Origin of the sequence: Streptomyces cinereoruber, from assembly GCF_009299385.1 — a bacterium.
Taxonomy (GTDB): domain Bacteria; phylum Actinomycetota; class Actinomycetes; order Streptomycetales; family Streptomycetaceae; genus Streptomyces; species Streptomyces bikiniensis.
On record NZ_CP023693.1, the window covers coordinates 170,424 to 401,109 of the forward strand.

Sequence of the window (230,686 nt, forward strand, 5' to 3'; positions counted from 1 at the left end):
GGGTCTCAGCCAGGGTCCAGGCGCTGTGGGGGTGGGCGAGCCCGTGCTGGAGAGCCTGGGTGATCGGGGTGAAGGTGTGTCCGGGGTGGGCCGTGAGTGAGTGCGCGGTGGCTGTGGCCAGGATGCCTAGGAGGGGCCCGCTGGCCAGGTGGGCGGCTTCGGCGGCGACGGCCGCCGGGCCGCCGAGGTCGTCCAGACTGGGTCCGTTTTCCAGTTGGATGTCGGTGGCTGTGCGGCTCCATGCGGCAAGTGTGTGTTCTACGGCCGACACGGTTTCTGCCTTCGGAAGGGTGGCATGGGGCTGACGGGGTGGGCGGGCTAAGGGCTGTCCCGTAACTCAAGGTGAAGGCCAGCGCGTCACCACAGGCAGATCCGTTTGTCCGGCTGCGCCCCGACTCGCGGCCTCATCTGGAACCGGGCCATGCAGGTCGAACCGGACACTGGCAGGCGGTAGCTGGAGTTACGGGACAGCCTTTAGGTCGTCTGTTCCGGCTCTTGCCGGGCTCGCGGCGTCCGGCTGTTCCGAAAGAAGCGACCTAGAAGAGGTGGGAGTGGGGGGAGGTGATGATCCTTTCTGTGGGAAGGATGCCGTCGACCATGGCGGGCTGGGCGGTAGTGAGGACGATCTGCAGTCGGGTCATCTCCTGGGCAACTGCGTGGAGTTCACTCACCAGTCGGCGCCCGTCGTCGATGGTGGTCTCCGCGGTTCCGATGGCGTCCACGAGTAGCAGTCCGGGATGACCGATGGTGCCGCGCCGGCTGCCGACGCGTAGGAGCGCGATGACGGTGGCGAGTCGCATGCGCAGCCGGTCACCTGGGGGAAGCCTGCTGAAGGACATTCTCACCCCCGCTTTGACGGCGGTGATGCGTCCGGTCCGGTGTAGTTGGACGGAGTTCAGGTTCGCTACGCCGAAGCGTGCGGCGAGGTCTCGGATCTCTTGATCGAGCTCGGCAAACAGGGCGCTGCCGGAGCGTTCGACGCATTGGAGTAGTTGCTTGTGGACGGACTGCAGGATGGCGGCGTCGGGGTTGTGATGGCCGCTGGTGGAGGGTTGAGGGCCTGTTGCTTCGAGCTTGCCTTCCAGCGTTGCGATCGTTTTTTCTGTCTGGCTCAGTTGAGTGTGGAGCTGGGATGCGCTGGCGGTCTGCTGTACGAGCTGGGTGGCTTTGAGGTGGGCTTGGCGGGTGCGGAATTCCTTGCGCCGGGCCTGGGTGAGGGCATTGCTGACTTGCTTCTCGTCCTCTTCAGCGCGGGCGAGCTGTCGGGCGAGGTCAGCCAGTTCGGCTTCTACCGCGCGGGGATCGGCGTTGTCTGCTTCGGGTAGGGGTCGGGTGCAGGAGCGGCAGATGCCGTCGGTCAGCTCGTTCTTTTTGCGTTCGGGCCCCAGATCGCGCTGACAGCGGCCGCAGCAGTTGATCTCCGCCAAGCCCATGATCTGTTGGGCTCGGTGCGTCTCCAGTGCGTCCAGGTGACGCGCCTTGGCGTGGAGCCGTGTTTCCTTGGCCAGGTCTGCGGCCTCGGTGGCGCGCTCGACCTGCCGGATGGCGGCCTTCCATGCCTGGGTGGCTTCTTGCTGCTTGTCCCGTCGGGAGGCGAGCTGGATGAGGGGATCCTGGCGGCGCAGTTCGGCGGCGGCTCGCCGCTGTGTGCGCAGTTCCCGCTCCCACTGTGCGCGCTCATTACTGCGTGTCCGGGCGGTTTCTTCAGCCCGGCGCCGCGCTAGGCGGTCCTGCTTCTCCCGTTGCCGGATGGCCACCTCCACACGGGAGAGGGTGGCGGTGTAGGGGACGTCGATGAACAGCTCTAGCAGTTGTCCGGGGAGGCCTGCCGTGGTGACGTCACCGAAGAGCAGGTTGGCTCCGCCCAGGTTGAGATAGAGGGCGCCGAAGTAGGATGCCCAGCCGTGTGTATGGGCTGCGCCCTCGCCGTCGTCGCCGGCGGTTTCACCCCACACCATGGTGGGTTCCAGTCCCAGGTCGCCGCGCATCACCGCGTCGATGAGTGCGGTGATCTCAGCCTGGCCGGTCGCGGTGCCAAGCAGTTGCTGGGTGTTGTCGGGCAGGTCGTCGAGTTCTTCTGGGGTGGCGCAGGCCCGGATGGTGCAGCGGGGCCTGCGTGGGTCGGCGGTGTCCAGCACGATCCGCAGTGCTCGGTGTCCGGTACTGACGTCTGCTTCGATGCGGTGGACCCAGGTGCGTACGTCTTCGGGTAGCTGGCGCGGGGCGCCGCGTAGCGGCCAGACCGCGAACTCCAGGCAGCTGGTTTTTCCGACGTTGTTGGCCGGGTGGGTGATCGCCCATACTCCGATGGTGAACTCCTGGTGCCAGGTGAGGATTTCACCGCCTGGTTTGATGCCGTCGACGCTTACCCGCCCCAGGTGCAGGTGCCTGCTTGCGGCCAGCGGGCTGGACAGCTGCACTCCTGTCTGCCGCAGGACAGCCTCTACCTCTTCGTTGCTGTGTCCGGTGCATTCGGCTGCTGCGGTGATGATTTCGCTGGGGGCTGGCACCCCTGCGGCCAGCGCTGCTGCCCACTGTTGTTGACGAGGCGTGGGCACATGGGCGGTCATGCCCGCAGGCTGGTCCGTGCAGAAGAGCTGTTGCTGCTGCATCACCGGCTCCTTACCGCGCCGGGTGGGCGCAACTGTTCCAGGCGCTCGCGTGCCTGGTCGGCGATGGATGCGATGTAGGAGCCGATGGGGGTGTCGGCATAGTCGCGCTGAAGGTACTGGCGAGACTTGACGGCGCTGGGCCCCAGTCCTTTGACGAGGCCTACCACTGTTCTGGTGCGGTCGACGTACCAGTGCAGATGGGGTTCCTCGCGCACGATGGTGTCGGCTACCTCCCGGCCTCGTTCGCGCAGGTAATAGTCGTGCTGGCCTACCTGATCACCTCGCGGAGTGTGCCGTTTGGCCACCATGCTCCTTTCGATCAGCATGCCCAGTGCCTCGTCCATCTGCTCGAAAGCGCCGAAGCGGTGGCGCAGCATCGGGTAGCGGCGCACATCAGGCTCGTCCGAGGACAGGATGTCCTGGGCCAGCCGCCAGAGGGCCGGGTCGTCGGGGTAGGCCTCGAACTCGGTCAGCAGCTCCCAGGCCAGGAAGTCGGGGCAGCGCACCCAGAAGTCGAGCTTTTGCAGGAGCACCTGGGTCCGAACCCATCCGACGGCGTCTGCGGGCGCGCGGGCATCCATGGGGACGGGTTCGGCTGCGGTCGCGATCAGCAGGAGCAGCCGTACAGCGTTTTGCCAGCGGCTGGCTCGCCGTGGTCCGGCTGTTTCCATGGCTGGTTAGCCAATCGTGTCGTTTTGCGCAGTGTCCAACTGTCGTCACACGCCAGGGTGAGATTCCGCCTGCCGCTCCCCCGCAGGTGTGCATCACTGACGTGAGGCTTACTGTCTCCTGCGGCAGGCCTCCTGATGGGGCTGGGTCGGTTCGGAGCCTTCGGCCGGGATCCTAGGATTGAGTTCGGGGTTTGGGGAGGCGGAGGTAGCGAGTGACGCAGGTCCTTGTTGTCGGTGTGGGTGACTTCAAGGGGGATGACGAGGATGATGACGCAGATCCTCTGGCTCCTTCGAACACGTTGGAGGGGCTTCCTTCTGTGGCGCCGGCCGTTGCCGGCTTGACCGTTCAGCTTGCCAAGACACCCGGGCTGAACGTGCTGGGCGGTCAGGCCTCGCTTGATCCCGACTCCGACACGCTCACGTGTCTGTGGAGAGGGGCTCTTCGGCAGGCCCAGGCGAGTGCGGGCGCCGAGGCCCTCATCGTGCACTTCGCGGGGCACGGGGTGGCCGGACCGGGCGGTCAGACGTTGTTCCTGGCATCGCGGGAGACGACGCGGAGGGATCTGCCATGGACGGCTGCGCAAGTCGGAACGTGGCTGGCTGAGGCCGAAGCGGTGGAGGATGGACCGCCGGTATTGCTCTTGTTGGATGTGTGCGGGGCGGGCAGGGCCGTGGTGCAGCAGCTCCTGGACGGAATCAGGGCCGAGGACCGGCGTGCTTGGGTGATCGCGGCGTGCGCCCCTGACGAGAAGACGTATCAGGCACGGTTCACGGTGGCAGCCGGCATGGTTTTGGAGCGGTTGCGTGAGGGGCGGCTGGACATCTCTCCCGCTGTCGAGCATGTACCGGTGGAGACGCTGGCGCGTGAGATCGACCGTGAGCTCGCCCGGTCGGCGGTTGTTGAGGGCCTGCCGTCGCAGAGTGTGCTGCGGACGGCCCATCCGGAGGCCCGTGCGCCGGTGCCGCCCTTCCTTCTCAACCCTTCCTACCGGGCCACGGCCGGCGGTCAGTTCCGCCAGACTGTCGACCTGGGGCTGTGGCAGTTTGCGACCGCGGTGGACCCCGCGCTCGACCCGCTGCATTTCATCTCACGTGCGTCGGGAACCCCGCAGCAGCAGGACATCGCGCAGGGCTGCTTCTTCACCGGGCGCGACGAACAACTGGGGGCCATCAAGCGGTGGCTGGAAGGGCCCAGCGAGCAAACCCTGATGATCGTCACCGGCAGCCCCGGCTCGGGAAAGTCCGCGCTGCTCGGTGTGGTGGCCTGTCTGGCCCACGCTCAGCTGCGTGAGGTGTCCCGGCAGGTTGCCGGCGCGGTAGGGCGGGATGTCAGGCCTGAGCTGGATCCCGATCTGGTGGCGGTTCACGCCCGGCAGCGGGGGCCCTCCGAGGTTCTGGCATCGATTGCCGCCCAGCTTGGGCTGGCGACAGACCCCGGGCGGGGCTGGAGCGCTACGGCTCTGCTGAACCGAATCACTGACCATTGCCGCCGCCCTGTGACCATCGTGGTGGACGCCCTGGACGAAGCGTCCTTGGACACGGCACTGGTAGAGGTACTGAGAGAGCTGTCGCGCGGACGCCGGCGGTTTGACAAGGAGGATCCCCACAGGGACCTGGTGCTGTGCCGGGTGTTGGTGGGAACGCGGCCGTGGTGGGACAGGTATGCGGAACTGCTCGAGGACCTGGCCGACAACGAACAGCTCGCCCGTCTGGACAACAGCCTGCCATGGGGGAAAAAGTACGTCTCCCTGATCAAGGAGCTGTCAGCCAGTGGGCTGCTGGTTGATCTGGACAGCATCTCGGCCGAGCAGCGGACGGCAGAGCTGACCGGCTACGTCTGCGACGTGCTGGAGACGTCTCGGACCTACAGTGGGCCTGGCACTGCCGAGGTCCGCAAGGCCACTGCCCGTGCGGTCGCACAGCAGCTGGGGTTGCGCCACAGGTCCGGAGCGTTCCTGCTCGCCTCGCTGTTCGCGCACTACCTCGTCCATCAGGAAACAGCCCCGAGTGTTGAGGAAGTGGTCAAGAAGGTTCCGGCAAGTCTGCCGGCGATGCTGGATCTGCACCTGGACGTCCTGCAGCAGGAGCATCCCGCCATGTCCGCCGTGCTTGCGGCCGTGGCCCACGGATACGGGCAGGGCATGCCGCTCGAAGTGGTACACAGCGTTGTGCGGGCATTCGTGGCACCGGACTGCAAGGCGCCGGACCTGGACGATGTACGCAAAGCGCTGTCCGCAGCATCGTTCTACCTGCGGTTCAGTACCGATACCGACGGCCAGCGGTTGTACCGCTTCTACCACCAGAGCCTTGTAGACCATCTGCGCACCGCTCACGAGCGAGTGAAGCGTAGGGACATCTTCACGCGTGTTCTCGACACGGTTCCCGGCCCTGCCGAGGTGACCGCCCGCAGGTTCGGGCTGGCCCTCCCCTACGTGCTGCGGCATGCCGCTCAGCACGCCGTGGATGCCCGAGCCCTCGATGAACTGCTGCTGTCCGCCTCTTACCTCGTGTTCTGCGACCCGCTGTTGCTCCAGGAGCACACACAAGGCCGCACGGTGCGCGGGCGGATCGCAACCCTGATGAGCCGTGCTGCGCTGTCGGCCGTACACGAACCGTGGCAGCGGCGCGAGTGGCTCAGGAACACGGCGACGGTATGGGGTGAGAGGTGGCTCGTCGAGGCGCTCGACGCGCTGGAGGAGCCCACAGCACAGCGTCCGCGGGCAGCAATGCTGGAGTTCGTTTGGGGCACGGCCGAGGCACCACCCGACAACACCGAGCTCGCCCATGTGGGAAATGTCGACCCGGTCCTCGTGCGGTGCTCGCAGCGATGGCTGGCTGCCGGCGAGACCTACGCTGGGCAACTGGCGGTGTGGGACGTCCGTATGGGTGCTTTCCTCTTCTTTCTCCATATGCCGAACGACGCCCTGCCGGACATGCTGTGCGGCGCATACGGGGTCTTCGGCGCGCTCGTAGCGGAGGGGACGCCTGACGGCCATGTCAGGGTGTGGGACGTCAACACCGGGCAGGTGGAGATCACCATAGAGACAGACGTGGCTCCCCTCTCTGCGCTCGGCATTGTCGTGCAGCACGGCAGGGCGCTCGTCGTAGTCTGCGGTGGCGGCGAGGTCACCGCATACGACATGGAGGGCTCCAGGGTTGCTTCCCTGGACGTGATCGCCGACTGGCTGTCTGGGCTGGAGGCCGACGGGGACGTGGAAGACCTGTTCGAGCCCGACATGGACATCGAGGGCTACGACTGCACCGCAGTCGGCGCCACCGTACTGGATGGGGCTGAAGTCTATGTGGCCGGTGCTGTCGACGGCACCGTCCACATCTGGGACGCAGAGGGCAAGAAGCACGTCGTATGGGCAGGAGGACAAAAGCCCATCACCAGCCTGCAGATCCTCACCGGTGACGGCGGGCCGTTCGTCGTCACGGGCGCCGAGGACGGCAACCGGGTGTGGGATCTGCGAACCGGGGACTCACGGTTGCTGGAGGGCGTCGAGACGGTCGCCTCCGGAGCGGTGACGCTTCACGACGGCATTCCGTCCTTCGCGTATTTCAAGCAGGGCACCGAGCTCCTTGTGCAGCCGCTCGACAGTGGTCCGGTGAGGCCTGATGGTGTGTGCCGACTGCCGCGAGGGCTTGATCGAGTCGATGCCCTGGCCACGGACGGCACACGCTGGGCAGCGGTGGGGCTGATGACCAGCAGGTCGTCCTCAAGGGTGAGGACCGTCCTGCTCTCCCAGCATGTCCACGGCGGCAAGACATCACTGCTGCCGACCACCAGGCATGACTTCCTCGTGGAGTGCGTCGCCGTAGCCAGGGCGGTCAGCCACGGGTGGCTTCCCGCTGTCAGCGTGGACGAAGGGGGCACTCTCATCGTCTGGGATGCGCTGACGGGCAGAAGGGTCTGGGTGCGGCAAGGCGTGAGCGTCAGCGCCCTCGAGGTGGGGCGCCTGGGCAAGAGGAATGTCATCTTCCTGAGTCGGGGCCGTGGCAGCAAGAGCAGGATCGAGTTTCTGGATGCTGCCAGCGGGAGGCCGGTCCGCAAATCGTTTTCACCACGTGACACGGTTCAGCAGCTGTTCGTCGATGATACGAGCAAGGTCACCAGAGTCGTCGTACACACCTTTGCTGAGATCTACACGATCGGTTTGAAGGAAGACGAGCCGGAACGGACGCTGTACAAAGAAAAGGACCTCAGGGTGGGCATGGCAGATTGCTCTGCCTGGAGGCGGGACGGCAACAACGACGTCGTGGCCGTCGCTGTTACGAAGTCTCGGAGCGTCGGCTCGGATTGGGAATTTGACAGGATCCTGTCCGTGTACTCCACAACCGGCGTCAGGCGTGTCCTGGCCCAGGACACGCAAGAGCTGGCCGCCCTGGAGATCGGCCGGTGGGGCGACCAGGATGCCGTCGTCTGCGGTGACGAGGCCGGTTTCATCGGGGTGCTGTGCCTGGAAACCGGGCGGGAGCTGGCGCACTTCCAAGCCCATAAGGAAGGCGTGTGGTCCGTGGCGTTCGTCAGGAGGGGCGAAGTACCTCTCCTGGTTTCCTCGGGTGAGGACCATCGTGTCCGCGTCTGGGATCCTCGGGATCCTGGCGTAGTACAGGAAGAGATTGTCTTCCCTGACAGCCTTGGGATCATCGCCGTCAGCGAGGCGGGCGTCTTCGCCGGGTTCGGCACTCGGGTGGCGTTCTTCACCTGGTCGGAGCTGGCCGACCAGACAGACTGAGCAGGAGAACGGGAAGCTGATGGGTCGCATTGTGGTCGTCCATGGGGTGCGCAACTACAAGAAGGGGCTGACGCCGGAACAAGCGGCGGCCAAGCTCGCCGGCCGCTGGCAGGATTACCTGGCGGCCGGATACAAGGACGCCGGCCTGGACCACCTGAAGGTTCCTGCGATCACGGCCGCTTACTACGCCCATACCCTGCGCGCAGCCGAGGGGCAGGGATCCGTCGACGGGCTCGACCAGCTCTCCCCGGCCCAGCAGCAGGCGACCGTGGAATGGCTGCGTGTGGTGGGCATGCCGACCGATCCGGCGGAAGGCCAGTCGTGGGGCGGTATGCCGGTGCGTCAGGCAATCGACCTCGTCGCACGCAGGCGGGGTATCACCGCCCAGTTCCTGGGCCGGATCGCGGTGGCGCTCATGCCTGAGGTCTACAGCTACCTCGCCTCCCCCGACCGCCGGCGCCGGGCCCGGGAAGAAGTCGCCCGGACGATCGAGCAGAGCGGCGCGAAGGTCGTCGTGGCCCACTCTCTCGGGTCGGTCGTCACCTACGAAGCCCTGCACGCCCATCCCGGTCTCGGAGTCGAGGTCCTGGTCACGGTCGGCTCTCCGCTCGGAGTACCCGGGGCCGTTTTCGACATGCTGGATCCGGCGCCCGACACGTCCGGCAACGGAACACGCCCCCCGGGCATTCGGCACTGGGCCAACATCGCCGAGGCCGGTGACCTGGTAGCGCTCCCCCGCCGCCTGGGCGACCGCTTCCCCGTCGACTCACACCATGAAGCCCACATGTCGACCGTTGACTTCCACACCCTCGACACCTACCTCGCCAGCGGTCTCACCGCGTCCGCGCTCGCCCCCCACTGCGACACGCTGTAGTCCGACCGGCTCACGATGCCCGTCGTCTACCAGGCCGGACGGCCCGGTGCAGGCGAGGTCAAGGACGTTCCGCTGAGAAGGTAACGCGTGGGGCGAGGGTGCTCCGGCTGCTGGTGGGACGGTGCGCAGCTGGTCGGGCGTGATCGCGGCACAAGGGCGGTGCAACGTTTGGGACGTTCTGAGTGCCGGTGACCGAGCTGTCGCTCCTGGTTCTGCGTGTGAAGCTGTGCGCGATGGTTCACGGATGGGCTGGGATAGTTGCGGATGCCCTCATGCCTCACTTGCCCCGGATCCGTGCTGCGTTCCTCGCGCTTGGTTCCGTGCCGTGCCACCCGGGGCAGACAGGAGCACAGCTTCCAACAGACTTGGAAGCGCAGGCAGGACTTCGTCGTAAAGGGTCTCCTGCTCGCAGCCTTCACCTCCAGCACGGGCGATCTCTCCGGCCAGGTCTCGCAGAGCCGGCACGGCTTCTTGGGCGAGCTGGCTTGCCAGCTCGCGGTTCCCGGCGAGCTTCTCCGGGGGCTGGATGTATTTGACGCCGGCCTGGTAGAGGTCGACGGTCATGGCGACAGGGGTGACCGGCCTTCCGACGCGGTCGGCAAGGTTGCTGATGATGCGGATGCCGTGGGCGTCGAGGTCGCCCCATGCCACGAGAGGGAGCCAGTCGAGGGTGCGCAGGAGTTCGATGAGGCCGTTAGTCGCGTAGCCCTTGCCCCAGACGCACAGCCAGGTGTCGGTGATCTCGGGGATCTTGCAGATCTGTTCGAAGGTGTCCTCGTTCTCGACGATGAAGACGCCTCGGGCGTTGCAGGAGATCATGCCGAGGGCCTGGACGCCGCGGGCGGGGAGCGCGAGCCAGGGGTCGCAGGCTGCTGTGTCGGCGATGACGGTGCCGACGCGCCACTGGAGAGGGCCACGGATGCGCAGGTCGGTGTCGGCTTTGTCGACGGCCTGGTCAAAGGGGACGCCGATGAGGTTGGAGAAGGCCTGCTGCCGTGCGGGGGTCCATGTGCTCTTGGTGTCGCGGAGGCTGCGGCCGGCAAGTTCCTTTGCGGTGATCCTGCGGGGTTGGCTCTGGGCTGGCCACCAGGTGCTGGCGGCCCGGACAGCGAGTTCGTAGACGCGCCAGTCCTCGGCTCGGGTGGCCGTCTCCGCGGGGACCTTCAGGACGCGGCCGGGTGGCGTGTTGGCCAGCAGGGTGTGTTCGTTGGCGAGTTGTGGGATGCCTGACATCAGCTGGAGCAGGTCGCGATGGAGGTCTTCTGGGCGGGACCGGCCTTTGAGTTCGGCGAGTTTGTCCTCGGCGAGCTCGGCCCATGAGTGGGTCAGGGTCCAGGAGCGGGGGCTGTAGCCGGTGACGTTGACGACGTCGCAGCGCAGGATGACGGCGCCGCAGCGGATGAGATCGACGGTGGTTTGCCAGGCGTTGTCTCCGAGGTCGGCCTCGATGGTGGACCAGCGCTTGGTGCTTCTCGTCTCCAGGACTTTGGCCAGCTGCCGGGGTGTCAGGGCGGGGGGCGGGTCGTACGGGCTGACCGGGTGGTCGGCGACGAGGTCGACCTGGCGGGGCTTGACGCGTTGCTTGCGGTCCTTGGGGACGCGTACCTGGATGGTGTCGTCGCCGTCCTTGACGACGCGGGGCAGGGTGACCGCGGTGATACCTGCGGGCAGATCTCGCAGCGGTACGGTTTCACGGCCGTGTGCTTCGCCGATGAGGAGTGCAGGGCGGGGGGCGGGGTCAGGCATGGGCGCGTCCTGCGGTAATCCAGTCTTCGGTGAGTTGGGTGCGTTCGCCGTTGCTGTCGAAGGCCCAGACGCTGGTGGGCTGGTTCGTGATGTCGGTGGCTGATGCGTGGGTAAACCAGAGCAGCTCGCCGCAGACGTCTGCGGCGTCGGCCAGGACGCTGTCCTGGCAGGTGCCGAGGATGGTCAGGTGCTGGTCTCGGGCGACGTCGCGCAGGGCTGCAAGCACGTCTTTCCGGTTGGTCTCGCCGAGGCTGTTGCCGAGTTCGTCGAGGATCAGCACGCGTCCACGGCTCTGGTTGTCGGCGAGGAGGGCTGCGAGGACGAGCTGGATGGCGTGCACCTTGACCTGGGCGCTGTTGGCGTTCTCCCGGTAGGAGACGTATCCGCCGTTGCGGGAGCGCTTCCAGCGTGGGGTGACTTGCCAGTGCCAGTCGCTGGCTCCTTGTGGGCGGACGCTGTGGTGTTCGAGCTTGGCTCCGTAGCCTTCGCTGCTCAGGTCGAGGTCGTTGAAGGCTGCGCCGATCTGGGTGAGGAGGCTCTCGAGGTGGTTCTCGATCATGTCCTGGAGGGTCTCCAGTGTGTTGTTGCGCGTGGCGGCGCCTTCGGTGAGTTCGTCGATCGCCTGTCCACGGGTCTGACGGTCGCGGGTGATGCGTGCCGCAGCCACCTCGTCCTGATCTCGATGGCCCGCCAGGCGGTTCTCCAGCGGGAAGGCCGCGTCGGCGAAGGAGCGCACCGGCAGTTCCCCGGGATCGGCCTCGGCCAGAGACCGTGTGGTCCTCTCGCCTTCGCGCAGGTCTTCGCCCACGTCCGCGCCGGGGGCGCCGTCTACACCGTAATGCTCGTACGCGCGGCGCAGCGCGTACTCTGCCTGCCGGCGCAGTGCGGCGGGCCGAGCGGCTTGGGCCTGGTCGGGAATGTCGGCGAGTTGGCGGATCGCCGCATCGAGTGTTGCGCCCCACAGGTTCTGCCATTGCGGTGCGGCTGCCTTGGTGCGCTGGCGTTCAAGGGCGGTGAGTGTGCTGCGGCGGTCTCTGAGTTCCTTTTTGGCGACGTCCAGTTCGAGCTTGGCGGTGGCGAGGCCCTGCTCGTGGCCATGCTGTTCGCCCCAGGCGTGCTCCCAGACTTCCTGGAGTTGTTCCTCGGTTCGCTTGGCTTTGACGAGTCGGGCGTCGACCTTGTCGACGTCTGTCTGGAGTCGGTTTTCCTCTGCCTTCAGTTGGGCGAGCTTCTCGGCGGCTTGGGCAGCTGTGTGCTGCGTTTGGGCCAGGGTGACACCAGCAGAGGTGGCCATAAGTGCGTTGGCGGCCTCTGTCGCTCGCGTCTTGGCTTCGGCGAGTTGTCTGCGTGCCTGCTGCAGCCGGGTTTCGCGTCCGGCCAGCGGGGCGGTGAAGCCGCCTGTGACGGTCAGGGCCAGTGCCCGGTCGTGGACGTCGGCACCGTCGGCGGTGGGGGCGAAGCGCTCCTGAAGAACCGTCAGGAAACGCGTCAGGTTCAGGCTGCTGCGGATTCCCTCGGGCAGCGGTCCCCGCTGGGGGTCGCAGATGACGATCTGGGTTCCGGGCAGGATGGTGTGCAGGAGTGCTCGAGCCCGGTCCTCGTGGTGGGGCTGGATCACGACGGCATCGTTCCAGGGGGCGAGGCGTGGTTCCCAGAAAGGCCGGGCGGTCTCATCCAGGTCGAGCTGGTCGAGCAGACCGTGGGCGGGGATGCCGTGCTCGCTCAGCAGGTCGATGGCGCGGCCGGCCGTCCCGCAGCGGCCTTGCTCGACGTCGTGCAGGTACTCCTCAGCGCGGGTGACGGCGGCCTCGGCAGCCTCATATGCCTGTTCCGTCTTGACGTGCTTGCGCTGGCTCAGTTGTAGGCGGTCGGCGGTGGTGGTCGTGTCGCTTCCGTCCCAGTCGTGGATCTGGGGCAGCAGGGTGGAACGCTCTTCGAGCAGAACTGCGCATCGGGTCTTGAACTCGGTCAGCTTCTGTGTGAGTTCGCGGCTGATCTGCTGAGCGTCCGACCAGTTCTGTTTGGCCTGGCGTTCCTTATCGGCGAGGTCGGTCGCGGATCTGAGCGTGCTGACGCGGTCGGCGGCTTTCCGTTCGGCGGCCTCGGCGGCCTCGGCAGCTTCCTGTGCTGCTCGAATGTCCGCGGCAATGCTCTCGTCGAGGGCGTAGGCCTCACGGTAGGACGCTGCGAGGTAGCGCTGCCATGCCGTACGGCCGTCTTCAAGGCTGTCACGGGAGGCTTGACGGGCGCGTACTGCTCCCATCACCTGCTCTTCGACGAGCAGCTGTTTGTCGTGTTCCCCTTGGGCTTTGTCAAGGTTGATCTGGTCTTCCAGTGCCTGGCCGCGCAATCTGTATTCCTCGTCCAGCAGATGGCTCATGCCTGACAGGGCGATCAGGGACCGGCCGATGGCGTGGGGTTCCATCTCTGTCAGCTGCTGGCTGAGCAGCGAGGGTGCTGGCGGGCGCAGTGCGGTGTCGAGGTAGGTGAGGCAGCGGGGGGCGGTGCCGTAGAGCGTGTCGGACATGGCGCGGGCGGAGAGCAGTCGGCGTGTGCCCAGGGCACGCCACAGGTCGTCGGCCTGCATGCTTCGTTCGTGGTCGGTGGTGGCATCGGCGAGGTGCATGCCTTCGGTCCAGTTGGCCTGCAGGTAGGGCGCGGTGGTGGCGATGCGGATCCAGACGGTCAAGGGGTCGGTGCTGGGGTGGGCGGGGTGGGCGAAAACGCCGACGATGTACCCGTGGTCGACCGGGGATGCCCGGTGGGTCTGGTCGACTCCAGCGGCGTCGGGATGGAACAGGATGCCGCTGGCGGGTCGCCCGCCGTTGGTGTCCAGGCGCCATTGCGGGTCGGCCAGCAGCAGGGAGACGGCGATGAGGAAGCTGGTCTTCCCTGAGCCGTTGGAGTCCTCCTTGGGTCCGAGGCCGGAGACCGCGATGAACGTCTCGGGGACGATCGGGACGGCATGCGAGGTGAGCCTGGCAATGTCGAAGGTCTGTACGGCGACGAGCTGGCGGTCACCGACGATGCCCCGTGGCAGGTCGGAGGCAGGCGGGGCGGTCATGGCGTGTCCTGTGTCTCACGGTCGGTGACGGTGGCTGGCGGTGCCGGGCGGAAGGCACGGCGGCGTCGGATCGATTCGGCGAGGGGGCCGGTGGGGTCGGCCAGCAGGATGAGTTCCTCGAACAGCTGGCTGCCCGCGGGCTTCGTCAGACGCAGGAACTGGTGGCCCAGGACGTAGCCGGTCTTCGTGGGGCGGACCAGGTCGGCGTCGACCAGGCGCTGCAGAGCGCTGGTGATGACTCCGTCGGGCACCTGGCAGCCTTTGAGTTCGTGCACAGGAACAGGGGTGCCGCGGGTCCAGGGCTGGTCGGGCACCGTGGTGCCCGATGCCTGGGGAATGGCGACGCTGTGCAGCAGGACCAGGGTGAGGACCGCGCGGTCGTCGCGCGGCAGGATGCCGATGCCTTCGTGTACCAGGCGTTGCCTGATGTCGTCGTCGTAGCCGGAGAGATAGCCGCCGGCGACGGCGAGCAGGGTACGTCCGGATGCGGCCAGAACCTGTTCCACGACAACCCTCAGCGGAGTTTCCGCGAGCGCGCGGTAGTGGGCGGGGCGGACCGGCAGCATGGCGGTCTCTACAGCGCAGACCGCAGCGCGTACGTCCGCCCGCCGATTGTGGGGCAGTGCGTCCAGTGCCGGTATGTCCACCGTGTCACTCCTTTCCCGGGCCGGGCAGGACGTCGTAGCCGCTGCGGAGTTCGGCAACGTCACGCTCGGACCACAGCGCGGCCATGGGGCCGAGGCGGATCGTGCCGTCGCCCTTGTCCGGGGCAAGGTAGCCGCAGGCCCGCAGGAAACGCACGGCGATGAAGAAATGCGACGTGCGGCCCAGTGCGGCGATTCCCTCCCGGGGAGCGAGAGTGTCGTTGAACGGGACCAGGGTGGCGATGATGTCGTCCTGTCTGGCGGTATGCCCCGGATACAAGGGCTGACTGGGGTCGGGCCAGCAATGGCGGATACAGGCAGCGAGGGTGACCAGACGGAAAGCCGTCGCAGGACGGCGCACATCGCTGTCGTCCAGGCAGCCGTTGGCCGGTTCGACGTCGGAAGCGAAGGCAAGCATCAGTTCACGGGCTTCGCCGGCGGTGACGACGTCGGCCAGGCGGCGTTCCACATCGTCGACGGCGCCGCGCAGTTGGGCGAGTTCTGCGCAGTCGGTGGGGACCGGGAAAGTACGCAGGGCCCGGGCACGTGCCAACAGGTAGGGGTGGTCATTCATGAGGGATCTGCCGGTGTGCTCTCACTGTCGTCATCGTGGTCGTGCATGTCTTGGGGGCCGTCGGGGAGCCGGTAAACGGCCATGGGTGAGGCGTAGGTGACAGGGCCGGAGGGATCCACCATGACCTGGCGGGAGATGTGAAGCATGAACGGCAGGTCCGGGTCGGCCGCGACGCGCAGCAGGTCGACAACGTGTCGAACCGCTGTCCGCCAGGGCAGGGCGCGCAGTTCCTCGGTGAGGTCGGCTTCGGCCCGGCCTCCCATGAGCAGGGTCACTGCGGCTTCGCGTCGCTCCCGTGCGCGGGCGGCCCTGGCCCGCGCGGTCTCGACCGGGTCCGGACCCGGCGGCCTGGCGGGAGGCCGTGGCAGTCGCTGCCGCGGTGGCGGGGGCTGGTGGTCGGCGGCGGCGGTGAGGACTTGGCCGACGGTGATGTCCACACGAGGCGGGTCGAAGACGGTCGCGGCGAACACGCTTGCCAGCGCGTCGACAGGAGCCCGCCGGGCAGCGGTCAGATACTGCTCGGGCAGCAGCATGCTGAAGTCACGACGGGTGGTGGCCTGACGCATGAGGCGGTCATGGAACTCCTGAACGGCCGCCGTATAGCGCAGTGCCTCCTGGATCAGGCGAGTGTCGGCCGGACGCAGAGCGGGGTAGCGCTCGGCGATGGCGCGGACGACGTGCTTCGCCTCTTGGATCGAGGCGGCATGGGCGTGATGGTGACGTTGGCCGAATAGTTCCTCGATGGGCCTGGTCCGTACGAGCCTCAGCAGGTGGTTGGTGTAGTTGGCCAGGCTGCGCCGGACTTTGGCGATCTTCGCGGCGAGGTCCGCCTCGGTCAGGGAACCGTTCAGGATGCCTTCACGAGTCCGGTCCAGAAGCATCGTGATCTCGTGGACCCCACCGGCCTCCCCCAGCCGCTCGTAGACCAAGAGCGCCGCGCCGCTGGTCGGGTTGAAGACGTACCGCTGGTCATGAGCCTTCTGGCGTAGCGGCTCCAGCAACTGGAGCTTGGTGAAGACGTGGAAGCGTGCATCGAACTCTTCGACGGAGGCCACCGACACGCAGGCCTGGGCGATCTCCGCGCGGCTGAGACCGTTCTCGGAGCCGGAGTCACCGAACACGTCACGGATCGCCTCGGCAATGCGCAGCGCCACCGGGTCGTTGGTCACCGCGCCGGCCGTGGCAGCCACCGGCGCGATGAACGGCGATATGTGCTGCAGACCATCGGCGCTGTCCTCCTGCTGCACAGAGAACAGATCAGGTTGATCCCGCAAGCGCCCCCCACTCCCCTGCCCCGTACGGATCGAACAAGCATGACTGCCGATGGCGTCAACGCGCCTGAAAACGAGCCAACCTGTACTTGATCATTGAAAAGCGGCATACCCAGCCCGAGGTCACACGCTCGTCGCAGCCGACAACACCCGCCGAACAAGCAGCAGGCCGTCATCGGCCCCCGCCTCGTCACGGCATCGGGCAGCCTGATTCAGGGCGGCCCGGAACGACTGCAAGACACCAGCGAGTCCATTGCGAAAGCCACCCTCGGGTGAACGGTCACCGTCGCCGACAGCGGTGGCCAGGCACTGGTTTCGCTCCATTGGCCTCGCGGCGGCATACCCCCTCGAACAGCGTCTAGGGGCGGGCCGAGCCGCTAGAGAACCACCGGTACGGCTTCGTCAGGATCGTTAGGGGCCGCGACTCTCCACTGCTCGCCGTTGATCTCGGCGACCGGGGCTTCGGCCTCGTCGGGACGCCGGCGGGTGACCCTGACGCTTATCCATTGTCCCGGCCCCGGCTGAGGAAGCCCCAGCGCTGCCGCGACCCGTCGCTGGTTGTCGTACGGCCCGAGGAGGAGAATCCCTTCGGCCAGCAGGTCCCTTCTGGCCTGGCGTACTCGTTTCGCGGAGTCCTGGGTCATCGCCACGGCGCTGACAGCGCCACGGTCGATCAGCCGGCCCTGCACAACCCGGAAGAGGTTGTTGATGCGGCGCTGGGGATGCCTCGCGGACGCATCGTCTGCAGGGGCCAGGACCTGGGACAAGGTTTCCGGGTCGAGGTGGAGGAGGGTGTTCTCCGGCAGGGCGGCGTCCTTCACGAGCCATTGGATCGCGGCTTTGCCCGCGGCCGACAAGGCCGCTTTCCCGTCTCGGTTGGATGTGCGGTTGTTGAGGTGCTCGGGTGCGACGTCCAGGACGCCCAGGCTCCAGCGGGACTCGTTCTCGTCGACGCGCATGAAAAGGCATACACGCCCCACCTTCTCCGGTCCCAGCACCCAGGTGGGGGTCCAGGTGAAACACAGCGGCACCTGACGCATGCCACGGTCCGCACCGTGCCCGGTCAGCCCCCATCCTCCCCACAGATGGTGCGCCACCCTGTCGCCCAGGTAGGCCTTCTCGGTCCTTCCCAGCGAGGCAATGTCGTAGCGGCCGGTCCGCTCGCCGTCCAGCACGCTGTCAAAGGCCGCTCTCACCGAGGAGGCGGTGCGTTGCTGGAAGTCGGGTAGCCGGCTGAGGAAGGCGGTGACCTTTTCCAGGTCCGGGCTGTCGTTGTGCTGTGGCAAGCCGGCGGTGGTGGGCGTCGTTGCTGCAGCCGGGACGGTGGGTGTGGCCACAGGAATCTGATGTGCAGGGCGAGAGGGACGGGAGTCCAGCTTCCCGTTGGTGCGGGATGACGAAGAGGCATGCGGGGGCGGAGGTGCCGGGCGAGCCTGCGCGGCAAGCAGCTCATGGGCTGCGGCAAGTTTCTTCTCGGCTCGCTCGGCTCTGTTCCGCAGCCGTTCCACCTTCTTGCGCAGTATGTTGAGCTCGGCCAGGGCCTCCAGAAGCTGCCGGTCTACTATCACCGGCTGCTTGGCGGGGGCGGAGGCGCTGATCGCGGCGGCGCCACGGGCACCTGCCAGGAGCTCGGTGACCAGTGCCGTCATCTGTGCTCGACGGCCTTCTTCCACGCAGATGTCGATGACAGCGTGAATCAGGTGGGGCTCGTTTTGCAGCCCTACGCCTCGCAGGCGCTTCGACAGCGTCTGATGGCCGTAGGACAGCGGACCGTCGGGGTACTCGGCCCGAATCTTCCGCGACAGTCCGCGCAGTCCGATGCCGCTCGCGTCGATCTCCTCGCGCAGGAGAACGACGATGCTGCGCATTTGAGGGCTCAGATCTTCGATCGGTGCCCACGGGCGCCCCCGCCTGCCTTCGCTTCCCACTCACTCCCCCACTTTGTTCTCCTCAGTATGGCATTTGATTCGCGTGATCAAAGGATCAAGGCTCCAGTTCGCCCGCCTCACCCGGCACGCTGCGTATGTCACCTAAACACCAGTACAGCCAAGGAAACTGATGCGTCATACCTACGTGAACCTCTGCGCCCTCGGCCTCATCGTCGGAGCGGCAGTGGCTTTGATCGCCCTGGGCCTTCCCTCCGAGCAGATCATCGCCGTCAGCACGGCCGCGGGAGTCCTCTACACCGCCTGGCACCAGGCGAACAACCGAACGTCTCCGCGTGAGCAAGACGTCCCCCGCGCGAACGACGGACAGCAGGATCCTTCCTGAGACGGGGCGGAGCCACCGCTTCCGCCGTCGTCCATGCTGTTCTGCGGCGCGAGTCGCCCTGGGCACCCACTTCGTCCAATGAGCGGTTCGGGGAGGCGTGGACGACGGCTTGGAAGTCCTGGCCGGGCGCTGGTCTGGTTATGGGGATGCTGCCGAGCCGTGGCCGAGAAGCGCGCCGCTGCCGCTTCGGCTGTTCGCCAACGTGCAGCTACGCACAAGCGAGACCAGCGCCTTGATGGACGCGGCCCACGAGATCACGAAGCGCTTGCGCACTACGCAGCACGAGCAGCACCGCGACGGCAACGGGCTCATCGTGCTCCCCATACGGATCGACCCGTCGCAACAAGCGCCCGAGCAGAAGCCGAGCACCTACGGGTTGCCCTCGGCACGCTCTGCACCCACCGGCGGGGCGATCAGGGTGCGAGCAGCGTCACACCGGCGCCGAGCTCCTCGGCCAACCACCGTGGCGCTGCGCCAGCTCGCGCAACGACCGTCCTGTGTTCGGCCAGGCCCCGGACGGCAACACCTGCCAGGATCTGGCGAGGGCACGCACTGAGGCATGCGCCTCCGGGGGGTGTCTGGGAAGTCAGATGCCACGTGGCTGCCATGGGGCGGCTGCGATCACTTCAGTGATCTCGGGTGTGCCTCGGCCATGAAGCGTCCCGTCGGGGTCAGCCTGTCTTGCTGGCACGCCATTCGAGGGCTTGAGGGGTCTCGGTGAACTCCACCAGGTGCTCGCCCGCGAAGCGTTCCAGAGCGGTGCGTACCTCGGTGGGGGTGACGTAGAAGAATTCCTTCCTGTTGTTGACGCGGTTGACGCGGCGGTCGGCGAACTCCTGGTGAAGGCGGGTTTCGAGTCCGACGGCGTCCTTGCTGAAGATGAGTGCGTGGACGTCGAAACGGAAGGGGACCGCGGCGCCGCTGAGCTCGTAGACGCGGTCGAGAGGTTCGAGGCGTCGGGTCATGCCGATCTTGACGATGCTGTCGCCGAAGGCCCCGATGTTGGAGACGACGTAGACGTAGCCGGTGCGGACGTTCGCCGCGCGTGCGTCGACGTCCTGGAGCGCCTGCTGGATCTCGGCGAGTTTGGCTTCCATGTCGCGCAAGGCTTCGTGGTCGCCCTGGGCTCGCAGGCGCTCGAGGGCGACTTCGTAGTGGTTGAGTTCCTTCTTCAGCTTCTCCCGTTCGCGGTCGAGCTCACGCTGGGCGGCCGCCTCCTCGCGCTCACGGGCTCTCGCCTCGCGCTGAGCTTCCTTCTCCTCGTCCTTCTTCTGCAGGAAGTCGGCGGTCAGCTGCAGTTCGCGTACCCGGGCGTCGTGATAGGCGTCGGAGATGCGGATGTGCATGGTGGCGCCGAGTCGGGCGATGGTCTCCCGGCTCTTGTAGAGGCGGTCGACGAGTGAGGTGAGGCGGTGGGGACGCATGGTGCGGACGGCGTAGTCGGCTTCGGCGTTGTAGGCGCGGAGCATCAGTTTGGAGAAGTCTCGGATCATCTTGCGGCCCTCGCGTGCGGAGCCGTTGACGGTCCAGTCCGTGGCGGCGAGAACCGCCTGGTTGTTGTGGGCGAGGTTCTTGATCTCGGCCTTGAGGGAGTCCAGGCGGCTGCGGTAGGCGACGGCGTCGTGGAGCTGGTGGTGGTAGGCGTAGATGCCGGCCTGCTGCAGCAGGACGGTCTCGTCGGTGGTGACGATCTGCGCGCGCAGCTCGGTCAGACGGCTCTCAGCCTGGTAGATCTCTCCGCGGTATTGCTCGGCCTCCTTGCGGATCCGCTCGGTTTCCTTCGCAGCCTGCTTGGCGTCGGCCTTGATGTCCTTGGCAGTCTGGCGAGCCTGTGCCACGACGGATTCGGCCTCGGCCTGTGCCTGCGCATGTAGCGCGGCTGCCTCCTGGCGTGTCCGCTGCATGAGGCCGGCGACCTGGGCAGCGTCGGCGCCTTGGGTATGCGCGATCCACTGCCTGAGTTCCTCCAGCTCGCTCGCCTCGTCACGCCGCCAACGGCCGAACAAGCCTTTCTTGCGCCCGGCGGGAACGCCGGGCGCCGGCGTGTACTGCTGAGGCACAGCGGCCGCCGGCTGCGCGTCTTGGGGTGGGTCGGGCAGCCACAGCTGCCAGCCGGGAGGGGGCGGCGGCCAGGACGGGTCGGGTTGCCAGCCCGCCGGAGGGACCCAGCCCTGGACCAGGGGCCAGTTCGGCGGCGGATTGAATCGGAACCTGTCCACACTCACCCGTCCACTCCCCTCCCCCGGCACCGCCCGGTGCCCCGCCCTCGATTTCCCGCGCGATCATGCCGTGCAGGCTGCCGGGAGGAAGGCCGATCACGAGGATCGGCGCAAAAGGCACCCTGGCTGCCACCGAAGGCCGCGGGAGGGGCGTCGTCGCGCTCCGGCTTCGAAAGAGCCATACTCGGCGCGTGTTGCCGCCGGTTTGGGCGACGTTTGTCAGGCTCCCGCGGACGGGATGGCGTGACGCTGCCGCACTGAGCAGCCGTTCTGCGCGGCCCTGTGTCCCGGGTGGGACCGTGCCTGCCGAGAGGGCCGGCATTCCGCCCAGGGCCAGTCAGTGTGTCTCGGCCACGCGGGGGGATATCGCACATACCACTCGTGTGTGCCCAAGTCACCTTACCTTGCACATCAGATGGCCGGTTTCTATGCCTCCGGTCCCCCACTTCCGAGGAGTTGTTCGTGTCTGCTTCCCTTACGCCCGTCCAAAGCATCGACGCCACGACCGCGGCACTCCAGGAAGAGCTTCCTCGCCTGGAGCAGCTTCAGCAGGAACTCGAGAAGGAGCTGGCCGCGGTCTCGGAGCGCATCCTGTCGGTCCGTAAGGCACTGACGGCCTTGCTGGCCCTGGCCGAGACCCCTGCCCCTCGGGCGGTGCAGGCCGCGCCTGAACCGGCTGTGGCAAAGGACGAGACGGCGGTCGAGGCGGCGCCTATACAGGAAGCGGGTCCGGTTCCCGCGCCCCGCAAGGCCGCCACCACACGCGCGGCCGGCGAGCGTAAGACGACGCCGGCCAAGGCCAACGGGCGGAAGGAACGGTTCCCCTGCGAAGAAGCCTCGCGTCGCGACCGCGTCGCGGAACGCCGCTCCTGCCGCGAAGGACCCTGCCGGCTTCACCGAGCAGGTGATCGGCATTCTCGCCCGTTCACCGGAGACTGCGATGCGCGCGCGGGACGTCGCCCAGGCACTCGGCCATGATTCCTCGACGGGCGCCGTGAACTCCGTCCGCAGCACGCTCAACCGCCTCGTGGCCACCTCGCGGGCCGCCCGCGCCGGCCGGGGTCTCTACCAGGCCGCTGCCGCCAGCTGATCCAGTCGCAGGTCATCGCCATCCGGCACCTCCTCGCCGGGGCCTCGCTGACGGAGTCTGGCACCTTGTGATCTCTGTCCGCACATCGACCCGGCGAGGCTCCGCTGCCCTTCGTTGCGGGCCAGTCCGACGAGGGCTACGGCGTCGTGGTCGAGTTCGCCGGCTGTTCAGAGCCGCACCCCGCCCAGGCCGCCGCAGCATCTCGATCACCACCCGTTCCAACAGCCGACACCGCGCCTGACCACGCTTCCCCAACTGGTTGCACAGGGGGCGTGAACTACCGCAACTGAAACCACCAGATGCCCCCAGTCACCGCGGCGCTGCCGGCTGCGTACGCAGCGCCTCGAATCATGGCGAACCCTGCGGCCCGAAGCAGGCGTCGGGGTCCTTTGCGAAAACGTCTCGTCATTTCGTCTCTCCTCTGAGCTGGCTGCCGTGCGCACGATGCGCGACAGGCGTATGGCTCAGTAGGCCAACCCGTCCCAGAGTGAGGCCCTGTGTGAATCGCGGGGTTCTAACTAGACTCGCCTCGTGGTGTGGAAAGAGCCCAGCGAAGCCGAGCAGCGATTGTGTGAGCAGCTTGCGGCGCACGGGCTGTCAGTGAGCTGGGCGAAGATTCGTCGATGGCGCGAGTTCGGTGCGCTGCCCTGGAAGAAGCGGGAAGGCCTGGGGCGTGGGGCTGGGTCGAGCTCGGGGCTCCTACCGGAGACTTTCGCTGTTGCTCAAGCCCTGGCGCTGGCCACCGCGAAGAAACGGCCCCTGGAGCAGGCCGTACTCGAGGTGTTCACCACGGGCGCTCGGCTCGATCAAGTCCTCGCGGCCGCGACGGTACCGCTACCCGAACGTGCGGTTCGACGCGCTCTGGCCTGGTACATGGCGCGGGATCGCTCCCATCCCTTTGCCGCCATCGAGATGGCCGCCAGATCCGCAGGCGGCTGCCCCGACAAGGCCATGGATGCCGCTCTGGAGGCGGCTCACCGGTACTTCCCCAAGCTGTACCGCCAGGCGAAACAAAAGGGGCGACCGCCGGGTATGACGGTGCCCGACAGCCTCGCCGACGCCGATGGCCTCGCGACCATCGCCGTGGCAACGGTGCTCGGCTTCGAGGTCTTCGGCGCCGACGCCGTTGTGGAGGCAGTGAACCAGTCGCTGCCCGAGCTAACTGACGAGTACGGGGACCAGGTCTTCGCCCAACTGAGCAGCTCTCTGCGAGGGGCTGAAGGTCACGGCGCGAACCCGTGGTCCCGCCGTGCTCGCTGGCCCTCGCTTCAGGACCGGATCCAAAGGGTGGAAGAGGTCGAGTACGCGCAGCTCTGCGGGATCCGCGATGCGCTGGCCCTACTCGTGGAAGCCTCCCCCGCGCTGGCGCTGGCGCGAAGAGCAGGGGTCGAAGATCCGGCTGTACGGCACGTTGAGGCAGTTCGGGCGGCGAACCGGCGCACAGATGAGTACCTGCGACGGGCCGAGGACATCAGCCGCTGCCCCACGGAACGGGCCTGGAAGGACTTCACCGGCCTTCTCCTGAACGTCTGCATTTCGCCACGGCGCCTCAGTACTTTCCAGGACGATGTCACGGCTCTGGATCCTGCCTTGAACGACATTCCAGGCCTTGGCCGTCGGGTGCTCGCGAGCTGTATCGCCGCCTCGGCCGGCGAAGCATAGGGGCCTCGCTCACTGCAAGAACACCAAGCGCCGGATGCCAAGCCGAAGCGAAGCCGTTGCGGCTGAGTCTTCAACGGGGTGCAGGAGGTACCGTTCCCTGGCACGCAGCGGGACAGGTCGGCATCAACCCTCTACAGCCTCACAGGCCCAGGTGTGCCATCGTTCCAATGTGAGTTCTGAAGACATAGCCGCCTACGCGTCACTTATGGCAGGCATCGCTGCCCTGGTCATGGTCGCTTTCGGACTGCGCCAGTTGCGCTTGCTACGGGAGCAGAACCGGAGCAGTCAAAGGGCGAGTGCCGCTGCTGTGGAAGCTGCGGATGCTGCTCGGGCTGCCGTCACTGAAACGGCTCGGACACGTGCTGACACGTTCGCGCCAAGGATCACGGTGCTGTCCGAGGAGCCCCAGTGGCCTCCGCTCATCAGCCGGCACGCGTCCCGTGGAGATCGTCTGTTTTCCTCGGGCGTCGTGCATGGTGCCGAGCAGCTGGGCCGGGAAGAGCTGATCTTCCCCGAGAGTGCGGAACACCTAATGTGGTTCGTCGTCCGTAGTGTTCTCACGAACGAGGGTGCCTCGACAGCTCGTGTCCGGATCATGGGAGACGGCGAGTTCATCGAAGGTGATTCTCACCTGCTGCCCGGTGAGCGGCTGTCTGTCCCTCCGCGAAGTGCTGCAGGCTCCGGCTTCGGAGAGGACTATTTGCACCGGATGCACATCCTGCGTCCCGGACAGTCAGCTCTCGTTCAGTGGGCCGCTCCGATGAAAGTTGCCGAGTGGACCGTCAACCATGATCTGGGAGCTCCACCGGAGGCGAGCGTGACGATCGAGGCCTTCGACCACGCTGCCCATGGTGTCATCGACCGCACCAGGGTGAGCGTCACCGCTCGGGTGCTTCGTCCGGTCCGCGGGCGTGAGGCGCACTGGGCTCTGACCACCGCCGAACCCCGGGACGTTCACGTCGTGGTCTGGGATACCGAGCGCGAGTACCGCAGCGAGCAGCGCGACTGACATGCGACCGTAGAGGCAGCACGGTGCCTGAGCCGATGCAGGATCTGTCACCCGGTCGGGAGCACTGTACGTCGGCGGCCAGGGGGAGCTCGAGATCGCCTGCCTGGCCCCTACCTCGCGCCTGCGCCTGCGTGAGGCTGACAGCTCTCGGAAGTGCGGGTGCCCGGTGGCAGACTCTGGCCGCGCTGGCCGGGAGGGTGCCACTGACTGACTCGTTCAGCTGGCGTACAGGTTGAGCAGGTGTTTGCCCGGTCGGGGCTCGAGGTTGCGGTAACTGAATCGCAGCAGGGTACGGCCAGCGGCGCTGTGGTCTTGGCTGAGACTGATGGGCTTCAGAGGGTGGGCTGCGTGAGAAGCGTCAATCGATTAGCGGACCTGGCATCGCGGACGTAGATCGCCCCCTGCCCGGGGCGTCCATAGTTTGCTGCCCGGCCTGGCGTTGCAGGGCTAGGATCCGCCCGCAGCGTTCGCGGCGGTCTTTCGTACTCGGGGACGGTGAGTGAGGCATAGAGTGTGGCGAGGGTCGAGCGGTGCGGGTGGTGGCCCTTGGGGCGGGAGCGTGATCGGCGGGTGGACGAGGCGGGGTTTCGCCGAGCGGGTATCCCCGCGAGCGCGCACAAGGAACGCGCGAGCTATCACGTCCTGGGGCTTGTGGCCAACAGTGCAGGCTGTCAGCTGCAGGATCCGCAGCTCGACTACGACTGTCTCGACACGACAGTGCTGGGTTCGGGTCCACACTCTCGGCGCGGCCCCCGGTTCGATGTCCAGCTGAAGTGCACAAGCAGCGTCCATACGGCAAGGCCGCTCGCCAATGGCGACTACTCGATGAACCTGCCGGCCGACCAGTACCTGAAGCTACGAGCCCCGGGCTATGTCCCGGTGCGGCTGGTAGCGATGATCCTCCCAGAAGGAGTAGAGGTTCCGCAGGTCAGGAACGACGGGACCTTCTGGGCCCTGGATGGTTTCATGCTGTGGTCCGACCCGGAGGACTGGCCTGCGCTTGAGCCTGGGAGGAAGTTCGGCAGAGTGATTCTCCCGCGGGAGAACGAGTTCACTCCGGAGTACGTCAGAGACCTGATCAAGCGCCTGGGCAACGGAGGTGGGCGGTGAAACTGGAAAAGCTGGACTCTGGGGCCTTCCGGCCCCTGGTTCCGTCTGTCTCCGTCGCGATGCTCTCGGACTTCCTTCATGAGGCTGGCTGGGTGCTGGCCGACGAACGTGAGGGACTAGCGGAGTACTGGCTTTCCCCCCAGGCGGGAGCCGGTGAATCGGAGGATGGGGCCTACCTGCTGCCGCTGAACGAAGGGATGCGTGACTACGACCGTAGGCTGGCCGAGCTGCTCGCGGGACTGGCCGACTACTTCGGTGATGACGCATCACAGCTTCTGCAGCGAATCAGTTCCGTGGACTGGGACACTCTGTTGTTCCGCATAAATCCTGCCGGGCCTGGTGAGTCCGTGCCGCTTGCCGAGGCTGCGAGCGTCCTCGCTGTGGGCTCGGAAATGCTGAGGCTGGCGGCTCTCTACACGGACAATCCCGAAAGGACCGGATGGGGCAGCCGCCGTAGTGCCGGCGTGGCGGCCTATCTGCGCGACGGGGTGCGGCTCGGCCACACCCGGCAGGGCAGCTTCGTCTTCCCGGTGATGTCTCGTACCGGGCCATGGCAGGGAACCCGGCCGCCATTCGGACGGCAGGTCATGATGAACCTCGCCGCCGCGCTCGACCGTGTCCATCGCTGGGTCCGTACCGGCGCCGATGAACGTGAGGGCATGCCTCCGTTCGAGACCGCCGTTGCAAAGTCCCTGCGTCCGCTTGCCCGAGCCGGAGACCTGTCGCTTGAACTGTCGTTCCAGTGGGCTGCGAATCCTCCCACCATGGAGAACATGCGAAACAGTCCCCTATCCTTCGACGCCTCCGCCGTACGTACGTTGCACAGACGTACCCAGCAGCCGACCATGCCGCACGGCATCGAGGATGATCTGCCGGAGCCGGAGAGGGCTGCTCTGCGGTCTCCCTCCGCCATCACCCGCCAGCCGCAGGAACAAGAACTCACCGGCGAGATCGTCGCCATCGGTGTAGATGACCGCAATGCAGCTCGAGGGCAGAACCCCTGCTTCATCGTGCTCCGTGTCGGGGAGAACGACTACACCATGGCGGTCAACCATGACGAGCATGACTACGCGCTCCGCGCGCGTCGAGACGGACGGAGGGTCACCGCCAGAGGGGAAGTCGCCATGCGTGGGAACGGGAGAACGATCCAGGGCTCTCTGGTCCGGGACCAGACTCCCTCGCTCCCCCGTCGACCTTAAGGCGTATAGGCACGTCCAAGGGACTACCGCCGCCATTGCAGGAGGCAGCTGGTAGGCACCCGAGAACGCAAGGCAGCCTCGCTGGTCTCAATACTCGCAACCGTCTTGTACGAGGGGCGCTCCCCAGGTCAAGTTGGCGTCCCGCTCGACGGCTGCGAGCAGACGCTTCATGGGGTGCGGCCGACGTACACCAGTAGCGGCTTCACCCTCTGGATCGCCCTTCGGCGGTACCTCTACGACGCCCCGGGTGATGTCCGAGGCTGGACCTATGCTGATCACGTCTTGACCCGATGAGGCTTCGTCCCGGTCGCTGGGCATGGAGATGGAAGCGGAAACAGAGGTCCCGTGGCGAAGTCGTCTCTCGGCCCGCAGAAACGCTCCTCAACAACGGCTGCCGGTGAAAGGTCCGTCGCGGCCGCCGGCAGTATCGCGACAGCCGTGACCGGCGACGGGAACGTCGTCATAGCTGGCGATGTGAATGTCATCAACTGCTACATGATCTTCAGCAACACCAAGGACTCGGTACCTAGGGTGGGCGAGGTGGCAGTGGTGGATCAACCTTCGGTAGCGAACAGGGAGAAGGTATTCGTTCCCGTACTTGCGGGCATCGTGAACTGGGTGGGCCAGGGCATCTCATTGCATCCCGGCCCACGCCTGGTGCGCGCTTATGTCGAACACGCCCTGCGCCAGGTAGGTGCCGAGGGGGTGGCCGCCTACGGCCAGGAGCTCGACAACGGCGACACTCTGCTGTTGTTCACGGGCGCCGAGGATGTACGCGTGCTCGGCGCGCTCCTGCTGCGCGAGCTGGATCAGCTGATGGCGACAGACTGGCAGCGAGCCTCACGCAAGGAGGGCTACCTGCTGCCGCAGGTACGGCTGATGCTGCATGCCGGGTTCGGGGAGTTCGATGGCTCCGGCATCTGCAGTCCGTCACTTGTCGATGCCCTGCAGTCGCACTCCAGGACCACGGCGATGAACGACGCAGGTGCCGGGGACGCGGTCGGTGTGGTGGCGTTGGTCGCGCGTGACGCCTTTGATGCCGAGGTTTATGGCTTGCACTGCGGCGGGGCCCAGCTGTGGCTTTCGTTCACGCACACGGTGCCTGGTGCTGCCAGTCTGGACTTCTGGTTCCGTGGCGCGCTGGGCGTGGAACGTCGTGAGCCTCCTGCCGACACATGATGCGGACGAATCCAGGATTCGCAACTAGGTTGTCTGGAAGTAGAGATGAGCAGGAGTGGTGATGCTGACGGGTTGGCGCAGGGGTGTGTTGTGGACGGTGGCGACGACTGCTGGTCTGATCGTTGTGGGCTTGACGCTGCTGCTGTGGCTGAATGATCTCGGGACGGCAGGGACGGTGGCGGGCTTCGTCGCTGATACCGCCGCGATCATCATGGTCGTCCTGACCGTGCGGGCGCTCTTGCTTCAGTCCGGTCAGCAGCAGAATCACACTACGGCGTCGGGCCCGGGGGCGGTTGCGGCCGGTCGTAGCATCGGCAGGGCCGTAACGGGCGATGGTAATCAGGTATCGGGGCCGGCCCCGGCCGTCGCGCCGGGTGGTTCAGCGCTGGGTGGTTCAGCGCTGGGTGGAGCGGTGGAGGCGTCAGGATCGAAGTCGGTCGCGGCGGGTGATTCGATCGGTGAGGCTGTGACAGGCGACAACAACACGTGAGAGACAGCCGGAGCTCGATCGGTGGGGTGAGCATGGGGGACGGGATCAGCACGTGAAGTCCTGGCGGAGCTGTTTCGGCATCGGGCGGGAGAACAGGTGGTCCCGTGGCTCCCAGGAAGGTTCAGCTGAATCACGTGGGGTGTCGGCGTCGGGGGACGGGGCCGTCGCGGTGGGCGGGGATGCCGGCTTCATCCTGAATGGGCACTACAACACGGTGCTCATGGTTCCGGGATACGGGGGGCCGAGAACGCTGGATGACCTGGCTGCCGCGGGCCGGGCCCGCATGGTGCAGCGCTGGCATGCGGTCGGTGTTCCGCTCGATGTGGCGTGTACGTTCGCCGATACTGCGCATCTGGGATCCCTTCCCTCTGCGATGGTCACCTCGCCCGAAGGCCGTGTAGTGGTCCTGGAGGGTAGCTTTGGGGCGGGTAAGTCGCTGGCAGCGGAGCGGAAGCACCAGCAGGACATCACCGCAGCCCGCACAGATGCGCGGGCCCCCATTCCTGTTCACCTCCACGCTAAGCACATTCAGGGTGGTGTGGTCGACGCAGCCATCCGGGCAGCACGTCCCTTCGGTGATCCTGCAGCACGTGGGATTGCTCTAGTGGTGGACGGACTGGATGAGCCCGGCCCGATCCGCGGCAAGGAACTGTTGGATCAGGGTCTCAGCTGGACCGCTTCGACGGCCGGGCAGCGTTGGCACATCCTGTTCACGGTCCGCCCTGGCCTGGAGCTGAACGACTCTGTTCGCCGGATCATGCCGGATTTGGGTGAGGATGAGACGGCCCTGCTGATCGACCGGCTCGGCGGGAACGGATCTGCCGTGGGCAGTCAGCCGAGCATGGTGCGCCATGTGCTGCGCCGTCCGTTGTTCGCCATCATTGCAGCCGGGCTGCAGCGCGATCGGAGTCCTCTGCCACACAGCCCGATGGCCTTCCTGCAGGCGCTGGTGACCCGGGCCGTGCGCGATGCGGAGGAGGCCAAGGAGGAACGCGCCGAACGGTTGCTTCAGAAGCTGGCCACGGAGTGTGCAAGCACTGGTGGTCTGGCAGCAGCCGCTGATGTGGGCAGTCCTGGCGACGTGCACGCGCTGCTGGGTACCCGGCTAGTGGTACGTGTCGGCGAGCGACACCTGGCGTTCGCTCTGCCCGTGCTCGAGCAGTACTTCACTGGTCAGGCTCTGCTGGCCGGCGGAGTACCGGCCGACGTGACGCAGAACGTGGAACTGCTGGACCGCTGGCGCTACGGGTTGGCCATGGCAGTCGCCTCGGCAGGCTGGGAGGCGGCACGAACGGTGATCGAACCTCTGCTGCGCGCCCAGCCGGGCATCGCGGCATGGGTCGTCCACGAGGCCGTCCCCCGCGCTGTACCTGAGAGCGAAGGTCCGTGGCCGGATATGGCTACCAGCCTGGTCAGCCAGCGCCTGCAGGCGACCCTTGAGGCCTGGCAGCAAGGGCTCGGCCCGGCAGGCGACCTGATCTTCTTCTACACAAGATGGTCTGGCCCCGTCACGGTCGATGCCCGGCTGAAGGGCAACAAACTGGGACTGCACATCCTGCGGAGACACGCCGACCACACTCCGGAACTCGCTATCCCCGTCTCCCATCGCCGGGCGGAGCCGCATGGAATGCGCCCCCTGGCAGCGTCGGCCCGGCCAGTTGCGGCAGATTACGCCGCCTGGCCCTGGCAGGAAACCCTGGGCACAGTTGCCTCGCGCCTGCACATGCTGTGTGAGCGCAGAGATTTTGACCTGGCCGACTGCGACGCCTACACGAAAGAGCGGTTGTGGCTGGCAAGCACAGGCCTGCTGAGACGTGCAAGCCGGCGCTATGCACCATTGCAGGCAGACGAAGCACATCAGGCCTTGCGTCAAAGTCTCTACTCCGCGGGAAGGCTGCCTGTCCGGTCAAGCTACGGTCACCAATTCAGCGGACGGCAGGTGGAGTTGCTTCGGATTGACGAGCAACTCGGCGGTGGTCGATGGGCTGACGACAGCGGCATGCTTCACTACCCCTACGCTGCGCCCGACCAGGAAGACGGTCCCCACGTGCACTGGGTCTGGGACACATACAGTCCCTCACAGCTCAGGCTGCGTACCGAGCAGGTCCTCTCCGCCGCCATGGAGATCTACACCGCGCTCGTCGACACCTGGTTCCCCCACCTCAAGCAGGTTCTCGGCCTGGCCAGCGCCTGCCCCGCCACATTGGTCGCCGACCTGTACGTAGCCCCGCCCCAGGACAGTGACTCCTATGAACCGCCCCTCATGCGACTTTCCCTCCGCCCCTCGACGGGCAGCTCGGTCAGCGTCCACCTCGTGCCGTCAGAGGATGACCTCTACGCTCCAGCCCCGCCTCTCTCACCCGGAAACGAGCCGGCAAGGTCCCCATGGGCGCGCCCGAGTACACCGGTCATCAGCGAACCCGAAATCTTCGACGACGCTCCCGCGATCGGCTATGCCTACGCCTGGCTTCACGAAGACCTGCACCGCCTACACCTCACCTCACACGGACCAGGAAGAACAAACTCTGGCCTGCCATAGCGCTCTTACACGCGGCATACGGCAGAGCTGCCTGCTACGGCACGCGGCGCTCGGGTAGCAGGCCCAGTTCACGTGCAGTGGCCAGGTCCTCGTACGCCGTGGTCCGGCCGACATGCATGCCGGGGCAGACGAGGGTCTCGATTACCTGGCGTGTGGAGAGATCGGCTGGTGCATCCCAGATGATCTGCGCGGTCTTCTCGATGCGCGGCAGGTAGGTACTCCACCATCGTGGTCCCGTACGGCGCCGGAGTTCCTTCACGAGAACGATCTGCGGATCGGGCATGACATCGCCAAGTCGCCTGATACGTGGTGGCCCCCATCCATCAACGATCCACTCCCAGCCCTCTTCGGTGGCTTGGAAGGGACCGTAGGGAATCATGGACAGGGCCAGCGGCAGAGCGAGCCTCCGGGCGGCAGCGCGAATCCGGTCCTTCTCCTGGTCCGAAGACACGCCACCAACCGTGGTGGCGTTCTCTTGCTCGACGAACCCTCCGCGGTCGACCTCGAGCGCGACGCACATGTCCACGCCGGTAGCGTTGCAGCTCAGCCAGATGCGGAAGCGGGGCGGGAAGAGGTGGCCGGCCACCTGGACCGGACGGTCCTTGAACCAGGACTCGTCTCCGTCGTGAAGACTGGAGGGCTCGACGATCAGACCCTCCGCCCAGTATCGGTTCACTCAGCTCCCTCGCCATGGGAGCTGCGGAGCGCACCGATCAGCAACAGGCCGAGAGTTGTCGTCCCGCCGAACGCCACGGCGGCATCCCGTACTGCCTTCGTGACCGGCTCGGAGTCAGCCTGGGCAAGGATCACGGCTGCGGCAGCCGCGAGCAGCCCCACCAAGACAGCCACCAGTACGCGGTAGTGAGTAGGTTGCACGGCTCCACTCTCGTGGCACTGCGCCGGGCAATCCAGGGTTCTTCGGTCCGCAGAATGCGAGACGAAGAAGCGGACAGCCTCTGACCTGCATAAACTCCACAGGGGCCGTTGGAGTCGGCATGGAAATGACACGGCCTTTCGTCACTAGCGTCAGCGCCAGTGCGTCACGGCCTGTCAATGACAACTAGCAGGTCACCAGGCCTACGCCGCTGACATCGAGGTGACGACTCACTACTGACACTTCCCTGCAGACCATCACTGGCGCCAACAGCCACGACTCCCCGCCCCTGGCCCCAACTCTCGACCTGCTGGACGGGCTTGAACCGCTGCCGGACGGCATCACCGTGCACCTCGATGCCGGTTACGACTCTGCCGGCACCCGCACGGAACTGGACCGGCGAGGACTGCACGGACGGATCGCCCACAAGGACGAGAAGGCAACGATCCAGGCAAGCCGACGCTGGCACGTCAAGCGCACCCATGCCTGGCGGAACGCCTTCCACCGCCTGGCCCGCTGCTACGAACGCCGCACCCTGGTGATCAACGCCTCCTTCGACCTCGCCGACACCGTCATCACCGTCATCACCGTCCGCAGCCTGATCCAACGAGCCTGGACCACTCACCGCTGGGACCGCCGTCCACGGCTCCGCCAACGACTCAGCTCTTCTCCTGCGGCTCCTCATCCGTCTGCTGCACGCCGTCCAGATCGTCGGCGTAGTACTCAATCGCCCGCCGGTAGCCCTGCACCCGACGGTCGCCGCTGGTGGCGGCCAGCGTCCTCAGCAGAAGCCGCACCGCTTCCCGGCTTTCACCCTGGTTGTACAGCGCCATGCCCAGGAAGGCCTGCAGTGCCGGGTCGTCGGGGAACTCATCAAGCCCACGCCGCAGCGTCTGTGAGGCCACCCCGTAGGAGCCCAGGACCCGGTGAGTGCTCCCCAGCCCGAGGAAGGCCCCGTGTCGATCTTCGGGAGACAGGCCCGCACCGGCCAGGGCCCGCTCATAGAACGGGACGGCTTCACGCTCCAGACCGAGAACATCGTGCGCCCAGGCCGTCTGGTAGGCGATCTCGGCATCCTGCGGATACCGCTCGGCCAGCTCCACCAGCTGTTCCCGGGCCTGCCCGGCCTGGTCCTGCTCCCGCAGCTGTACCGCTCGCGTTAGCGCCGCATCCCTTTCGCGATCATCACTCATGCCACCCACGGTGTCACACCAAAATCAGCCGCACCTCACCAGCTCGGCCATTCCACGCGAGCTCTAAGCGTCCCGGACGCGCTCCAGGTGTGCGTCCCGTTGTTGGGCGGCGGTCGATGTGCTGTCTCCCGTCCCGCAACTGGCGAGGCAGACAGCAGCCAGCAGGACACCGCACGCGGTGACAGACCAGTTCCCCCGAGGTCTCATGATTGCGAGGCCACCTAGGTCCTTGCCCGAAGGACGGACCGTTTCCTCTCGGGGCCATATTGGCGTGTTCGGGGGCCTGGGCTCAGCCCCGGCTAGGGGTGTCCCCGCAGTCGGCGGTCCCGGCGCCGGCCGGGAGCTGGATGGCGTACACGTCGCCGGGCCGCAGTTCCGGCGGGGTGCTGTGCTCGCCGTACGTGGCGATGACCGTGACCGTCGCCCGGGAGAGGGGGTGCTCGTACGTGCGGAAGTACGGCGCGTTCGACGCGGCCTCGGCGACGGGCACGAGGGTGGCGCCGCGGCGCTCCAGCAGGCGGTGCAGCTTGTCGAAGCGGAGCCGGGGCGCGAACCGGCCGTACCGCGCGCGCAGTGCGCCGCCGACGAGGGTGCGGTCCCGACGAGCGAGGCGGTGCACCTGGAGACTGACGTGGTGGCCCGCCCACGGGTCGTCGGGCCCGGCCCGGTGCCAGTGGAACTCGATCAGGCCGTAGTCGCGCCACAGGGTGCCACGGCCGCCGTTCTCCCCGTATTCCGTCCCCAGCACCTCCGCCACCCGGTCGGGGCAGTCGTCAGGGCGCAGGCCGAGGACCGTACCGGTCGTGACGGCGTCCAGGTAGAAGGCCAGGGAGTACGGGGTCATGAGGGGATCCTAAGGGCTGTCCCGTAACTCAAGGCGAAGGCCAGCGCGTCACCACAGGAAGATCCGTCTGTCCGGTTGCGCCCCGACTCGCGGCCTCATCTGAAGCCGGGCCATGCAGGTTGAACCGGACACTGGCAGGCGGTATCTGGAGTTACGGGACAGCCTTTACTGATCGTTTCAGAATGAGGTTCGGAGGCATCGCAAGCACGTCGCGGCGGCCGGGGCGGCAGCAGTGGAGCGACGCGTTCCCACAGATCATCAGGCACAAGATCACCCGAAACCCGCACCACTCTGCCGCCACCCAACCCGACTACCAAGCCCCTACACCGAACTCATTCTGAAACGATCAGTTAGTCCGCGGTGGGGAAGAGGAATTCCTGGGTGGTCTGGTAGCGGTAGGAATCGGTGCCAGTCTGGATCAGCGTGCAACGGAAGGTGATCCGGTCGGCGATGGCTGCGCAGAGGCGGGCGTCGCCGAAGGTCTTGTCCCACTCGGTGAAGGGTGAGTTCGTGGCGACCGCGGTGGCCTTGCGCTCCTCGCGCTCGGTGAAGATCTGGAACAGCAACTTGGCGCCCTTGCGGCCCAAATTGAGGTAGCCGAACTCGTCCAGACAGAGAAGATCGATCTTGCTGTAGCGGGCGATGACCGAGGACAGGCGGCGGTTCGCGTCGGCCTCGGCGAGCTCGTTCACCAGCGCCGAGGTGGTGGTGTAGCGGACCGACAGGCCGGTCTCGGCGATCGCGGTGCCGATGCCGATCAGCAGGTGGGACTTGCCGGTGCCGGAGTCGCCGATCAGCACCAGCGGCCGGCCCTCACGGACCCAGGTCGGGGACTTCAGGTCGGCGACGACCTCGGGGGTGACGTTCGGGTTCTTCGCGAAGTCGAAGTCCTCCAGCCGCTTGGGCCTGGGGAAACGGGCCAGCCGCAGCAGCCGCTGCTGACGGCGAAGGTCCCGGCCGAACTGCTCGGCCTGGAGCATGTCCAGCAGGAACTGCTTGTAGGTGGCCTGCTCGCGCCGGGCGGTGGCGGCCAGGTCGATGAACCGCTCGCGAAACGCCGGCAGCCGCAGCTCGCGGCATGCCTCATCAATAAGCATGTCCTCCGGGTCGCCGGGCAGCGACATCCTGCGGGCGGGGACCTTGCCTGCGTCCTGCTCGTCGTCCTGGTCGGTGACGGTGATGGTCGGGTTCACGCGCCGTGGCCTTTCTGGGTCTGGCTGTCGCGGCCGGCGACCGGGCTCAGCAGCCGGTCGTACTTGCTCATGTCGGGCAGCGCCTGGCGCGGGTCGGGCGGCAGGCGACGAGCGTGCAGAGAGATCACCTACGCCCCGCGCTCCGGGGGCGCGGAGCCGCCAGGCTCCTCGTCGGTGTCGGCGGCGGTCAGCCCGTGATCTGCGAACTCGTCGCGCAGTAACACCCCAGCGCCAACACGCTTCGGCCCCCACCCTGACCGCCAGGGTGGGGGCCGAAGCCGTTGTGCAGGCGCGTGCGGCTCAAGGAGTGAGGAGGTGGACGGCGGGGAGATTCCCGGCCTGTGCGGCATCCTGGTCGATGCTCAGCCCCGTATACGCGCCCAGCGCGGTGAACACCAGGGCGGGCAGGCGCGCGCCGTGCTGTTCGTAGTAGGCGGTCACCTCGTCAGCGGTGGCGTCGGGGATGGAGGGGAAGACGGCACCGGCGGCGGTGAGCGCCGCGTCCAACGCCGAGTTGTGGCCGGTGGTGGTGCCGAACTCTGCGCGCCGTATCACCTCGTCGCCTTCGACGTGCAGGATCGCGGCGGGCGGGCTGTACAGGTTCCGGCTGGCGCACAGGATCTCTTCACCCGGGCCGGGCCTCATCGAAGGGACACGGCGGAAGCCGGTTGCCCAGGTCGCGGCATGACCGTCCTCCAGCACGTACGTCCACTCACCCTCGCTGCCGTACATCGCGTAGGCGTAACGGGTGGGATCATGGCCGGGTGGGGTGGGCTGGCTACGCAGTTCGGCCAGCGGGGTGCGGGCGGCAAGCTGATCGAGGTCGGCCCCGAGGTTGATGAGGAACTCGTCAGCATCGATACCTCGGGCGAGAGTGAGGGAAATACCGCCGCACATTCCGGGGACGGACGTGGCGGTGTAGGCGTGGGCACCTATCCAGGTGAGGCCATTGACCATGGAGGGAGGTCCGTTCGCTGGCGGGGCGGGGTGAGGTGGGGTCGAGCTTAGCCTCGCGCTTTCACGAAGCAGGCTTTCCGACGGGCATCACGTCCGAGGTCACTACCGCAAGGACAACTCCTACGTCCGGCCCCATACGCGACGGCCCCGTCCAGCGTCGGGCCATATCCTCCGAAGCTGCTATATCAAGTCAAGCTGCTTGAGGAAGATCGTCAGCGGGGATTTACTGTGTGGGCTGGTCGCCTCGTTCGAGGAGCTTGAAGAGCTGACGGCAGATTGCGCGCTTGAGGCAGCGTTGGGCATCCCTCGCAGTTTTCCCCTCGCTGATTCGGCGGGCAACGTAGGCACGGGTGCTCGGATCGAGGCGGATGCGGATCAGGGTGATCGTATGGAGGGCCCGGTTGAGCTGCCGGTCTCCGCTGCGGTTGATCCTGTGCCGGTTGGTCAGCCCTGACGAGGCGGGGATCGGAGCGACTCCGGCGAAGGCCGCGAACGCTGCCTCGGACCGGAAGCGCCCAGGGTGCGACCAGCTGATCAGGATCTGAGCAGCGCTGATGGGCCCAATGTCCTGCAGTGCGAGCAGTTCGGGGGCGACGGTGCGAACAATCGCGAGGAGCTCCAGCTCGAGTTCCTTCGCTTCGGGTCTGTCAATCGAACGGTGTAACAAGGGTGGTTGGGGTTACTGACGGGCTGCGGAGAGCCGGCCGTCGAAGGTGATGTCGAAGGCGTTCAGTGCCGTCTTCCAGCGCATGGTCCAGCGGGCCTGTCCCTTGCCGGTGGGGTCCAGCGACATGATCGCCATGTAGACGCACTTCAAGGCTGCGGTCTCGTTAGGGAAGTGCCCGCGGGCCTTGGCCGCCCGTCGGATCCTGGCGTTCACGGACTCGATCGCGTTGGTGGTGCAGACGATGCGGCGGATCTCGGTGTCGAAGCGGAGGAACGGGGTGAACTCCTCCCACGCGTTCTCCCACAGCCGGACGATCGCCGGATACTTCTTCCCCCAGGCGTCGGCGAACTCGGCGAACCGCTCCAGTGCCGCTTCTTCGGTCGCGGCGGTGTAGACGGGCCTGAGGACCTTCGCGATCTTGTCCCAGTCCTGGCGGGCGGCATAGCGGAAGGAGTTTCGCAGCAGGTGGACCACACAGGTCTGGACGGTGGTGCAGGGCCAGACGGTCTCGACCGCCTCGGGCAGACCCTTCAGTCCGTCGCAGACCAGCATCAGCACGTCATTCACGCCGCGGTTCTTGATCTCGGTGAGGATGTGCATCCAGTGCTTGGCACCCTCACCGCCGTCGCCGGCCCATAGCCCGAGAATGTCGCGGCGGCCCTCGACGGTGACGGCCAGAGCCACGTAGATCGGCCGGTTCGCCACCGCACCGTCGCGGATCTTCACGTGGATCGCGTCAATGAAGACCACCGGACAGACCGGGTCGAGAGGCCGGTTCTGCCACTCGGCCATGCCATCGAGGACCTTGTCCGTGATCGTGGAGATCGTCTGGCGGGAGACCTCGGCACCATAGACCTCGGCCAGGTGGGCCTGGACCTCACCGGTCGTCAGGCCCTTCGCGGACAGCGAGATGACCATCTCGTCCACGCCGGACAGACGCCTCTGCCGCTTGCGGACGATCTTCGGATCGAACGAGCCGTCACGGTCACGGGGCACGGATATCTCCACCGGCCCGACGTCCGTCAGGACGGTCTTGGCCCGGGAGCCGTTGCGGCTGTTGCCACCGTTCTTCCCGGCCGGATCGTGCTTGTCATAGCCGAGGTGGTCGGTGATCTCACCCTCGAGGGCGGACTCCAGCAGCCGCTTCGTCAGCTGCTGCAACAGCCCGCCCTCACCCGTCAGCTGCAGGCCCTCGGCCTGAGCCCGGGACACCAGCTCATCGATCAGCCGGTCGTCCGCTGCCCTCGCCGGCTACGGCCCAGTCTCGACGGACTCCGCCTCGGTCGCGTTCTCACTCGTCATCGGTGCATCCTCCTTGATCGGGAGTTACACCGAACGATTTACAGTCCCGCCCCTCGCCACCAGCGACATCGAACTCAACCGTGTCGAAGGCGTACACGGCCCAAGACAACTCAATGTCGTGATCGTCACCCACTGAAGGCGAAACAGTCTGCCGCACACTCCGGACCTACCTCGGTCGGCCACCCGGACCGGTTGTAGCAGAGCGGTGCCATACCGGTCTCGTCCTTGCGGGTGAACCCGTGCACACCGAGACGGAGCGTTTCTCCAGCGCACCCCGGCGCCTCGCGCGGTCGATGAGCGCCCCGGCCCCGGTGTGTCCGTGGGTCTGGGTCCGCTATGCCTACGGGCGTGATCACCAACCTGCTGCGCAGTACTGCCGGGTTCTGCCTCGCCCCGACTCCGCTCGCCCTCCCCTCCCCCACTGTCATGGCCACGACCGCAGCAGTGGTGTCGATTCCAGAAGTACTGCCGCTGGAGGACGCCGTCGGCAAGCTCCCCGTCGCCGAGGAGGACCGCACCGGCTGCACGCGCGACTCCTTCAAGCACTGGAACACCGGCCTGGACCCTGCCGACGGGTGCAACACCCGCAACGAAGTCCTCCTCGCCGAAGCCGTCCAAGAGCCAGCCGTGGCGGCCGGCTGCAAGCTGACCGGCGGAAAATGGCTCTCCTACTACGGTGCGGCCTGAAGTCGCTCCCCATCAGCGGGCGACCCTAGAGGACTGGGTCGTCTCCGGCCAGGACGGTGTCTCACGTGGCGATTTCGCACGATGCGGGGCCACAGGTACCGAGGGCGGGGACAGCCGTCGTGGACGGCCAGTTGAGCCGGCCGTCCACGACGGCCGGGAGAGATGTGGGCATCTCGTCGGTGACCCAGGCGAACTCCAGGGCAGCGAGCGTGGCTCCGCGGTCCGTCCAGACGAGGATCTCGCCGGTGACCCAGGCGAACTCCAGGGCAGCGAGCGTGGCTCCGCGGTCCGTCCAGACGAGGATCTCGCCGACGTAGGCGCCGGACGGGTTATGGACGTGCGCATCGACGGGTACGAGTTCTGTCGGCAGTGCCGCATGTTCGCAAGGTTCCCGGACCTGCAGGTCAACGCTCACAGAATCGGGCCCCCAGACGGCGGTCACCTCGGTGCGGTCCAGTTGACTCCGCAGTTGTGTGGCGCCGACGAACTCCGCCGACAGGATGTGTTCGAGTACTGCGCGTTCGTCGGCGTTCAGCGGGCGCGGGTCGATGGAAAGAGGAGCCATGCCCCCATTCTGAGGTGGCGGGGCAACCAGTCGAATGCCTCCACCGGCCATCGCCGGGGTGGCCGGCAGCGGCATCATGATCATTCATGAGCGGGGATCTGTCGCAGTGGCTCGTGCCGGATGATCTGTGGGCCATGGTCGAGCCGGTACCGCCGCCTTTCCGCTCGCGCCCGCAGGGCGGTGGCACCGCGCCGATCGACCAACGTGCCGTGTTCACGGCCGTCGTGTACGTGCTGACCAGCGGGTGCGCATGGCGGTATCTGCCACCATCATTCGGAGTGTCACCGGCGACGGCTCACCGGAGGTTCTCCGTCTGGACCGCCTCCGGAGTACGGCGTCGGCTGCACCGCGTGGTCCTGGACGAGACCGGAGCCCGCGGCGGACTCGACTGGAGTTCCGTGATCGCCGGTGCCGCCTCGGCGCGCGCGAAAAAGGAGAGCCGCTGACAGGGCCGAATCCGGTCGACCGAGTCAAAGCGGGCAGCAAACTGCACGTTCTGACCGACGCGCAGGGACTGCCTGTGGTCGTCGGAGTGTCTGCCGCGAACGTCAACGATGTCCAAGCGCTTCGCCCGCTCGTCCTCGGGATCCCGGCCGTCCGCTCGCGCCGCGGCCCTCATCGGCAACGTCCCGACAAGGTTCGTGCCGATAAGGCGTACCACTCGGCCGGCAACATGGTGTGGCTGCGTGAACGCCACATCACTCCACGGATCGCCGGCCGGGCAACGAAAAGGCAGCCACTTCCTGGCCTTCCCCGGGCTCGCCGCAGTCATGACCTGCTACAAGAGGCTCGCCAAGATCGCCACGTGAGACACCGTCTTAGACGAGCCGACCGACTTCTTCGACAACTGCTGCGCTGCTGTGCCTGCCTTCCCGGCACGCCACCCGGCCGCGCTCACCAGCCGCCTGACCTGCCGTGATAGGTGCTGTGGTGAGCGGGTCGGCCCGCTCGCCGAGACGCGGTCGAGCCAGAGGGGGGTCAGGCGGTACCAATGGCGGCCAGAGCGCTCTGAAGCCGGCGAACCACATCTTCGGCTTCGGTGTACTGCGCGGGGGTGGGTGCGACGGCGCCGAAGGTGGGGCCGTCCTCGTCCGGCAGGGCGCGCCAGTGCAGGACGGGGGTGAGGGTGGTGGCGGCGGCTCCGAGGAACCAGGCCAGGCGTCCGTGGACGTGGGCAAGGGCGATGGCCACGACCGCGAGTGCTTCGCGCAGGTGTGCCAGCCGGTCGACCTCGGGCAGAGCCTGCTGGGCCTGCGAAGTGCGGACGGCGGCGTCCAAGTCGGCGGCGGCCTTCGCCGCAACGGCACGGTCGCCGGGCGTCAGGACCCACACACGATCGCGGATCAGCCGCTCAGCTTCCCCCACCAGCTCATCGACGACCGTCCACATGTCCACACCCGGCACCCTATGCCCGCCCTCAGGCTGGCCTGAAGGCGAGGTCCTCGTGAGAGGGAACGACCTCACCGGTCATGCTCCGGCAGGCAAAGGGAGCACATGTGGCCGTGACTCAGGGCCGCCCACATGACCTGCGCACGCACCTCGTCGTTCGACCGGCGTGGCCACCCTTCGCACCCCGGCTGCGACGGCCGCACTCGCCACCCTCACGCTCGGCAACAGCCTCACGGCCGCAGCACCCGCAGCCGCGGGCGGCATCAGCGACTTCCTCTCACCCGAGCGATTGAGCAGCTCTCCAAGATGCGGCGAGCAGGCTCGGGCCGATGTGCTCCACCTGGCCCAGCCGGCCGGGCGCGGTTCAAGGTGTCGTGCGGTGATGGCGGAGCGGCATCTTGTCGCGCTGTCTCACGATGCTTCGAGGAAGGAACCGGGCATGTTCACGGAGAACCAGTTCTTCGCCGCCGCCAAGGTGGCGGCGCAGACTTATAAAACCGCTGGGCTCGGCCGTACCTGCCAGGGCGAGGACGCCTTCTCCGACACGCACATCGACCTGGCCTGGAAGGTCTACCACGGTGGAATTGAAGCGTTTCAGCAGCTTGGCGACAGGTTCGAGGGGTTGCTAATCGGCGGCCTGCGCAACGAGAAGGATCTCGTGAGCCAGGGGGCGGGGATCACCAAGGAGCTGAAGGGTGCCTTCCTGGTGATGAACGAGACGACGCGCAAATACGGCGGTGCGATCCTGGACACCGGCAACTGGTCGGTCCTGGTGAACGACTCATGGCTGCTGGCGGGGGTACATCAGCAGCGGGCGTTCTACTTGGCCTCGGACCGGCGCCGGGACAACCTGTGGGACGACCAGAACAACCGGATCCGGGTGTTCACTCGTGAGTTGGTCGGTCTCAACGCGTTCGGCTATCAATTCGTCCAGCACGACTACCCCGCGTTGGGCGAGGTCATGACCTGCCGCCGGCAAGGAGCGACCAACGTCGACTTCCTCGCGTATCAGGGCAAGATCGCGGAATCCGAGAGGACCAATGCCTGGAAGTGCTTGGTGAAGGAGCCCACGCCCGCGTGACCACCCAGTGGGTACGCCAGATGTTCTTGGGGCTTCACGAGACCACGGGCGCATCCGCCCAAAGGGTGCAAGCCCTTCATGGGAGCCGCCCCGGGTGAGATGGACCGAAATCCGAACGGTGACCTGTCGCTGGTCAGGGTCTGCGGGTACTGAGACATTCAGGTCGTCGTCGGGCAGGGCCGGCTCAGCGTTCTTGTGCGGGTTCGCTTGTCGCGTAGCCAGCCCGGTATGACAGCCCGGTCTACGATGACTGCCGGTAGGAGACTAACGATCAGGCTCGGCGGATCGGCCGCTGCCGTTATGACAGTCAACCGAACGGTTGGCGTGGCGGCACGAATCCGGCCGCGCGCTGGCGGCGTCTTTGGCGAGCGACCGACTCGTCGGTACGCCCGTATCCGTATCTATTTGTCCTCGCGCCACTCGGACGTCAGACATGTCGGCAAGGACGCGTACGGCCGTCTGCACCAACCTGCGCAGCGCCGCAGGGCCTGCCCATTCCGGTGTCGGTGTCGGTGTTGGCTGAGGAGTGTGGTGTGACCCGGACTGCGTCCGAGCAGGCTCCGGTCCGGCTGGTACTCAATGCGGCGTCTGCATGGATCGAGTGGACAGTCCACGGCGCGGGAAAGTCTGCGCTGTTGCACCGCAACGGCGAAATGTCGCAGGTCATCGGCCAAATTGCGTCAGCCGCCGAGAATGCGCTGCAGACCCACTATGAAGCCGCCACAGTAACCGGCCCACTTCGGCACCCGGTCCCCGGGTCGCACCACACCGCCGCCCTGACAGCCATCACATGACCACGCGAATCGTACGGCTGGTGCACATCGGCAGCCGAACAGTAACCACCGATCCGCCCCTCTGCTCGAGTCTCACACGTAAGGACGAAAGCATGGCCACGACACCCGACCGCAGCAGTTCACCGGCCCCCTCAAAGGGCGCTCCCGCACCGATCGTGAAGGTGAGACCGGGCCCGTACAAGAACTCCATCAAGGACCTGGAAGTCAAGGACGGCGCGAACAGCAAGCATCGTGGGATCAAACTTGTCCTCCCCGTCGACGTGCTGCGCAAGGGCGCCAAGGAGCCCGAACAGCAGACCCTCCAGTGCGTCTACCGGTTCGAGCCTGACCCGCACGAAGAGCCCAAGTACAACAAGCAGCAAGAAGCCTTCTACCAGAATGCCGCCGCCTGCCTCGTCGCCAACGTAACCCAGCACGGCAAACTCCCCGAGGTCTCTGACAAGTTCGAAGTCGTGTTTGCCAAAACCACGTTCATCCTCACTGCCATGCAGCACCCAATCGGCCACGGCTTCAAGATGAAGACCGCACCGGACGGACCTCCGAGCGACGGCCACTGAGGCTTTTAGGGTGGAGTCGGCGGATCGATAGGGCCTGTCCAGTAGACGGCTCTGTTTCAGCGCACCGGCTGGCCTCCATCTCGGCAGTCGTACGGTCCCAGCAGATGCGCCGACCGGCATCCCGGCGGGGCTGGTCGGTTTGGTCTCCGGCGTGGTGGCCACCCTCCAGCAGAATTACGACTTCGCCTTCGGTGTCGTTCTTCGTTCTGATGTGCGCCCGTACGGGGGTCCGTGGCGTGTCAGGAGGGGAGTCGGGAACGGCTGCGGCAGAAGATCGTCTCAAGATCCAGTACTTGATGGAGGGAGTGTCTGATGGCGGAGGCGAAGAAGACGAGTCCGGCGAGGAAGACCGCGGCGGTGAAAAAGACGGCGGCGGCGAAGGCGACAGCCGAGAAGCCGGCTCCGGGTGCTTCCGGTGGTGCGGACTCCGCCCCGTTCGTGGCGGATGTCCCGTCCGTGCCCGGCGAGGACCCGAAGCCGCCGGTCGATCTGGGGGCGGAACTGTCGCTGCCGTTCGAGCAGATCATCGGCGGGCCGCTGCAGGGCGTGATCCGGGCCAGCGCGATGGCCGCGAATGAGACCGCTCAGTTCATCAACAACGTCGGCTTCGATGCCAAGAACCAAGCCAGGATGGTGAAGTTCTCCTACGAATCGGCGGAGCACGGAGAAGCCGACCAGACCACCACACCGGAGAAGAGGGTGGTGACGAATGTGGAGGTGCCGCTCCTCGCGGTGGTGCCGATCCCCTATCTGCAGCTCTCCCAGGTGACGCTCGATTTCGATGTGAAGATCGACTCGGCCTCGGCCCGGAAGCAGGAAAGCACGCTCGGCGGCGAGGCGGCGGTCAGCGGCGGTTTCTGGGGTGTCACGGCTTCGGTGAAGGCCAGTTACAGTTCGAGCAGTTCGAGTTCGGACACGGTCAACCGCAGTGCGTCGATGAAGGTCCATGTGGAGGCTCAGCAAGGACCGATGCCGGCCGGCATGGAGAAGATCCTGACGATGCTGACCGAGAACGCCGTCACCGTCCAGCGGGAAAACAAAAAGAAAGAAGAGAACAACAGATCGTAATACCGGAGGCCGACGTCGGAGCCTCGCGTATTCGTCTGCGAAGGCCGGGTGCGGTGCTACCCATCTCGGTGCCGGTGCCGCACCCTGCCGCGAGCAGTATCCGGCCTCTACGCCGGCACGAGGGGCGTGCGCCGCGCCCGGTCGTTTCTCGTATTCCTTCGTTCGGGTTGCTCGCGGTGTCGTGGGAGGTGCTGGTAGCTGCCGCCGTCAGAATGGGGCCGCGAACCGGGAATGAGCCGAACCGAGGAACTCAATGAGCGAGTTGACAATGCGACTGCTGGTGCAGGGTCTGCAGCAGGCCGTGGCCGACGCCGATCAGGCGGTGCGCCGCGCCCAGGAGCCGGACAGCGACTGTGTGGGCATCCAGCCGCAGATGGCCATTGACGACGTCACCTTCACCGTCTCCTTCGTGGCCGATCAGGTCGCTCCGTCATCCGACTCCAGCGACGCCGGACAGGAAGTCCGCATCGCCGTCGACCAGCAGGCCCTCGCCGAGGCCACACATGTGAACACGGTGTCGTTCACCGTCCGCAACCGGCCCGTGGAGCGGCTCGAGGTCAACGGCCGCCACCACGTCGTCCCGGCCGGAGTCGCGGGGGATGCGCGATGAGCGACGATGACATCCCGGTCGGCGCGCTGCTCGGCGCGGCGTATCAGGCCGTGGTCCACGGGCAGGATCTTGCCGCGCGTGAAGCGGTCGAGCTGGTCAAGGAGCTCGGATTCGACAAGGACGGCACCGCCAAGCCGTTCCGCTTCGCCTACCAGCGCACCGAGGCGACGGAGGCCGGCCCGCAGGTGCGCACCGTGCACGCCACGGTGCCACTGCTGTCGCTGGTCAGCCCGCCGACACTCAGCATCGACAAAGCCGCGATCAGCATGAGCCTGCACCTGATCAGCCAGGACATCGAAACCGAGCCCGCTGACGCCTCCACCGCGGACGGCGAGACACCGGCAGCGCAGAAGACCACGCCCAGGCTGAAGGGGCGGATCGTCCACAAGGACGCCGGCAATGCCGTCATGACCATCGAGTCAACCCTCAAGCAACGCGATCTGCTGGGCAGTAGCCGGCTGACACAGCTGCTTGACGCCGCGGTCAGTGACCGTGACCACCTCTGGTACCAGGTCCTGGACCAGGCGGAACTGTTCCGGGAAGTCGCCACCAAGCTGATCGACGCCGTCAACCAGGACGGCTCCACGGGAAATGCCGTGGGAGTGCGAAGGTTTCTGCAGCAGCTGTGGCAGCTCAAGGAAAGCGTCACGGACGCGGTGAGCGCCTTCCGCGACGGGCAGCCGGAGAAGATCCCCCAGCTCCACCAGAACTGGAACACCGAGTGCGGGAAGCTGGCCTGGGTCGACCGGCATACCGAGCCGGAGTCCATGACGCAGATGCGGCAGACCTTCCTTGCCACCGCCACAGCCGTGTGGAACGCCCTCCTGCCCGGTGCGCCGGTCGCCCAGTTCGGCCCGCCCCCCGTGAAGCAGCTACAAGACCGGTTCGAGTCCGCCGCCACCGCACTCGCTGCTGCTTCGCCGGACCTGGCAGGTCTGTCTGAACGCCTGCGCCGGCTCAAGGCGGCCGTCGCGCAGGGCTGCACCGCTCGCGACTACAAGGAGCCGGACGATATCACCGCAGCCCTGGGCCGCTACAACAAGATCGCTACTGAGATCCGCGGAATGTGGAATCCGTCCGTGCTAAGCCGCGAGTCCTGGAACGCGCAGGACGTACTGGCCGCAGCGGCTAAGGAGGTATGGGACGCACTGGTGCACGGAGGGGAACTGGAAGACCTCCGCTTCGACGTCGCGGGGATGGAAGCCAAGTGCACGCAAGCACTGCACGAACTGCGCAAGCAGGTTAATACATTCCCCGATCAAGTGCAGCTAGGACTACTCTCTCGGGCGTACAAGTCTGCGTCTGATGCGTTGGCGAAAGCTCGGCTCGCCTGGAAGTCAAGGACACGCTATCCACAATACACGGACGAGATCACCGGTTTTCTTAAACAATTCAATTATGAGATCGGACGCATTGAGCGGCGCGAAAACTCGCGGACCACGAAGAGCGCGTGGAACGATGGTGTCCAGGACTGGAACGGGAAGGCCCATCAGTTCTGGGGACATCTCATCGACACCACAAGCCACAAGGTGGCCGACATCGACTCCGTGAAGTGACCGCGGCCGTGGCAGAAGACGCCGACACGGGCCGGACACCCGCATCCCACGGGGAAGAAGAGAAAGACGAGGGACGATCCCTACCCCTGGCCACACTGCTCATCCAGGCGTGCCGCACGGTGTTGGACGGACAGATCATGGCGATGAGCGCCGGACTGGAGAGCGCCGCCCGGACCCTGCTTACCTGCGACGACGACGGCCGCCCTCAGCCCGCCGCACAGCTGGCGGCCGCCGGTCCGGCCCACAGGGCCCGGCACGTCGCTCTCGCCGACCTCTGCGGCTGGCCTCTCTACAGTGTCGAGTCCGCCCGCATCGTCCTTCACCTGACCACCCCCATGCCGCCCGGGCCGGACGGCGTCCTGCGCTGCACGATCGCAACGACGACCGCCACCGCGACCATGACCGCCACCATCCACCTGTCCACCCGGCCCAATCCCCGGCCGCTCGCCGACGATCTCGCGGCAGCCGCGCTCACCCCCGCACCGCCCACCATCGACAGCGACCGGCTCTCCGCGACGGCCCGGCAGGCCGTCACGGCCTGGAGACACCTGCCGAGCCTGTACCGCGGCATCGACCAGATGTCCGCAGAAGCCCCCGGACACACGGCGATCCGGGCCGTGGAAGATCTCGCCGACGCCGTGTGCACGTGGTGCGCGGGCGGACCACCGGTAAAGCCCCGGCTCATCACAGACGCTCCCCGCCCCGAGACCCTCGACCCCGACGCCCCGCCCACCCTGATCGCTCTCGCCACCACGGTGGCAAGACTCCGCAGCGCCCTCAGCACGACGAACTCTCCATGACCCCCACCAGGGACGAAGAACCCTCAATGAGCCTCTTTCATCCTGAATAGTTGCAGGTCAGCAGGGTGTGGACGGCTTGGACGATGGTGCCGATGCGACGGGTGGAGCATCGGGCCCGTCGGAGGATCCGCCAGGACTTCAGCTGGGCGAAGGCGCGTTCTCCTGGTGCTCGCAGTCTGGCGTGGTCGCGGTTGAATCGTTGGTAATGCTCGGGTTGTTCGTGGTGGCGGTAGTAGGGGGTGCGGACGGTGGCGCCGGCGCCTTGGTAGGCGCGGTCGGCGAGAACGAGGATCTGTCTGGTGAGGCAGGCCTGGACGATGCCGTGGGCCCGGGCAGCGGTCAGATCGTGAGTGCGGCCGGGTGTCGCACGCGAGAACCACAGGGGTACGCCGTCGGGACGGGTGATGACCTGCACGTTCATGCCATGCCGGCGGTGCTTCATCGAGTAGTACGGCTCGTCCGCACGGACCCGGTCGATGGCGATCAGGGTGCCGTCAACGATGACGTGGTCGCCTTCACCGAGGCCGGTGAGTGCTTCATGGAGGCCGGGCGCCCAGCCGGCCAGGACGTCCAGGGTCTCGTCGACGTAGCGCCAGGCGGTGGCCTGGGATATCCCGAAACCGGCTCCGAGCTGCGAGAACGTTTCGTTCTTACGGAGATGGACGAGGGCCAGCAGTGCCTGCTTGAAGCAGCCGAGCTTGCGCCAGCGGGTGTTGCAGGCCAGGCGGCGCTCGTGCAGCAGCCAGGCGACATGCTCGACCAGCTCGTACGGGACGTCGAGCGTGGCAGGATACGGAACCACCAGGGCCCCTTCGGTCGCCGGTGTGATGAGTGAGATCACCACGCCAACGACGAGGGGCCCTGCCTCGTCACCACACCTACTGACCAGCCCATTTCACTCTCCAGCACAGGATGAAAGAGGTTCAATAAGGATCTTCAACGCTACCTCTCCAGGGTGAGGACGGCTTGGGTGATTGACGTGAGCTGGTTGGGGCTGATCCGGGCTTTGCGGAAGATCCGCCAGGCTTTGAGCCGGGCGAAGGCCCGCTCGACGGGGAAGCGGAGTCGGGCGTGCGCTCAGTTGACGGCTGTCTGTCTGGTGCTGAGGGGCCCTCCGAGGTGACGTTTGAAAGGCACTTCGAACGTTCCGCCGGCCCCGGTGTAGGCCTTGTCGGCGAGCACGGGGATCCGTAGTCGCTCACAGATGGTGACGATGTGGTGGGTGCGGGCCGGCAGCGCGGGTGAGTACCAGATCAGATCGCCCCCGGGATCGGTGACGGCCTGGATGTTCACGCCGTGCCGTCGGGCCTTGCCCGGGTAGTCCCGTTCACGGTCGCCGACCCGGTCGCACTCGGCGATGGTGCCGTCCACCAGCACGTACTCGGGACGCGCCCGCCGCAGTGCCTGGGGCAGGGATGGTGCCCTCGCGGCGAGGAGTTTGATCACACTCTGTACGTAGGCGTGGGCGGTTCCCTCGCTGATGCGGAAGCCCGCGGCAAGCTTCGCGTAGGTGGCGTGCTCGCGCAGATAGACCAGGGTGATGATGGCGCGTTGTGAGGGCCGCAGCTTGCAGCGGCGGTCACCCTCACGGGTGACGATCAACATCGTGACCCACTCCACAAGCGCGTGCGGCAGGTCGAGTGCGGCAGGATAGGGGACCAACGAGGCCTCCGGTCACAGCGGTTGAGACATCAGACATCTCGAACCACTGCCCGAAGGCCTCGCCTGCTATCCGCAGCCAGCCGTCACCCGATCGGTGACCACTCTGAAGATCCTTACTGAACCTTTTTCATCCTGCCATTGAAGGGCTATAAGGCCTGGTCAGCTGGGGTGGTGACGTGGCAGAGCCCCCGGTCGTTGGCGGTGTTGATTCCACTCGACACTGCCGACAGCCCGGGGGCTCTGTTGGTTCCGTATCCTGCCATGCTCAACGTCTCGTACGAGCTGGTCGAGCATGTTTCCTGGCTGATCTACGCTCGAAGGCGTGAACTGAACTCGCCGTGGAGACGGCTCGGTTGCTTCAAGCAGGCACTCCTCGCGCTGGCTCACCTACGGAAGAACGAGACGTTTGCCCAGCTCGCGGCCGGCTTCGGCGTCTCGACCACGACAGCCTGGCGCTACGTCGACGAGACTCTCGACGTCCTCGCGGCGTGGGCACCGGGCTTGCACGAGGCTCTGACCGGCCTGGGCGAGGGCGACCACGTGATCGTCGACGGCACCCTGATCCCCATCGACCGCATCGCCGCCGACGAGCCGTACTACTCCATGAAACACCGTCGGCACGGCATGAACGTGCAGGTCATTGCCCGCCCCGACGGCACACCCCTGTGGTTCTCCCGCGCGACGCCGGGACGCACCCACGATCTGACCGCAGCCCGGGCCCACGGCATCGTCCAGGCCTGCCTCACCCGGCAGATCCTTGTCCTGGCCGATCGCGCCTACCAGGGCGCCGGCGCCACCGTCCGCACCCCGTACAAGAACCACCGCGAACAACCCGAGCAATACCAGCAGTTCAACCGAGACCACGCCCGCCTGAGAGCTCCCGGCGAACGCGCCTTCGCGCAGCTGAAGTCCTGGCGCATCCTCCGCCGCGCCCGATGCTCCACCCGCCGCATCGGCACCATCGTCCAAGCCGTCCACACCCTGCTGACCTGCAACTATTTAGGATGAAAACGGCTCACTGACTGCGCCATCGTTTCACCCAGGCACTGCCTGCTGATATGAGTCGGTGCGACCGTCTTGTGCGCGGCTCTTGGAAGGGTCGTACACCTACAGGGTTGGGTGGCGGGTCGCAGGGGGAGCCTGTGTGCTGCGGCCCGTCGACTGGCGCGCAAGTCCTGTGCCGTAGGGACCGATGCCGGGGGCCGGGGAACGCCCAGGGATGGAGTTGATGCATCGTGGAACGACGCATGCCGGTCGCGACGCACTGGGGCAGTTTTGTCGCGGTGGTCGATTCGGGACGGCTGGTGCGGATCGAGCCGAGGAACGATGATCCCGTACCGTCGCCGATCGGCCCCGGGATGGTGACAGCGGCCGACGACAACGCCCGTGTGTTGCGTCCCGCAGTGCGCAAGGGCTGGCTCAACGGCCTGTCGCGCGCCAACGACACCGCCCGAGGCACGGACGCCTTCGTAGAGGTGAGCTGGGACGACGCGATCACGCTGGTGAGCGAGGAACTCCGTCGGGTGCGTGCACAGCACGGGGACAGCGCGGTGTTCGGCGGCTCCTACGGCTGGGCAAGTGCGGGCGCGTTCCACAACGCGCAAAGTCAGCTTCACCGGTTCCTGGCCCTGGGCGGTGGATACACCGACTCCCGCAACACCTACAGCACCGCAGCGTTGGAAGTCATCCTTCCTCATGTGATCGGCGGGGCTCCGTGGAGTTATCAGTCCCGGATGCCGATGTGGGACGAGATAGCCGACAACTGTGAGCTGGTGGTGGCGTTCGGGGGTCTGGCGCTGAAGAACAGCCAGATCAACCCAGGCGGGCTGGCTAGGCACCAGACGCGGGACCTGCAGCGAAAGTGCCGTGCGGCCGGGGTGCGGTTCGTGAACGTCAGCCCCATCCGCAGCGACACCGCCGGCTTCCTCGACGCCGAGTGGCTGCCCGTCGTCCCCAACACCGACACCGCCTTGATGCTCGGCATCGCCCACACGATGCTGGTCAACGACTGGCACGACGAGGACTTCCTGCGCCGGTGCTGTACCGGGTTCGACCGCTTCGCCTCCTACCTGACCGGCGAGCTCGACGGCGTCGTCAAGGACGCCGGCTGGGCGGCGGGGATCACAGGCATCGGCCGCGAAGCGATCACCGGCCTCGCGCGCCGCCTTAGCACCCAGCGTTCGCTCGTCATGGTCAACTACGCGATCCAGCGGGCCGACCATGGTGAGCAGCCGATCTGGATGTCGGTCGTGCTGGCCGCCATGGCAGGCTCTATGGGGCGGCCTGGCTGCGGCTGGGGCGCCGGTTACGCGACGATGGACGCGACAGGTGTCGCCCCAGGGCGCTCCTCGGTGGCGTCGGTGCCCCGGGGGCCCAACCCTGTTGCGGACTTCATCCCCGTCGCCCGGATCGCCGACACACTGCTGCATCCGGGCAGGACCATCGACTACAACGGCCGGCGCCTGACCCTGCCCGAGCTCCGCCTGATCTACTGGTGCGGAGGCAATCCCTTTCACCACCACCAGGACCTCCACCGGCTGGCCCGCGCCTGGCAGACGCCTGACACGGTGGTGGTCCACGAAGCCTGGTGGAACACCAACGCCAAATTCGCCGACATCGTCCTTCCCGTCGCCACCAGCCTGGAGCGCGACGACTTCGCCGCCGGTTTCTCCGACCCCCACCTCACCGCGATGCCGAAAGTCCGCGAGCCGGAAGGTGAGTCGCGCACCGATCACCAGATCTTCGCCGCCCTGGCCTGCCGGCTTGGATACCAGCGCGAGTTCACGCAGGATCGCTCGGAGTTCGAATGGGTCCGGCACCTCTACGAACAGACCAGAGCCGGTCTCGGCGACGAGGCGGCCCTGCCGGGCTTCGACGACTTCTGGCGAGAGACCACCGCCGAGCTGCCGGCGCTGCGCGGACCGTTCCCCGGCAGCTTCGAGGCGCTGCGTGCAGATCCGCGGCAATTCCCGCTGACAACACCGTCGGGCCGGATCGAGATCTTTTCCGAAGAGATCGACTCTTTCGGCTACGACGACTGCGCCGGGCATCCAGCGTGGTTCGAACCGGTGGAATGGCTCGGCGCCGAGGCATCGAGCCGGTTCCCGCTGCACATGATCTCCAACCAGCCCGCCTCCCGCCTGCACAGCCAGTACGACAACGGCGGCCACAGCCTGGCATCGAAAATCCGAGGCCGTGAACCCGTGACGATCCATCCGCAGGACGCAGCGGCGCGCGGTATCCAGGACGGCATGATCGTCCGCGTCCACAACGACCGGGGCAGCTGCCTGGCGGGGGCGGTCCTGTCGGACGACGTCATGCCAGGCGTCATCCAGCTGTCCACCGGAGCATGGTGGGACCCGGCCCAGCCGGGCCTGAGCGGAAGCCTGGACCGCCACGGCAATCCGAACTCCCTCACGGCGGACCGAGGCTGCTCGCGCCTGTCCCAGGGACCGAGCGCGCACAGCGCGCTCGTCGACGCCGAGGTCTACGACGGCCCCCTCCCGGACGTGCTCGCCTTCACACCACCACACCTCGAACACTGACACGGAGACTTCCGCTGCTTCGGGCAGCTCTCCGTGTCAGTCATCGCTACGCGCTGCAGACGGCCCGGGCTGCCGAGAGGCTCGTCCCAGGCCGTTTGCCTCTCGGTGACGACATCGCTACTGTGCGCAGTCGTGACTGCACTTCAAGACCTCAAGTACGGCCAGTGGTTCCGGGGCGCCGACGTCGACGGTGACGGATTCATCACCCAGGAGGACGTCCGGATGATGAGCGCGCGGTACATCGACGCCCGCGGCACTGCGCCGGATTCCGCGACCGCTCGACTGCTCACCGAGCAGATGGACGGGTTCTGGACGAACGTGATCGCCCCGATGGACCAGGACGGTGACGGCAAGGTCGATCTGCGGGAGATGACCGAAGGGTTCAACGGAGTCCTGACCGACCCCGCCCTCTACCCGCAGCAGATCGCGCCAGTCACCGACTGCTTCTTCGACCTCGTCGACCTCAACGCAGACGGCAAGATCGACCAGGCCGAATTCCAGCAGATGTTCGACTCCGTCGCCGGCGTTCCAGGCGAGGACTGCGCCGAGATCTTCGCCGCCCTGGACCGCGACGGCTCCGGTGCACTGGACCGCGCCGAGTTCCACCAGGCCCTCGCGGAATTCTTCTACGGCAACGACCCGGATGCTCCTGCCAACCACCTGTTCGGCAGGATCGCCGGCTGACAGCCCCGGAGACGGCCTGGGCGATCAGACGGCCTGAGGCGGCGCGACCTCCAGACGGTCCAGGCGCTCGCAGAGGGCACCGACGAGGCGGGCTCGGTTCTGGAGGCAGTGAGCCTTTCCAGCCTTACGTCTGTGCTGGTCAAGGGCGTGCCTGTGCGTGGCCATGTCGGCCGGTGACAGGCCTGTGACCAGCGGATGCACAGCCGGCCGCCGCGTGTCGAACGCTCCGCCGGGCATGGTCGGCGGACCTGACAACCGGGTTGGAAAAGGCTCGGTGGCGCGAATGGATCTTGGCGCTTCCGGGAGGCCGAGTCCTGTCGGTGGTGGGTGTGCAGGCCATTCTCGCCGCACCGCACGTATACGGGTATGCACACTCAGGTTATGTCTGATGCGATGATCCGGGTGCCTGCCGAGGTTCGTGACCGGCTGGCGGTGATCGCCGAGTCCCACGGGGTGTCGATCCGGTCTCTGGTCCAGGCGCGTCGCGCAAGCAGGATGGTGTCGTTGCGCGTTTCCTGTGCGGGCTTGTGTCCGGTGGGTCTGTCGTGATAGCACCTGCGCCGGGTACGGCATGCGGGGCCGTGCACTGAAGTCATGGGAGAGAAGCCGGTGTGATCACTCAGGGCGTGCGGGTGAGGGATCGCTGTGATGCATGTGGCGGCACGGTAGTCCGTGATGTCGGGCAGTTCTTCGAGGGCGGTGCGCTCGGCTGGGGCAGTGAGGGGCACTGCGAGGACTGTTCGCACGGCTGGTGCGAGCAGGACAGCGGACCGGTCACTCCCGAGGACATCCGGCAGGTTCTGCTGCAGGCGCACGGCGCGGTGCGGCTTCGCCTGTCCGGGCGGACACCACGTGCTGTCGGGGTGCTTCGGGCGCTGCGCGGTACGCGGGAAGTGTCCCTTGCCGCGGCGCGGGTGCAGGCCGCACAGCTTGCCGGAGACGGTCTGGTCGGCACGCTCGTCGAGATGGAGATCCTGGCGGTGCACCTGCGCCGCCAGAACATCGCCGTCGACATCGAACCCGTCGCCTGACGCCGGCCGGGCCCGTCCCTGCAGGAGTCTGTGTGCAAGAGGGGGAAGTAACCCCGGGGCGTTTGTAAGGTGCTCCGAAACCCGGGACGCGCTCTGGCGCTTGTCCGTAGACTCACCAGCCGATCTCCCTCTCCCCCAAGGGGTGGCTGTCTGTGCACCAGCGTGAGTCCACCGGCCCGGCAGCCGACAGCATTCCGATCTACACGGCACTGGTGCGGGAACGGGGGGACGTGCCCGCACAGGTTCGGCAGGCGGCGGACGAGTGCCTGCGGATGGCGGAGCGGGCGGTCGACTTCAGCTCCCTGCACGCCGGTCGGACGAGCCCGCCGTCTGCTGGCTGGACTCCCTGGCAGCGAGTGCCCGGACCGCAGCAGCACTGACGTCAGCGTCCGGGTGCCGGTGTCGTATGGCAGGTGACCAGCGGGGGCTGAGCTTGTCATTTACGGCCCGGGGCTGAATGCGGCTCGAACGTGCTGAGGATTCTGCAGTCCGTGCACCGAACCCATCCCGTCCTGGTCCGGGTCGGTCACCCGGCGCAAAGAGCCACCTCCTGGCAACTCGTCACATCGTGAGCCGGATCCTTGATGCTGACGAGGCGTTCAGTCGCCTCGTCCACCACAGGCTCTGCACCAAACCATGTCGGACTGCTCAGGAGGCCGACCGCTCGCCCAGCACTGCTCGGGCGACATCGACTGCACAAGAGGTCTTGACGTCCATGCCGGGGATTGGCGTCAGGACCGGAACCAGGATCCTCATCGGCGTCGGCGACGGCAGCGCGTTCCCGAGCGCCGCCCACCTCGCCTCCTGTGCCGGCCTCGCCCCAGCCACCCGCAGCTCGGGCTCCTCGGTCCGCGGAGAACAACCCTCCCGCCGCGAAAACAAGCAGCTCAAGCGGGCGTTCTTCCCCTCCGCGTTCACAGCCCTGGCCGACCCCGCCTCCCGCACCTACTACGGCAAGAAGATCGAGCAGGGCAAGCACCACACCCAAGCACTTCTCTGCCTCGCGAGACGACGAGCCGACGTGCTCTTCGCGATGCTCCGCGGCGGCACCTTCTACGAGCCGCAGCCAGCGGCCGTCACATGACCTGCGGGTCACCCAGCAGCACCACACGGTCGGCCCCGACGTCGAAGCCGAGAACCGGGTGGAGCGGATCGGACTCCGGGCTCAGCAACACCGGCTTACCTAGCCGACGCCCCATCGCCCGCAGCAAACGGCACAGCACATCCACGCCACCCTGGCCCTGCAACTCCCGCAGATCAACGTCGAAGTCGACCGAGCCAGCCTCATACACCCGAAAGATCACTAGGAATCCAGGGACCGGCCAGACCCTCAGCAACACGTCGGCACCCTCGCCGCGGGCCAGCATGTCCGCAGCTCTCGGCAGCCGGACCGCAACACCATCCTCGGAGTACTCGCACGACCACCCCTGCGACCGAACGAGGTCAAGCACTGCTTGCCAGTCCTCCACCGAGGTATCCGGGACGCGGACGTCCGGAAGCGACCCCATCAGATCGGGAGCAAAGAAGCTCTTCACGTCATCCCACAGCAGGTCAGGCATCACACCATGCTGCCTTGCCACTCACCGAAACGCAGCCCGATGCCCTTGACGAAACCCATAGGGGCACCCCCTGCCCGGATGGCCCCAGGGCGGATCGGAGCGGCCGGACCGCCAACAGCCGCAGCCCGGCTTCCGACCCTTGACTCCAGTATTGGTCTAGTCCAAGTTATGGGTACGCAGGCCCTGATCCGCTCTCTCCCTCTCTATCGGAGCGTCCCTCATGACACACCACGGCCGCCGCCTCCCCCGTGTTCTCGGCGCCGCCGGAGCCCTCTGCCTCGGCTCCGCCCTGCTCACCCTGGTCCCCGCCCAGGCGAACGCGGCCGGTGAACTGCTGGGCAATCCCGGGTTCGAGGCCCCCGACCTCGCCCCCTGGACCTGTACAGGCACCGCTGCGCCGACGGCCACCACCCCTCACTCCGGAGGCTCCGCCCTGAGCGCCTCCCCGGGTGCGGTCGACCTCGGGGCCTGTATGCAGACCGTGACCGTGCAGCCGAACACCGCCTACACCCTGACCGCCTGGGTCAAGGGCCCGTACGTGACCCTCGGCGCCGCCGGCACCGGTGTCTCCACCTCCACCTGGGCCAACGCCCCGGCCTGGACCCAGCTCACCCGCACCTTCACCACCGGCCCGGGCACCACCCAGGTCACCGTCACACTCAGCGGCTGGTACGGCAGCCCCTACCAGGCCGACGACGTCTCCCTGAGCTCAGCGGGCACCACCCCGTCTCCCTCCCAGCCGACTTCGCACTCGCCGTCACCGACACCGACACCAACGGCCACTGCAACACCGACGCCGACCGCCACGGCTACGCCCGGCAACACGGTCAGGGTCACCAACGCCAAGGAGCTGCAAAACGCGTTGACCGCCGCCGCCCCGGGCCGGACCATCCAGTTGGCCGACGGCACGTACAAGGGCAACTTCAAGATCACCACGGGTGGCAAGGCCGCGGCCCGGATCACCCTGATCGGCACGTCCCGCGCCGTCCTCACCACCACGACCGGTGGTGGCTACGGCCTGTCCCTGGCCAATGCCCCCTACTGGACCGTCCAGGGCATCACGGTGACCGGGGCACAGAAAGGCATCATGGTCGACGCCTCCGACCACGTCGTGCTCGACTCGGTGACGGTGAACCACATGAAGATGGAGGGCGTGCACTTCCGCAACTCCTCCAGCTACGGGGTACTGCGCAACTCCACCGTGCACGACACGGGCACCGCGCGCGACGGCAAGGGCGAAGGCGTCTACGTCGGCACCGCCAACACACTGTCCGACAAGAGCGACCACGTACAGATCCTCAACAACGTGATCGGCCCGAACATCGGCGGCGAGAACATCGACCTCAAGGAAGGCACCACCGGAGGTCTGGTCTCTGGGAACCGATTCGACGGCAACGGCCTCACCAACGTCAACTACGACGACTCCTGGGTCGACGTGAAGGGCAACGGCTACGTCATCGAGAACAACGTCGGCGTCCGCACGATGAACCACGGGTTCGAGACCCACGCCCAGGACCCGGGCTGGGGCTGCGGCACCGTCTTCCGCAACAACCGCTCCGACCTGACAACCGTGAGCGGCAGCACCACCAAGAAGTACGCCATCAACGTCACCAACCGGACAGGCTCCTGCCCGGTCACCATCACCGCCGACAACACCGTCATCGGAGGCACCGCGCTCACCAACCCGGGCATCCCCGTCAGCTGACGACCGAACGTCGGCCCGCGTCACGCCGGAGGCGGGCCGGCGCGGACGGTAGACCTTCGGCAGCAGGGTGAGGAGCCTTACAGTCCGGCGCCTGCTCCGGAGCCTAGGGCTTGTACGGCCGATCACGGTTGTGGGCTGTCGGGCATGATGCCCGGGTGAGCATCATCGTGAAGTTCTTCGTCGCGCCGGACGACACGTCAGCGAGCCTGGCCCTCCAGACCGGGCCGGGACGGACATTCGAGTCGCTCTCCTTCGGCAACTTCGATCCCGAAGTGGCCGTGATCGAGTGGGAATGCCTTCTGGCCGGCAGCAGCTTCGAGCACCTCGTCGAGGCCGGTGAGCCTCGCATCGTCGCCGGCCAGGACAACGCCGGATGCGTCGTCTTCGCGATCTCGCCTCGCCTGTCCACTGCACTCGCGGACGCCACGCACTCCAGGTTGAGCGACGTCGCCGCCTCGTGGACTCAGCTGCGTGCGGAGGACGGTGAGGTCATCGACACGGAGATCGCCGACGCGATCGTAGGTGATCTGGCTGCTCTCGTCAGCAGTGCCCGGCGCCAGAACCAAGGCGTCTACTGCTGGGTCGCGTAGGAGTTCATGTTCGGAGCCAGACGGCGACGGCCGCGGCGGTTGCAGTGCCGCTGGCTGCCGTCAGTGGAAGAAGCGACGGGTTTCGGCGGCGAGTTCGGCCTGGTCTCGGGCCCGGTGCTGCCGGGGCAGACTGTGCTTGAGGTCGGTGTTGACCAGCTCGTCGGGGTTCAGCTCGGGTGAGTGGGGCGGCAGGGAGTGCAGCTCGACGTCGTCGGGGCGGGCGGCGAGCCGGTCGCGGACCTTCTTCGAGCGGTGGGCGGAGTGCCCGTCGACCACGAGGTGGACCTTGTGGTCGAAGTGGCCGGCGAGCCGGTCCAGGAAGCGGCACATCACCTCGGCGGTGAAGGACTCGGCGAAGACCGTGAAGTGCATCCGGCCCTTGGTACTGGTCGCCGACATCGCGTTCGCCGAGAACCGGTTCCCGCTCCGCCGCACCACGGGAGTCTTCCTCTTCTCGCCCCAGGTGCGGCCGGTGAACCGGTCGGACCGGATGCCGGCCTGGTCGGCAAAGAGGATCTCACCGCGTCGGCCTTCGCCTTCGCTCGGACCTTCGGCCAGGTCTCCTGATGCCAGTGCGCCACGGCCTCGTGGCCCTGCTCGACGGCCCGTTTGTCCGGGCGCCGGAAGGACAGCCCCCAACGCCTGAGGTACTTGCCCACCCCCGGTTCGGTCAGCCGTACCCGGTACAGCTTCGTGATCAGCTCGCCGATCAGCCGCCGCGTCCACAACTGCCCGTTCAAGTCCACGTCGCAGGGCCGGTAGTCGAGGACCGCCTGCCGCACCGCGGCCTGCTCGGCCTCCCCGAGCACCTGATGCACCCCGGCCGGCGTGCCCCGCGGCTGCATGACCAGCGCCTCCCGGCCGCCGGCCTGCCACTTCGCCCACAGATGTCGACCGCCTTCAACGACACCCCGAACACCGCCGCCACGTCCTCACGACCCCGCCCCGCCACCAAAGCGGCCACCGCCCGCAACCGCAGGGCCTCCTCCGCCGACGACGGAAGAAGATCCGCGAGGCCCGTATCCCGTTTCGCGTGCCCGGCGCCGACGAGCTGCCGGAACGCCCGCCCGGGATGCTCCAGGTCATCCATTCGATCTTCACCGAGGGGTACGCGGCCAGCTCGGGTCCACGGTTGCAGCGGCTCGACCTCGCGCAGGAGGCCATCCGGCTGACGCGGATCCTGCACCGCTTGATGCCCGCCGAGCGTGAAGTCGCCGGCCTGCTCGGGCTCATGCTGCTGGTCCACGCGCGACACGAGGCCCGGACCGGTGCGGACGGTGAGCTCGTGCTGCTCGACGACCAGGACCGCGGCCGCTGGGACCGTACGGTGATCGAGGAAGGAAGCGGCCTGGTGGTCTCCGCATTGACCGGCGGCCCACCCGGTCCGTACGGGGTGCAGGCCGCCATCGCCACCCTCCATGACGAGGCCGCCGACCTGGCGACCACCGACTGGCCACAGGTCGTGGCGCTCTACGACGTGCTGCTCCGGCTCGCCCCGTCCTCCGTCGTCGCCCTGAACCGGGCGGTGGCGGTGGTGATGCGCGACGGACCGCAGGCGGGCCTGGCCCTGCTCGACGAGCTGGTCAGCGAGCCGGCACTGCGCCGCCACCACCCTTACCCGGCCGCCCGGGGGGATCTGCTGCACCGGCTCGGCCGACTGCCCGAGGCCGCCACGGCCTACCGGGAAGCGCTTCATCTGGCCGACAGCGAACCCGAACGGACCTGCCTGAGGCGCCGGCTGAACACGGTCCTGGCATCCGGGCCGGACGACAGAGCCGACACCTGACGGTGGAACACCCCGGTCAGCGGCCCCGCGCCGGGCGGTCGAGGGTTTGATGCCGCGCTTCCACAACAGGTGGCGGTACCCGTCGTGGTCGTAGCCCCGGTCGGCGTACGGACGCCGAGGTTTTACGCCGGGGGCGTCCCCGCAGACCTCGGACCGGCAGAACGGCGTCCAGCAGCGGCGGCAACCGGGTGACGTCGTGGCGGCCGACCGCAGCATGCGCATCACACCAGCGAGCGCCGCTCGGTCCGGAACGCGCAGAGGTCCGGTGCAGTGACGACGGCGCTCGGGAAGGGACGGCGGCATGGGACACCGGCCCGGAACGCGACGACGGCCCCGTGAGCACCTGCCGCTCGCGAAGGCCGTCGAACGCGCCAAGGGAGTCCCGGGCGGGGTGATCAGCCGTTGAGAGGGAGGTCGTAGCGGGCCCACGGGGACCAGTTGCCGTCGTGATCACGGTTGCGGCCCCAGTACTCCGCGGCCTCGTCGTAATAGAACACCCTGAAGGTCCAGGGGTCATCGCTGTTGTAGTCATAGGCACGCGCCGGGCTCGACGCCCTTCCGCCCATGGACATCCATCCCGACCAGTCCCCGTCGGAGTCTGTCCAGCGGGTCCACACCGCACGGTCGGTGCCGACGACGAACTCCTGCTTCGTACCGTTGGGGAGCCTGTAGCTGGTCACGCCGTACTCACAGATGTAGACACCGCCACCGCGCTTGCACGAACTCGCCTGGGCAGGGGCGGTCGCGACGGCGACTCCCGCCACAGCGACCAGCGCGAGAACAGCTGCCTTGCACTTCTTCATCCGCATCGATCGTGTCCTTCTGTGCGTTCCACGTCCCATGTCTTGTCGTCAAGAGTCTGCGGGAGGGCACTAACGCCCTGCTTGTGCATGGGTAATGGGACTTCCCGAGTCGATGGCGGTTCGACCCCGCCACCGGACACGAACCGATGAACCGATCGGCACGAAGACGGGAAACAGGACGCGATGCTCGTGGCCGACCGGTTCCGGCACAGGCCGAGCGGCCCGTACCGGTCCGGTGCGGACCGCACATCCACCCGAGAGCCCGCCGGAGGGGGGAAGCCCTGCGAGCCCTGCATATCCAGAGCGCCCCAAGCGCTCCACCTCCGCAGGCCCCCGGCGCTGCGGTCCACACGTCCGACTTTCCCGGGTGCCGGGACGGAGCCGCGCCGTCGCAAGAACCGGTGGTCCTCGCTCGGGAAGAGGAGAGATGCCCGCCTCGGCCGGCGGGACGCCGGTAGCCCGTTCCGGCGGGGGCGGAGACCGGGGCGGCAGGCCGGCGAGCGCGTTCCGGGGGACGCGGGAGGAGAGAAAGCCGCAGAGGTCAGGACAGGGTCGCTCCAGGGGCCACGTGGAAGCGGGTCGCGTCCGGGAGGGGGCGGCGGTCGTGGGGTTCGAGCATGTCCCTGCGCTCGAACCACTCGGTCAGGCGGGTACGGGCCTGCTCGTCGCGTTTCCGGAAGCGGTCGTCCGTCCCGCGGCTCTCCGCGGGGGAGATCTCGCGGAGCAGGACGCGGATCGGCGCCGTGTCGTCCTGCGACAGGTGAAGGGCCAGGACGGAGAAGGCCGTGCCCGGGGGGAACACCACTTCCGGTTCGTCGTCCGTGCCGAGGAAAACGGACGTGCGGCGGCCGGTGGTGGACCAGATCCCGAATTCGACCGCGCCCTCCAGCTCCGCGTCGCACGCCGGGACGGTCGCCACCGCCGCGGGCTCGACGAGGACCGTGCCCGGCACGTAGCGGTCCAGCGGCACCCGCTCCACCGGGGCGGCGAGCATGACCGCCCCGTAGTGTCCCGGCAGGCGGCGCAGGCCCGATTCCAGACAGCGCAGCAGTGGGGCGAAGGGGCCGGGCGTGGTCGCCCTCGCGGCCTCGGCCAGTCCCGCACGGGACCCCAGATCGGGGGCGTCGGCCTGGTACAGCGCGATGGCGACCATGTCCGGCTTGAGGCCGTCCTGCGCCAGGGAACGCAGCGACGGGAGCTGGGAGGCCAGCAGATCCGCCTTGCCGGCGAGGATGTGGTACTTCTCGCCCAGGAGTTCCCGGAGGGCCGCCCGGTCGGCCGGACCGCTGCGGCCACCCGGTGTCGGCGGGGCGGCGGGGGCCTCCTCCCCCACCGGGGGTTCCGGTTCCGCCGGGACCGGGACCGGGGGCGAGGACGGAGCCGGGGCCACACCGGTCGGTTCGCTCGCGGTCGGGGGCGGAACCGGGCCGGTGCGGGGTCCGGGTCCCGGTGCCGGGTGGGAGGCCGTGGAGCCCAGCCAGTGCAGGTTCGCTTCCTCCGCCCAGGAGCGGAGCTGTTCCTCGTCGGACGCGTCGCCGTGGAGCAGCAGTCCGTACGGTCGTGTCGCGCCCAGGTCCGGCAGGGCGGCCAGCACCCCGGGCAGTGCCCGCCGGACCTCGGGGCCGACGGGTCGTACCCCGTCGCCCACGATCAGGACCGGGCGGGTCGGATCGGGCCGCACCGTACGGGGACGGACGTCCGGCACCCGGTCCGCCGGGCGCAGCCAGAGTCCCGGAGGGACGAGTTCGAGCACCCAGCCCTCCGGGTCCGCGCACTCGTACAGGGCCGGTGCGGTCGCCTCCGCACCGGACGGCCGCAGCCATGCGGACGGCACCACGCGGTGGTGTGCGGGCGAGGCGGCGAGTTCGAGCAGGAGGGGCTGCCAGGTGGGCGCGCCCCGTCCGTCGAGGAACGTGGTGGCGTGGTCGTCGGCCGTCCGTACGGGGAGGCCGACCGCTGCCCGCACCGTGCGGTCGAAGCGGTCCGCGAGGGCGGCCGCCATGGCGACGAGGTCGGACGGGTCGGCCCACGGCGCGGCCAGCAGGAGGTGTCGCGCGTCCGCCGCGGCCTGCGGAACCCGCTCCAGGAGTTCGACGACGGGCAGAGCCGGGCGGGCCGGGGATCCGACGCCCAGGAGGAAGGTGTCCGGGCCGACGGCGATCAGCGGCTCGACCGCCTCGGGAAGTGCTCCCAGCCAGACTCCGTCCGGAACGGTACGGCTGTCCGCCTCCGGTTCCTCCGTCGGCGTCGCTTCGAATCCGCGCGCTCCGCCCCGGGACTCCGCTACGACGGGGACGGGCGGCGCGGGGGGCGGGAGCGGTTCGTCCGCTTCCGGTTCCTCCTCCTGCGCTCGCGGCTCCTCCGGAGGCCACTCCGGGCCCAGTTCGTACGGCTCCTTGCCCGGTTCCGCCAGCCACCACGTGCCCGGTTCCGCGAGTCGCAGCGTGCCGTCCGGTTCGACGCTGACCACACCGTCCGGGGCGATCACCGTGAAGTCCGCCGCCGTGGCGACCGCCTGCACCGGGCGGCTGCCGCCGGGACCCGGCGAGGCGAGGCCCGAGGCGGCGAGCAGCAGCCGGGTCGCACCGCGCTCCCCGGCGAGGACCACCAGGTCCGGCAAGGTGCGGCGGAGGACCGGTGCCGCGTCCGGCGCCGCGGCCAGTACCAGGAGGGCACCGGGCAGCGGGGGCAGTCCGCGCAGCACGGGTGCGAGGGCGGCGGCCGTCTCCTCGGAGGAGATCACCAGGTGCGGGCCGACGGGATGCGTGCTCGATCCGGTGACGGGGGCGGGGACGGTCATCCGGGGTTTCCGTTCTGCGGGGGCCGGCCGTTGGGGTCGAGCAGCGGGGTCTGGAGCTGGACCGTGCGGCGGCGGGTGACGTGCAGCGCGCGTCCGGCGGGCAGCACCTTCGGCTTCGTGCCGCCGAAGAGGTAGCCCTCGGTGGGCGGGCAGGACAGCAGGACGGCCGGGGTGTTGACGTCCTGGAGCTTGCGCAGGAGCGGGTCGGACAGGCCGCGTCCGGCGCCGTTGGCGGAGCGGGCGACGATGACGTGCAGGCCGATCTCCGCGCCCTGGGCGAGGTTGTCGAGGACGGCGGCGAAGGGGTGGGCCGACATCGAGCCGTTGACCAGGTCGTAGTCGTCGACGAGCACGAAGAGCTCCGGGCCGCTCCACCAGTCGCGCAGCCGCAGCCGGTCCGGGGTGATGTCGGCGGCCGGGATCCGGTTGGCGATCGCCTTGCCCGCGCCGGTGATCATCTGGCGCAGCGGGTCCGCGGAGACCGCGTAGCCGAGGCGGTATTCCTCGGGCACGGTCTCGTACATCTCGCGGCGGAAGTCGACCAGCATCAGGCGGCCCTGATCGGGGGTGTAGGCGCGCATGATCTGGGTGGCGATGTGCTTGAGCAGGTTGGTCTTGCCGCTCTCGCTGTCGCCGACGACGATCAGGTGCGGGTCCTGGGAGAAGTCGTGCCACAGCGGCTGGACCTCGGTGTCCTCCAGGCCGAGGGGGATCCGCAGGGAGCCGTGGGGCCGGGGGAGGTCGGCGGCGTCGAGGACGAGGGGGAGCATCCGGACCTCGGGGGCGCGCGGGCCGGTCCAGTGGTCGGCGACGACGTCGACCAGGTCGGCGAGGCCCTCGCCGAGGTCGTGGGCGGTGCCCGTGCCGTCCATCCGGGGCAGTGCGCACAGGAAGTGCATCTGGTCGGGGGTGAGTCCGCGGCCGGGGATCTTGGGGACCTTGCCCGCTGCCCGCATGTTGACGACCGAGTCCACGGGGTCGCCCAGGCGCAGTTCGAAGCGGGTCTGGAGCTGGTCGCGGAGGGCGCCGGTGATCTCGCCCCAGCGGGTGGTGCCGACGATCAGGTGGACGCCGTAGTTGAGGCCGCGCTGGGAGATGAGGGTGAGGGACTGGACCAGGTCCATGAACTCCTGGCGCAGGGTGTTCCAGCCGTCGACGACCAGGAACACGTCCCCGTGCGGGTCGTCGGGCAGTTCGCCGGCGGCCTTCTTGCGGCGGAAGGCGGCGACGGAGTCGATGCCGAGTTCGGCGAAGTACTTCTCGCGACGGGTGACGACCGCGTTGACCTCGGCGATGGTGCGGACGACCCGGTCGGGGTCGTGGCGGCCGGTGACCCCGCCGACGTGCGGCAGGCCGCGCAGGCCCGAGAGGGAGCCGCCGCCGAAGTCCAGGCAGTAGAACTGCACTTCGGCCGGTGTGTGGGTGAGGGCGAGAGCTGTCATCAGGGTGCGGATGAGAGTGGACTTGCCGGACTGCGGGGCGCCGGCGATGCCGATGTGGCCGTCGGCGCCGCCCAGGTCGGCCACGAGCAGGTCACGGACCTGCTGGAAGGGTCGGTCGACGACGCCGACCGGGACCTTGAGCGTGCCGCGGACCTCGCTCTCGGCGGTGAAGCCGTGCTCGGGGTGGGGGCCGATCGGGGGCAGCAGTTCGTCCAGGGTCGGCGGCACGTCGAGGGGCGGCAGCCACACCTGGTACGCGGGCGGACCGGCGTCGACCAGGCGTTCGGCGGCGATGGTGAGGAGCGTGCGGGTCTCCTCGGGCGCCGTCTCCTCCTCGGGGGCGGGGGTGGCCGGCAGCACGCGGGGGGCCACGTACTGGGTGCCGAGGGCGACGACCTGGCCCTCGATGACCGAGCGGCGGGCGGCGGGGCGGCGCTTGGGCCGGTAGGTGCCGGAGACGTAGGCGGCCTTGAAGCGGGTGAGGGTGGAGATGTCGCTGCGCAGGTAGCCGTTGCCGGGCTGGGAGGGGAGTTGGTAGGCGTCGGGGACGCCCAGGACGCCCCGGGACTCCATGGCGGAGAAGGTGCGCAGGCCGATCCGGTACGACAGGTGGGACTCCAGCTGGTGAACGCGGCCTTCGTCGAGGCGCTGGGAGGCGAGCAGCAGGTGGACGCCGAGGGAACGGCCGAGGCGGCCGATCATGACGAAGAGGTCCATGAAGTCGCGGTGGGCGGCCAGCAGTTCGGAGAACTCGTCGACGACGACGAAGAGGGTGGGCAACGGGTCCAGGGGGGTGCCCGCGGCGCGGGCGGTCTCGTACTCGAGGAGGGAGGCGTAGTTCCCGGCGGCGCGCAGGAGTTCCTGGCGGCGGATCATCTCGCCGTGCAGCGCGTCGCGCATGCGGTCGACGAGGTCGGCCTCGTCGGCGAGGTTGGTGATGACGGCGGAGGTGTGGGGCAGCCCGTCCAGGCCGAGGAAGGTGGCGCCTCCCTTGAAGTCGACGAGGACGAAGTTGAGGATCTCGGAGGAGTGCGTCAGGGCCAGGGCGAGGACGAGGGTGCGCAGCAGTTCGGACTTGCCGGAGCCGGTGGCACCGATCAGCATGCCGTGCGGGCCCATGCCGCCCTGGGCGGACTCCTTGAGGTCGAGGTCGATGGGAGTGTTGTCGGGGCCGAGGCCGAGGGGGACCCGGAGCTTGTTGGACTGGTTGCGTCGCGCCCACTGTTCCTTGACGTCGAAGCGGTGCAGGTCGGGGATGCCGAGGAGGCCGGCCAGGTCGAAATCGGTCTCCAGGGGTTCGCCCGCGTCGAGGCTGTCGCCGAGGCGGTACGGGGCCATGGCGGCGGCCAGCCGGGTGGTGGCGGCGGGGGTCAGGCCGTCGGGGACGCCGAGCGGGGTGACCTGGTCCTTGCGGTTGCGGTCGGCGCCGACCATCTCCAGGGCGCCGGGGGTGCCGGGGGTGCCGGTGATCCGCAACCGGAGGGTGAGACGGCTGTGCTTCCACTCCAGGGTGGAGCCGATGTCGACGACGGTGGCGTTGCGGTAGCCGCCGAGCGCGGCCCGGTGCGGGCCGGTGAGGACGGCCCCGTCGAGTACGACGACGGTGTAGGGCTCGTCGCGGCTGGGGGTGGCGTCGGGCTCGTACGGGGGCCGGGCGCCGAACTCCTCGCCGAGGAGCTGCTCCAGTTCACCGATGCTGTCGGCGACGAGCCGCAGCGGTCCGGCGCCGTCGCTCTCGTGCGGGTGCAGGGCGTGCGGGAGCCACTTGGTCCACTCCCAGTGGACGCGGCGGTCGGGGGTGGCGACGACGGCGACGCGGAGTTCGTCGGGGGCGTGGAAGGTGGCCATCTGGGCGATGACGGAGCGCACCAGGGCGCGGGCCCGGTCGTCCTCGGGACGGGAGCCGTCCTCGGCTCCGGCCCCGGATCCGGTCTCCGGGACGGTGTCGGCGTCGGCGGTCCCGGTGCGGATCAGGACGTGGGCGAAGCCGCGCAGGTGGATGGCGACGGGCTGGTCGGCGATGGACCCGTACGCGTGGATGAAGCGGCGCAGCGCGTGGGCGCTGAGCGGTTCGAGGTCCTCGACCGGCTTAGTGGCGAGCGGGGCGAGGCGGACGGCGAGCCGCTGGGAGCCCAGCGCGATCCGCACGTCGCTGAAGTCGGGGTGGGAGGAGCGGCGCTCCCACAGGCGCGAGGTCCGCACCAGGAAGGGCAGTTCCGCCGGGTCGGGGTGGCGCCAGGCGAGGGCCTCCTGCTGGCGGAGGATCTCCTTGCGCACCTGCCGCCGCATCTGGGCCAGGTAGCGCAGGTAGTCGCGGCGCTCGCCGGTGAGTTCCTGTTTGCGGTCGGCGTTGCCGCGCATGATCTGGGTGACGATCATGCCGATGGCGGACACGGCCATGGTGCCCATGGCGATGTACGTCATCATGCCGCCGTTGGGGCGCAGGAAGATGAAGACCATGGAGAGCGAGGACAGCGCCATCGGCACCATCGTGATGATGCTGCCCACGCCGCTCTGCTTCTCGGGCAGACCGGGTGGCTCCTGGAGCTGGATCTCGCCGTCGGGCATCTCGGGGCCCGGCCGCCGCGGCGGGCGGTTGACTTGCACCACGCTCAACGAACAACGCTCCTTACGCCTGGCGCACACCGGGCGGCCGACTCCGTACGGTTTCCTCGTCAGTCGGGAACGGACGGGGGGCGCGGGACGGTTCAACCCGGTCGTACGGTGCCGTGAGGTGAATGCCGGATGAACCCCGGCAGAGGGGAGACCCGTTGACCACTGCGACAGGAAGGGAGCGGAGGATCGGGGAAGAGCGTGCGCGCATACGGATGCCCGCCGGGCCGCCCGGCACGCCGGGCCGGCCGGTCGTCCGGGTGGACGAGGTGGTGCGCGTACGCCCGCCGGGGCGGCGTCGGGAGGAGAGCGGTGCGCGGGAACGGTGAAGGGGCCGGGGTCCGGGACGAGGACGGCGACGAGGGCGGGTTCGAAACCGGGGCCGGGACCGGCGGGGCGTGGGCACTCCCCCGCGCGTGGCTGCCGGACGTCGGCCCGGAGGACGAGGACCCGCTCGGCGGGGCCGTGACCGGTCTCGACGTGCCGGAGGCCACCGCGGCCGCGGTGGCGGGCGCCCTCGTCCGGCTGCTCGGAACCACGGCCCCGGCCGTGGCGCCGGACCCGGGAGCCCTGCTGATCGCGCGCGTGTTCGTGGTCGACGAGCATCCGTCGGCGGCCGGCTGGAGCGAGGAGGAGCGGCGGTCGGTGGCCGGGCTGGCGGCCACCTTGGTGGCCCGCCGCGGCGAGGAGGGCATCGAGGCGCTCGTACGGGAACTGTGCGACGGGGCGCACGGGGACGCCTGAGCCCCGCCGTCCGTCGTCCGCCCCGCGTGGGTGCCGCTCGCGGGAGAGGGAGCTGAACCCGGCGGCACGGCGCTTCCGTTCCCCTGTCCGCCGAGGGTTTTCCGGCCTCGGCCGAACAGCGGGAAGGACACACGGGCAGTGAGCGGTAGCGCGGTGGCGGGGCTGTGCCGGTTGAGGTTCCACGGGCCTCACAAGGTGGTCGAGCTCTCCGTACCGGCCGACGTCCCCCTGGCGGACCTGTTGCCGACCGTCGTCGGCTACTCCGGGGACGATTTGGACGAGAAGGCCGTCGAGGCGGGCGGCTGGGTGCTCCAGCGGCTCGGCGAGGAGCCGCTGGACGAGGAGCGGACGGCGGAGGCCCTGGGGCTGCGCGACGGCGAGCGCCTCCATCTGCGGATGCGCCGCGAGGCGCTGCCCGAGGTGCACTTCGACGACGTCGTCGACGGGGTCGCGACCGGGCTCGAACGGCGCGGCAACGGCTGGAGCCCCACCCTGACCCACCATCTGGCGCTCGGTGTCGCGCTCCTCGCGCTGGCGGGCGGCCTCGTGCTGCTGGCCCTGTCCGGCGGGCTCGGTCCGCTGCGGGTGGTGGCGGCGGCCGGCACGGGGATGCTGCTGCTGTTCGGTGCGGGCAGCGCCGCGCGGGCAGTGGGCGACGCGGGGGCCGGTACGGCGTTCGGCGCGGCGGCGGTGCCCTATCTGGCGCTGGCCGGTGCGCTGCTGCCGGCCGGGGAGAGCGACCTGACGGCGGCCCGGCTCCTGGCGGGCGGTTCGGCGGCGGCGGGCGCCTCGGTCCTGGCACTGGCGTCGGTGGGCTGTTCGGCACCGCTGTTCCTGGGGCTGCTCGTCACCTCGGTCGCCACGTCGGTGGCGGGGACGCTGGCCCTGGTGGGGCTCTCGGCCTCGGAGGCGGCGGGGGCGCTGGCGGTGCTCGTGGTGGCCGTCGGGGCGTTCCTGCCCGGTTTCGCCTTCCGGCTGTCGGGGCTGAAGCTACCCGCGCTGCCGCGCCGGGCGGAGGAGCTCCAGGAGGACATCGAGCCGTATCCGGCGCGGGAGGTCGTGGACCGCAGCGCCGTGGCCGACGGCTATCTGACCGCCTTCCACGTGGTGACCGGCGCCCTGTGCGCGGGCTGCCTCACGCTGATGGCGCCCGCGCCGGGCTGGACGCCGCCGGCACTGGTGGCCGTTCTGTCGCTGCTGCTGGTGCTGCACGTCCGGGAGGTCGGTTCCCGGTGGCAGCGGCTGGCCCTGATCCTGCCGGGCGTCTACGGGCTGGCGCTGCTCGCGACCGGGTGGGCGCTCTCGCTCGGCCCGACGGGGCGGCTGGGCCTGCTGACGGGTCTGGTGGCGGCGGCCGCGGCGCTCGCGGTCTTCTCGTGGACGGTGCCGGGACGGCGGCTGCTGCCGTACTGGGGACGGTCCGCCGACCTGCTGCACAGCGCGCTGGCGCTGAGCCTGATCCCGCTGGCGCTGGCCGAGGCCGGGGTCTTCGCGTGGGTGCGCGGGCTCACCGGCTGAGCGGCCCTCCCCGAAACCCTTCCGACCTCCGGCGTCCCCTTCCCCCTCAGGAGTTCACATGCAGTCCAGGCGCGACCAGGTGCAGGCCCACCTGTTCGTGATGAGCAGGCTCGGGGCCGGGATGCTGCGGGGCGAGCCCGACGCACTGGACCTCCCGCCCCGGCGGACCGTCCGCGGGGTGCGGACCGGACTGTTCATCGCCGTGGTCATCGCCCTGGTGATGGGCCTGTACGGAGCGATCAAGCCGGGCGGTGCCAAGGGCTGGGCGAAGCCGGGGACCCTGGTGGTGGTCAAGGAGACGGGCGCCCGGTACCTGTTCGTCGGCGGGGAGCTGCGGCCGGTCCTCAACCAGGCCAGTGCCCGGCTGGTGGCCGGGGACCGGATGACCGTGACGCAGGTCGGCCTGGGCTCGCTGGGGCCGGTGCCGCGCGGCGGCCCGCTGGGGATCGTGGGCGCGCCGGACGGACTGCCGGCCGCGTCCGCACTGGCCCGGGGCGACTGGCTGGTGTGCGGTCTGGTGGCGGCCACCCCCTCGGGGCGGCCCGGCCCGGTGGTGTCGGTGGCCGTCGGCGCGGCGGGCTCGGGCCGGGCGCTGGGGCCGGACCAGGGGGTCCTGGTGACGGCCTCGGACGGAACCGGCCACGTGTTGTGGCAGGGACGGCGGCTGCGGCTGGGGGCGGGCGCGGCGACGGCGCTCGGCTACGGGACGGCCGCCCCGTTCCCGGTGGCGGCGGCCTATCTCAACTCCCTGCCGGCCGGCCCCGACCTGGCCCTGCCGGAGATCGCGGGCCGGGGCGCGGCCGGCCCCGCCCTGGCCGGGCGGGAGACCCGGATCGGGCAGCTCTTCACGGGCCCGGGCGGCGAGCCGTACGTGCTGACGCGGAAGGGACTGGCGCCGCTCGACCGGACCCTGTTCGAGCTGCTGCGCGGCGATCCGCGCACCCAGCGGGAGGCGTACGCGGGGGCTCCGGCGGTCGCCGTCGCGGTGGGCGCGGCGGACCTGGCGGCGCATCCGGCGCCGGCCGGGACCCTGCCGGCCGAGGGCCTTCCGAAGGCGCCGCCGGAGCTGGTGGAGCCGGGGTCCGGGCAGGGCGTGTGCACGGCGGTGCGGCCCTCGGCCGACGGAGGGGTGTCCACCCTGGTGACGGTGGCCGACGCGGCGGTGGTCGCGGGCCGGCCGGTGACGCCCCAACCGGGCGTGACGGCGGCGTGCGGCGCGGCGGACCTGGTCGCGGTGCGGCCCGGCGGTGGCGCGCTGGTGCGGGCGCTGTCCGGGGCGGGCGTGGCCGGGACGACGTACCTCGTCGCGGACAACGGAGTGAAGTACCCCCTGCCGACGGCGGATTCCGCGAAGGCCCTCGGCTACGCGGGCGCGGCGGGCGTGGGCGTGCCCGCGACGCTGCTGTCCCTGCTGCCGTCGGGCCCCGCCCTGGACCCGTCGGCGCTGTCGGTGGCGGGGGTCGTCGACGCGACGGCGGGCGTACCGGCGCCGGTCTGCCCCGAGGAGGAGCCGCGGGAGGTGCGGGGCGTGAAGGCGACGGAGGGCACGGCCACCGGCGCGAAGCGGGCGGTGAACCCCGCGCCGTGAGTGTCCCGTTCCCCCTGCCGGGAACCACCCCGCCCGTACGACGAAGGAGTTCAGGTGACAGACGCTCCCAACGCCAACCTCAAGGTCTCGTCAGCAGTACTCACCCAGACCCTCAACGAGCTGGAGGACCACCTCCAGACGATGGAGCGGTCCTACACCCGGTCAGAGGAAATCGCCCGGCAGGTCGCGGACAGCATGAAGTCCGCCGCCGGCACCAAGTTCATCGCGAAGATCGAGAACTGGCAGCGCGGCTATCGCACGGTGATGGCCGAGTACAAGGACCTCGTGGACGCCGTCGGCATGACCAGCAAGGTCATGGCGGACACCGCCGGTGAGGCGGAGGCCAACATGGACCTGTGGGGCGGCGACGTCTACGACATTCTCAGCAAGTGACCGGGGCGTAGCGCTCCCCCCTTCCTCCTCCCTTTCCTCCCCTCTGTCGTAAGGAACGCGCATGGACCCCATGGACATGGAAATCAAGCACGGTGCCCTCCAGGACGCCAACGACGAGATGAAGCAGGTCGCCGGCACCATGAGCTCGGCCGTACAAACCATCGTGGATCGCCTCAGCGCCATCCAGTCCGAGTTCACCGGTGAGGCGGCCAGGGAGTTCACGCAGTTCAAGGAGGTCGTGAACAGCCTGGACTCCACGCTGTCGAGCCAGTTCAACGCGGGCGCTGACCTGCTGGCGGACGCTCACGGCATCATCCAGAACGGTGACCGCAAGAGCGCCTACCTGTTCCAGCGCTGAGCCGCCCGAGCCGCCCCGGAACCCGGCCCGCCCTCCACCGGCGCGCCGGGTTCCGCCGTTCCCGGCCCGGTCTGAACCCCGCCGGGCCGGGTTCGCGTTCTCCCTGCCGGACGGCCCGGACGACGCACCACCGAGACCTCGGCAGGAGAGCCCCATGACGACCCCGAACGACGACGAGACGGTCACGTCGATCACGGACGACGTGTTGCGCGACTACGCGTGGAAGTTCAACACGCTGCTCCAGGACTTCCAGGACCCGTCCGTGATGGCGCTGCTCTCCTGGGAGAAGGGAACCGGCAACAGCAAGATCCTGCCGGGGAACGTCAAGGAGATGGTGAGCGCCGAGGCCGTGCAGCTGGGGTTCGCATCGCTGGCGAAGGACCTGAACAGCGCGCTGGAGACGTTCCGCAAGATCGCCAAGTCGGCCAACCTCGACCTGATGTTCGTCAAGGAGACCTTCCAGAACGCCGGCGACGACTCCGTGGACGTCACCGAGATGTGGGAGATCCTCAACAACATCCAGCGGGACTCCACTCCCGGCACCGGCCCCTCCCCCTCGACCGGCAACCAGCGCTAGCAGGCGCCTCCGGAAGGAACTCCCACGCTCCATGGCAACTTTCACCTGGGAGCAGGCCATCAAGGTCCTCCTCCCCGAGACCAACTCGCTGACGAACCGCGAAGCGGTGACGGCCGAGAAGTGGCGTCGTCAGGACACTCCCGAGATCAGGATCGTCAACGGCGACGGAAAGAAGTTCGCCGAGGGTTTCGACGTCTCCCACGTCATCCCCCTGACCTCGATGGGCGTCGAGGACGGGCAGTACTCGTGCGTGATCGGTTTCCAGCTCGACTGGCCGAACGTCCTGGACAATCCGCAGTCCAAGTTCAACCTGTTCTACAACGACGCGCTCAAGCCCCTGAACGAGCTGTTGTTCGCCTCCACGCACAACACGGGGGCCGTCAGCTACGCCTCCTTCGACGCCGCCATGGAGATGGTGCACGGCGTTCACGCCTGGCTGGCGAAGTGGGTCCCGATCGTGAAGCGGTGGGAGGAGAGCGTCGACGCCGACGAGAGCGAGTGGAAGGGCAGTGCGGCCGGGGCCTTCAGGAAGTTCCTCGACGTCATCTCCACGGAGATGAGCAAGGTCCAGCTCGACCTCGCCCAGCCGCAGCCCGTGAAGGACGCCACCGGGTATCCGGACACGATCGACTACTCCAGGGGGAGCGGCTACGAGACGCTCATCGACGCGGCCAAGACGGAACTGAACAGGTCGCTCGGCTCGATGTGGGCCGCGCTGGTGAACTGGTGGAAGCTGCCGGAGGCGAGGGAGCTGACCTTCGAGGCCAGTCCGGTCTGGCGCATGCGGACGGCGCTCTCGGAGAACATGTCCGCCGCCAAGTGCGATTTCACGTGGCGGCTCGTCAGCAGTGGCGGTGGAGACAACGCCCCGCCCGTCTACGTCCCGGAGAGCCCCAGGGTCGTGGACAACTCGGGAATGGACGTCGGCCAGAGCGCCTGGCTGGAGAAGATCGAGCTCGCCGCGAAGAAGTCGTGGCTGGACAACCTGGCCCCGCTCGACAAGGCGGCGCAGACCCACATGAGCGCGGTGGACACCGCGTACCTCGCGCTCGCGGGCGCCCTGCGCGAGGGCATCTACCAGCCCCGCCTGCAGATGCCCACCGGTGGCGGCGCGGGCGGCCCCGATGTCCCCCCGGGCGGCGGGCCGGGCACGGGCGGCGGCGCCGGCGGGCCGGGCACCGGGGACGCGGGCGGAGGAGCCGGAGGAGGCATCGGAGGCGGCATCGGAGGCGGAGCCGGAGGAGGCGTCGGAGGAGCCGGAGGAGGCAAGGGCGGCGGCATCGGAGGGGGAACCGGCGGCGGCAACCCGCTCGGCAAGGACGACAAGGGAACGGGCGGCACGAAGAAGCCCGGCCTCCCCGAAACACTGCCCGGATCGGGAACCGGCGGGCTGCCCGGGGCCCCGCCCCCGACCAAGCCGGGCACCGGTTCGTCGGGTGGGGGCGCCCCTCTGCTCGACAAGAACGGCAAGCCGGTCCTGGGCGCGGACGGCAAGCCCGTCGTGCTGCCGCCGGGCTCCCGCGTCGGCAAGGACGGCAAGGTCTACGACGCGAACGGCAAGCCGGTCCTGGGCTCGAACGGCAAGCAGATCATCGCCCCGCCCGGTGCCAAGGTGGGACAGCCTCAGCCCGCCCCCGAGGAGACGCCCGGCAGGATGCCGGGGTCCAACTTCGACCAGATCCGGCTTCCCGAGGGGGCGAAGGTCCTCCCGGACGGCACCGTGGCCGACGCCAAGGGCAAGCCGCTGCTCGACTCCAACGGCAACCCCTACGCGCTGCCCAAGGGCGCCACTCTGAAGGACGGCGTCGTCGTGGGCGCGGACGGCAAGCCCCTCAGCCGGACCTACCAGCTGCTGACCAACGCCGAGCACGCCATCAACTCCCGCCCCGCGCCGCACCCCACGACCGGCAGCGGACTGGGCGGCGGAAGCCACAACAGACTGCTGGACCAGCTCGGCAGCGGCGGTGGGAACGGCAGCGGCGGCGCAGGGGGCGCGCCGAAGCGCCTGCCCGGCCTGGCGACCGGCGGCTCCACCGCGTTCCTGGACCCGTCGGGGCGCCCCACCGGCTCTTCCCCGGGCACCGGTGCCACCGCCTCCACCGGCGGCACGGGGACCGGAAGCGGGAGCGGTACGGGGACGGGTGCCGGAGGCGGCACGGGCACGGGCGGTCCGCAGACCGCGCAGTCCCCGATGATGCCGCCGATGATGCCGCCGATGAACCCCGGCGCCGCCGGCGCCGGCGGCCAGCCCAACCAGGGCAAGGACCGGCAGCGCACCACCTGGCTCACCGAGGACGAGGACACCTGGGGCACCGACACCGGCTCCGTCAGCGGGGTCATCGGCCGCTGACCCCGCCCACCCGCGACGGACGATCCCCCTTCCCCCATGAAAGGCGGCCCCCATGGCCATGGACTTCGAGAGCATCCTCAAGGACGCGATGTCGGCCCTGCACGAGCAGCGGGACAAGATGCTGGAGGCCAAGCGCGAACTGGACGCGGCGACCGCGTCCGTCACCTCCAAGGACCGCATGGTGTCGGTGACGGTCGGCCCCCAGGGCCAGGTGGTCTCGATGACCTTCCACACCAAGGCGTACCAGTCGATGGCGCCGGCCGAACTGGCCGCCGCCCTCGTCACCGTCCTCAACGAGGCACGGGCCAGGATGGGCAGCGAGGTCATCGAGCGCATCAAGGGCCTCCAGGACTTCAGCGGCCACCTGCGCAGCGTGACCGGCCTCGCCGGCACGCCCGCCGATATGGACGAACTCCTCAAGCCGCTGCGGTCGATGGCCCCGTCCTTCGACACGGAGGCGTCCCTGGAGGAGCTGAGGGCCGCCAGGCAGGAGGAGTTCGCCGCCGAGGAGGAAGCGGCGGCCCGCCGGGCCTCCGAGCAGAAGGCGAAGCAGGACGAATTCGAGGCGGAGGCCGAGAACCGCATTCCCACCGGAAAGCAGGAGGAGTTCAGTGGCTGACGACCTGAAGGTCCTGAGCGACCTCAAGGGCAAGTTCGCCCATTACGAGGACTACCAGCGCTGCCTCACCGACCTGAGCCGGACGATCGTGGAGATCAACCGGATCAACAAGGAGTCGGCGGGTCAGGACGAGATCGGCAAGACGTATCACAAGCACGTCGACAGGCCCACCGAGAACCTGACCGAGACCCTCGCGTACGTCACGAAGCGGCTGGGCGCGGTGACGGAAGCGGGCAAGGAGACGACCGACACGATGGCCAAGGCGGACGAGGAGGCCGGGTCCCGGGCGGACGGCTTCTGAGCCAGTCCCCGCCCGGTTCCGTACGAGACGCGCCCGCCGTCCCGGTCCGGGACGGCGGGCGCGTCTCGTACGGAACCGGGCGGCCGTCCTCCTGAACCGCGCGGGCGGCCGTCCCCGTTCTCCCGGGCACAACCGTCCGCCGATCAGAGGACCTCCGCCCATGGCCATCAACCCGCCCGAGGGGATCGCCGACTTCCTCGCCTTCGTGTCGGGCATGGAGTGGCCCGAGGCCGACGAAGACCTCATGCGACGGGTGGCCGAGCACTACGGTTCCATCGCGGAGGACCTGGAGACGCTGTCCGGATACGTCGTCGAGCTCATCCCCATCGTCAAGAACGACTTCGAGGGCGAGGCCGCCGCGTCGTTCCTGGTCGCGATGCGGGACCTGACGGGCCAGACGGCGGGCGCGAACCAGCTGGAGCAGACGGCGGAGCTGTCGCGTCAGCTGTCCGAGGTGGCGCTGAAGGTCGCCAACCAGGTCGAATACACGAAGATCATGGCGATCCTCCAGCTCGTGCAGCTGCTGGCCGAGATCCTGTTCGCCACCCTCTTCTCCGCCTTCACCTTCGGCGCGGTGTGGGGCCCGGTGTCGGCGCTTTTCGCGGCGACCCGCGAAGGCCTCCACCAGCTCTTCCGCTGGCTGCTCCAGACGATCGTCAGCCAGACCTTCATCGGCATCATCGGCGGCGTCTTCCAGGACACGGTGATCCAGCTCCACCAGCTCACCTCGGGCCACACCAAGAGCTGGAACACGGAGTCGCTCCTCGACTCCGTCAAGCAGGGCGCGCTGAGCGGCGTGGTCGCCGGCCCGCTGGAGATCCTGTCCCACTACGGCGGCAAGCTGCTCGGCCGGCTCCTCGGCGGCAAGCCCCCGGCCTCGATCATCAGCAAGCGCGTCGACGACATCCTGAAGGAGACCGGCGACAAGCTGAACGACGTCGCGCCGAACCCGAAGCCCGACGTCACGCCGGGCGGGGCGACGAAGCCGGACGGCCCGACGCCGAAGGCGAAGGAGGACCTGCCCCCGACCCCGCCCAACACGCCGCCGACGGCCGTGACCCCGCCGCCGGTCCCGCCGAAGACCGGCGTGACCCCGCCGCCCGTTCCCCCGAAGACCGGTGTGACCCCGCCGCCCGTTCCCCCGAAGACCGTCGGGGACGGCCTCGTGCCCCCACCCGCCGCCGTCAGGCCGAAGCCGGAGGCGCCGGGCGGGGGCACGAGCAAGCCGGGCGCCTCCGCGCCGGGGGCTTCCGGTGCGGGCAAGGGAACCACCCCGCCCACGGGCAGGACCGGCGCCCCGGCCACCCCGCCCAAGGCGGACGTGCCCACGACCGGCAAGGGCGACGTGCCGACGACGGGCAAGGGCGAGGTGCCGACCCCGAACAAGGGCGACGTGCCCACGACCGGCAAGGGCGACGTGCCCGGCACGGACAAGACCGACGTCCCGGCCCCGCCCAGGACGGAGACCGCAGGCGGCGACGCGGGTTCCGGCGTCGGCAAGGCGGGCTCCGGGGACGTGCCGACGGCGGGCACGGGCGCCAAGGTCCCCGACGCGTCGGGAGCCGCCGGCCGTACCGCGGGCGACGTCGAGAACCCGATGGACGACCTCTTCCCCACCCCGGAGGCCCGCTCGGCCTTCGCCAAGGACATCGGCGAGCTCTTCGGCGGGGTCGCCCGCAATCTGGAGACCGGCTTCATGCGGCACGGCGAGGGCAGCATCGCGCACTCGTTCTCCGAGAAGATGGGAGAGGTCTTCTCCAAGCACCTCGGGCGCGAAGGAGCCGAGGAGGCGGGCAAGGCGTTCGGCGAGATGCTGACCCAGAAGTGGGGCCGGCTCGGGGCGGACCACACCGAGCTGCCCGGCCTCCTCACCGAGGCGATGGGCGATCTGGGCAACCTGGCTCCGCTCAAGAACCTCGCCGACTCGATGCCGACCCTGTTCGCGCGCTCCGAGCACGGCAACGCCCTGGCCCGCGTCTTCAAGCAGGAGAACCCGCTCCAGGGCAATCCGATGTACCAGCTCGGCGGAGCGATCTCGTCCCTCCTCAACGAGGGCACGAACGAGATGCTGAGCGAGGGCTTCTACAACCTGATCTTCGGCGACGGCACGTTCAAGGTCAGCGGCGGTCCGTTCGCCTCGGGCGTCGCCATGGGCGCGCTGAGCGCCGGTCTGCACCGGGCGTTCGAGCCGATCATGGTGAAGTACCAGAACTGGGTCCTCACCCACCAGCACGCCGACAACCCGACCGACAGCAAGTACTTCGGCCTGCTGCACCCCATCAACATCGCCTCGTTCGTGTCGAACATGACGGGCAACCCGGCCCCGTGGCCGGTCCCCCGCCCCACCTCGGACCAGCAGGAGACCAGCTTCAGGCAGGACATGAAGGACATGGTGAACTGGGTCTTCTCCCACCCCATCACCGGCACCCCCTTCTTCACTGACCTGCCGCAGCAGCCGGACGCCGCGGGCGAGGGCGACGGCGGCGACGCTTCCTCGTCCACGAACGACGGCGGCGGCACGTCCTCGTCCACGGGCGACGCCCCGGCCCCGCCCTCGGACGGTACCGGGAGCCAGGAGGGCGACGGAGGCGCGGAAGCGGCCGGCACGCCGTCCCGGGCCACCGTCTCGTCCGACCTCTCCTCCCTGCTGGGCGGTGACACGGACAGTCCGTCCCCGGACCTGACGGAGCAGAACGGGTCCGCGCCCCGTCCCGTGACCCAGAGCGGCGGTGACAGCCTGTTCACCGTGCCCACGGAGCGGGAGAACACCACCACGGAACGGCAGACCGTCGCCGCGGAGGGCACGGAGACACAGACCGGGGCCACGCCGCGCCGCCGGCCCCACCCGCTCCAGGCGGAGAAGGACGCGGCCGCCGCCGAGGGGCTCGACTACCTGCTTCCGTACGACCCCGATCATGACGACGACCTGGTCACCGATGGCCCCGAGGTGTCCGAGGGCACCGCGAACGCGGCCGGCGGCGAGGACGAGGACCGCCGCGCCGGCACCGGGAATGCCCACGACGCCGGCGCCGGTCGCCTCGGCGACGCCGGCCGCGACGACGAGAACGACGACGGCAGGACGGACGACGGCGCCCTCCCGCGGCCCGAGACCTCCGTCCGGGACATCCCCTCCGGCATCGCCCTGGGTGTCCTCAGCCCCGCCCAGACCGGCGCCCTCCGGTCGATCCCGAAGCGCCCCGGCGTCTTCGTCGTCGGCATGCACACCGATCCGAACGCCCCGAACGATCCGGACACCGTCCTCAAGGCACTCACCGACGCCCACGACGAGGGTCGTCTCGACGACGTCACCGAGATCCATTTCACCGCCTGCAACCTCGCCTCGCCCGTGCACGAGTCGACCGTGAAGACGGTCATGAGCGGCCTGTGGAAGCACCGGGCCGGTACGGGCGCCGAAACCGGCCCCGACCCGCTGACGGCACGGGCCGCCGACGCCCCCGTCTGGTACGTGCCCACGACGGGCGGCGACGCGGCGGGGGGACACCTCCTCACCGCCCAGCACATCGGGCTCACCGGCGACGGGAGGATCGCCGTCGTGAACCGGGGCGCCTGGCACGTCTACAGCGACGGCGGCGACCCGGACCACACACCCGACCGAACGACCCCCGACCCCGACGCCCTCCCCGACGACGCGGTCGCCTTCCTCTTCCGCGCGCCCGAGGTGGACGCGGAGCACCGGGACGCGGTCGAGTTCGGCGACGACGGCCGCCCGCCGGTCGACAACGGCGAGGGTTCCAGCACCGGTGCCCGCCGGCTCCCCGACGACGCGCAGGACCGGACACCGCCCCGGGAGGACCCGCCCGCCTGGGCCCCGGACGCCTCGATCGAGGACCTGGTCCGGATCCGCTACCTGCAGGAGTCGGAGAGGTACGAAAGGCGTCTCGCCGACCACCTGTTCACCCTGCGACCGGTGCAGGAGATGGCGGAGTTCCTGGCCCGCGCGGTCGTGCACAGCCTCCGCGGCACCCCTCTCTACGGCGGGCTGGGCCACCCCAGCAGGTCCGTCCCCGGGTCCGTGGGCGAGGACCCCTCGGAGTGGGAGCGGGTGGCGGAATCCGGCAACGCGCGCGAGCGGATGACGCTGTTCTTCCAGGCCATCGCGTCCACGGCCCTGCCCACCCTCGTCAACTTCCCCGCCGACTATCCGTCCTCCCTCCACGAGGAGCGCACGCAGCGGAGCGGCAACCCCGACGCAGCCGAATACGCGGCCCTGGACAAGTTCCGCGGGAAGCAGACCGCGGAACGGTGGAACTCCTCAGAGCTCGCGGGGAAGAGGGAGAGGTGGCACGCGCTGGACTCGGTCATGCGGCCGTTCCGGGCGGACGAGGTCACCCCGCCCCTGAGCCGGACCGAACGCGAAAGATCAGTGAACGACCTGGGGAAGATGGACTGGAACCCCGGCGGAATCAGTCTGCGGATCCGGATGGACCAGCTTTACCAGCAGAACGCCGAGAGGGCGGGCCGGCTGGTCAGGTCGGGCACCTCTGGATCGGGCTTCTACTTCCACCGGTACGCCGAGATGCTGGCCAGGCGCGTGCGCTTCCCGATCGACCACGGCGTGCTGCGACTCGCGATCACCGCCGCCTTCCTCAGCGAGGGGCACCACACGCTGCCCGAGGTGATGGCGGCCTCCTCCCTGTTCGCCGAGGAGTACCCCCTGGACCGGGACCCGCGCCCGGACGTCCGCGTCCTGCTCCAGCCGGTCGATGGCCCCTCTCCGGCCTGGAACCGTTACATGTCCCTCCCGCCCCTGTCACCGGAACACCTCCGCAACGAGGTCGCGCGCGACGGCCTCTTCCCCCACGAGCACGCCGAAAACCTCCGGCGCGTCCTGCTGGAACGACGCGGACCCGACCCGTCGTACGACACGGACGACGACGCGGACAGCGACGACGACACCGCCAGCTACATGAGTTACGGGACCGACAGCGACGAAAGCTACGAGACGGACAGCGACGAGAGCGACGAGAGCGACGACGATTCCCACCCCACGGCTTCCGGTTCCGCACCGCACGACACCGCCGGTCCCGGCGCGTGGGCCGCGCCCCTGACCCTCCCCGTCCAGGACATCCCCTCCGGGATCGCCGTCGGCCCGCTCTCCCCCGCCCAGACCGCCGCACTCCACGCACTCCCCCGACGCTCCGGCGTCTTCGTCGTCGGCGCACACACCGACCCCGACGCCCCCCACGACCCGGCCACCCTCCTCAAGGCCCTCACCGACGCCCACGACCAAGGCCGTCTCGACGGCGTCACCGAGATCCACTTCACCGTCTGCGACCTCGCCTCCCCCGTCCACGAGAGCACCATCAGAACCGTCATGAGCGGCCTGTGGACACACCGCGCGGCATCAGGCACGCCCACGCCCGACCCGCTCACCGCCCGCGCCGCCGACGCGCCCGTCTGGTACGTCCCCACCGACGACGGCGCCCCCGACCGTCCCCACCGCCTCCTGACCGCCCAGCACATCGGTTTCACCCCCGACGGAAGGATCGCCGTCATCGGGCAGGGCACCTGGCACGTCTACGGTGACAGCGGCGATCCCCACCACGCACCCGTCCGCACCACCCCCGCCCCGGACGCCCTTCCCCACGACACGGTGCGCTTCCCCACCCCTGCGCCCGCGACCGTCGCGGACCACCCCGCCGCCGTCAAGTTCGGCCGGGACACCGTTCTTCCGCGCCTCCTGTCCGCACACCTGCCACGGGACCGGTGGACGGCCCTGCTGTCCGACCCCGGGACGGCGGACCTGCTCGCGGAAGTGACGGACACCCCGCCTTCCCCGGACGGCACCTGGCACACGATGGACGCGGAGGCGTACCGGGAACTGCGGAGGCGCGCCGGAGAAGAGGAGGACAGTCCTTCGGCCGAAACCGTCGAGGAGGCGTTCTCGTACTACTCTCCCGGCTCTTCCACCGACGCCCGCGCCCGTCTGGAGGCCGTGGTGGGCCTGATCAGGGAGCTCCTGCCCGAAGCCCACGGAGGGACGCTGCCCCCCAGCCTCCAGGTCCTCCTCCAGCGTCTGCTCCAGGACCAGGGCTTCCCTCCGGCCCGGCTGCCCGACATCGCCCGCACCACGGCGTTCTGGTCGGAGAACGAGCCCGGCCTCCTGACGGCCGAGCTGGCCCTCGGCATGGCCGACGCCCGGGACACGGACGTCCCCCTCAACGGGGAGATCACGATCGCACCGGCGGCGACGCCGTCCGACGTCTCCCTGACGGCCCTGCTCAAGGATCCGGACGAGAACCAGCAGGCCCTGCTCCAGGAGCTGCTGGCGGGCCCTGGGCTCCCCGGAAGCCCCTGGCACGCCCTGGACGCCGACACATACCTCGCCCTGCGCTCCCGGGTCGCGGGCGGCTCGCCCGACGCTCCCGAACCGCAGGTACGACAGACCGTCGAGGAGGTCCTGCACACGTACGGGAAGGCCGTGCGCGCGGCCACCACCCGCGTGGGCCAGCTGAAGGCCGTCGCCGACGCCGTCCTGACGCTGCACGCGACCGACGGCGTCCCGGGTGCACCGGACGACACGCTGACCGCCCACTCCCGGTTCCTGGTCCCCAGGATGCTGCTGGACCTCGGCATCGCTCCGGTGCCCCTGCCGGACAAGCTGCACAAGGAGGCTGCCTGGCTGAAGCCGAAGAGGCCCCAGATGAGGTCCGCCCGGATCCTGACCTTCGCCACCACCGTCGCAGACGCCGTCCTGCCCGCCCCGTCCGGTCCCCCCGCCTCGGCTCCGGTGGACGGCGGCGGCACCGACGTCGCCCCGCCGGGCCACCGGACGACCGGCGGCGACGCCCCCGATGCGCCGACCGCCCCTCACGCGTCCGGTTCCTCGACCGCCCCTCCCGCCCCCGCGCCCCGGAACACCGCCGCGCCCGACGGGGACGCGGACCCCGAGCCCAAGGACTGGCGGGAGGAACTGGACTCCCTCGGCACTCGTACGCAGGAGGAGACCACCGCCTATCTGCAACTCACGAAACCCCCGATCACACTGGTGGGTCGGGCGGACCGGCTCCTGCGCACCGCCGACCGGCCCTACACCGCCCTCACCAAGGACCTCCCGTCCGACGCGGAACACTGGCTGGCGGTGCGGATCCCCGCCGGGGACGGCGTCGACACCGGCGACGGAAAGATCCTGGTCGGCAAGGACCGGCTGACGACGGTGACCCTCACCGGCCCGGACGCCGTGCTCGGTTCCCTCCGGGACTTCGAACGCGAACTGCTGCCCAAGAACAGTCCGGAACGCCCCCTGCCGCTCGCCGTGCTGAGCCGCGTCGGGCAGGCGCTGTACGTCAACCCGGGCGCCGACGAGCACCACAGCGCCGTCCGGACCGCGGTCCGGGCGGCGTACGCGGAGGCGTCGCGCGACGCCGAACGGGCGCTCGGCGAGTACCTCACCCGGCGCGAGGACGTCCAGGAACAGGTGCGGACGCTGGTGAAGGCCGCGTGGGAGAAGCTGCCGCACGGTGAGCGCCGCAGCCTCGGCAGCACAGAAAAAACCGGCAGCGGATCCGTCGGTACCGACCTGGGGACGTTGGAAGAGGTCGTCAGGAACGGGAACATCCGCGAGCAGATGTACCTGCTCGTCACGGGGGCCCACGCCCCCATCAGGAAGCTGCTGGAGCTGAGGAAGCCCGAACCGGAGATCCTCACCCGCGAGCGGAGTGCGCAGGGCACGCCCGAGAAGGAGCGGATCCAGCAGGACACCGACATCGTTCTGGACATCAAGGAAAGAAAGAAGAAACTGAAGGAGCACCATACGGACCCATCCACCCTGCAGCAGCTGCTGGATGCCGAGGAACTCCCCCGGCGTACCGAACTGCTTCCCGAGGACGTCGTTCCACCGCTCAGCGAGCGCGAGCGGGCGCACGTCCTGGAGGACGGACTCCTGACGTGGGAGCCGGGCGAGCGGCACCGGCAGATCGCGCTGCGCACCAAGAGCCAGGTGACGGCCGAGGCGACCGGCGGACTGATGAGCGCGGGGACGTCCAACACGACGTACTTCGTGCTCACGGTCGTCCACGCCATGAAGGAGAAGTGGAAGGTCCCCGTCGACTACCAGCTGGTCCGGCTCGCCCTGCTGGCCGACATGCTCCCGATCGGACACCACACCTTCCACGAGGTGATGACGGCGTCCGAGGCGTTCGAAAAGGACGTGCTGGCCGTGCAACACCGGCCTTCCGGATCCACGCCCTACGAGAAGGTGCTGTCGTACACCGACGACTGGGGCAGGTTCCGTTCGCTCGCGCCGCTGACCGAGGGCGAACTGCGGGAGGTCATGCCCGGCGGCAGGTTCCCGGACGAGGTCGCCCTGGGGCTCGAAGCGCACGAGCGGACACCCGCCGCACCGCCCGCCGCACCGCCCGCCGCACCGACGGCGCGGCGCACCTCGCGGGCGCTCCCCGCCGGCGAACTGCAGGCGCTCCTGGACGGGACACCCGGTCTGACCGATCGCACCGCCGGGCTCCTGCGCGAGGCACTCGGCGACGGCGGGAACACCAGCCGCGACTGGCGTCGGCTCCACGTCGGCTCCTTCCTGGCCCTGCACCAGCGCGTCATCCGGTCCGACGAAGACGCCCTCCCCCCGCAGCCCGACGTGTGGGACGAATTCGGCTCCATCCTGGAGCGCCTGTGGGGCATGCCCCCGGACGTTCCCGATCCGGAGGCGCTGCGACTGCCCCTCGACTGCTTCGACCACTACTACGCCGCCGTACAGGGCGACCCGGGTGACCGGACCCGTCTGACGGCCCTGGCCGTCCTCCTCCTGGAGCTGCGGAAGGACGAGAACCTCCCGGAGCCGGGCGCGGACGTCTCCATCGCCCTCGGGGTGGTGGCGCAGCGGCTCCTGGTGGACCAGGGCTATCCGCCCGCGCTGTGGGGCGAGGACGTCGGTTCCCCGGGCTTCTGGCCGGACGACGTGCCCACGCTGGTCCACAAGCTGGTGGCGGCCGTCCACCGGTTCACCCGCCACGAACCGGTGCGGCGGACGCCGGCGGGCATCGCCGTCGGCCCCATGAACGCGGCCCAGTCCAGGATGCTCGGTTCCCTGTCGCCGAGCCCCGGCGTCTTCGTCGTCGGCATGCACACCGGATCGGACACCCGGCACGACCCGGCCGTTCTCCTCAAGGCCCTCGTCGACGCCCACGACGAGGGGCGCCTCGACGGCGTCACCGAGATCCGCTTCACCGGCTGCGGCCTGGCCACACCGGTCCAGGAGGACACGGTCGGAACGGTCATGAGCGGGCTGTGGAAGCACCGGGCCGGGGGCGGCGCCGACGCCGACCCCCTCACCGCGCTCGCCGGCGACAACCCGGCCTGGTACGTGCCGGGCTCCTCGCTCTTCACCACCCGTCCCGTCGGCGTCACCCCCGAAGGGAAGCCCGCCGTCCTCGGGGACTCCACGCGCTGGCACCGCTACACCGACACCGGGACCGCCGACCACGTCCCCGCCCGCGCGGTCACCGATCAGGACGGGGTACACGCCGACGCGGTGCGCGGCGAGACCGGGGCGGAGGCGCCCCTCCACCCTGTCGCGACGCGGTTCGACGGCACTCCCGTCCCCGACGCGTCCGGTTCCTCGGCCGAGCGGATCGCGGAGCTGACCGCGTACCTCGCGCGGTCCCACCAGGACAACGGCACCCACCACCTCGTCGATCCCGATGCCGGACCGGGCGAGGCGGAGCGCGTCCGCAGCGTCGTGGCGCGGTTCCCCGGGGACGACCGGTTCTTCACGCTCGCCAGTCACATCACGGGGAGCGACGGCGCCCCCGTCTGGCGCGGTCGCCGGGTCGGCCCCGACGAGCTGGCCGGGGCGCTGTCCCGGCTCGCCGAGGACGGGGCGTGGGACACCTCCAAGCCCCTGCGGTTCGCCGCCTGCGGTCTGGGCGCGGACGCGGAGCGGTCGTACGCCGCCGACACTCTGCGGGAACTGCGGAAGCTGCGGCCCGATCTGCCGCTCACCGCGTACGCTCCCCGGTCCACGCTGTGGTTCGTGCCGTCGGTGACCGACGCGGACCCGGCGGGCACCGGTCACACGGTGGTGGCCCGGCAGGTCACCTGGGGGCCGGACGGAAAGCCCCGGCTCACCCCCGACCGCTGGGTCAAGCTGTCCTTGCCGGCGGACGGGGACGGCACGGTCGAGGCCACCCTTCTCGACGCCCACATGCCGCCGGACGGCCTGCTGTCCTCCGACGACGTGCCGGTGACGACCCGGACGCCGGAGGGGTACCTCCTCGACGACGGCGTCACGAGCGGGGATTCCATCCGTGCCGTACCGTTCGGCCCGGCTGCCGGCACCGACGACGACGGCCGGCCCGAAAGCAGCGCCGCCGCCGGACGCCTTGCCGACGCCGCCGCCTCCGAAAGCGGTGGCGCCGTCGGCGACGGCGCCGTCGTCGCCTCCTCCCCGGAGGCCTCCCCGCCCCCCAGGGCCCCCTGGTACACCGACCGGAAGGCGCTCGGCGACGGGTGGGTCACGGAGGTGACCGGGCCGCTCCCGGACCACCGGAAGACGACGGAGCTCCTGGCACCCCTGGCGGAGCAGGCGGGCGGGAAGGGGACGGCGGACCGGATCGTGCGGCGGCTGATCCCGCTGCTCGACCGGCGCACGCCCGCCGACTGGGACGAGTTCCTGCGCAAGGGCGCGGTCTTCTCCGTGGACGAGAAGGTCGTGATCGTGACCGCCGGGCCGGCCGGGCTCTCCCACCACGCGGTCCAGCCCAAGAACGAGCTGCGCCCCTACGCCTCGCGCAACCAGGCCGCCACCGGCCACGCGCTGTCCTCCGGCGGCAACCTGGGAACCTCCGGCGGCGTGGACGCCGTGGCGAAGCTGGTGGGCCTGGGCGACCCGACCGGGGTGATCCCGTCCGTCAAGTTCCAGGTCGGCGGCACGTACGGCTCGTCCCGCACCGCCACGACGGAGACCCAGGCCGCCGGGCGGACCGTGATCAAGGAGATGAACGAGTTCGACGGCGGCGTGTCCCTGCAGGTGCACGTCGTCGACCGGAAGGGCGGCGGCGGCACGGCGGACGTCGTCCTGCCCGTGGGACTGCGGTTCGCCTTCCCCGCGGACGTCACGCCCGAGGCGCCGGAGACGGACTGGCAGGTCGTACGGCCCGAGGCGCTCAAGAGCGTGCTGTCCACGGTCAACGCGATCGCGCCGGGGCCGCTCCTGGTCGATCTCGCCGCGACCCTGCGGAAGGCGGGGTTCGCCTCGGACTCCGTCGCCCGGTTCGTCTCCGACGTCGCCGACGGCTTCTTCAACGAGAAGTCGCTCAAGGACGGCAACCAGTGGTGGAGCACCGGGAGCCTGACATCCCGGGCGTTCAGCGGCGAGGGGCTGTGGAAGCCGCTCGGCGGCCACTTCGTCGTCGGCGCCGTGCTGACCGGCCTGCGGCCCAAGGGCAGCACCGGGAGCGCACTGCGGGTGCGGGAGGACTCCTCCGACACGTTCGGCGTGAAGTCGAGCGGCAAGCACGCCGACAGGACGGGCGTCTCGCTGGGCGTGTCCGTGCCGCTGGACACCTCGAAGCTGACCTTCGTCGCGAGCGCGGAGCTGGGCATCAGCGCGTCCCGTTCGCACAACTTCGACGTGGGCGGCTCCGACAAGAGCAAGGTGAAGATCAAGCACAAGGAGGAGATCCAGGCCGAGTACCACGCCACGGCGCGGTTCCACGTGGAGTTCTTCTCGACGTCCAAGCGCCCGCCGCTGTCGTTCACCTCGACGGTGGAGCTGGCCGTGGGCGTGCCCGCCTCCCGGTCCGCCGACTTCGAGAACCTGCTGCTCGGCCCGGAGACGGAGCGGTCCCCGGCGGAGCCTCAGCCGACCCGGGACACCACGCCGGTGACCCCGTACCCCTCGCGCTTCCAGGTCGCGGGGACGGCCGTGCGCGCCGTGCTGCGGCTGGCCCGCAAGGGGCCGTCCACCCTCCTCGCCCCCGCCTCGGCCCCGCCGTTCCCGAAGCAGCCGGTGACGGGCCCGGCGGGGCTGCTGAAGGCGTCCTGGCTGCACCCGATCGAGATCGCGGCCCCCGGCGGCCGACTCCCGGCCGGCGGCGCGTGGGCGGGTCTGGACGGCAACCCGCGGGTGAAGGTCGTCGACCAGGACCGGTCCCACACGCTGGCCTCCCCGGGCACCACCGGCCCGGCCTTCCGCCACCAGGTGGACGTCACCGGACGGATCACCGGGGTGCAGCGGCTGCGCTCCTCCACCTTCACCGAACTGTTCGGCCCCCTGCGGGCGGAGGGCCACGCGGACCGGCTCGCCGAGCTCCACGCCCAGTACCCCTGGCTCGCCTTCGAGGTGCGGTCCGCCCCGGGGAGCCCGCCGAACCTCGTCCCGCCCGTCCCCGACGGCATCACGCGGCTGCACGTCCGCCCCGGCGCCGACGGGGCGCTCACTGTGCTCGGCACCGTGCACCACCCGGTCGAGCAGGCCGTCCTCAAGGAACCGCCGTCCTCACGGAACCGGCGGCCGACCGAATACGCGGTCGGGGTGACGCGGGACGGCGGCCCCATCGGTCCCGTCCGACGGGAGGACTTCGCCAAGGACCCGCAGGAGCCGGTCGCCCTCGCCTCGCGCACCGGCCTCGGCCCCGGGGTGGCCGCCGAACTCCCCGGTTCCGAACAGGTGCTGCGGATCGCGCGGAACTGGCTCGACGGCCACCTGGAGCCGAAGAGGCTGGACGAGGACCGGTACGCGCAGTTCCACCGGGAACTGGAGGCGGCCTTCGGCACGCCCGCCATGCGGGCCCACTTCGCCGACCTCCTCGGCCCGGGCGTCCCCGTCGTCCTGCGCGTCGGCGACCGGGAGATGCGGCTGCACCTGCGCAGCGAGCTCCTCGCCCTGCGGAGCAAGTCCACCGAGGACGGCCTGTCGACGACCCGCGCGGTGACCCGGAACACCAACCAGGCCGTCGGCGTCGGCGACCAGGTCGCCGTCTCCCTCTCCCTCGGCGTCACGCCCCGGTTCGAGACCGGGAAGGACCGGCGGGTCGAGGTGCCCATCGGCAAGATCGGCGGCGGCTTCACGCTCTCGAACACCAAGAAGTCGGTGGCCACCACCGTCAAAACCACCCGCGAGCAGGAGACCAGCGGCGGCCACACCGTCTTCTCCTACGAGGTCGCCCACCACCTGACCGCCACGGTCCACGGGAGCGGGGGCAAGCTGCTCTCCGGCACGTCCCAGACCGTCGAGGGTCCCGACGTGTCCGCGCTGGTGCGCGTCGGCGACGACCACCTGGCGGTCCCCGGCCCGCCCGTCTCCCCCACCGTCGGCACCGTGCAGGACCTCGCCGGGGACGACGCTCCGTGGCGGGCCGGCGCCGGAACCCCGTTCCTCCCCTCCCTCCAGCAGGGCACCGGCAACATCCACCCCGACTTCCTCGGCACCCGCGACCTCACCCTCGTCGCAGCCAGGATGGTCGCCGGGAACGGCGGCGGGCAGCCGCCCAGGGACCTGGACGACGCGTTCGGGCGGCGCTCCGGGGACGCCGTCGGCGCCCTGCGCCAGGGCCTCACCCCGGAGATCGAGGACGCCTTCACTCCGGCCTTCCTCCAGTCCCAGTTCGAACAGCTCATCGGGGCGGACGGCGCGGTGTTCCCGCTGCCGCCGGCCCCGTCCGGCCGCGCACAGGCACTCGTGATCCGGCTGCGCGCGACCCAGCCCCTGCACGAGGGGACCGGCGTCGGGACCAACCTGGCGTACGGGGCGGAGACCGGCACCAAGACCAGTACGTCCAGGACCGGTTCGAAGAACTTCGGCGCGGGGATCGGCATCGGCGGCTTCGCCGGCTTCACCGACAAGGGCGTCTCGGTCGCCGGAAACACCTCCCTGGACTACAGCCACACGCGCACCACGGTGCGGACCGACGCCTCGGCGAGCACCCTGTCCTCGACCCTGACGCACAAGGGCGCCACCCACCGCTACCGCGCCGACGCCCTCTACGAGATCACCCACCACACCTGGGACCCGGCGGGGCGCCTCTCGACCGGCCCGTCGAACCACACCGCGACGAAGCGGTACGTGCGGGTGGACGGCGGTCTGGAACTGACCGTGCCCGACCCCGAGGCTCGCGCCCTGGGTCTCGAGGTCCCCGGGGATCCGCTGCCCGGCACCGAGCCCGGCACCCGCGCCTACCTCGACGCCGACCTGGCGAAGGCCGTCGCGCACGTGGAGAAGCTCGACGCGAAGGACGTCCTGCCCACGGTCAGGAAACTGCTCGGCAGGCTGAAGGGCATGCCGGAAGGCACCGACGGCAGCATCCCCACCGACCTCTCCCGGGGCCTGGGTTCGGTGTTCTCCGCGGAGTCGCTGCGTGCCAACTTCACCGCGCTCAGCACCACTTCGGTACGCCAGCTGGTGAAGCTGCGGCAGCCGGGCGGCGGCACCCGGCTCATCGGCATCCGGGTCGGTGCCGAGGTCGGGCCCCCGGTCCACGTGGGTTCCCGCGAGGACGTCACGCTCACCACCGGCGACACCGCCACGGAGTCCGCCGCCTCCGCCACCGGATCGTCGAACAGGCTGGGCGTGCAGGCGTCCCTCACCGTGAAGGGGCTCGACGCGGAGGACAAGCCGCGCGGCGGCGTCAAGGCCGGTGGCGGCCTGGAGGGGTCCGTCGGCTCGACCCGGACCGAGACCTCCTCGGAACGCGACCAGCACACCGTGGAGTTCGCCGGTACGGCCCAGCAGTTCACGCACCCCGTCGTCTACCGGGTGGAGGTCTTCGACGCCTCCGAACCGCACCAGCTGACCCGGATGGCGGGGGCCGCGCTCAAGGCTCCCGCCCAGTTCGTCGACTGGGCCACGGACGGGCGGGCCGGACGCTGGTTCACCGAGCGGTGGGGCGAGCAGTGGGAGACGTTCTTCCCGTCCGGCCGCACCCCGAAGCAGACGGACACGATCCCGGGCGGGGCGGCCTGGCTGCTGGTCCCCGACCACCTGACCGGGGAGGCTCCGGCGCCCCCCGCGCAGACCGTGCCGGCCACGCCTCCCGCACCGGCCGAGCCGAAGGCCACGGTCCGCCCGCGGGGCCCCTCGGCCGTACTGCCGGACATCGGGCGGCTCGGAGCGGACCTGGCCCCCGCGGTCCAGGCCCTCTCCCTGCCGAAGCTCGACGCCGTCGTGAAGTGGCTGCCCACCGCCGCGGCCCTGCCGCACCGGGTCGCGGGCGAGGACACCGAGGCGCTCACCCGCGAGGACCTCGCCCCGACGACCCTGGCGGGCCTGCGGACGGACCTGCTGACCACCGAGCGGAACCTGCGCGCCAACATCCGGCAGCTGCTCGGCGACGGGTACGGGGTCCCGGTGGCGGGCGGCAAGGAGGTCACCGTACGGCTGCTCGTCCGCGGCACCGCGCACCTCGCCTCGGAGACCTTCGAGACGATGGTGGACACGGGCGCCCGGGAGCGGGAGACGGAGCGCGAGCGGGACAGGACCACGCTCGGCTGGTCCGCCTCGGTCGCCCCCGACGTCCGCGTCCACCTCGCGGACACCGGGGAACAGGGGGGACCGGGCGTCTCCGAGATCGCCACCAACCTGAACCTGCCGTCCCTGAACATCGGCGGGGAGTCCGGGCGCAGTTCCAGCACGAACCGGAGCGAGACGGTCGACGAGCGGGAGAAGAAGAGTGGCGTCCACCACTACTACAAGGCCGACGTCACCTGGGTCCTCACCGGCAGCCGGGGGACCACCGTCGAGGTCGAGGTGAACGGCGGGCTGATCGGCCTCCTGCCCGACGCCACGGTCGACGAGCTGGAGAAGAAGCACGGAAGGTTCGGCAGAAAGCCGGCCCCGGCGACGACGACGGAGGAGAACCCCACGCCCCAGAACGGGAACGGGAACGGGAACAGCAACAACGGGAACGCGGGCGCGAGCGAGATCGAGGAGGCTCCGGTGCCGGTCCCGCTGCCGGGCGGCTCCTATGTCATGCCCCTCCAGGACTGGAGCTCCTGACCGGTCGGCGCCGGACGTGAACCGCGCCCGGTGTTCCCCGCGTTCTCCCGGGAGCGTACGGAACGCCGGGCCGCCCCGGCCCGCCCCCGAACCCAGGACAGGACCACGCCATGACCGACCCCGCGCCCCGGCCGGAGTTCCGGCTCGCCTCCGTCTTCGACCACGCGGACCCGATGACGGGGCCGGGCTTCGCCACGGACCATCCGGTGATCGAGGACCTGGAGCTGCACACCCTGCTGCTGGAGCGGCTGGCGGCGGGCACGCCGGTGCTCGCGACGCCGGTCCTGATGGACGACGTGCTGGACCCGTCCCGGACCGCGGAGGTGCCGCTGACCTTCCGGACGGACGGACGGTGGGTGTGGACGGACACCGTCGCGTACTACCTGGAGCACTACGCGCTCGCCCCCGACCCGGAGCTGCTGGCGCACCTGAGCGACCCCGGCTACACGGCGCCGGGGCCCCTCGGGCAGGACGTCGTGGAGCGGGCCGCCGCCTTCGTCCTGACCCCGGTGCCGGAGGGCACGGAGGTCCATCCGCTGGGCTGACCCTGGAAGGTGAACCCCGCGGCACCGCCGGTCCGTTCGTACGTGCGCGGAGGGTTCGCGACGACCGAGGGGACCGAGGGGAATGACGGTGGACGACAACGAGGTGCGGGCCGGAGACGCCGCCGGGCGGGACGCGGCGGCGATCAGCCTGCCCGCGGTCGCCTGGCAGGAGGCGGACGGGGAGCCCGAGGAGGGGTCCGGGAGCGCGCCGGTGACGGGTGCCGTGGCGCCGGAGCCGGCTCCGGAGGAAGCCGCCGGGCCGAAGCCTCCGGCCGCGCCCACCGGCACCGCCCCGGCCGTCCCCGCCGACGACGACGCCGGAACCGACACCCCTACCGATACTGATACCGGCACCGGCACCGGCACCGGCACCGGCACCGGCACGATCGGCGCGGGGGTGGCCGGTACCGAAACGCCCGGCGCCGAGGAGGCCCCTGGGGCCGCCTCCGCGGGCGGTGCGCAGGCCGCCTCCGACGCGGACGGGCTCGCCGCCGAAGCGGCCGGGGCCGCCGCCCCCGCGGCGCGGATCGGGTCCCGCCCCGGCCGGCGGCTGTCGAAGCCGATGATCGCCGCGGCAGCCACCTCGGGCGTGGTCCTGATGGGCGTGCCCCTGCTGCTCTCGCAGATCGGCGGCGGCGGTTCGGGACCGGGTTCCGTGCCGCCGCGCCCCACCGGGTACGACCAGGCCGACGGCAGCCCCGGTGGCTTCGTCCCGCGGGCCGACGCCCCGGAGAAGGGCTCCGCGTCGCCCGGCACCCCCGCACCCGGGACGACGGGCGCCCCGGGGAAGAGGTCCCCGGTCGCCGGGAAGGGCCCTCTGTCCACCGGTGTCGCCGGGATCGGCGCCGGGATCGGTGCCGGGGTGGACACGAGCCCGGCGCCCACCTCCTCCGAGGCGCCCGGCACCGGGCGGGGCTCGAACCCGACCTCGGCCGCCAAGGGCGGCTCCGCCCCCACCACGGCCCCCGCCGTCCCCCGGGAGACCGTCGCTCCGCAGAGGCCGGCCACCCAGGCACCGCCGCCGCCTCCGGCGAAGCAGCGGTACTCGGCCGTGGCGGGGCCGAACTGCGCGGGCACCGGTGCGAGTTTCACGTACAGCGGCTGGTACACGGACGGCAAAGAGGGCTGGCGGAAGTACACCTCCGGCGGCTACGTGGGCGGCGGCTGCAACGGCAGTTTCCTCTCCCTGCCGATGTCCGGGAAGGCGGGCTCGGACGCCGGGAACGCGCTGCGCTGGACCTTCCGCACCGGCGCCGTCACCTCCGGCACCTGCCAGGTCTCGGTGCACGTCCCGAACAACAGCGACATCAAGGCGGTCGGCGGCAAACCGGCCTACTACACGGTGCACGCGGGAGCCACGGGCAGCGATCCGATCCTGCGGTCGTTCAACGTCGACCAGCCGTCTCTGCGGGGCCAGTGGGTGAGCGCGGGCAGCGTCCGCGTCACCGGCGGCGTGCTGACGGTGAAGCTGCACGACCGGGGCCTGGACTGGTCGGGTTCGCAGAAGACCTACGCCCATCACGCGGGAGACGCCGCCCGTGTCCAGTGCACCTCCGCCTGAAAGGAAACCTCCACGCATGTCGCGCCATGTGCTGACCGTGAGCGCTGAGGCGCAACACGACCGCCCGTCCGCCGGCGGTCCGTACCGCACGATCGGAGCCGCCCTGGAGGCCGCGCGCAGCGGCGCGGTGATCTCGGTGCGCCCGGGCCGGTACGAGGAGAACCTGGTCATCACCAAGATGGTGACGATCACCGCCGAGGACCCGCACGGGACCGTGCGGATCGTGCCGCCCCGGGGGACGGTGGTGCAGGTGGTGGCGGAGGCGGTGCAGCTGACGGGCCTGGTCCTCCAGGGGCAGGACGACGAGCTTCCCGCCGTGGACGTGCCGCGCGGGCAGGCGGCGCTCCAGGACTGCGAAGTGGTGGGCAACGCCTGGACGGCCGTGCTCACCCGGCAGCAGGGGTCGCTGGCGATGCGGGGTTGCCGGGTGACCAACCCGGGCGGCGCGGGGATCGTGGAGACGTCCACCGGCACCAGCGTGATCGACGGCTGTGTCGTGGAGCACCTGGGCACCTCGGCGGTGGTCATCGGCGAGCGGGCCAATCCGACCTTCCGCAACTGCGTGCTGCGCGACGCCCGTGGCAACGGGGTGTGCGCCAACGGCGAGGGCCGTGGACTGATCGAGGACTGCGAGATCTCGGCCACCGACAAACCCGCCATCGCCCTGGAGCAGAACAGCGCCACCCGGGTGGTACGGACCTCCGTGCGGGACTGCCTGCTGGGCGTGTACATCAGCTCCAAGGAGCGGGTGGTCCTGGAGGAGTGCTCGGTGTCCGCCACGAAGGTGCACGGCGTCGCGCTCTCCGAGGGCACCGATCCGGTGCTGACCCGATGCCGGGTCTCCCGGACGAAGGGCAACGGCATCCACGTGACGGGGCGTTCGCGCGGCACGTTCGAGGAGTGCGAGGTCACCGCGGCCGAGGGCACCGGCATCTGGGTGGAGGAGTCCTCGGGTCCCTCGTTCAAGCGGTGCTCGGTGCGGGACGCGAAGGAGGCCGGGGTCCATCTGACCGGGGACAGCGCGCCGGACTTCGACCGGCTGGAGGTGCGCGGCGGCGCGGCGGCCGGGGTGCGCGTGCTGGAGGGCGCCAATCCGATGCTGCGGCGGCTGAACGTCTCGGACGTGGCCGGGGCCGGGGTGGAGGTGACCCGGGGCGGCCGGGGCCGTCTGGAGGGTTCGGAGATCTCCGCCACCGGGCAGGCCGGAGTGCGGGTCGCCGACGGCGGCGACACGTACGTCGGCACCACCACGGTCCGGGAGACGGGCGCGGCCGGCGTGTCGGTCGGCGGGGGCGGGGTGGCGACGCTGCGGGACTGCGAGGTCGCCGGCTCGCCGCAGGAGGGCGTGCTCGTCGAGGACGGCGGGGAGCTGACCGCGGCCCGGTCCCGGGCGCGGTCCTGCCGGCGGTACGGCTTCCGGGTCGCGGAGGGCGGGCGGGCCGCGCTGAACCGGTGCGAGGCGGTGGACAACACCGGCGACGGGATCCGCGTCGACTCCGCGGAAGCGGTCCGGGTGCACGACTGCACGGTCTCCGGAAACGGCGGCTCGGGACTCCGCCGCCTCAAACCGTCGGCGCGGCTCGCGGTGGAGAACCTGACGAGTACGGAGAACGGGCTTCCCGACTCGTACGGGGAGGTGACCGCCGGGGCCGGCGGCCCGGTGGCGGCGGAGGGGCAGCGCGGCGAAGGAGACCTCGAGGACGCACCGGACGGTTCCCCCGGCGAGGGCTCGGAGGCGGCGCCCGCCGCGTCGCGCCGGCCGGACGGGCCGATGGAGGCGCTGGACGCGCTGGTCGGCCTGGACGGGGTGAAGGAGCAGGTCGCCACGCTGGTCAACCTCAACAAGCTGGCCAGGCGCCGGGAGCTGGCGGGAATGCCCGCCCTGCCGATGAGCCGACACCTGATCTTCGCGGGACCGCCCGGTACCGGCAAGACGACCGTGGCCCGGCTCTACGGCTCGATCCTCGCCGAACTGGACGTGCTGCCGTCCGGGCATCTGGTGGAGGTGGCGCGGGCGGATCTGGTGGCGTCGATCATCGGCGGGACGGCGATCAAGACGACGGAGGTGTTCCAGCGGGCTTTGGGCGGCGTGCTGTTCGTCGACGAGGCGTACACGCTGTCGCAGGGGACCGGTGGCAGCGGGCCGGACTTCGGCCGGGAGGCCATCGACACCCTGGTGAAGCTGATGGAGGACCACCGCGACGAGGTCGTGGTGATCGTCGCCGGGTACTCGGAGGAGATGCGGGGCTTCCTCGACTCCAACCCGGGCCTGGCGTCCCGCTTCAGCCGCACGGTGGAGTTCGAGAACTACGCGGACGACGAACTGACCACGATCGTGGAGATGTCCGCGGCCTCGCACGGCTACCGGCTCGCCGACGGCACCCGCGAGGCGCTGGGGCTGCACTTCGGGACGATGGCGAAGGGCGCCGACTTCGGCAACGGCCGGGCCGCGCGCAAGGTCTTCGAGGAGATGGTGGACCGGCAGGCGTCCCGGCTGGCCGCGCTGCCCGAGATCGGCAACGCCGATCTGGTGCTGCTCAAGCCGGAGGACGTGGGGGCGGAGGCGGCCAGGGCGGCCGCGGCGGTCGGCGCGCCGGAGGAACGCAGAACGGAACTCCTCGACGAGCTGCGGGCGATGATCGGCCTGCCCGCCGCCAAGGAGCAGGTCGAGGACCTGGTCAATCTGATCAAACAGGTCAACCGGCGCAAGGAGGCGGGGCTCCCGACGGCCACCATCAGCCACCACGTGGTCTTCTCGGGTCCGCCCGGCACCGGTAAGACGACGGTGGCCCGGCTGTACGGGCAGCTGCTCGCCGAACTGGGCGTGCTGCCGGGCGGCCAGCTGGTGGAGACGGCGCGGGCGGACCTGGTGGGCCGGTTCGTGGGACACACGGCACAGCTGACGAAGGACGCCTTCGACCGGGCGCGCGGCGGCGTGCTGTTCATCGACGAGGCGTACACGCTGACGCCGCGCGGCGGCACGGGCAACGACTTCGGGCAGGAGGCGGTGGACACCCTCATGAAGCTGATGGAGGACCACCGCGACGAGGTCGTGGTGATCGTCGCCGGATACGCCGACGAGATGCAGGGCTTCTTGGACTCCAACCCGGGCCTGGCCTCCCGCTTCTCCCGCTCCGTCGTCTTCGAGCACTACACCGACGAGGAACTGGTGCGGATCGTCGGGGCGTTGTCCGACAAGTCCGGGTACGTGTGCCCGCCCGAAACCCTGTCGGCGCTCGGCGAGCTGTTCGCCGCGGTGCCGCGCGACCGGAACTTCGGCAACGGGCGCTTCGCCCGCCAGGTGCTGGAGACGATGATCACCCGGCAGGCCGGCAGGCTCAGCAGGCTCGACGTCGACGACGTGGCCGAACTGAGCCTGCTGCTGCCGCAGGACGTGCCGTGGGACCGGGTGCCGGACGGTGTCGCGTGAGGTGGGGCGTGCGGGGCGGGACGACGGTCCTCGCGGCGGCGGTGCTGTGCGGGACCCCGGCCCTGCTGCCGGGGAGCGCGGCAGCCGTGCCGGGCCCGGGCATCGGGGCCGGCTCGCCCGGGACCGGGACGGCGGGGGCGGATCCCGCCTCGCTGCCCGCCGTCACGCAGCGGCTCTCCGACGACGCCTGCCGCAAGGCGTCGGACCGGGAGATCACCGGACTGCCGTGGCCCCAGGCACTGCTGCGCCCGGAAACGGTCTGGCCGCTCTCCGAGGGATCCGGGGTGACGGTGGCGGTGGTGGGTTCGGGGGTGGACGACGCCGCCGGGCTGCTGGGCGGCCGGCTGAAGCGGACGCCGCGCCGGTCCGGCGCCGGTCCGGCTGCGGACTGTGTCGGCCACGGCACCTTCGCGGCCGGTCTGATCGCGGCGGCCCGCACCCCGGGGACCGGTTTCGCGGGGATCGCGCCCCGGGCGCGGATCCTCGACGTCCCGGTCACCGACCGGCGGGGAAACACCACCCCCGGACTCCTCGCCCAGGGCATCCGGACGGCGGTCGACGGCGGCGCCCGTGTGATCGCCGTGGTGGCGGTGACGGGTTCGGACAGCCCGGCGCTGAGAAGTGCCGTGCGACACGCGGTCGCCGGGGGCGCGGTCGTGATCGCCCCGGTCGCACCGGACGGGACGAAGGACGTGGCATATCCGGCGGCCCACCCGCAGGTGGTGTCGGTGGCGGCGACCGGTCCCGGCGGGAAGACGTCCGGACAGCGTCCCGAGGGCCGAGTGGACCTGACAGCGCCGGGAGAGGCGATGACCGGCCCCGGACCGGGCGGCCGGGGAAGTTTCACGGCCTCCGGACCGAGTTACGCGACCGCGCTGGTGGCCGGAACGGCGGCCCTCGTCCTGGAACGCCGGCCGGAGCTGAGCGTCCAGGCCCTGGTCCACCGGCTCCGTTCCACCACGTCGGGACCGGGCGAACCGGTGCCGGACCGGGTACGGGGCTACGGCTCCGTCGACCCGATCGCCGCCGTCACGGCCGTGCTCCCCGAGGAGCGGCGCGGAGCGGCGGTCCCGGACGGGCGGGCGACGGTACCCGGGGTGGCGATGCCGCCCGCGCCGGGGCCGTCCGCCGCCGGGTCCGCATGGGGGGTGGCGGCCGGTTCCCTCGCGGTGCTGGCGGGGGTGGCGGGGGCCGCCGCCGTGGTACCGCGAGGCCGCCGGCGGCAGTGGCGACCGGGCGGCTACCGCGCTCCGCAAGCGACGGCGGAGAGCGGCTCGGACCCGGCCTGAGAGCCGTCCCGTCGTCCCCGACGAACGTGCGGCGACAGCTACGGCGCTCCGCCGCACCGACGGGACCACCGCGTGCGTCCGGCGCGCGGAGGTCCCCCGCCCTGCGCTGCACCACGCTCGGCGCCGCACGCCCGCCGAGGAGAGCGGGACGGCCTTTAGCAGCGCGTTATCGGACGGGCCGCGATCACACCCGAGTATTAGCAGGGCATTAGCCCCGGTTGCCAAAGTCGTTCCCGACCAGTCCGACGGACCCGGAGCCGTCGGCCGATCTATGCCGCTGCCCGCCGTCTCGGAGTCGTCGACGCGCGGCAGGGAGGAACGACCGGGGTGGGAATGCACGAACACGGTGTCGGTGGCACGGTCCGCGAGGAGACGGGACCTGACGTCCGCGCGGAGGTGCGGCCCCGCCCCACCATGGACCGCGACACGCTGGCGGAGCTTCACCGGCTTCACGCCTCCGCTCTGTTGCGTGCCCTGCTCCGCCTGACCAGCGGGGACCGGGGCAAAGCCGAGGACATGCTCCAGGAGACGTTCCTGCGCGCCTGGCAGAACCCCCAGGCATTGACCCGGGGCCCCGAGCACGGCCGTCCCTGGCTCTTCACCGTCGCCCGCCGGATCGCCATCGACCACTTCCGGGCGCAGTCCGCCCGGGCGAAGGAACTGGGCGACGAGGCGCCGGAGGACCGCGCGGCCCCGGACGACCCCTACGAGGAGATCGTGACCGCACACGCCGTCGGCGGCGCGCTCGCCGAACTGCCCCGGCACCACCGGGAGGTGCTGGTGGAACTGCACCTGAACGACCGCTCGACCACGGACGCGGCCGCGGTGCTCGGGATCCCCCTGGGCACCGTCAAGTCCCGCAACTTCTACGCGGTGCGGGCATTGCGTTCCGCCCTGGAGCGGCATGGTCTCGCCCCGGCGTGACCATCCGGACCGTGCCGTCTGAACCGGGCGGGCCCGCCGGGCCGTTCCTCCGGGAGACCGATGAAAGGGGGTCGAGGTGGTCGCTGTCGTGGCCAGGAACGACATGGACGCGCTCGAGCACTGGACGGGCGCACCCGACTACAGCCCCGAGCACTGGCGCGCGGGGCGGGGCGAGGACCCGCCGGGAGCACCGGTGGAGACATCGGTCGGAGCACGGTCGGAGTCGGCCGCCGAAGCCGTACCGACGGAGCCCCCGCCTGTGGAGCCCCCGCCCGTCGTCCCGGCCCCGGCGGAGCCCGTGTCCGCCGATCCCGTACCCGTGAGCGCGGCCCCGCCGGAGCCCGTACCGATGGCGCCGGCTCCGGAGCCGGACCGGGAGCACCCCTCGGAGAGGGAAGCAGGGGCCGGGGCGGAAACAGCGGAGCCGGCCCCGGCCGGCCCACCGGAGCCCGTGGCGGAGACGCGGCCGGCACGACGTGCTGCTCGTCCGTTCTTCCGGGTCGGGCGGCGCGGGGCACGGGGCAGTTCCCCCGACCCCCTCCGTGTCCCGCTGCTGCGCAGCCACCGGATCGCGGTGATCGGCCTGGACGGCGGCGCCGGGAAGACGACCACCACCCTGGCGCTCGGCACAGTGCTGGCGCGCGAGCGGGCCGACCGGGTGGTCGCCGTGGACGCGAGTCCCGACTCGGGCGCCCTGGGCCGCCGGGTGCAGCGGCAGTCCGACGCCACCGTGCACGATCTCGTGGTCGCGGCACCCCGGTTGCGCACCTACATGGACATCCGGGCGTTCACCTCGCAGACCCCCAGCGGCCTGGAGGTCGTGGCGCACGATCCGGACCCGGCGGATCCCCGGACGTTCGACGAGCGGGACTACCGGCAGGTCGTCGGCCTGCTCGGCGGCCACTACCCGATCGTCCTCACCGACTCCGGGACGGGCATGCCGCACGACACCCTGCGCGCGGTCCTGGAGCTGTCGGACCAGCTGGTCGTCGCGGCCGCGCCGGGCGAGGACGGCATGAGCGGCGCCGCTCTCGTCTTCGACCGGCTGACCGCCCTCGGTCACGAGGAGAAGGCGCGGCAGGCGGTGACGGTCGTCTCCGGCGTGCGATCGTCCTCGGGCCGGTCGGTCTGGACGGACGAGGCCGTGGCCCGCTTCCGGCAGCGCTGCCGGGCGGTGGTGACCGTCCCGCACGATCCCCGCCTGGCACGGGGCGACGAGGTCGATCCGGCGTGGTTGCGGAGCCGGACCCGGGCCGCCTACTACGAACTGGCGGCACTCGTCGTCCAGAACTTCCCCCGTGGTTGACGCCGCACTCCCCCTCATCCGTCCCGACAACACTGGAGAGCACCCATGGCCTGGTACGAAGGCCCCTGCCGGATCACCGTCATCGGTCTCGACGCCGACTGGCCGCAACGCGCGGTGGTCGCCGTGTCAGGCGCGCGCGGGGCCCGGATCGAGATCCCCGGCGAGGTCGGCGTGGTCCGACACGTGGACGCGCCGAGCTGGCACCTGGAGGTGGAGCACCTGTACGAGGGCCGGTGGCGACCCAACATCCGTGCGGTCAGGAGCCGTTGGGAGACGGTGGGCGGCGTCCGTACGCAGACGGTCACCAGCAAGGACGTGGACTGGCCGGGGGGTAACCGGCACGAACGCAATCTGGTGCTGCGCCTGGAGCGGGTCGGCGAGGAGGCCGGGCATTCGCGCGAGACGGTCCGGGAGACGCCGGTCCGGGCGGTCACGCAATCGACGGCGGACGCTCCCGCCCGTCGCGTGGCCGCCGGTCCCACCTCGGTCCCCACCCGGTCCTCCTCGGGCGGCTCCGTCCTCGGTGTCCCGCCCACGGTCTCCGGGGGCGGGACGTCGACGAGCAGCAGCAGCCCCTGGTAGGGCCGGGGCCCCCGCCCCGCCGGAGTCGTTCGGGCGGGGACGTCCGAACGCCGAGGCCTCGCGGAGAGTGCCCGGAGGGAGGCGTGCACGCGAGAACGGCGGGACCGAGGCGTTGGGGCGGCGGCGGGTGCGCATCAGCGAGCCGTCCGGCAGTACGACTCCGCCGCCGGATCGGGTGGTTCTCTTCAGCGCGCGGTCCAGGCGCGGGGCCCGGGCGGCGAACCGTCCGTCGGGCCGCTCGTGCAGCCATCCACGGTCGGCGAGCTTGGTCGACTTCGCCCGCAGCGGCTCCAGCCTCCCGCGCAACCCCACCTCCTCGCCCACTGCCCTGACCTGCACCGGACCATCGGCGGTCCGATACAACCGCCTCCGGGTGGGGACGCACCCGTGTCAGGGGGCGCCCGCCGCGGGGCGCGCCCGTATCGAACGCGACGGCCCGGGCAGACGGACTGCCCGGGCCGCGCGTTCAGCGGGTTGCCGCTACCCCGCGTTCCTGAGGAACACGGAGGTGAGCGGTGCGGTGTGGGTGGAGTCCACGCCCGCGCCCGCCGTGAAGTCGGCCTTCTCGCGGCCGTTCCAGTCGGCGATCGGGCTGCCGCCCTGGGTCAGGTGCTGGAAGCGGGACGGGTCGCCCGGCGCGGAGCCGAACTGGTAGACCGGCTGGGCGCCCGCGCCCGTCTTCCCGTACGGCAGGTAGTCCGTGTACGGGCCGCCCGGGGTGAGCTGCTTGGACAGGGTGTTGTTGTGGAAGACGTTCTGCGGGCCGGAGGAGCCGGACCACTTGAGCGCCTTGGCCCCGGCGGCCCACCAGATCGGGTACCAGGTCCCGGCCTCGACGTCGCCGCCCTCGCCGCCGCAGCGGGCGGTGCAGTTGCCCGAGTAGTGCTCGTACGGCACGCGGACGGTGTTGTTCTCGAAGAGGTTGCGGCGCTCCCAGCCGCCGTGGAGGTTCAGGTCGGAGTCGAAGTCGTTGCCGTAGACCACGTTGCCCGAGGCCGACCACTGGAGGGTGAAGTGGCGCAGGTTGCGGGTGGTGTTGAAGGCGTAGAGGGTGTCCCAGACGCGGCTGCCGCGGAAGTAGCCGTTGCCGCCCTTGCCCTTGTTCCAGGCGCCGTCGAGGTGGTTGCGCTCGAACTGGAGGTTCTTGGCGACCTCGGTGACGATCGGGTGCGATCCGGTCATCTCCGCGCGGACGCCGCGGGCCCAGGAGTCGGCGGCCCACTTGAAGACCAGGCCGTGCATGGCGTACGCGGGGGCCAGGTTGCCGTAGTTGTGCCGGGCCTGCTCGGGGGTCATCCCGGGCATGTCCTGGGTGAAGGAGAAGTTCTCGAACCCGACGCCGACCACCATCTTCAACGGGGTGACCTTGCTGGGGTAGACGGTGCCGTCGATCGCGGCGGAGCCGTCCGAGGTGGAGTCCACCGGGAGGTCGAACTCCAGCGGCTTGTCCAGGGTCAGCGTACGGTTCGCCGCATCGACGGAGCTGATGCGGAAGACCTGCTGGCGCATGTGCAGGTTCTCGTACCGGCCCTCGTCCGTGGCGCTCTGGAGGTCATAGAACTTCCGGCTGTTGGCAGCACCCACCCACACGTGCCCGCCGACCGGGAAGCGGGCCGGGTCGGCCTTGGCGTCGAGGTGGACGACCCGGTCGCCCTCCTTGGCGGAGAAGCCCGGCGCGGCCGCGGAGGTCCGCAGCTTCACGCCCGAGGCCCAGTGCTGGTTGATCGAGCCCTCGAAGAGGTCCTTGCGGTTGGCGGGGGCGGCGGCCAGCTCGTCCGCGTACCGGGGGGCGACCTCGCGGGTCGAGACGCGGAACAGGCCGCGGCCGGGCCACATCCAGCCGCCCTTGCCGGTGTCCGCGCCCGACCCGTAGGACATGGCGTCCTGGTCCCAGCGGCTGCCGTCCGAGGTCAGGGTGTCGTACTTGGTGCTGTCGTCGGGGCGGAACACGATCCGGGTGCCCCCGGGCCGGGCCGGGTCGCTGCCCTGGCCGCGGATGGTCAGGTAGCTGGCGTCCACGGAGATCTGGCGGCTGACGTTCAGCTTGCCGGCGGGCAGGGTGATCAGCGACAGCCGCTCGAACTGCGCGGCGCCCCCGCACCGGGTGCGGATGTCGTCGATGGCTCGCTGGAGGCCGGCGGAGTCGTCGGCCTCGTCGTCCGGCTTGACGCCGTAGGTGCCGTCGAGCTCTTCCGGGGTGATGCGGCAGGCCTCGTCACCGGTGTGCTGTGCCTCGCCGGGCAGCGCGCTGCCGCCGCGGTAGCCGGCGGCCGACCAGTTCGGCATGCCGGGCAGCTGCGCCTTGCGGTTGTAGGCGCTCAGGAGCTGGGAGGGCGGGTCCGGGTTCGCGGCGGCCTCGGAGGTGTACCGGTGGCGGCCGATGGTCTCGATGGCGCGGTGGGTGGAGCCGCCGAGGGGCAGCTCGTAGAAGTCGACGGCGACGTAGTTGGGCGTCTTGCGGGCGGCCGGGCCGCAGATGTTCAGCGCCCGGTCGACCAGGGAGTCGCCGTTGTCGATGGCGGCGGTGATGGCGGTGGGGGCGTCGCGGAACTGGTTCATCACGAACAGCGGGGTGAAGCCGGGCTCCTGCCGCGTGAGCGGGATCTCGTCCCAGCGGGTGTAGCAGTCCTTGTTGCCCGCGAGGCCGCCCATGCTCCAGAAGTTCTCGACCGTCCAGTTGCGCTGGAGGCGGACCCCGACCTCGGGGACGTCACTGTGGTCCGAGAAGATCAGTAGCCGCTTGTCCAGGCCCTTCATCTGCGACAGGGTCGGCCAGCCGTGGGTTGCCACCCCCTGCACCTCGGGGTCGAAGACCAGCTCCTTCAGACCTGGTATGGCGGCCATCTCGCCGGCCATCTTCGCCCGGTCGGTGACCCTGTCCTCGATGAAGACGGTGACCACAGCGTCGGCGTCCTTCTGCAGGAACGTCACGATGTCGGCCAGTCCGTCCTGGAAGACCCGGTTGCCGCCGACCACGCAGGTGCCGTGGCACATGCGCAGCGGATCCTCGGGTTCACCGCCGTCGTAGACGTCCAGCATCATGCCGCGGACGCCCTCGTCCAACTGGGTGGCCATGCTGCGGGACTGGTTGGGGAAGACGAAGCCGTCCCCGTAGGAGTTGAAGGCGTTGTGCGTGGTGAGGAACGTCGCCTGGTCGAGCCGAGGGTCGGCCGGCGGGGTGTACTCCTCCAGCACCAGGTCGGTCAGGTGCCAGTGGCCGCGGCCGGTGTCGGCTTCGGCGCGGCTGCCGAGGGCGAGCTGGACGCCGCTGTTGGACCTGCCGCCCGCCGTGGTGGGGGACGTGAGGTACTGCTCGCCGCCGGGCGTCTTCAGCAGGTAGGTATCGGCCCGGACCTGCTCGAACTCCCAGGTCGTACCGTCGCCGCCGCACAGCTTCAGGACCGCGAGCGTGCCGTCGAGGCCGATGCAGTAGGCGCCGTTGACGTTGCTCTTCAGGTAGTACGAGGAGCCGGTCGCGGCCTCGAACCACCACTGCTGCCCGTGCCGGCCGCCGTACGTGAACTGGAGGATCTTGCGGCCCTCCTCCATGTCCCCGGCCTCGGCGTCCACGGCGAGGCCGTTCGCGGCGTTCTGCATCTGGACCGGCCCGAGCCGGTTGGGCGGTCCCGGCGCGGCGGCGGCCGCCCCTGGGAGGACGGAGGCGACGAGCGCGGCCGTGAGCGCGGCCACGGCTGCGAAGACCAGCCGCATGCTGCGGCGATCTCTGTTGAACATGGGAGGAGACACTCTCTCTCGGAACGGCAGCTGGGACCCCGGCCTGCCGTCCGAGTCGCGGGGCCCGGCTCGGCGCGAGCACCCCGGCTGGCCAGGCGGTCCCACACCTGAACCGGACGGAAATCCTCCAACCTGGGAACGAGCACTCTAGCGCCGTGAAGTGACCGGGTTTTACCCCGAGATGAACGAAGAGTGATCAAGCCGCCCATAGCCGCCGTTCGGCCGTCACGCGGTTCTGCCGTCATCCCGCCGCGGGGTCAGTGACGGTGATGAAGCGGGCGGTGCTGGGCACCCCCTGGGCGTCCAGGGCGAAGAGCATGTACGTGTCCGGCAGGACCACACCCTTGTCGGCCGGGGGGGCACCGTGTACGCGCCGGTGCCCGCGGGCGCGGAGGTCAGCGGGACGCGCCGCTGGTCGTTGTCCGTGGAGTGGGTCGCGGCCGCGGCCCGCATCAGGACGAAGGAGGCGACCGGGCCGCCGGTGGTGACGGTCAGCGCGGTGCCGGCCGCGGCGCGGGGCGGTACGCCGCCGGTGATGGCGGGCCGCGGTTTGGACGAGCCGTCGGCGTTGAACAGGTACGGCGGTGCGGACGCCGACCCGTCGGCGTGGTTGGTGGCGCGGTCGCCGCACAGGCCGCCCCCGCCGGAGAAGACCCGCCCGTCGGGCAGCAGGTTGGCCACGCTGTGGTAGTTGCGCGGCACGGCTTCGCTGCCCCCGTACCTGGTCCAGCTCGGCTTTTCTTGCCGGAAGCCATACGCCCCCGACCAGCACGAGCACTTTGAAGCCACCCCACCTCCAGCCCCAGCTCCTCGCCCACCGCCCTGACCCGCACCGGACCATCGGCGGTCCGAACGACCGCCATGATCTTGCGGTGGTCATCGGGCAGCGCGGACTCGTCCGGGGCATCGCCGCGGTGCGGGATCGGCAGCACCGCACGCCCAGCCACCTGCGCTTTCACCGGAGCCGCGGCGGCCTCCGCCTCGGCCGAGTCCTGTTCGGCCAGCCGGTGCAGCACCCGCTCGGCGACCACCGACTCCTTCCGCTCCGCCTCGACCTTCCCAAGCCGCTTGCCCAAATCCTCGGCAAGCGCGTCCGGCTCGCTCCGGCGAGCCGTGATCCGCTCCAGCTCGGACATCCCCGCTCCCTCCCGCGATCCGGTGATGCATCCGTACGGCGACGGATCGTAGACGGACCATCAGAACAGACGCAGCAGAACCCGAGAACTGCCCCTGCCTCCCTGACAGGGGATCTCCATCGTGGACGCCGGCCCCCGACCAGCGCGAGCACGACGGAATGCCCGCACACCACCCCCGTGATCTGAAACTTCACGATCCACACCACTCATTGCAGCACCGACATCACAACGCCGTCCTACCGGAGCACGGTGAGGGTGTCGGCGTCGGGGCCTCACGCAGGGCGTAGGAGGCCTGCGCGGCCGCGTCGACGGTCGGTGCCAGGACGGGGACGAGGACCGCGACCAGGACGCGCGGGGCCTCGATCGCGGCACGAGTGGCGTACAGCTCGGCACGGGCGGCATCGAGGCGGATCTCGTCCGCGCCGGCCAGGCGCAGCTCCTCACGGACGAACCGGGCCCGGCGGTGGGTGGCGAGCGCGGTCACGGCCTCCAGGGCCCGGTCCCGACGCCGCTCGACGCGCTCGGCGTCCCGGGACGCGCGGGTGGTGCGGTGCTGGATCAGTCCGGCGACCACGGCGCCTGACAGGGCGCCCGGGACGGCGATCACGGTAGCGAGCATGGCGAAGCTCCCCCTTCGGAACGAACGGGCAGCGGACGGGCCTGCGGGCGCCGGTGAAAGCGAGGCGCTGTACGGCGACCTGAGCGGCGATCAGGCCTCCGTATAGCCAAAGCCAAGGCATAGAACAGGGCGCGAGGCCGCCAGATCGCCGTACAGGCGGTTTCTGCAGGTTCTCGCGGCCCGTGTCGGACGCCGAGGTCGTGACTCGCGAACCTGTCCGCCATCTCACGCCGTGTAGGACGCCCAGCGTCTCAGCTCCGTGTCGGAAGTCGATGGCGGCGCCGGCCTTGCGGTGGCCCGACCCGCTTGACTCGTCTCAGCGAAGTTCGACCGCTCGCCGCTGGACTCCGGATCAGGTGAAACGCACGGTCAGCCTCTTGTCCGGCGCGTTCGACTCGTCTTCCGCGGCAGCTCGGGCCAGGACTGACGCGATCGCCTCGAATGCTTCATCGCCCATGCGTCCACGACTGACCGCAGCGTTCTCCCAGACGATCTCGACCGGGCGCTCGACATCCGTGCTCAGACGATCCCATAGGGCGCTCAGGTTGTGCCCGTAGTACGGACCGAAGTCCAGAGGCCCGGCAAGAATCCGGTGCAGGTCCGCCTGGCTTCCGATGTGTGCCCCGTCAATGGCGACCCGCATGCTCCTCCACCCCTTCGGCTGGCCAAGTGGCTTACAACCCCCGGCGCCCCTGTAGGCACCGCGCACCGCTGAACTGCGGTGTCTCACGGTCGGTGTCGGATCCGGCTTCCACCCGACACCGACCGTGAGATTCCGACACAAATTTGAGACCCTACAGCTTCTCGGGTCAGGTCTGCGCCATATACACGAAGTGGGAGTAGTGGCCCTGAAGGCGATGACGAGGATGCTCAGGCTCTTGGCCAGGATCTTCAGGCTCCGGGAGATCTCGGAGATGTCCTCCTGGCGGGAGGAGTCGCGGCGGGTGCCGAGTGAGGTCATGAGCTGGAGGTAGTCCACGATCACCACCGGGACGCGCCCGGTCTCGCGCGTCACGTGCTCGATCCGGGAGCGGGTGCGGCCGGGGCTGATCTTGGTGGAGTAGTCCATCCACAGCGGCAGACCGCGCATCTCCGGCGCGTAGCGGTCCAGCCGTTCCCAGTCGGACTCGGTCATCGTGTCCGAGTCGCCGCGCAGGTGGTGCGGCGCGACGCGGGCCTCGACGGACAGCAGGCGCATGCCGACCTCCTCCTCGCCCCTTTCCAGCGAGAACAGCGCCACCTTGCGGCCGTGCTCGATGGCGGCGGCACGGGCGAAGTCCAGGGCGAGGGTGGACTTACCCACGGCCGGGCGGGCGCCGACGATGACGAGCTGGCCGGGCTGCCAGCCCTTGGTGAGCGGGTCCAGGTCGACGAAGCCGGTGGGGATGCCGGTGATCTCGCCGCGCCTGGTGAGCTCGGCGCCGACCGTGATCGGGTCGGCCGGCTCGCCTTTGGCGTACAGCTCCACGATCACGACGGACACGATCGCGTGGGCGGGCTTGTAGAAGTCGCGGACCTTGAGCTGCTCCGCGACGTCGCCGATGGCGTCCTTGGACAGCAGCATGCCGCCCAGCACGCACATCTGGGCATCGAGGTCCTGCGGCGGCATGCGCAACACGCCGCCGCGCTCGGAGAGGCCGACCGGTCAGGGCAGTTTGGTGTCCCGGCCAACCTCTTCCCAGGCCGCGAGGTCTCCCCGCACCTGCTCCAGGTGGCCCCGGATGGTGTCGATCGCGTCGTCCCCCAGCGCGAGCCGCAGTGGGGTCTCCTTCGCGTCGAGCGCCGCCAGGATCGCCGCGACGGCCTTCGCCGGATCACCCGCCTGGGTGCCGCCCCCGCTCTCCACGTACGCGCGGGTCGCGCCGACCGTGTCCGCGTAGTCCGCGACTCCCTCCACGCTCAGGCTGTGGTTGCCGAAAAGGCTCGTGCGGAAGGCGCCGGGTTCCACGATCAGGACGTCGATGCCCAACGGCCGTACCTCGGCGGCCAGCGCCTCGGACATGCCCTCCAAGGCGAACTTGGTCGCGCTGTACGCACCGAAGCCAGCCATCGACATCTGCCCGCCGACGCTGCTGAGCTGCACGATCGCGCCCGAGCGCCGAGCCCGCATGTGCGGCAGTACGGCCCGGACGAGGGCGGCAGGGCCGAAGACGTGCACGTCGAAAAGAGCCCGCAGTTCGGCGTCTGTAGTCTCCTCGACCGAACCGACGTGCGTGCGGCCTGCGTTGTTGACCAGGACGTCGATGCGACCGTGCCTTGCGGCGACCTCCGCGACGACCCGGTCGATCGCGGCGGTGTCGGTCACGTCCAGGGCGACCGGGTCCACCTGGTCGGGGTGGGCGGCGACCAGGTCCGCCAGTGACTCGACGCGGCGGGCCGTGGCGACCACGACGTCCCCGACGGCGACCGCCGCCTCGGTGAAGGCGCGGCCGAAACCGCTGTTGGCGCCCGTGACCAGCCAGACCCTGCTCATGCCCGTACTCCCTCTTCGCGTCTTTTCCACCGACACAACAAGGCTGCCTCACAAGGGCTTTGGACGACCAAGACCTCTCGTGATAACCCATGGGCATGATGATCACGGATGTCCACGGGCGGGAACTGCGTTCCTTCCTGACCGTTGCGGAGGAGCTCCACTTCACCCGGGCCGCCGAGCGGCTGTACGTCTCGCAGCCCGCGCTCAGCAAGCAAATACGGGCCCTGGAACGTCATCTCGGCGCGTCCCTCTTCGAGCGCGACCGGCAGGGCGTGTCCCTCACCGCTGTCGGTACGGCCCTGCTGCCGCACGCCCGCGCCGTGCTCGCCGCCTGGGAAGCCGGCCACGAGGCGGTGCAGCGGGCCCGTGAGGCCGCAGACGGCACCCTCGTCGTCGGCATGAGCACCAGTCCCGGGCGCGGCGGACTGCTGCCCGCGATCCGCTCCCGCTTCACGGCCGCCCACCCGGAGGCCGTCCTCAAACTGCGACAGGTCGGCTGGGAGGACCCGACGGCTGGACTCGCCGACGGCTCCAGCGACGTGGCGTTCGTCTGGCTGCCGCTGGCCGGCGCGGAGCGCTTCCACCGGGTCGTCGTGGCCACCGAACCCCGGCTCGTCGCCCTTCCGGAGACACACCCACTGGCCGCCCGCACGCGCCTGGACTTCGCGGACCTGCTTGACGAGCCCTTCCTCGCCCTGCCGGACTCCGGGCCCGAACTGCGCGACCACTGGCTGGCCCTGGACTGCCGGGGCGGCCGCCCGCCGGCCATCGGCGGGGTGATCGCCGGCACCGACGAGACGTACGAGGCGCTCGTCGGCGGCCTCGGCGTCTGCTTGGTCGCGTCCGGCAACGCCCCACTCCTCGCCCGGGACGGCGTCGTGACCCGGCCCGTCGACGGCCTCACCCCCAGCAGCCTCGCCCTCGCCTGGCGCACGGACGACACGCGGCCCCTCGTCCGCAACTACGCCCACGCGGCGGCCGACGTCGCCGGGTCCTCGCGGTCGAACCCGATTGGCTGCGATTTCCAGGGTCTGATCGACGGGCCAGGATCAGGCAAGTCCTAGACCCTGTCCGATGAGTTCGCAGAGTGACCTCGGTCGGCTCCCAAGTGGGAGGAGTCGGCCGGGCTGTCCAACCCAGGTCTCCCCTTGCACGGATTTCGATGTACTGACGTGCCGCGGCCGTTACGCGCCTGGCTCACCGATCACAGGACGCCGGCATCTGTTGTGTTCGTCGGATCGTGGCGGATCGAAGCGGGTGCCCGCGGTGACGGCCTGCGGCGGCACAGCAGGTATCCGGTCAGCGCGGTGGCCAGGCCGGCGAGCCCGGCCGCGGCGAAGTCGCTCGCCGGAACGGACACGTCGACCGCCACCCCGGCGATCGGGGACCCGAGGGCGAAACCCGCACTCTGAGCGGAGGATTGCAGACCTGTTGCCTCACCTCGCACACCGGCCGGGGCCAGTCGGGTCACCGCATCGGCCAGCGCGGAAAGGACGGGGGCGGCAAGAAGCCCTGTGCCGAGGACCGCCACGCACAACCACGGCCATTCGCGGGCGAGCCCGACGGGAAGCGTCACGAGCCCGAGCAAGCCGAGCAGGAACCAGGTGGGCAGAGGCCGTGACAGCGCACCGTAGACGAGTCCTCCGATCACAGAGCCCGCGCCGAGCACGGCAACGACCACGGCGGCCCAGGGTGCCTGGCCTGTTTCCTCGAGCGTGGCAATGATGGCTGTATCGACGCCGCTGAGCAGCATCGTCGTACCGAACGCCCTCGTCAGCACGGCGACCATGCCGACGCCCAGCCACTCCCGTCGCGGGGGCTGTTCGGCCTCCGCCTCGTCCTCTGCCCCCAGTGGCGGGTTCAGCAGAGCCATCCCGGTCCCGCCGACCACGATCAGGGTCTCCAGTCCCCACGCCACCGCGCTGGGGCCCACCTTCGTGGCGCACAGGATCACGGCCGCCGGGCCCACGAGGTACGACAGCTCGCCCTGTACCGACTCCAGAAGCCGCTTCGTCAGCTGCTGGAGCAGCCCGCCCTCGCCGGTCAGCTGCAGGCCCTCCGCCTGGGCCCGGGAGACCAGCTCGTCGATCAGCCGGTCGTCCACCGCCTTCGACGGCGTCGACTCAGCCGGCTCGACAGCCTCGGTCACGTTCTCACTGGTCATCGGTGCATCCTCCATGATAGGGAGTTACACCGAACGATTTACAGTCCCGAGTTGTGGGCAATCCAGTCCGGTGGCTGAGGCTCGCCGCTGGTTCTGGGAGGACCAGTTGGTCGGTTCATGTCGATAGGGATCCGGATGGCTGTTCATCTGGCCGGAGGCAGCATGCTCAGGGACGGAAGGTGCGGCGGTAGGTGTCAGGTGGGACACCGACGCTGCGGTGGAAGTGGCGGCGCAGGGTGGTGGCGGTGCCCATGCCGGTGGCCGTGGCGATGGTGTCGACGGTGGCGTCGGTGGTCTCCAGGAGTTCCTGTGCGTGGCGGATGCGTTGGGTGTGGAGCCACTGCAGGGGTGTGGTGCCGGTCAGGTGTTTGAAGTGGCGGGCGAGGTGGCGTGAGCTCATGCGGGCCTGGCGGGCCAGGTGCTCCACGGTGAGCGGCTGGTCCAGTCGTTCCAGTGCCCAGGGGAACAGTTCTCCCAGGGGGTGATTGTCGGGCTCGGGCACGGGGGTGGAGATGAACTGGGCCTGACCGCCGTCGCGGTGGGGCGGGATGACCAGACGGCGGGCGATCTTGTTGGCGTTGGCTGATCCGTGGTCGAGGCGGACCAGGTGCAGGCACAGGTCCATGGCGGCGGCCTTGCCCGCGGAGGTGAGGACGTCGCCGTTGTCGACGTAGAGGACGTCTGGATCAACGGTGGCCTTGGGGTGGCGCCGGGCCAGTTCCCGTGTGTGAGCCCAGTGTGTGGTGGCGCGCCTGCCGTCGAGCAGTCCGGCCGCGCCCAGGACGAAGGCGCCGGTACACAGGGAGGCGACGCGGGCGCCCGCCGTGTGGGCGGCGCGCACCGCCTCGACCAGGTCGGCGGGCGGTTCGCGATCCGTGTCGGCCCAGCCGGGGACGATCACCGTGTCCGCGTGCGCGAGGTGGTCGAGTCCATGGTCGGGTTCGAGTCTGAACCGGTCGACGCGCACCGGGCCGTTCCCGCAGACCATGAAGTCGTACCAGGGGTCCACGATGTGGGTCAGGTCGGCGCCGAAGACCTCGACGGCCACGGACAGTTCGTAGTGGAGCATGCCGTCGGTGACGGCCAACGCGACAGCGGGCATGTCCGAAACTGTACGCGCCTTGTCGTTTCCGACTCTCGTGCGGGGTGCTGCCGCGAGGCCAGGATGTGGTTGTCATGCTGCGGCGGAACGACGGCGCAGCGGTATTCGCGTACACGGGAGCGGTCTCATGGGGTCAGGTCAGCTGGTGGCGGTGTTCGGCGCGTACGGTCACACCGGGAAGTTCGTGGTCGCGGAGCTGGCCGCGCGCGGGTTCGTCCCAGTGCCCTCCGGGCGCAACCCGCAAGCCCTGGGAAAGCTGGCCGACGAGCACGGCCTTGAGCCCCGGGTGGCATCGGTCGACGATCCGGCCTCGCTGGACCGGGCCCTGGCGGGAACAGTGGCGGTCATCAACTGCGCCGGACCCTTCGCGGCGACCACCGGTCCCGTGATCGAAGCCGCGCTCCGTGCGAAGATCCCCTACCTGGACGTGGCCGCCGAACTCGAAGCGAATCTCGACACCTTCGCCCACTACCGCGAACGGGCCCAGGACGCAGGAGCGGTGATCGTCCCCGCCATGGCCTTCTTCGGAGGGCTCGGCGATCTGCTGGCCACCGCGGCGATGGGCGATTGGGCCGCAGCCGACGAGGCCCACATCGCCTACGCGCTCAGCAGCTGGCACCCCACCGCCGGCACCCGCCTGTCCGGTGCCGTCTCCCGCGAGCGGCGCGGCGACGTCCGCCTGCGCTATCGCGGCGGACAGTGGGAGCGGCGCACCGACGCCGCGCCCACCCTTCGGTGGACCTTCCCGAAACCGATGGGACCCCGGGAAGTGATCGGGGAGTTCACGATGGCGGACGTGGTCACCGTCCCCCAGCACCTGTCCATCCCCGATGTGACCACCTACATGACCGCCGAGGCGGTCCGCGACGTCGCCGCCCCCCACACACCGGTCCCGACCGCCACCGACCCGAACGGGCGCTCCGACCAGACCTTCCTGGTCGACGCCGTCGTGCGCTCGGGCAAAGCCGAACGCCGGGCCACGGCCAGCGGCCAGGACATCTACGCCGTAACCGCACCTCTGGCCGTCGAGGCCCTCGAACGCGTCCTGACCGGCCGCACCAAGACCGTGGGCGTCGCCTCCGCTGGCGAGATCTTCGACGCCCCGGACTTCCTGCACGCACTCGCCCCGCACATCACACTCGACCTGCACCCGCAAAATGCCTGACCATGGCGCCAAGGCCGTGCCCAGGCAGGCATGCATTCCCGGAGATCAACCGAGTCACCGCTTTGATCACCGAGAGTCACCTTCTCGCTGGCCTTAGGCGGGGAATCTTTGACTGCCGCCCACAACTAAGGGCTGTCCCGTAACTCAAGGCGAAGGCCAGCGCGTCACCGCAGGCAGATCCGTTCGTCCGGTTGCGCCCCGACTCGCGGCCTCATCTGGAGCCGGGCCATGCAGGTCGAACCGGACACTGGCAGGCGGTATCTGGAGTTACGGGACAGCCTTTGCTCCAGGATCTGGTCGGGACGATGTGGCGGACGGGCCAGGCGGCCTGCTGCGCGGCCACCCGCTCGTGCAGTTCCCCGACGGCGTCGCCGAGCGGTCGCTCGAAGAGGGTCTTCACATCGGGCTCGTACCCGAAACGCTACTGCACACGTGCGTTGAGGTTCATGGCGAGAGAAGTGAGTGACCGCCCAGGTCCAGGAAGTTTCTCTCCAGGGAGACATCGGTCTCGAGGAATTCACTCACCCGGTCGACGAGCAGTTCCTGCATTTCTCGCAGGCTCTGGGGGGATGGAAACGGGCATTGCCGCCCTGCCCTCTCGTGGGGTCGCCGGTGAACCTCACCGGGACGTCGCCGTAACACAGGCCGGAGATTCCCCGAGCACTCCGCATCGGTTCATGCGGAACACATCTGCGGAGCGCGTTCGGCGTCGACTCTGACAGGCGTCGCGACCACGGCGGTAATGCCGATCTCTTGGGGGGTACGCGCCAGGAACACGTGCCGGAAGCAGTGCCGTCGGCCCCGCCGGACCGGGTTCCCGCGCCGACGGACCGGGGGTCACGGAGCCCGGGAGCGGCACCGTGCGGCGAGAGCCTCTGCGGCGGCCGGCACGCGCCTCCGTCATTCACCGAGCGCTCTCGGCGTCGGCGCTCCGGATCGAAGGAGCCTGCGGCGATGGCCGTCGTGCGGCCGGGAGCACAGCGGGCTGTGCGGCGGGCGGATCGTGCGCGGGACCGGGCAGGGCGAGTGGGTTCCACAGCAGGTCGTCCGCGGGATCGGCCACGACCCGCACGTTCACACCGTGATGGCGGCGCTTGCGGGAGAAGCACACCCAGTTGTCGCCGACCCGGTCGCATTCGGCAAGCGATGTCGACGGGTTCGGGGAGCACCGGGTTCTCGCCAGGGCGGCTTCGACGCGCCTCTCCCCCCACCCGAGTCCAAGCGGAGGAACCCAGGCGGGACCGGCTGAAGGGCATGCGCCTCCGAGGGGCGTCTTCGCAGGCCATGCCTGTCAGCGACGCAACCACACGGCACGGACCGGCGTCCGTTCCAGGCGTTCGTACGATCATGAACTCCGACGGAGGGTCCATCCATGACGGCAGCAGCCGCCCGCTACCTCTACCTCACGCGGCACGGTGAGGCGTCCGAGGACGAGAGCAAGTTGACGGACACCGGCCGCCACCAGGCCGTCCTGCTCGGGAAGCGGCTCCGTGAAGCCCCTTTCACGACCGTCCACCACGGCCCGCTCGCCTGTGCGGAGCAGAACAGCGCGACTGGTCTGCGAGCAGCTCAACGGTGTCGCCCTGCGATCCTGCGAGACGGTCGGCGGCTACACCCCCTACATGCAGCAACGCGAGGAGCTGCCGCCGGAATCGGCCGACGCCGTGGTCGGCCACTTGGCCCGGTTCCCGGCCGGGGAGCGCGAGAAGGGCCCGGAGCCGGCCCGGGCGGCTCTCGCACGGTTCACCCGGCCCTGTCGCTGGTGACGAGCCGCGCCACCACTTGTCGTCACCCACGACTTCCTCATCGGTTGGCTGCTCCGGGACGCCCCGGAGTGACGCTGGATGGGCATCAACCACGCCAATGCGGCACTCACCGTCATCCGCTGTGCACCCGGCCGGCCTCCGTCCGTGCTGTTCCACAACGGCATGGGCCACTTTCCCGCCGCCCTTCGCTGGACCGGCTTCCCGCCCGAACTCCACGTCCGAGTACGGCGCCCCTTCGTCGTCGAGCGGCGGCGGGTGGGGACAGAGGCAGAGCCGGTGACGGATCTGTCCGTCCGGTGCCGTTGCCCCTCGCGGGCGGCCGCGCAGGAGGTCTCGGCGTGCGGAAGCTCCAGGTGGACGAAGGAGTCGAAGCCGTTCTCGACCATGGTCGCGGCACGCTGTTCGACCGGCTCGCCGAGACGCTGGCGCGCGAGACCGCAGAAGGCGGGATGCGACATGGCCGCTCGGACCAGCTCGGTGTCCGCACCACAAGAACCCGTGCGGCCAGTTCCGCACCACGGCCACCCGGAGGAGACGTCAGACCCGCTCCAGAGGCCGGTGCGGCCCGCTGGGGAGCTCTGCTTCGATCGTGTCGCCCGGGTACACCGCGCCGCCCTGCTTCACGATGCTCATGACTCCGGCCCTGCGCACGACGTTCCCGTCCTCGTCGCGGCCGACGACCTGCTTCAGCAGTCCGTCCTGGAAGTTGTCGATCTGCAGGCAGGGATTGCGCAGGCCGGTCACCTCCAGCACCGCATGGTCGCCGATGCGAAGCAGCGTGCCGACCGGCAGACCCAGCAGATCGATGCCGCGGGTGGTGATGTTCTCGCCGAGGTCACCGGGCACCACCTCGAATCCCTCTGCACTGACCTCGGCGAAGAGCTCCTCATGGATGAGGTGGACCTGGCGCAGGTTCGGCTGGGTGGGGTCCTGCGCAACCCGGGAGCGGTGCTTGACCGTCACGCCGGCGTGCACATCACCCTCCACGCCGAGCCCGGCGAGGAGCATGATGCTGTCCCGGTTCGGCTTGGTGAACGAGTACTCGCCGTTGCTGCTGACTGCTGTGACCGTTCCGCTCATCGTCGGACCCCCTCCAGTGACAATGGTCAGCCACGACCCTAACCCTCGGGCTTCGGACCACAGCAGTCGCGATCAATCGCGAGTGGGACCGTTGGACTCAAGTGGATCAAGGTCACGGGGCAGGACGAGGTGCGGTTCGGCACCTCGCCGATCCGAGCGGCCGACGTCCCGCTCCACCGCACCCCCGACGTTGACGCGCATCCCGAGATCCCTGGAGGCCCCGGGCAGACCGCCCGGGTGGAGGGCTCGCCCGGGCCCGTCTTCGGCTATCTCGCACCGTGGACGGGGGAGCTTGCCCGGGCGGACCGTCGAACGAGGCGATCAACCGGAAACGCCCGTGCGCAACAGCTTGCCCAAGACGGCGTTCGACATCTCGTCATTCGGTTCGTGGGAGGGGTCCGGGCCGGATCGGGTTGCCGGTCGGCCGTGGGTGGGCCGGCGGACCATGGTGCCGACCGCGGCCCGACGGATCACGGCCTCGGAGTGTGCCGGTGGCGATGAACCGCTTCGGGACGCAACCTCATGACCACCGGCAGGGCCCTCGCAATGGAACGGTGGGTTCGTGCCCGCCGTCCCGGCTTGACGGCTTGACGGCTTGACATCGTGAGGCGTCCGGACAGCACCGTTCACCGGGCCGAGCCGCGGCAGTTCGGCGAACCGGTCACCGTCCTGCGCATGCCTGAAATTTCTCGACACCGTTTCACCACCGCACGAGAGCCCTGGATTCCACTGGCACCCAGACCTGATCCGACAAGACGATCATCGTCCCACCACATCAACGCTTGGGGTGATCCCGACGTGGCCGGCTCGATCACGGCGCCCGGAGGTGTACGACCGAACCGGAAGCGACGGGCGGACGGCACGGTCGGAACCCTCTCGCCGTTTCAACCCCGATCGCTCTGCCGCGCCTCGTCGTCCTTCGACGACTTCCGGCTGGCGCAACATGAGGCGTCAACAAGGGTTTAGACTCATCGTTTAAACTTGGAAAAGCGATCCAATCCGAGGGTGTCAAGGTGCGTGTCGGGTCGTAGGACCCGGCAACGGCACGTCGAACGAGCAGAAGCCGGAATCGCCCATGAACGCCGAGCAGCACTTGGCCGTCACCGCCCCCGACCTGTACGACCGGTCCGGAAAGCGCTACCCCCTGGACGAGTGCCGCTGGCGGGGCGAGGACTGCGGCCCCCTCGCCGTCAGCGCACTGCCGGGCTTGCGCCCCGAGCAGATCGACACCGCCGAACGGTCCCTGTGGCGTTACCGGGCGGTCCTGCCGGTCGAGGCCGCCCGCCGGGTGAGCCTGGGCGAAGGATGCACGCCGATGGTCCCGGTCGAATGGGCGGGCCAGCGCGTTCACTTCAAGCTGGAGTGGTTCAACCCGACCTCCAGTTTCAAGGACCGGGGCGTATCGGTGATGATGTCGCACCTCGTGGCGCACGGCGCCGAGCGCGTGCTGGAGGACAGTTCGGGCAACGGCGGTTCTTCGGTGGCCGCCTATGCCGCCGCTGCCGGCGTCCGCGCCAAGATCATCGTTCCCGCCGCCACCTCGGAGGCCAAGATCCTCCAGGCCCGCGCTTACGGAGCGGAGGTCGAGCTGGTGGGCGGCACCCGCGACGAGGTCTCGGACGAGGCGATCCGCCAGTCGGAGCGGATCCCCTACGCCAGCCACAACTGGCACCCGATGTTCCTCCAGGGCACCAAGACCATCGCCTACGAGATGTGGGAGTCCCTCGGCTTCACCGCTCCCGACAACGTCGTCCTGGTGGCCGGTGCGGGCAGCACCGTCATCGGGTGCGACCTCGCCTTCGGCGAGCTGCTCGGCGCCGGCCAGATCGACCGGCGCCCGCGCCTGTTCGTCGGACAGCCCGAGCACTGGGCGACCATCGCCGACACGTTCAACGGCATCGATCCGGCCGGACGTGGTGAACGGGTCCCGACGATCGCCGAGGGCGCGTCGATCGCCCGTCCTGTCCGGTTGCCTGAAGCGGTGGAGGCCATCCGCCGTTCCGACGGCGCCGCCTACGCCGTCCCGGAGGCGGAGATCTACGCGGCGGTCCGCGCACTGGGCGCGCGAGGTCTGTACGCCGAGCCGACCAGCAGCGTCGCTGCGGCGACCCTCGATCACTTCCTCATGACGGGCGACATCGCGCCGGGCGAGACGACCGTGGTCGTACTGACCGGTGCGGGACTGAAATCCGCCGAGAAGATGGCCTCGGTCTTCGCCGGGCCCAGCAACTGAGCCCGCGCCGGAGAAGGAGAGCGCAATGACACACCCCTCCCAGGACGATCCGACCGACGAGGACCCCGTACGGGAGGAAGAGCCCCTCGCAGCCGAGGACGAGCACCTCGTACGGGAAGCCGAGCGCATCGCCACCGCCGTCGGACGCATGTTCCCGGGCCTGTGCGAAGTCGTCCTGCACGATCTGCGCCGGCCCGACAACGCCATCCGCGTCATCGAGAACAACCTGTCCGGGCGGCAGGTCGGCGACTCCGCCACCGAGTTGGGGCTGCGCCGCATCGCCGATCCCGACTACCCCGGCGTCATCCAGAACTACAGCAATCGGTTCGCCGACGGACGCCCTGCGAAGAGCACCTCGATCGGCATCAAGAACGCCGACGGGCGTTACATCGCGGCCCTCTGCCTGAACCTCGACGTCAGCACGCTGTCCCCGCTGGCGCTGACCCTGGCCAACCTCGTCGCCACGGACGTCGAACGCTCGGGTGAGGAGCTGGAGACGCTGCGCGACCGCACCGGACGCGAACTCCGTTCGGCCATTGACACCTTCGCCGCCCGGTATTCCAGCACTCCTCGCAGCCTCAACCGCGACCGGAAGCGGGAACTGGTCCGGCAGCTGCACCGCGAGGGGTTCTTCGAGACCCGCAGTTCCGCACAGCTCATCGCCGACCGGCTCGGTGTCTCCCGGGCGACCGTCTACAACTACGCGAAATAGCCGAGGACCCATGTCGGGAACGAGGCCCTCGAAGCTAGGAGCTTGCTCGCACTCCGCACACAGGCATGGACGGTTCCCTCGCTGGTGCGGAAACCCGCTGCGAGCTTCGCGCAGGTGGTGTGCTCACGCGGGCGCACCGGGGCGATGACCGCACGCGGTGAGGGCCGCAGCCCGCGCCGGCGGTCGCCGCCATGGACGAGGCGGCCCGGTGGTACTGCGCCCGGAGTGCATCCGGGCACCGGATCCGGCCCGTGCCCGCCATTCAGCGCAGCGAGAGCGGACGTGCGGCCGGTTCTTCCGCCTCCGCCACCGACAACTCATTGAGTATCCGTACTCATGTGCGGGGTCCGTCCCGGCCTCATGCTGACCTCATGCGGTCAACGGACCGTCGTGGGCATCGGGTGGTGGGCATGGGACGCGGAAGAGAGCCGTCGGCCGGTCAGCAGGTCGGGGTCTGCCTGGCGCTCTTCGTCCTCGACTTGACGGTCATTGCCTGGTTGGTGTTCGGCTACGGGATGGCCGGCTGGGCAGACGGTTACGACCGGGACAACCCGTCCGATGCGCCCGGGACGGCGTGGCAGGGAATGTGGCTCCTGGCCGGTGGTGCGGTCGTCACGGGCGGCAGCCTCCTTGCCCTGCGGTGGCGCGCCCCGGGCATCATGCAGTTGCTCGTCCTGGGAATCGGAGCCGGACTGCTCGGGGCCTTGGCCCGTTCCGGTTAGGGAGCCTCCGCCAAGGAATTACCCTCCGCTCGGTGACCGGCCATTGCCAGAAGCCGAAGGCCTGCAAGAACGTGCCGCTTCCGAGCAGCCGTCACTGTCATGACCACATCGACACGAAGCCGACGCGCCGCCGGTCTTCCGTGTGGTTTGCCGTGGGGCACGGGCCCCGGCCCTCCACCGCTGCCGACGACGCGGGCCTGTCCGGCCGGCCTCGGGGCGACGGCAGGTCCGTGGAGCCTCTCCGGTCGAGGTCGGGGCGACCGCGGTCCTGGACCGGGTCCGGGCGCCTGCGGGCAGGGGCGCACAGCAGGCGGGCGGGGGGGCTCACCCGGTCCGCGCGCGCCCGCCGTTCAGGCGATTTCCGCCGCTCGCCATCGGCATACGTATGTGGTACGGGAAGGTCTCCGGCAGAGCGAATGCCACTCCGAGGGGATCTTCACCATGGCGCTGGTGGTCAGTTTCGTCGGGACGAGTCCGATCCCGCAGTCGGGCGCGGGCAGCTCGTACCGGATCTGGCAGTACAAGGTCGACGGCACGGGGGCGGAGATCCCGAACGGCCTGCGCATGGCCCTGGCCCTGCCGGGCGGCCTCCAGGTGGTGGAGCCGAGCCTGTACGCGGGCGTCAGCGAGCTGAACGGCTCCTTCCTGTGGGACGACCCGGCGTCGGGCCTCCACTTCGTGGGGCGTACGGCGACCTCGCCCGGCAGCCTCACGATCTCCTTCGTGGCCCCGGCCCGCACCTCCACCGGCAGGATGCAGCTCTTCAAGTCGGCGTCCGGCGCGGACTGGACCGCCGCGCCGTTCGCCACGGTCTCGGGCGGCACCGCGGCCCCGGGTCAGAGCATGGTCATGCCGGCCCCGGGGGCGCCCGCGTACACCGGTCAGCCCGTGCACGACTTCGCGGGCACCCTTCCGTACGCCAGTGAGCTCCTCGGGGTGTACCAGCCGCTGGTGGGCTGGCTCGGCGCCCAGTCCTCGATGTCGACCGCGGCCGCGAACCCGGACTCGGCGTACGCGCGGCTCGCTCCGGACAGCTTCCGCGGGGACGGCGCGCGGAGCCTGGGCGACGAGGCCCTGGCCGCGCTCGCCGGGCGGTTCGCGGCGCAGGCGGCGGGCGGGCTCTCGCCGGTCGGACTGGTCAACCTCTTCCGGGAGTACTTCTTCGAGTTCGACACCTTCCTCGGCGTACCGGCGGGGCATGTCTGGGTCAGCCCCGGCGGCTCGGTGGAGGTGGTCGAGACGAGCACGCGCCGCACGCTCGTCGAGAGGACGGCCGAGGTCTCGGAGGAGGTCACCCGCAAGACGGAGGAGAGCCTGACCGAACAGGACGACGTCGCGGACGCGGTCAAGGAGGAGAACGCGAGCGACACGAAGCTGGGCGTCAGCGCCACGGGCGGGGTGAACGCGAAGATCTACCACGCCGACGCCAGCCTGAGCTTCAGCACGCAGAGCACCGCCAGACGCGGCTCGGAGGCCACGCACAAGCAGACGCGCACGCAGACCGCCAAGGCGAGCAGCGAGATCAAGCGGAACTTCAAGACCACCTTCAAGACGGTGACCGAGTCGACGGACACGTCGAGCCGGCGGTACTTCCTGCAGAACAACACCGCCGAGCTCGTCAACTACGAGATGCGGCGCAAGATGCGCAAGGTCGGAGTGCAGCTCCAGCACGTGGGCACGCGGCTGTGCTGGCAGGTGTACCTCGGTGATCCGGGCGTCGACCTGGGGCTCGGGGACATGGTCCACGTGGTCGAGGCGCCCGACCTGACCGCCGTGCCAAGGCCGGAGAGGCTGCCCGACCTGGAGGACAAGCTGATCCCCTTCCACTTCGACATCCCCTTCCTCCACAACGACGGACCGGACGACGAGGGCGAGCTCACCTACACCCCGAACCCCACCGTCCCCTGCCGCGGCATCAACACCACGGCCGTCGGGGCCGACGACACGGTGCAGTTCTGCTTCACCAAGCCGCTGCCCCCGCCCCCGCCGGACTACGAGCTCACGGGCATCGCCTCGATCGAACGGCACGGCGCCCGGGTCGAGTTCGCCCCCTTCGATTCCGCCGACCTGGTGCCCAACCCGGACACGACCACCACCCCGCACAAGCTCAAACTGCGGCTGACGTACGCGAACTGGCAGGGCAAGCCCTCCCTGCCCTTCGACGCGATGCTCACGTACAAACCCACGGCCGCGGCGGTCGCCAGGCGCAAGCAGGCCAACGACGACGCGGAGGCCGCCTACCGCAGGCAGGTGGAACGGCTCCAGCACGAGGCGTACGGCAAGGCGGTGCGCGAGCGGCTGCGGCTGGTCAGCCAGATGCGTTCCCGGCCTCCGGAGGACCTGCGCAGCGAGGAGCGCCGGTGGGTGTTCCGCAATCTGATCCGGAAGCTGCAGAACAGCGGGCACTATCCGGCGCCGCTCTCGGCCGGGGCGCCCGCGAGCCTGCCGTACGCGGAGGCGGAACAGATCCAGCGGTTCTTCGACGTGGACGAGATGCTGTACTTCGTGGCCCCCGACTTCTGGCGGCCGGGACCGCTGGATCCCCCGCCCGTCACCCGGGACAGCGTCGGCAGGTATCCCGTACCGCCGGCGCAGGAACCGGTCCCGGCGCCGGGCACCGTGGCCCTGCCGCTGGCCGGACAGACGGTGGCGGGCTGGTACTCCCGTGCCGACGAGTACAAGGCGGCGGGCGGGCGGGTCCCGCCGGTGTCCGAGTACCGGGTGGACTATCTGATCACCGAGCAGACCGATCCGGCGCCGCTGGGCAGCTCCCTGGGCTGGCTGATCCAGATCGACGCCGACGCGCGGCGCAACGAGTTCCTCAACGCGGCCTGGGTGAAGGCCGTCATGCCCGTCCGGCCGGGGCAGGAGGCCGCCGCGCTGGCCTGGCTGAAGGGGGTCGAGGGCGAGGCCGGGCTGGACGTCCCGTACACCCTCCAGGAGGGGGACCCGGAATCGTTCGGGGGGAAGAAGATCGGTGAGGTGCTGGTCCTGGTCGCGCAGGAGCTCAAGGAGTCGAACTCCGACCACCGCAGGACGGCGGACTCGGAGAAGGTGTTCGAGAGTGGGTTCGACCCGCTGGAGGGCGGGTTCCGGCCCGCCGAGCCGTACCAGGTCTTCGACCAGTGGGTGGAGGTGCTGCCGACCGACCAGGTGGCGGCCGTGGCCGTGCGCTACGACCCCAAGACCGGTCAGCAGCTCTGACGTGCGCGTCACGGTCGACGTCGGCGACGTCAATGGCACGCCGCTGCCCGGCGCGCGGGTGACCCTCGTGTTCACGGCTCCGGGGCCGCTGCCGACGAGCCTCACCGTGCGGCCGGGCGAGGCGGTGGACGTCACGCTCGCGAGGGACGAGATCGAGGTCACGGTCGTGATGGACGGGTTCGCTCCCGAACGGTTCGTGTTCGGGAGCGAGGGCGCCGGCTCGGGCTGGCTGTCGTCCAACCCCGCGGGGCAGGCCTTCCTGCTGGGCCCCGAGCTCCACGTGAACACGGTGATCGGCACGGTCCGTCCGGCACCGACCGTGGCTGTGGACCCGAGCCGGCCCCTGCCGGACGATCCGGGGGCCGCGCTGGTCGACGACGTGGGCGAGGCCGACTGGATCTACCGCGGGGCCCGGCACAACCGGGAGACGATCCACCGCCTCGACGATCCGGTCTTCGGCGACCTCACCGCCACGGAGTGGAAGCGCTTCAAGCACTCCGTCGTCCCCGTCGACCCGGCCCGCCTGGGCCGGTTCGTGCTCTTGGAGTACGGGGCCCAGCCCCGGACGGCTCCAGGCAGCGGGTCAGGAAGCGGTGGGGGCGGGGACGCGAGGCTGCCGCGGTTCCTCACCGGCGCCTGGGTACCGTACAAGCCCCTCGGCCCGGCCCCGGAGGTGGTCGTCTTCTACTCCCCGCCGACCTTCCCCGACCGCGGCTACCCACCGGACTCGTATCCCTTCCTGGGCGCCTACCCGTACGCCGTCACAGCGCCCCGGTACCCGAAGAGCGCGGAACAGCCGTACGCCGGCATCCTCGTCAACTACCTCCTGGTCGGCTACAAGATCGTCTACCAGATGCTGGCGGCCGGCCGGAACCCGGTGGTCATCATGCCCAGCCAGCCCAGCACGGACTGGGGCCCGCTGGACACCCAGCCCGGCCTGGCCCGCCTGATCAAGGAGGTGCTCCGCTTCCTGTACGCGCGCCGGCTCGTGGCCGCTCACAGCGCGCCGCAGGTGAAACTCCGTCTGCTGAACGGCCGTACGCACCTGTTTCCCTGGGACGGACCGCGGGGCTCCGGGCAGCTGCCCGGGCGGTTCACGGCCACCGTCTCCGGCTTCAGCGCGGGGATCAACGCGGTGGTGAAGCTGTGCACCGCAGACCGGCTCGACGAGAAGCGTTACCCGCCGGAGCTCTTCCACTCACCCGCCGCGCACCTCACGGGCAACTGGCGGGAGTTGTGGGACGTCGACGGCGTGGACAGCCGGGGCAGGCAGCACATGGTCGCCGCCTTCCGCGGCTGGCTCGCCGGGCCCGGCGCGGACCGGCGCAGCCTGCGCGCCTACCACTCCCAGGACACGTACTCCGGTCCGGAGAACGGCCTCGTCCCGCAGGACCGCGTGGTCCGGAAGCCGTCCACGCCCGTGAGGGGCGTGTACGTGGAGGAGGGCAGCACGGAGGACGGGCGCGTGACGTGGGTGCACTTCTCCAACCCGACGCTGCTGGGCGACGTGAAGGCCCCCGGTCATCAGAAGACCATCCCGGAGTTCGGCACCCTCGACGCGCACCACATGGTCCCGGCCATCGCTTTCGGACACGCGGCCCGGTTCCCGCTGCGCTGAGTGCCGCGTCGTACGTCCCGGGACGGCACCGGCGCTGTCGCGCGGACGGTCGTGGTCGGCGGCGAGGCGATGCCCGGCGCCCGGGGCGGTCGTCCTCAGGAGGAGGGCGTCGGAGTCGGTTTCGTCGGCGCGGCCGGCGTCGCCGGGATGGTGTAGACGTGCTCGGGGCTGACCACCTCGGTGACCGCCTCCGCCACCACGGTGCTCGGTTCCTGTCCGTCCGGGGCCGCGTCGTCGGTGTTGAGCACCACCACCATGGTGGCCCGTGCCTCGGGCAGGTAGACCGTCACCGACTCGTAGCCGGGCAGCGAACCGTTGTGCCCGATCCACCCTTCGGTGAGGAAGATGCCCATGCCGTAGCCGATGCCGGGGGCGAACGTGCTGCGCGGCACGAGTCGCTCGGCCTGCGTGTTCGGCTCCAGCAACGTGCCGGTGGCCACCGTGCGGGCCCAGGAGCGCAGATCGCGGACGGTGGAGATCATGGCGCCGGCCGCCCATGCCCAGGACGGGTCCCAATCGGTCGCGATCTCCTGCGCCGGTCCGCCGCCCTGATCGGTATAGCCCTGGGCGTGCGGCTGCGGGAACTCCGCCCCGGTCGGCAGGAAGGTGTCCGGCAACCCGGCCGGCCCGGTGATGTTCTCCCGCAGGAAGTCCTTCAGCGGCTGTCCGGAGACTTTCTCCACCACCAGCCCCAGCAGGATCAGGTTGGTGTTGCTGTACTCGAAGCGCGCGTCGGGCTGGAAGTTGACCGGGTGCCGGAAGGAGTAGTCCAGGAGTTGCTGCGGGGTCAGCGGCTGCCGGGGATTTCCCAGGAGCTGCTTCTGGAAGTCCGGGTCCTCGCTGTAGTTGAACAGACCACTGCGCATGTCGGCCAGGTCCCGCAGGGTGATCTTCCCGCCGTTCGGCACCCCGTCGACGTACTTCCCGATCGGATCGCCCAGCTCCAGTTCGCCCCGGTCGACCAGTTGCAGTATCGCCGTCACCGTGAAGGTCTTGGTCTCGCTGCCCATCCGGGTGTTGAAGTCCGTGCGCATCGGCGCCCCGGTGGCCTTGTCGGCAACGCCGTAGGCGCGCACGTACTCGCCCTTGCCCGGCGCCGACAGGGACACGATCGCTCCCGGCGCCCCGACCTCCTTCAGGGCTCCGCGGACCGCCGCGTCCACCTGGGCGCGCACCTGCGGCGTCAGCGTGCGGAACGCCCCGTCGGACGACGGTGAAGGCTGCACCTCGGAGGGGAGCGCGGTCGCGAGGACGCCCGGTGGGCCCTGCGCCGCGTACGCCGCACCGGTCGAGGCCGGCAGCGCCAGGGCCACCACCAGGGCCGCGCCGGCGCGCACGTCCCGCCGGCGGAAGAGCGAACCGCTCATGGAGAGCCTCCTTCAACACGAGGAGTGACTGCTGAAAAGTCTAGGTTCGTCACGCTTCATCCGCATGGCCGAACGGAGCCCTGGCCGCCGTGGTCGACGTCCCTGCCGCAGGATCCCGTCCCCATCGAAGTCGTCCGCCACCGGCGCGTTCCCCGAGGCGGGCGGTGACGCGCTTGCCGCGGGGCCCGGCTCGATGGGCAGCCCCTCGGTGATCGCCTCGATGATCTCCGGTCCGTGCCGGCCGACGCGTCCCGAGCGCTCGGAAGGGCGGGGGCGCTGTCCCGTATGACGGACACCAGCAGGGTCCGGTCGCATGCACGCCGCGAGACAGGCAGGTCGTTCTCGGTGCGGGTCTGGCCCAGGAAGAAGGCGGCCCGGTGACGGCCACACCCGGATCGCGGAGAACATCGCCCCGCATGGACCCGGGTCGGGCTTCGGGGAGGGTTGGACGGAAACGTATGCGCGGACGGCTGCCGGGCATGGCCCTCACGCCGGGTTCGGCACCTCGGACAGGGCGAGGCGGGCGGTGACGCGCTTGCCGACCGGCTCCCGCTCCACGAACAGCTTCTCGGCGACCTTCTTGATGATCTCCAGGCCGTGCTGGCCCACCCTGCCGGGATCCGCCGCGCGCACCACCGGAACGGCCGGGTCGCTGTCCCACACCACGACGTCCACACCCTCGGCACCGGCGCGCAGCTGCATCAGGACGGGCCCCAGGGCGTACTTGTGGGCGTTGGTCACCAGTTCGCTGACGACCAGCTCGATCGAATCCCGCACCCGCTGCGACACCTGCAGACCGTACTCGCTACGCATCCGGTCCAGAAAAGCCGCGGCGTGACGTCTGGCGACCCCGATGCGACCGCCACCGCCCTCCAACGTGTAGTCGGCACGCACCAGATGTCCTTCCGAAGAGGGATGGGCACCACCGTCATAACCTGCATCGAGTTCCACTGGATCCGTCCTCCCTCACGTTCACGCAGTGCAGCTACCCGGCCGGATGATCCTTAAATCGGCGCAGGTCGATCATGCCGCCGTCCGGGTGTGGCCGGTGTTGACCGGTGAGGCAGAATCGTCCGCATGGACCGGGCCCGGACAAGCCTGAGCGGAGTTGGTGAGACCATGGTCGGCAACGAGAGGACGGACCACGCCGAAAGGCTGTCCGTAGCACACCGCGTGGTCGACGGCATACGTGTCGTGACCCTGCGAGGGGAGATCGACCACACCGCCAAAGGCCTCCTGGCCGGTGTCCTGGTTCCCGAGGGCGATGCGGCGCTGCCGCCCAGGGTGGTGGCGGACCTGGAGGGGGTGACCTTCATGGACTCCAGCGGCATCAACTCCTTCATTCTCGCCCACCAGCACCTGACCGCCGCGCATGGCTGGCTGCGCATCGCCGGCGCCCAGGAAGCCGTCCGGCGCGTCCTGGGCCTGGTCGGCGTCGACACCGTCATCGACTGCCACCCCACCGTCGAACAAGCCCTGGACGGCTGATCCGCAGCACACCGTGAAACGCCGGGCAGAGGCAGCCACCCGGGCGTACGGACGACCGCCCCCTTGGCACGCCGAGTGGGCCAGGCGGGGTGGTCGGCGTGGTGGTGTTCGATGTCGTCCCCGTACTCCCTGTCCCACGCCCCGAACGAACCGGCCGACCGTCTCGGCCGCCGCGACACTCCTGTGACGGCCTTCCTGGCACGCCACCGTGGGACGGACGGGACGGCCCGCGGACGTCTCGTCGGCCAAGAGCCCTGCTGAGCGAGGAGATGGACACTCTTCGGTTGCGTCCCGGAGGGTGCCCAGAGCACCAGGGCCGGCTCGCGCACGTCATATCAGCACGGGCTGGCGCGGAATCCGTCCGCCCCGGCCGCAGCCATGGTTCTCGGGGCCGGGACCGGAACACGCCGGGCGGCTCGCACCATCGCCCCATGGTGCGAGCCGCCCGACAACCAGAGAACCTGCCACCAGGCCCGTCTGTTCAGAGCGGTCCCATGCGCTCCACCCCCGCGTACCTCCGAGCCCCGATTCCACTCCCCGCCCCCGAGGAAGCCGGTCAAGGCGTGTTGCCGGTGTCGCGGAAGCGGCAGGCGGCACCCGCGCCCGGCCTTGCGCGCCTCGCCGGGGCCGGGTCGCACGGCGTTCGGCCCCCGGACCACCAGCCGAGTTCGGTGGTCGGGCCGACGCCGTCGTCGACCTCCTCGGCACGCCACCTGCGCGTGGCCAGCAGGAGGCCGCCGTCACCACCGCCTCGATCCTGCTCCGGATCCGGCTTCTGTAGACGATCTCTAGTGCTGGCGGGCACGGTCGGGGGCCCGCCGGACGCCGATGGCGGCCAGGACGGCGCCGGCCGCGCAGAGGACTCCCGCGGTCAGGACGGCGGTGTGGACGCCGTTCATGAAGGCCTGGTGGCTGCCTTCGAGGATCGCTGTCCTGAGTTGCGCGGGTGCGCTGGTGGCGACGGGGGCGATGCCCATGGCGACCGCGTCCTTGGCCTCCAGCAGTGCGGTGGCGGCGGGGGCAGGGACGCCTGCAGAGGTGAGTTCGCCGGTGAGGGTGGTGCCGACGCGGCCGGTGATCAGGGAGACGAGGACGGAGGTGCCCAGGGCGCCTCCGACCTGGAGGGCGGTGGCCTGCAGTCCGCCGGCGACGCCGGCGTCCTTGACGGGGGCGTTGCCGACAACGGCGTCGGAGGAGGAGGCCATGACCATGCCGACGCCGAGGCCGAGGGCGATGAACGGCGGCCACATGAGGCCGTAGGCGCTGTCCGCCTCCCAGGCGAGCATGGCGAAGCACGCGACGGCCTGGAGGACCATGCCGAGGGGCATGGTGAGGCGCGGTCCGAACCTGTCCGTGAGCGCGGCGCCGAGCGGGGAGGCGACGACGGAGGCGAGGCTGAGCGGCAGGGTCCGGACGCCGGCCTCCACCGGGGTGAACCCACGGACGTTCTGCAGGTAGATCATGACGAAGAAGATCACGCCGAGCAGGACGAAGAAGTTCAGCGCGGTGATGACCGTACCGATGGTCAGGGCCGGGTCGCGGAACAGGCGCATCGGCAGCAGAGGTGCGGCGATCCGGGTCTGCCACCGGCCGAAGAGCACCAGAACCAGCAGGCCGGAGCCGATGGCGCCGAGCGTGCCGGCGGAGGCCCAGCCCCAGGTCTCCCCCTTGACCACGCCGAAGACGAGCATGAGCAGTCCCAGGGCGAGCAGGACGACGCCGAGGACGTCGAACCTCTCCTTCGCGGCGTGTTCGTTCTTGCTCTGCGGGAGGACGGCCGCGCTGAAGGCGAGGGCGATGACGCCGATGGGGGCGTTGACGTAGAAGACGGACTCCCAGCTGACGTGCTGGACGAGGAAGCCGCCGACGATGGGGCCGAGGGCGGTGGAGACCGAGGAGACCATGGCCCAGATGCCGACGGCCATGCCGAACTTCTTCGGCGGGAAGACCGCACGAAGCAGGCCGAGTGTGTTGGGCATCAGCAGGGCGCCGAAGAAGCCCTGGAGGGCCCGGAAGGCGATGACGCCCTCGATGGAGCCGGCCAGGCCGATGGCGACGGAGGCGAGGGTGAAGCCCGCGACGCCCACGAGGTAGAAGGTGCGGCGGCCGAAGCGGTCGCCGAGCTTGCCGCCGAGGATCAGGGCCGCGGCGAGGGCGAGCAGGTAGGAGTTGGTGACCCACTGCAGGTCGGAGGTGGAGGCTGCGAGGTCGCGGCCGATCTCGGGGTTGGCGATCGAGACGACGGAGCCGTCGAGGCCGACCATGAACAGGCCGAAGGCGACGGCGACCAGGGTCAGCCACGGGTTGGAGCGGCGGTCGTTCGCCTTCTCGGCGGGCGGGGAGTGGGAGGGTTCGGCCAGGGTGCCGGCGGAGGGCATGCGTGTGTTCTTTCGTCGTGGTGGAACGCCGAGTCGGCGCACGGCGCCGTGGGGGCGGCCGGCTGCGACGGACAGGGAGAGAAAAGGGGCACGAGGGCCCGGCGTGCTCACGGGGCGCACCGCGGGAACACGCCGCAGGCGCCGAAGGGGTTCAGCGCGCGGTGTGCAGGTGCTCGCGGAGTGACTGGAGGGATCCCAGGGCGGAGCCGAGGGCGTCGAGTTCGCCGTCGGTCATCGTCCGCAGGATCTGCGCGGCGTGCTCTCCCATGAGCTGCGTGACCTCGCCGAGCCGCCGCTGGGCGACCGGAGTGAGGTGGAGGCGGGCGATCCGCTTGTCGGCGCCGTCCTGGCGGCGCTCGAGGAGCCCCTGCTCGGTGAGCTGGGTGACCAGCGCGCTGACGTTGTTCGGCTTCATCCGCACCGCTTCGGCGGCGTCACGCACCGTGGTGCCGCCATGCGTCTCGACGTACCGCAGCAGCGTGAGCTGGGCGTCGGAGGGCTTGGGATGCGGATAGTGCTGGTCGACGTGCCGCTCGAAGGCCCGGGTCAGCGCGGGCAGGCACGCCACGAGGCCGAGGGCCAGGCGGTCGATGTCCTGGTGGGAAGCGCTGTGCGGGGGCATGTTCAGAATTTAGCTATGCATACATACGCATGTCAAAGGATTCGGCTTGCGTCCGGCTCGGCCCGAGTCACCCGGGCCGCGAGCCGACTGAACCGTTTCCCCCGGATCGCTTCGGAGGGCGCTGGTCGTCGGTGCGGCATGGGAGGGTCATGGGCATGACGATGCCGGGGGGCCGGACGGCGAGTTTCCCGCACGTGTGCGGGTGGTCGACGCGCGTGCTTGGTCGGGGCGACAGCTGATGGGGTTCTTGCCGCGGTGGACGACGACGCATACCTGGATCCCGTCTTCGTCGCCGGCCGCCACACGATGCGGTCGCCGACGGGGGGCTGCTGGCCCCGACGACGATTCGGGAGGACGAGGATGGCCTCGGTCCCGTCTCCTACCAGGAGCTCATCGAGTCGCCGGAGTTCCGGGCCGCGCCCGCCGCGGTGCACTCGGTCCGCGTGAACGTGACGCTCGGCACCGTGGACTTCGCCGAGTTCGCCGCGGCCGCTTCCGCGGAGTCCGATCGGGTTCTGCGGTCCATCTGACCGGTGTAGCCGGCAGCCGTTGTCCTGGAAGGCGCGGGTCGTTCGTCGGGGCGTGTTGTTGACTGATGTGCGGTGGGCGCGGATCGAGCCGTTGTTGCCGGATCGGACGCCGAGGCGGAGTGTGCGCCGGCGGGATCACCGGCGGGTGATCGACGCGATCGTGTTCGAGTACCGCACTGGGGACTCCTGAGGACAGCCGGGCCGTGTCCTCGTCCTTGACGTCGTGGCTCCGGTCACCCCCGCCCCCGGGTGCACGCCACCGTCACGGTTCAGCAGCGTGTCCAGCGTGCACAGACTGTCGCGAGGGGTGCCGCGCACCACCGTCGCACCGATCCCCGCCACCTGGCCATTCACAGAGTTCAGGCAGGTCAGGACCGTTTGCAGTCGTAGCACCTCAGCGAGGGCCCGGTGTTGATGCTCTTGACAAGGACGACGAAGCGCAGCCCGTCGACGGAGGCGCGCATCGTCACCTGGGCCGTCCTCGACACGACCGCCGTCCTGCTCACCCGGGGTACGCCGAGGCCCGGCGCGTGCCCCGCGCACAAGCCCCCTGCGCGGCCCTGAGGCGGGCCCGGGCCAGCTTCTGCCGGCCCTTCACCTCTTCGCCATCGGGGGTGAGATCAAGCCGTCCTTTCGTCACCCGGTCGGCTCACCAGGATCTAGAGTGTGCGCGTGACCGAGGAGAACCACGCACTCATCGCCGGCCGCTACCAGCTGGTCGAACGTATCGGCCAAGGCGGCATGGGCCGGGTCTGGCGCGGGCTTGACCAGCAACTCTTCGGACGCGAAGTCGCCATCAAGGAGATCCTCTTTCCCTCGGGCATGACCGAGGCCGACCGCGAGGCACTGCTCAGGCGGTTCATCGGCGAGGCACGTGCAGCGGTCACTCTCAGCCACCCGGGGGTCATCACCGTCCATGACGTCGTGGAGCACCGCGGCGCCCCCGTCATCGTCATGGAGCTGATCCGCGGCCGGTCCCTGGCCGCCGAGATCCACAGCCACGGCCGGCTGCCCGTACGGCGGGTGGCGGAGATCGGCGCCGCCGTGCTGGACGCGCTGACCGAGGCCCACGCGGCGCGGATCGTCCACCGCGACATCAAGCCGGACAACGTGCTCCTGGCCAAGGACCGGGTCGTCCTGACCGACTTCGGCATCGCCCACCTCGCCGACGCCACGACCAAGCTGAGTCACAGCGGGACCGTCATCGGCACCCCGCAGTACATGCCGCCGGAGCAGCTCGACGGCAAGCGCCCGACTCCCGCCAACGACCTCTGGGCGCTCGGCGCCACCCTGTACCACGCCGTCGAGGGCCACCCCCCGTTCGAGGCGGAGGGCCTCCACGCCCTCGCCGTGGCCGTGTTCACCCGTCCGCACCGGCCGCCGGTCCACGCGGGCCCGCTCGCCCCGCTGCTGGACGCGCTGCTCACCAAGGACCCGGCTGAGCGCGTGGGCGCCGCGGAGGCGGCCGGGATGCTCAGGGCCGTACGGGGCTCCGCCCCCTCCCCCACCGGCCCGGACCGCGGCCCCGGCTCCGCGCGGGAAGCCGAATCGGGCGGTGGACCGGAACCCGCTCCCGGCCCGAACGCGACTCCGGCGCCGGACGCGCCGGTGGAGCCGTCCTCCGTCCCGACGATGCCCGGACGGGCCCCTTCGTCGACACCGTCCGTACCGACCCCCACCGTCCCCGACTCCTCCGGGGGCGGCGCGGGCCCCGCCCGTCACCGCGTGCCCGACCGGCCGACCGCGCCGCCGGTCGTCGCGGCCCCGGACGAGCAGCCGCCCGCACTCGACGCGACGGCTCCGCCGGAGCGGGCCGACCGGACGCCCAGGGGGCCCCGGGGCCTCACCCGGCGCTCCGCGATCCTGGGGACGGCGCTCGCCGTGCTCGCCACGGGCTCGCTCCTGACCTGGTCCCTCACCCGCGACGACGACCCGCGGGGCGGCGGGACGGACGGCAGCGGGTCGGCGGCCTCCTCCTTCACCGTGCGGATCGGGGTGGACGCGCCCCTCAGCGGCGGACTCTCCTCGATGGGCACCGGCATCAGGAACTCCGCCGAACTCGCGGTCCGGACCGCCAACGAGACCGGACACGTCCCCGGCGTGACCTTCGAGCTGACGGCCGTGGACGACGGGGCCGATCCCGCCAAGGGCGCGGCCAACGCCACCCGGTTCGTTTCCGACGACAAACTGGTCGGCGTCGTCGGCCCGCTCAACTCCGCCGTCGCCCACACCCTGGTGCCCGTGCTCTCCCGCGCGGGCGTGGTCAACGTGTCGCCGGGCAACACCGACCCCGCCCTGACCCTGGGCCCCGACTGGGCCACGGGCACCCGCGCCCGACAGCACCCCACCTACTTCCGGACGATCGGCACGGATGCCGACCAGGGGCCGTTCGCCGCCCGGTACCTGCACGGCGTCGGAAAGACCAAGCTCTACGTGGTCGACGACGCGAGCCTCCACGGGACCGTCGTCGCCTCCGGCCTCACCGCCGAATGGAAGAGGCTCGGGGGGACCGTCGTCGGCACCGAGCGGGTCGACCCCGCAGAACGCGACTTCGCCGGCCTCGCCCTCCGGGTACGGTCCTCGGGGGCCGAAGCCGTCTACTTCGGCGGCTATTACGACACCGCGGCACCCCTGTCCCAGCAGCTCAAGCAGGCGGGCGTGACCGTCCCCCTCATGGGCGGCGACGGCATCTTCGACCAGGCGTACCTCACCGGGAACCCTCGTGCCGACGGCGACCTCGCGACCCAGATCGGCGGACCGGCCACGGAGTCGGCGGCAGGACGCGACTTCCTGGCCCGGTACGAGGAGGCGGGCTACGCGCAGCCACCCGGCTGGTACGGCCCCTACGCGTACGACGCGACCTGGGCCCTCATCGAGGCGGTGAAGGCGGTGGCGGAGTCGAACGGCGGCACTCTCACCGGCAACACCCGCGCGAAGCTGCCGCGGGCCGTCGAGCATCTGACCTTCGACGGCGTCACCGGCCCCGTAGCCTTCGACGGGGCCGGTGACGCCGTCAACCGCCGACTGACGGTGTACCAGGTGGACGGCGGAAACTGGCAGGTCAGGACGAGCGGTTCTTCCACCCCGTAACGGGGCGCCCCCGGCTTCCGCCACCGGGCCGCCGCAGGTGGCCGAGGTGCGCCGTCCGTCCCGATTCCGTAGGGCTGCGGATTCCGCCTCACGGGCAGCCCGTCACCAGCCGGGGCCCGGCCGACCCACCGGCTTTCCACACCTCCGTCGTGGAGCGGCTCACCCGGACGCATCACCGTGTGACGGAATCCCCCGGTGTCCCGGTCCCAGGCCGTACACGGCGGAGGTGGGCCCGCCCTCCACCCGGTGGACCGGACGGCCTGCGCGATCGCCTCCATACGGTCGCCGTCGGTACGGCGTGCGGCTGTCGGACACCGGCGTGCACGAGTGGAGATCACGATGCGGCACGCAGCCGAACGCGTCGTGGAACGGGACGCTTCGAGGGCTATGTCCACCACGAACCGGAACACAGCATGGCGACGCGTGCGACCCCGCGCCCCGAAGCGGGCTGACCGGTACTCAGCCGCTCGCCCTGTCGTCAGGAGCGCGCCAGCCGGGCCGCGAGATAGGGGGCGGTGGCGCTGCGCCGGGCCTTCGCCACCTTGGCCGGCGGGCCTGCCGCGACCACCCGCCCGCCCTCGTCGCCGCCGCCCGGACCGAGGTCGATGACCCAGTCGGCGGTGGCGATCGCGTCCAGGTCGTGCTCGACGAGGACGACCGTGTTGCCGGCGTCGACGAGCCGGTGCAGCTGCCGCAGCAGTAGCGCGGTGTCCGAGGGGTGCAGTCCCGCCGTCGGCTCGTCGAGCAGGTAGAGCGCGTGCCCGCGGCGGGCTCGTTGCAGTTCGGTGGCCAGTTTGATGCGTTGCGCCTCACCGCCGCTGAGTTCCGTCGCGGGCTGGCCCAGCCGCAGGTACCCCAGTCCCACCTCGCGCAACGTCTCCAGACTGCGGGAGGCGGCGGGAAGGGCGGACAGGAACTCGGCGGCGGCGTCGACGGGCAGTGCGAGTACTTCCGCGATGTTCTTGCCGCGATAGGTGACTTCCAGCGTTTCGGCGTTGTACCGGGCACCTTCGCAGGTCGGGCACGGCGCGTAGGTGCCGGGCAGGAACAGCAGCTCCACCGCGACGAACCCTTCGCCCTGGCAAGTCTCGCACCGTCCCTCGGGCACGTTGAAGGAGAACCGTCCGGCCGAGTAGCCGCGCGCCCCGGCTTCGTCCGTCGCCGCGTACAGCTTGCGCACCGCGTCGAACATCCCGGTGTACGTGGCCAGGTTGGACCGGGGTGTTCGGCCGATGGGCCGTTGGTCGACCCGGACCAGCCGGTCGAACGACTCGACCCCCGACGTGTCCTGGACGTCGACCTCCAGCTGCGCCTCGTCGCGCTCCTCGGGCGCGACTCCGAGGTGACCGCGGACGACTTCGGCGAGCACCTGCGTCACCAGCGTCGACTTCCCGGAACCGGACACGCCCGTCACCGCCGTGAGCACACCGAGCGGCACGTCGACGGACACGTCGTGCAGGTTGTGGCGGGAGACGCCGCGCAGGCGCAGCCAGCCGTGCGGTGTGCGCGGGCGGTGCTCGAGCGGCTGGGCGCGTCCGAACAGGTACTGGCCCGTGGCCGACTCCCCGACCCGCTCGAGACCGGCGACGGGGCCGCTGTACAGCACGCGTCCGCCGCCCTCGCCCGCACCGGGACCGATGTCGACCACCCAGTCCGCCCGCCGCACCACGTCCATGTCGTGCTCCACGACGAACAGCGAGTTGCCCGCCGTCTTGAGGCGGTCCAGCACCTCCAGCAGCGGTTCCGCGTCGGCCGGGTGCAGGCCCGCGGAGGGTTCGTCGAGGACGTAGACGACGCCGAACAGCCCCGAGCGCAGCTGGGTGGCGATCCGCAGGCGCTGCGCCTCGCCCGGAGACAGGGTCGTCGAGCGGCGTCCGAGGCTGAGGTATCCCAGGCCCAGGTCGAGCAGTACCTCGATCCGCGCGACGAGATCGCCGCAGATCCGGACCGCGACCTCAGTCGTCTCCCCGGATCGGGCGGTCGACGTGGTGGCTCCGGCCCCGGACCGCACCGCGGCGGGCCGCAGCAATGCCACGACCTCGGTGAACGGCATCGCGTTGATCTCGGCGACGGAACGCCCGGCGAACGTCACGGCGAGCGCCTCGGGCCGCAGTCCACTGCCGTGACACGCGGGGCAGGGCACACTCCTCACGAACCGCAGCGCCCGTTCGCGCGCCTTCTCGCTCTTGGAGTCGGCGAGGACGTGCATGACGTGCTTGCGGGCGCTCCAGAACTTCCCCTGGTAGCCGTAGTCGACACGGTCCTCCTCCGGCTCGATGTATACGGAGGGCTGCTCCTCCGCATACAGCAGCCAGTCCCGGTCCTTCTTCCTGAGTCTGCGCCACGGCCGGTCGATGTCGATCCCCAGGCCGCGCACGACACTGCGCAGGTTGGCGCCCTGCCAGGCGCCCGGCCAGGCGGCGATCGCCCCCTCACGGATGCTCAACGAGGGATCCGGAACGAGCAGGTCCTCGGCGACGTCGTGCACGACGCCCAGTCCGTGGCACTGCGGGCAGGCGCCGGCCGCGGTGTTGGGGGAGAACGACTCGGCATCCAACCGCGCGGCCCCGGGCGGGTAGGTGCCGGCTCGGGAGTACAGCATGCGCAGCAGGTTCGACAGGGTGGTGAGGGTGCCGACCGTCGAACGCGAGCCGGGCGACCCACGTCGTTGCTGCAGGGCCACGGCCGGCGGCAGTCCGGTGATCTCCTGCACGTGCGGTGCGCCGACCTGTTGCAGCAGCCTTCGGGCGTACGGTGCCACGGACTCGAAGTAGCGCCGCTGTGCCTCCGCGTACAGCGTGCCGAAAGCGAGCGAGGACTTGCCCGAACCGGAGATGCCGGTGAAGGCGACCAGCGCGTCCCGCGGAACGTCGACATCGACGTTCCGCAGGTTGTTCTCGCCGGCGCCCCGGACACGCACGAAGGGGTCGGCCGCATTCTGGTTCACGGTTCCTGACTACCTGATCGGGCCGCGAACCGCGCGCCAGACGCCGCCCCGGGCCCCGAGAGTGTTCGAGCCGAGGAACCACGAGGAGATCTGACCGGGCCGCCTGCGCCTACCGGCAGGAGTCGGCGTGGTACGGGGCGTCGGCGTCGGCCGAGGACGCCCTGTGACCAGGTGCGATCACGGGGACGGTCGGCGACGAGAAGTCGTACGGGTGTCCCTCCCGGCAGCCGGCCCGTACAGTCCCGACCGCTACGGCTCCTTCATGCCCGTCTTCGACCCCGAGATCGACGAGGTGCCGGCCCGGGTGCTGTTCGAGGGCGATGGCACCGGGCGCCGGCTGAAGCTGCAGAAGATTCCGGGAACGTGGGTGCGGTTGCCGCCCGAGCAGCAGGAGCGGCTTCGGAAGCCGGGCGCACAACCCGACCAGGCCCCGGGCACCCACCCCGGCCACCGCGCACACGACGGGGGCACGGGCAAAGCACGGCAGGCGCTCCCACGGGGACTGACATCCCTTGAGCAGCGGGTCGAGCGAGGGGACGCCCACCGGGCCTGTGCCGAGCGGGCACGACGACCAGCGGGACAGGTCGCGGGGAACTTTCCGCGACGGCGGAAGGAAACCATGCCGACCTGGGTCAGCGTCCGGGCCGGCCGGCTCCGGCCACCGCCTTGTGCAGGGTGGAGGTCAGGGCCACGGCGAGACCGGCTGCGGCCGCGCTCCCGAGCGCCACCATTCCCACACCGATCACGAACAGGCCACTCGCGTCGTCCGACCAGTCGCAGGCCGCAGCCAGGGCCAGACCGCCCGAGGTGCCCAGCACCGCAGCCGTACCGTGCCCCCGAAACGCGGCCCAGCACACCGGTATCAGCAGCCCCAGCCCCAGCCCGATCACCTGCCACGCCTCGTAAGGCCCGGTCGTAGAGCCGTCGGGATGCACGTCACGGTGCTGGTCCCACCCCAGCCAGGCCGCCCACATCGCCGCCGCCACACCGGTGAGGAGCACGATCGTCATCGACAGGGGCACGGAACTGCGCTGCTCGTTCGTCATGGCCCCATCCTCCGGGCGTCCCTCGGCACGCGTCAGAGTGCAGGTACTCAGCCGTACCCGAGTAGGAAGCGCACTGCCCCGTACGTGGCCGGACCGAGGACACGGCCGGGCTGGCTCTGTCCACGAGAACGGGGTTCTGGCACACATTCCGCAAGGGCGGTGGTGGTCAGGACGGCGTGGTATTGGTTTCGTCCCACCTCCAACCAGTCCTCCGTGGAAACATCGAGTGTCACCAGGGGCGGGGTCTCCTCGCGGAAGTCGTAGGCAAGCGGCTCGCGGCTTCCGTCCCCGCCGACAACGACGGCGCCGGGGAAACGCCTCTGAAATTCACCGGCCTCGTCGTTGCCGATGAGCTCGTCCAGCGCGTCGATCACCAGGAAGTCGTCAGCGGGAGGAACCCGGCTCAGGCTCCCTGTAGTACCCGGGTAGTCCCGGGGAAACCACGCCCCGAAGTGGCGCTCGACCCGCACGATCCGGTCCTCGATCGCCTCGCGGAGGGTGCGCCCCATGGCGCCCTCGTCCCGCTTCTCACCGCTCTGGGCATCCTGCGTCTCGACGGTCTCGTCGGTGGATGTCGTCTTGGGGCGGTTCTCTTCGGGAACGGTCATGGTTCCTCCTCGGGGGTACGGGCGGATCTCGGGCGGGGTGGTCGGGCTGCTGCTCGGGAGGCGTGCCGCCCCCCCTTTCCGCCGCCCTCGTTCCCCCGGTCCGTCCCGTGAGCACGACCGCCGCTCTCCCGTCGGCCTCCGCGGCCTTCCGGGCCTGGCCGTCCTGCGGGGTGCCCGCTCCCTTGTCACTGCGCAGCACAGCCGCACTCCAGCGCGCCGGCAGACCGGGCGCCTCCAGCCGGTCGGCGACCTCCCCCGTGCCCCGCCGCGCGGACGGGGACGACCGGCGGGCGACCACCCAGCAACTCCGCAGCGCGGTGCGGCGGCCCCACCGTCCGCTCCGTCGCGACCACCGCAAGACGGTCCCGCTCCACCGCTCCGGCCACATGGCCCAGGACGTCGGCGCTGACCTGGTCGAGCCACTGGACGTCGTCCACCACCAGCGGACGCGGCGCCTCCCGCAGCGTCCGCGCGGCAAGGACGCGCAGCCGCAACCTGGTCGCGGCATCGATCTCCTCGCCCGCGTACGGCAGGAACTCCTCGGAGAGCCGCACCAGACCCGAACAGGGCAGCAGTTCGTCTCCCTGCCGACTGCGGATGCGCAGGACCTCACCGCTCCAGCGTTGGTACACGGCCTCCAGCAGGGTGCTCTTCCCGGCGCCCCACGGACCGTGGACGACGGCCCCACCGTGGCGGGCGAGCAATTCCGTCACCTCGCCGACGACGGTGTCGGAGGTGTCACGGACACGGCGGCGGCCGAACCCACCGCCGTCGGCGGACGAACGTCTGCCGCCCATGACGTCTGTGGTCGTGGACGCACGCTGGACGCCCTCCGGCTCCCCGACCAGAGCACCGACTCCTCCCGGGAGGAAACGGGGATCTCCCCTGCAGGGGAATCTCCCCGCAGCGGCGGGAAGGCCGGGTCCGCGGATCAGCCGGACTGCTCGTCCGACGAGACGGTGGAGCGCTTGAAACCTTGCTCATCGGCTTCTTCGGCAGGGAGCAGCACCATGTGCACCGATCCTCTCCGGCTCCACGCCGATGCGAGGCGAAGGACGGAGACGGTCTTCACGACGTCGGCGGTTCGGTTGGCGCCGCGGCAGATCATCCGCAGACGGGCCGACCCGAACAACGTCTGCTCGAAGCAGTCGAGTCTGCGCCGGCGGGTGTTGCGGGTTCGACGGTGTTCGTACAGCAGCCGGGCAACACACGCAGTCAACTCGTGCGAGACGCCGAGCACCGCAGGATACGCAACCACCGGAGTCCCTTCGGTCGCCGGGTGTCGGGTGAGATCACCACGCCGGCGATGAGGCATCCCGCCTCGTCACAAATCTCGCTGACCAGCCTTTTCACCCTTCAGCGCTGGAGCTGCCCGTGGACCTCGTCGGTGACCGTGACGCGCAGCTCGCGGCGGCCGGGGTGCGGAGCATGTCGCGATCCGCCTGCGAGCGGTCCGGGTCGGCCCCGTCTTCCACGAGTCGATGTCCTGACCGACCGGCAGGGCAGACCGGTCGGTGCGGGACAGCCTCGTACGGTCTCGTCCTCGCGGGTGAACCCGAACCCGCCGAGGCGGAGCGTTTCTCCGCCGAATCCTCGCGCCACGCGCGGTCGATGAGCGTCCCGGCCCCGGCGTGTCCGCGGGCCCGGGTCCGCTATGCCTACGGTCGTGATCACGAACATGCTGCGCGGTGCCGCCGCGTTCTGCCTCGTCCTGACCCCGCTCGCCCTCCCTCTCCCCACAGCAGGCGCGACCGCGATCGCTACGATGGTGCCTGCTCCGGAGGTTCTGCCGCTGGAGGACGCCGTCGGCCGGCTTCCCGTCGTCGAGGAGGACCGCACCGGCTACACGCGCGACTCCTTCAAGCACTGGAACACCGGTCTCGACGCGGCCGACGGGTGCGACACCCGCGACGAGGTCCTCCTCGCCGAAGCCGTCCAGGAGCCGGCCGTGGCGGCCGGCTGCAAGCTGTCCGGCGGGAAGTGGGACTCCTACTACGACGGCGTCGAGGTGGGCGAGGCGGACAATCTCGGCATCGACCACATGGTCCCCCTCGCCGAAGCCTGGGAATCCGGTGCCGGCACCTGGGACGCCGAGCGCCGGGAGGCCTACGCCAACGACCAGGGCGCCGCCGCCTCGCTCGTGGCGGTCACCGCGCGCACCATCCGCTCCAAGGCGGATCAGGACCCGGCCACCTGGATGCCGCCCCTGCCCGAGGCCCACTGTCGCTACATCGGTGAATGGACGGCCACGAAACTGCGCTGGGGCCTTGCCGCCGACCAGACCGAGGCCGAGGCGCTGAAGGTCTACGCCGAGGCCTGCGAAACCACCGTCGTCCACTACAGCCCCGCACCGTAACCCGGACGCACGGTCGCGTCGTGGCCCGTGCAGGGATACCGGGCACGGGGCACGACGCGGACCGTGAACGAGGTGGCGTACCGCAGCACAGCCGAAGCCGGAGTCGACGCGGCCCGGTGTTCACGCGCGGGCGCGGGCCACCTCCGCGTACAACGCCTTCACGTCGCACACCGGTTCGCCTCCTTCCCCCGGGCCGACGGGGCACCTCCGTGGAGGAGGCGTCGGTGACACCGAGGTGCCGGCACCACGACATTCAGCGGCCGACGCCCGGTGCCGTCAGCAGGACCGGCGGGGACGCGCCGCCGCGCGGAAAGGGGGCGTCCCCGCCTCGTACGAGTGGGGACCGCCCGTTCTCTTTCCGTACCGGATCACGCAGCTGCCGCCGCAGCCACCGGCCCGCGCTTCATCCGCCGCCCCTGCGAGAACACGGTGGCTCCCGGGTTGGCCACGGCCCAGGCCGCCGCCTTGCAGACCAGTTCCTTGTAGTACGCCGCCGTCCGGCCGGTCAGGACCCGGTCCTTCGAGGTGTCGTCGGCGCCGACGAACTGGATCAGGCCGTCCTTGCGGCCCAGCGAGATGCACTGGTTGAAGTAACGCAGTGGCACCTTCGGCTGCTTCAGGCCCGTCAGCTCCGCCGCGATGGCGTCCACGGCCTGCCAGGCCATCGGGGTGCCCGTGGCGCAGCTCATGCGCAGCGGCTTGCCGGCGCTGCCCATCGCGTAGCCCGCGTCGCCGCCCACGTAGATCTCGGGGTGCGAGACCGAGCGCATCATGCCGTCGACCACGATCTGCCCGTTCTCGGCCACCCGCAGACCGCCGGCCTCGGCAATCGGGTGGGTCGCGAAGCCCGTGGTCCACACGGTCGCATCGCTCGCGATGGTCTTGCCGTCCGCGGTCACCACCCGGTCCGCTTCGACGGCGGTGACCGCGGTGTGCTCGTGCGTCGTGATGCCGAGCTTGTCGAAGACCTTGCGCACGTGTGCCGCGCCCTTCCGGCTCAGCCAGTCGCCGAGCCCGCCGCGTGCGACGAGGGCGACGTCGAGGTCGGGGCGGGATTCGGCGATCTCGGTGACGGCCTCGACGCCGGTGAGTCCCCCGCCGACGACCAGGACCCTTCCGCCGGGGGCGAGGGACTCCAGACGCGAGCGAAGCCGCAGCGCACCGGCCCGGCTCGAGATCTCGTGGGCGTACTCGACGGCCCCCTGGACCCCGTGGTCGTTCCAGCGGCTTCCGAGGGCGTAGAGGAGGGTGTCGTACGCGAGCTCCTCTACGCCCGTGGCGCTCTCGACCCGTACGGACCTGCGGTCCGCCTCGACGGCAGTCACCTTCGCGAACTTCAACCGTACGCCGCTGCCCTCGAACATCGCGTCGAAGGGCCGGTGCTCGAGTTCCTGGCCGACGGCCAGCTGGTGGTTGCGGACCCGCTCGACGAAGTCCTCCTCGGCGTCGACGAGGGTGATCTCGACGTCGTCGCGGTGCAGTCGCTTGGCGAGACGGCCCGCTGCGGAGGCTCCGGCGTAGCCGGCGCCGAGGACGAGGATGCGGTGCTTGCGGGCGGTTCCAGCAGTCATGGTCCTGCTCCTGTTCTCACGCGGCCTGGCCTCTTGCAGGCTCCGCTCTGCCGCGGTCACGCCCCTTGAACCGGGCAGCCTTCGGATTCCTGACAAGATCCGGATGTGACCCGCACCACACGTGCCGCTGTGTACCTACCAGTCGGTCAGGGCCAGCGGCTCTCCCCGCCCGGCCGATGCCCAGACCTCCGTGGCCCGGTGCAGCTTGTCGGGGTTGACCTGGCTGCGGACCGCAACGATGCCCTTCTCGCTGCGCTCCAGGCACATGATCCCGAAGACTCGTTCCCCGACCACGATGACGAGGGCCGGGGAGCCGTTGGCAGTCGTCGCGTAGACCTCCGGGGTGGCGCCGCCGAGCATGCGGCGCTTGCTCTCGGCCGGCTTGAACAGTCCGCGCAGGAACTTCGCCACCGCGAGGGCGCCCTCGAACGGCGTTGTCTTCGCCGGGACCTTTCCGCCACCGTCACCGACCGCGACTGCGTCGGACGTCAGCAGCCTCACCAACGGCTCGATCCGTCCGCTGGTCGCCGCGGCCAGGAATTCCTCGACGATCCGTTTCGTCGCGGCCTGGTCGACCTCGGTGTGTGTTCTGCCAGCGGCGAGGTGCTTCTTGGCCCGTGAGAAGATCTGCTGGCTCGCGGCCTCGCTGATGTCGAGGATCTCGGCGATCTCGCGATGTCCGTACGCGAAGGCCTCCTTCAAGACGTACACCGCCCGCTCGTTGGGCGTCAGCCGTTCCATCAGTGTCAGTACGGCGTACGAGACCGATTCGCGCTGCTCGGCCGTGTCGGCCGGGCCGAGCATCGGGTCGCCTTCGAGCAGAGGTTCGGGCAGCCACTGGCCGGTGTAGGTCTCACGGCGGACGCGGGCCGAAGCGAGCTGGTTGAGGCAGAGGTTGGTGAGGACCTTGGTCAGCCAGGCATCGGGGATCTCGATCCGCCCGACGTCGGCTGCCTGCCAGCGCAGATACGTCTCCTGCACGAGGTCCTCGGCTTCCGCCGACGAGCCCAGCATTCGATAGGCGATGGCCTCCAGGCGGGGACGGGCGGCCTCGAAGCGCTCCACGTCGGTCGTCGTCAGCGGCATACGACCGATCGTAACTTGATCTTCGACCTGCGCGGCGGGGTTGCGAGGCGGTCGGTCGCCCGTCCCGGAGGCATGGTGGCGCCTGTCCTGCGGGGGCGAGTGGATTTCGGTGCCCTGGCCGGGCGGGGGCGCCGGCCCCTGCCTTGTCCGGCACGACGGTGGCAGGCGGCGTCGAACCTACGGTGGCCGCCTCGGCATGGGCGGCGGCAGGCTGCGCGGCGAAAACCCTCGGGTCGCCACAGGCGGTGGCGTTCTCGGACGGTGCGATCACATGATCGGCCGGACGAGTCCTGACGGGCCGCGTCCGACAAGGGGTCGCGGTCCGGGCAGGGCGGGCGCGGGGACGGGGCCGGGACCCGGTCGCGCGACCGACCCGTCCACGGCTCCTCCGGGGAGGCGCGCCTGACGAGCAGAGGGCGGCTGTTTCCCGGGAGAGCTCCTAAAGGTGGGCCAGGGCGAACGCCGACAAGAAGCCGATCACGGTGACCGGACCCGTCAGCAGGTGCACCCTGCCGTACGCCTCGGGGATCATCGTGTCCGCGATCATCGCCAGGATCGCCCCTCCGGCCACCGCCGTGATCGTCGCCATCACCGCCGCGGACACACCGCCCAGCAGGGCGTAGCCGGCCAGCGCAGCCAGGCCGCTGACCACGGCGATGCCTCCCCACAGGGCGAACACGTATCCGCGACCGCGTCCGGCGGCACGCATCCCGGCGGCGCTCGCGAGCCCCTCGGGCAGGTTGCTGATGAACACCGCGCCCACCGTCGCCACTCCCAGGTGCCCGCCCCCCAGCAGGCTGGTACCGATGACGACGGATTCCGGAACGCCGTCCAGCAGCGCTCCCAGGGCCATGGCGTTGCCCGATCCCGGCGCCTCTTCCTCGGAGGGCTGCTGCTCCCCGGAGCGCTTCCTGTGGCGCGCGCCGCGCCGCGCCAGGAGGGCGTTGGCCCCCGAGTACACGACGGCACCGCCGACGGCGCCCGTGACCACGGGCACCATGCCGGAGCGCTCGTACGCCTCGGCGATGAGCTCGAACGACACCGCGGCCATCAGGACGCCGCTGCCGAAGGCCATGACCAGAGCGATCAGCCGGGGCGGCACCCGCACCAGCGTGCCGACGGCCGCCCCCACCAGCAGGGCCGCCCCCGCGAACAGGCCCCATCCGCCCGCAACCAATGCTCCCGCCACAACCGGCCCCTCTCACCATCGTCGACAGACGCGGCCCTCCTACCCGCCGAACAACAGAGCAACTGACGCCGACGTGATCCCTTCCGGTACCCGGCAGGTATGGGCGGGGCGCGGCCGGGCATCCGGGCAAGGATCCGGCCGCACTCCCGGGCCGCCCGTCGACGTCGAGAAACTCCGAGGAGCGAGAAGGTGAAAGGATTCCGCAGCTTCATCCTGCGCGGAAACGTGGTCGACCTGGCCGTGGGCATCGTCATCGGGGCAGCGTTCACCGCGGTCGTCAACGGCTTCGTGAGCGCCTTCCTGACGCCCCTGGTCGGGCTGGCCGCCGGCGCCACCGGCGACATGAACCGCAAGACCTTCACCGTGGGCGCCACCCAGTTCCCCTACGGCGCCTTCATCAACGCGGTGATCAGCTTCGTGCTCCTCGCCAGTGCCCTGTACTTCCTCGTGGTACTGCCGATCAACAAGCTGCACGAACGTCTCGCGCCGCACCAGGACGTCCAGGCGCCCAAGCGGGACTGTCCCGAATGCCTCAGCCCCGTCCCGGCCCGGGCCCGCCGCTGCGCGGCATGCACCGCTCCCCTGCCTGCGGTACCCGTCCAGCCGGGGGACACGACCCGGCGCATCGAGTAGTCGGCGACCGGTGCGAACGCCCCCGGTGAGGAGGCGCTACAGCAGGGGCACGCTCATCGAGCATCGGGCCGGTGATCGCAGCGATCTCCCGTCGAGAACCCGCCGGCCAGTCGAACCCGTGCTGATCCAGAGCACCCCATGTCACGAAAGTCGAGCAGAACCTCTTCACCAAGGTCCACGCGTCAGCAGGTCAGAGGCCGAAATCCGCCGCCGTCAGGCCGAGCGCGGCACACGCCTCGCGGATGATCTGCTCCTCGGCAGGATCGATGAAGCCGTCCGCACCCGCGATCACGATGCCGGTCTGGATGACCGCCCGTGCCTCGGTGGGCTTCTTCGCCACCTTGGCGACCTCCTGAAGCACTGTCGACTTGCCCATGACGAAACCGGCAGAGAGCTGGTCGACATGCTTGTTGAAACGCTGGCGGAGCTGGTCGGCGGGGAAGTTCTGAAGCACGTCATCGGTGAGGATGAGCGATTCGACGTGTCGGCGCTCGGCCGGGTCGACCCGTCCGTCGGCGGCGGCCACCAGCGCGCACATGGCCATGGCGGCGTCCCGGAACCCTCCGCTCCTCAGCTCTGTCTTCAACGACGTGAGCTGCGACTTCAACGCGTTGACGAGCTCCGCCCTGGAACCGCCCCCGGACCGTGCGCCGGACGGTCCGTGACCGCCGGAGCCGCCGCGCGCCCCTTGGGCCTGCTGAAGGCCCCTGGCTGCCTGGTCCTTGATCCGATCCCACATCGCCACTCGTGCCACCTCGACTTCTGCTGCGCCGTCCCTCGCCGGGCACGCGTCATCACGCGCCACCCCGCCAACGCCTCCGCACGCCGCAAAGTTCCACCACCGCAACTGGCACGACATCCTCAGCGCACACGCCGCATCCGAGCGAACCCTTTTCCTCCCGCTCCTGAGCGGATCGCCGGGCGGACGGTGCTGGCTCTCCAGTGCTCACCGCTGGTGCGGTACGTGCCGACGACAGTGGTCGACGCGCTCTGCGCGTCCCGGCCCGCCGGCGACCGGGACCTCGCCTTCGGCACCCTGCCGCCGTCGGCGGACCTCGCGGGGCCGCGGGTCCGACGCCCCCGGGTCCGTCACCCCTGCGCGCCGGCGCCGAGGCTCGCGCGGAGCAGCGCCGCCTCCTCGTCGAGGTGGCGCAGGAGGGCTTCGAGGGCGGGTGCGGTGGGCGGCCTCGGTGACGCCCACCGTGCTTCCCACCGAGGGAAGTCCGACCGGCAGCGCGGCGAGGTGCTCGTCGTCACGCAGGACCAGTTCGGGCAGGAGCGCCACCATGTCGGTCTGGAGGAGCAGGGCCCGCATCGTGAGGACGGAGGTGCACTCCACCCGGTCGATGGGGAGCGGCAGTCCCCGGTCGGCGGAGAGGGCGCCCAGTTCCTGGCGCAGGGCGGTCTGTTCGACCGGCAGGATCCACGGGTGGGCGAGCGCGTCGGTGAGCGCGACGGTGCCTCCGGCCGGTCCTTCCGTCAGGAGCGGGTGTCCGGCGCGGACGGCGAGCCGGACGGGCTCGCGGTAGAGCATCCGTTGCCGCAGCGCGTCGCCGGCGGCGGGGGCGGGCCCCACCCGGCCGACGGTGAAGTCGAGTTCGCCGCCGAGCAGGGCAGGGTGGAGGACGTCGGGGGTGCCTTCGCGGACCACGATGGTGAGCCGGGGGCGCTCCTTCTTGAGGCGGGCCACGGCCCGGGGCAGCAGGACGTTGGCACCGGCGAGCAGGGTGCCCACGGTGACCGTGCCGTCCTGGCCCCGGCACAGTCCGGTGAGGTGTTCCCTGGCCCGCCGGATCTCGGTGACCACCGCGCGGGCGTGGCCGACGAGTGCCTCGCCGTAGACGGTGGGCCGCATGCCGCGCGGGACGCGGACGAAGAGCGGGAATTCGGCGATGGCCTCCAGTTCGCGCAGGGTGCGGGCGGCGGCGGGCTGGGTGAGGTGGAGGCTCTCCGCCGCCCGTACGACACTTCCGTGGTCGTACACCGCGATGAGCAGGGTCAGGTGCCGGAACTTCAGCCGGCCGTCCAGGAGGTCCACCGTCGGGGCTCCTTCCGGGGAGGCGGTCGGGATCCCGCACCCGGAGTGGCAGCGATCTGTGACGGGGAGTCAGTCCTCGGTCCGGTTCCCGCCCCGGACGGCCTCCCGGTCCCGCGCCGAGGCCACGTGCCCGGCAGCTGCCACCACGGCCTCGACGAGCGGTTCCGTGCGGTTCTCCCTCAGCCAGGCGAGGCCCGCCGTCGACGGGGGAAGGTCCGTGACCTCGACGTAGCGGATGCCGGGGCGCGGGAAGAGGGCGCGCGCGGCGGCCGGCAGGAAACACATGCCCTTGCCCTGGGCCACGAGGTGCAGAAGGCCCTCCAGGTCCGAGGCGACGGGTCCGTAGCGGACCGGGGTGCCGTCGGGTCGCGGGTCGGCGGCCCAGAAGTCCCACCAGAGCCGTGGCACCTGCGGCGGGACGTCGATCACCGGGTGGCGTGCCAGCTCGGCGAGGGCGATCCGGTCGCGGTCCACGAGCGGGTCGCTCGCGGAGAGACAGGCCAGCCGCGGTTCCGTGGCCAGGTGTTGCACCTCGACGCCGGGCGGGACCGGCGGACGGAGGAAGGCGACGTCGACGTCATGGCGGAACAGGGCGTCGAAGTGGTCGGCGAAGTGGAGGCTGCGTACGTCCACCTGGACCAACGGGTGCCGTTCGTGGAGCAGACGCAGCACGGCATGCGTGTAGGGCATCGCCGCTTCCGCGCCGATGGTGCCGACGACGAGCCGTCCGGAGAGCCTGCGCGCCTGGGTCGAAGCGCTGCGGCTCAGCCGGTCCATGGCCGCCACCACACCGCGTGCGTCCGCCAGCAGCATCCGGCCCTGCGGGGTGAGCGTCACGGCGCGGCTCGAACGGTCGAACAGCCGCACCCCGAGGCGTCTTTCCAGGTCTCTGATCTGCTGGCTCAGCGCCGACTGCGTGATGAACAGCCGGGCGGCGGCGCGCGAGAAGTGGAGTTCCTCCGCGAGGACGACGAACAGCCGGAGTTGATGGGCGCTCGGCGTCCGCGGGTCGGGACCCGTCGGCGCGGCGCCTTCAGCAGCCGTTTCGCCAGTAACCATGATGAATCCCTTATCGATCGTCTTTCATGTCGCATGGCCACAAGTGATGACATGAACAGAGTGCGAGTGGAAGGCTCGGCTCTCAAGCGACGCCCCGTGACAACTCCTCGGTTCCGCAGGGGCGTCCGACCATTGCTTTCTCGACGACGGGGGCCGAAACATGTTCGTGAGACGAGCGGTGGCGATGCTCGCCGCCTTCCTGGCCGTGCTGTTCGGCGCCGGCGCCGTTCAGGCGTCGTCGCCGCAGGCCGGCACGACCGTCCGCGCGGTGCGGAGCGCGCCGCCTGCGGCCGAGGCCGCGCCCCCCGCGGCCCGGGCGTCGTGCACCGCCCGCAACGTCAGCCATTACGACGCGTACACGGGGCGCACCTGGACGCGTGACTGGGTGTGCGGCAATCGTGCCGGCGCCCCGCTGTACGGCTGCGCCAGCTTCATCGCCGCCTGCGGGGTGATCGGCTGGATCGACACCTCGACGAGCTGGTTCGTGTGCTGGGGCCGCGGCGCCGCGCACAACGGTGGCAACGACATCTGGTACTACACCATGGGCGACCGCGTCGCTCCCGGTCGCGACGGCAATCACGGATGGGGCTTCATCCCCGCCGTCGACGTGTGGACGTCGACCGATCCCTGGCCCGGCATGACGGAGTGCAACATCCCGTAGACCGCCGGGAGTCGCCCGCCCCGCCCGCTCCGGCGGAGCCCTTCACGTCCCGCCGGGGGTTCAGCGCAGCGGTTCCGCCGCCGTCCGCCGCTCCCTTCCGAGACCCGGTCAGTCCGTTCTCACACCAAGCGAGGACTCCTCACACCATGTTGCGCATCGCCAGGCACTCCCCCACCACCGCTCGCCGCACGCCTCGGCGCCTGCTCGCCGCGGCCGCGGCCTTCCTCTCCCTCTCCTTCACCGGTGCGGCGCTTCCGCACTCCGTCGCGGCCGCGACGGAACCGACGGGCGACCCCGTGTCGGTCACGCCCGCGAGCCCCCGGGTGCCCGCGGGGGTCACGGCGGGAGTGGCCGTGTTCGACCGGCAGACCGGGACGTTCACCGAACAGCTCGATCCGGCCGCCACGTTCCGGTCCGCGTCGGTCGTCAAGCTCCTGATCGCCCTCGACTTCCTGTGGAGCCGCAGCCCCGACGCCATCCCGGTCGCCGACCGCACGCGGTTGGACGTCATGCTCCGCAGCAGTCAGGACGCCGCGGCCAACCACTACTGGTCGACCTACGGCGGGCCGGCGATCGTCGAGCGCATGGTCAAGCGGCTCGGGCTCGCCGACACCGCTCCCCCACCGGCGGGCCACGAGGGATACTGGGGGTACACGGCCATGTCGGCCCGCGACACCGTGAAGACCTACCGACACGTCCTGGAATCCGCTCCCGCGCCGGTTCGTGACTTCGTCATGGAGCGTCTGCGCCGGTCGACCCGGTGCGCGTCGGACTCCTTCGACCAGCACTTCGGCATCGCCGCCGCGTTCGACCGCCCCTGGGCCGTGAAGCAGGGCTGGTCGGGGAGGTACGCGAAGGGGAACTGCGGCTCCACAAGCACCGGCGCGGCCGGTGGCATCGACGTCCCGGCCCCCACGTCCGCCGACGCGGGCGGCGCCGGTGTCGACCTGGGCCGACCGGCGCTGCACACGACCGGCACCGTCGGAGCCGGTGACCGTTCGATCGTGGCCGTCTTCACGCTGCACCAGGACGGCACGTCGTACGGAAAGGCGTACACCGACCTCGGCCGGCTGACCCGTTCCCTGAACGTTCCCGGGGGAACGGCGCCGGAGGGGAAGTGGTACGGGACGTGGGGTCAGGACGTCGCCGTCCGGAAGGAACCGGTGGTCGGGGACAACCTGCTGACCCGGCTCCCGGCCGGCGTGGAGGTGCTGGTGGGCTGCCAGAAGAAGGGGCAGCTCGTCTCCGTCCCGCCGTACACCAACGACTGGTGGGCGTATCTGCCGCAGTACGGGGGCTACGTCACCAACATCTACATCAGCCATCCGGACGACCAGTTGCCGGACGTACCGCTGTGCACGAGTCAGAAGTGAACCCGGGGATTTCCGGAGAAGGAGTGACGATGTCGCGTACCTGGCGTTCCACCCTCGGTGTGGTCGGTGCCCTCCTGTGGGTCCTGGTGTCCGCCTTCGCGGCGGGTCCGGCCCGAGCGGCGGCCCTGGACGGGCCTCGCGGGGACGGCGGCCGCACCGTGGTCATGCCGCCCGCCCCCCGTGACGAGGGGCCGTCCTCGCGCGCCGTGGCGGCCGTGTCGCCGACGGTCTCGCCCTGGGCGGACTACGTGCACACGACGTCGGGGAGCCCCGTCACGTGCGCGTCGGGGAATCTCTGCACCGGGGTCTGGGACCCGGTGGTGGGCAAGTACAAGGTCTTCTTCCTCTACCGCTGCCACCAGTACTCCCTGTCCCACTGGAACGGCGTGGGGCAGGTGGTGAACAACCAGGTCGGCGCCGCCGCGTTCTTCTACGGCCAGAACGGCCAGGTGCTGGACGTCGTCCTGCCGGAGCCCACGCCCTTCACGTACGACTGGACGCCCGTGTGGTCCATCCGGAACTGCTGAGCGGCGCGCGCCGACACCGCCCGGTGGTCGTGGTCGCCTTCGGCGGCCCCGGCCACCGGGCGGCCCGCGTGACCACCCGGGACGGACCGGCTCGGGTCGGCGGCGGGGCGGTCCGGCTCCGGCGCTGTCGCCCGTGACCGCCGGTCCTCAGCTGCCGGCCTCGTTCCGGGCTCGACTCAGGACCCAGACGCCGTAGGCCTCGTTCGCGGGGTGCAGCTGGTAGGTGCCCGCCCGCAGATCGACGCGGAGTCCGGCGGCCGCGAGATCCGCCTCGAACTCGGCCGCGGTGTAGGCGTGGGCGTGCGGGGGCCGGTCCTGAAGGTGGAAGCCGATCAGGATCCGGCCGTTCTCGCCGAGAACGGCGCGCATCGCGTGCAGGGCCGCGCGTTCGGTGCCCTCGGCCAGGTAGACCATGACGTTGCCCACGCAGACGACCAGGTCGAACGGGCCGTCGTCGGGGTCGAGGTCGAGGATGTCGCGTTCCTGGATCGGCAGCCCGGGATAGGTCTCCCGCGCCTGTCGGACCAGTGTCTCGTCGGGCTCGATCGCGACCACGTCGTGCCCGCGTCGCAGAAGCGCTGCAGTGACCCGGCCCATGCCGGCACCGGCGTCGAGCACTCGGGCGCCGCGGGGCAGGAGCGTGTCGGCGAGCCGGGCCTCACCGTCGATGTCCTCGCCGGCGGAGACGAGCTCGGCGAACCGCTTGCCGTAGTTTTTGCTGCTGCCCGCCTCCTGCCAGCGGGTGCGCCGCGTCGTCATCGGCATGGTCCCGAGCGTGCCGGCGTGGTCCTGTTCATGCTCCGCATCCTAGGGCCCGTGGCGTACACATGAACATGACCGGCGGGGATTCCGGGGCCGAAGACCGTCTCGACGACACGGTCGGCCGATCCGCATCGGCGGCGCCGGGGTCGACTGCCCCGAGCAGGAACGCGGCGCGGACGACCACCGGGTCCGCCGGCAACGGCTCAAGGAGCACAGGACCCGGGGAGCCGTCACCCGGGGACAGGGCGGTCTCGCTCCCCTCGCCCCCGGGCGGCGGGACGGTCAGCCGGTCGGTCCTGTCCAGCCGGCAGGGAGGTGGGCGATGCGTACCCGCTGCGGGTGGTCGCCGACGGGCACGGACGTGATCTTCCGACCGGTGGCGAAGTCGATGGCGGTCACCTGGTCGGCGCCGCTCTCGGAGATGACGCAGGCCTTGCCGTCGCCGCTGACGGTGGCCCAGTAGGGCTTCGAGGCGGGAACCAACGGGCCTTCCTGGAGGGTGGTGCGGTCGACGACGGTGGCGTAGTCGTCCATGGTTCCGGCGATGCACAGCTTGGTGCCGTCGGGGTCCATGGACATGCCGTGGTGGCGGGAGTCGTTGACGAAGGTGTCCCGGTCGTCGCTGGTGGCCGGGTTCTTCGGCAGGGTCTTCATGCGGGTGATCCGGTCGGCGGCGACGTCGTACTCGAAGAAGCCGTTGAAGAACGACACCTGGAAGTACATCTTGGACTCGTCGGGTGTGAACGCGACCGGCCTGACCGAGTCGGAGAAGTCCTTGCCGCCGGGGAAGGCGTTCAGCCGCTCCCGCATGTCGATGGTCTTGACCACCTTGAGGGTCTGGGCGTCCGCCACGGTGATCTTGCGGTCACCCTTGAGGAAGTCCTGCCAGGGCGCGTCGAAGTCGTTGTTGACCTCGCCGATCGACATGTTCCAGATCTTGCCGTCACGGGTGAAGACGTTCTCGTGGGGCTTGTCGCCGGTGGCGAACGATCCGATCTGCCGGCCCGTGCGGATGTCCAGGACGTGCACGGTGTTACCGGTCGAGGCCGACACCGCGACCCGCGACCCGTCGGGGGAGACGGCCATGTGGTCGGCCCGGTAACCCGACACGCGGAAGCGCCACTTGAGCTTCCCGGTGGCGGTGTCGATGGAGGCCACGTCGCCGAAGCTGGGCCGCGACACCACGATCGCCGAGCCGTCGGGGGTGGTGTACATGTCGTCGACGAACTGGTCGTGGCCCTCGCCGACGGTCTCGCGAATGCCCAGGAAGAAGATCAGCCTGATCGGATCCATGTAGATCTCCCTCAGCCGCTCGCTCTTGTCGGGGACCAGGTTGATCCGGCCGACCTTGGCGAAGTCCCCCGTGGACTTGATGACGTCGGCGGTGCCCTCCCAGTTGTTGCCGACCAGCATCACCTCCTGGAGGGTGGGTTCCGCGTGCGCGGTGCTCGCGGGCGCGATGGTGCCGGCGGCCAGTAGGGCCGCAGCGGCGATGCTCCACAGTCGCCGGCGACGGCCGGGACCGTTCCGGGCGTTGCCGCCCCGCTCGGAGCTGCTCGGGGTGGGGGATGGTGCAGCGCGCATGTTTCGCTCCTCGGAAGGGAGTGGTGCCGAAAGGGGCAGGAAACCGGAGCCGCTGTGCATCGGGCCGGCCTGCGGCGTCGCGCGTGGAACGCGCTCTGCGCGGGTCGCGGGGTCGGCGGTCGGATCGGTGGTCGTCGGCGTTTTCGGGCATGGACGAGCCCGGGGGGCGCTCGCTTCGTGGGCGTCGCACACACCCCTCAAGTCTGAACATCACAGATTTCAGACTCGGGTTACCGGATGGTAGGGAGGTGCCCGAGGGCGGCGCAAGGCCTGTGCGGGAGGATCGTGTGCACGACCAGGAGGGGTGCAGTGGCGGGAAGGATCTCCCCGGGGCAGGGCCGTTACGGGGGCAGGGACGCGGCCGAGCGACGGGCTGAGCGTCGTACGCGGTTCCGCGAGGCGGGCCTGGACCTGTTCGGCGCCGGCCCCGGGTACCGGTCGACCAGACTCGGGGACCTGTGCAGAACGGCCGGACTGTCGACCCGGCAGTTCTACGAGGAGTACCGCACGCTCGAAGACCTGCTGGCAGACCTCCACCTGTACGTCAACGAGGTCGCCGAGAAGGCGGTCGTCGACACGCTGCCCGACATCGAGCACCTACCCCTGCCACAGCGGATCACCGCGAACACCTACGCCTACGTCAAGGGCGCCACCGGCGACATGCGCCACGCCCGCATCGCCTATGTCGAGATCGTCGGCGTCAGCCCCCGCATCGACCACCAGCGTCTCGAGCGTCGCGCCGTCTGGATCGAACTGGTGAGCCGGATCGCGGACGAGGCTGCCGAGCGCGGCGAGATACCTCCGGGTGACTACCGCATCACCGCCGCGGCCCTCATCGGCGCCGTGAACGGCCTGATGCACGACTGGGTCGTCGGCTGGGTCGACGCCACTCGGGAGGAGATCGCCGACGAACTCCTGCAGATCATCCTCGGCAGATACGGACTTGCCGCCGGAACGTGACCCGAAGGGATCGGACCGGATGATCGGGTTCCGGCCGGTCGCATCCACGCGGCTCGTGCGACCGGCGCTTCTTCTCGCGGACACCGATCGGCGGCCCGCGCACGGCCGAGGAGTCGCCTTCGCCTGTCCTGGTCACGGGTAGAACGGTCTTCGAAGTACTGGGTGCCGGCGCGGAAACGCATTGCGGAAGGTCGCGTCCGTTCAAACGGGCGTGCCTGGACGGCCGGGGACGGCAGGCCCCATGGAGTCATGGGCCGGGACGCTGTCGACAGAGCGGCCCGAGCACCTGGAAGGGGTCGACGCCTCCTGGGGTCCGGTCGCACTCGCTGTCCAGCAGCACGCCTTCCCCCGTCCGGCAGCGCCTGGGCCGTGTTCCAGTGCCCGGAACGCCCGCCTCGCCGTCAAGGGCGGCAACCGGATGATCCAGCTGGTCAGCGAGAACAAGACCTATGTCAGCAGCCTGCACGACCGCCGCACGGTGCGGGGACCTGAGTGCGACAGTTCCAAGGCCGGCGGCCTGGTCGTCCAGCGCGCATGCCTGCGGGCCGTTCCCCCTTCTCGGGGGGACGGCCCGTTCTCGTCACTTCCGCACCCGCCGGGCCGGCGGCCGGGCCCATCCGGCGGGAGCGAGTTCCCCGTCGCGGACCTCTACGCCAAGGCCTCGCGCCCAGAACGCGGGTTCGTCAACTCCAGGACGCATAGTTCACCCTTCTCGGTGGCGCACGGATGCCAGGAGGCGGTGCCATCCGGTCAACACGGGCGGTACGCGCGCGGACAGTGCGCCGCGGGTGGCCGGCGGGAGGCTCCGAGAGTCCCGGCAGCGGGCGGAAGGCAGCGGCCCCGGTGCGACCACGGGTAAACCCGTCGGTCGGGGCTGGCCGAGACTCCCCAGTCGTCACTTCACGCAACTCTCCGGGAGCGGTGAGCTACGGAGCGCACCGGCGCCGTCCTCCCGTTCCGTCCGCGACCCGACGTTCGGCGGGACGGCCCACAGCGCACCGCCGACCGATCGGAGACGCCAGCATGAGCACCCCTCCTTCCGTCCCGCTCCGGGTCACCCTCGTCAACGGAAGCTTCGAACAGCCGCCCGTCGCCGACATGGCCTTCCTTCCGGACGCCTCCCAGACCCAGGCCTCCCGGCACGTTCCGGGCTGGCTCACCACCGCGACCGACCACATGGTCGAACTGTGGCACTCCGGCTTCAACGGGGTTCCCTCCGCCGAGGGCGAGCAGTTCGCCGAACTCAACGCCAACCAGGTCTCCACCCTCTACCAGGACCTGCCGACCACCCCCGGCACCAAGCTGTACTGGCGGCTCTACCACCGCGGCCGACAGGGACAGGACACCATGGCCCTGGACATCGGCGCCCCGGGCGGCACGGTCGAACAGCGCACCTTCACCGACGGCAACACGGCATGGGGCTTCTACACCGGCACCTACACCGTTCCGGCCGGCCAGACCACCACCCGTTTCGCCTTCCGGTCCGTCTCGGCCGCCGGCGGCAACCGCGGGATCGGCAACTTCCTCGACGGGGTGTTCTTCGGCACCGCTCCGCACGTGGTGCTCACCAAGAGTGCCGTACCGGAGGGCCCGTTGGACGCCGGGGACGTCGTCACGTACCGGATCACCGCCAGGAACGAGGGCGGCGGAGACGCCGAGCGGCTCGTCCTGACCGACGTCCTGCCCCCGGGGACGACGTACGTACCCGGTTCGTTGCGGATCGTCGACGGCCCGAACGCGGGCGTGAAGACCGACCGGGCGGGTGACGACCAGGCCACGTACGACGCCGGGACCAACACGGTGGTCTTCCGGCTCGGCGCCGGCGCCTCGGCGTCGCAGGGCGGCAGTCTGGCCAGTACCGCCGCCCTGCCGAGCGGCACCACCGTCGAGTACCGGGTCGGGCTCGGACGGGAGACGGCGGGCACCCTCGTCGCCAACACCGCTGCGGCGACCTACGAGAACTGGCTCGGCCCGACTCCGGAGCCGTTGGCGTCCACGTCCGACGAGGCCGTGACCGAGGTCAGGCCGGCCGCCGACCTGACCGTGGTGAAGGCGGCCGACGCGACCACCGTCACCGTCGGGCAGACGGTGACCTACCGCTTGGGCGTCCACAACGCCGGCCCCAGCCCGGCGACCGGGGTCACGGTCACCGACCGGCTCCCGAACGGGCTCGTGTTCCTGTCCGCCGACACCGCCTCCGGGACCTACGTTCCGGAGACCGGGGAGTGGTCGGTCGGTGAGATGGCCGTGGGCGCCCGCGCGGTCCTCACCCTGCGGGCGAAGGCCATCAGGCCCGTGCGCGTCACCAACACCGCCGTCGTCACGGCCGCCGAGAAGGACCCCGGTCCGGCGAACAACACCGACTCCGTCACCGTCTGCGTCGAACCCGCGCCGACCTGCTGCACCCCCTGCGTACCACGCGCCTGAACCCGTACGGGATCGCACCCGGCCCCGGGGGAACCGTGACCTCCCGGGGCTCGGGGCCTGCCTGTTCGAGTGTGCTCCGGGTGGCGGCGGGGCCGGGAGCCCAAGGCACGGGGACGGCGTGGAGTCGGGCGGTCCGGGCGTCCCGAGGACGAGCGACGTTCCCGGAGCCGCTTCGAGCCCGCGATTCTCCTCCGGCGGCTCAGGCCGCCGCGCCGGCTCACGACGAACGGCGCGGGCCGTTCGTCCGACCGGGGACCCGCCGGAGGAGGAAGGTCCGGCGGGTCCTGCATGTCCGGAGCGCCCCCGAGCGCTCCACCCCCCGCATGCCCGAGGACCGACATGAAGCGGAAGCCCACTTCGTCTGCCGGTGCCATGGCCATGGCCGGTGGGGTCGTCACGGCGGCCGTGACCACGGTGACCGACCAGGCGTCCGAGGTGGACCACGGACGGCCCGTTTCCGCTCCCGTCCCGCACGCGGCCGTGGTCTTCGGGTGGCAAGCGCATGCGGCTGCCATGATCGGAGCATGCCTTCCGCTTCCCTCCTCGCCGCCCGGGCGGCCCTCCACGCGCACCTGCAGCGGCACTTTCCCGAGCAGGTCATCGACGAGCTGCCGGGCGTCGACGGCCCCATCGCCGAGCGGGTGCCCGGGTTCCGGGTGTTCCGGATCCACCCCCGTGAACCCGGCGGGTGGTGGGTGTACGTGACGTCCGGCTGCTGGGCCGCGACCCAGGAGGGCGGACACGGGGCGGAGTTCTTCCTGGCAGCCCCGCGGGACGACTGGCTGAACCGGGAAAGCCTCACCGTGAACGCGTACTACCACTGCGGCCCGGACCATCAGCGGCTGGACGTCGGGCACACCGTCCCCATCGGCCGGCCGTGGCTCGACGACTCCGCGTGCGACCACTACCTGATCAGCCTGCCGTACCCGTACGGCCCTGACTTCGAGGTCTGCACCTGGGACGAAACGGACCACGTCCGACTCCTGTGGCTGCTGCCGATCACCAAGGCGGAGAAGGACCACCGCCACGAACACGGCCTCGAAGCCCTGGAGAGCCTCTTCGACGAGCGGGAGATCGATCCGGTCGACCCGTACCGCTCGTCCGTGGTCTAGGGCCTGTCCGGCGGATCAGGGTCGGACAGGCCCTAGTTCATTTCTCTCGAATCATCCGATCGCCGGTCGATGCGTGCCGTCGACTGGCGCGCAGTGGGCGCGGATCGAGCCGCTGCCACCGGACCGGGGACCGAAGAGGGGTGGGTGACGGCATGATCGCCGGCGGGTGATCGATGCGATCGCATTCGAGTACCGCGCCGGCACGCCCCGGGGGGACCTCCAGAAGCGTTTCGGCTCGGGTTCACAACAGGCCGCCGACCCCCGGTGGATCGTTGATGATCCGCTGAGGCTCTTCGCCCCGTTCCGCGGTGCGGGACGCGGCGGGAGGCGACGAAGCCCGTGGAGGCTCCACGAACGGGTGCAGGTGAGGCAGTGCGCTCAAGCCCCCCAGCGCAACGGCGAGGAGCGCTCGGGCTTCCTCGGAGACGGTTGTCGCCGCGCGGGCGGTCCGTGCCGCGGCCTTGCCCGCCTCGGTGGCCGCCGCCCTCTGCGTCCGGACGGCGGGACTGCTGAGTACGGGCAGGACCGCGAGAACGGCGATGTAGAGCGCGAGCGGCAACCAGAGCTCGGACAGCTGAGCCGTTACGGCTCCTGCAACCAGGGCTCCGGTCAGCAGGCGGGACCTCAGGCGGTAGGCCCTTGCGCGTGTGCTCTTCCAAGCGGTCACCCGCGGCGAGCCGGCGGTGATGCCCTCGGGCAGGCCCCGTTCACGCAGCAGGCCGTCCGTGACCAGACGCTCGTGCAGTGCCCGCCACGGCGGGACGGACAGGTCGTAGGGGCCGAAGGACGTGGAGAGCCATCCACGTCCCCCGGCCAGCAGGTCGAGCAGTACGGCTTCCACCTCGTCACGCGGATGGGGGTCCTCCACCCGGAACCTGTACCCGTCGTACCCCCTGCCCAGCAGCGTCAGCCGCTGCTCGGCATGCATCCGCACCAGAGCCACACCCAGGATGTTCCCGGGGCCGAAACGGTTCTCGATACAGGCCAGCTCGTACAGGGACAGCCGCTGTCCCGACGGCCGGCCCGGGCCCGCACCGGCGGCCAGCGCACGCCACTCGCGCTCCTCGGCCGACCAGAAACACACCATCACGACCGCCGAGAACACCACCACATAGATCCCGGCCACCACGCCGACCCACGCATCGACCACGACTGTCCCAGCCCTCCCCCGCCTCACTCCACGGACGAGACCCTCCTTCGGGGGCCAGGTGTGAACTGCCCGGTTCCGGCACTCCTTACGCGCCGTCCATCCGGCCCCGCGACATGCGCGCCGTCGACCGGGGCGGGAGGAGCGGCGGCGCCGGCGCTGCACGACCGCCCGCCCCGCCCCGCCCCGCCCCGCCCCGCCCCGGTCGTCCGCGTGCCCCCTGCCGGCAACATCGTGTCGCCCTCCGCCGGGTGGATCGGATCGAACACGGCAAGTGGGAAGCGGCGGCCGGGACGGAAGGGCGCACAGGGCCCGCCGGTCCGCGAACGGACGCGCAACGGGCGGCAGACGGGGTTGCCGCACGGCCGGTCACCGTGCGCGGGCGAGACCTCCACGTGGGCGTCGTCCTTCTACCGTGGTGGATACGGATCCCGGTCACAGCGGTCCGGATCGTACGACGGAGGCAAATGTGTTGATCACCATTGCGGACGTGGAAGCCGCGGCCGAGCAGATCGCCGGACACGTCCTACGGACTCCGACGGTGTCGAGCCCCGGCCTTTCCGCGCTCCTGGGCGTGGACGTCACCGCGAAACTGGAACTGCTGCAGCGCACCGGCTCCTTCAAGGCACGCGGTGCGACGGCGAAGCTGCTCACGCTCGGCGAGGCCGAGCGGGCTGCCGGAGTCGTGGCGGTGAGTGGCGGCAACCACGGCATCGGGGTCGCCGTCATGGCCGGTGAGCTGGGCGTCGAAGCCACCGTCGTCATGCCGCGGTCCGCCCCCGGCCGTGCGGTGGACATCGTCGAGGAGTCCGGGGCGAACGTCACCCTCGTCGACACCATGGACGGTGCGTTCGCCCTCGTGGAGGAGCTCCGGGCCAAGGGGCTCACCCTGGTTCACCCCTTCGACGATCCCGTCGTCATCGCGGCTCAGGGCACGGTGGGTCTGGAATTCGCGGAGGACGCCGGGGAACTCACCGACGTGCTCGTCAGCATCGGCGGTGGAGGACTGATCGCCGGGGTCGCCACCGCGCTGCACGCGCGCCGCCCCGGCGTACGGATCTGGGGCGTGGAGACCGAAGGCGCGCGAGCCATGTCGGCGGCCCTGGCCTCCGGTGGGCCGGTGCCGGTCGAACTGTCCTCGATCGTCTCGACGCTGAGCGCCCCCAGCGTCTCCCGGCGCACCTACGAGCACGCCTCGGCCCTGGTCACCGATGTCGTCACGGTGACCGATGCCGAGGCCGTCCAGGGCGTCCTCGACCTGGCCGACCACGCGAAGATCTGGGCCGAACCCGCCGCCGGCTGTCTGCTGCCCGCAGCGCGCCGGGTGCTGGAGCGCGTCGGTGAAGGCGTCAAGCTCGGCCTGGTGGTCTGCGGCGGCAATGCGACGACCACCGATGTGGCCGCCTGGGCCGGGCGCTTCGGGCTTCGCTGATCCCCGGTGTGGAACGTCGGGGCTGCCGCCGCTGCCCCGTCATCTGCCGGCCACGTCTGCGCACCGCGCTTCGCCGGGAGTGAGAGCGGGAGCTCGCCGGAGGGGTCGGCCCGCTCGACGCGCCGGAGCGCCTGCGCAGCGGTCGTACCCGCGCGGCCTCACATCCGGGATCTCAGCACGCCGACCTCGCAGCCCGGTGCGAAGGGGTCGAAGCCGTGCTCGATCAGCCAGCGGACCGCCAGCAGGCTGCGCAACGACCACCACGCGCGGATCACGTCGAGGTCGACGTCGGTGCCGTAGCCGGCGAGGACGTCGTCGAGGTGCTCCTCGTGTCCGAGCGTGAAGGTGGCCAGGTCGTACAGGGCGTCGCCCCGGCCCGCCTCCGACCAGTCGATGATGCCGGTGACCTCGTCGCCGTAGACGAAGACGTGCGCGATCTGCAGGTCGCCGTGCGTGAACGCCGGAGTCCACGGCCGGAGCACGGCCTGGGCGACCCGGCGGTTACGGGCGACCAGGTCGGCGGGCAGGAGGCCCCTCGTCACGAGCAGCTCGCACTCGGCGTCGAGTTCCGCCGCCAGCGCGCCGCCGCTCCGCCCGGCCCGACCCGGACGGGACGGCGGCGGCGCGTCGTGCAGCCTCCGGATGACGGCGCCCGCCGCGGCCCACGCCGCCGGCGACCCGGTCGACGGCCCGCCGAGGCGCCCGAGCGTCGTCCCCGGGAGCGCGGCGATCGCGAGCACGGGCGGCTTGCGCCACAGGACCTCCGGGGTCGGGACCGGTGCGAGGGACATCGCCTCGACCTCGGCGTCGAGGCGCGCCCGATCGGCGTCCACCTTCAGGAACACGTCGCCGACGCGCAGGGTCGCGCGCTCGGAATGGGCGACGACGACCTCGACCTCATCCATGGGCGACCAGTATCCCGGAAGTGATCGTCGACGTCGCCGGATCCGTCACATGCGGCGACACAGCCGCCGGACGCGGATCGTACGAGAGGGGCCGCCCGTGTCCTGCGGATCGACTGCCGCAACGCCCGGTCCCCCGCCGAGCCGGCCAAGGGGGTCACGGGGCGCGTGATCCGGTGTCAGCGCACGCGCACGCCGAGGACGGCGAAGTCGTCGGTGGGAGCTCGGGGACCGTACGCGGCGATCTCCTCCGCCAAGAGGCGCACGGTCGCTTCGGCCGAGGCCCTGGGGGTGCGCGCGAGGACCGCGTGCACGCCCGCCTCGCCGAGCATGACGTCGTTCGAACGGTGCTCGGTGACGCCGTCGGTGTAGAAGAGCAGCAGATCACCGGATTCCAGCGTGTGGTGGACAGTTCGCAGACGGGGCTCGCTCACCACTCCGAGGAGGGTTCCCGGGTGGCCCACGGGAACGACGGTCCCGTCGCTCCGGCGCAGCAGCGGGTGCGGATGGCCTCCCAGGACCAGGGTGAGGCGCGTCCCTGAACCGTCCGGGCGCAGGGTCGCGCAGGCCGTGGTGCAGAAGCGACGAGTGGACGGCGGCTCGTCGAGGAGGGCGGCGTTGACGGCGCGCAGGAGGGCGGCGGGATCGGTGGTGCTCCGTCCCGTCGCGCGGACGGTGTGGCGGACGAGACCGGTGAGCGCCGCGGCCCGTGGGCCCTTGCCCGCGACATCGCCGACGGTGACGGTCCAGTCCTGGGGTCCGCTGGGGAACACGTCGTAGAAGTCCCCGCCCATCAGGGTGCCCTTCTGACCGGGATGGTGAAGGGCGGACAGTTCGAGGCCCGGCACGTCGGGCAGGGCTCGGGGCAGCAGACTTTCCTGGAGCCGGCGCGCCACCTCCGCCTGCTCCGTGTGGTGCCGGGCGTTCTGGATCGCCGGGGTCGCGCGGCAGGAGAGCTCCCGGGCGAGTCGGACGTCCTCCTCGGTGAAGGGCGAACGCCCGGCGCCGGACCTCACCAGGACCATGGCTCCGACCACGGTGCCCGACCGGGCCACGGGGACGGCCAGCCACGGGCCCGCGGGTGAGGGGCGGCGCCGGGTGCGACTGCCTTCGCCGGGATGCGGGGAGGGGTTCAGGGCGCGGGTGACGTCCGTACCCCGTTCGTGGCGTCCGGTGCGGATGACGGCGCCGACTCCGTCCCGTGCGTCCGGGTGCGGGAGAGACGCTTCGGCCAGATCACGCAGTTCCCGCTGCCGACGCGGGTCGCCATGGGCCAGAGCGGCCAGTACCGGATGGCCGGTGTCGTCGGCGAGGTAGAGGAGGCAGCCGTCGGCAAGGCTCGGTACGACGGAGCCCGTGACGGCATCGAAGGTTGCCTCACGGTCGAGCGAGGCCCCCAGCAGGGCACCCGCGTCCGCCAGGATGCGCAGCCGCTCCCGGGCGCTCCCGTCGTCCCTCCTGTCTTCGCCGTCGGGCCGTGGCCTCGTGCGTTCCGGGGCCCGTGCGTGCCGGTCGGTGCGCAGCACCAGCATCAGGCGGTCGTTCCGCAGCCGGAAGGCCCGGTACTCGCGGTCCGTCGTGCGGTGGGCGCCCTTCCGGGCCGGGGTGAACACGCCGTGTTCCGGCAGACCGGTGTTCAGCACGTCCAGGCAGGCGGCGAGGACCCCGTCGCCTGCCGTCCGCGTCCGGGACCACAGGGTGCCGCACGGGCCTCCGGCGGGCGCCGCGCCGGGCACGTGGCCGGTCCGGGCGGCCGCGTTCGCGTACTCCAGACACAGATCGACGGCACGGCCGTCGGCGTCCCGTACCGCCACCGAGATGGAGACGGCGTCCGGCAGTAACTCGAACGCCTCGGCCAGGGGTGTGTCGGCGGACCCGTCCCCAGGGGTGTCCGCGTGGCCGTCCTCGGCTCCGGGCGCTGCCGTCGTCACGCTTTCGCCCCCTGTTCCCGCCGGCGGGCCGCCAGGCAATAGTTGTCGCACGGCAAGTATTCCATGGACGAGGCGGAGCGAGGCAGGGAGGAAGGATGTTCACCCGCTCCCCCTCGACGTGACCGGTCCCGGCGGCACGGGCCGTGACGGACGTCGGGACCGGTCAAGATGCCTGCCGACAGGCATGGAGGGTGCCGTACGGGGCAGGCGGAGGGGACCGTCCTCGATCTCGCGCCCTCCTATGAATGACGACCCGGACCAGACCTCCGGCCCCTCGGCCGACGAAGAGGCGACCACCGCGATGCTGGAGTTGTGGGAGAACCTGGAACTACGGCGGGAACCCGCAGGTCTCGCCCACCGGATCCTGGTCCTGTTGGAGCACTTCGGCCGATTGTCACCGGGGAGGCTGGCGCAGCTCCTCCGCGTACCGACCACCTCGCTGAGCCGCATGACCGCCAAGCTCGCACAAGCCGGGCTGGTGACCAGCGCTCCGGCACCGGGCGACGGGCGGGGCAGGATCGTCACCGCCACACGGGCCGGCCGGCAGTTGCTCGCCGAGATGCGAGCCGAGCGGCTGACCGAGCCGTCCCCCCTCCTGCCGGAGCACGCCGAGAACGAAGCCGTACGGGCCGGACTCGCCGGCCTGCTCGCCGCTCTGCACAGGTCACTGCGCGACCACGAGGGGAACCGCTGACCTCCAGCGGCCCGGCTTCGCCCCGCACGCGGGCCTCTCACCGCGTACCCGCCTGCCCGTCACCGGTCACACGGCCGCAATACTTGTCATTTGACAAGTATCTGCCCGAGGAACGAATCTGTCGCAGCATCACGAGGCATACAGACGGCCTCCACATCTCCTCGAAGGGAGGAACCGTGCATCGATCGGCACAACCGTCGACTTCAGGCCGACTCCGTGACGCCGGCGCTCGTCTCCTCACGGGGGGACCCGACACCGGCAGCGGTTCGGATCCCGGACAGCCCCCGCACCAGCATGGCCTGCTCGGTCGGGGTCATCTTCCCCAGCAATTCGCGCAGGACCTCCTCACGGCGGGAGCGGAACGCCCTGAGGTAGCCCGCCCCCCTGCGTGACAGACGCAGCTCCAGCTCGCGGCGATCACAGGGGTTATGGCCACGATCGATGAAGCCCACCGCTCGGAGGCGGTCGCACATACGGCTGACCGACGACGGCATGGAGTCCAGCTTCTCCGCCAGAGTGCGCAGATTCACCACCCCCTCGCGTTCCAGCACGTACAGCACGCGCACCTGGGAAGAGGACAGCGGAGCCGTCGACACCGTCTCCCCCTGGGACCACAGCACTTCGAGCAGTTCCAGGACCTCGAGCGCCGCACCGGCAGCAGAGCCCTCCGCACCGTTACGCCGCGCCGTTTCCTCCGGTCGCCGAGACACGAGAGAAAACCCCCTTTTTCGCACCCGTTCTGAAACTAGGCGGTAACCGGACAATGGACAGATTCATCGCGGTCGAGCGCGCCCTGCGGACCGCCACGCCAGACGGCCTCCTCCGATCCCTGGAGGAAGGACTGATCACGCAATACGGTGCCGCGGACGTCACCCTGCTCATGGCCGACTACGCGACGACCATACTGCAACCGGTCACGGCTCTCCCCTATACGAAGGAACCCGTCCCCGTCCACGGCAGCGCCCCGGGCCGGGCCTTCAACTGGCAGTCGCCCCACGTCGAGAGCGCCGACGGCAACGGCCCGGTCACCGTGCACCTGCCGGTGAGCGTGCGAGGAGACCGCATCGGAGTCCTGAGTCTTCGCCTTCCCGACTGGCGGGAAGGCTCCGGCACCGCTCAGGAACTGACACAGATCGCCGAGGTGCTCGGACACGAGATCATCGTCGGCGAACGCGACACCGATCTCTACCTCCAGGCCCGGCGGGCCGACCGCCTCACACTCGCCGCCGAAATGCAGTGGCAGCTCCTTCCCGGACGTTCGTGCACCCGCCCGGAGTACGACATCGGCGCACAGCTCGAACCCGCCTACGCGATCTACGGCGACAACTTCGACTGGTCGACATCGACCCACGACCTCACCCTGACCGTGACCAACGGAATGGGCGAGGGCATCGACGCGGCCCTGCTGACCAACCTCGCGGTCAACGCCCTGCGCAACGCCCGGCGGGCAGGTCTCTCCCTGGCCGACCAGGCCTACCTGGCCGATCAGGCGCTCTACGGCCAACATCGGGGGACCCAGCACCTGGCGGCTCTGCTGTTGCGCTTCGACCTGGCCACCGGGGCGACGGAGATCGTGGACGCCGGATCACCGAAGATGTGGCTCGTACGGCGCGGCAAGGTCAAGCAGATCGAGCTGAACGCCCAGCTGCCCCTCGGCATGTTCGAGGACACCGTCTACACGACCGAGCACTTCCGAACCGAGCCGGGCGACCGCCTCGTCTTCGTCAGCGACGGCGTCTACGACGTCACCTCCCCGTCAGGAGAGCGGTACAGCGAACGAGCCCTGGCCCGGGCTCTGACCAGCACCCGGCTTCTGCCCGCCTCCCAGGTCCCCCGCGCCGTCCTCCAGGAACTCGCCGGTCACCGCGGTGTGATCGACGCCGACGACGACGCCATGGTCGTCTGCCTCGACTGGCGCGGGCGGCCATCGGGCTGAGGATCGCAGGACGGCGGGCCGAAGACACGAAGGACGGTCCTCGACGAGGACTCGTGAGCAGCGGAGCCGCACTGGTGTGCGCCCGGACTCCCGGCTTCCGGGCCGCTCCTTCTTGCGACCGGGAGGGATTCGGCGAGGCGGTCCAGCCGGATGTGGAGGGCCCGTACGAGGCGGGCGCGGTTCTGGACGCAACGGGCGGTGTCTCCGAGCGGGGCGGACGGGAGGCCGTCGGGTTCGTGGAGCGGTGGACCGTTCCGGCTCACTCTCGCCCGTGCTCCAGGTACACGGTCACGCCTTCCTCCCGGGCCCGCACACAGGCCCGTACCCGGCGCGCCGCCCTCGGCAGAAGCAGCTCCCCGGTCAGGTCCGCCCCGACGAACCTGAACTCCCGCAGCTCCTCCGCCTGAAGCCGGATCGCCGCCACCTGCTCCGGCGCGAGCCGACCGCCGTCGAAGACGAACGCCACACTCTCGCTGCGCCCCTGTCGGGGCCCCGTCCAGTCGACGCCCAGCAGCGCCCCGGGCGGCAGATCCAGACCCAGCTCCTCCAGGACCTCACGGCGCGCCCCGGCCCTCGGTGACTCGTCCGCCTCGACCGCCCCGCCGGGGATCTCCCACGGCTCCTTGTAGACCGGGTCGACGAGCAGCACCCTGCCCGCGTCGTCGAAGAACAGCACTCCGGCCGCCACCCGTTTGCGTGCCAGCTGCCGGTCGTACTCCGTCAGGGAAACGCTCGCGTCCACCATGCCCACGAGCCTATGGCCTATGGCGCGAACCGGTGGACCACGTCGAGCCGGGGCCGGTTCCGGTGGTCCCCGTCACGACCACCGGGTGCAGGCTGTGAGAGGCCTGGCCCCGGTCGCGGGTGAGGAGCCCCCTGCCCCCGCAGTTCCTGTCGCATCGCGCGTACCTCGTCCAGCGGCGCCACACGATCACGCGGGTCCGGAAGCCCAAGGTGCTCTCGTGGCCGGATGGCGGCCGGAGCCGCCGTCCGGAACCGGTCCCGGCCGTCCGCCGTCGCCTCGGACCTGACCCGTGCCCGTTCCTCGTCGGCCGGCTCCAGGGCGCCGGGCCCCTGGCACGTGCTCGTTTCACCCCCCGACTCGGGGGCATCCGGCCGTCATGGACACTTCAGCAGGCCCCGAAGAGGCGGTCGAGACACAGGGTGATGAGCACCACGTCGTCCTCAGCGCCGATACCAACGGTGACGGCAAGCCCGATGTGTGGATGACCGACACCACCGGTGACGGAAAAGCCGACCTCTACCAGTTCGACACCACCGGCGACGGGCGGATCGACGTCACCATCGTCGAACGTGCCGAACAGCCCGGTACCGACCGCCTGGTCGTCGAAGGCGATGCCGGCCACCCCCAGCAGACCTGACCCCACCCCCTCACACCGATCCGGCGCGTGACGAGGCACCGTTCGACACGCGAGCAGCCCTCCCCCGAAAGGAACCCGCACATGCTCGGTATAGCCGCCGCCGTATTGTTCTTCATCGCTTTCCTGATCAACGCGGCCGACATCGGAACCAACGATGTCTTCTCCTCCACGAACGTGATGCTTCTCGGGCTCACCGCCCTGGCCCTGCACCTCGCCGGCATCGGAGCCAACCGCACCGGCCACACCACCAGGCGCCGACCCTGGTCCCGGTCCTGAACCCTGTAGCCGACCGTCCCGCGAAGCGGACCTCGAGGGACGTCGCAGAAGGTCGTGAAGCGGCCGCGGTCACTGCTCGCGATCGAACCGACCGCTTGGCCGCCGATCTCGGTGACCTCCGGGCCATGGGGCCAGGGATCACCGAGCTGCTCCACCCCGCGTCGGTGTCACCGCCGTACGTGACCACCGGCGCGGGGTGGGGCGAAGAGGGTCTTGCACGGGCCGGACGGGTCAGCCGCGGACGATGTTCTCGGCCTGGGGTCCCTTCTGGCCCTGCGTGACGTCGAAGGTGACGGTCTCCCCCTCGACCAGCTCGCGGTAGCCGTTGCCGGAGATGTTGGAGTAGTGGGCGAAGACGTCCGGGCCGCCGTCCTGGGCGATGAATCCGAAGCCCTTCTCGGCGTTGAACCACTTCACGGTGCCGCTGGCCATGCTGTTTTCCTTCGGTCGAGCCGGGAGTCCGGCCGGGTTGAGAAGAGTGCCTTCCCCCGGTGGGAAGGCACCCGGGACCCGTCCCGTCCGCGCGTGGGTCGGTGGACCGATCACACGGCACGGGACCGGGACGGGTGGTGCGAGGAGCGGGTGCTACTTGCCCTTGGCGGCTTCCTTGAGCTTCGAGCCCGCGGAGACCTTCACGCTGTGGCCGGCCGGGATGTCGATCGGGTCGCCGGTCTGCGGGTTACGAGCGGTGCGAGCGGCACGGTGGGTGCGCTCGAAGGTCAGGAAGCCGGGGATGGTGACCTTCTCGTCGCCCTTGGCGACGACCTCGCCGACGGTCTCGGCGAGAGCGGCCAGCACGGCGTCGGCGTCCTTGCGGGTCACCTCGGCACGGTCGGCCAGGGCGGCGATCAGCTCGCTGCGGTTCATGGGTGAAGCACTCCGTATCTGTGGGCCGTCCCGGCCGTCTGCTGCGGACGGGACGTCTCCCCGCTACCCTGCCACCGGCTTTTGACACCCCCAACGATCAACGCTCGATATTACCCATATGAGGCATTCATGGGATCGGAGAGGTGTTCAGCGGTCCCGACGCGTGCAGCGCCCGCTCCGACGATCCGAACGGTCAGCTGCCGGCGAACCCGCCGGGGCGGTCGCGGCCGGAGCCTGAGCGGTCCGACGGCCGGGCGCGCCCGCCCCGCTCTGCCCGATGTGCGGTTCGTCTTCGTCCCCGAAACGTCCTGGCGGCGCGTCGACGGTCCCACCGATGTCGTTCAGGTGGGCCCGCGCGTCTCGTACGGGGTCGTCAACCGTCGAGGAACTCGGCACACCGGTACGGTCCGAGCGACGGGCCCTCCGGCTGGTGCAGGGTGACCTCCACGTCATCGGTTCCGGCCTTCGGGTCGAGTACGGACTGGGCGCGGGCCAGCGTGCACACCAGCTGTCCCGTTCCCTGGTCGCGGCCCGTTGCCGCGTACGGGTCCTCCAGGCGCACCGTGACCCGGGCCCCCCGACCGGTCACCGCGTAGCCGCCCAGCCGGACGAGGTTGGTGAGACCGTCACGCTGTTCGGCCGGCGGCGGGCCGACCGCGAGCAGCTTCACCACCGAGTCGAGGTCCTTCACCTCCCTGTCGAGTACCGGCACGCCCCGCAGTCCGCTGCCCGGGGCGAAGTACAGACGGATCCCCCGCGTCAGCCCGGTCGCCGGTTCGCCCGCGCCCACCACCCCGGCCGGCTGCACACCGCATCCCACCAGGGCGATCCCGAGGACGGAGGCAAGTGTTCCTGCTCGTGCCCTCACTCCGCGTCCCCTCCGGCGCGCCGCAGGGGCAGCCGCAGCGTGAACACGGCGCCGCCCCCGGCCCCTTCGGCGACGTCGATCGTGCCGCCGTGCAGCCGCGCGTTCTCCAGCGCGATCGCCGTGCCGAGACCGCTGCCCTGCCCGTCGGTGCCGGCCGGGCTCCGGGTGCGTGCCGCCTCCGCCTTGTAGAACCGGTCGAAGGCCCGCTCCCGGGCCTCCGGCGGCAGCCCCGGTCCTTGATCGGCGACCTCCAGCGTCACCCACTTCCCGTCCGTCGCGCCGACCGTACCGAGGGTCACGGTGACCGGTGGGGCTCCGTGCCGCAGCGCGTTGCCCACCAGGTTGGCCACGATCACGTCGATGCGACGCCGGTCGACCACCGCCCGTACGCCCTCGTCGAGGTGGACCTCCACCCGCTCGGCCCAGCCGCGTAGCGCGAGGGAGGCCCGTACCGTGTCGGCGAGGCCGGTCTCGGCCGCGTTCCGCCGGATCGCGTTCGCGTCGAAACGGGAGATCTCCATCAGGTCCTCGACGAGCCGTGAGAGCCGTGCCGTCTCCGTGCCCACCGTGCGGGCCGCCCGGGCGGCGTCCGGCGGCAGCTGGTCGGCGTCCTCCTCCAGGACGACCACCACCATCGTCATCGCCGCGAGGGGGGTGCGCAGTTCGTGCGACACGTCCGCGACGAAGCGGCGCGCTTTCGCCTCCTGCTCGCGCAGGCGCGCGCCGGAGGCCTGAAGGGCGCCCGCCGTCTCGTTGAACGTCCTTGCCAGGTCGGCGAGTTCGTCGTGTCCCCTGACCGGTACCCGGCTGCCGAGGTCGCCCTCGGCGAGCTCGCGCGTGGCTCGCCCCAGCTTCCGTACGGGACGGAGGACCGTACCGGCGGCGAGCAGTGCCAGGAGGGCGGTCAGGGCCACCACCGGCAGGATGCCGGTCCGTACGGAGTCCAACAGGGCGGCGGTGTCGTCGCGTTCGGCCCGGAGGCCGGTGATCGCGAAGACCTCCAGACCGGAGGGTCGCCGGTCGCCGTCCGCGTACGTCACGGGCATGCCGACCACCAGATACGGCTCGTTCCGCCACATCACCCGCTGGAACCGGGCTCCGTCCCCGGCCCGGACGGCGGCGCGCAGCTCGGGGGTGATCCGGTCCTGCGCGTCGGCGAGCGGGTCGGACACCGCGACGAGATCCTGGTGGCGCGCGACCACGATCCGGGCGCCGAGGCCGTCCGAGACCTTCGCCGCGAACCGGGAGAGCGACCGCTGGTCGGGCGGCAGGTCGAAGTCGGCGGCGACCGCGGTGACCCGTGTCCGTACGTCGTTCACGGCGGCGTCCTGGGTGCGCCGGAGGACGGCGGTCCGCGCGTCCCGGTAGGCGAGCGCGGTCGCGGTCACCGCGCTGATGAGCGCGCCCAGGACGAACGTCACGACGAGCCGGGTCCGCAGTCCCCCGACGAGCCGTCGGGGACGCCGTTCCGGGGCGGTCGCGGCAGGGGCGGCGCCCTCGGCGACGGCGCCACGCGTACGCCTCACAGCGGGCCGAAGCGGTGGTCGAAGCCCCGCACGGTCTGGACGTACCGCGGTCTCGCCGGTACGTCCTCCGGCTTCGCCCGCAGTCGGCCGACCGCCGTGTCCACCAGCCGGGAATCGCCGAGGAAGGTGTGGTCACAGACCGACGACAGGAACTGCTCTGCGCGGGCGTGCCGCTGCGGGAACGCCGGGCGCGGGCGCGACCGCGCTCGACCGGGTCCGCCTCGACCACCGCCACTCCCACACGCCGAACGAGCTGTCCGGCGGCGAGAAGCAGCGCGTGGCCATCGCCCGCGCGCTGGTGGGGGAGCCCCGGCTGCTGCTCGCGGACGAGCCGACCGGCGCACTCGACACCGCCTCGGGGGAGATCGTCATGGACCTGCTGCACGAGCTGAACGCCTCCGGCACCACGATCTGCGTCATCACCCACGACAACGAGATCGCCGACTCCCTGCCGCGCCGGGTGCGCTTCAAGGACGGCGAGGTCGTCGTGGACGAGCGCGGCGCCCTTCCCGGGGAAGGAGCCTCGCCGTGAAAGGCGCCCTCAAGCCCTCCCGTCTCTCCGTCCGTGACGTCCTCCGGGTCGGCGCGGTCGGTCTCCGCGCGCGCCGCGCGCGCGTGGTGCTCTCCGCGCTCGGCATCACCATCGGCATCGCGACCATGGTCGCGGTCGTCGGCCTCTCCGAGTCCAGCCGCGCGGACCTGATGGCCAGGCTCGACCGGCTCGGCACCAACCTCCTCACCGCCGAGGCGGGCAAGGACGCCCTGGGCAGGGAAGTCAAACTCCCCAAGAACGCGGTCGCGATGGTCGAGCGCATCGGCCCCGTCCGGCACGCCACCGGAACCGGCGACGTCGACGCCCGGATCCGCCGCAGCGACCTGGTGCCCGAGGAGCGCACCGCCGGCGTCACCACGCAGGCGGTCCGTACCGATCTCCTGGCCGCGCTCGGCGGCGAGGTCGACAAGGGCGCCTGGCTGGACCCGGCCGGTGAACGGCTTCCGGTCACGGTCCTCGGAGCGGTGGCCGCCGACCGGCTCGGCATCACCCGCACCGGCGAGACGATCATGATGAACGACACCCGCGTGGTCGTCGTCGGCATCCTGAAACCGCTGGAGCCGGTCCCGAACCTCGACCGGGTGGCGATGGTCGGTTTCCCCTCCGCCGAGCGCCACTTCGGTTTCGACGGCCACCCGACCACGGTCTTCGAGCGTTCCACGGACGCGTCGGTGGAGGACGTACGGGCGATCCTGGCCCGCACGATCAGCCCCGGCGGCGAGGCGGGCGTCAAGGTCTCCCGGCCCTCGGACGCGCTCGCCGCCAAAGCCGCCACCCACAAGGGCCTGACCGCCCTCATGCTGGGCCTGGGCGCGGTGGCGCTCCTGGTCGGCGGCGCCAACACCATGGTCATCTCCGTCCTCGAACGCCGGCAGGAGATCGGCCTGCGCCGCTCCCTCGGCGCGACCCGCAACGCGATCCGGCTCCAGTTCCTCACCGAGCCGCTGCTGTTGTCGTTGCTCGGAGGGGGTGACGGGCGCGCTGCTCGGCGCGGCGGCGACGTACGGGTTCGCGCGGTTTCAGGGCTGGACGGCGGTCGTCCCGCCCTGGTCCCTCGCGGGCGGCCTGGCCGCCACTCTCCTGATCGGGGCGGTCGCCGGCCTCTACCCGGCGGTGCGCGCCTCCCGCCTCCACCCGACGGTGGCGCTCAACGCGACGTGAGTCCCGTTCGCGCCGACGGGACGGCGGTCGCCACGGGGGACACGGTCTGGGCACAGGGCTCTGCGAGTCCGGTGCGCCATGCCCAGGCCGCGATCTCGACGCGGTTGCGTGCGGTGAGCTTGGCCTGGACGTTGGTCAGGTGGGTCTTCACGGTTCCGACCGTGATGCCGAGGGCCGCGGCGATCTCGCTGTTGGTCATGCCCCGGGCCAGGAGCAGGACGACTTCCTCCTCGCGCGGGGACAGCCCGGTCGCGGGCGCGGGCCCGGGGGAAGTCCGCAACCGTCGCAGGAGACGGACGGTGATCGAGGGGCTGACCATGGCATCGCCGGCCGCGGCCGCGCGGATCGCTTCGGCGAGCAGGCGGGGTCCGGAGTCCTTGAGGATGAAGCCGCAGGCGCCGGCTTCCACGGCGCGCGCCAGGTACTCCTCGTCGTCGAAGGTCGTCACCATGACGACTTGCGGACGGTGCTCGGCGTAGGGGCGGGTGAGCCGGCGCAGAGCGTCCAGGCCGTTCAGGCGCGGCATGCGGATGTCCATGAGGACCACGTCCGGGCGGTGCAGGGCGTTCATCTCCAGGGCCTGCAGTCCGTCCCGGGCCTGGGCGACGACCTCGATGTCGTCCTCGACGGAGAGGATCATGGCCATGCCGGTGCGGACGATCTGCTGATCGTCGGCGAGGAGTACGCGGATCACGGGTGTGCCCTCCAGGTGCCGGTGGAAGGGATGCGTGCGCTGACCCGCCACAGTCCCTGGTCGTCGAGGCCGGCCCGGAAGGTGCCGCCTTCGGCTTTCACGCGTTCTTCGAGGCCGATGAGACCGTAGCCCGCAGTGTCGCGCCGTGGAGTGGGCCGGTCGTTCACGACGTCGAGTTCGGCGGTTCCGCCGTGGACGCGGAGCGCCACCGAGACCTTTCGGGAGGTCGGCGCGTGTTTGCGTATGTTGGTCAGTGACTCCATGACGACGCGGTGGAGGATTTGCGCGGCCGACGCGGACAGGCCGCCCGTCCGCCCTTCCTGGACGAAGTGGGCCCGTCCGCCGGCGGGCAGGGCGAAATCGGCCACGAGGGAGCGCATCTGCTCCACGTCTCCCGGCCGGACGAGTTCGGTGGCGGCCTCGGTGCGCAGGCCGCTCACCATGTGCCGCAGGGCTTTGAGGGCCTCGGCGGCGGTCCGCTCGATCTGCTCCAGGGCGGACGCACTCGCCTGCGGTCGGGACGCCGCGACCGCCTGGGCGCCCTGGGCCTGCACGACGATGCCCGTGACGTGGTGGGCGACGAAGTCGTGCAGGTCCCGGGCGAAGGCCAGGCGCTGTTCCAGTCGCACCCTCTCGGTGTGCCGCCGGCGTTCGGCGGTCACCAGCCGGGCCACCAGTGCGCCGGCCAGGGCCGCGCAGACGGCGAACGTGGAGAACAGTGCCACGAGGAGGCTGTTCTCGCTCGTCTCCACCGCCACGGGCCGCAGAGCGACCGCAGCGCACAGAACGACGGCTGCCACCGCGGCGGGCCAGGCCGGACCGCGCAGGACGGTGACGATCAGCAGGACGACGAGTGCGCTGATCTCGAACAGGGTGTAGGCGTCCGCCCGTGCGGCAGAAGAGCCCGGCTGCCCCGCTGCGACGTGCATCCAGACACTGCACCCGAGGGACACGACGCCCGCCGCGCAGCCTGCAGTCGCCAGCGCCCACGGCCCGACGCGCGAGCGGCGCAGCAGCCAAGCCGGTGGCAGCAGGAACACGCTCACGGCCGACAGGCGGGCCTGGTTCGCGAGGGGCGAGCCGTAGACGCCACTGCGGTGGTCGACGAAGAGCGCCGTCGCCATGACCACGCTCACGAGAGTGGCACCGAGGCAGAGCAGAAGGCCGCGGGTCCAGGAGGGGAAGCGGCCGAAGAGCATGGCATGCATACCCGCACCCTACAAAGCGGGACGTCCCGGGCGCCTCTGCCGAAAGTCGTAGCGGGCGTGCCGGATTTCGGGCTTTCGGCAGATCCGGGGCGGTGCTCCGTTCGGACACGATCGCTCCCAGTCGTCCATGCAAGCCTGCCGCAGGAGCACGCCGTGAATTTCCAGACCGAGATCCCCACGACCGCCGTCCTCGGCCCGGCGCTCGCCGTCTTCGCCGTCATCGCTTTCGTGCGACGGCGCGGCAACGTGCCCGGGTGGCGTGGGGGCCCGCTGGCACTCCGGGTCCTCGCAGCCGTCTACACGGCGGCGGTCCTCTCCATCACGGTCTTCCCCCTGTGGATCTACGGCGGTGGCTATCGCAACGCGGCACCCTGGATCAGCCAGATCCAGCCGATCCCGCTCCTCATGGCCGACGTGTCCATGATCCCCAACGTCATCATGTTCGTCCCCCTCGGCTTCCTCCTCCCCCTGCTCTCCCCCGGTCTCACGCGAGGCCGCACCGTCGCGCTCTGCGCCCTGGCCAGCCTCGGAATCGAGATCACCCAGCTCCTGCAGTACATCGCCCTGGGCAACGGACGCTCCGTCGACGTCAACGACCTCATCGCCAACACCCTCGGCGGTCTCATCGGCTGCGCCGCCCTGCGCGTCACCCGGCGCGCCACTGCGGCCCGCGCCGTGCTCGACCGGCTGTCCGCCACGCACGGCGGGGCGTGAGGGACCCGCTTCGCGGAGAGCGGTGCCGGACGCTTCGCGGAGCGGACGGTCCGCCCCGCGCGGTGGTGTCCGTCAGGCGGTCTTCCCCCGTCCCCGGACGCGTTCGCCCAAGGTCCGTCCGCCGCCTGCGATCAACCGGCCACAGCGGCGGGAGACGAAGACCTCGGCGTGCGACGAAGTCCGCCGACGACGACCCGGCCCGTACGGCGAACCGCCGGTCGGTGTCGAGCGCGGTCCGTCCACGAGGGTGACCGCGGCGGACTCCGGCCCGGCCCCTGCTCCATCCCCGTGCTCGCGCTCGTTCCGGTCGGGGTCGGCAGGCGGGCCATGCGGCCTCGCACGTACGGAACACAGGGGGTTTGAAAGCTGCCGGAGTGCGCATACGCCGTGTTGACGCAGAACTTATATCAGCAGGCAGGAGACACATCATGGGCATCATCGCGTGGATTCTCATCGGCCTGATCGCCGGTTTCATCGCCAAGGCGATCATGCCGGGCAAGGACCCCGGCGGCGTCATCATCACCATTCTGATCGGCATCGCGGGCGGCCTGCTGGGCGGCTTCCTGGGCAAGGTCATATTCGGCGTGGATTCCATCGACGGCTTCTTCGACCTCTCCACCTGGATCGCGGCCGTCATCGGCTCCGTGATCCTTCTCGCCCTCTACCGCCTCGTCACCGGCAACCGACGACACGCCTGAGGTAGTCTCCCGGAACCGCAACGGCGGTGAAACGGCTCCCTCCCTTCTTCCAAGGGGCGGAGCCGTTCGCCGTGCCCGGCCGCCCTCCCGGGGCACGGAGGCGGCCCGGACGCCGAGGAGGTGGGCGGCGTGGTGGCGCGGTGGGCCGAAGGCCGGTGGTTGTCACCGGCAAGGTCGGACGGCGTGGCGGACGGGACCGAACGGGGCAGCGTGGTCGTCATCGACGAGGCACGTGGCTTGCCGTACGTGCTCGTACGGCGGACTTTCCGTCACGAACACCGCGACCGGCCCCGTTCACGACAAGCGCTGCCAGACTGCTGGACGCCGGTGATCATTCCACTGTCAACAGGAAGACCGGCGAGCCCAGGATGAGGAAGAGCGCGCACAGGATGAGCACGATGCGTATCGGTCACAACTTCGCGAGCTCGTCACTGTTGAGCCAGGGCTCTTCCTCGTGCGCTGACCCCGATGCTTCCGGATTCGGTGTGTGCAGCGTGCCTCCCCCTCGACGCGGCAAGCCTCCAGTACACGTCCACTGCCCCGCGTGCCGATAGAGTTCCTGCGGTACTGGGCGGGTCCGGCCGGTTCTTCCGGACCGTCGGGCACACGCGTGACGCCGGCACCCTGCCGGAAGGGTGGGAACCTGCTGCCGGTCGGCGAAGAGGGCGACCTTCGAGGCGATCATGGCGTTGTCGCCGATGCCGATGCCGCCGGCAAGGGGTCCGGACCTGCCGTCGGACCGGACCCCTCGATCAGCGCGGTCTACTCCTCGCTAGGCCATTCGGCCCGCCGGGTGGAAGTTGACGCGTTCGCGGATGACGGGGAAGCCGGCCTTGGCGAAGTTCGCGGCCATGGGGAAGTTGGCCTGGTCCGTCGCTCCGCCGACGAACTCCGCGCCCTGCTCGACGAGGAGGTGGGTGCACTCCGCGAGGAGGTCGTAGGCGTAGCCGCGGCCGCGCTGTTCCGGGACGACTCCGATGAAGCCGATCGTCGGGCCGGAGGGGTTGTGGGCCGGGATGTGGATGCCGGCCAGGTCGCCCTCCGGCGTGTACGCCGTCCGCCACCACTCCCGTGGGGAGGGGCACCAGTGGAAGAAGTCGAGTTCCTCCTGGGCGGCCCGGTCGAGGCCGCCCTCCTCGACGGCCCTGAGCGCGTGGGCGTCCAGGGTGGCGGAGTGGATGCGGCGCAACGCGTCGAAGAACACGGCGTCGTCGGGTTCGGCGCTGAAACGCAGGCGTCCGGGCCGCTCGGGCAGGCCTCGCTCGGGGGTCCAGCGGTACAGGAAGCGTTCCACCAGGAGTTCGTACCCCGCGGCTCGTGCGGCGGCGAAGCGCGCCTCGGCGCCGGCGCGCAGGCCGGGCTCGTCCCGCCAGCCGCCGGGCAGGTTGATCTCGAGTTCGACCTGCCAGGGAGCGGAGCGCAGGAGTTCGGCCCCGGCCTCCTCCTCCCCCTCGGCCACGTCGAACCAGTTGATGTTGACGGGCTCCGAGTCGTCGGGGCCGCCCCACCACGCGCCGCGTGCGACGACCTCGCCGTCGCGCAGGGCGACGCGCTTCCAGTCGGGGCGGAAACGGGTACGCCGATGGCCTTCACGGGCGCCCAAGGGGTCGGGGAGCGCGTCGAAGAGATGGGCGTCGCTCGCGGAGAGCGTGCGGATGACCGGATCGGTCATGGATTCCTCCGGGATACAGGCTGCTTGGAGCGCTCCCGGTCAGAACTGGCGAACCACGCCGGGACAGCGGAAAAGGGAGCGCTGGAAAGGTGTGAACCGCACGGCACTCGCCTCCTTCCATTCGTCTCGGGGCGTGGAGCCACACGTTAAGCGATCTGCCGCGGGCCCGTCCACGGATTTCCTCGTGCCCCGGCCGGCGGCCGACGGGGTTGGGCGTTCCCGTGGCGGTCGGGTGCGAGCGCCACGCCCTGCACCGGATTTCCCCGGGCCGTGCACGGCCCGGGGAAATCCGCCGGCGTTCGTCGGCGTGCGTCGGGACGCATCGCAGCGGCGGTGTCCGCTGCGGCGGCCGGCGCCCCGGTGAGCAGTCGGTCGAGCAGCCCCACGAGGTCGGGGCCGGAGCCGCTGAGGGACCCGTGGCGAACGCCGGTGGCGATCGAGGCGAGCACCGACGGCCGGCACGGCAGCAGCGCGTCGTTCGCGAGGAGGCGGGCGCGGTACTCGCCCAGCCCGATCGTCCGACGGGTGACGGCGGGACGTCCGGCGACGTCGACGGCGGTGCCCGGGTCGCCGACCAGGTCATAGGTCTTGACGGCGTGCGCGGTCGGACGGCGGGCGACGACGACCGCGGCTGCGGCCAGGTCCGCCCGGGCCGCCGCAGAGAGGGCACCACCGCCCATGCCCGCCAGGCCCACGACGCGCAGCATCCCGACAACGAGATCCGCTGACCGTCGGCGTCCACGACGTCCCGTCCCGCAACACACCGGCCTTGAGGCGCGGGACGACGTCCTGGCCGGCGGCGGACGCGAACGGCCGGATCGTCCCACGGCCTGGCCACCTCCTCCGTGCCCCGCCGGGGCGGGGAACTCCCACTCGGCGAACCAAGGCCGGGGGCCGGCAGCTGCGTCTCCGGGGGACGGTGAGGTCGGTCTCGACCTCGATCCTCGTCCGCCGGCACCAGCCCGTGCTCGACGAGTGGCGAGCGCGAAGCGGACTGCTGCACGTCCTCCTCGCGGCTTCCGCGCATCGAAGCAGACTTCTGGGGTATGCGGCCTTCGGCCTTGTGGAGTCCGGAAGTCGTCGAGAACGGGGATGCCGTGGAGCGGATCGTGGATGGTGCAGACCGACGAGCGGGTCGGGAGGCGGCCCTGTCGGTGTCCGGGGTCTTCCAGGGCAGCCTGGACATCGCAGCCGCCCGCGACCTCGCCCGCCGCTTCCTCGCCGACGTCCAGGCCGTCCACGGCCTACCGGTCCGCGAGTCCACGACGGACATCGTCCAGCTCGTGGTCAGCGAGCTGATGACCAACGCCGACAAGTACGCCCCCGGCGCCAGCCTGCTCGCCCTCGACGCCGCCAGCGGGGCGATCGAGGTCAGCGTCTGGGACAGCAACCCCACCCCACCGGCGATCCTCCCGCCCGACCCCGCCCGCATCGGCCAGCACGGCCTGGAGATCGTCATCAGACTCGCCCGGGGCTTCACCGTCCACCGCACGCCCCTCGGCAAAAGGATCACCGCCACCATCGCCCTGACCGACGACCCCATGGTCAGTGGTGTGTAGGAGCCTTCAGGGCGACCACCTGCGAACCCACAGGCCCACGCACTTGCACACCCGGCGGGGCAGGCCGACCACGTCGATCCGGGCAGGCCCCATCGGCACACGCCCGGGCCGCCGGACGCCCGGGCGGCCGAAGCCGCCGGGCCCGAAGCCCGTGAGGAGGAACGGACTGCGGCCGGAAGGGTTCCGACCGGTCGGCCTACGGTTCGTCCGAGCTCATCAGCCTGCGGCGGCCGAGCCGTTCGCCGGGTTCCGTACGGGTGCCGAGGGCCCGTGGAAGTGGATTCGAGGTCGTCGGCCCACCGGCGTGGTCGCCCCGCACGAGCATGCCGGCCGGCCGGAGAAGTGCACGGGCATCAAGGGGCTGTGCGCGGCTCGGCCCGTCTCACCCGTACGTCCGGTACGAGTGTCGGTGGGACCTGTTCGAGGCTGCGGTCGAGCGCCGGGGGTGAGGGGCAGGAGCCCTGCGGTGAGCGGCTCGCCGGACGCCACGAGTGCTGCGCGGCCGGGTCGTCATCTGCTCGCCGTGGCGGGGGCGGCGCATGGGGGCTCGGCCGAACGGGAATCACGACTGGGTGAGAAGCAGGGGGTACGGCAACGTCTGGCGCCGCGAGCGGCTGCCTCGCTGGTTACGGGGGCTGCTCGTCCTCGCGGCCGGATGGGTGGTCCTGCTGTGCGGTCAGCAGGTCGCCGAAGGCTACGAAGCGACCATGGAGTACCGCGACGCACCGGTCTGCCGGAGCGGGAGCGGGGACGAGGGGGAACCGTGCGTGCGGCGCGAGGCGGGCACGGTGCTCGACCGGCGGACGGGTGAGCGCTGTACGTCCGACGGCACGAGCGGCGGCACGACGGGGGGCGTCACCACCGGAGGCATCACCGCCGGAGGCGGTATGAACACCGCCGGTGGCACCATGGGCGGCGTGACGGCCGGCGGGGTGACCACCGCGGGCGGTGGAGGCGGCGGTACGACCTGTACGAGGTACTACGACCTGAAGGTGCGGTGGCCGGGGGGCACGGCCTGGCTGGACGTGGGGTCGGAGACGTACGACGACGCCGGGAAGGACGACCGCGCCGAAGTCCGGCTGTGGAAGGGGGAGGTCGTGGAGCTGAGGGTTCGCGGCCACGTCGACTCCTATGCGCCCTCCTCGCAGCAGTCGGTTCTCCCGTGGCTCGCGCTGGGCTGCCTGAGCCTGGTGGGCGGCGCGTGGGCATCGCTGAGCGGGCGGCTCTCGGGCCTCTTCTCCTTCACCGGCTTCGGCTTGCTGTTCGTGGCCTTCGGAGTCGGCTGGCTCGGCACCATGGCATTGTTCGGCGGCCATCCCGCGATCTGGGTGTTCGCCGTCATGTGGACGGGCTTCGCGGTCTTCTGGACCGTGAGCGCCTGGCGGGACGGGTAGCAGCCGCTCGAACGTCGGGAACCCGGACGGCCGACGGATCGTCCTAGGGGACGTGCTTCGCGCTCTCGTCCCTGGAAGCTGCCCGCATGCGGTGCCGCGCGTGGACAACGACGCCACCCGTGCGGCTTCTGACCAGGTACCGGCGCAGCGCAGCGGACGGTCCAGTGGCGCCTTCACGGCTGGGACGGGCAGGGTGGCGGAGCGGCGACCGCGACCGGGAGACACGCCTCGCCCGGTGCGGAGGCGCCGGGGCGCCGGCAACCGGAACCACTTCTGCGATCATGACCACCACATCGGGGGAATCGACATGGAGACGATCATCGTGCAACCGCCCGACCCGTCACGACCGGGCGGAGACGGCCCGGCCGGAAACGGGTTGCTGCGCATGGGGCCGGGCGACGTGGCCGACTTCGGGCGCGGGGTGCCCGGCGACAAGGAGGTCTCCATCGTCCTGCCTGATCCCGGGATCTCCCGGCGTGCAGGACGCCTGGAGGCGGCCGAGGACTACTGGCGGCTGTCGAACTTCAGCCGCGGCACCGCGTACGCGGTCGAGAACCTGGAGGGTGCCGGCGAGTACATCAGCGTCGCGCCCGGACGGCTCGGAGCACCGGTCCCCTTCGAGTTCTCCCGAGTCGTCCTGCCCGCGCTGTCCGGGACCGTCGCCTTCAAGGTGTTCGCCCCGCAGCACGCCTATCTGGACGGACGGTCCTCGCCCGGCGCGGGGGATTCGACCGTGCACCCCTACGCGCTCGATGCGACGGCGAAGTACTTCCTGGTGCTGGTGGCCCTGTGCGAGCCGCGGCTGCGCGACCCGTCGGACGGCGCGCTGCCGAGCGCCGGGGACGTCGCGGAGAGGCTCCGCCCGCTGGAGAGCTGTCGTGGCCTGACCCGCTCCGCGGTGAACTACCACATCGACTACCTGGCCTTCGCCAAGCTGCGTCTGGACGTCGGCGACCGGTCCGGAGCGGACGGCAGCGCCCGCACGGGCGCCAAACGTGTCCGGCTCGTCTCGCTCGCCCTGCGTTTCGGCCTGGTGCGCGAGGAGCACCTCGCCCTGCTGCCGTCCCGCAGGCGGCCCGTGCTGCAGACGAGCGGTGCGTGAGCACGTCAGGCGTCGAGGAGGGCGCCCTCGGAATGCCGCGCCTGCCGACGGGTTTCCGGATCGACGGCTGGGAGCTGGGTGCCGTCATCGGGTCGGGCGGCTGGGGGACCGTGTACGAGGCCCACGCGGTCGCGGACGGCACGATCGCGGCGGTGAAGGTGCTGCCGACCGGTGCCCTGGCGCCCGGTCAGCGTGCCGCACTCGGTGAGCTGGTCGCGCGCGAGGCGCGGTTCAGTGCCGAGGCGGACCATCCGCACCTCGTGCGGACGCATGCCGTGTGCACGGTGGACGCGCCGGACCTGCCCGCGCTGGACGGGGCGATCGCGCTCGTCATGGATCGTGCCGAGGCCAGTCTGCGGCAGAGACTGGACACAGCCGGAACGGGCGGACCGATCCCGGACGCCGTGCGGATCCTGTGCGGCGTCGCCGCCGGGCTCGCCCACATGCACGGCGCCGGCTGGGTGCACGGCGACCTCAAACCCGCCAACGTACTGCTGGGCGCGGACGGGGCGGTCTGGCTAGCCGACTTCGGCCTGGCCACCGAACTCGAGGGCACCCACGCCTATCTGCCACCGCTCGGCACGCTCGACCACGTGCCGCCCGAATGGTGGTCCCAGCGCACCGGAGCCGGCGGGACGGTGGTACGGCCGACCGCCGACATCTGGGCCTTCGGCGTCCTCGCCCACCAGGTGCTCACCGGCGGCCTGCACCCGTTCCCCGGTGCCACCGCGCGTGCCCGCTCGTTCGCCGCCCAGGCCTACGCCCGCGGCACCACGCCGCTGCGCCTGGACGCCGGACTCGACGAGAACTGGCGCCTGCTCATCGGGGACTGTCTGACACCCGACCACGCGGGCCGCCTGCGCCACACCGCCGCGAGCCTCTCCGCCCGGATCGAGCTGCTGGGAAGGCCGCGTGGCCGACACCGGCTGCCGCCGGTCGCCGCCGTGGCGCTCGCCGCGGTGTCGGCCGCCGTCGCCGGGGCCGCGCTGCTCGGGGGCGGTGGACGTGGGGACGACGACGATGCGCGTGGCACGCCTGCCGTCGTCACCGAGGCGCGCGGCCCGGCCGCCGGGGAGCTCGCGGAGGGTTCCGACGTCCCCGAAGCACTGCGCCCGGTCATCGTGAAGGCCGCCCACCGCTGCACCGACGCGGAGGTCACGGCCGCCTTCCTCGCCGCCATGCTCAAGGCGGAGAGCAACTTCGACGTGAACGCGGCCCGCCCGGCGAGCGAGGAGTACGGCATCGCCATGTGGACGCCGTCGGTGTTCCGGGCCTGGGCGGTCGACGGCGACGGCGACGGCGACAAGGACTACAGGTCGCCACCGGACGCGATCTCCACGATGTCGCTGTACGTCTGCTGGCTCAACCAGCAGTTCAAGAAGGCCGGCATGCCCACCGAGAACCTTCCCGCACTCATGGCGGCCGGCTACCGCACGAGCGACCGCACGGTCATCACGGAGGGCGGCGTCCCCGAACGGGTGCGGCCCCACGTCGAGGAAGTGCTCCGCCACCTGGCCGCCTACGAGCGGTGAGGTGGCGGAACCGTCGCCCGACGCCGTTCAGCAGTCCCTGACGTCCGGCATCTTGTTGTCGGGCGAATCGACGTAGATGTTGGAGATCCAGCCGTTGTACTGCGGTAGGTACGCCCACCACTCGTTGGTGTACGGCGGTACGCTGACCCGCTCCCCCCTTGCCTGGCAGCCCACCAGCACCTCGACGCCCGCGGGGAGCTGGGTGATCGGCGAGGCGCCCGTGCCGGGGGTGGGACGGACGTTCACGTGGTCGCTCCACGTGCCGTACCACCATCCCGCGGGCCGCGCGGCTCCGGGGACGTTCAGCGAGCGGGTCAACCGGCCGATGTCCGTGTACGCCTTCCCGTACGACGTGCCGACGGGATGCAGCGTGAAGACGGCCACGATGGAGCGGTCACCGGCGCCGACGGTGCCCGTGCTGTGCAGCGCGGGTCGGGTCAGGTCCACGCCCGCGGCAGCGGCGGGTGGCGGACTCGCGGTGCCCGTCGCGGCGGCGACGCGCGGCGGGCCGCAGGTGCCCTTCTCGTACGAGGATCCCGCCCAGCCCTGCTTCACCGCCCAGGGTTTCTCGAACGCCCCGGCGATGCCGAAGTGCTGGTCGAACCTGTCCGAAGCGCAGCGGGTGGACTGGCGCAGGTTCCCCATCACGAAGTCGCGCACGGGGGCGGGTGCCGAGTCCAGGAGGTAACGGTAGATCGTCACCGTGTCGCGGGCGGAGAGCGCGGTGTAGCCCCAGTACCCCTCGTAGCCGGTGGGCGGTGGTGCCGTGTCCGCGAGGCCGAGGCGGCTCACCATACGGGTGATGATCGTCGTGCCGCCGTTGCCCGACCAGTAGGTGTTGGCCGCGTCGTCGTTGCTGCTGCGCAGCATCGGCTCCAGCCATGCCCGGGCGGTCGGGGGGACGGTGTAGTCGGGGCCCCGGTTCCACAGGTAGTCGAGCGCCAGCAGCAGCTTGACGACCGAGGCGGAGCGGAAGCCCGTGCTCGGGTTCAGCTGCTCGGTGAAGGTGTTGGTCCGCCGGTCGAAGACGGCGACCCCGGCGCTGACGCCGGCGGGCACGTCGACGGTTGCGGCACGGGACTGCACGGGCTGCCCGGCCGGGGTGCCCGCGACGGCGGGGCCGGCCGCGCCGCCGATCAGCAACAGTCCGACGACGGCGAGAAGACGGAGCTTCACGAGTAGCGCTCCCTTGGGTCGATCGGGTCGAGGAGGGGACGTGGTGTGGCTCGGCCGCGGTTTTCGTCGCCCGGCCCCTCCGGAACGTCGCATCACACGTCATCGCCCGTTCCTGATCCTCGACAGGCGTTGATGTGGGACGGCCGTCGCTCCGCAGCCGTCTGCGAAGGCGTCCGACCCGGGCAGCACGATCGTCATGCCCGGGTCGACGTGTCCTCAGCAGATGTCGAGGCGGTCGAAGCCGTACGTCGCCTGGTCCGGGAAGTTGTAGATCTTCCCGTCCGCGTAGGCGGTGTACGTGGGTGTGGACGGACCCCAGAAGCGGACCTGGGCTCCACCGGTCTGGTTGTTGCGAACGGAGAGCGCGTCGATGAAGTTCGAGAGCGATCGCGTATCGCACTTGAACAGGTGGAAGATGCTGTGCTTGCCGTCGCCCTGGCCGATCGCCACGCAGGCGATCCCGGACGCCAGGGAGCACATGAGCAGCTCACTGTCCCGCTGGGCGCCCGACACGTCCCGCTTCACCCACTCGCCCGAGAACAGCGGGTAGATCCCCGGTGTCCATCCGGCCGTTCCGGACGCCACGTTCGGTGCCGCCTGTGCCGGTGCCTGCGCCGCCAGCGGCACAAGAACCGCGGCGGTCATCGTCACGGCCATCGCGACCGCCCGCTTCTTGAGCGTCCTCAATCCCATTTGCTCTCCTCTGTAGTCGCAACCGGTGCAGCCGTTCCGGCGACGAGACGTCGTCGCCCGTGCTGCTGCTGTCACCCGACCGGAGCGCTCATGTCTCCTGCCCCGAATGCCGCGGCGCCGAGAACTCCCCCGAGCCGGCGTCTCGAAGCGTAGGCCGCACCAGGGACGTCGCGACCCTGACAGCTGTCAGGGTCGCGGCACGGCCGCCGGCGCGGTACGGGTGCGACCGCTCGCCTGCCGGCCTGTGCTCCGAGGACGCCCGATCCAGGTGGTCGGCGTTCCGACAGGTTCTTGGGGCTGGAAGCCTCGACGGTCGCTGTCTGTCGCGATCCGTGCCCGGCCACCGCCGGGGAATCCACCGGAAACGGCCGGCGGACGGACGGGATGGCCCGGGTTGCCCGGGACCACCGCCGCCGGGGCCTCACCGGTCCGGGTGGCGGGTGGTGGATCGGCAGGCAGCCGAGGGCGCCGGCCAACGAGGCGTGTTCCCGTTCGACCGCCCGCCGCTCGGGCGACCGGGTCGTGGCGCAGGATCAGCAGCCTCCCGCCCGCGCACGGCGTCTTCTCCCTCGAGTGCGCTTCGCAGCGTTCGGCGCGGCAGTGGCAGGTGGCGTCGGGCCGGACGACGGCGGCCTTGGCGTGGGCGGCGGCGTGCCGGGCGGCGAAGGCGCGCAAGGCGGTCAGGTCGCGGGAGCGGGCGGGCATCCTGCACGGCGAAGTGCAGGTGACGCTCGCGGTGCGGTCGCTGTGACCGGTCAGCCGGACGGTCCAGACCCGCCCGGGCACACGCGCGGTCGGAGGTTCGAGAGGGGTGGTCGTCGCGCGAGAGGGGCCGTTCGGCAGAGGGGTGGCTCGTGGGCCGGGTTCACTGTGCGCTCTGTGCGGGCCGCCCGGGACACCGGTTTCCTTTCCCCGAGTCCGCTTCGCAAGCAGGATGGCGCTCCGGCGCCCCGGCGATCCGGCGGCGAGGGGCCGGTCCTGCGGCCTTCGCCCCGAAGAATCCTGGACTGTCCCTGCTTGCTCGGCTCGGCCGTGCCGGGTCCTCGCGCGCGTCGCCGCGGCACGCGACGGCGCCCTCGGCGATCCGGACCACCGGCAAGAGGGTGACGGGGCCCTCGTCGGCGCGCAGCAGCCCCCGCAGTGCCCGGGCACGGGTCCACTCGTACGCGGCGGCCCGGATTGCGGTGCTGGTCCTCATCCGACTGTGGACGCTCGGACATCTTTCTGAGACCGGAGGATATTCAGCGGCTCGTTCGATCTTCCTAACGTGGAGGCAGACGAGGGGCGCTCGCCCCGAGACCACCACTGCGAAAGGGAGTTCACCATGCGTGCCGTCATCCAGAAGTCCTTCGGCGGCCCCGAGGTCCTGGAGCTCGCCGAGAGGGACAAGCCCGCCCCGCTCGGCGGCGAGGTCCTCGTCCGCGTGCACGCGAGCGGCGTCAACCCGATCGACGTGGCGGTGCGCTCCGGTGCCTACCCGCTGCTCGGCGAGCCTCCGTTCGGTGTGGGCTGGGACATCTCCGGTGTCGTCGAGGAGGCCGGGCCCGGTGCCCGTTTCAAGCCCGGGGACGAGGTCTTCGGCATGCCGTTCTTCCCGCGAGCCGCCACGGGCTACGCCGACTACGTGGCGGTGCCCTCGCGCCAGGTGGCGCGCAAGCCCGCGACGCTCGACCACGTGCACGCCGCCGCCGTGCCGCTCGCCGCCCTCACCGCCTGGCAGGGCCTGGTCGACGCCGCCCGGATCGCCGAAGGGCAGCGGGTGTTGATCCACCGGGCGGCCGGTGGCGTCGGCCACTTCGCGGTGCAGATCGCCAAGGCGCACGGCGCCCGCGTCACAGCCCTGGCGAGCGCCGCCAACCACGACCTCGTCCGCGAACTCGGGGCGGACGAGGTCATCGACCACCGCACCACCGACTACACCGAAGCGGTCAAGGACATCGACGTCGTCTTCGACTCCAGCTCCGAGGGCGAGCGCGCCCTGGGCGTCCTGAAGCCCGGCGGCACCCTGGTCAGCATCATGGAGCACTGGAACACCGAGCTCGCCGCCCGCATCGAGGACGAGGGACGCCACTTCGCCGGGATCTCGGTCGAACCGGACTACGCCTCCCTGGAGGCGATCGCGGTCCTGATCGACGCGGGCCGCATCCGCCCGCACGTCTCCGCGTCGCTCCCGCTCGAACAGGCGGCGAAGGCTCACGAACTGGTCGGTTCGGGCCGCACCCGCGGCAAGGTCGTCCTGACCGTGGCCTGAGCAGGGCGGGTTAGAGTGCGAAGGAAGACCGGGAGATCTGCGGAGAGACGAGTTGGACATCCTCACCGAGGTGCTGGCCTCGATGCGCACCGGCCGGCCGGTCTCCGTACGGACCACCGGACGTGTGCCCTTCGGGCTGAGGCTGCCGCCCGTGGCCGGGGCGGGATTCCACGTGGTGCTGTCGGGCACCTGCTGGCTCGTCCCGCTGGAAGACACCGCGTCGCAGCCGCCCCTTCCGCTCGGACCGGGTGACGTGGTCTTCCTGCGGGACGGGCGCGGTCACATCCTGGCCGACCACCCCGACACCCCGGCCGAGGTCGAGCGGGAGTCGCAGTTCAGTCCCGGCTCCCCGCTCGGCACGGTCACCGTCGGCGGCGACGGCGCGCCCACCAACCTGCTCTGCGGGAACTACCACCTCGACCAGGCCCGCCCCCACCCCCTCGTACGACAGCTGCCGGAGATCATCCATCTGCCCGCGAACCCTGCCCGGCATCCCGAACTCGCCTCCGCCGTCCTGCTGCTGCGCGCGGAGCTGGAGCGGCCGCGGCCGGGCTCGGCCGGCATCGTGCCCGCGCTGATCGACTCGCTGCTCCTGTACATCCTGCGCGCCTGGCTGGAACAGGGTCCGGCCGCGCAGGCCGGGGGCTGGGCGGCCGCGCTCGGGGACACGGGGGTCGCGCCGGCCCTGGCGGCGATCCACGCGAAGCCGGACGCCCAGTGGACCGTGGAGTCGCTGGCCGCCCGCGCGGGCCTGTCCCGCGCGGCCTTCGCCCGCCGGTTCAACGACCTGGTCGGCGAGCCGCCCATGGCGTACCTGACCCGCTGGCGCATGACGACCGCCGCACGGCTCCTCCGGGAGTCCGAGGCCCCGCTGTCCACGGTCGCCGCGCGCACCGGTTACGGTTCCGAGTACGCCTTCGCCAAGGCCTTCAAGCGCGAGTACGGGCAGGCCCCGGGCGGCTACCGGCGTGAGGCGCGCGCGGCCTGACCCGCGGTCACGATCGCCCGCACCCGTCCCGCCTGCCTCGCACCGGTCCGCGGGCGGCATGCCCGGGAAGTCCGCCGACCCGCTCACGGACGCCCACTTCCCGACGTCGTCGAGCGCCCCACGGCAGACGCGGGTGAGGTTGCGGACCGCCTCGGCACCGAGCGGAAGCCGGAGCGGCGCGTCGGGAGCGTCGAGCACGTCGCGGATCACTCGGGCGGCGCGGGTCGGGTCGCCCTCCTGGACGCCGTCGGCCTCGGCCATGTTCGCGCGCACGGCGCCGACGACCTCGTCGTAGACCGGGCTCTGCCGCACCGTGTGGAGCACGTCGACCCGCCCGAACACCTCCAGCGCCCGCTGCACGACCGCGGCCGCTCCCCCGGTGTCGCGCACATCGTGCTCGACGGCGAGGAGCCGGCCCCGTACCGCGCATCGAGCCCGTCGAACCGGTCGGCCCGTCGCGCGGTGCCGGTCACGTGTTCGCCGGCCGCGAGTGCCGCCTCGGCGAGTGCCGGGCCGAGGCCCGAACTCGCGTCCGTGACGATCCATGTCTTCGTCTCGTTCGTCGTGGTCACGTCCCCGACGCCAGGGCTTCGAGTCCGCTCGAAGGCAAGTCGCGCTCAGGCTCGGGAAGCGTTGGGCGATGCGGCCCGCCTCTTCCGCCTCCGTTTCGGCGGGGGAGGCGTCAGGTCTGTTCGGTGTCCGCCCGGCGGACACCGGGCAGGTGCACGACGAGGAGTGCGAAGGCGGCCAGCGCGACGTTGCGGGCTGCGGCGTCCAGGCCGTTCCAGTCGGACGACTGCCACATGGCGAACCACTCGCCACCGATCGCGAGAAACCCCGCCCCGAAGAGCAGCAGCACCATCACCAGGCCCACCGTGCTCGCCGCGCGGGCACGGTCGTACGCGTCGCGGCGCAACCCCTCGATCCAGAACCAGGTGGCGGCGAGGAGGACCACTGCGGCCAGCGTCTCCCAGACGATGACGGCGACATAGGCGGCGTTCTGCAGACCGGGCGACTCGACCGCCCGCCACATCAGGTCGGGGTCTTCGAACGTGGTGTCCATGCTCAGGACGTGCTGGACGAACTGCTGGTTGGTCCCGAAGTCCGTGATGTTCCCGAAGGCGACCAGGGTCATGTGGAGCGCGACGGTCGCCGTGAGCGCGGCTGCGGCGACGGACGGCGCGCCCAGCCGGAGAAGCCGGCCCCGCCGGCCGACCGGGGCCGCTCCCGGGGGAGGAGCACCGGAGCCGGTGTCGTTCTGCCGGTGAGACCGTGTCATGGATGTGCCCTCCTTCGTCGTCCCGCGGACGTTCGAGCCGCGGGTCCTGGCATTACTCCCCCGCCCGCACGGCTCCCAGCCGCTTCGCCACGCGGCGATTTCCCCGCGTGCCGAGGGCCGACGGCATGGGCACGCGCCTCCGTCCCGTCGTGGCGCCGGGCGATGCCGCGCGGGCACCGGGGCCCGGTGACCGCGTCGTGCGATCCAGATGGGAGGATCCGCCTCATGACGACGGGGGACCCGAGCGTGCTGGACCGCAGAGCGCTCAACAGAAGCCTGCTGGCCCGCCAGATGCTGACCGAGCGAGTTGAGACGACGCCCGTCGCAGCGATCTCGCACCTGGTCGGCATGCAGGCCCAGGCGCCCGACCCGCCCTACATCGGGCTGTGGACCCGGCTGTCCGGCTTCGGCGTCGAGGACCTCGCCGGGCTCGTGCGGAGCCGCGCGGTGGTGCGGGTCGCCTTGATGCGTGGCACGATCCACCTCGTCACCGCGGACGATTGCCTGGCCCTGAGGCCGGTTCTCGCCGACGCTCTCGCCCGGGGCCTCAAGAACACCTTCGGACGCAAGCTCGAAGGGCTCGATCTGGCGGAGGTGGTGGAGACGGGCCGAAAGCTGGTCGAGGAAGAACCCCTCACACTGAGCGGTCTGGGCACCCGGCTCGCGGACCGCTGGCCAGAGCGCGACCCGTTCGCCCTGGCCAACGCCGTGCGCAACCTGACACCACTCGTTCAGGTGCCACCGCGTGGCCTCTGGGGCGAGAGCGGGCAGGCGGTGCACACGACGGCCCGGTCCTGGCTCGGCCGTCCTCCGGCGACCGAGCCGTCCCCGGACGCCTTGGTCGAGCGCTACCTCGCGGCGTTCGGCCCGGCCTCCGTCAAGGACGTGCAGACCTGGTCGGGAATGACGAGGATCACCGAGTCCGTACGCCGACTGCGTCCGCGGCTGCGCAGTTTTCGCGACGAGAACGGCGTGGAGCTCCTGGACGTGCCGGACGCGCCGCTGCCCGACCCCGACCTGTCCGTCCCGGTGCGCTACCTACCCGAGTTCGACAACATCCTGCTGTCCCATGCCGACCGTGGCCGCATCCTCACCGAGGAGCAGCGCCGGCTGGTCTTCACCCGCAACGGCCTGATCCGGGCGACCTTCCTCGTGGACGGCTTCGTCCGAGGCATCTGGCGGATCGAACAACAGGGCAAGACGGCTGTCCTCGTGTTGGAGCCCTTCGCACCGCTGACGCGGGAAGAGCGCGACGCACTCGTTCAGGAAGGCGAGGAACTCCTCGCCTTCACCGCCGCGCCCGACGGCATCCTCTCCGTCCGCTTCGACTGAACCACCCGCAACGGGGCCGCCCGGACGAGGCCGCGGACCAGGGGGGCGAAGACGTCGTGGAGGGGGGAGCCAAACGCGCGAAAGGGGAAGGAACGTCCTTTCAGAAGGGTTCCGCGGCCCGCAGGAGGTACCGCGGCAGGTAAGGGGACTCCACGCGAACGGCCCAGCCCCGGCGGCGGGCGTGGCAGGCGAGCGCGAGGACGTCGAGGTTGACGGAGGCTTCGGGAGAGTCGGCGCGGTCGGCGACCTCGTAGTGGGCCCGGTGGGCTTCGAGCGCGTCGGCCAGGGCCAGGTTGAAACTCTCCTCGTCACCCTCCACGAGCTGCGACAGGAGTACGGCCGGCGGCATCGCGAAGCCCCGGTCCTTGGCCTTCTCGTCCTCTCGCAGTGCCCGTTGCACGGCCGCCTCGGACCCGGCGCCCGTCAGGTAGGCGTGGAGGGCCTCGCGGTACGCGGCGAACGCGGAGCCGTCCGGGCGGGCGAAGGCGGGGCCGGTGAGGACCAGGGGAGCGAGGTCTTCGCGCGCGCCGGTGATCAGGGCGAAGGCGACGGCCGTCTGCCAGTATCCGGCGCCTGCTTCGTCGCCGCGCCGGGCCGGGTAGCGCAGCGGGCGCCCGGCGATGGACACCTCGACCTCGGTGCCCGGCTCCGCCAGCGCGATGCGGAACAGGGCCGCCCCCGTCCGAGAGGCCAGCCGAAGAGTGGCGAGTTGCTTGTCCGCGACGTCGCCCGGGTTCCCCTCCCGCCACAGGAACAGGCGCTTCTGGTCCTCCAGCACGCTGCCCAGGCGCCAGACGGCAAGGGGCTCGCCGTCCACGGGAGTGAACGCTTCCGCGAGGTCTTCCTCGTACACGGCCTCGATCCGTGGGATCCCGTCCCGCTCGCAGGCCGGCCGCTCCACCACCAGCGGGCCCGCGGCAAGCGCGGCGACAGCGTCCGGCCGCCGCTCACGGCCGAGTCCCGCTACCCGAGGCCCCCGGGTCTCGAAACCGGTGACCAGCGCGTGCGGGAGGTAGTCGCTGCTCACGGCCGGCACCCAGCCCAGCGTGCGGTACGCGAGCGCGGCGAGGGCGATGGGGACGAGCGGAAGGAGACTGCGCGGGGAGGTCGTCGAGCCGTGCAGGGCGGCGTGCCGGGTCAGGACGTCGGCCAGCGCCTCGCCGAAGGCGCCCCGGTCCTCGGCGGCCAGGGCGCGCAGGGCCTGCAGCGCCGCGCTGTCCGGCCGGTCCAGGAGGGGCTCACCGGTCTCCCCGGCGCGGGTCCGGATCCGCTCCAGGGCCGCGTCGACGGCGGCGAGCCTGGCCCGGGCGCTCGGCGGGTACTCCTCGTCGTCGCCGGTGTCGTCCAGGATCACGGCCGCCAGCCCGGTGGCGAGCTCGCCGGCGGGGGTTCCCTGCGTCCGCGCGGCAAACTTCTGCCGCGCGAAGTGGAAGGCTTCGCCGTGCCACTTCGCCTTGTCCCGGAGCGCCGCCAGGCACAGTGCCCGGATCCACTCCCCGGGTGTGACCGTTTCCTCGGGGGCGTCGTCACCCGGGTCGTAGCTCATGCCGAAGTTGACGTAGTCCAGGAAGACGTCGAACGTGCAGTGCGGGTGGTACGCGGCGTAGGCGACGGCGCCGGCCGCGGCTTCGGAGGCGTCCTTGAGGACGGCCTTGGCCTCCGGAGTGTCGAGGTCGGGGGTGGTGAGGGAAAGGGCGCCCAGGTAGTCGAGGAACTCGTCGGCGATCCACTGCCATTCGTACGTGGCCATCCGGCCGGCCCTCGACATGGAGTGCACCCGACGCCCGATGCGGTTCGTGAAGTCCTCACGGGCTGCCGACACGGCTGCTCCGCCCACCTGGTGACGCTCTATTCGCACTGTTCCGCTCCTTGATCGACTCTCTGGAACAGCCTAGGTGCGGGCTCTGACAGGCCGGTGGTGCGACCGCGGTCCCCTCTGCCGTGCCGCGTGGCCCCGGGGCCCGGCGCGGCGGGTGCTCGCGGCGTGCCGAGGGGACCTTCGTCACTCCGCTCACGGGAGCCCGGGGAGGACGTGGAGCCCGTCGCCGTACGGTGCGGGGCCGGTTCCCGGGACGGGGGACAGCGCGCTTCGCCTGCAAAAGTAGTTCGTGCATACTTTTGCAGGCGGGGTGCGGCGTTTCGGTCGCACCGCACTGACCAGGGGATATGCGGGTATGGAGAGCGGTACACCGGTCGACGGCGGCTTCGGCACGCTTCTGCACCGTCTGCGGACGGAGGCCGGTCTGAGCCAGGAGGAGCTGGCACACACCGCGGGGGTGAGCGTGCGGGCGCTGTCGTACATGGAGCGCGGACACTCCCGGGGGCCCCAGCGTCGCACCGTACAGGCATTGGCCGGGGCCCTCGGCCTGGACGAGGCCGTCGCGCGGGAACTGGAACGCGTCGCGAGCTCGGGCCGCCCCAGGAAGGCCCGCACTGGGAGTTCGCCGTCACCCGCGTTCGTGCCGGACGCCGTCGGTCAGGCCGCCGCGCCCGATCTGCTGCCGCGCGCACCGCGTGGTTTCCACGGACGGGCGGCGGAACTCGACGCCCTCTCCCGGGCGGCCGAAGGCGAGGCGCCCGTATGTCTGGTCGTCGGGCCCGCGGGGGTCGGAAAGACGGCCCTCGTACTGCACTGGGCCCACTGCGGCCCTGCCGGATTTCCCGACGGGCGGCTCTATGCCGACCTGCGGGGCTTCGGCGGCACGGGCGAGCCCACGCTCATGGAGGTGCTGCGCGAGTTCCTGCCGGCGCTCGGTGTGCCGCTCGACCGGATACCGGAGTCGGAGAACGGCGCGGCCGCTCTGTTCCGGTCCCTCGCCGCCGACCGCCGACTCCTCGTGGTCCTCGACAACGCGCGAAACTCCGAGCAGGTCAGGCCGCTCCTTCCGGGCGGCCGACGCTGCGTGACCGTTGTCACCAGCAGGCACCGGCTGCCGGGGCTGATCGTCACCGACACCGCTCGGCCCGTCGCGGTGGGCGTGCTCGGCCCGCAGGACGGCACGATGCTGCTCGCCGCGGTGCTGGGCAGGGAACGGGTCGCCGCGGAGCCGGCGGCCGCGCGGCGGCTGGCCGAGCTGTGCGACGGACTGCCCCTTGCGCTGCGGGTGGTGGCCGCCCGGCTGACGCAACGGCCCGGCTCGTCCCTGGAGACGATGGCGGCCGAACTGTCCGACGAGACGCGCAGGTTGAGCCTGCTGGACGTGGAGGACACCGGCGTGCGGGCGGCACTGCGCGTGTCGCTGCAGCAGCTTCCTCAGGACGTCTCGCGGCAGTTCGCCCGTCTCGGCCGCCACCCCGGTACGCACGTCGACCGGTACACGGCGGCAGCCCTGGCGGATACGGATCCCCCGGCCGCCGAAGCCGCCTTGGAGAAGCTGGCCGCCGCGCACCTCGTCACGGAGACGGCGCCCGGCCGATGGACCATGCACGATCTGGTGCGGCTCTACGCGCGGAGCCTGGAGGTCGCGCCCGAAGCGCTCAAGCGCCTGCTCGACTACTACGTCACCACGGGCCTCGCGGCCGTGGCGGCGGCCGAGCCCGGCAACGAGGAGTGCTTTCCCCTGCCGGCGGACTACCTGCCGCCCGCCGTCGTGCGGGAGTTCGGTGATCGGGCCGCCGCCGTGGCCTGGTACGCGGTGGAGAGGGACGACCTCGTGTCGGCGGTGGCCGCGGCGCATGCCGCGGGACTGCACGACAGGGCCTGGCGGGTCGTCATGACGCTGTGGCCGTTGATCGTGTGGCGTGTACGGGACGGCTGGGTCCCACTCCTGGAGACCGGCCTCCGGTCGGCACGGACCGACGCCGATCAGCACGGCGAGTCACGCGTGCTGAACGTGCTCGGTTGGGTGCTGATCGAGGAAGGGCGCATCGAGGAGGCGCTGGCCCGTCTGAGGGCGGCCCCCGCGCTCGCCTCCCGGACGGGCGACCCGGTGGCCGAGGCGAACGCCCTGCTCGTCCTGGCCATGGCGCAGGCGGCGCTCGGAGACTTGGACGAGGCCGCGCGCGGGTGTGAGCGGGCGGTGGAACTGGCTCGCGCGGCTGACGACCGGACCATCGAAAGACTGGCCCTGCAGCACTTGGCCCGTCATCGGGCCGACGCCGGGAAGTGGCGCGAGGCCCTCGACACGGCGACCGAGGCACTGGCCTTCGACGATCGGTCCGGCACGGCCGACATCCCCCGCATACTGCTGCTCGTGGTGAGAGGAGAGGCGCTGTTGGGCCTCGGCGACAAGGCCGAGGGCATCGAGCAGCTCGATCTCGCGGCCCGGGAGGCGGAGTCCTCCGGCTACGAGGACGGCGCGGTACGAGCGCTCGGCGTCCTGTTGAAGGTCTCGGAGGACACGGGGCTGCGGGCACGATACGACGCGGCGGTCACGAGGCTCACCACGCGCGCGTGAAACGGGACGACCGGCACCCGGACGTGTCCGGGACCGGTGGAACCCGTCGTCGGGAGACGGGCGGTCAGTTCCCGTGCCAGTGGCGGAGGCGGGCCTCGGAACCGTCGATGCGCACCGTGCAGTCCTTGAAGAGCCGCAACGGAGGCCGCCTGCCGTCGACCGGAGCCAGTCTGAGCCCCAGATCCCGCAACGGTCCGGTCGGGGCGGCGGACGCGGCCCCGTCCGGGTCGGTCCCCCTGCGGGCCGCCCACGCCTCGAACAACGGCCTCACGTTCTCCCAGCCGGGCCCCGGGGTGAAGTGCGCCAGTGAGTACGGCCGATCACAGCCGTACTCACTGAGCTCGCCGATCAGGACGTCTTCCCGCAGGAGCCGCCACCGCGTCGTCCGGTGTCCCCGCCCCCCGCTCCCCGGACCGGTTCGCATCATCACGGTGTGCAACTCTCTGGCCAGGCAATCCATTCTGAAATGATCAGTTATACGCACGTCGGTTCCAGAGGTGAGGCGGTCCTCGGCGCGAGGGGCTGCGCCGGGGACCGGAAGAGCGGTTCGGTGGCCGGGGTCGCGGAGCGGTCACGGCCCGGTCCGCCCCCCGGTGCCTCCAGCCAACACGACCGGTAGGAGCGGGACCATGCAGTCGCACCGGCAGAAGTACCGCCTCGCGCACTTCTGCCGGTGCGACGTCGTACGGGGCCGGCTCGACCGCTCGTGCGGGCCGCGTCGCCCTCCTCGATCTCCCGCGTCCGCTGCGCCGCGTCGTCGTGCCGCGCGAGGCCCGCACCCGTACGGAAGGCGGTCGGCGGTGTCGCGTCTGAGCCGAGGCGATGCGGGTAGGCAGGAGAAATCGCCGCCCTTCACCACACGGAGTGCGAGAGCCCACGGCCTCGCACCCATGCCGTACGAGGAGATGCCCGTCATGAGTTCCACCACGGTCCTGCCCCTCCCCCACCGGCCGGTGCGCACCGCCACCCGCGCTTCCGCCGCTCTTCCGTCCTCGGCGCTCGATGCGATGCTGGACGCCACCTACGAGACGCACCGCCAGTTCCGGCACGGCGCTTTCGCCGACCCCTGCCCGACCTGCCACGTTCCGGCGGGCGAACTCTGCCTGGCGCGTCGCAGTGTGCACGCCGCCCGTCGGCTGGCGCACCGCGTCCGGGTGGCGCAGACCGAGCCGTTTCCCCGTACAGCCGCGAGGGCCTGCTGAACGCACGGACGGGCGGCGTCGGTGAACCCGGAAGCGGTTTCGCCGCAAGGGGTCGGGGCGGCCTCCCGCCCACGGCTTCGCGTCGAGGCACACGAGCGCGCCGGTCTCCACGAGCCGGTCCGGCAGCGCCGGATCGGAAACGCCCATGACCGTGCTGGTGGGCCGGTGTCCCCCGAAGCACTCGGCGTGAAGGCGCGCTGCCGTGTCGGAGTTCTCCCGTGGGTTCCTCACTTCGACGCCCGACCGGGCGTCAACGGTCCGGCAGGGGTCGACGCCGGCGTCACACCGGGTCGTGGGCGGCGTCCTCCAGCGCCGGGGGCGGCGGCGCGTCCGCCAGGGCGCGGGCGGCGGCCAGTTCGTCGCGGGTCGCCTGTTCCACGGCCTCGAGGTAGAGGAAGGCGTCCCGGCCGATCGGGACCCGCAGCGGCGTGGTGCCCTCCGACGCGACGAGAGCGAGCACCCGGGCCGCGAAGTCCTCGGGCCGGCCCATGGCCGCGTCGTCGGCCATGCCGCGCAGTCCGTCCAGCATCCCGGCGGTCGCGGCGGCGTACTCGGGCATCCGCCGTGCGGACCGTCTGAGCGAGGACCCGTAGCGCGTGGCGAAGCCGCCCGGTTCGACCACGGTGACCCGGATGCCGAGGGCAGTGACCTCGGCGGCGAGCGTCTGGCTCATTCCCTCCAGCGCGAACTTTCCCGCGACGTAGGCGCCGAGTCCCGGGAAGGCCATTCGGCCGGCGAGCGAGGAGACGTTGACGATGTGGCCGTGCCCCTGGGCACGCATGCCCGGCAGGACGAGGCGGACCAGCCGCCACGGACCGATCAGCAGCGTTTCCAGCTGATCGCGGATCTCGGCGTCGCAGACCTCCTCGACGGCGCCGAACAGTCCCGCTCCGGCGTTGTTGACCAGGACGTCGATGCCGCCGAGCCGTGCGGTGGCGTGGCGGACGGCCTCCTCGCACTGGGACGCGTCGTGCAGCTCGAGCGGAATCGGCACGATCCGCCCCGGGTGGCGGGCGGCCGTCTCCCGCAGTGTCGCGGTGCTGCGGGCGGTGACCGCGACCTCGTGCCCGGCGGCGGCCGCCGCCTCCGCCAGAGCCCGGCCGAGACCCGACGAGCATCCGGTCACCAACCAGCGTTGTCCCATGCGTCCTCCTGGTGTGGCGTCGCCGCCGGTTCTCGTCCGGGGTGCGGCGTCGCCCGCACCCCGGTTCCCGTGCTCATGATGGGGTCACCCGGCGTGGCGGGCCATGCCCGTGCGGGGGCGCGCGAGCGCACGGGAGGAGCGTGCCCGGCACGTCCGGGTGTGCGGGACGCCCCGTGCTGCACCTGTGCCTCTCGCCCCCCCTCCGGCCCCGGTTCCGGTTCGTCTTCGGGGCCCGGGACCGCCAGTGGACGGACAGGTGCTGACCGGCCACGTGCCGAAGAAGCCCTTGCCCCGCAGCAGGACCGGAGGGAAGGGAACGTCACGAAGACGAGTGACGACCCGGTGCCGTTTCGATTCCTCCGTTCTCGGCCGGCAGTCCGCAGCGGCTTCGCCGCGAAGCCCGGGACGAGAAGACCCCACGGCTCAGATCCGGTGCCCAGACGGACCAGCGCGATGTCGTTGCGGTTGGGGGCCGTTCCGTCGCCGTTCGCGTAGCCGGGATGAACGACCGTGCGCTCGATGGCCCGGAGCGTCCCTCCGGACTTCCGGTTCGCACCGCCGATCCGGACGGTGCCCTCCAGCTTCGGGCCGTCCCCCGCACGCAGTGGGCCGCCGCCAGTGCCCATCGGCGGAGGACGCCGACGGCCACGGCTCGTGCCGTACGGCGACCGACCGCTTTCGAACCGAACATGAAGGTCCTTCCGGGAGTGGTTCGGAACGTGTACGTCCGCCCTGCTCGCCGCGAGACCCGGCGGGCCGTCCGGACAGCGGCCCGGTTCCCGTGAGGGCTCCCCCCGGCCCGTCCCGAGGGGCGGCTCGCGGCTGCGCGCCGTCTTCGCCGCGCGTGCGGCCCTCGTCACCCATCGGCACCTGCGCCGTGACGCGCCCCCGGAGGGGCGGAGCTGGGGGACGCGGCGGGTGCGCCGGGTCGCCTGCGCGTCACTGGGAGCCTCCGCGGCCGCGTACCTGGCCCTCCCGGCACCCGCCGATACGGTCTCCCCCGCTCCGGCACCTCCCGCCCGGCCCCCGGGCGTCAGCAGGACCCCGGTCACGCCCACCCCCTTCCGGACGACCGGTCTACGCACCGCCCCAGGTGTCACCGGAGTCCCCACCACCGCCGTGCCGCCACGGCTCCTGTGTCCCGAAGCGGACCCACAGCAAGTAGGCACCCGTTCCCAGCGCCAGCAGACCGACCGGGATGACGACTGCCAGCACTACGGTGACCACCACGTCCGCCTCCTCGACCACGCCCCGGCGACCCGCAGGGCGCACAATGATTCCTCCCGCCAACTTAACTTCAAGGAAAGGAGGTTGATTCGTTGATGCAATTCCTCGTTCTCATCGGCGTGCTCGCAGGGCTCCTGCTCGTCTCCCTCCTCCCGATGCTCGTCATCGGAGCGCCCAAGCAGTGGTGCCGCACCTGCAGACACCAGAGCTACGACCACAGGGACGGCACTGGAGCGTGCACGGGGGACGACTTCCCCGTCGGTGAGCTCACGCCGAGCGGCGCCTGCCCGTGCGGGGAGTACGTGCCGAACAGAAAACCCCGGTGACCTCGCCCGGCACAGTCGGCGCACTCGTACCACCGGACCGTCGGCGCGGTGCACGCCGACCGGTGGACGTGCCCGGCCCCGAAGGCGCCTGAGCCGGTACGGTGCGAGCCGTCAGCGAGCGTGGAACCCGGTGCAGCCCAGGCGGCGCCAGCGGCTTCGGTCATCGCCTTCGACCTGGTAGAAGACGACCGTCCAGTCGCCGGCCGCCGTCACCGCCGGCGCCCCGGCGAAGTCGGCGGGGTAGACGAGCGCCGCGCGTTTCGAGGTGACGCGCACCGGTGCGGATGTGTGACCGAATCCTTCGGTCCCCGGTGGTTTCACTCCCACCACGACCCGGTACGGTCCGGCGCCCTCCGCCGACAGGCGCACGTCCGCGGTCCGTGCGCCGCTGCGGTACGAGACGGACGTCGACGCCGAGCCCTGCGCGGGCCCCTGGGGCGGACGGTCGCAGTTCCCGATCCCCATGCGCGCCTCCTCCACGTCGGTGGAGAGTCTCCAGCGGACGTCCTCGACGGCGCCGTCCCGCGCCGGGTCCGGCCCGGCGTCCAGGCTCCAGCTTCCCTCCAGGGTCCAGCCGCCCGCGCTCGTACCGGTCGGCCCGCCGCCGGGCTCCGGGGCCCGGGCGCCGTTCTCGCCGTCGTTGTCCGCCCACCACCGTGTCGCGGTGACGCCGGCGGTGGCGACCACGGCCGACAGGAGTGCCGCGGCCACCGCCCTCCTCAGGGGGAGGCGCCGCTGCCGCGCCCCCGCGGGCGAGGTCTTGATCAGGGTGTCGCCCGGGCCTTCGCAGCGGGCGACGACGTGGGCCGGTGTCGGTCGTCCGGCCGGGTCCTTCGCCACACAGGCCCGTACCAGGGCGACGAGTTCCGGGTCGTCGTCGGCCGCTCCTTCGAGGTCGACGTCCTCGTGGACGGCGCGGTAGGAGACCGCCTCGGCGGTGCCGCCGCCGAAAGGGGGCCGTCCGGTCAGCGCGTACGCCATCGTCGCCCCGAGCGCGAACACGTCGGCCGCGGGAGAGACCTCGTTGCGCAGCAGGACCTCCGGTGCGGTGAAGCCGGGGGTGCCGGGCGCCGTGCCGGTCGCGGTGAGCCGGGTGTCGTCCGTGCCGCGGGCGATGCCGAAGTCGATCAGTCGCGGGCCGTCGGGACCGAGGATCACGTTCTGCGGTTTCAGGTCCCGGTGGGTGACGCCGTGCGCGTGGACGCCCGTCAGGGCGCGGGCCAGCTCGGCGCCCAGTTCCCGGACCCGTGCCGCCGGGAGGGGGCCTTCCGCTCCGATCGACTGACGCAGCGTGGGGCCCGGCACGTATTCGGTGGCCAGCCAGTACGGCGGCGCGTCCAGCGACGCGTCGACCAGGCGCGCGGTGCGGGCGTCACGGATCGTCCGGACGGTGGCCGCCTCGCGCCGGAACCGGAGCAGGGCTTCGGGGTGTCCCGTGATCTCCTCGCGGATCACCTTGACCGCCACCAGGTCTCCCCGCGCCGACCGGGCCAGGTACACCTCGCCCATGCCACCGGCGCCGAGCCGGCCGACGAGTTCGTAGCCTCCTATGCGCGAAGGATCCCGGCCGGCCCGCAAGGGGCCCACGCCGTCGTACTGCGGCGGTGGGGGCGTGGGGCGGGGCCGTTCGTCGGAACCGGTCACGGCTCACCCACCGGATCGCGGCCGGTGTTCTCGGTGCCCGGCCGCGTTCAGCGGCCGCCCCTCAGGAACGCCTGCACGGGAACGACGGACCGGGACGGGCCGGGCACGACCGGGACGGTGCCGATGACGGCCGGCGACACCTGGTGGGCGTGCTGTTCGACGGCCAGGGTGTCGTGATCGCCGCCGCGCATCCGGGTGCGGCGTGCCGGTCCGCGCCATTGGCCGGAGGGCCACGTCGGCATCGCCGCACTCGGCCGGCCCGCCGTCGGGGAGGCCGAAGTACAGCAGGGGTCCGTGCACACCGTTCGTGAGCGAGAAACCCAGGAAGTCCGACGGCTCCGGTCCGCCCCGCCCCATACGTCCGTCCCTCCCCCGCGCCGCTCGTCGGCCTCCTCAAGCTATCGGCCGCCGCACCGGGACAGAGGGACTTTGCGGCAATCCGCCGACAGCAGCCGTCGGTCGTCCCGCGCCGTGTTCCGTCGTGGGCCGCCCGGACTCCGGCGAAGCCGGCGCGGAGAGCGAGGACGGCGTCCGTGCCGGTGCTCCCCGCCGCCACCGACGCCGCCGCGCCGACGGGCCCGAAGGAGACCGCGACCGCGGCGTTCCGCTCCCCCGAGGCGGCCCTCGGCCGGGCGGCCCGCCCGCTGCGCACCACCGAGCCCCACGGCGGTCTGGCCGACCTTCGCCCGTTCGGCCGGATGGTCGGTGACGCCCCGGTGGTGGGCCTGGGCGAGGCCACCCACAGCTCGCACGAGTTCTTCACCGTCAAGCAGCGCGTCCTGAGGCACCTGGTCGAGGAGAAGGGCTTCCGGGCCTTCGCCCTGGAAGCGCCGTGGAGCACCCGACTGAGGCTCGACGCCTGCCTCCTGCGCGGCGAGGGCGACTTGAAGCGGATCACGGACGAGGAGTTCCGGGGAACCTGTCGGTGGTGGAACAACGCCGAGTACCGCGACCTGCTCCAGTGGATACGCGCCTACAACGTCGAGCACCCCGAAAACCCGGTCCGTTTCATCGGCGACGACAACGGCTTCGCCGGTGCCGGGCTGTACGACGCGGTGAACGCCTACGCGACGGCGGTACGACCCGAACTCGCTGCGGAAACGCACGAGTTGTACCGGAACCTGCGGCCCTTCACCGATGCCGGGACGTACGTCGACGACTACCTGTCGAAGCCGTTGGACGAGCGGAAGGCGCTCGCCGGGCGGCCCGGCCGCACCCGGCACCGCCGAACACGTCCTGGACCGGGTGCGGTACCGCGACTTCATGGTGGACCTGCGCAACGCCCCGGCGGCGGCCCGCACCTGGCTCGCCTCGCCGCATGCTGGAGTAGACCGGGCTCGCACGGCGCGGCGACGGCACGGGAGGCCGGTCGGCGCGACCTCCCGCGCTGTCGCCGGGAGCCGCTGGTCGCCCATGGCGTACGGCCGACGAGACGGTCCGGGGCACCGGTCGCCCGGCGCCGGCCGAACGGTCCGGCCGGTTCCCGCGGGCCGCGTGCCGTTCCCTCACGGATCCGTTCGTTCCTCCGCCCGCGCGAGCACCGCGTTGAACTGCGCGCCGGCGAGCAGGGCCAGGTTGGTGAACCACAGCCACACCAGGAAGACGACGATTCCCGCCAGCGAACCGTAGATGCGGCTGTAGGTCCCGAACTGCGTGTACAGGGTGAAGACGACCGAAGCGCCGAGCCACAGGAACGCGGCCAGGACGCCGCCCGAGAAGCCCCGGCGTTTCCGGCGGGCCTGGGCGGGGCCGGTCCGGTAGAGGATGAGGACGAGGGCCGTGACGATCGCCAGGAGCACCGGCCACCGCAGGGCGGCCACGGTGTCCGTGCCCGAGTGGCCGACGGCCGCCGCGAGTCGGCGGGCCACGGGGCCGGTCGCCACGAGGCTCGCGGCGCCCGCCACGAGCAGGGCCAGCAGCGCTCCGGCGGTGAGTACGAGGACGTGCGCCGCGCGCAGCGGCGGGCGCGTGTCGGGCAGCCGGTACATCGTGTGCAGGGCGCGGCGGAAGACCGCCAGGTAACTGGAGGCCGACCACAGTGCGCTCAGGACGCCGCTGACGAGCAGGGCCCACAGCGAGGAGGGTGTCGAGGTGAGGCCCTCCAGTGCCTCGCGGAGCACCTGGGCCGACTGGGGAGGGGCGTACGAGGTGAGGTCGAGGATCAGACGCTCGCGGGTTCCGTCCCCGGCCAGTCCCACCAGGGAGACCGAGACGAGCAGGGCGGGCACGAGCGCCAGCACCGCGTAGTAGGTGAGAGCCGCCGCGTAGTCGGCGATGTTGTCGTGCCAGAGGCGTACGGCGGTGCCGCGCAGGGTTGAGCGCACCAGCCGTACCGACTCGGCCGCACGATTGCCCGGGGTGCTCCGGCGCGTCCGGAGGGTGTTCGCTGCCACGGTGTCCTCCTGCCCGGCGCCACCGCTCTCACCCCGTTTCCCGGAGGCCGGGACCGTCCGGTCGGCCGTTCCTGCCCGCCGGCGCCCGGCCCGTCGGAACACGAGGCCGTCGTCGCGGTCGAAGGGGGCGGGAGTTCAGAGCTTCTCGCGGGCACGGGGCACCGTGCGGTGCGCCACGGCCTGCGCGACGGCGGAGGGTCGACGGCGGTGGATCCGGAGGCGCGCGCCCGCCGCGCGCGCCCGGACGGCCGACCGGTCGAGCGCGGTGTTCGCGCTCGGGACCCGACCGTTCCGGGACGGCCCCCGGCCCGACGGCCGTCGTGGGCCGCGCCCGGTCAGGAGGGGGAACCGGACGCGAAGACCCGTTCCAGCAGGGCGTACAGGTGCTCCCGGTCCTGGTCTCCCAGTCTGTCGAGGCCGTCCTGCGTGGTGCGCATCCTCGCGCGGATCGCGTCGGTGACGCGCTCGCCCTCGGCCGTGAGGACGACGTTCTTGACGCGCCGGTCGGACGCGTCGGCTTCACGGCGCACGAGGCCGCGCTTCTCCAGACGGTCGATGATCCCGGTCACGTTGGAGGCGTCGCAGGTCATGCTCTCGGCCAGGGCGCGCATCGCCGCCGGCCCCCGGCGCAGCACGGTCAGCGTCCTGCCCTGGCTCGCCGTGAGGTCCTCGCTCGCCGCCGCGACGGTGAAGTCGCCGTAGTAGACGCCGAGTGACACCGAGAGCAGCTCCATGAGCCGGGCGGTGTCGACGCGGGGTGCCGCGGCGCGAGGAGATTCCTTCATGGAGCCACTCTATCCCTCGAAACTTGACCATCTCAAATATCGGTGCCTACCTTCTTCCCATTGCTTGAAGTCCTCAAGCATCAAGGTTGTCAAGCAGTATCCATGAGGAGCGTCTCCGTGACCGTCACCGCGTCCCCCGCTTCCCGTGCGACCGAGATCCTGTCCCGGCCCGTCGCACTGAACGGCCTCACCGTCCCGAACCGCATCGTGATGGCGCCGATGACCCGCATGTTCTCGCCCGGCGGTGTTCCCGGCGAGGACGTGCGGTCGTACTACGCCCGCCGTGCCGCCGCCGGTGTGGGCCTGATCGTCACGGAGGGGACCTACGTCGGCCACGAGTCGGCCGGACAGAGCGACCGCGTGCCGCGCTTCCACGGCGAGGAGCAGCTGGCGGGGTGGGCGAAGGTCGCCGAGGCCGTGCACGCGGCGGGCGGCACGATCGTCCCGCAGCTGTGGCACATCGGCATGGTGCGCGAGCAGGGGCAGGCGCCCTACCCCGACGCCCCCGCCATGGGCCCCTCCGGCATCCGCGTCGACGGCACCGAGGACACGGGCAGGGCGATGACCAGGGGCGACCTGGACGACGTCATCGGCGCCTTCGCCGAGGCCGCGGCGGCCGCCGAGCGCATCGGCTTCGACGGCGTCGAGCTGCACGGCGCCCACGGCTACCTCGTCGACCAGTTCCTGTGGGAACGGACGAACCGTCGTACCGACGCCTACGGCGGCGACGCCGTGTCCCGTACGAAGTTCGCGGCCGAGATCGTGGCCGCGGTCCGTGCGGCCGTCTCGCCCGGGTTCCCGGTGATCTTCCGCTACTCGCAGTGGAAGCAGGAGGCCTACGACGCGCGCCTCGCCGAGACCCCGCAGGAGCTGGAGGCGATCCTGGCCCCGCTCGCCTCGGCCGGCGTCGACGCCTTCCACGCCTCCACCCGCCGCTACTGGCTTCCGGAGTTCGAGGACTCGGACCTGAACCTGGCCGGCTGGACCAGGAAGCTCACCGGCCGGCCCACGATCACCGTCGGATCGGTCGGCCTCGACGGCGACTTCATCCACGCCTTCGCCGGCAGGGGCGCCGGACTCGGCAGCCTCGACAACCTCCTCGACCGCCTGGAGCGCGACGAGTTCGACCTCGTCGCCGTCGGCCGCGCCCTGCTCCAGGACCCGCAATGGGCGTCCAAGGTCCTGGCGGGGAGGACCGACGAACTGAAGCCGTACGACGCGGCCGCGCTGAAGACGCTCAGCTGAGGCTCGTCCCGGAGCTCCGCGCGTCGGGCGTTCCCCCGGCGCGTGCGGGGCGCCGAGGGTCGATGCCGTCGATGCCGTCGATGCCGTCGGCGACCTGCTTCCCGGACCGGGAACACGCCTGTCCGTCGAGCGTTGCGTTCGGCGGCTCCCAGCCGCCTGCGGCGGGGCTCAGCCCACCTTGTCGCCGGGAGCCGTCGGATGCGCCTCCAGTCCCGGGGCGGCCAGCAGATCGGCGATCAGTTCTCGGGACCCGCCGATGTAGGTGCTGACCAGGTCCACATCACCGCCCAGGCACCAGGCGCGGTCCTGCGGCCACCACAGGTCGGGCAGTTCGGCGAACTCGTCCAGGGAGACCGGCGAGACGGCGTCGGCCAGCGTCCCGGCGAGCAGCACCTCGTCCCGGCCGGGGGTCTCGAAGGAAGGGACCCGGTCGAAGTCCCATCGCCCGTATCCGTTCCACAGACCGAACCAGCAGTGCTCGGAGGTCCGGGTGTGCCGGGCGAGGACGGGGATCAGCTCTCGGGCGACAGCGGGCGGAGTCGGGCCTTCCGCCGGATGCTCGTCCCAGACGCCGGGCAAGCCGTAATCGGAAGCGTTGTGGTAGTCGCGGTCCGACCCGATTACCTCGTGCCAGTCCGTGCCCGGCGTCATCCCGCGCCCGTAGGCGGCGGCCACCGTCTCCCAGCGCACCGGCCGCTCCTCCAGGGAAGCCGGATGCAGGATCCTCGCGTAGGCGGCGAATCCGGGCGCGGCGACACCCGCCACCGTCCCGAAGGCGCCGTGTTCCTGGGTGCGTTCGGTGAGCCAACGGGCCGGGCCGAGATCGCCGGTCCGTACGTGCAGGCGTCCATAGCGTTCCGGGGCGGGGTCCCGGTCCACGGGTCGATAGTCGTCCATCCCGCACAGTCTGCCCGGTCGCGCCGGCCGGCGGGTCCACCGGCCGGCAGCGGCACCCCACGGGGCCGACCCGTTCCCGGCCGTGCGGTCCGCGCCGGGCCGCACGAGGAGGGCGCCGGTGCGGTGGGAACGGCGGCTCGCGCCGGACCCGGGCTCGCGCGGTTCGCCGGAGCGCGGACCTTCCGGCACACCGCCAAGAGAGCGGATCGCGGCGCCCGGCGGCGCAAGCGGCGTACTCCGGCATGCGGAGGGAGGGCGGCGCTGGTGGAGTCTGCAGTGTCCCCGTCCTCCACTTCCCGGAGAGAGATCATGCTGTCCTTCCGTAAGACCTTCGTGGCCGTCGCTCTCGCCGCCACCGCGGTGATGGCCGGTCCCGGCATCGCCTCGGCCGACCACCACCTCGAACGCGGGGAGGAGTCGGCGCCCTACGGGCTGTGCAACGACTTCACCACGCAGGTCGGCGCGGTGAACGTCAACCAGGGACCGGTCTGCATCGACTTCGGCCCCCTCGACGAGGCAGGCGAGAGCAAGGGCGGCGGTGACATGGACCTCGCCTGCAACGGCGCCGTCACCCAGGTCGGTCTGATCAACGTCAACCAGGGACCGGTCTGCATCGAGTTCTGACCCGCGCCGGGGAACGGGCACTTCCGCGCGGGGCGCGGGAGTGCCCGTTCGACGTGGAGGCGCTTCAGACCTCGACGACGATCTTCCCCGGGGTGTGGCCTTCCCGGCTGAGGTCGAAGGCGGCTCCGAGTTCGGAGAGCGGGAACGTCGCGGCGACGTCGACCGTGAGCCGGCCTCCGTCCGCGAGCCGGCCCAGGGCCGCGAGGTCCTCGCCGCTCGGCCGGACCCAGATCCACTGGCCGCCCGCGCCGGTCACGGTGTCGTCGGCGATGGAGGCGTGCCGTCCGCCCTCGGCCAGGACGGCCAGGGTGGTGTCGAGGACCCCGCCCACGAAGTCGGCGACGACGGTGACCCCGTCCGGGGCCAGGGCGCGGACGCGTTCGGCCAGTCCGTCCCCGTAGGCGACGGGCTCGCAGCCGAATCCGCGCAACCGGTCGTGGTTGCGCGGGGAGGCGGTGCCGATGACCCTCGCGCCGAGCGCCCGGGCGAGCTGGACGCCGAAGGACCCGACGCCGCCGGAGGCACCGTGCACGAGGACGGTGTCGTCGGCACCCGTGTCCAGCCGCGTGAGGAGCTGGTAGGCGGTCAGGCCCGCCAGCGGCAGTCCGGCGGCCTGCGTCCAGTTCAGCGAGGAGGGTTTGGCCGCGAGGGCGCGCACGGGCACGCTGACGTACTCCGCGAAAGTGCCGCCGTGCACGTAGTCCTTGCGGGCGTAGGCCATCACCTCGTCACCGGCCGCGAACTCGGGCACGTCGATGCCGACCCGCTCGACGGTGCCGCTGACGTCCCACCCCGGGACCACCGGGTGGACGACGTCCATCAGGGCGTCGAGCCCGCCCGCCATGATCTTCCAGTCGACCGGGTTGACTCCGGCGCACCGGACCTTGACGAGGACCTCACCGGGAGCGACCTTCGGCAGCGGCAGCCGGGTCTCGCGGAGCACCTCCGTCCCTCCGTAGGTTTCGTACGCCATCGCCCTCATGGTGGCTTCGGACATCCCTGCGCCCTTCCTGTGCTGTCGGCTGCGTCCGCCCATCTGAGCACGGCTCGGCAGGGGCGCACCGGGAGACTCGCCCACGCCCGGCGCCTCGCTCCGTACGGAGCACGCCCGCACCGTTCCGGTCCCCGGCCCTGTCGCGACCGTACGGAAAGACAGGGGTGCTCCTCCGGTTCGTCGAGGCTTCGGGCGAGACGCGAGCCCGGGCGGAGGACATGCCGGGGCCTTCCTCCGAACGGGCACCGACGCGTCGGGAAGGGAGTGGGCCGACCGTCGCGCAGGCTCGCACGAGCCGTCCTGCGCCCTTTCGGAAGAAGGGTGCCGACGGAAAAGAAATGACAGGTGCATGGCATTCGCGGTCTCCGAGGCCTACCATCACAAGGCTCGGAGGGTGCTCGACGTTCGTGTCCGGCCCCACCGGACGCCCGTGCCACCCCTTCGTGCGCCCGCCTCCACCGAGGCGGGGTCCCCCACAGATGAAGGAGCAGCGATGCCCCTCGGCACATGGCTCAAGGCGGGTACCTCCGCCGCCGCGCTCGTCCTCGCCGTGGCGAGCGCGGCGACCGCCGCCCCCGCCCCCGCCCTGGAATCCTCCGCCGCGGAGGCGGCGGTGGTGACCCTCCGCTATGACGACAGCCGCGCCGGAGGCTGGGAGGCGGCGATCGCGGCCGGGGTCGCCTCGTGGAACGCGAACGTGAGCAACGTCAAACTGGTGGAGGCGGCGCCCGGCGTCCGCGCCGAGATCGTGATCGTCGCCACCACGGGCTGGCCGCAGGCCACGCTCGGTCCCGTCCGCCCTGGCCGTCAGGTGCGTGTCGAACTCGGTGCCCAGGCCGTGAGCCAGGGCTACGACAAGACGCGGATCGCCGCTCACGAGCTGGGCCACAGCCTCGGCCTGCCGGACACCAAGCCCGGCCCGTGCTCACAACTGATGTCGGGGTCGAGCGCCGGTACGGCCTGCACCAACGCCGTCCCGAACGCGACCGAGCGGTCCCGCGTGCAGTCCGCCTACGCCGGCGGCTTCGCCGCGCTCGTGCCCGCCGACGGTCGGACCCTCGTCGACGCGCCCTGAGCGCCTTCCCACCGAGCCATCCGGGCTTCCCGGGTGGCTCGGTCGAAGCCCTGGCACATGGACGGCCCTCACCTCCGGGCGTCGAAGGAGGACGCAGGACAGAGCACGACTCCGTCCTCGACGCTCGACGCTGGTTCGTGGAGCGCGTCTTCGCCCACCTGCACTGGTTCCACCGCCTGTTCATCCGCCGGGGCTCAGCCCAGGTGGCGGACGGCGAAACGGGGTACCGATCGGACCAGGGCGGCTACGGACAGGCCGATGGCGGCACCGACGGCAACGTCGGAGGGATAGTGCGCTCCGCTGTGGACCCGTTCGATCGCCACCAGAGCGGTGGGAACGGCGCACGCGGCTCCGGCCCAGGGCCAGGCAGGTGTGACGGCAGCGGTGAAGGCCACGGCGGCGGCGGTGTGCCCGGAGGGGAAGGAAGAGCTGTCGGGCCGGTCCTCGACATCGCTGTGAGGGATCCACTCCTTGGGCGGCCGCCGTCGCTCGACGAGCTTTTTGGCCACCCCGTTGGACAGCAGTTCCGCCACCGCCATCGCCGCGATCCCGGCTGCCGCTGCCCTGCGGCCCCGCAGGCCTCCACCGGCCGCCATCGCCACGGCTGTTGCCCACCACAGCTTCGTGTGCTCGGCCGCCTCCTCCACCGGCGGCAGAAGCCGACGGGCCCAGGCAGAATCCCAGGCGGCCATGTGCCGGGTCAGCCGGTGATCGACGCTTCGCGCTGCAGCCAGGGTTCCCATGTTTCGCCGTTTCCCCGGATGCGGCCGTACCACACGGAGTTCGTCGCGGGCGGCAGTGGTTCCGGCGAGGTCCACCCGTTCCTGTCGTACGCAGGGCCTGCAGGGGCCCGGTCCGCTGGGCCGGGGCGGTTCTGCGCAGGGCGTCCTGCCGGTGGGCGGCCTTCGCATGCCGAAGGACAGCGTCGATGCCCCGGCCGCCGCCTCGGACGGGAATCGTCCACGGGGCCGGACGGGGCAGGGTCGTGGTCGCGGGGGAAGAGCCGGCGCGGGGAAGACCACGCGGGGACATCGCCGTTTCGTCGTTCTCCGGGTGGAAGGCAGTTCCGGCCTCTCGCCCTGCCTGCCTTCCCGGTGCGCCCTGGACGACGGAACGCATGGACGTCGTGTGCGGCGGGTCAGTGGTGGGCGTGGACCACCGCGTGGCCCTTGCCGCGGCCGATCATCCACTTGTTGACCGGTGTGGTGACGAGGAAGGCGACGGCGAAACCACCCAGCAGGGCGCCCCAGAACAGCCCGTCGGACAGGTGGGCGTCCATCGCTCCGGGGACGAGGGCGATGATGCCGTTGTCGATCGTTTCCATGACGGCGATCGAGACCGTGTCGGCGGCCAGGGCCACCTTGAGGGCGCTCTTGAGGCTCAGGCCGGCCCGGCGGACGGCGAAGAGGGTGAAGGAGTAGCCGAAGACGAACGCCAGCGTGATCGCCAGGATCATCGTCTCGACGTTGCCCCACAGCAGCGCGGTACCGATGACCATGCCGAGGATCTCGCCGATGGCGCATCCGGTCAGGCAGTGCAGTGTGGCCTTCGCCGCCGTCCCCCAGGAGGCGCTCCGGTGAGGGGCGTGCTCGTGACCGGCGCGGGTGCCGTGGTCATGGGGGCGGTCCGCACCGTGGTTCCCGTGGTCCGCCCGAGCGGAGCCGGTGTGGTGTGCGCTGTGGTCCATGGCTGCTGCCCTCTCCCGTCCCGAATTCCAGTGTGCGGGCCTTCCTCCTCGGCCACGCAAAGACACCCTATACCCCCTAGGGGTATAGAAGCCACGGCGTCCGAGAGTTCCGTCCGATGCGGCGTTCCACCGAAGGCACCCGACCGGGGGACCCACCGAGGCGGGCACGGCAGCAGCCGGCCCCGGGCGCGGAAGCCGCCGTGCGCGGCGTGGCTGTCGGCGGAGTTGACGTCCCCGGGGTCGGCGCCGGCCCGGATCGGATCGACCAGAACAGCGGGACGGCCTCACAGGCCTCACCGAGGGGGCGACGGGGCGGGTGAAGCACTGCCGGACGAAGACGCGGAAGAAGAACGACGGCTCGCGGCGCGGGTCGGTCGTCGGCCGATGGGCGACCCGCGCCGCGAGGGCGTGATCAGCGAGCCAGGAAGGCGAGGATGCGCCGGTTGACCTCCTGCGGCTTCTCGGCGAGGAGGTGGTGGCCGGCGCCCTCGATCATCGCGCCGTCCGATCCGGGGGGCAGCATGGCGATGATGTCGGCGAGGGTCTCCTCGTCGACCACGGGGTCCTCGGTTCCGTGGAGGTAGAGGGTGGGCTGGGAGGGCAGCTTGTCCAGCACGCGGGCCATTTCCCACTGCGGGGTGCCGAACGTGGCGGCCGGGAAGTTCTGCCGGTAGAGCTCCAGGCCGAGGTGCAGCCTCTCGGGCGTGCCGAGGCCCTCCTTCATGGCCTTGCGGTCCTCGGTGGAGTCGTAGCCGGGGACGTTGCCCGTCCAGTGGTCCCAGAGCCAGTCAAGGTAGGCGAGGTCGTTGGCGGCGACGAGCCGGTCGGCTATGGCCATCTGGAAGAAGTAGAAGTGGACGTACCGCTCGATCCTGCTCGGATCCGCGCTGTCGCGATCGTAGAACTCCAGGGGCGGGACGTCGTTGACGACTATCCTGGCCCATCGCTCGGGTGCGGCCGCGGCGGCGCCCCAGGTGGTGAAGCCGCCCCAGTCGTGCCCGATGAGGACCGCGTCGGACCCGCCGCCGAGCGCCTCGTGCAGGGCATTGGCGTCGGCGATCAGGTCGGGAAGGCGCATGCTGCCGTCCGGCGGCACCTGGGAGGGCGCGAAGCCCCGCATGGTGGGGACCACGGCGCGGTATCCCGCCTCGGCCAGTGCGGGCATGAGGTACCGGTAGAGCCTGGGCGTGTCGAAGCCGTGCAGCATCAGGGCGAGCGGGCCTTCTCCTGCCTCGACGTAGGCCAGGTCCAGGCCGTTGACGGTGATCCGCTTGTGTTCCATCTCCAGCTCCTCGTTTCCGAGCATCTCTAAAACGAACGTTCTAACTAGTGTCGGAAGTTAGCACGGCGCTCGCGTGGGCCACAAGCTAGAACGAACGTTTTATCCAGTAAGCTCGGCCGCATGGCGAACACACCACAGCCGGGCACTCGGGAGCGCATCGTCCGTGCGGCCTCCCTGCTGATGCAGCGGCAGGGGTACGAGGGGACCGGCATCAAACAGGTCGCCCAGGAGGCCCGGGCCACGCTCGGCTCGGTCTACCACTTCTTCCCCGGCGGCAAGCAGGCCGTGGGCGTGGCCGCGGTCCGGCACGCCGACCACGAGTTCGCCGAACTGCTGTCGGCGTCCCTGACCGAAGAGGCCGACCCGGCGAAGGCCGTCGCCCTCTGCGCCCGCACGCTCGCCCACCACCTGCGCGACTCCGGGTGGGTGGACGGGTGCCCCATCAGCGCGACCGCCCTGGAGACCACCGGGCGGGTCCCCGCCATCGAGCACGCCGTCGCTCAGGCCTTCCAGCACTGGCGGGACCTGGTGGCGGACAGGCTTCGCGAAGCCGGATTCCCGGAGGGTGACGCGGACGACCTGGCCACCACCGTCATCAGCACCCTCGAAGGCGCCGAACTCACCGCACAGGTCTTCAAGAGCGAGACGCCGCTGACGGTCGCGGGCGAGCACCTGGCCCGGCTCATCGACTCCTACAAGAGGTGAGAGCCGGCCGCCGCGCGGACCTTCCGGGGAAGCGGCCCGGAGGCGTGCGGCGACCGGCCCCCTCACCGTCCCGGACCGGTGGTCGGCCGGCACCGGGCCCGGCACCTCCGGCTCGGCTTCCCACCGCACGAAACCCCGCTGTTCACGGGAACGCCGACGCGTGGGCCGCAGGGACCCACGCGTCGGCGTGCGGGTGGTGACCCGCGGTCCACGGGACGGTCAGTCGTCGAGGGCGTCCATGACTCCGCCGAGGTCGACGAACTTGAAGTTGGTCGCGTCCCGGTCGCCGTCGCCCGGGGCGTCGTGCCCGTCCTGGACGACGAGCAGGCCGTTGGGGTACTTGGAGCCGAGCGGGGCGTTGAGGACGGCGGCGCCGTCGCACTCCTCGGAACCGTCGAGGGTGTCGTTCGCGGCGGCGACCCGGAAGCCGCCCTCGTACTCGTTGGCGTCCTCCAGTTCGCGGTCGTACGCGGCGAAGGTGTTGTCACCCTGGCTGGAGGCGAGGACGTAACCGTCGCCGTCGGACTCGGTGAGCAGCGTCAGGCCCTCGACGTCGGCGGAGATCCTCGTGCCGCCGAAGCCGGGGTCGGTGCCCGGCGTGCACTCCTCGGTCTCCTCGTCGTAGACGCCGGGAACGCCGTACTCGCGGACCTTGTCGATCAGCTTCGGCGCACCGGTGAGGTCGGCGCGCATCCGCCAGACGCCGACGTCCTCCTGACCGGCGTAGAGCATGCCGTTGGCCGGGTCGACGACCATGCCCTCGACCTGCGGCAGCTCGCCGGGCTCGGCGCACGGGGACCACGAGGTGCCGTTGGGCAGCCGGAAGGCGGAGGGCAGGTCCAGGGTGCGGACCTTGCGGTAGGTGACCTTGCCGTCCGCGGTCGGCAGCAGTTCCAGGAGGGCGATGGCGGTGCGCTCGCGGCGGCTGACCAGGGCGTAGGACTTCCCGGTCGCCGGGTCCGTCCAGGTCGCCAGGCCGTAGGCGGTCCGCTGGTCGTCGACCTCGGCCTGGTCCCGGGAGAACACGAGCGGTGCGGCAGGGTCGGTGACGTCGGTCAGCGGGCCGCCGGCCCGGTCCCGGTCGACGCGGTAGAAGCGCAGCCGGTCGTGGCCGCGGTCGCTGGTGACGGCCAGGTCGGCCTTCCCCGAGGAGAGCCGGAGGCCGTGGACGAGGTCCACGTTGTTGAAACGGCCCGGTGCGTCGTCCTCACCCGCGGCAGGAGGCGCGGCTATCGACTGCACCAGACGCGCGTCCAGGTCGTAGACGCGCAGGCCGCCCTCCTTCGCGGTGGCGACGACGAGGCTGCGGTCGGGGGCGACGGCGTTGCGCCAGATGGCCGGGTCGTCCGCGTCGGCGTTGCCGCCCTCGTCGTCGTCGTGCAGCACCGGCGTCTCCGCACGGGGCGTCACGACCGGCAGGGCGTCGGCGTGCAGGCGGTGCCGGGCCTCGGCGGGCACCGCCAGTGCCGCCACCGCGAGAGCCGTGGTCACGGTCAGCACGGTCGATCGGACGATGGTGGAGCGGGTCACGCGAGTCTCCTCTGCGGGCGGATGGTCGGACCCGTGAGAGCCTGGCCCCGGAGGGTGTCCGTACGGCGGCGGTCGCACGGCGGGTAACACCGGACTCCGGTGTACGTGCGGTGAACGATCCCGCGTCGTACGCCGTCCGAGCCGGGAGACGGGGCCCGCTCGCCTCGGTGACGTCGACGGGCTTCCCGATGGGACCCTTCCGTCCTGAGCGGTCGCGGGAGGGGACGGCTCGGACAACGGTTCCTCACCCTCACGAGTGCGGTCCGCGAGGATGTGACGTCCGACGACCGGTCCTGTCGCCCCGCCCGTCCTCCTGGAACAGCGAGGGGTCTTCGGCGCCACCCGTGGACACGCCGGCCGGGTGCGCGCGCTTCGTCCCTGCGCGGGAACGTTCGCCCGCCGGGAGCAACGGCTCAGCGTTTCCTGCGCGTTCGCGAGGACAGGCCCTGCGTCATCTCGGCGAACCACCACGTACCGGCCACCACGCACGCCATCAGGAACCCGCTCACCACCGCCGTGCGCCAGGTTGCCTGCTCCGCCCGCCATTCCACGAACGTCAGCACCACGCATCCGACCACCAGCACACACGCGACCCGTACACGTCGATGTTTGAACATGCCCACCCGCTACCCGAGACGGTACCGATCACACCACCGCCCCCCTTGTCGGCCGGACCCCCGCACTTGCCGTCCGCCGCACCGGGGACCGGGCCCCTCGGCCGTACCGGGGCATCGGCTTGTACACCTGCGCACCTGCCCGCCCGAAGGAGCGGTGACGGGCGCATCCGGACGGCCACCGCGACCGGTAGGAGGAAGTGGGAAATCTCTGCGCGGCAAGGAAGGCGCGGGCACGAACGGTGAACGGACCCACCGGCACAGGACGGAGACCAGCGGATGCAGGAAGCCCGGATCGCCCGGATCACCCATACGTTCGAGAGCGGTAAAGGCTCCGCCTCTCATGCTCGGAGCATCGCCGCCGAGTTCCTCGGCCGGCTTCCCGGACGACGCGGCGCGGCCGTTGCGCGGCGCGTGGTGGAGTCCACCGAGCTGGTGGTCAGCGAGCTGGTCACCAACGCCTGCAAGTACGCCCCGGGACCGATCGTGCTGGAACTGCACGCGGCGGGCGGCCTGCTGGAGGTCACCGTCTGGGACAGGGAGCCTTCCACACCGACCGTCCGCACGGCGGATCCGGGCCGTATCGGCCGGCACGGCCTGGAGCTCGTCGTGGCCGTCGCCGAGAGCTTCGAGGTCCGGCGCGCACCCGTAGGCAAACGGGTCACCGCCCGCATCGTCCTGGACGACGACGCGGACCCCGCGCAGACGCAGGGCGGCTGAACCCCTTCCGTCCGCCGCCTTCGAAGGCGGCGAACGGTGATCCGGGAACCGGCGACGCAGCCCGTGTTCACCCGTTGTAAAGGCCCCGGACGATACTGTCGCCGGAGTGGTCGGGTCTGCCGTTGTAGGCCTGGAGGGACACGTCCACGACCGAGTACTCGTCCAGGTCGATGGTCGCGGGGACGGGCAGGACGGCGTGGCCGTCGGGTCCGAGGACTCCCATGGAGACGAGCTTGGTGTGGGTGCGGTCCATGAGCCAGACCTCGAAGTAGCCGGCCGTCTCGGGAAGGCCCTTCACGGTGATCTCCAGTGAGCGCCGTCCGGTGTCGCCTTTCAGGTGCGCGTAACCGGCCGAGTCGGCACGCAGGGAATCGAGCCGTCTGCCGTCGGCCACGGTCTGCTCCACCGGTGCGTCCGGACGCGTGAGCCACCAGGTGAGCGCACTGCCGGAGGCGGCGCCGAGCAGGGCCGCGCAGGCGGCGAGAGCCACGGCGAAGCGACTCGTACGCCGCAGGCGGCCCGAACCGGGCCGAAGCACCGAGGCGGTGGTGCCGCCGTGTGCCGGAAGAGGAGCGGGGGGTCCGGGGACCCGCAGTTCGGCGGCGATCGAGTTCCAGACCTCCTCCGACGGCAGGACCGGCTCGTGTTCCGCCGGGGCGGGCGTCCTCATGGCGGTCACGATGCGCCGCAGGCTGTCGTACTCCCTTCGGCAGTGGTCACATTCGTGCAGGTGGAGGGAGGCCGCCGGGTCGGTCTCCTCACCGAGGGCCATCATCGCCAGGGTCTCTTCATCGGTGTGCTTCACGGTCCGCCTCCAACCGCTTCTTCAGGCGCATCAGGCCGCGTCGGGTGTGACTCTTGACCGTTCCGAGCGGCATTCCGGTGCGTTCGGCGATCTGCGTCTGGGACAAGTCTTCGTAGAAGGCCAGTTGAAGCACGAGTTGCTGCTGGTCCGGCAGGTCTTCCATCTCTCGCGTCAGCACCATGTGGTCCAGCAGTGTCTCGGTCGCGGGCGCGGGCCGGACCGATATGTTCGCGGCCGCGGTGGCGGCGTCGACGTCGCGCAGATGACGGGAGCGCCTGTCGAAGGCGTCGGCGACCTTCTTGTGCGTGATCCCCATGAGCCAGGTTCTCAGGGAGCCGCGACGGGAGTCGAAGCTGCCGCGGTTGTTCCAGGCGCCGACGAAGACCTGCTGGGTGACGTCCTTCGCCTCTTCCGGATCGGCGAGCCTGCGGGCGGCGACGGCGTGGACGAGAGCGCCCCAGCGGCGGTAGGCCTCGTTCAGGCACGCTTCGTCGCCCTCGGCGAACCCCTCGCCCAGGTCCTCCTCCGTCGCCGCGGCCACACCGGCTGCCGGCACTCCCGCGCCTTCCCGAACAGCTGTCACTCGGATGCCTCCACTGCTGTGACGACCAGGTTGTTCTGGTATCCGCCGTTGTCGGGCAGGTAGGGACCGGCGCAGGTGATCAGCGTCAGCACGGGGCGTCCGTCACGGCGGAACGCACCCGATTCGGCCAGGTCCTCCTTGCCCACGGTCCGACGGGCGACGACCCTGTAGGCGACGACGCTGCCGTCCCGGCGCCCGATCACCACGCGGTCGCCCTGGCGGACTTCGTTCAGGCCGTTCAGAACGCCCAGGCCGCGTCCTTCGGCATCGACGTGGCCGACGACGACGGAAGACCCCTCGGGTGAGCCGGGCGCCGGCGAGAAGCGGTACCACCCGACACGGTCGGGGTCCGGCGGGACCTCCGTCAGGCCGTCGTCGGCCACTCCCACCGGATCGACGGGAGCGCGCAGGCCCAGCCGGGGGACGGACAGTTCCTTCGGTGGCGAGGGGTCCGCCGGGCCGGAGGGGACGGAGTCCGCCGGTGCGGTGGTCGACCACGACGGCGGTGAGTCCTGCGCCGGTGCCGCACGGGTGGGGTCGGACGACGACACCTTCGTCGTCGGTACCGTCCCGAAGTCGGCGGCTCGTGTGGGTTGTCCGCGCAGCGCGACAAAGGCGAGCGCGCCGCACAGGAAGGCCGCGACCAGCAGTGCGGCGACTCCGAGGATCCTGCGATGCCCTGTCCGCTGCGGGCTCGTCACGGTCGGCCTTTCCGTCACGGGGATGCTCCGGGTGTGCCCGGCCCGGTGGACGGGACGGGCACACCCGGAGATCCGTCTGGGTGTCGTGTGTTCGCTGTCAGCCGACGTCGGTGCGACGACGCAGCAGGTAACCGCCGGCGCCGAGGGTGAGGACCGCACCCGCGGCGAGGGCGCCCAGGGCCGCGTCGCTGGTCCCGCTCGCGGCCTGACCCGTCCCGCCTGCGGGAACGCCGCCCGGCGCGGAGTGCATGCCGGTGATGGTCTGGGTCTTCAGCGCGAGGTTCTTGTCCGTGGCGCTGCCCCACGCGTAGACGATCGTGTTGCTGCCCTCGGCCAGATCCAACTGGGCGGGACCGATCGCCACGGTGTCGGTGCCGGCGAGGACGACGTCGGCGTTCACCGTGCCGGCCGCCACCTCGGCCTCGGCCTCCTTGGGGTTCTCGAGTCCCTTGAACACCGGGGTGCCACCGGCCCGGACGTCGACGGCGGGGGCGGCCGCGACGTGCCGGACGGTGAGCCTGGCCTTGCCGGCCGGCACCTTGGAGGTGTCGTTGACGAAGGCGTCGAGCGTCGGCTTGCCGTCGGCCGTCAGGTGCGCGACCAGCGTCGCGTTCGCTCCGGCGGGCACCTCGACGGTCTTCTCGATCGCCGGAGTGCCCTTGGGGCCCTCCCCGTCCTTGAAGACCTTGATGTCGTAGGAACCCGCGTCCAGCTTGAGCGGATCGGTGAGCGTGCCCGGCTTGAAGTCGGGCAGCAGCTCCTTGTCCCCCGCGAACACGTCCACGGTGAGGCCCGGCACGGCGTGCAGCACCGAGACCGTGGCCTGCTCCCCGTCGGACTGCGACTGGGCGAACGCGGGAGCACCAGCGGTGACGGACAGTACGACGGCGACACCGGTCGCCAGGGTCGCGCCTGCGGTACGAGCGGTCATGGTGATCCTCTCCTTCTAAAGCCCGAGAAGGTTTCGAACTCCGTGTGGAAAGGGATTCCGTCGCCGTGAGCCGATCGGTTTCACCGGATACTTGAAATCTTTACCTCGTCTTGGTGGATGCCCGTGGAGGCGGCTCCGGGGTCCTCGGGACACCACGCGTGCTCGGGGACGCCTGCCTTCCGGTCCGGCCGCACCTCGCGGCTCCTCGCCGCGAGGACGGGGGTGACGAGCCGGATCGGGTGCTCCGCCGTGCTCCACGGCCGGTGGAGGCACCTCTCCGGGTTCGCCGCCCCCTCGTACCACCGCGCAGTACGGGTGTCGCGTCGGGGGAGCCTGGCGCACTCGCGAACGGGTCTCTTCCCGCTCACGAGGGAATGCGTACGCGAGGAGCGCCGATCGCGGGTCCGTCGTCGCTCGACCGGCGCTCCCGGTCCGTCACGTCCGCGTAGTGTTCGGCCATCACGCGGGCCATGGCCACGGACGAGTACGTGGTCCGGACGAGGCGCCGTGCGCGAGAGGTCATCACGGCGGCCTCCTCGTTGCCGATCCGCAGGAGACGCTTCAGTCCGTCGCCTAGGCTTCGCGGGGTGGACGTGTCGAGCAGCAGCCCGTTGTCCCCGTCGGTGAGGTAGTGCGGGACGCCGCCCCTGACGGGGCCGGCCGTGACCAGTCCGGCCTCCATGGCCTCCAGGACGGCGAGGCCGAACTCCTCCTTCGCGCTGGAGCAGACGTATCGGGCGCGGAAAGGCCGTGCCGGGTCGGCCAGGGCCCGTTCGAGAAGCCGCACCTCCGCGTTGGGGAGGGCCGGCAGCAGGAGCAGCCGTCGACGGGCCTCGGGGCAGGCGGCGACGGCCCGCTCGATCCGTTCGCGCATCGCGCGCTCCACGGAGTCCCCCGTCCGCGGGCTGCCGCCGACGATCACGAGGATCGAGTCGCGGTGGCACCCCGACTCCGTCCAGGCGCGGACCAGGACGTCCTGCTGCTTGACCGGATGAAGGCGGCCGACGTTCAGCAGCACCGTGGGCGCGGGGTCCCCGCAGGAACTCGCCACCGCGTCGACCGCGCCGAGGAGCAGCTCTCGGCGCCGTTCCCGGTCGGGCGGCGGTTGATAGGGAGCGACGCCCTCCGGTGGCGCGCCGGGCGCTGTGCCGTCGGTCCGTTCCGCGAGCTGCGGGAAGTGGCGCAGCAGCTCGTTCGTCCCGCCGGTGCGTCCGGCGATGCCCACGACCCGATCGGCCCGCTCGACCAGGCGGTCGGCGAGGAAGACCCGGTGCAGGTCGTGGCGCACGTGGGCGGGGTTCGCGCCGGGGGTGTCGTGCCGCTCGCTCATCTGGCGGTGGGGGTCGGGCGTGGCGGTGAAGACGAGGGCCGCGCCGACCCTTCGGGCGGCTTCCGCCAGGGCGAGGGAGCCGTCATCGGCGTAACGGACGTGCAGGACGTCGATCGGGTGCCGCAGCGACCCCAGCAGTTCGGCGGCCCACCAGGCCAGCGCTTCCCGGTGCTGCCCCATTTCCTCGGGGCCCACCGGGTGGTCGCTGTCGAGGGGGAGCCTGAGGACCCAGTGCCCCGGGGCCCGGCGGTGCAGCAGGAGCGGATCCTTCTCCAGTTCCGGGCGGCAGGCCGTGACCAGCGTGATGGCGGCGGCGATGCCGTCGGTGCGGGCGAGGGCGTCGCCGAGCGAACCGAGAAGAACGCTCAGGCCTCCGCTGAGCCCCTCCCCCGGGCTGTCGAAGCGGCCCATGAGCATGGACTGGGCGACGAACAGGCCGGGGCGGATCCCTTCGATTCCGGCCCCCGTGAGGGGTCGCTGCCCGAGGGCGTCCAGCAGTACGCGCTCGTAGGCGTCGGTGGGGCCGTGTCCCCCGGCCCCGGGGGACCGCCCGTGGCCGTACGCCGCGAGGAGGCGCCAGGCTGCGTGCCTGACCCGCCGGTCGTCCCCGTCCGCGAACCGGAGGACTTCCGCGGGCGGCAGGGGTCGCAGGCCCGTGGCGGCTGCCATGTCGAGCAGGAAGGCCACCGCGTCCGGGTCCTCCGTCGCGCGCAGCCCGGAGCGTACGGCGGCGGTGGTCCACTCGGCCCCGTAACGGTGTGCGGTGGCCCACCAGCTTTCGAACAGCACGGCCCGCGTGAAACCGCTTCCGGCCGGCAGCCGCACGCATTCGTCGGGATCGGGCACCTGCCCCGCCCGGACCCGGTTCCTCATCCTCGCCAGGGCCGTGTCAAGGACCGTGGCCCCGTCGGTAGGGGCCCGTACCCGGTGGTCGAGGTGGTACTCCGCCACGAGCAGTTCTCTCAGCAGGCTGGACGACGACGGATCGTGCCCGTGCGGGCCGTGCGACCCCCTTCCGCCGCGCAGACGGTTCCAGTAGGCCGTCCTGGCCTCGACGAACGGATCGCGCTCCCTCCGCCCTTCCCTCGGGGTGCGGAGACTGTCTCGCGCGGCGGCGGCGACGGACGGAAAGTGTTCCACGGGGGCTCCTCACCGAAGGCTCTCTGCCTGCGGTGTTTCGCCGGCGGGGTGGCACGCGGATGCACGGCGCGTCGCGGCGGGGCACGCGGTCGGGGAACCCGTACGGGATCGGGGCCCGGCGCGGTCACCGGCCGGCGATCGCCCTTCCCGCGCATCCGCCGCACCCTGCGAAGACGAAGACACGGCATGATCTCGCCACGTCACACCCGCGCGGCAGGACGTCCCCCGCGCGTGGTGGTCGTCAGTCCCCCGTTCCACTCCCACGCCCAGCCCCTGTCGGTGCTCGCGGGAGCCATGGAGAAGGCCGGTGCCCGGGTCCACTTCGCCAGCGCGCCGTCCTTCGCCCCGATGGCCGCAGGGGTCGGCGTCGGCTTCGAGCCGTTGACGGTGACCAGGAACGCGAACACCGGTGTCGCGCGGAGCACGCGGCAGGGCGCGCGGGAGGCGGAGCGCCTGGAGGAGTTCCTCGGCTCGACCCGGAAGGGGGCGGTCGCCGCTCTGCTCGCACAGGCGCGTCACCGCGGCGAGGACCTGCTGTCGGATCCGGAGAGGGTGATGGCCGAGCTGAGGGCCCTGCACGAACGGCTGGCCCCCGACTGGTACGTGGTCGACCAGCTGAGCTATCCGGTGACGCTGGCACTGCACTGCCTGGGGCTGCCCTTCGCCACGTTCTGTCCCGGACATCCGACCTACGTGCCCCACCGGTCCGACGCGTTCTTCGGGGTCCCCTACGCCTGGCCCCGGGCGGTCCGTCCGGCGGCGGGGGCGCTGGCGGAGCTGCGGCGCGCGGCCAGGGCCAACGACGTGGCGTTCACCGAGCGGTTCGCGGAGGTTGCGCGGGCGCACGACGCCCCGGTCGATCCGCCGGGCCGCGCGTTCGCCCTCACCTCTCGTCGTGCCGTGGTGTTCAACTACCCGCGGTTCCCCTGGCTTCCGGAACACGCTTCGACCGGGGCCGAGTTCCTGTACGGGGGTCATTGCGTTCCCGCCGTGGAACCGGATCCGGGCGAGGAGTGGGGGGCTGTCGTCCGCCGTCTGAGGTCGGCGGGCCGCCGGGTGGTGCTGATCGCTCTGGGGACCTTCCTGTCGGCCCGCAGCGACGTGCTGGACCTTCTGGTGCGAGGTGTCCTCTCCGGTGTTCCGGACGCGGCGGTGGTGGTCGCGGCCGGTGACAGCGCTCCGGCCCTCGCCCGTCTGTCGGGTCCGAGGGTGCACGTCGCCCGTGTCGTCCCGCAGCGGTGGCTGCTGCGCCGGGTCGACGTCATGGTGCACCACGGCGGGAACAACTCCTTCACGGAGTGCGTGGCGTCGGGGACTCCCGCGTTGGTCCTCCCCTTCTCCAGTGACCAGTTCTCGATCGCGCACGACGCCGAGCGGGCCCGGTTGGCCACGTGCCTCGATCCCTCCCGTCTGGATCCCGGGGAGGTGGGCAGGGCCGTGCGCGAGTTGCTCTCCCGCCCTCCCGGAGGGATGTCGCGGTGGACGGGAGAACTGCGGGACCTCGGACCGGACTGGATCGCCGGCCGACTTCTGCGTGCCATGGGGCGACGGGACGACGTCGGTGAACCCCTCTCGTCCCGCGCGGGAGGATGAGGCGGGCCGGTCGGTCGCCCCGCCGTCGTCCGCGCACCTCACGACGGGGCGCGTCACCGCCGACGCCGGCCGTGGCCCCCTTCGATCTCGGCGGCGTCCCGCTCAGGGGCCGGCTGGCCCGAGGGCGGAAGCGGAGAGACGCTGGTAACAGGGTTTCGGGCACGACCTGTATGCCCGGACGGGGGCGCCCCGAGCTGGGGAAGGCGGCTGTCATGCGAATGTTGTTGAAGGTTCAGATGGACACGCAGATGTCCAATGAGGCCATCAGGCAGGGGACCCTGGAAGAGACGCTGGGCAAGGCGATGTCGGCGATCCGGCCGGAGGCCGCTTACTTCACCACCGAGAACGGCTGCCGAACGGCTTACGTGTTCTTCGACCTGGCGGAGTCCGCCGACATGCCGAAGACCGCAGAACCCTTTTTCCTGGAGTTGGGCGCGAAGGTTTCCTACACGCCGGTGATGAACAGGGAGGATCTGGCGAAAGGGCTGGGAGCGATGGAAACCGCCGGCTGAACGGTGGTTCGCAGACAGCGGGCGGCGTCCCGGGGCCGAAGCCGAGGGGCGGCCCCCCGGCCCGTCGGCGCCCCTCTCTCCATCGCCGCACCGTTCGGCAGCCGCTGCCCGTCTGCGGCGGTGCACGCCCGTCCGGGACGGCCCTCCCCCTCCGACCGGTGCCCTCGCGTGCGCCCGTCCGATCGCCCCCGGACCGCCGGTCGCGGGGCTGTCCTCAGCCCGGTGGCCTCTGGCGACCGGGGGCGGGACCCGTCGTCCGCCGGCTCAGGCGGCGGTGGTGAGCTTCACCGGTTCGATGCCGGTCGCACTGTGCCGTTCGGCCCAGTTCTCCAGCGCCGTACGACAGGCGTGGTCGAGGTGGTGCAGTCCTGACAGGTCGAGTTCGACCGGGCGGTCCTGCGGGAGGGACTCCAGCGTGTCGAGGATCTTCGGCAGGCGGAGGAACGTGGCGTTGCCCGTCAGGTACGCCTCGATCGGCCCCGCGCCCTTGTCGACGACTTCCAGCTTGACGTGCGAGGCCTCCCAGGCGGTCTTGACGACTGCCAGGGCCAGACCGATCAGGACACCCTCGAACATGTTCACCACGACGATGGCGACGGCCGTGACCACGAGGATCGCCGCCTCGCCCCTGTGCTCCCGCCACAACGCGGCGACCTGCCGGAACGGGATCAGTTTCCAGCCCGCGTGGACGAGGATGCCGGCGAGCGCGGGCAGGGGAATCAGTGCCAGGGCGGACGGGAGCGCGGCGGCGAACAGCAGCAGCCACACGCCGTGCAGGACGCGCGACGCCTTGGTTTTCGCACCGGCGTTGACATTGGCCGAGCTGCGGACGATGACCGCGGTCATGGGCAGGGCGCCGAGCAGGCCGCAGATCGTGTTGCCCGTGCCCTGGGCGACCATCTCCTTGTCGTACTCGGTGCGCGGGCCGTCGTGCAGCCGGTCCACGGCTGCCGCGCTGAACAGGCTCTCCGCCGAGGCGATCAGCGCGAACGCGATGATCGTGCCCCAGATGGCAGGACTGGCCAGTTCACCGAAGGCCTCGGCGCCGGGCGGCTGGACGACACCGAGCAGGCCCTCCACCTCGACGGTGGCGACCGGCAGCCCGAGGCCGAGGGTGACGGCCGTCGCCAGCACCACCGCGGCGAGGGCACCGGGCACGGCCTGTATCCGCTTGGGCAGTCTCCTCCACAGCACGATGACGGCGATGGTGCCCGCGCCGATCGCGAGGGAGGCCAGGGCCTCGGTGCTCCCGAACGCGTCGGCGAACGCACGGGGCAGGCCCGTGATCTTCCCGATGCCGGTCTCCGGAGCCTTCAGACCCGCCGCGGCGTAGATCTGCCCGGCGATGATCACCAGGCCGATGCCGCAGAGCATGCCCTCGACGACGGAGACGGATATCGCCCTGAACCAGCGGCCGATGCGGAAGAATCCCATGGCGAGCTGAAGCAGTCCGGCGATCAGCACGATCACACCGAGCGTGTCGACCCCGAACTCGCTGACCGCCTCGAAGACGATCACGGTCAGGCCGGCGGCAGGCCCCGACACCTGGAGGCTGCTGCCGCGCATGAGGCCGGTGACGAGACCGCCGACGATGCCGGTGACGAGCCCCAGTTCGGCCGGCACGCCGGAGGCGACCGCCACCCCCACGCAGAGGGGCACCGCGACGAGGAAGACGACGACGGAGGCGAGTAAGTCCTGTCGTAAGTGGGGGAACTTGGACGGCACGGCGTTCACCTGTTTCCTCAGAGCTTCTCGAACGTGTCGGTGTCCGGCCGGTGTTCGCGCACGAGCCCGGTGTGGACCTCGTAGTACCAGCCGTGCAGGCGGAGTCCGCCGGCTTGCAGGCGCTGCTCGACGCAGGGGTAGGAGCGCAGCCGCAGGAGCTGCGTCAGGACGTGGTTCTGCACGGCCTCGGCGACCGTCGGGTCGGCGGGGTCGGAGCACTCGGGTTCTTTCGCGGCGTGCGCGAGCCAGTCCCGTACGGCGGGAACCGAGTTCAGGTCGTCACCGCGCACCACGGCACCGACCGCACCGCAGTGGGAGTGGCCGCACACCACGATGTCCTCGACGCCGAGGACCTCCACGGCGTACTCGACGGTCGCCGCCTCTCCGGTGGGGGTGGTGGAGCCGTAGGGGGGAACGATGTTGCCGGCGGTGCGCAGTTCGAACAGCTCGCCGGGCCGGGCGCCCGTGATGAGGGCCGGTACGACCCGGGAGTCGGAGCAGGTGATGAAGAGGACGTGGGGGGACTGGCCCGCGGCGAGGCCGGCGAACTCCTCGGGACGCTGCCCGAAGGTGCGCGCGTTGTCGATGAGGGGCTGCATGGTGTGGTGATTCCTCCTGGCGCGCCGTGACGGCACGTCGGGTCTGAACGACGGGGATGTGGGGGGCCGTTCCGCCCGGTCAGCGGCGGAACATCCGGATGGGGGCCCCGGAGGGGCCCCCGGATCTGTTCGACGCGTGGACGTGCACGGCGCCGGGTGCGGCGTGTCCGGGTCCGGTCATCCGTCCTCGGTTCGGGGTCTCCGACGAACGACGGGCCGGAAGCGTCGAACCCCCACCGTGCGGTTCCGGACCGGGCGGGGTGGTCCCGGCCCGGTTGCCGACGGTGGGGTGACCAGGGGTGTGGGCGTGCGTGAAGGAAGCCGCGGAGGCGAGGAACGGGGACGCGGGCGACGGGACGGCACGGAACGCCGATGCGCTCCGGGTCGTCGCGGCTCGCAGCACGTTCTTCCCTTCCGGCAGGTTCACGCCTATAGATCAGACCAAGAGATGCCCAAGTGATGGTCAAGAAAACCATAGGCGAGTAAAGCCGCGTGCGGGGTCAACCGCACGTGTCGGCCGGGAAAGAGCCCAGAAAATGAGGGCCGTTTGGCCGGATCCGTGTCCGTACCCGTGTGCCATGAGCCCTCTCTCCGGTCCCTCGCCCCGTCGATCACGCGGTCGTCGGTCATCCCGTGGGCTTCACCTCTCTTTCCGCGGGAGGCGTCGTCACGGAGGCGCCTCGCGTCCCGGACCGTGGCGCGTCGGAGACGTCCCCTCCGGACCCGGCCGGATCAGGGGCCGGGCTCCGGGGGGAGGAGGATCCGGGCCGCCACCGGAAGGTGGTCGCTGGCCGTCGCGGGGAGGGTCCATGCCGAGGCGGCCCGGACGCCGCCGAGGAGTATCTGGTCGATCCGGACGGCCGGCAGGCGCGCCGGCCAGGTGAAGCCGAAGCCCGCGCCCGCCTCGGTCTGCGCGGAGACGAGGCGGTCGGTGAGGGGCCGCAGCGCGCGGTCGTCGGTGGAGCCGTTGAGGTCGCCCATGACGACGACGCGCCGCTCGGGTTCGGCCCGCACCTCCGCCACCAGCAGATCCAGTGCCTCGTCGCGCGCCCGGGCGGTGAAGCCGGAGAGGCCCACGCGGACGGACGGCAGATGGGCGACGTACACGGCCAGCCGCCCGCCGGGCGCGTCCACCGTGGCCCGCATCGCCCGCGTCCACGGCATGATCGGCACGGCTCGCGCGTCCCGCAGCGGATGCACGCTCCACAGACCCACCGTGCCCTGCTGGAAGTGGTACGGGTAGGCGTCCGCCAGGACCCGCTCGTAGGCGGGCGCCGTGGCCGGACTCAGCTCCTCCAGCGCCAGGACGTCCGCCCCGGCGGCCAGCAGGCTCCGCGCGGTCCCGGCGGGGTCGGGATTGGCCTGGTTGACGTTGTGGCTGACCACCGTGAGGTCACCGCCGGGGGACGACTTGTCGACCAGGATCCCGCCGAAGACCGTCAGCCAGGCCACCGCCGGCACCAGCAGGGCCACCACCGCCGCCACCGGCGCCCGCCGCAGCAGGGCGACGGCCACCAGGACGGGGACGGTCAGCGCGCTCCAGGGCAGCAGGGTCTCGGCCAGACTGCTCAGCCGTCCGGGCAGCCGGGGAAGCAGCCCGTGCCCCGCGACGCCCACTGCGAGGAGGACGGAACAGCCCGTGACCACCGTGCCGCGCCGCCGCCACCGCCGGCGCGCCCCGGTGTCCGCCGCGCCGGGTCCCGGGCCCGGCCGTACCGCCGTAGGTTCCCCGGCCCCGGGTACGCGGTCCGGGCGGACCACCGTGCCGCCCGTCCCGGCGGCGAGGCGCGGCGGTGCCGTCCTGCCGTCCGGTACCCCGGCGGCGGGGTCCGGGCGTGTCGTCTCCGTCATCGCCCCCGGCCCTCCGTCCCGGCGGAGGCCAGCCCGTCGCGGACGGCGGTGAGCAGGCCTCGGCTGGCGTCGACGGCGGCCCGGAGCCCCTCGACGGGCGTCGTGTTCGCCCGCTGGTGCAGGACGGCGCCCACCAGCAGCCTGGGCGTGCCGCCGACGCGCACCTCGCAGGCCCACAGCAGATTTCCGCCCGCCGGAGTGCTGGAACCGGTCTTCACGCCGAGGACGCCCGGAGTACCCAGCAGGGGATTGGTGTTGGAGATCGTTCCGAGGCCGGGGACGGTGATCTCGCGGGTGGACACGATCGCCCGGAAGACCGGGTCCTTCATCGCGGCCCGCGCCAGCCGCACCTGGTCGGCCGCGGTGCTCGTGGTCGTCGGCTCGATGCCGCTCGCCCCCGTGTAGACCGTGTCCCGCATGCCGAGCCGCTCGGCGGCACGCCGCATCTTCACCACGAAGGCCTCCTGGCTGCCGGAGTCCCACCGGGCCAGCAGACGTGCGACGTTGTTCCCGGAGGGGATCAGGAGCAGCTCCAGGAGCCGCCGCTGCGAGTGGCGTTCGCCCGCCCGCACGGGGACGGTCGACTCGCCGCCGACCCCCGCCTCGTGCGCGGCCTGCCGGTCCACCTCGATCAGGGGGCCCTCCTCGTCCGGCCGCAGCGGGTGCCCGTCGAGCACGACGTAGGCGGTCATCACCTTCGCCAGGCTCGCGATCGGCACGGGCTGCCGCCCGCCCCGCTCCCCCAGCGAACCGCTCCCCTCCAACTCGACGGCGCTCTGGCCGTCCTGCGGCCACGGGAGCGGGCCGATGCCGGAGACCGGCGGCCGATCGCCGTCCGGCGCCGAGGGGGGCCCGGAGGGGGAGACGACGGCGATGCCCAGGGCCGTCAGCAGAGCCAGGGCCGATGCACCGCCGACGAGGCGGTGACGGGGGGTGCGGGGAAGGGACACGGGCTGCCTCCGGGGGCTGCTGTACGGAATCGGTACGGCAGCCAGACTCCTGGGAACAGGTCTCCGGTCCGCGGGTGCCAGAGCACGGCCCGTGCTCTGGCACCCATCGGTCGTGTATCAGCGGGGCGGCGGGAGGGACACGTGCCGGACGAGGGATCGGAACCGGGCGAAGGTGAGGATCATGCGTCGGCGGGCGTACCGTTCCGGGGCAGGCGCAGGGTGGCCACCGCGCCGCCGTCCGGGGCGTTGGTGAAGTTCAGATCCGCTCCGATCACCTTCGCCTGGCCGGACGCGATCGTCAGGCCCAGGCCGTGTCCGCGCCCCCGCTCGGCCGTACCCGTGCGGAACCGCTGGGGACCGTGGGCCAGCAGGTCGGCCGGGAAGCCGGGGCCGTGGTCCCGTACGGTCACCGTCCGGCCGGCGACGACGACCTCCACAGGGGCCGCGCCGTGCCGGTGGGCGTTGACGACGAGGTTGGAGACGATCCGGTCCAGGCGCCGGGGGTCCGTCTCGACCACCGCCGCGTCCCGTCCGGACACCCGTGCGGCGAGGCCCGTCCGCGTCACCGCGTCCCGGACGAGTGCGGCCAGGTCGACGGGTCCCGGCCGGGACCGTTCGGCGCCCGCGTCGAGCCGGGAGATCTCAAGAAGATCCTCCACCAGATCACGCAGCACCCGCACCCGGTCCTGGACCAGGTCGGTCACCTCGCCCTCGGGCAGCAGCTCCGCCGAGGTGACCAGTCCCATCAGCGGGGTGCGCAGCTCGTGCGCGACGTCGGCGGTGAAGCGCTGCTCGGTGTCGATCCGCCGCTGGAGGCTGTCGGCCATCGAGTCGACCACGGCCGAGATCTCGGCGATCTCGTCACCCCCGCGCACCGTCCCGGTCCGGGCGTCGAGGTCGCCCGCCGTGATGCGGCGGGCCGTGCGGGCGACCCGGCGCAGCCGCCGGGCGGGCAGCTCGCTCGCCAGGGCCGTGGCCGGGACGACGACGCCCAGGGTGAGCAGCGAGTACTTCCACATGTGCCGGTCCAGGGCCTGCCGGGTCAGCAGGTCGGCGGTCATGTCGATCTCGACCGCGTACAGCTTCCCGCCCTCCCGCCGCGCCGCCCAGAAGACGGGGGCGGGCGGCCCGGTCTCGTAGAACGTGGCCTCGCCGCCGTGCTCGACCTCCCGCAGCAAGGGCTCGGGCAGCTCCCCCGGGGAGGCCAGGGGCCCCTCCTCACCGGCGGCCGCGGCCTCCTCCAGGGCCTTGTCCAGGGACGCGACAGCCCTGATCGCGCCCTCGTTCAGGGACCGCCGCAGCACCGAGTCGTGCACCAGCACACCGACCGTCAGCGCCATCGAGGCGCAGGCCAGCGCCACCAGGAGGAGGATCTTCCAGCGCAGCGAACGGGGGTGGGGCACCAGGCCGGCAACCGCTCCCCGGCGCCCCCCGCTCACCGCTTCCACTTGTAGCCGAAGCCCCGGACCGTCTCGACGCGTTCGGCGCCGACCTTCTTGCGCAGTCGCTGCACGCACAGGTCGACGACCCGGGTGTCGCCGTCCCAGCCGTAGTCCCACACCTCGCGCAGCAGGGTCTGACGGTCCAGCACGATCCCGGGGTGGGCGGCGAATTCGAGCAGCAGTCGCAGCTCGGTGGGGGCCAGGGCGATCCGCTCGCCGCCCCTGCGGACCTCCAGGGCGGCGGGGTCGAGGGAAAGGTCGCCGAAGACCAGCGGGCCCTCCGGCTCCGGGGGGCCTGCCGGTCCGGCCGCCGGGGGCGCGAAGGCTGCCCGGCGCAGCAGAGAACGGATCCGCGCCACCAGCACGGGGGTGTCGACGGGTTTCACCACGTAGTCGTCGGCCCCGGCCTCCAGGCCGGACACCACATCGAGGGAGTCGCCGCGCGCGGACATCATCAGGATCGGGTCCGTGGACGTCTCCCGGACGCGCCGGCACAGCCCGATGCCGTCCAGGCCCGGCAGCATCACGTCGAGCAGCAGCAGGTCGTGCCG

General features: G+C 70.8%; 179 protein-coding genes and 16 pseudogenes (2 of these 195 only partly in view). 96 read left to right on the top strand and 99 right to left on the bottom strand.

Going from position 1 to position 230,686, the window contains the following annotated elements:
- The 3 genes from CP977_RS35165 to CP977_RS00875 form a co-directional block, all read right to left on the bottom strand.
- Positions 1-271, bottom strand: partial view of a hypothetical protein gene (locus CP977_RS35165; protein ID WP_152369413.1) — the beginning only. The gene continues 1,736 nt to the left of window position 1, outside the view; the window shows 271 of its 2,007 coding nt (coding positions 1-271); the start codon lies at positions 269-271; the stop codon falls past the left edge of the window.
- 265 nt (positions 272-536) lie between these two features.
- On the bottom strand, positions 537-2,612 hold the full coding sequence (locus CP977_RS00870) for a hypothetical protein (RefSeq protein ID WP_152369414.1): 2,076 nt from the start codon (positions 2,610-2,612) through the stop codon (positions 537-539).
- Positions 2,612-3,283: a hypothetical protein gene (locus CP977_RS00875; RefSeq protein WP_152369415.1), complete on the bottom strand. Its 672-nt coding sequence runs from the start codon at positions 3,281-3,283 to the stop codon at positions 2,612-2,614. Before CP977_RS00875 ends, CP977_RS00870 begins: the two co-directional genes overlap by 1 nt.
- 212 nt (positions 3,284-3,495) lie before the next feature.
- Here CP977_RS00875 and CP977_RS00880 point away from each other — a divergent pair, with 212 nt between their 5' ends.
- Complete coding sequence (locus tag CP977_RS00880; RefSeq protein WP_152369416.1) at positions 3,496-8,022, top strand: AAA family ATPase; 4,527 nt, start codon at positions 3,496-3,498, stop codon at positions 8,020-8,022.
- A gap of 19 nt (positions 8,023-8,041) precedes the next feature.
- Positions 8,042-8,896, top strand: coding sequence for a serine peptidase (locus tag CP977_RS00885; protein ID WP_152369417.1), 855 nt, complete (start codon positions 8,042-8,044; stop codon positions 8,894-8,896).
- A 270-nt stretch (positions 8,897-9,166) separates the two neighbouring features.
- On the opposite strand, the gene CP977_RS00890 is transcribed toward CP977_RS00885, so the two are convergent.
- From CP977_RS00890 to CP977_RS00915, 6 genes are all read right to left on the bottom strand, one after another.
- Positions 9,167-10,642, bottom strand: a complete 1,476-nt coding sequence (locus CP977_RS00890) for a Wadjet anti-phage system protein JetD domain-containing protein (RefSeq protein WP_152369418.1) — start codon at positions 10,640-10,642, stop codon at positions 9,167-9,169.
- A complete protein-coding gene (locus CP977_RS00895) occupies positions 10,635-13,706 on the bottom strand; it encodes a coiled-coil domain-containing protein (RefSeq protein ID WP_152369419.1) in 3,072 nt (1,023 codons plus the stop codon). The genes CP977_RS00890 and CP977_RS00895 overlap by 8 nt, the downstream gene beginning before the upstream one ends.
- Positions 13,703-14,353, bottom strand: a complete 651-nt coding sequence (locus CP977_RS00900; RefSeq protein WP_152369420.1) for a hypothetical protein — start codon at positions 14,351-14,353, stop codon at positions 13,703-13,705. The genes CP977_RS00895 and CP977_RS00900 overlap by 4 nt, the downstream gene beginning before the upstream one ends.
- Before the next feature lie 4 nt (positions 14,354-14,357).
- A complete protein-coding gene (locus CP977_RS00905; protein WP_152369421.1) occupies positions 14,358-14,924 on the bottom strand; it encodes a hypothetical protein in 567 nt (188 codons plus the stop codon).
- Positions 14,921-16,171 (bottom strand): hypothetical protein, encoded by a 1,251-nt coding sequence (locus CP977_RS00910; RefSeq protein ID WP_244412625.1) that lies wholly within the window; start codon positions 16,169-16,171, stop codon positions 14,921-14,923. The genes CP977_RS00905 and CP977_RS00910 overlap by 4 nt, the downstream gene beginning before the upstream one ends.
- A 401-nt stretch (positions 16,172-16,572) precedes the next feature.
- The gene (locus CP977_RS00915; protein ID WP_152369423.1) at positions 16,573-18,063 is read right to left on the bottom strand and encodes a NaeI family type II restriction endonuclease; all 1,491 of its coding nucleotides are present in this window, start codon (positions 18,061-18,063) and stop codon (positions 16,573-16,575) included.
- Between the two features lie 190 nt (positions 18,064-18,253).
- On the opposite strand from CP977_RS00915, the gene CP977_RS00920 reads away from it, so the two are divergent.
- Entirely contained in the window at positions 18,254-18,466 is a 213-nt protein-coding gene (locus tag CP977_RS00920; protein ID WP_152369424.1) for a hypothetical protein, read from the top strand.
- A 671-nt stretch (positions 18,467-19,137) separates the two neighbouring features.
- Here CP977_RS00920 and CP977_RS00925 read toward each other — a convergent pair.
- Positions 19,138-20,691: an SNIPE associated domain-containing protein gene (locus CP977_RS00925; protein WP_244412626.1), complete on the bottom strand. Its 1,554-nt coding sequence runs from the start codon at positions 20,689-20,691 to the stop codon at positions 19,138-19,140.
- A 456-nt stretch (positions 20,692-21,147) separates the two neighbouring features.
- Here CP977_RS00925 and CP977_RS00930 point away from each other — a divergent pair, with 456 nt between their 5' ends.
- From CP977_RS00930 to CP977_RS00965, 8 genes are all read left to right on the top strand, one after another.
- The gene (locus CP977_RS00930) at positions 21,148-21,663 is read left to right on the top strand and encodes a hypothetical protein (RefSeq protein ID WP_236072288.1); all 516 of its coding nucleotides are present in this window, start codon (positions 21,148-21,150) and stop codon (positions 21,661-21,663) included.
- A 643-nt stretch (positions 21,664-22,306) separates the two neighbouring features.
- Entirely contained in the window at positions 22,307-23,437 is a 1,131-nt protein-coding gene (locus CP977_RS00935; RefSeq protein WP_152369425.1) for a hypothetical protein, read from the top strand.
- Between the two features lie 388 nt (positions 23,438-23,825).
- Positions 23,826-24,446, top strand: a complete 621-nt coding sequence (locus CP977_RS00940; protein WP_152369426.1) for a hypothetical protein — start codon at positions 23,826-23,828, stop codon at positions 24,444-24,446.
- A gap of 570 nt (positions 24,447-25,016) precedes the next feature.
- Entirely contained in the window at positions 25,017-25,556 is a 540-nt protein-coding gene (locus tag CP977_RS00945; protein ID WP_167309075.1) for a DUF4365 domain-containing protein, read from the top strand.
- Positions 25,553-26,755, top strand: a complete 1,203-nt coding sequence (locus CP977_RS00950; RefSeq protein ID WP_152369428.1) for a hypothetical protein — start codon at positions 25,553-25,555, stop codon at positions 26,753-26,755. Before CP977_RS00945 ends, CP977_RS00950 begins: the two co-directional genes overlap by 4 nt.
- 438 nt (positions 26,756-27,193) lie before the next feature.
- A complete protein-coding gene (locus tag CP977_RS00955; protein WP_152369429.1) occupies positions 27,194-27,934 on the top strand; it encodes a hypothetical protein in 741 nt (246 codons plus the stop codon).
- 55 nt (positions 27,935-27,989) lie between these two features.
- Positions 27,990-28,424 carry a hypothetical protein gene (locus CP977_RS00960; RefSeq protein ID WP_152369430.1) on the top strand — a complete coding sequence of 145 codons (435 nt, stop codon included), beginning with the start codon at positions 27,990-27,992 and terminating at the stop codon, positions 28,422-28,424.
- Positions 28,425-28,593: 169 nt separating this feature from the next.
- Positions 28,594-30,963 carry an NACHT domain-containing protein gene (locus CP977_RS00965; RefSeq protein WP_152369431.1) on the top strand — a complete coding sequence of 790 codons (2,370 nt, stop codon included), beginning with the start codon at positions 28,594-28,596 and terminating at the stop codon, positions 30,961-30,963.
- Positions 30,964-30,997: 34 nt separating this feature from the next.
- Here CP977_RS00965 and CP977_RS00970 read toward each other — a convergent pair whose 3' ends face one another.
- Positions 30,998-31,639 carry a hypothetical protein gene (locus CP977_RS00970; protein WP_152369432.1) on the bottom strand — a complete coding sequence of 214 codons (642 nt, stop codon included), beginning with the start codon at positions 31,637-31,639 and terminating at the stop codon, positions 30,998-31,000.
- A 448-nt stretch (positions 31,640-32,087) separates the two neighbouring features.
- On the opposite strand from CP977_RS00970, the pseudogene CP977_RS00975 reads away from it, so the two are divergent.
- Positions 32,088-32,489, top strand: a pseudogene (locus CP977_RS00975) (transposase); the annotation flags it as partial.
- Positions 32,490-32,496: 7 nt separating this feature from the next.
- On the opposite strand, the gene CP977_RS00980 reads toward CP977_RS00975, so the two are convergent.
- The 7 genes from CP977_RS00980 to CP977_RS01010 form a co-directional block, all read right to left on the bottom strand.
- Positions 32,497-33,030, bottom strand: a complete 534-nt coding sequence (locus CP977_RS00980; RefSeq protein WP_152369433.1) for a tetratricopeptide repeat protein — start codon at positions 33,028-33,030, stop codon at positions 32,497-32,499.
- Positions 33,031-33,319: 289 nt separating this feature from the next.
- The gene (locus CP977_RS00985) at positions 33,320-33,874 is read right to left on the bottom strand and encodes a hypothetical protein (RefSeq protein ID WP_109186157.1); all 555 of its coding nucleotides are present in this window, start codon (positions 33,872-33,874) and stop codon (positions 33,320-33,322) included.
- 350 nt (positions 33,875-34,224) lie between these two features.
- Positions 34,225-34,998 (bottom strand): IS21-like element helper ATPase IstB, encoded by a 774-nt coding sequence (gene istB / locus CP977_RS00995; RefSeq protein ID WP_152371471.1) that lies wholly within the window; start codon positions 34,996-34,998, stop codon positions 34,225-34,227.
- Positions 34,999-35,063: 65 nt separating this feature from the next.
- Positions 35,064-35,195: a hypothetical protein gene (locus CP977_RS35170; RefSeq protein WP_260321883.1), complete on the bottom strand. Its 132-nt coding sequence runs from the start codon at positions 35,193-35,195 to the stop codon at positions 35,064-35,066.
- 172 nt (positions 35,196-35,367) lie between these two features.
- On the bottom strand, positions 35,368-36,024 hold the full coding sequence (locus CP977_RS01000; protein WP_152369434.1) for a hypothetical protein: 657 nt from the start codon (positions 36,022-36,024) through the stop codon (positions 35,368-35,370).
- A gap of 223 nt (positions 36,025-36,247) precedes the next feature.
- A complete protein-coding gene (locus CP977_RS01005) occupies positions 36,248-36,691 on the bottom strand; it encodes an IS110 family transposase (RefSeq protein ID WP_236072286.1) in 444 nt (147 codons plus the stop codon).
- Positions 36,692-36,703: 12 nt separating this feature from the next.
- Positions 36,704-37,918, bottom strand: a complete 1,215-nt coding sequence (locus tag CP977_RS01010) for an IS256 family transposase (RefSeq protein WP_152369435.1) — start codon at positions 37,916-37,918, stop codon at positions 36,704-36,706.
- Positions 37,919-38,042: 124 nt separating this feature from the next.
- Here CP977_RS01010 and CP977_RS34600 point away from each other — a divergent pair.
- Together CP977_RS34600 and CP977_RS01020 are read left to right on the top strand one after the other, a co-directional pair.
- A pseudogene (locus tag CP977_RS34600) lies at positions 38,043-38,129 on the top strand (lactate utilization protein C); the annotation flags it as partial.
- 212 nt (positions 38,130-38,341) lie between these two features.
- Positions 38,342-38,680: a hypothetical protein gene (locus CP977_RS01020; RefSeq protein ID WP_152369436.1), complete on the top strand. Its 339-nt coding sequence runs from the start codon at positions 38,342-38,344 to the stop codon at positions 38,678-38,680.
- 61 nt (positions 38,681-38,741) lie between these two features.
- Here the strand turns inward: CP977_RS01020 and CP977_RS01025 are convergent, their stop codons facing one another.
- A complete protein-coding gene (locus tag CP977_RS01025) occupies positions 38,742-39,245 on the bottom strand; it encodes a hypothetical protein (protein WP_152369437.1) in 504 nt (167 codons plus the stop codon).
- Positions 39,246-39,331: 86 nt separating this feature from the next.
- Here CP977_RS01025 and CP977_RS35430 point away from each other — a divergent pair, with 86 nt between their 5' ends.
- Both CP977_RS35430 and CP977_RS35435 read left to right on the top strand, forming a co-directional pair.
- Positions 39,332-39,691, top strand: coding sequence for a transposase (locus CP977_RS35430; protein WP_236072326.1), 360 nt, complete (start codon positions 39,332-39,334; stop codon positions 39,689-39,691).
- 74 nt (positions 39,692-39,765) lie between these two features.
- A complete protein-coding gene (locus CP977_RS35435; RefSeq protein WP_244412627.1) occupies positions 39,766-40,164 on the top strand; it encodes a transposase in 399 nt (132 codons plus the stop codon).
- 59 nt (positions 40,165-40,223) lie between these two features.
- On the opposite strand, the gene CP977_RS01035 is transcribed toward CP977_RS35435, so the two are convergent.
- Positions 40,224-40,634, bottom strand: a complete 411-nt coding sequence (locus CP977_RS01035) for a hypothetical protein (RefSeq protein ID WP_062761202.1) — start codon at positions 40,632-40,634, stop codon at positions 40,224-40,226.
- 166 nt (positions 40,635-40,800) lie between these two features.
- Here CP977_RS01035 and CP977_RS01040 point away from each other — a divergent pair, with 166 nt between their 5' ends.
- The 6 genes from CP977_RS01040 to CP977_RS01065 all read left to right on the top strand — a co-directional run bounded on the left by CP977_RS01040 (position 40,801) and on the right by CP977_RS01065 (position 47,100).
- Positions 40,801-41,715 carry a hypothetical protein gene (locus CP977_RS01040; protein WP_152369438.1) on the top strand — a complete coding sequence of 305 codons (915 nt, stop codon included), beginning with the start codon at positions 40,801-40,803 and terminating at the stop codon, positions 41,713-41,715.
- An 886-nt stretch (positions 41,716-42,601) separates the two neighbouring features.
- Positions 42,602-43,066 (top strand): hypothetical protein, encoded by a 465-nt coding sequence (locus tag CP977_RS01045; protein WP_152369439.1) that lies wholly within the window; start codon positions 42,602-42,604, stop codon positions 43,064-43,066.
- A gap of 312 nt (positions 43,067-43,378) precedes the next feature.
- Complete coding sequence (locus tag CP977_RS34385; RefSeq protein ID WP_183953376.1) at positions 43,379-44,134, top strand: DUF2589 domain-containing protein; 756 nt, start codon at positions 43,379-43,381, stop codon at positions 44,132-44,134.
- Positions 44,135-44,387: 253 nt separating this feature from the next.
- On the top strand, positions 44,388-44,744 hold the full coding sequence (locus CP977_RS01055; RefSeq protein ID WP_062760823.1) for a hypothetical protein: 357 nt from the start codon (positions 44,388-44,390) through the stop codon (positions 44,742-44,744).
- On the top strand, positions 44,741-46,300 hold the full coding sequence (locus tag CP977_RS01060; protein ID WP_152369440.1) for a DUF2589 domain-containing protein: 1,560 nt from the start codon (positions 44,741-44,743) through the stop codon (positions 46,298-46,300). Before CP977_RS01055 ends, CP977_RS01060 begins: the two co-directional genes overlap by 4 nt.
- Before the next feature lie 137 nt (positions 46,301-46,437).
- Positions 46,438-47,100, top strand: coding sequence for a hypothetical protein (locus tag CP977_RS01065; RefSeq protein ID WP_152369441.1), 663 nt, complete (start codon positions 46,438-46,440; stop codon positions 47,098-47,100).
- A gap of 37 nt (positions 47,101-47,137) precedes the next feature.
- Here CP977_RS01065 and CP977_RS01070 read toward each other — a convergent pair whose 3' ends face one another.
- Together CP977_RS01070 and CP977_RS01075 are read right to left on the bottom strand one after the other, a co-directional pair.
- The gene (locus tag CP977_RS01070) at positions 47,138-47,944 is read right to left on the bottom strand and encodes a transposase family protein (protein ID WP_152369442.1); all 807 of its coding nucleotides are present in this window, start codon (positions 47,942-47,944) and stop codon (positions 47,138-47,140) included.
- 98 nt (positions 47,945-48,042) lie between these two features.
- A pseudogene (locus CP977_RS01075) lies at positions 48,043-48,762 on the bottom strand (transposase).
- A 201-nt stretch (positions 48,763-48,963) separates the two neighbouring features.
- Here CP977_RS01075 and CP977_RS01080 point away from each other — a divergent pair.
- From CP977_RS01080 to CP977_RS01115, 6 genes and pseudogenes are all read left to right on the top strand, one after another.
- The gene (locus CP977_RS01080; protein WP_152369443.1) at positions 48,964-49,770 is read left to right on the top strand and encodes an IS5 family transposase; all 807 of its coding nucleotides are present in this window, start codon (positions 48,964-48,966) and stop codon (positions 49,768-49,770) included.
- 227 nt (positions 49,771-49,997) lie between these two features.
- Positions 49,998-52,307 (top strand): molybdopterin-dependent oxidoreductase, encoded by a 2,310-nt coding sequence (locus CP977_RS01085; protein ID WP_183953287.1) that lies wholly within the window; start codon positions 49,998-50,000, stop codon positions 52,305-52,307.
- A gap of 132 nt (positions 52,308-52,439) precedes the next feature.
- Positions 52,440-52,991 carry an EF-hand domain-containing protein gene (locus tag CP977_RS01090; RefSeq protein WP_152369444.1) on the top strand — a complete coding sequence of 184 codons (552 nt, stop codon included), beginning with the start codon at positions 52,440-52,442 and terminating at the stop codon, positions 52,989-52,991.
- Positions 52,992-53,384: 393 nt separating this feature from the next.
- Positions 53,385-53,540 carry an Arc family DNA-binding protein gene (locus CP977_RS34615; protein WP_236071240.1) on the top strand — a complete coding sequence of 52 codons (156 nt, stop codon included), beginning with the start codon at positions 53,385-53,387 and terminating at the stop codon, positions 53,538-53,540.
- 62 nt (positions 53,541-53,602) lie between these two features.
- Entirely contained in the window at positions 53,603-54,022 is a 420-nt protein-coding gene (locus CP977_RS01105) for a hypothetical protein (protein WP_229991517.1), read from the top strand.
- A 703-nt stretch (positions 54,023-54,725) separates the two neighbouring features.
- A pseudogene (locus tag CP977_RS01115) lies at positions 54,726-55,106 on the top strand (transposase); the annotation flags it as partial.
- Here CP977_RS01115 and CP977_RS01120 read toward each other — a convergent pair.
- Positions 55,099-55,581, bottom strand: a complete 483-nt coding sequence (locus CP977_RS01120; RefSeq protein WP_062761206.1) for a hypothetical protein — start codon at positions 55,579-55,581, stop codon at positions 55,099-55,101. The pseudogene CP977_RS01115 and the gene CP977_RS01120 sit on opposite strands and share 8 nt — an antisense overlap.
- A 220-nt stretch (positions 55,582-55,801) precedes the next feature.
- On the opposite strand from CP977_RS01120, the pseudogene CP977_RS34620 reads away from it, so the two are divergent.
- From CP977_RS34620 to CP977_RS01130, 3 genes and pseudogenes are all read left to right on the top strand, one after another.
- A pseudogene (locus CP977_RS34620) lies at positions 55,802-56,236 on the top strand (carbohydrate binding domain-containing protein); the annotation flags it as partial.
- Between the two features lie 48 nt (positions 56,237-56,284).
- Positions 56,285-57,286 (top strand): right-handed parallel beta-helix repeat-containing protein, encoded by a 1,002-nt coding sequence (locus CP977_RS34625; RefSeq protein ID WP_372460670.1) that lies wholly within the window; start codon positions 56,285-56,287, stop codon positions 57,284-57,286.
- A 155-nt stretch (positions 57,287-57,441) separates the two neighbouring features.
- Positions 57,442-57,876: a hypothetical protein gene (locus CP977_RS01130; protein WP_109186170.1), complete on the top strand. Its 435-nt coding sequence runs from the start codon at positions 57,442-57,444 to the stop codon at positions 57,874-57,876.
- Between the two features lie 60 nt (positions 57,877-57,936).
- Here the strand turns inward: CP977_RS01130 and CP977_RS34390 are convergent, their stop codons facing one another.
- Entirely contained in the window at positions 57,937-58,602 is a 666-nt protein-coding gene (locus CP977_RS34390; protein ID WP_229991516.1) for an IS630 family transposase, read from the bottom strand.
- A pseudogene (locus tag CP977_RS34630) lies at positions 58,494-58,721 on the bottom strand (helix-turn-helix domain-containing protein); the annotation flags it as partial. The gene CP977_RS34390 and the pseudogene CP977_RS34630, both read right to left, overlap by 109 nt.
- 146 nt (positions 58,722-58,867) lie before the next feature.
- Between CP977_RS34630 and CP977_RS01145 the strand changes: the two are divergent.
- Positions 58,868-59,662: pseudogene (locus CP977_RS01145) on the top strand (RNA polymerase sigma factor); the annotation flags it as partial.
- 18 nt (positions 59,663-59,680) lie between these two features.
- Here the strand turns inward: CP977_RS01145 and CP977_RS34395 are convergent.
- The 4 genes and pseudogenes from CP977_RS34395 to eccCa form a co-directional block, all read right to left on the bottom strand.
- A pseudogene (locus tag CP977_RS34395) lies at positions 59,681-59,864 on the bottom strand (IS5/IS1182 family transposase); the annotation flags it as partial.
- A 193-nt stretch (positions 59,865-60,057) separates the two neighbouring features.
- Positions 60,058-60,471, bottom strand: coding sequence for a DUF8189 domain-containing protein (locus tag CP977_RS01155; protein ID WP_062760829.1), 414 nt, complete (start codon positions 60,469-60,471; stop codon positions 60,058-60,060).
- A gap of 535 nt (positions 60,472-61,006) precedes the next feature.
- Positions 61,007-63,265, bottom strand: coding sequence for a hypothetical protein (locus CP977_RS01160; RefSeq protein WP_152369447.1), 2,259 nt, complete (start codon positions 63,263-63,265; stop codon positions 61,007-61,009).
- A complete protein-coding gene (eccCa, locus tag CP977_RS01165) occupies positions 63,262-67,323 on the bottom strand; it encodes a type VII secretion protein EccCa (protein WP_372460662.1) in 4,062 nt (1,353 codons plus the stop codon). The genes CP977_RS01160 and eccCa overlap by 4 nt, the downstream gene beginning before the upstream one ends.
- 309 nt (positions 67,324-67,632) lie before the next feature.
- Here eccCa and CP977_RS01170 point away from each other — a divergent pair, with 309 nt between their 5' ends.
- From CP977_RS01170 to CP977_RS33930, 17 genes are all read left to right on the top strand, one after another.
- Entirely contained in the window at positions 67,633-68,064 is a 432-nt protein-coding gene (locus CP977_RS01170) for a hypothetical protein (protein ID WP_152369448.1), read from the top strand.
- 138 nt (positions 68,065-68,202) lie between these two features.
- Entirely contained in the window at positions 68,203-69,582 is a 1,380-nt protein-coding gene (gene eccD, locus CP977_RS01175) for a type VII secretion integral membrane protein EccD (RefSeq protein ID WP_062760832.1), read from the top strand.
- A 58-nt stretch (positions 69,583-69,640) separates the two neighbouring features.
- Entirely contained in the window at positions 69,641-71,170 is a 1,530-nt protein-coding gene (gene eccB / locus CP977_RS01180) for a type VII secretion protein EccB (RefSeq protein WP_152369449.1), read from the top strand.
- Between the two features lie 54 nt (positions 71,171-71,224).
- Positions 71,225-71,563, top strand: coding sequence for a hypothetical protein (locus CP977_RS01185; protein ID WP_062760834.1), 339 nt, complete (start codon positions 71,225-71,227; stop codon positions 71,561-71,563).
- Between the two features lie 61 nt (positions 71,564-71,624).
- Entirely contained in the window at positions 71,625-71,921 is a 297-nt protein-coding gene (locus CP977_RS01190; protein ID WP_062760835.1) for a hypothetical protein, read from the top strand.
- Between the two features lie 154 nt (positions 71,922-72,075).
- Complete coding sequence (locus CP977_RS01195; RefSeq protein WP_062760836.1) at positions 72,076-72,498, top strand: hypothetical protein; 423 nt, start codon at positions 72,076-72,078, stop codon at positions 72,496-72,498.
- Positions 72,499-72,529: 31 nt separating this feature from the next.
- Positions 72,530-74,848 carry a hypothetical protein gene (locus CP977_RS34400; protein ID WP_183953302.1) on the top strand — a complete coding sequence of 773 codons (2,319 nt, stop codon included), beginning with the start codon at positions 72,530-72,532 and terminating at the stop codon, positions 74,846-74,848.
- A 52-nt stretch (positions 74,849-74,900) separates the two neighbouring features.
- Positions 74,901-75,467, top strand: a complete 567-nt coding sequence (locus tag CP977_RS01220) for a YbaB/EbfC family nucleoid-associated protein (RefSeq protein WP_062760841.1) — start codon at positions 74,901-74,903, stop codon at positions 75,465-75,467.
- Positions 75,460-75,768 carry a hypothetical protein gene (locus CP977_RS01225; protein WP_062760842.1) on the top strand — a complete coding sequence of 103 codons (309 nt, stop codon included), beginning with the start codon at positions 75,460-75,462 and terminating at the stop codon, positions 75,766-75,768. Before CP977_RS01220 ends, CP977_RS01225 begins: the two co-directional genes overlap by 8 nt.
- A 160-nt stretch (positions 75,769-75,928) precedes the next feature.
- Positions 75,929-91,735 carry a WXG100-like domain-containing protein gene (locus CP977_RS01230; RefSeq protein WP_152369450.1) on the top strand — a complete coding sequence of 5,269 codons (15,807 nt, stop codon included), beginning with the start codon at positions 75,929-75,931 and terminating at the stop codon, positions 91,733-91,735.
- Positions 91,736-91,845: 110 nt separating this feature from the next.
- Positions 91,846-92,280: a hypothetical protein gene (locus CP977_RS01235; RefSeq protein ID WP_062760845.1), complete on the top strand. Its 435-nt coding sequence runs from the start codon at positions 91,846-91,848 to the stop codon at positions 92,278-92,280.
- 88 nt (positions 92,281-92,368) lie between these two features.
- Positions 92,369-93,841 (top strand): hypothetical protein, encoded by a 1,473-nt coding sequence (locus tag CP977_RS01245; RefSeq protein WP_167538848.1) that lies wholly within the window; start codon positions 92,369-92,371, stop codon positions 93,839-93,841.
- A 16-nt stretch (positions 93,842-93,857) separates the two neighbouring features.
- Positions 93,858-97,271 carry a right-handed parallel beta-helix repeat-containing protein gene (locus tag CP977_RS01250; protein WP_152369453.1) on the top strand — a complete coding sequence of 1,138 codons (3,414 nt, stop codon included), beginning with the start codon at positions 93,858-93,860 and terminating at the stop codon, positions 97,269-97,271.
- An 8-nt stretch (positions 97,272-97,279) separates the two neighbouring features.
- Positions 97,280-98,560: a S8 family serine peptidase gene (locus CP977_RS01255; RefSeq protein WP_162603088.1), complete on the top strand. Its 1,281-nt coding sequence runs from the start codon at positions 97,280-97,282 to the stop codon at positions 98,558-98,560.
- 333 nt (positions 98,561-98,893) lie between these two features.
- Positions 98,894-99,484, top strand: a complete 591-nt coding sequence (locus CP977_RS01260) for a sigma-70 family RNA polymerase sigma factor (RefSeq protein ID WP_063915309.1) — start codon at positions 98,894-98,896, stop codon at positions 99,482-99,484.
- Positions 99,485-99,572: 88 nt separating this feature from the next.
- Positions 99,573-100,790 carry a MinD/ParA family ATP-binding protein gene (locus CP977_RS01265; RefSeq protein WP_152369454.1) on the top strand — a complete coding sequence of 406 codons (1,218 nt, stop codon included), beginning with the start codon at positions 99,573-99,575 and terminating at the stop codon, positions 100,788-100,790.
- Positions 100,791-100,835: 45 nt separating this feature from the next.
- The gene (locus CP977_RS33930) at positions 100,836-101,372 is read left to right on the top strand and encodes a hypothetical protein (RefSeq protein WP_062760850.1); all 537 of its coding nucleotides are present in this window, start codon (positions 100,836-100,838) and stop codon (positions 101,370-101,372) included.
- A gap of 480 nt (positions 101,373-101,852) precedes the next feature.
- Here CP977_RS33930 and CP977_RS01275 read toward each other — a convergent pair whose 3' ends face one another.
- The 6 genes and pseudogenes from CP977_RS01275 to CP977_RS01300 form a co-directional block, all read right to left on the bottom strand.
- Complete coding sequence (locus CP977_RS01275) at positions 101,853-105,107, bottom strand: phosphoinositide-specific phospholipase C-related protein (protein ID WP_152369455.1); 3,255 nt, start codon at positions 105,105-105,107, stop codon at positions 101,853-101,855.
- Between the two features lie 241 nt (positions 105,108-105,348).
- The gene (locus tag CP977_RS34635; RefSeq protein ID WP_234364802.1) at positions 105,349-105,426 is read right to left on the bottom strand and encodes a hypothetical protein; all 78 of its coding nucleotides are present in this window, start codon (positions 105,424-105,426) and stop codon (positions 105,349-105,351) included.
- Positions 105,427-105,515: 89 nt separating this feature from the next.
- Positions 105,516-105,896 (bottom strand): annotated as a pseudogene (locus CP977_RS34640) (early set domain-containing protein); the annotation flags it as partial.
- Positions 105,897-106,466: 570 nt separating this feature from the next.
- The gene (locus tag CP977_RS01290; RefSeq protein WP_152369456.1) at positions 106,467-106,862 is read right to left on the bottom strand and encodes a protein kilB; all 396 of its coding nucleotides are present in this window, start codon (positions 106,860-106,862) and stop codon (positions 106,467-106,469) included.
- A gap of 352 nt (positions 106,863-107,214) precedes the next feature.
- Positions 107,215-108,471 (bottom strand): DnaB-like helicase C-terminal domain-containing protein, encoded by a 1,257-nt coding sequence (locus CP977_RS34405; RefSeq protein WP_152369457.1) that lies wholly within the window; start codon positions 108,469-108,471, stop codon positions 107,215-107,217.
- Between the two features lie 36 nt (positions 108,472-108,507).
- Positions 108,508-109,335 carry an oxidoreductase gene (locus CP977_RS01300; protein WP_109186183.1) on the bottom strand — a complete coding sequence of 276 codons (828 nt, stop codon included), beginning with the start codon at positions 109,333-109,335 and terminating at the stop codon, positions 108,508-108,510.
- A 98-nt stretch (positions 109,336-109,433) separates the two neighbouring features.
- Here CP977_RS01300 and CP977_RS01305 point away from each other — a divergent pair, with 98 nt between their 5' ends.
- Positions 109,434-110,399: a LysR family transcriptional regulator gene (locus tag CP977_RS01305; protein ID WP_152371474.1), complete on the top strand. Its 966-nt coding sequence runs from the start codon at positions 109,434-109,436 to the stop codon at positions 110,397-110,399.
- 140 nt (positions 110,400-110,539) lie between these two features.
- On the opposite strand, the gene CP977_RS01310 is transcribed toward CP977_RS01305, so the two are convergent.
- The 3 genes and pseudogenes from CP977_RS01310 to CP977_RS01315 form a co-directional block, all read right to left on the bottom strand.
- Positions 110,540-111,208 (bottom strand): MFS transporter, encoded by a 669-nt coding sequence (locus tag CP977_RS01310; RefSeq protein WP_423625778.1) that lies wholly within the window; start codon positions 111,206-111,208, stop codon positions 110,540-110,542.
- Positions 111,192-111,499 (bottom strand): annotated as a pseudogene (locus tag CP977_RS35440) (IS256 family transposase); the annotation flags it as partial. The pseudogene CP977_RS35440 and the gene CP977_RS01310, both read right to left, overlap by 17 nt.
- Before the next feature lie 166 nt (positions 111,500-111,665).
- On the bottom strand, positions 111,666-112,601 hold the full coding sequence (locus tag CP977_RS01315) for a helix-turn-helix domain-containing protein (protein ID WP_152369459.1): 936 nt from the start codon (positions 112,599-112,601) through the stop codon (positions 111,666-111,668).
- Between the two features lie 127 nt (positions 112,602-112,728).
- On the opposite strand from CP977_RS01315, the gene CP977_RS01320 reads away from it, so the two are divergent.
- A complete protein-coding gene (locus tag CP977_RS01320; RefSeq protein WP_183953289.1) occupies positions 112,729-113,766 on the top strand; it encodes a saccharopine dehydrogenase family protein in 1,038 nt (345 codons plus the stop codon).
- A gap of 1,372 nt (positions 113,767-115,138) precedes the next feature.
- Positions 115,139-115,751: pseudogene (locus CP977_RS01325) on the top strand (histidine phosphatase family protein); the annotation flags it as partial.
- Between the two features lie 318 nt (positions 115,752-116,069).
- Here the strand turns inward: CP977_RS01325 and CP977_RS01330 are convergent.
- Positions 116,070-116,612: an MOSC domain-containing protein gene (locus tag CP977_RS01330; RefSeq protein WP_062760859.1), complete on the bottom strand. Its 543-nt coding sequence runs from the start codon at positions 116,610-116,612 to the stop codon at positions 116,070-116,072.
- 1,075 nt (positions 116,613-117,687) lie between these two features.
- On the opposite strand from CP977_RS01330, the gene CP977_RS01335 reads away from it, so the two are divergent.
- The 5 genes from CP977_RS01335 (at position 117,688) to CP977_RS01355 (ending at position 125,101) form a co-directional block, all read left to right on the top strand.
- Positions 117,688-118,845, top strand: coding sequence for a threonine synthase (locus tag CP977_RS01335; RefSeq protein ID WP_152369460.1), 1,158 nt, complete (start codon positions 117,688-117,690; stop codon positions 118,843-118,845).
- 25 nt (positions 118,846-118,870) lie between these two features.
- Positions 118,871-119,557, top strand: coding sequence for a helix-turn-helix transcriptional regulator (locus tag CP977_RS01340; protein WP_079131629.1), 687 nt, complete (start codon positions 118,871-118,873; stop codon positions 119,555-119,557).
- Between the two features lie 410 nt (positions 119,558-119,967).
- The gene (locus tag CP977_RS01345; RefSeq protein ID WP_208421846.1) at positions 119,968-120,279 is read left to right on the top strand and encodes a DUF6234 family protein; all 312 of its coding nucleotides are present in this window, start codon (positions 119,968-119,970) and stop codon (positions 120,277-120,279) included.
- A gap of 450 nt (positions 120,280-120,729) precedes the next feature.
- Positions 120,730-123,483: a hypothetical protein gene (locus CP977_RS01350; RefSeq protein WP_208421845.1), complete on the top strand. Its 2,754-nt coding sequence runs from the start codon at positions 120,730-120,732 to the stop codon at positions 123,481-123,483.
- A 1-nt stretch (position 123,484) separates the two neighbouring features.
- Positions 123,485-125,101, top strand: coding sequence for a hypothetical protein (locus CP977_RS01355; RefSeq protein WP_152369461.1), 1,617 nt, complete (start codon positions 123,485-123,487; stop codon positions 125,099-125,101).
- A 95-nt stretch (positions 125,102-125,196) separates the two neighbouring features.
- On the opposite strand, the gene CP977_RS01360 is transcribed toward CP977_RS01355, so the two are convergent.
- Positions 125,197-126,468, bottom strand: a complete 1,272-nt coding sequence (locus CP977_RS01360; RefSeq protein ID WP_152369462.1) for a serine hydrolase domain-containing protein — start codon at positions 126,466-126,468, stop codon at positions 125,197-125,199.
- Positions 126,469-126,954: 486 nt separating this feature from the next.
- Positions 126,955-127,281: an ATP-binding protein gene (locus tag CP977_RS01365; protein ID WP_221331368.1), complete on the bottom strand. Its 327-nt coding sequence runs from the start codon at positions 127,279-127,281 to the stop codon at positions 126,955-126,957.
- Between the two features lie 306 nt (positions 127,282-127,587).
- Between CP977_RS01365 and CP977_RS01370 the strand changes: the two genes are divergently transcribed.
- Entirely contained in the window at positions 127,588-127,956 is a 369-nt protein-coding gene (locus CP977_RS01370) for an STAS domain-containing protein (RefSeq protein ID WP_062760865.1), read from the top strand.
- Positions 127,957-128,744: 788 nt separating this feature from the next.
- On the opposite strand, the gene CP977_RS01375 is transcribed toward CP977_RS01370, so the two are convergent.
- Together CP977_RS01375 and CP977_RS01380 are read right to left on the bottom strand one after the other, a co-directional pair.
- The gene (locus tag CP977_RS01375) at positions 128,745-130,334 is read right to left on the bottom strand and encodes an MFS transporter (protein ID WP_062760866.1); all 1,590 of its coding nucleotides are present in this window, start codon (positions 130,332-130,334) and stop codon (positions 128,745-128,747) included.
- 151 nt (positions 130,335-130,485) lie between these two features.
- Complete coding sequence (locus CP977_RS01380) at positions 130,486-130,956, bottom strand: MarR family winged helix-turn-helix transcriptional regulator (RefSeq protein ID WP_062760867.1); 471 nt, start codon at positions 130,954-130,956, stop codon at positions 130,486-130,488.
- Positions 130,957-131,384: 428 nt separating this feature from the next.
- Between CP977_RS01380 and CP977_RS35445 the strand changes: the two genes are divergently transcribed.
- Both CP977_RS35445 and CP977_RS35450 read left to right on the top strand, forming a co-directional pair.
- Positions 131,385-131,486, top strand: coding sequence for a hypothetical protein (locus CP977_RS35445; protein ID WP_372460663.1), 102 nt, complete (start codon positions 131,385-131,387; stop codon positions 131,484-131,486).
- Positions 131,487-131,553: 67 nt separating this feature from the next.
- On the top strand, positions 131,554-131,676 hold the full coding sequence (locus CP977_RS35450) for a transposase (protein WP_353795887.1): 123 nt from the start codon (positions 131,554-131,556) through the stop codon (positions 131,674-131,676).
- Positions 131,677-131,732: 56 nt separating this feature from the next.
- On the opposite strand, the pseudogene CP977_RS35315 reads toward CP977_RS35450, so the two are convergent.
- A pseudogene (locus tag CP977_RS35315) lies at positions 131,733-131,944 on the bottom strand (Tn3 family transposase); the annotation flags it as partial.
- A 214-nt stretch (positions 131,945-132,158) separates the two neighbouring features.
- On the opposite strand from CP977_RS35315, the gene CP977_RS35320 reads away from it, so the two are divergent.
- Positions 132,159-134,576 (top strand): bifunctional serine/threonine-protein kinase/ABC transporter substrate-binding protein, encoded by a 2,418-nt coding sequence (locus tag CP977_RS35320; RefSeq protein ID WP_152369463.1) that lies wholly within the window; start codon positions 132,159-132,161, stop codon positions 134,574-134,576.
- Positions 134,577-135,054: 478 nt separating this feature from the next.
- On the opposite strand, the gene uvrA is transcribed toward CP977_RS35320, so the two are convergent.
- The 5 genes from uvrA to CP977_RS35455 all read right to left on the bottom strand — a co-directional run bounded on the left by uvrA (position 135,055) and on the right by CP977_RS35455 (position 140,435).
- On the bottom strand, positions 135,055-137,523 hold the full coding sequence (gene uvrA / locus CP977_RS01395; protein ID WP_109186195.1) for an excinuclease ABC subunit UvrA: 2,469 nt from the start codon (positions 137,521-137,523) through the stop codon (positions 135,055-135,057).
- Positions 137,524-138,155: 632 nt separating this feature from the next.
- Entirely contained in the window at positions 138,156-138,569 is a 414-nt protein-coding gene (locus CP977_RS01400) for a hypothetical protein (RefSeq protein ID WP_229991514.1), read from the bottom strand.
- 47 nt (positions 138,570-138,616) lie between these two features.
- A complete protein-coding gene (locus CP977_RS01405; RefSeq protein ID WP_079131633.1) occupies positions 138,617-139,177 on the bottom strand; it encodes a hypothetical protein in 561 nt (186 codons plus the stop codon).
- A gap of 185 nt (positions 139,178-139,362) precedes the next feature.
- Complete coding sequence (locus CP977_RS01415; protein WP_062760872.1) at positions 139,363-139,974, bottom strand: ATP-binding protein; 612 nt, start codon at positions 139,972-139,974, stop codon at positions 139,363-139,365.
- A gap of 134 nt (positions 139,975-140,108) precedes the next feature.
- Positions 140,109-140,435, bottom strand: coding sequence for a hypothetical protein (locus CP977_RS35455; RefSeq protein ID WP_159072884.1), 327 nt, complete (start codon positions 140,433-140,435; stop codon positions 140,109-140,111).
- Between the two features lie 408 nt (positions 140,436-140,843).
- Here CP977_RS35455 and CP977_RS01425 point away from each other — a divergent pair, with 408 nt between their 5' ends.
- Positions 140,844-141,533, top strand: a complete 690-nt coding sequence (locus tag CP977_RS01425) for an HNH endonuclease family protein (RefSeq protein WP_062761220.1) — start codon at positions 140,844-140,846, stop codon at positions 141,531-141,533.
- A gap of 368 nt (positions 141,534-141,901) precedes the next feature.
- Here CP977_RS01425 and CP977_RS01430 read toward each other — a convergent pair whose 3' ends face one another.
- From CP977_RS01430 to CP977_RS01440, 3 genes are all read right to left on the bottom strand, one after another.
- Positions 141,902-143,104 (bottom strand): NAD(P)/FAD-dependent oxidoreductase, encoded by a 1,203-nt coding sequence (locus CP977_RS01430; RefSeq protein WP_062760874.1) that lies wholly within the window; start codon positions 143,102-143,104, stop codon positions 141,902-141,904.
- A gap of 135 nt (positions 143,105-143,239) precedes the next feature.
- Positions 143,240-144,190 carry an RNA polymerase sigma factor SigJ gene (sigJ, locus tag CP977_RS01435; RefSeq protein WP_109186199.1) on the bottom strand — a complete coding sequence of 317 codons (951 nt, stop codon included), beginning with the start codon at positions 144,188-144,190 and terminating at the stop codon, positions 143,240-143,242.
- A gap of 439 nt (positions 144,191-144,629) precedes the next feature.
- Positions 144,630-145,379, bottom strand: a complete 750-nt coding sequence (locus CP977_RS01440; protein WP_062760876.1) for a ZIP family metal transporter — start codon at positions 145,377-145,379, stop codon at positions 144,630-144,632.
- A 189-nt stretch (positions 145,380-145,568) separates the two neighbouring features.
- On the opposite strand from CP977_RS01440, the gene mscL reads away from it, so the two are divergent.
- Positions 145,569-146,012, top strand: coding sequence for a large conductance mechanosensitive channel protein MscL (mscL, locus tag CP977_RS01445; protein WP_152369464.1), 444 nt, complete (start codon positions 145,569-145,571; stop codon positions 146,010-146,012).
- A 190-nt stretch (positions 146,013-146,202) separates the two neighbouring features.
- Here mscL and CP977_RS01450 read toward each other — a convergent pair whose 3' ends face one another.
- The 3 genes from CP977_RS01450 to CP977_RS01460 all read right to left on the bottom strand — a co-directional run bounded on the left by CP977_RS01450 (position 146,203) and on the right by CP977_RS01460 (position 149,109).
- The gene (locus tag CP977_RS01450; protein ID WP_062761222.1) at positions 146,203-146,757 is read right to left on the bottom strand and encodes a tellurite resistance TerB family protein; all 555 of its coding nucleotides are present in this window, start codon (positions 146,755-146,757) and stop codon (positions 146,203-146,205) included.
- 201 nt (positions 146,758-146,958) lie between these two features.
- Positions 146,959-148,050 carry a LysR substrate-binding domain-containing protein gene (locus CP977_RS01455; RefSeq protein WP_372460664.1) on the bottom strand — a complete coding sequence of 364 codons (1,092 nt, stop codon included), beginning with the start codon at positions 148,048-148,050 and terminating at the stop codon, positions 146,959-146,961.
- Between the two features lie 69 nt (positions 148,051-148,119).
- Positions 148,120-149,109 carry a LysR family transcriptional regulator gene (locus CP977_RS01460; RefSeq protein ID WP_079131634.1) on the bottom strand — a complete coding sequence of 330 codons (990 nt, stop codon included), beginning with the start codon at positions 149,107-149,109 and terminating at the stop codon, positions 148,120-148,122.
- 160 nt (positions 149,110-149,269) lie between these two features.
- Here CP977_RS01460 and CP977_RS01465 point away from each other — a divergent pair, with 160 nt between their 5' ends.
- From CP977_RS01465 to CP977_RS01475, 3 genes are all read left to right on the top strand, one after another.
- Positions 149,270-149,770, top strand: coding sequence for a hypothetical protein (locus CP977_RS01465; RefSeq protein WP_152369465.1), 501 nt, complete (start codon positions 149,270-149,272; stop codon positions 149,768-149,770).
- 146 nt (positions 149,771-149,916) lie between these two features.
- Positions 149,917-151,143, top strand: coding sequence for a serine hydrolase (locus CP977_RS01470; protein ID WP_152369466.1), 1,227 nt, complete (start codon positions 149,917-149,919; stop codon positions 151,141-151,143).
- A 29-nt stretch (positions 151,144-151,172) separates the two neighbouring features.
- Complete coding sequence (locus CP977_RS01475) at positions 151,173-151,670, top strand: hypothetical protein (protein WP_152369467.1); 498 nt, start codon at positions 151,173-151,175, stop codon at positions 151,668-151,670.
- A 147-nt stretch (positions 151,671-151,817) separates the two neighbouring features.
- Here CP977_RS01475 and CP977_RS01480 read toward each other — a convergent pair whose 3' ends face one another.
- On the bottom strand, positions 151,818-152,435 hold the full coding sequence (locus CP977_RS01480) for a class I SAM-dependent methyltransferase (protein WP_152369468.1): 618 nt from the start codon (positions 152,433-152,435) through the stop codon (positions 151,818-151,820).
- Positions 152,436-152,714: 279 nt separating this feature from the next.
- Complete coding sequence (locus tag CP977_RS01485) at positions 152,715-154,016, bottom strand: YncE family protein (protein ID WP_152369469.1); 1,302 nt, start codon at positions 154,014-154,016, stop codon at positions 152,715-152,717.
- Positions 154,017-154,325: 309 nt separating this feature from the next.
- Here CP977_RS01485 and CP977_RS01490 point away from each other — a divergent pair, with 309 nt between their 5' ends.
- The 3 genes from CP977_RS01490 to CP977_RS01500 all read left to right on the top strand — a co-directional run bounded on the left by CP977_RS01490 (position 154,326) and on the right by CP977_RS01500 (position 158,515).
- Positions 154,326-154,976, top strand: a complete 651-nt coding sequence (locus tag CP977_RS01490; protein WP_062760882.1) for a TetR/AcrR family transcriptional regulator — start codon at positions 154,326-154,328, stop codon at positions 154,974-154,976.
- 1,023 nt (positions 154,977-155,999) lie between these two features.
- A complete protein-coding gene (locus CP977_RS01495) occupies positions 156,000-157,403 on the top strand; it encodes a DUF7507 domain-containing protein (protein ID WP_109186207.1) in 1,404 nt (467 codons plus the stop codon).
- Between the two features lie 524 nt (positions 157,404-157,927).
- Entirely contained in the window at positions 157,928-158,515 is a 588-nt protein-coding gene (locus CP977_RS01500; RefSeq protein ID WP_062760883.1) for a suppressor of fused domain protein, read from the top strand.
- 241 nt (positions 158,516-158,756) lie between these two features.
- On the opposite strand, the gene CP977_RS01505 is transcribed toward CP977_RS01500, so the two are convergent.
- Positions 158,757-159,665: a hypothetical protein gene (locus CP977_RS01505; RefSeq protein ID WP_152369470.1), complete on the bottom strand. Its 909-nt coding sequence runs from the start codon at positions 159,663-159,665 to the stop codon at positions 158,757-158,759.
- A gap of 469 nt (positions 159,666-160,134) precedes the next feature.
- Between CP977_RS01505 and CP977_RS01510 the strand changes: the two genes are divergently transcribed.
- On the top strand, positions 160,135-161,094 hold the full coding sequence (locus CP977_RS01510; RefSeq protein ID WP_109186210.1) for a threonine/serine dehydratase family protein: 960 nt from the start codon (positions 160,135-160,137) through the stop codon (positions 161,092-161,094).
- Between the two features lie 158 nt (positions 161,095-161,252).
- On the opposite strand, the gene CP977_RS01515 is transcribed toward CP977_RS01510, so the two are convergent.
- Both CP977_RS01515 and CP977_RS01520 read right to left on the bottom strand, forming a co-directional pair.
- Positions 161,253-161,999, bottom strand: a complete 747-nt coding sequence (locus tag CP977_RS01515) for a phosphotransferase family protein (RefSeq protein ID WP_152369471.1) — start codon at positions 161,997-161,999, stop codon at positions 161,253-161,255.
- Between the two features lie 176 nt (positions 162,000-162,175).
- Complete coding sequence (locus CP977_RS01520) at positions 162,176-163,927, bottom strand: PP2C family protein-serine/threonine phosphatase (RefSeq protein ID WP_167309051.1); 1,752 nt, start codon at positions 163,925-163,927, stop codon at positions 162,176-162,178.
- A gap of 241 nt (positions 163,928-164,168) precedes the next feature.
- Here CP977_RS01520 and CP977_RS33955 point away from each other — a divergent pair, with 241 nt between their 5' ends.
- Positions 164,169-164,621 carry a MarR family transcriptional regulator gene (locus tag CP977_RS33955; RefSeq protein ID WP_062760888.1) on the top strand — a complete coding sequence of 151 codons (453 nt, stop codon included), beginning with the start codon at positions 164,169-164,171 and terminating at the stop codon, positions 164,619-164,621.
- 203 nt (positions 164,622-164,824) lie between these two features.
- Here the strand turns inward: CP977_RS33955 and CP977_RS01530 are convergent, their stop codons facing one another.
- The gene (locus CP977_RS01530) at positions 164,825-165,331 is read right to left on the bottom strand and encodes a MarR family winged helix-turn-helix transcriptional regulator (protein WP_079131639.1); all 507 of its coding nucleotides are present in this window, start codon (positions 165,329-165,331) and stop codon (positions 164,825-164,827) included.
- Positions 165,332-165,384: 53 nt separating this feature from the next.
- Here CP977_RS01530 and CP977_RS01535 point away from each other — a divergent pair, with 53 nt between their 5' ends.
- Positions 165,385-166,557 (top strand): PP2C family protein-serine/threonine phosphatase, encoded by a 1,173-nt coding sequence (locus CP977_RS01535; RefSeq protein ID WP_062760889.1) that lies wholly within the window; start codon positions 165,385-165,387, stop codon positions 166,555-166,557.
- 259 nt (positions 166,558-166,816) lie between these two features.
- On the opposite strand, the gene CP977_RS01545 is transcribed toward CP977_RS01535, so the two are convergent.
- Positions 166,817-167,302, bottom strand: coding sequence for an NUDIX domain-containing protein (locus CP977_RS01545; RefSeq protein ID WP_062761233.1), 486 nt, complete (start codon positions 167,300-167,302; stop codon positions 166,817-166,819).
- 376 nt (positions 167,303-167,678) lie between these two features.
- Here CP977_RS01545 and CP977_RS01550 point away from each other — a divergent pair, with 376 nt between their 5' ends.
- Together CP977_RS01550 and CP977_RS01555 are read left to right on the top strand one after the other, a co-directional pair.
- Positions 167,679-167,939: a hypothetical protein gene (locus CP977_RS01550; RefSeq protein WP_109186213.1), complete on the top strand. Its 261-nt coding sequence runs from the start codon at positions 167,679-167,681 to the stop codon at positions 167,937-167,939.
- An 81-nt stretch (positions 167,940-168,020) separates the two neighbouring features.
- Entirely contained in the window at positions 168,021-168,215 is a 195-nt protein-coding gene (locus CP977_RS01555; protein WP_062760891.1) for a hypothetical protein, read from the top strand.
- Between the two features lie 231 nt (positions 168,216-168,446).
- Here CP977_RS01555 and CP977_RS01560 read toward each other — a convergent pair whose 3' ends face one another.
- From CP977_RS01560 to CP977_RS01580, 5 genes and pseudogenes are all read right to left on the bottom strand, one after another.
- Complete coding sequence (locus CP977_RS01560) at positions 168,447-168,647, bottom strand: cold-shock protein (protein ID WP_030221474.1); 201 nt, start codon at positions 168,645-168,647, stop codon at positions 168,447-168,449.
- A gap of 153 nt (positions 168,648-168,800) precedes the next feature.
- Positions 168,801-169,082: an HU family DNA-binding protein gene (locus tag CP977_RS01565; RefSeq protein WP_062760893.1), complete on the bottom strand. Its 282-nt coding sequence runs from the start codon at positions 169,080-169,082 to the stop codon at positions 168,801-168,803.
- Positions 169,083-169,455: 373 nt separating this feature from the next.
- On the bottom strand, positions 169,456-169,950 hold the full coding sequence (locus CP977_RS01570; RefSeq protein ID WP_109186215.1) for a hypothetical protein: 495 nt from the start codon (positions 169,948-169,950) through the stop codon (positions 169,456-169,458).
- On the bottom strand, positions 169,947-171,476 hold the full coding sequence (locus CP977_RS01575; RefSeq protein WP_167309050.1) for a sensor histidine kinase: 1,530 nt from the start codon (positions 171,474-171,476) through the stop codon (positions 169,947-169,949). The genes CP977_RS01570 and CP977_RS01575 overlap by 4 nt, the downstream gene beginning before the upstream one ends.
- Positions 171,473-171,634 (bottom strand): annotated as a pseudogene (locus CP977_RS01580) (winged helix-turn-helix domain-containing protein); the annotation flags it as partial. The gene CP977_RS01575 and the pseudogene CP977_RS01580, both read right to left, overlap by 4 nt.
- Here CP977_RS01580 and CP977_RS35175 point away from each other — a divergent pair.
- Both CP977_RS35175 and CP977_RS01590 read left to right on the top strand, forming a co-directional pair.
- Positions 171,629-172,008: pseudogene (locus CP977_RS35175) on the top strand (ATP-binding cassette domain-containing protein); the annotation flags it as partial. The pseudogenes CP977_RS01580 and CP977_RS35175 sit on opposite strands and share 6 nt — an antisense overlap.
- A pseudogene (locus CP977_RS01590) lies at positions 172,005-173,190 on the top strand (ABC transporter permease). The pseudogenes CP977_RS35175 and CP977_RS01590, both read left to right, overlap by 4 nt.
- Here CP977_RS01590 and CP977_RS01595 read toward each other — a convergent pair.
- Together CP977_RS01595 and CP977_RS01600 are read right to left on the bottom strand one after the other, a co-directional pair.
- Positions 173,177-173,836: a response regulator gene (locus CP977_RS01595; protein ID WP_229991527.1), complete on the bottom strand. Its 660-nt coding sequence runs from the start codon at positions 173,834-173,836 to the stop codon at positions 173,177-173,179. The pseudogene CP977_RS01590 and the gene CP977_RS01595 sit on opposite strands and share 14 nt — an antisense overlap.
- Before the next feature lie 44 nt (positions 173,837-173,880).
- Positions 173,881-175,092: a sensor histidine kinase gene (locus CP977_RS01600; RefSeq protein ID WP_152369473.1), complete on the bottom strand. Its 1,212-nt coding sequence runs from the start codon at positions 175,090-175,092 to the stop codon at positions 173,881-173,883.
- Positions 175,093-175,245: 153 nt separating this feature from the next.
- Between CP977_RS01600 and CP977_RS01605 the strand changes: the two genes are divergently transcribed.
- Together CP977_RS01605 and CP977_RS01610 are read left to right on the top strand one after the other, a co-directional pair.
- Positions 175,246-175,806, top strand: a complete 561-nt coding sequence (locus tag CP977_RS01605) for a VanZ family protein (protein WP_062760901.1) — start codon at positions 175,246-175,248, stop codon at positions 175,804-175,806.
- A 428-nt stretch (positions 175,807-176,234) separates the two neighbouring features.
- Positions 176,235-176,504 (top strand): GlsB/YeaQ/YmgE family stress response membrane protein, encoded by a 270-nt coding sequence (locus CP977_RS01610; protein WP_062760903.1) that lies wholly within the window; start codon positions 176,235-176,237, stop codon positions 176,502-176,504.
- 772 nt (positions 176,505-177,276) lie between these two features.
- Here the strand turns inward: CP977_RS01610 and CP977_RS01615 are convergent.
- Together CP977_RS01615 and CP977_RS01620 are read right to left on the bottom strand one after the other, a co-directional pair.
- Positions 177,277-178,176, bottom strand: coding sequence for a GNAT family N-acetyltransferase (locus tag CP977_RS01615; protein WP_062760905.1), 900 nt, complete (start codon positions 178,174-178,176; stop codon positions 177,277-177,279).
- A 146-nt stretch (positions 178,177-178,322) separates the two neighbouring features.
- The gene (locus CP977_RS01620) at positions 178,323-178,883 is read right to left on the bottom strand and encodes a hypothetical protein (protein ID WP_183953290.1); all 561 of its coding nucleotides are present in this window, start codon (positions 178,881-178,883) and stop codon (positions 178,323-178,325) included.
- A gap of 402 nt (positions 178,884-179,285) precedes the next feature.
- Between CP977_RS01620 and CP977_RS01625 the strand changes: the two genes are divergently transcribed.
- The 4 genes from CP977_RS01625 (at position 179,286) to CP977_RS01640 (ending at position 183,763) form a co-directional block, all read left to right on the top strand.
- The gene (locus CP977_RS01625) at positions 179,286-179,735 is read left to right on the top strand and encodes an ATP-binding protein (protein WP_229991513.1); all 450 of its coding nucleotides are present in this window, start codon (positions 179,286-179,288) and stop codon (positions 179,733-179,735) included.
- A 572-nt stretch (positions 179,736-180,307) separates the two neighbouring features.
- Positions 180,308-181,129, top strand: a complete 822-nt coding sequence (locus tag CP977_RS34665) for a hypothetical protein (protein ID WP_229991512.1) — start codon at positions 180,308-180,310, stop codon at positions 181,127-181,129.
- Between the two features lie 307 nt (positions 181,130-181,436).
- On the top strand, positions 181,437-182,231 hold the full coding sequence (locus tag CP977_RS01635) for a serine/threonine protein kinase (RefSeq protein WP_152369474.1): 795 nt from the start codon (positions 181,437-181,439) through the stop codon (positions 182,229-182,231).
- Entirely contained in the window at positions 182,228-183,763 is a 1,536-nt protein-coding gene (locus CP977_RS01640; RefSeq protein ID WP_109186222.1) for a serine/threonine-protein kinase, read from the top strand. Before CP977_RS01635 ends, CP977_RS01640 begins: the two co-directional genes overlap by 4 nt.
- Positions 183,764-183,790: 27 nt before the next feature.
- Here the strand turns inward: CP977_RS01640 and CP977_RS01645 are convergent, their stop codons facing one another.
- Positions 183,791-184,939 (bottom strand): hypothetical protein, encoded by a 1,149-nt coding sequence (locus CP977_RS01645; RefSeq protein WP_062760917.1) that lies wholly within the window; start codon positions 184,937-184,939, stop codon positions 183,791-183,793.
- Between the two features lie 216 nt (positions 184,940-185,155).
- A complete protein-coding gene (locus tag CP977_RS01650; protein ID WP_152369475.1) occupies positions 185,156-185,632 on the bottom strand; it encodes a hypothetical protein in 477 nt (158 codons plus the stop codon).
- A 1,324-nt stretch (positions 185,633-186,956) separates the two neighbouring features.
- Here CP977_RS01650 and CP977_RS01660 point away from each other — a divergent pair.
- Together CP977_RS01660 and CP977_RS01665 are read left to right on the top strand one after the other, a co-directional pair.
- Positions 186,957-187,883, top strand: coding sequence for an NADP-dependent oxidoreductase (locus tag CP977_RS01660; RefSeq protein WP_062760921.1), 927 nt, complete (start codon positions 186,957-186,959; stop codon positions 187,881-187,883).
- A 52-nt stretch (positions 187,884-187,935) separates the two neighbouring features.
- Positions 187,936-188,871, top strand: coding sequence for an AraC family transcriptional regulator (locus CP977_RS01665; protein ID WP_152369476.1), 936 nt, complete (start codon positions 187,936-187,938; stop codon positions 188,869-188,871).
- A 682-nt stretch (positions 188,872-189,553) separates the two neighbouring features.
- Here CP977_RS01665 and CP977_RS01675 read toward each other — a convergent pair.
- Complete coding sequence (locus CP977_RS01675; protein WP_152369477.1) at positions 189,554-190,150, bottom strand: DUF2165 domain-containing protein; 597 nt, start codon at positions 190,148-190,150, stop codon at positions 189,554-189,556.
- Between the two features lie 225 nt (positions 190,151-190,375).
- Between CP977_RS01675 and CP977_RS01680 the strand changes: the two genes are divergently transcribed.
- Entirely contained in the window at positions 190,376-191,482 is a 1,107-nt protein-coding gene (locus CP977_RS01680; protein ID WP_062760925.1) for a winged helix DNA-binding domain-containing protein, read from the top strand.
- A 100-nt stretch (positions 191,483-191,582) separates the two neighbouring features.
- Here CP977_RS01680 and CP977_RS01685 read toward each other — a convergent pair whose 3' ends face one another.
- Complete coding sequence (locus CP977_RS01685; protein ID WP_152369478.1) at positions 191,583-193,319, bottom strand: immunity 49 family protein; 1,737 nt, start codon at positions 193,317-193,319, stop codon at positions 191,583-191,585.
- Between the two features lie 337 nt (positions 193,320-193,656).
- Here CP977_RS01685 and CP977_RS01690 point away from each other — a divergent pair, with 337 nt between their 5' ends.
- Together CP977_RS01690 and CP977_RS01700 are read left to right on the top strand one after the other, a co-directional pair.
- Positions 193,657-195,879, top strand: a complete 2,223-nt coding sequence (locus CP977_RS01690) for a helix-turn-helix domain-containing protein (RefSeq protein ID WP_062760931.1) — start codon at positions 193,657-193,659, stop codon at positions 195,877-195,879.
- 914 nt (positions 195,880-196,793) lie between these two features.
- Positions 196,794-197,081, top strand: coding sequence for a hypothetical protein (locus CP977_RS01700; protein ID WP_152369479.1), 288 nt, complete (start codon positions 196,794-196,796; stop codon positions 197,079-197,081).
- A 280-nt stretch (positions 197,082-197,361) separates the two neighbouring features.
- Here CP977_RS01700 and CP977_RS01710 read toward each other — a convergent pair whose 3' ends face one another.
- A complete protein-coding gene (locus CP977_RS01710; protein ID WP_062760935.1) occupies positions 197,362-198,225 on the bottom strand; it encodes an SDR family NAD(P)-dependent oxidoreductase in 864 nt (287 codons plus the stop codon).
- A 1,077-nt stretch (positions 198,226-199,302) separates the two neighbouring features.
- Positions 199,303-199,455 carry a hypothetical protein gene (locus CP977_RS33960; protein ID WP_162603098.1) on the bottom strand — a complete coding sequence of 51 codons (153 nt, stop codon included), beginning with the start codon at positions 199,453-199,455 and terminating at the stop codon, positions 199,303-199,305.
- A gap of 92 nt (positions 199,456-199,547) precedes the next feature.
- Between CP977_RS33960 and CP977_RS01720 the strand changes: the two genes are divergently transcribed.
- Entirely contained in the window at positions 199,548-199,778 is a 231-nt protein-coding gene (locus tag CP977_RS01720) for a hypothetical protein (RefSeq protein ID WP_062760937.1), read from the top strand.
- A 111-nt stretch (positions 199,779-199,889) separates the two neighbouring features.
- Here CP977_RS01720 and CP977_RS01725 read toward each other — a convergent pair whose 3' ends face one another.
- Positions 199,890-201,422, bottom strand: coding sequence for a serine/threonine-protein kinase (locus CP977_RS01725; protein ID WP_229991511.1), 1,533 nt, complete (start codon positions 201,420-201,422; stop codon positions 199,890-199,892).
- A 47-nt stretch (positions 201,423-201,469) separates the two neighbouring features.
- A complete protein-coding gene (locus CP977_RS01730) occupies positions 201,470-201,664 on the bottom strand; it encodes a hypothetical protein (RefSeq protein ID WP_152369480.1) in 195 nt (64 codons plus the stop codon).
- Positions 201,665-202,120: 456 nt separating this feature from the next.
- Between CP977_RS01730 and CP977_RS01735 the strand changes: the two are divergent.
- Positions 202,121-202,606: pseudogene (locus tag CP977_RS01735) on the top strand (erythromycin esterase family protein); the annotation flags it as partial.
- Between the two features lie 321 nt (positions 202,607-202,927).
- Here the strand turns inward: CP977_RS01735 and CP977_RS01740 are convergent.
- A complete protein-coding gene (locus CP977_RS01740; RefSeq protein ID WP_062760941.1) occupies positions 202,928-203,815 on the bottom strand; it encodes a YihY/virulence factor BrkB family protein in 888 nt (295 codons plus the stop codon).
- Between the two features lie 335 nt (positions 203,816-204,150).
- Complete coding sequence (locus tag CP977_RS01745; RefSeq protein ID WP_062761241.1) at positions 204,151-204,549, bottom strand: MarR family winged helix-turn-helix transcriptional regulator; 399 nt, start codon at positions 204,547-204,549, stop codon at positions 204,151-204,153.
- Positions 204,550-204,717: 168 nt separating this feature from the next.
- On the opposite strand from CP977_RS01745, the gene CP977_RS01750 reads away from it, so the two are divergent.
- Positions 204,718-205,845 (top strand): NADH:flavin oxidoreductase, encoded by a 1,128-nt coding sequence (locus CP977_RS01750; protein WP_109186226.1) that lies wholly within the window; start codon positions 204,718-204,720, stop codon positions 205,843-205,845.
- A gap of 168 nt (positions 205,846-206,013) precedes the next feature.
- Here the strand turns inward: CP977_RS01750 and CP977_RS01755 are convergent, their stop codons facing one another.
- Positions 206,014-206,742, bottom strand: coding sequence for a hypothetical protein (locus tag CP977_RS01755; protein WP_062760945.1), 729 nt, complete (start codon positions 206,740-206,742; stop codon positions 206,014-206,016).
- Between the two features lie 309 nt (positions 206,743-207,051).
- Between CP977_RS01755 and CP977_RS01760 the strand changes: the two genes are divergently transcribed.
- A complete protein-coding gene (locus tag CP977_RS01760; protein WP_062760947.1) occupies positions 207,052-207,366 on the top strand; it encodes a hypothetical protein in 315 nt (104 codons plus the stop codon).
- Between the two features lie 64 nt (positions 207,367-207,430).
- Here the strand turns inward: CP977_RS01760 and CP977_RS01765 are convergent, their stop codons facing one another.
- Positions 207,431-208,348, bottom strand: coding sequence for an NADP-dependent oxidoreductase (locus CP977_RS01765; protein WP_079131661.1), 918 nt, complete (start codon positions 208,346-208,348; stop codon positions 207,431-207,433).
- Positions 208,349-208,853: 505 nt separating this feature from the next.
- Between CP977_RS01765 and CP977_RS01770 the strand changes: the two genes are divergently transcribed.
- The gene (locus CP977_RS01770) at positions 208,854-209,435 is read left to right on the top strand and encodes a snapalysin family zinc-dependent metalloprotease (protein WP_062760951.1); all 582 of its coding nucleotides are present in this window, start codon (positions 208,854-208,856) and stop codon (positions 209,433-209,435) included.
- A 194-nt stretch (positions 209,436-209,629) separates the two neighbouring features.
- Here the strand turns inward: CP977_RS01770 and CP977_RS01775 are convergent, their stop codons facing one another.
- The 3 genes from CP977_RS01775 to CP977_RS01785 form a co-directional block, all read right to left on the bottom strand.
- A complete protein-coding gene (locus CP977_RS01775; RefSeq protein ID WP_308017203.1) occupies positions 209,630-210,178 on the bottom strand; it encodes a phosphatase PAP2 family protein in 549 nt (182 codons plus the stop codon).
- A gap of 395 nt (positions 210,179-210,573) precedes the next feature.
- Positions 210,574-211,122: a DUF4396 domain-containing protein gene (locus CP977_RS01780; RefSeq protein ID WP_152369481.1), complete on the bottom strand. Its 549-nt coding sequence runs from the start codon at positions 211,120-211,122 to the stop codon at positions 210,574-210,576.
- 412 nt (positions 211,123-211,534) lie between these two features.
- Entirely contained in the window at positions 211,535-212,428 is an 894-nt protein-coding gene (locus tag CP977_RS01785) for an alpha/beta fold hydrolase (RefSeq protein WP_229991510.1), read from the bottom strand.
- A 96-nt stretch (positions 212,429-212,524) separates the two neighbouring features.
- On the opposite strand from CP977_RS01785, the gene CP977_RS01790 reads away from it, so the two are divergent.
- Positions 212,525-213,109 carry a TetR/AcrR family transcriptional regulator gene (locus tag CP977_RS01790; RefSeq protein WP_062760959.1) on the top strand — a complete coding sequence of 195 codons (585 nt, stop codon included), beginning with the start codon at positions 212,525-212,527 and terminating at the stop codon, positions 213,107-213,109.
- 219 nt (positions 213,110-213,328) lie between these two features.
- Here CP977_RS01790 and CP977_RS01795 read toward each other — a convergent pair whose 3' ends face one another.
- The gene (locus CP977_RS01795) at positions 213,329-214,639 is read right to left on the bottom strand and encodes a phytase (RefSeq protein WP_079131643.1); all 1,311 of its coding nucleotides are present in this window, start codon (positions 214,637-214,639) and stop codon (positions 213,329-213,331) included.
- A gap of 413 nt (positions 214,640-215,052) precedes the next feature.
- Complete coding sequence (locus CP977_RS33965; protein ID WP_167309049.1) at positions 215,053-215,223, bottom strand: hypothetical protein; 171 nt, start codon at positions 215,221-215,223, stop codon at positions 215,053-215,055.
- 309 nt (positions 215,224-215,532) lie between these two features.
- Here CP977_RS33965 and CP977_RS01800 point away from each other — a divergent pair, with 309 nt between their 5' ends.
- Positions 215,533-215,973, top strand: a complete 441-nt coding sequence (locus tag CP977_RS01800; RefSeq protein ID WP_062760961.1) for an ATP-binding protein — start codon at positions 215,533-215,535, stop codon at positions 215,971-215,973.
- Between the two features lie 67 nt (positions 215,974-216,040).
- Here CP977_RS01800 and CP977_RS01805 read toward each other — a convergent pair whose 3' ends face one another.
- The 5 genes from CP977_RS01805 to CP977_RS01825 form a co-directional block, all read right to left on the bottom strand.
- Entirely contained in the window at positions 216,041-216,778 is a 738-nt protein-coding gene (locus CP977_RS01805) for an anti-sigma factor (protein WP_062760963.1), read from the bottom strand.
- Positions 216,762-217,334: a sigma-70 family RNA polymerase sigma factor gene (locus tag CP977_RS01810; protein ID WP_229991509.1), complete on the bottom strand. Its 573-nt coding sequence runs from the start codon at positions 217,332-217,334 to the stop codon at positions 216,762-216,764. The genes CP977_RS01805 and CP977_RS01810 overlap by 17 nt, the downstream gene beginning before the upstream one ends.
- Positions 217,335-217,357: 23 nt before the next feature.
- Positions 217,358-218,062: a class F sortase gene (locus CP977_RS34670; protein WP_234363873.1), complete on the bottom strand. Its 705-nt coding sequence runs from the start codon at positions 218,060-218,062 to the stop codon at positions 217,358-217,360.
- Positions 218,063-218,159: 97 nt separating this feature from the next.
- The gene (locus tag CP977_RS01820; protein ID WP_062760967.1) at positions 218,160-218,993 is read right to left on the bottom strand and encodes a DUF4397 domain-containing protein; all 834 of its coding nucleotides are present in this window, start codon (positions 218,991-218,993) and stop codon (positions 218,160-218,162) included.
- Between the two features lie 364 nt (positions 218,994-219,357).
- Complete coding sequence (locus CP977_RS01825) at positions 219,358-221,463, bottom strand: glycosyltransferase family 4 protein (protein ID WP_152369482.1); 2,106 nt, start codon at positions 221,461-221,463, stop codon at positions 219,358-219,360.
- A 231-nt stretch (positions 221,464-221,694) separates the two neighbouring features.
- Here CP977_RS01825 and CP977_RS01830 point away from each other — a divergent pair, with 231 nt between their 5' ends.
- Entirely contained in the window at positions 221,695-223,056 is a 1,362-nt protein-coding gene (locus CP977_RS01830) for a glycosyltransferase (RefSeq protein WP_229991507.1), read from the top strand.
- 236 nt (positions 223,057-223,292) lie between these two features.
- A complete protein-coding gene (locus CP977_RS01835; RefSeq protein WP_372460665.1) occupies positions 223,293-223,568 on the top strand; it encodes a hypothetical protein in 276 nt (91 codons plus the stop codon).
- A gap of 264 nt (positions 223,569-223,832) precedes the next feature.
- Here the strand turns inward: CP977_RS01835 and CP977_RS01840 are convergent, their stop codons facing one another.
- The 6 genes from CP977_RS01840 to cseB all read right to left on the bottom strand — a co-directional run.
- A complete protein-coding gene (locus tag CP977_RS01840) occupies positions 223,833-225,293 on the bottom strand; it encodes a SulP family inorganic anion transporter (protein WP_062761249.1) in 1,461 nt (486 codons plus the stop codon).
- A gap of 17 nt (positions 225,294-225,310) precedes the next feature.
- Complete coding sequence (locus CP977_RS01845) at positions 225,311-225,892, bottom strand: carbonic anhydrase (RefSeq protein ID WP_152369483.1); 582 nt, start codon at positions 225,890-225,892, stop codon at positions 225,311-225,313.
- 732 nt (positions 225,893-226,624) lie between these two features.
- Positions 226,625-227,743, bottom strand: a complete 1,119-nt coding sequence (locus CP977_RS01850) for an endonuclease/exonuclease/phosphatase family protein (protein ID WP_167309048.1) — start codon at positions 227,741-227,743, stop codon at positions 226,625-226,627.
- Positions 227,740-228,693: a D-alanyl-D-alanine carboxypeptidase family protein gene (locus CP977_RS01855; protein ID WP_062760977.1), complete on the bottom strand. Its 954-nt coding sequence runs from the start codon at positions 228,691-228,693 to the stop codon at positions 227,740-227,742. The genes CP977_RS01850 and CP977_RS01855 overlap by 4 nt, the downstream gene beginning before the upstream one ends.
- Positions 228,694-228,872: 179 nt before the next feature.
- On the bottom strand, positions 228,873-230,096 hold the full coding sequence (locus tag CP977_RS01860) for an ATP-binding protein (RefSeq protein WP_372460666.1): 1,224 nt from the start codon (positions 230,094-230,096) through the stop codon (positions 228,873-228,875).
- A 32-nt stretch (positions 230,097-230,128) separates the two neighbouring features.
- A protein-coding gene (gene cseB, locus CP977_RS01865; protein WP_152369485.1) for a two-component system response regulator CseB crosses the window boundary here: on the bottom strand, positions 230,129-230,686 show its 3' portion. Its footprint extends 165 nt past the window's final position; the window shows 558 of its 723 coding nt (coding positions 166-723); its start codon lies beyond the right edge, outside the window; it ends in the stop codon at positions 230,129-230,131.

What these genes read in the sequence shown, in the direction of transcription:
- CP977_RS01545 (WP_062761233.1), bottom strand. Translation starts at nt 167,302, where the DNA reads ATGGTGGACGCGAGCGTTTCCCTGACGGAGTACGACCGGCAGCTGGCA.
- CP977_RS01800 (WP_062760961.1), top strand. Translation starts at nt 215,533, where the DNA reads ATGCAGGAAGCCCGGATCGCCCGGATCACCCATACGTTCGAGAGCGGT.
- CP977_RS01365 (WP_221331368.1), bottom strand. Translation starts at nt 127,281, where the DNA reads ATGCGTAGCGAGTACGGTCTGCAGGTGTCGCAGCGGGTGCGGGATTCG.
- CP977_RS01475 (WP_152369467.1), top strand. Translation starts at nt 151,173, where the DNA reads ATGTCGCGTACCTGGCGTTCCACCCTCGGTGTGGTCGGTGCCCTCCTG.
- CP977_RS01755 (WP_062760945.1), bottom strand. Translation starts at nt 206,742, where the DNA reads ATGGACGACTATCGACCCGTGGACCGGGACCCCGCCCCGGAACGCTAT.
- istB (WP_152371471.1), bottom strand. Translation starts at nt 34,998, where the DNA reads ATGTCGCTGCCCGGCGACCCGGAGGACATGCTTATTGATGAGGCATGC.
- CP977_RS01340 (WP_079131629.1), top strand. Translation starts at nt 118,871, where the DNA reads ATGACACACCCCTCCCAGGACGATCCGACCGACGAGGACCCCGTACGG.
- CP977_RS01335 (WP_152369460.1), top strand. Translation starts at nt 117,688, where the DNA reads ATGAACGCCGAGCAGCACTTGGCCGTCACCGCCCCCGACCTGTACGAC.
- CP977_RS01470 (WP_152369466.1), top strand. Translation starts at nt 149,917, where the DNA reads ATGTTGCGCATCGCCAGGCACTCCCCCACCACCGCTCGCCGCACGCCT.
- CP977_RS34405 (WP_152369457.1), bottom strand. Translation starts at nt 108,471, where the DNA reads ATGCCGCCGCAGGACCTCGATGCCCAGATGTGCGTGCTGGGCGGCATG.
- CP977_RS01700 (WP_152369479.1), top strand. Translation starts at nt 196,794, where the DNA reads ATGAGTTCCACCACGGTCCTGCCCCTCCCCCACCGGCCGGTGCGCACC.
- CP977_RS01760 (WP_062760947.1), top strand. Translation starts at nt 207,052, where the DNA reads ATGCTGTCCTTCCGTAAGACCTTCGTGGCCGTCGCTCTCGCCGCCACC.
- CP977_RS01060 (WP_152369440.1), top strand. Translation starts at nt 44,741, where the DNA reads ATGAGCGACGATGACATCCCGGTCGGCGCGCTGCTCGGCGCGGCGTAT.
- CP977_RS01675 (WP_152369477.1), bottom strand. Translation starts at nt 190,150, where the DNA reads ATGACACGGTCTCACCGGCAGAACGACACCGGCTCCGGTGCTCCTCCC.
- CP977_RS01485 (WP_152369469.1), bottom strand. Translation starts at nt 154,016, where the DNA reads ATGCGCGCTGCACCATCCCCCACCCCGAGCAGCTCCGAGCGGGGCGGC.
- CP977_RS01710 (WP_062760935.1), bottom strand. Translation starts at nt 198,225, where the DNA reads ATGGGACAACGCTGGTTGGTGACCGGATGCTCGTCGGGTCTCGGCCGG.
- CP977_RS01565 (WP_062760893.1), bottom strand. Translation starts at nt 169,082, where the DNA reads ATGAACCGCAGCGAGCTGATCGCCGCCCTGGCCGACCGTGCCGAGGTG.
- CP977_RS00980 (WP_152369433.1), bottom strand. Translation starts at nt 33,030, where the DNA reads ATGAGTGATGATCGCGAAAGGGATGCGGCGCTAACGCGAGCGGTACAG.
- CP977_RS01560 (WP_030221474.1), bottom strand. Translation starts at nt 168,647, where the DNA reads ATGGCCAGCGGCACCGTGAAGTGGTTCAACGCCGAGAAGGGCTTCGGA.
- CP977_RS00920 (WP_152369424.1), top strand. Translation starts at nt 18,254, where the DNA reads ATGCGTCATACCTACGTGAACCTCTGCGCCCTCGGCCTCATCGTCGGA.
- eccB (WP_152369449.1), top strand. Translation starts at nt 69,641, where the DNA reads ATGCAGTCCAGGCGCGACCAGGTGCAGGCCCACCTGTTCGTGATGAGC.
- CP977_RS00890 (WP_152369418.1), bottom strand. Translation starts at nt 10,642, where the DNA reads ATGCCTGACCCCGCCCCCCGCCCTGCACTCCTCATCGGCGAAGCACAC.
- CP977_RS01500 (WP_062760883.1), top strand. Translation starts at nt 157,928, where the DNA reads ATGCCTTCCGCTTCCCTCCTCGCCGCCCGGGCGGCCCTCCACGCGCAC.
- CP977_RS01515 (WP_152369471.1), bottom strand. Translation starts at nt 161,999, where the DNA reads ATGGATGAGGTCGAGGTCGTCGTCGCCCATTCCGAGCGCGCGACCCTG.
- CP977_RS01260 (WP_063915309.1), top strand. Translation starts at nt 98,894, where the DNA reads ATGCACGAACACGGTGTCGGTGGCACGGTCCGCGAGGAGACGGGACCT.
- CP977_RS01620 (WP_183953290.1), bottom strand. Translation starts at nt 178,883, where the DNA reads ATGCTGCGCGTCGTGGGCCTGGCGGGCATGGGCGGTGGTGCCCTCTCT.
- CP977_RS01320 (WP_183953289.1), top strand. Translation starts at nt 112,729, where the DNA reads ATGGGGTCAGGTCAGCTGGTGGCGGTGTTCGGCGCGTACGGTCACACC.
- CP977_RS01610 (WP_062760903.1), top strand. Translation starts at nt 176,235, where the DNA reads ATGGGCATCATCGCGTGGATTCTCATCGGCCTGATCGCCGGTTTCATC.
- CP977_RS01065 (WP_152369441.1), top strand. Translation starts at nt 46,438, where the DNA reads ATGGCGATGAGCGCCGGACTGGAGAGCGCCGCCCGGACCCTGCTTACC.
- CP977_RS00895 (WP_152369419.1), bottom strand. Translation starts at nt 13,706, where the DNA reads ATGACCGCCCCGCCTGCCTCCGACCTGCCACGGGGCATCGTCGGTGAC.
- CP977_RS01660 (WP_062760921.1), top strand. Translation starts at nt 186,957, where the DNA reads ATGCGTGCCGTCATCCAGAAGTCCTTCGGCGGCCCCGAGGTCCTGGAG.
- CP977_RS34400 (WP_183953302.1), top strand. Translation starts at nt 72,530, where the DNA reads ATGGCAACTTTCACCTGGGAGCAGGCCATCAAGGTCCTCCTCCCCGAG.
- CP977_RS01290 (WP_152369456.1), bottom strand. Translation starts at nt 106,862, where the DNA reads ATGCTCGCTACCGTGATCGCCGTCCCGGGCGCCCTGTCAGGCGCCGTG.
- CP977_RS01330 (WP_062760859.1), bottom strand. Translation starts at nt 116,612, where the DNA reads ATGAGCGGAACGGTCACAGCAGTCAGCAGCAACGGCGAGTACTCGTTC.
- CP977_RS01235 (WP_062760845.1), top strand. Translation starts at nt 91,846, where the DNA reads ATGACCGACCCCGCGCCCCGGCCGGAGTTCCGGCTCGCCTCCGTCTTC.
- CP977_RS01845 (WP_152369483.1), bottom strand. Translation starts at nt 225,892, where the DNA reads ATGCAGCCCCTCATCGACAACGCGCGCACCTTCGGGCAGCGTCCCGAG.
- CP977_RS01305 (WP_152371474.1), top strand. Translation starts at nt 109,434, where the DNA reads ATGATCACGGATGTCCACGGGCGGGAACTGCGTTCCTTCCTGACCGTT.
- CP977_RS01360 (WP_152369462.1), bottom strand. Translation starts at nt 126,468, where the DNA reads ATGAGCGGTTCGCTCTTCCGCCGGCGGGACGTGCGCGCCGGCGCGGCC.
- CP977_RS34385 (WP_183953376.1), top strand. Translation starts at nt 43,379, where the DNA reads ATGGCGGAGGCGAAGAAGACGAGTCCGGCGAGGAAGACCGCGGCGGTG.
- CP977_RS01820 (WP_062760967.1), bottom strand. Translation starts at nt 218,993, where the DNA reads ATGACCGCTCGTACCGCAGGCGCGACCCTGGCGACCGGTGTCGCCGTC.
- CP977_RS01460 (WP_079131634.1), bottom strand. Translation starts at nt 149,109, where the DNA reads ATGGTTACTGGCGAAACGGCTGCTGAAGGCGCCGCGCCGACGGGTCCC.
- CP977_RS00875 (WP_152369415.1), bottom strand. Translation starts at nt 3,283, where the DNA reads ATGGAAACAGCCGGACCACGGCGAGCCAGCCGCTGGCAAAACGCTGTA.
- CP977_RS35430 (WP_236072326.1), top strand. Translation starts at nt 39,332, where the DNA reads ATGAGCGGGGATCTGTCGCAGTGGCTCGTGCCGGATGATCTGTGGGCC.
- CP977_RS01345 (WP_208421846.1), top strand. Translation starts at nt 119,968, where the DNA reads ATGGGACGCGGAAGAGAGCCGTCGGCCGGTCAGCAGGTCGGGGTCTGC.
- CP977_RS01380 (WP_062760867.1), bottom strand. Translation starts at nt 130,956, where the DNA reads ATGCCCCCGCACAGCGCTTCCCACCAGGACATCGACCGCCTGGCCCTC.
- CP977_RS01465 (WP_152369465.1), top strand. Translation starts at nt 149,270, where the DNA reads ATGTTCGTGAGACGAGCGGTGGCGATGCTCGCCGCCTTCCTGGCCGTG.
- CP977_RS01745 (WP_062761241.1), bottom strand. Translation starts at nt 204,549, where the DNA reads ATGGAGCTGCTCTCGGTGTCACTCGGCGTCTACTACGGCGACTTCACC.
- CP977_RS01370 (WP_062760865.1), top strand. Translation starts at nt 127,588, where the DNA reads ATGGTCGGCAACGAGAGGACGGACCACGCCGAAAGGCTGTCCGTAGCA.
- CP977_RS01595 (WP_229991527.1), bottom strand. Translation starts at nt 173,836, where the DNA reads ATGGCCATGATCCTCTCCGTCGAGGACGACATCGAGGTCGTCGCCCAG.
- CP977_RS01635 (WP_152369474.1), top strand. Translation starts at nt 181,437, where the DNA reads ATGGAGACGATCATCGTGCAACCGCCCGACCCGTCACGACCGGGCGGA.
- CP977_RS01785 (WP_229991510.1), bottom strand. Translation starts at nt 212,428, where the DNA reads ATGCTCGGAAACGAGGAGCTGGAGATGGAACACAAGCGGATCACCGTC.
- CP977_RS01720 (WP_062760937.1), top strand. Translation starts at nt 199,548, where the DNA reads ATGCAATTCCTCGTTCTCATCGGCGTGCTCGCAGGGCTCCTGCTCGTC.
- CP977_RS00905 (WP_152369421.1), bottom strand. Translation starts at nt 14,924, where the DNA reads ATGAATGACCACCCCTACCTGTTGGCACGTGCCCGGGCCCTGCGTACT.
- CP977_RS01775 (WP_308017203.1), bottom strand. Translation starts at nt 210,178, where the DNA reads ATGGGAACCCTGGCTGCAGCGCGAAGCGTCGATCACCGGCTGACCCGG.
- CP977_RS00870 (WP_152369414.1), bottom strand. Translation starts at nt 2,612, where the DNA reads ATGCAGCAGCAACAGCTCTTCTGCACGGACCAGCCTGCGGGCATGACC.
- CP977_RS01055 (WP_062760823.1), top strand. Translation starts at nt 44,388, where the DNA reads ATGAGCGAGTTGACAATGCGACTGCTGGTGCAGGGTCTGCAGCAGGCC.
- CP977_RS01195 (WP_062760836.1), top strand. Translation starts at nt 72,076, where the DNA reads ATGACGACCCCGAACGACGACGAGACGGTCACGTCGATCACGGACGAC.
- CP977_RS01160 (WP_152369447.1), bottom strand. Translation starts at nt 63,265, where the DNA reads ATGACCGTCCCCGCCCCCGTCACCGGATCGAGCACGCATCCCGTCGGC.
- CP977_RS01220 (WP_062760841.1), top strand. Translation starts at nt 74,901, where the DNA reads ATGGCCATGGACTTCGAGAGCATCCTCAAGGACGCGATGTCGGCCCTG.
- CP977_RS01230 (WP_152369450.1), top strand. Translation starts at nt 75,929, where the DNA reads ATGGCCATCAACCCGCCCGAGGGGATCGCCGACTTCCTCGCCTTCGTG.
- CP977_RS01315 (WP_152369459.1), bottom strand. Translation starts at nt 112,601, where the DNA reads ATGCCCGCTGTCGCGTTGGCCGTCACCGACGGCATGCTCCACTACGAA.
- CP977_RS01835 (WP_372460665.1), top strand. Translation starts at nt 223,293, where the DNA reads ATGGACACGCAGATGTCCAATGAGGCCATCAGGCAGGGGACCCTGGAA.
- CP977_RS34615 (WP_236071240.1), top strand. Translation starts at nt 53,385, where the DNA reads ATGATCCGGGTGCCTGCCGAGGTTCGTGACCGGCTGGCGGTGATCGCC.
- CP977_RS01155 (WP_062760829.1), bottom strand. Translation starts at nt 60,471, where the DNA reads ATGCGGATGAAGAAGTGCAAGGCAGCTGTTCTCGCGCTGGTCGCTGTG.
- CP977_RS01035 (WP_062761202.1), bottom strand. Translation starts at nt 40,634, where the DNA reads ATGTGGACGGTCGTCGATGAGCTGGTGGGGGAAGCTGAGCGGCTGATC.
- CP977_RS01555 (WP_062760891.1), top strand. Translation starts at nt 168,021, where the DNA reads ATGCTCGGTATAGCCGCCGCCGTATTGTTCTTCATCGCTTTCCTGATC.
- CP977_RS01190 (WP_062760835.1), top strand. Translation starts at nt 71,625, where the DNA reads ATGGACCCCATGGACATGGAAATCAAGCACGGTGCCCTCCAGGACGCC.
- CP977_RS01770 (WP_062760951.1), top strand. Translation starts at nt 208,854, where the DNA reads ATGCCCCTCGGCACATGGCTCAAGGCGGGTACCTCCGCCGCCGCGCTC.
- sigJ (WP_109186199.1), bottom strand. Translation starts at nt 144,190, where the DNA reads ATGCCGCTGACGACGACCGACGTGGAGCGCTTCGAGGCCGCCCGTCCC.
- CP977_RS01650 (WP_152369475.1), bottom strand. Translation starts at nt 185,632, where the DNA reads ATGGGATTGAGGACGCTCAAGAAGCGGGCGGTCGCGATGGCCGTGACG.
- CP977_RS01250 (WP_152369453.1), top strand. Translation starts at nt 93,858, where the DNA reads ATGTCGCGCCATGTGCTGACCGTGAGCGCTGAGGCGCAACACGACCGC.
- CP977_RS01000 (WP_152369434.1), bottom strand. Translation starts at nt 36,024, where the DNA reads ATGGTCAATGGCCTCACCTGGATAGGTGCCCACGCCTACACCGCCACG.
- CP977_RS01480 (WP_152369468.1), bottom strand. Translation starts at nt 152,435, where the DNA reads ATGCCGATGACGACGCGGCGCACCCGCTGGCAGGAGGCGGGCAGCAGC.
- CP977_RS34635 (WP_234364802.1), bottom strand. Translation starts at nt 105,426, where the DNA reads ATGCTCTTCGCCCTGGACGCCCAGGGGGTGCCCAGCACCGCCCGCTTC.
- CP977_RS01780 (WP_152369481.1), bottom strand. Translation starts at nt 211,122, where the DNA reads ATGGACCACAGCGCACACCACACCGGCTCCGCTCGGGCGGACCACGGG.
- CP977_RS01045 (WP_152369439.1), top strand. Translation starts at nt 42,602, where the DNA reads ATGGCCACGACACCCGACCGCAGCAGTTCACCGGCCCCCTCAAAGGGC.
- CP977_RS01790 (WP_062760959.1), top strand. Translation starts at nt 212,525, where the DNA reads ATGGCGAACACACCACAGCCGGGCACTCGGGAGCGCATCGTCCGTGCG.
- CP977_RS01680 (WP_062760925.1), top strand. Translation starts at nt 190,376, where the DNA reads ATGACGACGGGGGACCCGAGCGTGCTGGACCGCAGAGCGCTCAACAGA.
- CP977_RS33955 (WP_062760888.1), top strand. Translation starts at nt 164,169, where the DNA reads ATGAATGACGACCCGGACCAGACCTCCGGCCCCTCGGCCGACGAAGAG.
- CP977_RS00915 (WP_152369423.1), bottom strand. Translation starts at nt 18,063, where the DNA reads ATGCGCAGCATCGTCGTTCTCCTGCGCGAGGAGATCGACGCGAGCGGC.
- CP977_RS01430 (WP_062760874.1), bottom strand. Translation starts at nt 143,104, where the DNA reads ATGACTGCTGGAACCGCCCGCAAGCACCGCATCCTCGTCCTCGGCGCC.
- CP977_RS01025 (WP_152369437.1), bottom strand. Translation starts at nt 39,245, where the DNA reads ATGGCTCCTCTTTCCATCGACCCGCGCCCGCTGAACGCCGACGAACGC.
- CP977_RS01275 (WP_152369455.1), bottom strand. Translation starts at nt 105,107, where the DNA reads ATGTTCAACAGAGATCGCCGCAGCATGCGGCTGGTCTTCGCAGCCGTG.
- CP977_RS01690 (WP_062760931.1), top strand. Translation starts at nt 193,657, where the DNA reads ATGGAGAGCGGTACACCGGTCGACGGCGGCTTCGGCACGCTTCTGCAC.
- CP977_RS01405 (WP_079131633.1), bottom strand. Translation starts at nt 139,177, where the DNA reads ATGACCGTTCCCGAAGAGAACCGCCCCAAGACGACATCCACCGACGAG.
- CP977_RS00985 (WP_109186157.1), bottom strand. Translation starts at nt 33,874, where the DNA reads ATGACCCCGTACTCCCTGGCCTTCTACCTGGACGCCGTCACGACCGGT.
- CP977_RS01535 (WP_062760889.1), top strand. Translation starts at nt 165,385, where the DNA reads ATGGACAGATTCATCGCGGTCGAGCGCGCCCTGCGGACCGCCACGCCA.
- CP977_RS01730 (WP_152369480.1), bottom strand. Translation starts at nt 201,664, where the DNA reads ATGCCGACGTGGCCCTCCGGCCAATGGCGCGGACCGGCACGCCGCACC.
- CP977_RS01300 (WP_109186183.1), bottom strand. Translation starts at nt 109,335, where the DNA reads ATGAGCAGGGTCTGGCTGGTCACGGGCGCCAACAGCGGTTTCGGCCGC.
- CP977_RS01600 (WP_152369473.1), bottom strand. Translation starts at nt 175,092, where the DNA reads ATGCATGCCATGCTCTTCGGCCGCTTCCCCTCCTGGACCCGCGGCCTT.
- CP977_RS01415 (WP_062760872.1), bottom strand. Translation starts at nt 139,974, where the DNA reads ATGGGCGGCAGACGTTCGTCCGCCGACGGCGGTGGGTTCGGCCGCCGC.
- CP977_RS01375 (WP_062760866.1), bottom strand. Translation starts at nt 130,334, where the DNA reads ATGCCCTCCGCCGGCACCCTGGCCGAACCCTCCCACTCCCCGCCCGCC.
- CP977_RS01120 (WP_062761206.1), bottom strand. Translation starts at nt 55,581, where the DNA reads ATGCCTGACCTGCTGTGGGATGACGTGAAGAGCTTCTTTGCTCCCGAT.
- CP977_RS00885 (WP_152369417.1), top strand. Translation starts at nt 8,042, where the DNA reads ATGGGTCGCATTGTGGTCGTCCATGGGGTGCGCAACTACAAGAAGGGG.
- CP977_RS01765 (WP_079131661.1), bottom strand. Translation starts at nt 208,348, where the DNA reads ATGAGGGCGATGGCGTACGAAACCTACGGAGGGACGGAGGTGCTCCGC.
- CP977_RS01850 (WP_167309048.1), bottom strand. Translation starts at nt 227,743, where the DNA reads ATGACGGAGACGACACGCCCGGACCCCGCCGCCGGGGTACCGGACGGC.
- CP977_RS01400 (WP_229991514.1), bottom strand. Translation starts at nt 138,569, where the DNA reads ATGACGAACGAGCAGCGCAGTTCCGTGCCCCTGTCGATGACGATCGTG.
- CP977_RS01550 (WP_109186213.1), top strand. Translation starts at nt 167,679, where the DNA reads ATGGACACTTCAGCAGGCCCCGAAGAGGCGGTCGAGACACAGGGTGAT.
- CP977_RS33930 (WP_062760850.1), top strand. Translation starts at nt 100,836, where the DNA reads ATGGCCTGGTACGAAGGCCCCTGCCGGATCACCGTCATCGGTCTCGAC.
- CP977_RS01615 (WP_062760905.1), bottom strand. Translation starts at nt 178,176, where the DNA reads ATGACCGATCCGGTCATCCGCACGCTCTCCGCGAGCGACGCCCATCTC.
- CP977_RS01310 (WP_423625778.1), bottom strand. Translation starts at nt 111,208, where the DNA reads ATGGCTCTGCTGAACCCGCCACTGGGGGCAGAGGACGAGGCGGAGGCC.
- CP977_RS01495 (WP_109186207.1), top strand. Translation starts at nt 156,000, where the DNA reads ATGAGCACCCCTCCTTCCGTCCCGCTCCGGGTCACCCTCGTCAACGGA.